Origin of the sequence: Ignatzschineria indica (assembly GCF_003121925.1) — a bacterium.
Classification (GTDB): domain Bacteria; phylum Pseudomonadota; class Gammaproteobacteria; order Cardiobacteriales; family Wohlfahrtiimonadaceae; genus Ignatzschineria; species Ignatzschineria indica.
Map to the genome: position 1 here is coordinate 57,672 of NZ_QEWR01000003.1, position 230,686 is coordinate 288,357.

At 42.0% G+C, this 230,686-nt stretch carries 208 protein-coding genes, 9 tRNA genes, 1 other RNA gene and 1 pseudogene (2 of these 219 only partly in view); 90 read left to right on the forward strand and 129 right to left on the reverse strand.

Translation table 11 applies throughout. The features are described 5' to 3' along the window. From DC082_RS06245 to DC082_RS06260, 4 genes are all read right to left on the reverse strand, one after another. On the reverse strand, nt 1–356 hold the 5' portion of the coding sequence (locus tag DC082_RS06245) for a methionine ABC transporter permease (protein WP_094567772.1). 319 nt of this gene lie to the left of the window's left edge; only the first 356 of its 675 coding nucleotides appear in the window; the start codon lies at nt 354–356; its stop codon lies off the left edge, out of view. Between the two features lie 4 nt (nt 357–360). Continuing rightward, entirely contained in the window at nt 361–1,476 is a 1,116-nt protein-coding gene (locus tag DC082_RS06250) for a methionine ABC transporter ATP-binding protein (protein ID WP_109236242.1), read from the reverse strand. A gap of 18 nt (nt 1,477–1,494) precedes the next feature. After that, nucleotides 1,495–1,713, reverse strand: coding sequence for a hypothetical protein (locus DC082_RS06255; RefSeq protein WP_133243689.1), 219 nt, complete (start codon nt 1,711–1,713; stop codon nt 1,495–1,497). 527 nt (nt 1,714–2,240) lie between these two features. Continuing rightward, nucleotides 2,241–4,316, reverse strand: a complete 2,076-nt coding sequence (locus DC082_RS06260; protein WP_109236244.1) for a RelA/SpoT family protein — start codon at nt 4,314–4,316, stop codon at nt 2,241–2,243. Between the two features lie 684 nt (nt 4,317–5,000). Here DC082_RS06260 and DC082_RS06265 point away from each other — a divergent pair. Continuing rightward, nucleotides 5,001–5,345 carry a DsrE family protein gene (locus tag DC082_RS06265; RefSeq protein ID WP_094567776.1) on the forward strand — a complete coding sequence of 115 codons (345 nt, stop codon included), beginning with the start codon at nt 5,001–5,003 and terminating at the stop codon, nt 5,343–5,345. Between the two features lie 200 nt (nt 5,346–5,545). On the opposite strand, the gene tsaA is transcribed toward DC082_RS06265, so the two are convergent. The 8 genes from tsaA to DC082_RS06310 all read right to left on the reverse strand — a co-directional run bounded on the left by tsaA (nt 5,546) and on the right by DC082_RS06310 (nt 15,688). Beyond that, on the reverse strand, nt 5,546–6,403 hold the full coding sequence (tsaA, locus tag DC082_RS06270; RefSeq protein WP_109236245.1) for a tRNA (N6-threonylcarbamoyladenosine(37)-N6)-methyltransferase TrmO: 858 nt from the start codon (nt 6,401–6,403) through the stop codon (nt 5,546–5,548). Beyond that, nucleotides 6,403–8,445 carry an NAD-dependent DNA ligase LigA gene (gene ligA, locus DC082_RS06275; RefSeq protein ID WP_109236435.1) on the reverse strand — a complete coding sequence of 681 codons (2,043 nt, stop codon included), beginning with the start codon at nt 8,443–8,445 and terminating at the stop codon, nt 6,403–6,405. The genes tsaA and ligA overlap by 1 nt, the downstream gene beginning before the upstream one ends. Nucleotides 8,446–8,704: 259 nt before the next feature. Continuing rightward, nucleotides 8,705–9,706 (reverse strand): cell division protein ZipA C-terminal FtsZ-binding domain-containing protein, encoded by a 1,002-nt coding sequence (locus DC082_RS06280; protein WP_109236246.1) that lies wholly within the window; start codon nt 9,704–9,706, stop codon nt 8,705–8,707. A 143-nt stretch (nt 9,707–9,849) separates the two neighbouring features. After that, nucleotides 9,850–11,001 (reverse strand): RDD family protein, encoded by a 1,152-nt coding sequence (locus DC082_RS06285; RefSeq protein WP_109236247.1) that lies wholly within the window; start codon nt 10,999–11,001, stop codon nt 9,850–9,852. A 342-nt stretch (nt 11,002–11,343) separates the two neighbouring features. After that, complete coding sequence (locus DC082_RS06295) at nt 11,344–11,991, reverse strand: UbiX family flavin prenyltransferase (RefSeq protein WP_109236249.1); 648 nt, start codon at nt 11,989–11,991, stop codon at nt 11,344–11,346. Nucleotides 11,992–12,183: 192 nt separating this feature from the next. Further along, the gene (gene modD, locus DC082_RS06300) at nt 12,184–13,035 is read right to left on the reverse strand and encodes a ModD protein (RefSeq protein ID WP_109236250.1); all 852 of its coding nucleotides are present in this window, start codon (nt 13,033–13,035) and stop codon (nt 12,184–12,186) included. Between the two features lie 189 nt (nt 13,036–13,224). After that, nucleotides 13,225–14,121, reverse strand: coding sequence for an Hsp33 family molecular chaperone HslO (gene hslO / locus DC082_RS06305; protein WP_109236251.1), 897 nt, complete (start codon nt 14,119–14,121; stop codon nt 13,225–13,227). Beyond that, on the reverse strand, nt 14,114–15,688 hold the full coding sequence (locus DC082_RS06310) for a TerC family protein (RefSeq protein ID WP_189363328.1): 1,575 nt from the start codon (nt 15,686–15,688) through the stop codon (nt 14,114–14,116). The genes hslO and DC082_RS06310 overlap by 8 nt, the downstream gene beginning before the upstream one ends. Before the next feature lie 507 nt (nt 15,689–16,195). On the opposite strand from DC082_RS06310, the gene mutS reads away from it, so the two are divergent. The 5 genes from mutS (at nt 16,196) to DC082_RS06335 (ending at nt 21,862) form a co-directional block, all read left to right on the forward strand. Then, nucleotides 16,196–18,898 carry a DNA mismatch repair protein MutS gene (mutS, locus tag DC082_RS06315; protein WP_109236252.1) on the forward strand — a complete coding sequence of 901 codons (2,703 nt, stop codon included), beginning with the start codon at nt 16,196–16,198 and terminating at the stop codon, nt 18,896–18,898. A 78-nt stretch (nt 18,899–18,976) separates the two neighbouring features. Further along, the gene (locus DC082_RS06320; RefSeq protein WP_109236253.1) at nt 18,977–19,750 is read left to right on the forward strand and encodes an alpha/beta fold hydrolase; all 774 of its coding nucleotides are present in this window, start codon (nt 18,977–18,979) and stop codon (nt 19,748–19,750) included. Nucleotides 19,751–19,881: 131 nt separating this feature from the next. Further along, nucleotides 19,882–19,965, forward strand: a tRNA-Leu gene (locus DC082_RS06325). Nucleotides 19,966–20,157: 192 nt separating this feature from the next. Next, nucleotides 20,158–21,144, forward strand: a complete 987-nt coding sequence (locus DC082_RS06330) for a tyrosine-type recombinase/integrase (RefSeq protein WP_109236254.1) — start codon at nt 20,158–20,160, stop codon at nt 21,142–21,144. Nucleotides 21,145–21,238: 94 nt separating this feature from the next. Then, nucleotides 21,239–21,862 carry a hypothetical protein gene (locus tag DC082_RS06335; protein ID WP_109236255.1) on the forward strand — a complete coding sequence of 208 codons (624 nt, stop codon included), beginning with the start codon at nt 21,239–21,241 and terminating at the stop codon, nt 21,860–21,862. Between the two features lie 358 nt (nt 21,863–22,220). Here the strand turns inward: DC082_RS06335 and DC082_RS06340 are convergent, their stop codons facing one another. From DC082_RS06340 to DC082_RS06585, 49 genes are all read right to left on the reverse strand, one after another. Next, the gene (locus DC082_RS06340; RefSeq protein ID WP_109236256.1) at nt 22,221–22,724 is read right to left on the reverse strand and encodes a hypothetical protein; all 504 of its coding nucleotides are present in this window, start codon (nt 22,722–22,724) and stop codon (nt 22,221–22,223) included. Nucleotides 22,725–22,972: 248 nt separating this feature from the next. Continuing rightward, the gene (locus DC082_RS06345) at nt 22,973–23,764 is read right to left on the reverse strand and encodes a restriction endonuclease (RefSeq protein ID WP_109236257.1); all 792 of its coding nucleotides are present in this window, start codon (nt 23,762–23,764) and stop codon (nt 22,973–22,975) included. A 104-nt stretch (nt 23,765–23,868) separates the two neighbouring features. Next, nucleotides 23,869–24,615 (reverse strand): hypothetical protein, encoded by a 747-nt coding sequence (locus tag DC082_RS06350; RefSeq protein WP_109236258.1) that lies wholly within the window; start codon nt 24,613–24,615, stop codon nt 23,869–23,871. Further along, a complete protein-coding gene (locus tag DC082_RS06355) occupies nt 24,599–26,110 on the reverse strand; it encodes a hypothetical protein (protein WP_109236259.1) in 1,512 nt (503 codons plus the stop codon). The genes DC082_RS06350 and DC082_RS06355 overlap by 17 nt, the downstream gene beginning before the upstream one ends. A gap of 3 nt (nt 26,111–26,113) precedes the next feature. Next, complete coding sequence (locus DC082_RS06360) at nt 26,114–26,611, reverse strand: hypothetical protein (RefSeq protein ID WP_109236260.1); 498 nt, start codon at nt 26,609–26,611, stop codon at nt 26,114–26,116. Nucleotides 26,612–26,622: 11 nt separating this feature from the next. Further along, complete coding sequence (locus DC082_RS06365) at nt 26,623–29,730, reverse strand: host specificity factor TipJ family phage tail protein (RefSeq protein ID WP_109236261.1); 3,108 nt, start codon at nt 29,728–29,730, stop codon at nt 26,623–26,625. After that, a complete protein-coding gene (locus DC082_RS06370) occupies nt 29,723–30,145 on the reverse strand; it encodes an NlpC/P60 family protein (protein ID WP_109236262.1) in 423 nt (140 codons plus the stop codon). The genes DC082_RS06365 and DC082_RS06370 overlap by 8 nt, the downstream gene beginning before the upstream one ends. Then, on the reverse strand, nt 30,111–30,638 hold the full coding sequence (locus DC082_RS06375; RefSeq protein ID WP_109236263.1) for a DUF1833 family protein: 528 nt from the start codon (nt 30,636–30,638) through the stop codon (nt 30,111–30,113). The genes DC082_RS06370 and DC082_RS06375 overlap by 35 nt, the downstream gene beginning before the upstream one ends. Before the next feature lie 59 nt (nt 30,639–30,697). Then, nucleotides 30,698–31,672, reverse strand: a complete 975-nt coding sequence (locus tag DC082_RS06380) for a DUF4435 domain-containing protein (protein WP_109236264.1) — start codon at nt 31,670–31,672, stop codon at nt 30,698–30,700. Continuing rightward, entirely contained in the window at nt 31,665–32,684 is a 1,020-nt protein-coding gene (locus tag DC082_RS06385) for an AAA family ATPase (protein WP_109236265.1), read from the reverse strand. The genes DC082_RS06380 and DC082_RS06385 overlap by 8 nt, the downstream gene beginning before the upstream one ends. Before the next feature lie 140 nt (nt 32,685–32,824). Next, nucleotides 32,825–35,569 carry a coiled-coil domain-containing protein gene (locus DC082_RS06390; RefSeq protein WP_109236266.1) on the reverse strand — a complete coding sequence of 915 codons (2,745 nt, stop codon included), beginning with the start codon at nt 35,567–35,569 and terminating at the stop codon, nt 32,825–32,827. Further along, entirely contained in the window at nt 35,566–35,841 is a 276-nt protein-coding gene (locus DC082_RS06395) for a hypothetical protein (protein ID WP_109236267.1), read from the reverse strand. The genes DC082_RS06390 and DC082_RS06395 overlap by 4 nt, the downstream gene beginning before the upstream one ends. A gap of 38 nt (nt 35,842–35,879) precedes the next feature. Further along, the gene (locus DC082_RS06400) at nt 35,880–36,224 is read right to left on the reverse strand and encodes a phage tail assembly chaperone family protein, TAC (protein ID WP_109236268.1); all 345 of its coding nucleotides are present in this window, start codon (nt 36,222–36,224) and stop codon (nt 35,880–35,882) included. A gap of 72 nt (nt 36,225–36,296) precedes the next feature. Beyond that, nucleotides 36,297–36,803: a hypothetical protein gene (locus DC082_RS06405; RefSeq protein WP_109236269.1), complete on the reverse strand. Its 507-nt coding sequence runs from the start codon at nt 36,801–36,803 to the stop codon at nt 36,297–36,299. A gap of 68 nt (nt 36,804–36,871) precedes the next feature. Continuing rightward, nucleotides 36,872–37,072 carry a hypothetical protein gene (locus tag DC082_RS06410; protein ID WP_109236270.1) on the reverse strand — a complete coding sequence of 67 codons (201 nt, stop codon included), beginning with the start codon at nt 37,070–37,072 and terminating at the stop codon, nt 36,872–36,874. Nucleotides 37,073–37,183: 111 nt separating this feature from the next. Continuing rightward, nucleotides 37,184–37,732 (reverse strand): phage tail tube protein, encoded by a 549-nt coding sequence (locus tag DC082_RS06415; RefSeq protein WP_109236271.1) that lies wholly within the window; start codon nt 37,730–37,732, stop codon nt 37,184–37,186. 1 nt (nt 37,733) lies between these two features. Beyond that, nucleotides 37,734–38,099: a tail completion protein gp17 gene (gp17, locus tag DC082_RS06420; RefSeq protein ID WP_109236272.1), complete on the reverse strand. Its 366-nt coding sequence runs from the start codon at nt 38,097–38,099 to the stop codon at nt 37,734–37,736. A gap of 65 nt (nt 38,100–38,164) precedes the next feature. Beyond that, on the reverse strand, nt 38,165–39,136 hold the full coding sequence (locus DC082_RS06425) for a hypothetical protein (protein WP_109236273.1): 972 nt from the start codon (nt 39,134–39,136) through the stop codon (nt 38,165–38,167). An 86-nt stretch (nt 39,137–39,222) separates the two neighbouring features. Beyond that, entirely contained in the window at nt 39,223–39,672 is a 450-nt protein-coding gene (locus DC082_RS06430) for an HK97-gp10 family putative phage morphogenesis protein (RefSeq protein ID WP_109236274.1), read from the reverse strand. A 259-nt stretch (nt 39,673–39,931) separates the two neighbouring features. After that, entirely contained in the window at nt 39,932–41,044 is a 1,113-nt protein-coding gene (locus DC082_RS06435) for an HNH endonuclease (RefSeq protein WP_109236275.1), read from the reverse strand. Nucleotides 41,045–41,101: 57 nt separating this feature from the next. Next, on the reverse strand, nt 41,102–41,440 hold the full coding sequence (locus DC082_RS06440; RefSeq protein WP_109236276.1) for a phage head closure protein: 339 nt from the start codon (nt 41,438–41,440) through the stop codon (nt 41,102–41,104). A gap of 8 nt (nt 41,441–41,448) precedes the next feature. Continuing rightward, nucleotides 41,449–41,745, reverse strand: a complete 297-nt coding sequence (locus tag DC082_RS06445; RefSeq protein ID WP_109236277.1) for a head-tail connector protein — start codon at nt 41,743–41,745, stop codon at nt 41,449–41,451. Further along, nucleotides 41,742–42,740 carry a collagen-like domain-containing protein gene (locus DC082_RS06450; RefSeq protein ID WP_109236278.1) on the reverse strand — a complete coding sequence of 333 codons (999 nt, stop codon included), beginning with the start codon at nt 42,738–42,740 and terminating at the stop codon, nt 41,742–41,744. The genes DC082_RS06445 and DC082_RS06450 overlap by 4 nt, the downstream gene beginning before the upstream one ends. Next, nucleotides 42,733–44,058, reverse strand: coding sequence for a phage portal protein (locus tag DC082_RS06455; RefSeq protein WP_109236279.1), 1,326 nt, complete (start codon nt 44,056–44,058; stop codon nt 42,733–42,735). Before DC082_RS06455 ends, DC082_RS06450 begins: the two co-directional genes overlap by 8 nt. Before the next feature lie 38 nt (nt 44,059–44,096). After that, nucleotides 44,097–44,234, reverse strand: a complete 138-nt coding sequence (locus tag DC082_RS11095; protein ID WP_109236436.1) for an E3 binding domain-containing protein — start codon at nt 44,232–44,234, stop codon at nt 44,097–44,099. A gap of 35 nt (nt 44,235–44,269) precedes the next feature. Next, nucleotides 44,270–45,649, reverse strand: a complete 1,380-nt coding sequence (locus DC082_RS06465; protein ID WP_109236280.1) for a phage major capsid protein — start codon at nt 45,647–45,649, stop codon at nt 44,270–44,272. A 12-nt stretch (nt 45,650–45,661) separates the two neighbouring features. Continuing rightward, complete coding sequence (locus DC082_RS06470; protein ID WP_109236281.1) at nt 45,662–46,255, reverse strand: HK97 family phage prohead protease; 594 nt, start codon at nt 46,253–46,255, stop codon at nt 45,662–45,664. An 11-nt stretch (nt 46,256–46,266) separates the two neighbouring features. After that, on the reverse strand, nt 46,267–47,901 hold the full coding sequence (locus DC082_RS06475; protein ID WP_229821651.1) for a terminase large subunit: 1,635 nt from the start codon (nt 47,899–47,901) through the stop codon (nt 46,267–46,269). After that, nucleotides 47,894–48,364: a TerS protein gene (locus DC082_RS06480; RefSeq protein ID WP_109236282.1), complete on the reverse strand. Its 471-nt coding sequence runs from the start codon at nt 48,362–48,364 to the stop codon at nt 47,894–47,896. Before DC082_RS06480 ends, DC082_RS06475 begins: the two co-directional genes overlap by 8 nt. Before the next feature lie 125 nt (nt 48,365–48,489). After that, nucleotides 48,490–48,807, reverse strand: coding sequence for an HNH endonuclease signature motif containing protein (locus tag DC082_RS06485; RefSeq protein WP_109236283.1), 318 nt, complete (start codon nt 48,805–48,807; stop codon nt 48,490–48,492). Then, entirely contained in the window at nt 48,792–48,983 is a 192-nt protein-coding gene (locus DC082_RS06490) for a hypothetical protein (protein WP_109236284.1), read from the reverse strand. Before DC082_RS06490 ends, DC082_RS06485 begins: the two co-directional genes overlap by 16 nt. Further along, the gene (locus DC082_RS06495; protein WP_133243690.1) at nt 48,976–49,440 is read right to left on the reverse strand and encodes a hypothetical protein; all 465 of its coding nucleotides are present in this window, start codon (nt 49,438–49,440) and stop codon (nt 48,976–48,978) included. Before DC082_RS06495 ends, DC082_RS06490 begins: the two co-directional genes overlap by 8 nt. Nucleotides 49,441–49,716: 276 nt before the next feature. Beyond that, on the reverse strand, nt 49,717–49,971 hold the full coding sequence (locus DC082_RS06500) for a DUF2681 domain-containing protein (protein WP_109236286.1): 255 nt from the start codon (nt 49,969–49,971) through the stop codon (nt 49,717–49,719). Next, nucleotides 49,964–50,185 (reverse strand): hypothetical protein, encoded by a 222-nt coding sequence (locus DC082_RS06505; protein ID WP_133243691.1) that lies wholly within the window; start codon nt 50,183–50,185, stop codon nt 49,964–49,966. The genes DC082_RS06500 and DC082_RS06505 overlap by 8 nt, the downstream gene beginning before the upstream one ends. A gap of 17 nt (nt 50,186–50,202) precedes the next feature. Continuing rightward, nucleotides 50,203–50,757, reverse strand: a complete 555-nt coding sequence (locus DC082_RS06510; protein ID WP_109236288.1) for a TIGR02594 family protein — start codon at nt 50,755–50,757, stop codon at nt 50,203–50,205. A gap of 71 nt (nt 50,758–50,828) precedes the next feature. Then, nucleotides 50,829–50,905, reverse strand: a tRNA-Ile gene (locus tag DC082_RS06515). 658 nt (nt 50,906–51,563) lie between these two features. Beyond that, the gene (locus tag DC082_RS06525; RefSeq protein ID WP_157957414.1) at nt 51,564–52,883 is read right to left on the reverse strand and encodes a KAP family P-loop NTPase fold protein; all 1,320 of its coding nucleotides are present in this window, start codon (nt 52,881–52,883) and stop codon (nt 51,564–51,566) included. A 160-nt stretch (nt 52,884–53,043) separates the two neighbouring features. Continuing rightward, on the reverse strand, nt 53,044–53,469 hold the full coding sequence (locus tag DC082_RS06530; RefSeq protein WP_109236290.1) for a hypothetical protein: 426 nt from the start codon (nt 53,467–53,469) through the stop codon (nt 53,044–53,046). Further along, nucleotides 53,462–53,788, reverse strand: coding sequence for a RusA family crossover junction endodeoxyribonuclease (locus DC082_RS06535; RefSeq protein WP_109236438.1), 327 nt, complete (start codon nt 53,786–53,788; stop codon nt 53,462–53,464). The genes DC082_RS06530 and DC082_RS06535 overlap by 8 nt, the downstream gene beginning before the upstream one ends. Before the next feature lie 41 nt (nt 53,789–53,829). Further along, complete coding sequence (locus DC082_RS06540; protein ID WP_133243692.1) at nt 53,830–54,141, reverse strand: DUF1364 family protein; 312 nt, start codon at nt 54,139–54,141, stop codon at nt 53,830–53,832. Between the two features lie 108 nt (nt 54,142–54,249). Further along, nucleotides 54,250–54,444, reverse strand: coding sequence for a hypothetical protein (locus tag DC082_RS06545; protein WP_109236292.1), 195 nt, complete (start codon nt 54,442–54,444; stop codon nt 54,250–54,252). A 157-nt stretch (nt 54,445–54,601) separates the two neighbouring features. Then, a complete protein-coding gene (locus tag DC082_RS06550; protein ID WP_109236293.1) occupies nt 54,602–55,498 on the reverse strand; it encodes a recombination-associated protein RdgC in 897 nt (298 codons plus the stop codon). After that, nucleotides 55,495–56,163 carry a DNA methyltransferase gene (locus DC082_RS06555; RefSeq protein ID WP_109236294.1) on the reverse strand — a complete coding sequence of 223 codons (669 nt, stop codon included), beginning with the start codon at nt 56,161–56,163 and terminating at the stop codon, nt 55,495–55,497. Before DC082_RS06555 ends, DC082_RS06550 begins: the two co-directional genes overlap by 4 nt. Further along, nucleotides 56,160–56,879: a phage antirepressor KilAC domain-containing protein gene (locus DC082_RS06560; protein ID WP_229821649.1), complete on the reverse strand. Its 720-nt coding sequence runs from the start codon at nt 56,877–56,879 to the stop codon at nt 56,160–56,162. The genes DC082_RS06555 and DC082_RS06560 overlap by 4 nt, the downstream gene beginning before the upstream one ends. Further along, the gene (locus DC082_RS06565) at nt 56,872–57,354 is read right to left on the reverse strand and encodes a hypothetical protein (RefSeq protein WP_109236295.1); all 483 of its coding nucleotides are present in this window, start codon (nt 57,352–57,354) and stop codon (nt 56,872–56,874) included. The genes DC082_RS06560 and DC082_RS06565 overlap by 8 nt, the downstream gene beginning before the upstream one ends. 2 nt (nt 57,355–57,356) lie before the next feature. Beyond that, on the reverse strand, nt 57,357–58,109 hold the full coding sequence (locus DC082_RS06570; protein ID WP_157957415.1) for an ATP-binding protein: 753 nt from the start codon (nt 58,107–58,109) through the stop codon (nt 57,357–57,359). A 10-nt stretch (nt 58,110–58,119) separates the two neighbouring features. Beyond that, the gene (locus DC082_RS06575; RefSeq protein WP_109236297.1) at nt 58,120–58,869 is read right to left on the reverse strand and encodes a helix-turn-helix domain-containing protein; all 750 of its coding nucleotides are present in this window, start codon (nt 58,867–58,869) and stop codon (nt 58,120–58,122) included. Further along, complete coding sequence (locus DC082_RS06580) at nt 58,866–59,066, reverse strand: hypothetical protein (RefSeq protein WP_109236298.1); 201 nt, start codon at nt 59,064–59,066, stop codon at nt 58,866–58,868. The genes DC082_RS06575 and DC082_RS06580 overlap by 4 nt, the downstream gene beginning before the upstream one ends. Before the next feature lie 2 nt (nt 59,067–59,068). Further along, nucleotides 59,069–59,287 carry a transcriptional regulator gene (locus tag DC082_RS06585; RefSeq protein WP_109236299.1) on the reverse strand — a complete coding sequence of 73 codons (219 nt, stop codon included), beginning with the start codon at nt 59,285–59,287 and terminating at the stop codon, nt 59,069–59,071. Nucleotides 59,288–59,430: 143 nt separating this feature from the next. Here DC082_RS06585 and DC082_RS06590 point away from each other — a divergent pair, with 143 nt between their 5' ends. The 8 genes from DC082_RS06590 (at nt 59,431) to DC082_RS06625 (ending at nt 63,758) form a co-directional block, all read left to right on the forward strand. After that, nucleotides 59,431–60,099 carry a LexA family protein gene (locus tag DC082_RS06590; RefSeq protein ID WP_109236300.1) on the forward strand — a complete coding sequence of 223 codons (669 nt, stop codon included), beginning with the start codon at nt 59,431–59,433 and terminating at the stop codon, nt 60,097–60,099. Nucleotides 60,100–60,101: 2 nt separating this feature from the next. Next, nucleotides 60,102–61,214, forward strand: a complete 1,113-nt coding sequence (rhuM, locus tag DC082_RS06595; protein ID WP_109236301.1) for a RhuM family protein — start codon at nt 60,102–60,104, stop codon at nt 61,212–61,214. Between the two features lie 153 nt (nt 61,215–61,367). Further along, entirely contained in the window at nt 61,368–61,703 is a 336-nt protein-coding gene (locus tag DC082_RS06600) for a hypothetical protein (RefSeq protein ID WP_109236302.1), read from the forward strand. Between the two features lie 2 nt (nt 61,704–61,705). Continuing rightward, nucleotides 61,706–62,065: a hypothetical protein gene (locus DC082_RS06605; RefSeq protein ID WP_109236303.1), complete on the forward strand. Its 360-nt coding sequence runs from the start codon at nt 61,706–61,708 to the stop codon at nt 62,063–62,065. 1 nt (nt 62,066) lies between these two features. Further along, on the forward strand, nt 62,067–62,378 hold the full coding sequence (locus DC082_RS06610) for a Y16D family protein (protein ID WP_109236304.1): 312 nt from the start codon (nt 62,067–62,069) through the stop codon (nt 62,376–62,378). A 296-nt stretch (nt 62,379–62,674) separates the two neighbouring features. Then, complete coding sequence (ssb, locus tag DC082_RS06620; RefSeq protein ID WP_109236306.1) at nt 62,675–63,148, forward strand: single-stranded DNA-binding protein; 474 nt, start codon at nt 62,675–62,677, stop codon at nt 63,146–63,148. Nucleotides 63,149–63,306: 158 nt separating this feature from the next. Further along, the gene (locus DC082_RS10650; protein WP_133243693.1) at nt 63,307–63,519 is read left to right on the forward strand and encodes a hypothetical protein; all 213 of its coding nucleotides are present in this window, start codon (nt 63,307–63,309) and stop codon (nt 63,517–63,519) included. 2 nt (nt 63,520–63,521) lie between these two features. Next, nucleotides 63,522–63,758 (forward strand): hypothetical protein, encoded by a 237-nt coding sequence (locus tag DC082_RS06625; protein WP_109236307.1) that lies wholly within the window; start codon nt 63,522–63,524, stop codon nt 63,756–63,758. 298 nt (nt 63,759–64,056) lie between these two features. Here DC082_RS06625 and hglS read toward each other — a convergent pair whose 3' ends face one another. The 3 genes from hglS to DC082_RS06640 all read right to left on the reverse strand — a co-directional run bounded on the left by hglS (nt 64,057) and on the right by DC082_RS06640 (nt 67,758). Then, nucleotides 64,057–65,445, reverse strand: a complete 1,389-nt coding sequence (hglS, locus tag DC082_RS06630) for a 2-oxoadipate dioxygenase/decarboxylase HglS (protein WP_109236308.1) — start codon at nt 65,443–65,445, stop codon at nt 64,057–64,059. 4 nt (nt 65,446–65,449) lie between these two features. Further along, on the reverse strand, nt 65,450–66,706 hold the full coding sequence (locus tag DC082_RS06635; RefSeq protein ID WP_109236309.1) for a 2-aminoadipate transaminase: 1,257 nt from the start codon (nt 66,704–66,706) through the stop codon (nt 65,450–65,452). A gap of 113 nt (nt 66,707–66,819) precedes the next feature. After that, the gene (locus DC082_RS06640; protein WP_229821647.1) at nt 66,820–67,758 is read right to left on the reverse strand and encodes a LysR substrate-binding domain-containing protein; all 939 of its coding nucleotides are present in this window, start codon (nt 67,756–67,758) and stop codon (nt 66,820–66,822) included. 350 nt (nt 67,759–68,108) lie between these two features. Here DC082_RS06640 and DC082_RS06645 point away from each other — a divergent pair, with 350 nt between their 5' ends. Next, nucleotides 68,109–69,350, forward strand: coding sequence for a dicarboxylate/amino acid:cation symporter (locus tag DC082_RS06645; protein ID WP_189363321.1), 1,242 nt, complete (start codon nt 68,109–68,111; stop codon nt 69,348–69,350). A gap of 112 nt (nt 69,351–69,462) precedes the next feature. Here the strand turns inward: DC082_RS06645 and DC082_RS06650 are convergent, their stop codons facing one another. Continuing rightward, nucleotides 69,463–69,795 carry a hypothetical protein gene (locus tag DC082_RS06650; protein ID WP_109236310.1) on the reverse strand — a complete coding sequence of 111 codons (333 nt, stop codon included), beginning with the start codon at nt 69,793–69,795 and terminating at the stop codon, nt 69,463–69,465. Between the two features lie 163 nt (nt 69,796–69,958). Between DC082_RS06650 and DC082_RS06655 the strand changes: the two genes are divergently transcribed. Continuing rightward, on the forward strand, nt 69,959–70,291 hold the full coding sequence (locus tag DC082_RS06655; RefSeq protein ID WP_109236311.1) for a hypothetical protein: 333 nt from the start codon (nt 69,959–69,961) through the stop codon (nt 70,289–70,291). Nucleotides 70,292–70,389: 98 nt separating this feature from the next. Here the strand turns inward: DC082_RS06655 and DC082_RS06660 are convergent, their stop codons facing one another. Beyond that, nucleotides 70,390–71,070 (reverse strand): PadR family transcriptional regulator, encoded by a 681-nt coding sequence (locus DC082_RS06660; RefSeq protein ID WP_109236312.1) that lies wholly within the window; start codon nt 71,068–71,070, stop codon nt 70,390–70,392. Nucleotides 71,071–71,274: 204 nt separating this feature from the next. Between DC082_RS06660 and DC082_RS06665 the strand changes: the two genes are divergently transcribed. Continuing rightward, nucleotides 71,275–71,694, forward strand: a complete 420-nt coding sequence (locus DC082_RS06665) for a RidA family protein (protein ID WP_275665777.1) — start codon at nt 71,275–71,277, stop codon at nt 71,692–71,694. Between the two features lie 94 nt (nt 71,695–71,788). Here DC082_RS06665 and DC082_RS10745 read toward each other — a convergent pair whose 3' ends face one another. The 4 genes from DC082_RS10745 to DC082_RS06680 all read right to left on the reverse strand — a co-directional run bounded on the left by DC082_RS10745 (nt 71,789) and on the right by DC082_RS06680 (nt 76,502). After that, nucleotides 71,789–71,965, reverse strand: coding sequence for a hypothetical protein (locus DC082_RS10745; RefSeq protein WP_192875362.1), 177 nt, complete (start codon nt 71,963–71,965; stop codon nt 71,789–71,791). Between the two features lie 159 nt (nt 71,966–72,124). Further along, nucleotides 72,125–73,321 (reverse strand): SGNH/GDSL hydrolase family protein, encoded by a 1,197-nt coding sequence (locus DC082_RS06670; RefSeq protein ID WP_109236313.1) that lies wholly within the window; start codon nt 73,319–73,321, stop codon nt 72,125–72,127. Between the two features lie 208 nt (nt 73,322–73,529). Next, on the reverse strand, nt 73,530–74,984 hold the full coding sequence (locus DC082_RS06675; RefSeq protein ID WP_109236314.1) for an SGNH/GDSL hydrolase family protein: 1,455 nt from the start codon (nt 74,982–74,984) through the stop codon (nt 73,530–73,532). A 9-nt stretch (nt 74,985–74,993) separates the two neighbouring features. Then, nucleotides 74,994–76,502: an MBOAT family O-acyltransferase gene (locus tag DC082_RS06680; protein WP_109236315.1), complete on the reverse strand. Its 1,509-nt coding sequence runs from the start codon at nt 76,500–76,502 to the stop codon at nt 74,994–74,996. Between the two features lie 749 nt (nt 76,503–77,251). On the opposite strand from DC082_RS06680, the gene DC082_RS06685 reads away from it, so the two are divergent. Beyond that, nucleotides 77,252–77,980, forward strand: a complete 729-nt coding sequence (locus DC082_RS06685) for a hypothetical protein (protein ID WP_109236316.1) — start codon at nt 77,252–77,254, stop codon at nt 77,978–77,980. A gap of 190 nt (nt 77,981–78,170) precedes the next feature. On the opposite strand, the gene DC082_RS06690 is transcribed toward DC082_RS06685, so the two are convergent. The 4 genes from DC082_RS06690 to DC082_RS06705 form a co-directional block, all read right to left on the reverse strand. Further along, nucleotides 78,171–79,124, reverse strand: coding sequence for a nucleoside hydrolase (locus DC082_RS06690; protein WP_109236443.1), 954 nt, complete (start codon nt 79,122–79,124; stop codon nt 78,171–78,173). A gap of 22 nt (nt 79,125–79,146) precedes the next feature. Next, nucleotides 79,147–80,352 (reverse strand): MFS transporter TsgA, encoded by a 1,206-nt coding sequence (gene tsgA / locus DC082_RS06695; protein WP_109236317.1) that lies wholly within the window; start codon nt 80,350–80,352, stop codon nt 79,147–79,149. A 337-nt stretch (nt 80,353–80,689) separates the two neighbouring features. Beyond that, on the reverse strand, nt 80,690–80,893 hold the full coding sequence (locus DC082_RS06700; protein ID WP_109236318.1) for a tautomerase family protein: 204 nt from the start codon (nt 80,891–80,893) through the stop codon (nt 80,690–80,692). A gap of 25 nt (nt 80,894–80,918) precedes the next feature. Next, the gene (locus DC082_RS06705) at nt 80,919–82,082 is read right to left on the reverse strand and encodes a YbfB/YjiJ family MFS transporter (protein ID WP_133243694.1); all 1,164 of its coding nucleotides are present in this window, start codon (nt 82,080–82,082) and stop codon (nt 80,919–80,921) included. Nucleotides 82,083–82,416: 334 nt separating this feature from the next. Between DC082_RS06705 and DC082_RS06710 the strand changes: the two genes are divergently transcribed. The 3 genes from DC082_RS06710 (at nt 82,417) to DC082_RS06720 (ending at nt 84,975) form a co-directional block, all read left to right on the forward strand. Beyond that, nucleotides 82,417–83,004: a class I SAM-dependent DNA methyltransferase gene (locus DC082_RS06710; RefSeq protein WP_109236320.1), complete on the forward strand. Its 588-nt coding sequence runs from the start codon at nt 82,417–82,419 to the stop codon at nt 83,002–83,004. A 3-nt stretch (nt 83,005–83,007) separates the two neighbouring features. After that, nucleotides 83,008–84,063: an HNH endonuclease gene (locus DC082_RS06715; protein WP_229821644.1), complete on the forward strand. Its 1,056-nt coding sequence runs from the start codon at nt 83,008–83,010 to the stop codon at nt 84,061–84,063. A gap of 189 nt (nt 84,064–84,252) precedes the next feature. Further along, nucleotides 84,253–84,975, forward strand: a complete 723-nt coding sequence (locus DC082_RS06720) for a YoaK family protein (RefSeq protein WP_109236321.1) — start codon at nt 84,253–84,255, stop codon at nt 84,973–84,975. A 228-nt stretch (nt 84,976–85,203) separates the two neighbouring features. Here DC082_RS06720 and DC082_RS06725 read toward each other — a convergent pair whose 3' ends face one another. The 4 genes from DC082_RS06725 to DC082_RS06735 all read right to left on the reverse strand — a co-directional run bounded on the left by DC082_RS06725 (nt 85,204) and on the right by DC082_RS06735 (nt 90,334). Further along, complete coding sequence (locus DC082_RS06725; RefSeq protein ID WP_109236322.1) at nt 85,204–86,520, reverse strand: Na+/H+ antiporter family protein; 1,317 nt, start codon at nt 86,518–86,520, stop codon at nt 85,204–85,206. 214 nt (nt 86,521–86,734) lie between these two features. Further along, on the reverse strand, nt 86,735–88,279 hold the full coding sequence (hutH, locus tag DC082_RS06730) for a histidine ammonia-lyase (RefSeq protein WP_109236323.1): 1,545 nt from the start codon (nt 88,277–88,279) through the stop codon (nt 86,735–86,737). Nucleotides 88,280–88,465: 186 nt separating this feature from the next. Then, nucleotides 88,466–88,627 carry a hypothetical protein gene (locus DC082_RS10750; RefSeq protein ID WP_157957417.1) on the reverse strand — a complete coding sequence of 54 codons (162 nt, stop codon included), beginning with the start codon at nt 88,625–88,627 and terminating at the stop codon, nt 88,466–88,468. 582 nt (nt 88,628–89,209) lie between these two features. Next, on the reverse strand, nt 89,210–90,334 hold the full coding sequence (locus tag DC082_RS06735; protein ID WP_373296285.1) for a mechanosensitive ion channel family protein: 1,125 nt from the start codon (nt 90,332–90,334) through the stop codon (nt 89,210–89,212). 480 nt (nt 90,335–90,814) lie between these two features. On the opposite strand from DC082_RS06735, the gene DC082_RS06740 reads away from it, so the two are divergent. Continuing rightward, entirely contained in the window at nt 90,815–91,471 is a 657-nt protein-coding gene (locus DC082_RS06740) for a nucleotidyltransferase family protein (RefSeq protein WP_109236324.1), read from the forward strand. Nucleotides 91,472–91,577: 106 nt separating this feature from the next. Here the strand turns inward: DC082_RS06740 and DC082_RS06745 are convergent, their stop codons facing one another. Further along, entirely contained in the window at nt 91,578–92,726 is a 1,149-nt protein-coding gene (locus DC082_RS06745) for an MFS transporter (protein WP_109236446.1), read from the reverse strand. A gap of 224 nt (nt 92,727–92,950) precedes the next feature. Between DC082_RS06745 and DC082_RS06750 the strand changes: the two genes are divergently transcribed. The 5 genes from DC082_RS06750 to DC082_RS06770 all read left to right on the forward strand — a co-directional run bounded on the left by DC082_RS06750 (nt 92,951) and on the right by DC082_RS06770 (nt 99,590). Continuing rightward, nucleotides 92,951–93,730: an AraC family transcriptional regulator gene (locus DC082_RS06750; protein ID WP_109236325.1), complete on the forward strand. Its 780-nt coding sequence runs from the start codon at nt 92,951–92,953 to the stop codon at nt 93,728–93,730. A gap of 168 nt (nt 93,731–93,898) precedes the next feature. Beyond that, a complete protein-coding gene (locus DC082_RS06755) occupies nt 93,899–96,691 on the forward strand; it encodes a xanthine dehydrogenase family protein molybdopterin-binding subunit (RefSeq protein ID WP_109236326.1) in 2,793 nt (930 codons plus the stop codon). Further along, on the forward strand, nt 96,692–97,234 hold the full coding sequence (locus DC082_RS06760) for a (2Fe-2S)-binding protein (RefSeq protein WP_109236327.1): 543 nt from the start codon (nt 96,692–96,694) through the stop codon (nt 97,232–97,234). An 81-nt stretch (nt 97,235–97,315) separates the two neighbouring features. After that, entirely contained in the window at nt 97,316–98,557 is a 1,242-nt protein-coding gene (locus DC082_RS06765; RefSeq protein WP_109236328.1) for a c-type cytochrome, read from the forward strand. Nucleotides 98,558–98,609: 52 nt separating this feature from the next. Continuing rightward, nucleotides 98,610–99,590, forward strand: coding sequence for an XdhC family protein (locus DC082_RS06770; protein WP_109236329.1), 981 nt, complete (start codon nt 98,610–98,612; stop codon nt 99,588–99,590). 881 nt (nt 99,591–100,471) lie between these two features. Here DC082_RS06770 and DC082_RS06775 read toward each other — a convergent pair. Further along, the gene (locus DC082_RS06775; protein WP_109236330.1) at nt 100,472–101,419 is read right to left on the reverse strand and encodes a transglycosylase SLT domain-containing protein; all 948 of its coding nucleotides are present in this window, start codon (nt 101,417–101,419) and stop codon (nt 100,472–100,474) included. Nucleotides 101,420–101,866: 447 nt separating this feature from the next. Between DC082_RS06775 and aroQ the strand changes: the two genes are divergently transcribed. The 3 genes from aroQ to accC all read left to right on the forward strand — a co-directional run bounded on the left by aroQ (nt 101,867) and on the right by accC (nt 104,238). Next, nucleotides 101,867–102,340 carry a type II 3-dehydroquinate dehydratase gene (gene aroQ, locus DC082_RS06780; protein WP_189363320.1) on the forward strand — a complete coding sequence of 158 codons (474 nt, stop codon included), beginning with the start codon at nt 101,867–101,869 and terminating at the stop codon, nt 102,338–102,340. A 61-nt stretch (nt 102,341–102,401) separates the two neighbouring features. After that, the gene (gene accB, locus DC082_RS06785) at nt 102,402–102,869 is read left to right on the forward strand and encodes an acetyl-CoA carboxylase biotin carboxyl carrier protein (protein ID WP_109236331.1); all 468 of its coding nucleotides are present in this window, start codon (nt 102,402–102,404) and stop codon (nt 102,867–102,869) included. 13 nt (nt 102,870–102,882) lie between these two features. After that, nucleotides 102,883–104,238 (forward strand): acetyl-CoA carboxylase biotin carboxylase subunit, encoded by a 1,356-nt coding sequence (gene accC / locus DC082_RS06790; RefSeq protein WP_109236332.1) that lies wholly within the window; start codon nt 102,883–102,885, stop codon nt 104,236–104,238. A gap of 172 nt (nt 104,239–104,410) precedes the next feature. On the opposite strand, the gene hemH is transcribed toward accC, so the two are convergent. The 10 genes from hemH to DC082_RS06840 form a co-directional block, all read right to left on the reverse strand. After that, on the reverse strand, nt 104,411–105,358 hold the full coding sequence (gene hemH, locus DC082_RS06795; RefSeq protein WP_109236333.1) for a ferrochelatase: 948 nt from the start codon (nt 105,356–105,358) through the stop codon (nt 104,411–104,413). A gap of 1,427 nt (nt 105,359–106,785) precedes the next feature. Next, nucleotides 106,786–107,766, reverse strand: coding sequence for a malate dehydrogenase (locus tag DC082_RS06800; RefSeq protein ID WP_109236334.1), 981 nt, complete (start codon nt 107,764–107,766; stop codon nt 106,786–106,788). A 300-nt stretch (nt 107,767–108,066) separates the two neighbouring features. Beyond that, nucleotides 108,067–109,149: a phospho-N-acetylmuramoyl-pentapeptide-transferase gene (gene mraY, locus DC082_RS06805; protein WP_109236335.1), complete on the reverse strand. Its 1,083-nt coding sequence runs from the start codon at nt 109,147–109,149 to the stop codon at nt 108,067–108,069. Between the two features lie 172 nt (nt 109,150–109,321). After that, nucleotides 109,322–110,683 (reverse strand): UDP-N-acetylmuramoyl-tripeptide--D-alanyl-D-alanine ligase, encoded by a 1,362-nt coding sequence (locus tag DC082_RS06810; protein WP_109236336.1) that lies wholly within the window; start codon nt 110,681–110,683, stop codon nt 109,322–109,324. After that, nucleotides 110,670–112,205 (reverse strand): UDP-N-acetylmuramoyl-L-alanyl-D-glutamate--2,6-diaminopimelate ligase, encoded by a 1,536-nt coding sequence (locus DC082_RS06815; RefSeq protein WP_109236337.1) that lies wholly within the window; start codon nt 112,203–112,205, stop codon nt 110,670–110,672. Before DC082_RS06815 ends, DC082_RS06810 begins: the two co-directional genes overlap by 14 nt. Before the next feature lie 33 nt (nt 112,206–112,238). Then, on the reverse strand, nt 112,239–113,963 hold the full coding sequence (locus DC082_RS06820) for a peptidoglycan D,D-transpeptidase FtsI family protein (protein WP_109236338.1): 1,725 nt from the start codon (nt 113,961–113,963) through the stop codon (nt 112,239–112,241). A 301-nt stretch (nt 113,964–114,264) separates the two neighbouring features. Next, on the reverse strand, nt 114,265–114,585 hold the full coding sequence (gene ftsL / locus DC082_RS06825) for a cell division protein FtsL (protein ID WP_094567832.1): 321 nt from the start codon (nt 114,583–114,585) through the stop codon (nt 114,265–114,267). Beyond that, complete coding sequence (gene rsmH, locus DC082_RS06830) at nt 114,582–115,523, reverse strand: 16S rRNA (cytosine(1402)-N(4))-methyltransferase RsmH (protein ID WP_109236339.1); 942 nt, start codon at nt 115,521–115,523, stop codon at nt 114,582–114,584. The genes ftsL and rsmH overlap by 4 nt, the downstream gene beginning before the upstream one ends. Before the next feature lie 1,172 nt (nt 115,524–116,695). Beyond that, the gene (locus DC082_RS06835) at nt 116,696–117,121 is read right to left on the reverse strand and encodes a hypothetical protein (protein WP_133243695.1); all 426 of its coding nucleotides are present in this window, start codon (nt 117,119–117,121) and stop codon (nt 116,696–116,698) included. Nucleotides 117,122–117,315: 194 nt separating this feature from the next. Further along, the gene (locus tag DC082_RS06840; RefSeq protein WP_109236341.1) at nt 117,316–117,891 is read right to left on the reverse strand and encodes a pilin; all 576 of its coding nucleotides are present in this window, start codon (nt 117,889–117,891) and stop codon (nt 117,316–117,318) included. A 213-nt stretch (nt 117,892–118,104) separates the two neighbouring features. On the opposite strand from DC082_RS06840, the gene DC082_RS06845 reads away from it, so the two are divergent. Next, complete coding sequence (locus DC082_RS06845) at nt 118,105–118,950, forward strand: M48 family metallopeptidase (RefSeq protein WP_109236342.1); 846 nt, start codon at nt 118,105–118,107, stop codon at nt 118,948–118,950. Between the two features lie 75 nt (nt 118,951–119,025). On the opposite strand, the gene DC082_RS06850 is transcribed toward DC082_RS06845, so the two are convergent. The 14 genes from DC082_RS06850 to tpiA form a co-directional block, all read right to left on the reverse strand. Beyond that, the gene (locus DC082_RS06850) at nt 119,026–120,015 is read right to left on the reverse strand and encodes a DNA polymerase III subunit (RefSeq protein ID WP_109236343.1); all 990 of its coding nucleotides are present in this window, start codon (nt 120,013–120,015) and stop codon (nt 119,026–119,028) included. Then, entirely contained in the window at nt 120,002–120,673 is a 672-nt protein-coding gene (gene tmk, locus DC082_RS06855; RefSeq protein WP_109236448.1) for a dTMP kinase, read from the reverse strand. Before tmk ends, DC082_RS06850 begins: the two co-directional genes overlap by 14 nt. 50 nt (nt 120,674–120,723) lie before the next feature. Continuing rightward, nucleotides 120,724–121,782 (reverse strand): endolytic transglycosylase MltG, encoded by a 1,059-nt coding sequence (mltG, locus tag DC082_RS06860; RefSeq protein ID WP_109236344.1) that lies wholly within the window; start codon nt 121,780–121,782, stop codon nt 120,724–120,726. 16 nt (nt 121,783–121,798) lie between these two features. Continuing rightward, nucleotides 121,799–123,040, reverse strand: a complete 1,242-nt coding sequence (gene fabF, locus DC082_RS06865; RefSeq protein WP_094567845.1) for a beta-ketoacyl-ACP synthase II — start codon at nt 123,038–123,040, stop codon at nt 121,799–121,801. A gap of 255 nt (nt 123,041–123,295) precedes the next feature. Next, a complete protein-coding gene (gene acpP / locus DC082_RS06870; protein ID WP_094567847.1) occupies nt 123,296–123,529 on the reverse strand; it encodes an acyl carrier protein in 234 nt (77 codons plus the stop codon). 123 nt (nt 123,530–123,652) lie between these two features. Continuing rightward, complete coding sequence (gene fabG / locus DC082_RS06875; RefSeq protein WP_109236345.1) at nt 123,653–124,387, reverse strand: 3-oxoacyl-ACP reductase FabG; 735 nt, start codon at nt 124,385–124,387, stop codon at nt 123,653–123,655. Between the two features lie 236 nt (nt 124,388–124,623). Then, nucleotides 124,624–125,340 carry a cell division protein ZapD gene (gene zapD, locus DC082_RS06880; protein WP_094567850.1) on the reverse strand — a complete coding sequence of 239 codons (717 nt, stop codon included), beginning with the start codon at nt 125,338–125,340 and terminating at the stop codon, nt 124,624–124,626. A 227-nt stretch (nt 125,341–125,567) separates the two neighbouring features. Beyond that, nucleotides 125,568–126,260 (reverse strand): dephospho-CoA kinase, encoded by a 693-nt coding sequence (gene coaE, locus DC082_RS06885; protein WP_109236346.1) that lies wholly within the window; start codon nt 126,258–126,260, stop codon nt 125,568–125,570. A gap of 51 nt (nt 126,261–126,311) precedes the next feature. Then, nucleotides 126,312–127,112 (reverse strand): prepilin peptidase, encoded by an 801-nt coding sequence (locus tag DC082_RS06890; RefSeq protein WP_157957418.1) that lies wholly within the window; start codon nt 127,110–127,112, stop codon nt 126,312–126,314. 38 nt (nt 127,113–127,150) lie between these two features. Then, nucleotides 127,151–128,209, reverse strand: coding sequence for a type II secretion system F family protein (locus DC082_RS06895; RefSeq protein WP_109236348.1), 1,059 nt, complete (start codon nt 128,207–128,209; stop codon nt 127,151–127,153). A gap of 139 nt (nt 128,210–128,348) precedes the next feature. Beyond that, nucleotides 128,349–128,433 (reverse strand) — tRNA-Leu (locus tag DC082_RS06900). Nucleotides 128,434–129,623: 1,190 nt separating this feature from the next. After that, a tRNA-Leu gene (locus tag DC082_RS06905) sits at nt 129,624–129,708 on the reverse strand. A gap of 25 nt (nt 129,709–129,733) precedes the next feature. Beyond that, a complete protein-coding gene (gene secG, locus DC082_RS06910; protein ID WP_094567856.1) occupies nt 129,734–130,048 on the reverse strand; it encodes a preprotein translocase subunit SecG in 315 nt (104 codons plus the stop codon). A gap of 24 nt (nt 130,049–130,072) precedes the next feature. Beyond that, on the reverse strand, nt 130,073–130,822 hold the full coding sequence (gene tpiA / locus DC082_RS06915) for a triose-phosphate isomerase (protein WP_109236349.1): 750 nt from the start codon (nt 130,820–130,822) through the stop codon (nt 130,073–130,075). 219 nt (nt 130,823–131,041) lie between these two features. Here tpiA and DC082_RS06920 point away from each other — a divergent pair, with 219 nt between their 5' ends. The 9 genes from DC082_RS06920 (at nt 131,042) to pckA (ending at nt 142,052) form a co-directional block, all read left to right on the forward strand. Then, entirely contained in the window at nt 131,042–132,094 is a 1,053-nt protein-coding gene (locus DC082_RS06920; protein ID WP_094567858.1) for a rod shape-determining protein, read from the forward strand. A 123-nt stretch (nt 132,095–132,217) separates the two neighbouring features. After that, nucleotides 132,218–133,075, forward strand: coding sequence for a rod shape-determining protein MreC (gene mreC, locus DC082_RS06925; RefSeq protein WP_094567859.1), 858 nt, complete (start codon nt 132,218–132,220; stop codon nt 133,073–133,075). After that, a complete protein-coding gene (gene mreD, locus DC082_RS06930; RefSeq protein ID WP_109236350.1) occupies nt 133,059–133,553 on the forward strand; it encodes a rod shape-determining protein MreD in 495 nt (164 codons plus the stop codon). Before mreC ends, mreD begins: the two co-directional genes overlap by 17 nt. A gap of 186 nt (nt 133,554–133,739) precedes the next feature. Then, nucleotides 133,740–135,857, forward strand: coding sequence for a penicillin-binding protein 2 (mrdA, locus tag DC082_RS06935; RefSeq protein ID WP_109236351.1), 2,118 nt, complete (start codon nt 133,740–133,742; stop codon nt 135,855–135,857). Further along, nucleotides 135,854–136,990, forward strand: coding sequence for a rod shape-determining protein RodA (gene rodA, locus DC082_RS06940; protein WP_109236352.1), 1,137 nt, complete (start codon nt 135,854–135,856; stop codon nt 136,988–136,990). The genes mrdA and rodA overlap by 4 nt, the downstream gene beginning before the upstream one ends. Further along, on the forward strand, nt 136,991–138,115 hold the full coding sequence (mltB, locus tag DC082_RS06945) for a lytic murein transglycosylase B (protein WP_229821641.1): 1,125 nt from the start codon (nt 136,991–136,993) through the stop codon (nt 138,113–138,115). It begins immediately after the preceding gene. After that, a complete protein-coding gene (locus DC082_RS06950) occupies nt 138,115–139,152 on the forward strand; it encodes a septal ring lytic transglycosylase RlpA family protein (RefSeq protein ID WP_109236353.1) in 1,038 nt (345 codons plus the stop codon). Before mltB ends, DC082_RS06950 begins: the two co-directional genes overlap by 1 nt. A 14-nt stretch (nt 139,153–139,166) precedes the next feature. Next, the gene (locus DC082_RS06955) at nt 139,167–140,336 is read left to right on the forward strand and encodes a D-alanyl-D-alanine carboxypeptidase family protein (protein WP_158214373.1); all 1,170 of its coding nucleotides are present in this window, start codon (nt 139,167–139,169) and stop codon (nt 140,334–140,336) included. Between the two features lie 105 nt (nt 140,337–140,441). Next, nucleotides 140,442–142,052, forward strand: a complete 1,611-nt coding sequence (pckA, locus tag DC082_RS06960; RefSeq protein ID WP_109236354.1) for a phosphoenolpyruvate carboxykinase (ATP) — start codon at nt 140,442–140,444, stop codon at nt 142,050–142,052. A 489-nt stretch (nt 142,053–142,541) separates the two neighbouring features. On the opposite strand, the gene DC082_RS11040 is transcribed toward pckA, so the two are convergent. The 4 genes from DC082_RS11040 to DC082_RS06975 form a co-directional block, all read right to left on the reverse strand. Then, nucleotides 142,542–142,676: a hypothetical protein gene (locus tag DC082_RS11040; RefSeq protein WP_268245778.1), complete on the reverse strand. Its 135-nt coding sequence runs from the start codon at nt 142,674–142,676 to the stop codon at nt 142,542–142,544. Between the two features lie 105 nt (nt 142,677–142,781). Then, a complete protein-coding gene (locus DC082_RS06965; protein ID WP_109236355.1) occupies nt 142,782–143,822 on the reverse strand; it encodes a class I SAM-dependent methyltransferase in 1,041 nt (346 codons plus the stop codon). Nucleotides 143,823–143,825: 3 nt separating this feature from the next. Continuing rightward, nucleotides 143,826–144,554, reverse strand: a complete 729-nt coding sequence (locus DC082_RS06970) for a pseudouridine synthase (protein ID WP_109236356.1) — start codon at nt 144,552–144,554, stop codon at nt 143,826–143,828. Nucleotides 144,555–144,558: 4 nt separating this feature from the next. Next, nucleotides 144,559–146,781, reverse strand: a complete 2,223-nt coding sequence (locus DC082_RS06975) for an ATPase, T2SS/T4P/T4SS family (protein ID WP_109236357.1) — start codon at nt 146,779–146,781, stop codon at nt 144,559–144,561. 331 nt (nt 146,782–147,112) lie between these two features. Between DC082_RS06975 and DC082_RS06980 the strand changes: the two genes are divergently transcribed. The 3 genes from DC082_RS06980 to DC082_RS06990 all read left to right on the forward strand — a co-directional run bounded on the left by DC082_RS06980 (nt 147,113) and on the right by DC082_RS06990 (nt 149,316). Further along, on the forward strand, nt 147,113–148,120 hold the full coding sequence (locus DC082_RS06980; protein WP_109236358.1) for a PhoH family protein: 1,008 nt from the start codon (nt 147,113–147,115) through the stop codon (nt 148,118–148,120). Between the two features lie 3 nt (nt 148,121–148,123). Further along, nucleotides 148,124–148,621 carry an rRNA maturation RNase YbeY gene (ybeY, locus tag DC082_RS06985; RefSeq protein WP_109236359.1) on the forward strand — a complete coding sequence of 166 codons (498 nt, stop codon included), beginning with the start codon at nt 148,124–148,126 and terminating at the stop codon, nt 148,619–148,621. A gap of 194 nt (nt 148,622–148,815) precedes the next feature. Next, on the forward strand, nt 148,816–149,316 hold the full coding sequence (locus DC082_RS06990; protein ID WP_109236360.1) for a hypothetical protein: 501 nt from the start codon (nt 148,816–148,818) through the stop codon (nt 149,314–149,316). 54 nt (nt 149,317–149,370) lie between these two features. On the opposite strand, the gene cmoB is transcribed toward DC082_RS06990, so the two are convergent. The 5 genes from cmoB to cfa form a co-directional block, all read right to left on the reverse strand. Beyond that, entirely contained in the window at nt 149,371–150,324 is a 954-nt protein-coding gene (gene cmoB / locus DC082_RS06995; protein WP_229821662.1) for a tRNA 5-methoxyuridine(34)/uridine 5-oxyacetic acid(34) synthase CmoB, read from the reverse strand. Between the two features lie 277 nt (nt 150,325–150,601). Beyond that, complete coding sequence (gene cmoA, locus DC082_RS07000; protein ID WP_275665787.1) at nt 150,602–151,372, reverse strand: carboxy-S-adenosyl-L-methionine synthase CmoA; 771 nt, start codon at nt 151,370–151,372, stop codon at nt 150,602–150,604. Nucleotides 151,373–151,622: 250 nt separating this feature from the next. After that, nucleotides 151,623–152,396 (reverse strand): Sec-independent protein translocase protein TatB, encoded by a 774-nt coding sequence (gene tatB, locus DC082_RS07005; protein ID WP_109236362.1) that lies wholly within the window; start codon nt 152,394–152,396, stop codon nt 151,623–151,625. A gap of 79 nt (nt 152,397–152,475) precedes the next feature. Further along, nucleotides 152,476–152,727 carry a Sec-independent protein translocase subunit TatA gene (tatA, locus tag DC082_RS07010; RefSeq protein WP_109236363.1) on the reverse strand — a complete coding sequence of 84 codons (252 nt, stop codon included), beginning with the start codon at nt 152,725–152,727 and terminating at the stop codon, nt 152,476–152,478. Nucleotides 152,728–153,046: 319 nt separating this feature from the next. Then, nucleotides 153,047–154,192, reverse strand: a complete 1,146-nt coding sequence (gene cfa, locus DC082_RS07015) for a cyclopropane fatty acyl phospholipid synthase (RefSeq protein WP_109236364.1) — start codon at nt 154,190–154,192, stop codon at nt 153,047–153,049. A 770-nt stretch (nt 154,193–154,962) separates the two neighbouring features. Between cfa and gpmI the strand changes: the two genes are divergently transcribed. From gpmI to DC082_RS07055, 8 genes are all read left to right on the forward strand, one after another. Further along, on the forward strand, nt 154,963–156,498 hold the full coding sequence (gene gpmI, locus DC082_RS07020; protein WP_109236365.1) for a 2,3-bisphosphoglycerate-independent phosphoglycerate mutase: 1,536 nt from the start codon (nt 154,963–154,965) through the stop codon (nt 156,496–156,498). Nucleotides 156,499–157,056: 558 nt separating this feature from the next. Next, nucleotides 157,057–158,484, forward strand: coding sequence for a S41 family peptidase (locus DC082_RS07025; protein ID WP_109236366.1), 1,428 nt, complete (start codon nt 157,057–157,059; stop codon nt 158,482–158,484). A 181-nt stretch (nt 158,485–158,665) separates the two neighbouring features. Further along, entirely contained in the window at nt 158,666–161,494 is a 2,829-nt protein-coding gene (gene uvrA / locus DC082_RS07030; RefSeq protein ID WP_109236367.1) for an excinuclease ABC subunit UvrA, read from the forward strand. Nucleotides 161,495–162,488: 994 nt separating this feature from the next. Continuing rightward, nucleotides 162,489–162,740, forward strand: coding sequence for a FeoA family protein (locus DC082_RS07035; RefSeq protein WP_094567880.1), 252 nt, complete (start codon nt 162,489–162,491; stop codon nt 162,738–162,740). Then, nucleotides 162,741–165,089, forward strand: a complete 2,349-nt coding sequence (feoB, locus tag DC082_RS07040) for a Fe(2+) transporter permease subunit FeoB (RefSeq protein ID WP_109236368.1) — start codon at nt 162,741–162,743, stop codon at nt 165,087–165,089. After that, complete coding sequence (locus DC082_RS07045) at nt 165,086–165,361, forward strand: FeoC-like transcriptional regulator (RefSeq protein WP_109236369.1); 276 nt, start codon at nt 165,086–165,088, stop codon at nt 165,359–165,361. The genes feoB and DC082_RS07045 overlap by 4 nt, the downstream gene beginning before the upstream one ends. 204 nt (nt 165,362–165,565) lie before the next feature. Then, on the forward strand, nt 165,566–166,954 hold the full coding sequence (gene dcuC / locus DC082_RS07050) for a C4-dicarboxylate transporter DcuC (protein ID WP_109236370.1): 1,389 nt from the start codon (nt 165,566–165,568) through the stop codon (nt 166,952–166,954). A gap of 264 nt (nt 166,955–167,218) precedes the next feature. After that, nucleotides 167,219–168,238 (forward strand): MBL fold metallo-hydrolase, encoded by a 1,020-nt coding sequence (locus DC082_RS07055; protein ID WP_109236371.1) that lies wholly within the window; start codon nt 167,219–167,221, stop codon nt 168,236–168,238. Between the two features lie 161 nt (nt 168,239–168,399). On the opposite strand, the gene DC082_RS07060 is transcribed toward DC082_RS07055, so the two are convergent. From DC082_RS07060 to sufU, 3 genes are all read right to left on the reverse strand, one after another. Beyond that, nucleotides 168,400–169,494: an adenosine deaminase family protein gene (locus DC082_RS07060; RefSeq protein ID WP_109236372.1), complete on the reverse strand. Its 1,095-nt coding sequence runs from the start codon at nt 169,492–169,494 to the stop codon at nt 168,400–168,402. A gap of 334 nt (nt 169,495–169,828) precedes the next feature. Then, nucleotides 169,829–170,218: an iron-sulfur cluster assembly protein gene (locus DC082_RS07065; RefSeq protein WP_275665788.1), complete on the reverse strand. Its 390-nt coding sequence runs from the start codon at nt 170,216–170,218 to the stop codon at nt 169,829–169,831. A gap of 97 nt (nt 170,219–170,315) precedes the next feature. After that, nucleotides 170,316–170,762, reverse strand: a complete 447-nt coding sequence (sufU, locus tag DC082_RS07070) for a Fe-S cluster assembly sulfur transfer protein SufU (RefSeq protein ID WP_109236373.1) — start codon at nt 170,760–170,762, stop codon at nt 170,316–170,318. Between the two features lie 329 nt (nt 170,763–171,091). On the opposite strand from sufU, the gene accD reads away from it, so the two are divergent. From accD to DC082_RS07180, 22 genes are all read left to right on the forward strand, one after another. Beyond that, nucleotides 171,092–171,961 carry an acetyl-CoA carboxylase, carboxyltransferase subunit beta gene (gene accD, locus DC082_RS07075; RefSeq protein WP_109236374.1) on the forward strand — a complete coding sequence of 290 codons (870 nt, stop codon included), beginning with the start codon at nt 171,092–171,094 and terminating at the stop codon, nt 171,959–171,961. 175 nt (nt 171,962–172,136) lie between these two features. Continuing rightward, nucleotides 172,137–173,444, forward strand: coding sequence for a bifunctional folylpolyglutamate synthase/dihydrofolate synthase (locus tag DC082_RS07080; RefSeq protein WP_109236375.1), 1,308 nt, complete (start codon nt 172,137–172,139; stop codon nt 173,442–173,444). Continuing rightward, nucleotides 173,437–174,168, forward strand: coding sequence for an SPOR domain-containing protein (locus tag DC082_RS07085; protein ID WP_109236376.1), 732 nt, complete (start codon nt 173,437–173,439; stop codon nt 174,166–174,168). Before DC082_RS07080 ends, DC082_RS07085 begins: the two co-directional genes overlap by 8 nt. A gap of 138 nt (nt 174,169–174,306) precedes the next feature. Next, complete coding sequence (locus tag DC082_RS07090; RefSeq protein ID WP_157957419.1) at nt 174,307–174,951, forward strand: CvpA family protein; 645 nt, start codon at nt 174,307–174,309, stop codon at nt 174,949–174,951. After that, entirely contained in the window at nt 174,944–175,633 is a 690-nt protein-coding gene (gene ubiG / locus DC082_RS07095) for a bifunctional 2-polyprenyl-6-hydroxyphenol methylase/3-demethylubiquinol 3-O-methyltransferase UbiG (RefSeq protein WP_109236377.1), read from the forward strand. Before DC082_RS07090 ends, ubiG begins: the two co-directional genes overlap by 8 nt. A gap of 164 nt (nt 175,634–175,797) precedes the next feature. After that, nucleotides 175,798–176,520, forward strand: a complete 723-nt coding sequence (locus DC082_RS07100) for an SDR family NAD(P)-dependent oxidoreductase (RefSeq protein WP_109236378.1) — start codon at nt 175,798–175,800, stop codon at nt 176,518–176,520. Nucleotides 176,521–176,609: 89 nt separating this feature from the next. Beyond that, nucleotides 176,610–178,175 (forward strand): M16 family metallopeptidase, encoded by a 1,566-nt coding sequence (locus DC082_RS07105; protein ID WP_109236379.1) that lies wholly within the window; start codon nt 176,610–176,612, stop codon nt 178,173–178,175. A 23-nt stretch (nt 178,176–178,198) separates the two neighbouring features. Further along, on the forward strand, nt 178,199–179,557 hold the full coding sequence (locus tag DC082_RS07110) for a M16 family metallopeptidase (RefSeq protein ID WP_189363318.1): 1,359 nt from the start codon (nt 178,199–178,201) through the stop codon (nt 179,555–179,557). A gap of 346 nt (nt 179,558–179,903) precedes the next feature. Then, on the forward strand, nt 179,904–181,871 hold the full coding sequence (locus DC082_RS07115; RefSeq protein WP_109236381.1) for a DNA repair helicase YoaA: 1,968 nt from the start codon (nt 179,904–179,906) through the stop codon (nt 181,869–181,871). Between the two features lie 204 nt (nt 181,872–182,075). Beyond that, nucleotides 182,076–182,678, forward strand: coding sequence for a glycerol-3-phosphate 1-O-acyltransferase PlsY (plsY, locus tag DC082_RS07120; protein WP_109236382.1), 603 nt, complete (start codon nt 182,076–182,078; stop codon nt 182,676–182,678). 151 nt (nt 182,679–182,829) lie between these two features. Beyond that, nucleotides 182,830–184,440: a 23S rRNA pseudouridine(2605) synthase RluB gene (rluB, locus tag DC082_RS07125; protein WP_109236383.1), complete on the forward strand. Its 1,611-nt coding sequence runs from the start codon at nt 182,830–182,832 to the stop codon at nt 184,438–184,440. A 321-nt stretch (nt 184,441–184,761) separates the two neighbouring features. After that, nucleotides 184,762–185,706, forward strand: coding sequence for an ABC transporter ATP-binding protein (locus tag DC082_RS07130; RefSeq protein ID WP_109236384.1), 945 nt, complete (start codon nt 184,762–184,764; stop codon nt 185,704–185,706). Beyond that, nucleotides 185,699–186,472 carry an ABC transporter permease gene (locus tag DC082_RS07135; protein ID WP_094567899.1) on the forward strand — a complete coding sequence of 258 codons (774 nt, stop codon included), beginning with the start codon at nt 185,699–185,701 and terminating at the stop codon, nt 186,470–186,472. Before DC082_RS07130 ends, DC082_RS07135 begins: the two co-directional genes overlap by 8 nt. A 169-nt stretch (nt 186,473–186,641) precedes the next feature. Then, a complete protein-coding gene (locus DC082_RS07140) occupies nt 186,642–187,424 on the forward strand; it encodes an MlaA family lipoprotein (protein ID WP_109236385.1) in 783 nt (260 codons plus the stop codon). Nucleotides 187,425–187,610: 186 nt separating this feature from the next. After that, nucleotides 187,611–188,432, forward strand: coding sequence for a 16S rRNA (uracil(1498)-N(3))-methyltransferase (locus DC082_RS07145; RefSeq protein WP_109236386.1), 822 nt, complete (start codon nt 187,611–187,613; stop codon nt 188,430–188,432). A 102-nt stretch (nt 188,433–188,534) separates the two neighbouring features. Continuing rightward, nucleotides 188,535–189,527 (forward strand): glutathione synthase, encoded by a 993-nt coding sequence (gshB, locus tag DC082_RS07150; protein WP_109236387.1) that lies wholly within the window; start codon nt 188,535–188,537, stop codon nt 189,525–189,527. Nucleotides 189,528–189,635: 108 nt separating this feature from the next. Next, nucleotides 189,636–190,679, forward strand: a complete 1,044-nt coding sequence (locus tag DC082_RS07155) for a M42 family metallopeptidase (protein WP_109236388.1) — start codon at nt 189,636–189,638, stop codon at nt 190,677–190,679. 176 nt (nt 190,680–190,855) lie between these two features. Next, on the forward strand, nt 190,856–191,722 hold the full coding sequence (locus DC082_RS07160; protein ID WP_109236389.1) for a YicC/YloC family endoribonuclease: 867 nt from the start codon (nt 190,856–190,858) through the stop codon (nt 191,720–191,722). 54 nt (nt 191,723–191,776) lie between these two features. Next, nucleotides 191,777–191,853: transfer RNA gene (locus tag DC082_RS07165), tRNA-Arg, on the forward strand. 967 nt (nt 191,854–192,820) lie between these two features. Then, a complete protein-coding gene (locus tag DC082_RS07170) occupies nt 192,821–193,084 on the forward strand; it encodes a hypothetical protein (protein ID WP_094567965.1) in 264 nt (87 codons plus the stop codon). Between the two features lie 218 nt (nt 193,085–193,302). Beyond that, nucleotides 193,303–193,959, forward strand: a complete 657-nt coding sequence (locus tag DC082_RS07175) for a LexA family protein (RefSeq protein WP_109236390.1) — start codon at nt 193,303–193,305, stop codon at nt 193,957–193,959. A gap of 359 nt (nt 193,960–194,318) precedes the next feature. After that, nucleotides 194,319–194,642 (forward strand): hypothetical protein, encoded by a 324-nt coding sequence (locus tag DC082_RS07180; protein WP_109236391.1) that lies wholly within the window; start codon nt 194,319–194,321, stop codon nt 194,640–194,642. A gap of 165 nt (nt 194,643–194,807) precedes the next feature. Here DC082_RS07180 and DC082_RS07185 read toward each other — a convergent pair whose 3' ends face one another. After that, entirely contained in the window at nt 194,808–195,695 is an 888-nt protein-coding gene (locus DC082_RS07185) for an EexN family lipoprotein (protein ID WP_109236392.1), read from the reverse strand. Nucleotides 195,696–196,161: 466 nt separating this feature from the next. Between DC082_RS07185 and DC082_RS07190 the strand changes: the two genes are divergently transcribed. Together DC082_RS07190 and DC082_RS11100 are read left to right on the forward strand one after the other, a co-directional pair. After that, nucleotides 196,162–197,106, forward strand: a complete 945-nt coding sequence (locus DC082_RS07190; RefSeq protein WP_109236393.1) for an AEC family transporter — start codon at nt 196,162–196,164, stop codon at nt 197,104–197,106. Between the two features lie 297 nt (nt 197,107–197,403). Then, nucleotides 197,404–197,943: pseudogene (locus DC082_RS11100) on the forward strand (rhodanese-like domain-containing protein); the annotation flags it as partial. A 569-nt stretch (nt 197,944–198,512) separates the two neighbouring features. On the opposite strand, the gene DC082_RS07200 reads toward DC082_RS11100, so the two are convergent. Both DC082_RS07200 and DC082_RS07205 read right to left on the reverse strand, forming a co-directional pair. Further along, nucleotides 198,513–199,673, reverse strand: a complete 1,161-nt coding sequence (locus DC082_RS07200; RefSeq protein WP_109236451.1) for a linear amide C-N hydrolase — start codon at nt 199,671–199,673, stop codon at nt 198,513–198,515. 357 nt (nt 199,674–200,030) lie between these two features. After that, the gene (locus DC082_RS07205; RefSeq protein ID WP_109236394.1) at nt 200,031–201,989 is read right to left on the reverse strand and encodes a PhoX family protein; all 1,959 of its coding nucleotides are present in this window, start codon (nt 201,987–201,989) and stop codon (nt 200,031–200,033) included. Nucleotides 201,990–202,263: 274 nt separating this feature from the next. Between DC082_RS07205 and DC082_RS07210 the strand changes: the two genes are divergently transcribed. Then, on the forward strand, nt 202,264–202,863 hold the full coding sequence (locus DC082_RS07210) for a 2OG-Fe(II) oxygenase (RefSeq protein WP_109236395.1): 600 nt from the start codon (nt 202,264–202,266) through the stop codon (nt 202,861–202,863). Nucleotides 202,864–203,059: 196 nt separating this feature from the next. On the opposite strand, the gene DC082_RS07215 is transcribed toward DC082_RS07210, so the two are convergent. Both DC082_RS07215 and DC082_RS07220 read right to left on the reverse strand, forming a co-directional pair. Next, nucleotides 203,060–203,401 (reverse strand): hypothetical protein, encoded by a 342-nt coding sequence (locus DC082_RS07215; protein WP_094567911.1) that lies wholly within the window; start codon nt 203,399–203,401, stop codon nt 203,060–203,062. 263 nt (nt 203,402–203,664) lie between these two features. Continuing rightward, a complete protein-coding gene (locus tag DC082_RS07220) occupies nt 203,665–204,453 on the reverse strand; it encodes a HesA/MoeB/ThiF family protein (protein ID WP_109236396.1) in 789 nt (262 codons plus the stop codon). 300 nt (nt 204,454–204,753) lie between these two features. On the opposite strand from DC082_RS07220, the gene hslV reads away from it, so the two are divergent. Further along, nucleotides 204,754–205,293: an ATP-dependent protease subunit HslV gene (gene hslV, locus DC082_RS07225; protein ID WP_094567913.1), complete on the forward strand. Its 540-nt coding sequence runs from the start codon at nt 204,754–204,756 to the stop codon at nt 205,291–205,293. A 219-nt stretch (nt 205,294–205,512) separates the two neighbouring features. Further along, nucleotides 205,513–206,850 carry an ATP-dependent protease ATPase subunit HslU gene (gene hslU, locus DC082_RS07230; RefSeq protein ID WP_109236397.1) on the forward strand — a complete coding sequence of 446 codons (1,338 nt, stop codon included), beginning with the start codon at nt 205,513–205,515 and terminating at the stop codon, nt 206,848–206,850. A 452-nt stretch (nt 206,851–207,302) separates the two neighbouring features. On the opposite strand, the gene DC082_RS07235 is transcribed toward hslU, so the two are convergent. The 6 genes from DC082_RS07235 to pbpC form a co-directional block, all read right to left on the reverse strand. After that, on the reverse strand, nt 207,303–208,616 hold the full coding sequence (locus DC082_RS07235) for an MFS transporter (protein ID WP_094567920.1): 1,314 nt from the start codon (nt 208,614–208,616) through the stop codon (nt 207,303–207,305). Between the two features lie 332 nt (nt 208,617–208,948). After that, entirely contained in the window at nt 208,949–210,286 is a 1,338-nt protein-coding gene (locus tag DC082_RS07240; protein ID WP_109236398.1) for an amidase, read from the reverse strand. Between the two features lie 10 nt (nt 210,287–210,296). Beyond that, nucleotides 210,297–210,989 carry a DUF2848 domain-containing protein gene (locus DC082_RS07245; RefSeq protein WP_229821639.1) on the reverse strand — a complete coding sequence of 231 codons (693 nt, stop codon included), beginning with the start codon at nt 210,987–210,989 and terminating at the stop codon, nt 210,297–210,299. Nucleotides 210,990–211,164: 175 nt separating this feature from the next. Then, the gene (locus tag DC082_RS07250) at nt 211,165–211,812 is read right to left on the reverse strand and encodes a GntR family transcriptional regulator (protein ID WP_109236399.1); all 648 of its coding nucleotides are present in this window, start codon (nt 211,810–211,812) and stop codon (nt 211,165–211,167) included. Nucleotides 211,813–212,010: 198 nt separating this feature from the next. After that, the gene (locus DC082_RS07255) at nt 212,011–212,370 is read right to left on the reverse strand and encodes a YajD family HNH nuclease (protein WP_109236400.1); all 360 of its coding nucleotides are present in this window, start codon (nt 212,368–212,370) and stop codon (nt 212,011–212,013) included. A 126-nt stretch (nt 212,371–212,496) separates the two neighbouring features. Beyond that, nucleotides 212,497–214,791 (reverse strand): penicillin-binding protein 1C, encoded by a 2,295-nt coding sequence (pbpC, locus tag DC082_RS07260; RefSeq protein WP_123059928.1) that lies wholly within the window; start codon nt 214,789–214,791, stop codon nt 212,497–212,499. Nucleotides 214,792–215,141: 350 nt separating this feature from the next. Between pbpC and DC082_RS07265 the strand changes: the two genes are divergently transcribed. The 7 genes from DC082_RS07265 (at nt 215,142) to DC082_RS07295 (ending at nt 222,834) form a co-directional block, all read left to right on the forward strand. Then, nucleotides 215,142–220,247: an alpha-2-macroglobulin family protein gene (locus DC082_RS07265; protein ID WP_109236402.1), complete on the forward strand. Its 5,106-nt coding sequence runs from the start codon at nt 215,142–215,144 to the stop codon at nt 220,245–220,247. A 97-nt stretch (nt 220,248–220,344) separates the two neighbouring features. After that, entirely contained in the window at nt 220,345–221,583 is a 1,239-nt protein-coding gene (locus tag DC082_RS07270) for a multifunctional CCA addition/repair protein (protein WP_109236403.1), read from the forward strand. 59 nt (nt 221,584–221,642) lie between these two features. Further along, nucleotides 221,643–221,719 (forward strand) — tRNA-Pro (locus DC082_RS07275). Nucleotides 221,720–221,759: 40 nt separating this feature from the next. Beyond that, nucleotides 221,760–221,836: transfer RNA gene (locus DC082_RS07280), tRNA-Arg, on the forward strand. A gap of 53 nt (nt 221,837–221,889) precedes the next feature. Beyond that, nucleotides 221,890–221,965: transfer RNA gene (locus DC082_RS07285), tRNA-His, on the forward strand. A gap of 50 nt (nt 221,966–222,015) precedes the next feature. Continuing rightward, a tRNA-Pro gene (locus DC082_RS07290) sits at nt 222,016–222,092 on the forward strand. Between the two features lie 295 nt (nt 222,093–222,387). Then, on the forward strand, nt 222,388–222,834 hold the full coding sequence (locus DC082_RS07295; protein WP_109236404.1) for an MORN repeat-containing protein: 447 nt from the start codon (nt 222,388–222,390) through the stop codon (nt 222,832–222,834). Between the two features lie 53 nt (nt 222,835–222,887). On the opposite strand, the gene DC082_RS07300 is transcribed toward DC082_RS07295, so the two are convergent. Next, nucleotides 222,888–224,372, reverse strand: coding sequence for an MFS transporter (locus DC082_RS07300; RefSeq protein WP_109236405.1), 1,485 nt, complete (start codon nt 224,370–224,372; stop codon nt 222,888–222,890). 117 nt (nt 224,373–224,489) lie between these two features. Here DC082_RS07300 and rnpB point away from each other — a divergent pair. The 4 genes from rnpB to hpaC all read left to right on the forward strand — a co-directional run bounded on the left by rnpB (nt 224,490) and on the right by hpaC (nt 228,100). Continuing rightward, nucleotides 224,490–224,844, forward strand: an RNA gene (gene rnpB, locus DC082_RS07305) — RNase P RNA component class A. 33 nt (nt 224,845–224,877) lie between these two features. Continuing rightward, entirely contained in the window at nt 224,878–225,729 is an 852-nt protein-coding gene (gene prmC, locus DC082_RS07310; protein ID WP_109236406.1) for a peptide chain release factor N(5)-glutamine methyltransferase, read from the forward strand. A 162-nt stretch (nt 225,730–225,891) separates the two neighbouring features. Next, a complete protein-coding gene (gene hpaB, locus DC082_RS07315; RefSeq protein WP_109236407.1) occupies nt 225,892–227,463 on the forward strand; it encodes a 4-hydroxyphenylacetate 3-monooxygenase, oxygenase component in 1,572 nt (523 codons plus the stop codon). A gap of 121 nt (nt 227,464–227,584) precedes the next feature. Next, entirely contained in the window at nt 227,585–228,100 is a 516-nt protein-coding gene (hpaC, locus tag DC082_RS07320) for a 4-hydroxyphenylacetate 3-monooxygenase, reductase component (protein ID WP_229821636.1), read from the forward strand. Between the two features lie 189 nt (nt 228,101–228,289). Here the strand turns inward: hpaC and DC082_RS07325 are convergent, their stop codons facing one another. After that, entirely contained in the window at nt 228,290–229,420 is a 1,131-nt protein-coding gene (locus tag DC082_RS07325) for a YkvI family membrane protein (RefSeq protein ID WP_109236409.1), read from the reverse strand. Nucleotides 229,421–229,889: 469 nt separating this feature from the next. Here DC082_RS07325 and amaB point away from each other — a divergent pair, with 469 nt between their 5' ends. Next, nucleotides 229,890–230,686, forward strand: partial view of an L-piperidine-6-carboxylate dehydrogenase gene (gene amaB, locus DC082_RS07330; RefSeq protein WP_109236410.1) — the 5' portion only. 712 nt of this gene lie beyond the right edge of the window; the window shows 797 of its 1,509 coding nt (coding positions 1–797); its start codon is at nt 229,890–229,892; the stop codon falls past the right edge of the window.

The following is a 230,686-nucleotide window of genomic DNA, read 5'->3' on the forward strand; positions in this document are numbered from 1 at the left end:
CTCTCCACTAAACGGCCAATAAAGGGGGAGATATAGACCACTAACGGTACAATCGCCGCTGGTGTTCCGATCGAAGTCTGAACTAACCACTTCGTAAAGGGAAGAATCGCCACCAGAAGAATAATAAAGGGGAGCGATCGTGTAATATTGACTACCCAGTTGAGAACCATATAGATGCTATTATTGGGGCGAATCCCTCCGGGGCGCGTTAACACCAGAGTAATACCGATCAATGAGCCGATAATAATACCGATAAAGAGCGAAACACTCACCATAACAACTGTTTCCCAACAGGCTTGTAAAAATTGATCTAAAGTAATCTGCGTCGGGAATTTTTCTAAATACCACTCCAACATCTCTCTACCCCTCTACTCTATTTGTGGATTCTTTGCCTTGCGCTTTCTGCCCAAGATCATCACTATTTAAGACTCGTTGACTCATATTGATCGATCTTTTAGATCCTTCATGCGTTACACGAACTCCATGGAATCGGAGAAATGCAATCGCCTCCTCCACCTTCTCCGGCGCTCCCTTCATCTGTACAAAGGTACTTCCCAAAATATTGCCCTCAATCTCAATCATATTGGCAAAGAGAATATTGATCACAACATCCCCTTTTAAGATCAACTCATTGATCACCGGCTCCTGTGCAGAACGCCCTAAAAACTCAAAACGGTAGATATCTTTGATAGAGGGATCATCTAAATTCGCGAGCACGCGCTCTGGAATAGAATCGCCAATTACAGTACGAACAAAGCTCTTTGTTGTAGGTTGCTCTGGATTTCCAAAAAGATCGATGGTACGCCCCGTCTCAACAACACGTCCCTTCTCCATTACCGCCACCTTATTACAGAGATATTCAACCACCTCCATCTGATGGGTAACCATCATAATCGTGACGCCTTGCTCCCGATTGATCTTCTTTAAAAGATCCAAAATAGCGATAGTCGTTTGTGGATCGAGCGCTGAGGTTGCCTCATCGCAGAGAAGGATTTTGGGGTTATTCGCCAATGCCCGTGCAATACCGATTCGCTGCTTCTGCCCGCCCGACAATTCCCGAGGATAAGCATGCTTTTTATCCGGAAGCTCAACAAAGTTTAAGAGCTCCTCAACACGCGCATCGATCTCCGCCTTTGAGTGTTTACCATTGAGAGTAAGTGGTAGCGCAATATTCTCAGCAACACTCTTGGTCTCTAAGAGATTGAAGTGTTGGAAGATCATGCCGATATTCTTTTTGGCTAAACGGAGCTCTTTCGGTGTATATGAGGCAAGATTTCGACCATCGACAATCACCTCTCCGCGTGTTGGACTCTCAATATCATTCACAAGACGAATTAAGGTACTCTTTCCCGCTCCGCTATAGCCTATAACACCAAAAATATCACCCTTTTCGATATGAAGATTGACATCCTTTAACGCTTCCGTCTCTACACCATTGCGCAGGTATGTTTTATAAATATTTTTAAATTGAATCACTGAGGTCTCTCCATTTTATTAACTGGGTATAAAACCGATTGGAATTGGAACTGAGATGGATATTGATATTGAGACTGATAGGGGCGACAACAGATCTCTCTTAGCATCAAAATCATCATCCATAATGGCATCATCCCCTCCACCTTTATCGATAAATCTCTGCGATCTTCCCCGCCTGCTCGCCGGCTTTCTCTCAATCGAGACATCTCTCACTCTCCTCCTCTCAATTCTACCCATTACTCTGCCATTACTTTGCCATTAAACCGGATGGCAACCCTCAATTATTCAACCTTTTACACGAAAGCGCAATCTACATCGCCCTGCATCATCGGATGATTGTTTCTCAATGTTACGCTTTCTACTATTGAGCACTCTCTATAATAAAACATACCTATCATATAAAAACAATAGGTATTAAGATTTTTTCATCTTAGAAGGAGGTGACAGTATCGTGAGAAGGATGACGAGAAGGATAAAGAAAATGAGAAAAATAAGAAAAATGAGCTCGATAAGGGTAAAGATGAAGTAAAGATAAGGTAAAGAAGAAAACTACGATCTATCAACAACTACAGATATCTACAGATAGCTCCCGATAAAAAAGAGCCTACCGCTCAGTAGACTCTCTTCTAGCAATATATCCGCTATTCCTTATCGGCTATTCCTTATCTGCTCTCCCGGCGCTATCCCTTTTACTATCACCCTTATATAAAGGATCGTGTGATTGGCGATTGTGACAACGACTATGATCAACTACTTTCAATTGACTACTTCCGATAGGCTTGTAAAACGGCAGGAATCTGATTGATTCGATCAAGAAGACGACTCAATTGATCAACATGATTGATCTCTAAGGTAAAACTAATAGAGCGGGTATCATCTGCCTCACTCTTCATATTCATATTGGTGATCTTGAGATGCTCAGCGGAGACTAATTGACTGATCTCTTGTAAAAGATCGACATTAGCATAGGCCGTTACATGAATATCAGCCTGAACCACTCGCTCATCTGTTGAGCCCCAATCGACATCGATCTCTCTTTCTGGATGTTGTTCCAACATATTACGATAGTTAACACAGTTGATGCGGTGGATCGTCACGCCACGGTTGATTGTAATATAGCCGCCAATAAGATCGGGGGGTGCAGGTTTACAGCAGGTCGCGATGGTGGTTAATAATTTTCCCATCCCTTTTACTTGAATACCACTTTGTGCCTTTTTACTCTGTGGGCGCACCATCAATTCTGGATCGAAATTATTCTTCGGCTTCTCCCCCGGCAGACGCGATAGAAGTTGCGCTATCGTGATCTCACCAGCCCCAATATTGGCATAGAGATCATTAAGACTCGTGCAATGTAGACGACTTGCGAGACGCCTTAACTCCTCATCACTTAAACGCACATTGAGGCGCGCAAGCTCCTTTTCCACCATCTGCTTGCCCGCTTGAAGATTGCTCTCAATCTCTTGTGCTCTAAACCAAGCACGAATCTTAGAACGTGTTCGGCTAGAGCCGGTATAGCCTAAATGGGGCGACATCCAATCGCGACTTGGATTGGGGAGTTTTCCAGTTAAAATCTCCACCACATCACGATTTTGAAGCACATAGGTAAGCGGAACAATAGCGCCATTGACCTTCGCACCTCGACAGCGATTCCCTAAACCGGTGTGGATTTTATAAGCAAAATCGAGCGGTGTTGAGCCGGCAATCAACTCAATCGGCTCACCGGCAGGGGTCATCACAAAGACATTCTCATTGAAGATGCTCTCCTCTGTGATCTGCTCTTCACCCTCTTCTAAGACGCGGTCTAAGTGATCTCGTAACCAGTTAAGATCCGCTTGATCGATCGAAGTGCCTCGCCCCTCTTTATATTTCCAGTGAGCAGCAACCCCCTTCTCAGCATCATTGTGCATCTGATGCGTCCTGATCTGCACCTCCAAAGTACGATCTTCAGGCGCTAATACCACCGTATGGAGAGATTGATATCCATTAGGTTTGGGATTGGCAATATAATCATCAAATTCTCGTGGAATAGGGGTCCAAAGATCATGAATCATCCCCAATACAGCATAACAATCAGCAGTACTATCGACTAAAATACGCACTGCTCGGATATCATAGAGCTGCTCAAAAGCTAAATTTTTCTGCCGCATCTTCCGTGCAATACTGTAGATATGCTTCACGCGCCCGGTCACTTCACCTTCAATAGCGTGCTGCTCGAGAAGCTTTTCGATCATCTCGATCACATCAAGAATATATTGCTCTCGCACCTGACGCTTGCCATCCAGTTTAGAGGCGATCTCGCGATAAAACTCAGGCTCTAAAAAGCGAAAAGCGTAATCCTCTAGCTCCCACTTAATTTGAGCTAACCCTAAACGATTAGCGATCGGCGCAAAGATGGTATTGGTATTTTGGGCGATAAGACGCTGCTTCTCCTCTTGGGAATCACGCGCATTTCGCATCACAATCACCTGATAAGCGAGCATCACCACAATCACGCGCACATCTTCAGCAAAAGCTAAAAACATCTTCCGCAAAGTCTCAGGTGACTTCTCATGAGAGATCGCCCCTGATGTTAAGAAATTGACAACGCCGAGATATTGGATAAATTTTCGTGTGCCTTCAGGCTGCTCTTCAACAGGAACGCCTAAAACAAAGAGGATCAGAGCGACTTGCGGCATCGCTTCAATCTCTAACTGTTCCAGATAGAATGCCGTTTCTAATGCCATCTTAAAAAGAGGATGCTCCTGATGCTTGATACAGGCCGCATAATACTCCGGCTTCCACGTCGCTTCTTTACTTTGTAGCCACTCAAGGAGAGCGGTCAATGTAATTGACTTTGACACATCTACTTCTCCATCTCTATTTATTTTTATATCCAAAAATAGTAAGCAATTCGCCCGACTATTGCAATGATCCGAGAAATATTTAGCAGGGAGAATAGCGCACAAATGGGCGTTTTAGCAGAGTATCAACTCTGATCTCAGCAAAAGTATCGATATCACGCGATATTGATGCCCACATAACGTCGCTCAATCTCAATATTCAATCAAACAATAGAGTGGTCGATACGCTCTTCAATACGCTCTTCAATATACTCTAATCGCTCGACCTATCATCAAGGCACGATAAGAGATATACAATCTCTCTTCAACACTATAATATAGATAATAGAAGAGATAAAAGATAATACCGATGAAAATCATGATTATCGGGTGATTGAAGGTGATTGAAGGTGATTGAAGGTGATTGAAGGTGATTGTAAGCGATTATCGCAGTGATGCTAGTAAGCCGTTATGATGAATAGTAACAATCAAAAACAATAACCCTTAATAATCAGTGACAATAATCAATATTATCAATAGAAAATTATCAAACAACATCATTCAATAATATTATTAAACAATATCGATGCATAATATATTTAATAATAGATCAGTAAGAGATGAATAAGGCGGAACAAGCGCCGATAAAAGCTCTTCTATTTCGTGGGGATCTCCCCTTTTTAAGCATTCCTATAAGGAGCTCATATGTTTAAATTAGTGATTCATATTAGTGATCTCGATAAGTGGCAAACAGTCATTAACAACATCAATAATAGTGTAAAAGGGTTACGCGAAAGCTACACCATCCATGTTGTTGCTAATGTGAATGCGATTCAAGGATATCTCGATCCAAAAATTCGTGAACAGATCACCGCAATTGATGATCCTAATATTCACTTCTTTGCTTGTAACAACTCCCTCATCGGACAAAATGTAACGCCTGAGATGCTCAACCCCGATACAATTCCCTCTAAAATCGGAATCGTTCCTGTAGGGATTATCTCCATTGTGGAAGATCAAAACAATGGTTTTGCCTATCTGAAACCTTAAGGCTTCACACCTCCCATATCACATATCACATATCACATATCACATCCTTCATATTGTGGCACCTGTCATAGACCTGATATCTCAGACAAGATGGTGATCACGACTAAAATTAAGAACAAAAAAAGACCCCTTAGGATCTATGGATCTTAAGGGGTAAACTACTCACTCAATAGGAATTAAAAAACGAAGTTCGCTTTCCGTTAAGTATCCTTCATTTTAGGATCAGCAATATTGATCTTTATCACTCTAAAGCCGATCGTTTCCCTATTTGGCTGATTTTTAGTCGCATCTTCCAGATCTGATGCCATGTCGCCTTGAAGATCGATCTTCTGAAATTGGATATTCCAATGCAATAATCTTACACCGTAGATTCGAGAGAAATCATGATGAAATTGTGGCAGTGGATTTTGCGATACCACCTCGATAATCAATCTTTTCAGATCGGGCGCAAGCGGAAGAATTAATTGTAACGCCGATTCCGCCTCATCACTAAAGAAAACAGGGTAACGTTCTGGCGGCATCACGGCAAAATCGCTCTTTGCCTCAACAATCGCATCAGCAAAAGGGATATAAGGTTTAATGCAGTAGATCGGCGTCTTCTCTACAAGATCATGTCCTGAAACGGTAATTTTTCCCGCCTGAAAATCGATCGATTCAATCTTTACAGCAGATAAGCCCAAACCATTAGGTCGAAAAGAGCTACGCGTGGCAAAAACTCCCATTCGTGCATTGCCCCCTAAACGTTGTGGGCGGACGGTCCCCTTTCCTTTCCACTCATTTTGATGAAAACCAAAAGTGAGCCAAAGATGGCTTGAGAGCTCTAATCCTGTGAGATAGGTCTCATGATCGAAGGGAGGAATCAGGTGAATCACCCCTTCTGCCGCTGGAACAATACCGGCTTGTCGCGGCACGCCAAACTTTTCAGGAAAACAGCTCTCCATCCACGCGATCGGCTCAATTGTGTGGCTATTTTCCCGGCGCCATAACTCCAGATCTACTCTCTTCTGATCTGCTCTCTTCCGATCTGCCAACTTCTGATTCCCCGATTCTAGGCACATTACAATCCCTCAATCATCTCTAAGAAGCGTTCTTCGCTGATCACCTCAACGCCATTTTTTTCTGCTTGCGTCAATTTACTTCCAGCCTTCTCCCCGGCTAATAGACGCGTGGTCGATTTAGAGACAGAGCCGGTCACTTTCGCCCCGAGAGAGATCAACTTCTCCTTTGCCCCATTTCGATCAAAATGACTTAAAGTTCCGGTAATCACCCAAGTCTCCCCTAAAAATGGGAGCGCTGCATTCTCTGCTTGTGTCACCTTTTGTGGATATTGGATCTCAATGCCGGCATCTAAAAGCGCCGCAATTAATGCTTGATGATGTGGCAATGCAAAAAACTCGACAATACGCTGTGCCACAATCGGACCGATATCCTCAAGCTGCATCAACTCAACCTCGCTACTCTTCATCAGATCAGAAAGACTCTCATAATGATTGGCTAAGGTTCGTGCGGTCGCTTCCCCCACTTCACGAATGCCTAATGCATAGATAAAGTTGGCAAATGCCGGCTTCTTGCTCCCTTCAATAGAAGCGATCATCTTTTCTGCTGACTTTTCACCCATTCGTGGAAGCTCCAAGAGTCGCGCCTTTTCAAGATGGTAGAGATCCGCAATCGAATCGATCACTTTCTCCTGCAGTAGGACCTCTAACCAACGGCCACCGATACCATCGATATTCATCGCCGTACGGGAGACAAAATGTTTCAATCCTTCCAGTTTTTGAGCATCACAGGTTAAACCGCCACTACAGCGAGCGATTGCCTCTCCTTCAAGGCGAATAATAGGAGAGCCACAAATGGGGCACTCAGTGGGGAAAAGAATCGGCTTGACCAATTCAGGATCACGATTCTCTAAGACAACACGAATCACTTTAGGGATCACATCGCCGGCACGATGAATCATCACCTCATCATTGATCATCACCCCTAAGCGTGCGATCTCATCTTGATTATGGAGTGTCGCATTTGCAACAACAACACCGCCCACTTCAACCGGCTCTAAACGCGCAACAGGCGTAATCGCTCCCGTTCGTCCTACCTGAAAATCGACATCTAAAAGGCGTGTACGCGCCTCCATCGCCGGGAATTTTACTGCAATTGCAAAACGTGGCGAGCGGGAGACAAATCCTAATCGCTCTTGCAATAGAAGATCATCCACCTTAATCACGACACCATCGATCTCAAAAGGGAGCTGATCTCGCGAAGATTCAATTCTCTGATAATATTCAACAATCCCCGCTAAAGTATCGATCTTCTCATTGAGTGGGGAGATGGGAATCCCTAAAGACTCGACATAACTTAACCACTCCGAATGGCGAGTAATCTCTATCGGAAGCGCTTCATAGAGCCCAACACCATAGCAGTAGAAGCTCAATTGCCGGGAGGCGGCAATCTTAGAATCGAGCTGTCGAATTGATCCTGCGGCGGCATTTCGAGGATTTGCAAAAGGCTTCTGCCCTCTTTTAAGCTGCTGCTCATTGATCTTCTCAAAGACCGATTTACGCATAAAGACTTCACCACGGACCTCTAATCGAGCGGGGAAATCGCCCTTTAATTGATGGGGAAGACTGCGGATGGTGCGAATATTTTCTGTCACATCTTCGCCGGTAATGCCATCCCCCCGTGTTGCCGCTCGGCGCAGAAGACCATTTTCATAGATAATACTCACCGCTAAACCATCGAGCTTCGGCTCGGCAAAGTACTCAATCTCGGTCACCGTTCCACCAAGACGCTCTAAAACGCGCTCATGAAAATGGGTGAGATCCTCGGCATTAAAAGCATTATCTAAAGAGAGCATTGGTCGCTCATGTCTAATTTCGGTAAAACCAGAAAGAACGCGCCCTCCCACCTTTTCTGTCGGGGTATTGGGATCTTTATATTGTGGATATTGTGCCTCAAGCTCTTTTAACTCATGAAAGAGCTGATCAAATTCATGATCAGGAATTAAGGTCTCATCAAGGACATGGTAGTTATAATTTAAACGATTGATGGTCTCTGTTAATTCAGCGATCCGCTCTTTGATAGACTCTTTAGCCGACTCATTCATTGACGCACTCATCGATTCCTTCTTCTCTGGGTTCATCTCTCTACTCATCTCTATCCTTTCTGCTCTTATCGATTCAATCGACTGCTTCTAAAATGATTTCTGATTTTTAGTTTCTGGTTTCTAGTTTCTAGTTTCTTCTATAACCACTTCTTCTATTCATTTCTTCTATTCATCTTTTCTGAAATGATTATAAAAAAAGTGCTGTTATTGTAACAGCACTTCCTCACTTTCGTTCTTTTGCAAAACAATTCACCGGCAATTAACGGCGGCGCTGTTCATACGCCTCATAAGCACGTTCCCACTCCTCATTATCGAGCTTATTCACCTTATGGAAGAGCTCAATCAGATCCTCACGACTCATCGGTCGCTGATGGGTATCTAGAATTGTCCCTCCTAATGCGGAGTTAAAGTGGTAGATGCCGGCAAGGAGCTGCTCAATCGTACTAATATCGGGATCAGGTCCAGGGATTTTGGAGAAGAAGATGAGTCCCGGCGTTGTATCATCAAGATGATGGCGCACAAGTTCCTCATCAAACACCCCTTCTCCCAATAGATGACCAATTGAGTACATCGGCTCATCCCCATAATGGGTGGTTGTTAGAAGTTGGATAAATCCACCATTCTCTACCCGAAGATCGAGCTCATGCGCTACTGTTAAGATCTCTTTAAAGGTATAAGGCTGATCAGGTGCGGCACTTAAAATCAGAGCGACTGTCTCTACCGCCGCAGGGCGCATCAAATTACCATCATCACTATAATCATCGAGCTCTGCACGATTCCCGCGGAAAAAGTCGGAGACTTTCTGTAAAAAGCCACTCTTAGGTGCGTCATCATCTTGGCGAAGCGGCGCATCGATCACCATCTCTTCATCTGCCACAAAAGTAGGTTCTGCACTCTCATAGCCACTCTTATTACCACCCTCATTGCCTATCGAGTCGCTTCCCTCTACTGCGCCATCAGCACTCACAGCTTCAGTTCGCACGACAGACTCTCTAGCGAGATTATCACCCCGATCATCTCCTTTTGGACGATAGGAGAGATCATCATGATCGATCCCCGGCATCTCTTCAAAGGTGAGGTTTTCTACCGAAGGTTCTTTCATCTCAACCCCTTCCGCATTCTCACCATCGATAAAGAGATCCTTCAAATCAGGCTCTACTTTATCTGCAATTTCCTCTTTGACATTATTCCGCTCAAGGCGAACCCAATAGACGGCTGCCGCGATCAAAAGAAGCGCAATTAAGATATAGACAATGATCATAATAGTGATGACTTCCTACTAAATTAAGATGGCAAAGTAATAGCGATGTGCATCGCATCTCATATCAACACACAATTACTAAATATTACCCTATTTTTCATCTGATTACTCCCTCTCAGAGCGATTTTTGTGAAATATAGAGATTAACGACGCTCCTCTTGAGGGAGAGATCCTACAATGGTTCCGGCAAAGAGATCATAGAGAGTTCTTCTAAAGAGCGGATCTCTAGTTGCCCAGAGAAGCGTAAGCAGAAAGAGAATGCCACCAATGATCGGAATTGCTGTCAAGAAGTTGATGCCGATATAGAAGAGCATTGTTCTAAAGATCGCAATATTCCAACTCATCAATCCACCCGTTCTTAAACTATAGACACGCATATTGAAAAGTCGTTTACCTAGCGATGCGCCATAGAGCTTCTCTAGCAGAATAAAGTAGAGAACAAAGGTGAGGCTCACCCAGATAGAGAGTACCGACATCATCTCCTCTAAAACCGGTTGAAGCTCGGGATTTGCCATCAGATCTTCAACAGAGAGATGCCCTTTTGCTAGGGTAAAATACTCCTGAAAGGGTGCTGTATCAATCAGATTGAGCATCCCCAATAGATAGATCACAACAAAAGAGAGAAAGGAGATAATCAGGTAATCGAGAATAAATGCTAATGTTCTTCGCCCTAATCTTGCCGGCATAAAACCTGCAAGGGAGGGAGGAATCAACATCGCTTTCACTTGTGCAAACATCTTCTCAATATTCTCTTTACTCAAATCATTCAGATTGAGCTGCGGAATCTCCTGTTGCTGAGAGTTTCGATTCTCTTCACCACTCTCCTCTTGCCGACGAAGATCATCCTGATTGCCTTCTGCCTCCTGATGACTCGATAAATCTGCAACCCCCATCTCTTGTGAAGAAGATCTCTCTTCAGAGGCGTGATCCGTTTGACGAGTGTGAGGAGTATCAGAATCTGTTGCTGTCGAATGATCGTTCACTGAAGCTTCATGCACCGCGCTCTCATCGAGTTTTGGGCGTTCAACGTCAGTAGCATGATCACCAATAGAGAGATCGACAATCTCTAGACGCAAACCTTGCGCTTGGAAGAATCCCTCAAGCTGAGCGACCTCTTCAGCAGAAGCTTCCTCTCTTAAGGTAACGCCGCCGGGGATAAACCATTTTGAGATCTCTTCGGGAGCGACATTGTATGCTTTTGCAATCGCTAAAATGACCTGCTCTTTCGCAAATCCCGGTAATAGTTCGCCTGTAAAACGAACCTGATACTTTCTACTCTTCTCTCTATTACTCATTGATCTTTTCCAATCTTATCTGTGTAATTTTGTCTGTGTAATTTTATCTGTGTAATCTTATCTGTAGGAGACCTTTATGGCCTACCTCGAGGATCTACCATCTCAATCTGCGATAAATTCAATCGACATCTGATTAACTTCTGATCGTCTTCTGATCGACCGGCGATCGATCTTGGATCGACTATCATTTCTCTTCATCATTTCGCCCCATTTTAGCACACCTTCCAATAAGGTTTTAAAGTGCTCTGCTCTCATAAAATAACTGATCAATAGATCAATCATGACGATTAAAAAGGGATACTAAGAGGGCTTCCTCCTCTCCCCTCTACTCTCCCCTCTACACTACTCTCCCCAACGCGACATCAATTGATGGGGAATATCGAGCTGATCTAAAATACGCGCCACCATAAAGTCGATAATATCTTCAACCGATTGGGGCCTGTGATAAAACCCAGGATTTGCCGGCATAATCTGTACATTCATCTGACTTAAGCGCAACATATTCTCTAAATGAATCTGATTAAAGGGAGCTTCTCTCACCACTAACATTAAGTTTCTACGCTCTTTAATCATCACATCTGCCGCTCTTTCGATCAGATTATTCGATTGCCCCGAAGCAACTGCCGCTAACATCCCCATCGAGCAGGGACAGATCACCATAGCATAAGAGGTATTTGAGCCGGAAGCTAAGGGTGCTGTCCACTCCTTTTCACTATAGAGCTGAATCAAGTCGGGATCAGTAATTGAAAATCGTTGCATCAAGCGCTGCTTCTGCTCCGCCCCTCTACTACCGAGGTGGATATCCATCTCTAATGCAAGAACCATCAATGCCGCCTGCGTTAAGAGGACATTGACGGGATAGCCCGATTGTACTAAGACCTCAATCAGACGCAATCCATATTGCGCACCCGATGCACCTGAGAGCGCCACGGTCACGCGATCTCGCTCTTGATAAGGTTTCTCCGGGGCTTTATAGTAACGATCACCCATTTTCAGACGCTTCCCTTCCTGATTCTTAAGATTCTGATTCCTAAGATTATAATTTAAAAAAACTGAATAAATATTCGACAAAAAAATCGATAAAAGTTCGAGAAAACTCGATAGATAAAATTGTATAAAATTACATAAAATGACTTCAAAGAATACCTTCAAAACACGGCTTCAAAGAATAACTCTGATGCATTATTTTGATGCTTTACATTCGATCTCCACCTTAATATCGAGCGCTTTAGCATAATAGGGGGCTGTTGTAACGATACCATTCACCCCTGTCTGACAATATTGCTCAATATTACTCCCATTAATACCACCTGCAGCTAAAATATGGAGATCAGGATAATGGATACGCAACTCCGCAACAGCCTCTTTTAACGCCTCAACAGAGAGCTTATCAAATTGAATAATATCAACACCCATCTTCGCAAAACGACGCGCCTCTTCCATTGAATCAGCCTCAATCACAATTCGCTTCTCACATGCAAGATGGCGAATCTCGGCAATCTTCGCAGCTAATGCTTCATCACTACCTAAAAATTGACGATGCTGTTTAAAGATTAAAATCGTTTCAGAGAGCCCTAAACGATGGGGAACAGCGCCGCCGGCAACAATTCCATTGATCGCTAAAGCTTTCGTGCCAGGAATACTCTTACGCGTCGTCAAAAGCGCAACCTTAGGAGAAGCCGCTTCACAGATATCCACCATTTTCCGCGTCATCGTCGCAACGCCGGAGCTATAATCGAGAATATTTTGCCCCACCTTCCAGAGTGTGTGAATATTTGCACCACTCCCTCTTGCTTTAAGAAGCTCATCTCCTGCTGCAATCCTTGTGCCGGAACGCTTCATAGAGAGAAGCTCAATATCGAGATGACGGCAGAGTTTTGCCACAATCTCTGTACCGGCAACAACCCCATCCATCCGTGTAATATAGCGGATCTCTGCCGGTGCCTGATCAATCCCTAATAGCTCGGATGTAAGATCGATATAGGGGATATCCTCTTCAATAAGACGCTCTATCGCGGCCGTTGTCACAAACATAGTCTGCTCCTCTCTCTTCACTAGCTCTCTTCACCAGCTCTCTTATAAAAAAGCGCTCTATGATGCTTCACAGAACGCTCTCACTATTGATAAATTTTGATTCATCATTTTTGCTTCAATCGATTAGATAGAAGTTTGATGTCAGTTTAATCTAAATTGGATGTCAATTTGATGCAAAATATTGCTCTTTTAAGCATCTAACTTCTGCTGCTCTTCCGGTGTACAGAGTGAGAAATCGATATCATTCTCACTAAAGAGATAACGCTTACCGCAGAAACCGCAATCGACATAGACACTTCCTGATTGCTCTTCTAAAAGCTCCCGCAATTCACTCTCACCCAAATGATAGAGCATCGTTAACGAGCGCTCTTTTGAACAATTACACTCAAAGTGGAACTGCTCTGGTTCAAAGAGACGAACCGCAAGCTCCTCATCAGTCTCATAGAGGCGATAGAGTAACTCTTCTGTTGAGAGCGTTAATAACTCCTCTTCTGTTGCCGTCTCTGCAAGCATAATGGCACGATTGAAAAGATCTTCATTATGAATCTCTCCAGGAAGGCGTTGAATCATCAATCCCCCCGCCGCTTTAGGACCTGTTGCTAAGAAGAGGCGTGTTGGTAACTGTTCAGATGTCTCAAAGTAGTACTCGATCGCTTTTGCGATACTCTCCTCAGTCAGAGAGATCACCCCTTGATAGGGCTGTTTAAAGTGGGGAGCATCGATTGTAATCACCACTCTTCCATCACCGCAGAGCTCTTTTAAGGTAGTTAACCCTTCAACATCGCCATCGATTTTAGCCGTTGCGCGCAAACCATGAAGATGGTTGACTTGAACCACTAAGAGACTGACAGGACCATTCCCTTCGATCTGTACCGTTAATCGACCTTCAATCTTGATCGTTGCCCCTAAAAGCGCTGTGGTTGCGATCAACTCACCCAATAACTTTTCAACATTCTTAGGATAGTGACGACGGACGAGATGCTCGCGCCAAGTATGTTCTAACAACACGCGCTCACCACGAATCGGTAATTTATCAAAGATAAAACGATCTAAATGATCCACACTCTTCTCTTTATTATTAATCATGCTCTTCCTCTATATTGTCACTGCTCTCTTCAAGCCGCTTTACATTGACCATTAAGATTCGTTTGTCATCTACATCTGTCACCGCAAAACGGAAACCTTCGATATCTAGAGAATCGCCCTTTTCAGGAAGGCTATCGAATTGATCCACCATCAAGCCTCCCAATGAGCTGTAATCACCATCTTCATCAACAAGACCGCGAATATTGAGTGTCTGCTCTACCAGTAATAGATCACAGCCGGCATCGATATTCCACTCATCATCGGAGACCTTCTCAATTGAGAGTCCCTCATCTTCATCAGGGAACTCTCCGGCAATTGCTTCAAAGACATCTAATAGTGTAATAACCCCTTGAACACCACCAAAATCATCGGTTACGACAACAAGGTGCGCTTTACTCTCCCGGAAGATATCCATCATCTTCAAGACGCTTGTTGAGCGATGGGAGAAGATCACATGCTTAATCGATTCTTCTTGGATGCGACCATGTTCAATAAGATCCATTACAATATCTTTCGATCGTGCAACCCCTTTGACATTATCTAAGGTGCCATCACAGATCGGAAATTGATTATGGGGATTCTCATTCATGCTTTCAAGAAGGCGCTCTTTAGAATCTTGAATATTGATCCAGGAGATCTCATTTCTTGGCGTCATAATAGAGCGAATTGTTCTCTCCCCTAATGTTAAGACGCCACTAACCATGTTACGCTCATCCTCGCCAAAGAGAATCGGAGTCTCTTCATCCTTCTTCTCTTCACTATCCTCTTCATCGGACTCTTCTGGCTGATTACCTAAAAGACGAAGCACAAGATTAGCGGTACGCTCCCGGCGAGAGTATTGGTTATTTGCACTCTCTTGCTTACGATTGATCCATTGATTGATCAACTCAATAAAGAGGGAGAAGCCGATCGCGGCATAGATATAACCTTTCGGTACTTCAAAGCCAAAACCTTCTACCACTAAGGTTAGACCGATCATCAAGAGGAAGCTTAAACAGAGCACCACAATCGTCGGATGCTTATGGACAAAGATCGTTAAGGCTTTTGCGGCAAAGATCATCATTCCCATAGAGATGGTGACAGCTAAAATCATCACCCAGAGGTAATTGGCAATACTCGTTGCCGTAATCACCGCATCAAAGGAGAAGACCGCATCAAGCACAATAATCTGTAGAACGATGGGCCAAAATTTTGCATAGGTTTTAGAGCGATTACTCAGCTCAATCTCCCCTTCAATTCGTTCATGAAGTTCCCGTGTGGCTTTTTGAATCAAGAAAAATCCGCCCAAGACCATTATAATATCCCTAAATGAGAAGGGATGATGGAAGATGGGATCAACAAAGAGTGGTTCTGTTAGCGTAATCAGCCAGCTCATAATAGAGAGCAGAATGATGCGCATTATTAAGGCTAAGGAGAGACCGATCACACGGGCTCTGTTACGCTGTTGGGGTGGAAGTTTATTGGCAAGAATTGCAATAAAGATTAGGTTATCAATCCCTAATATCACCTCTAATAACAGAAGGATAACGAGCGATACCCACACTGATGGATCAATCAACGACCCCAAAAATACTTCCATGATTCTCCTTCTAAGAATTCTAAGAATATATGGTCTACAAGGTATATGGCATACAGAATATATGACATAAAGAATATATGGTATCTAGACAACTATAAATTCAAGCCTACTCAATCAGCTTTAGAATCCACTTTAGAATCAACTTTAGATTTTGAGAGAGGTTACAATATAGTCGTGAGATAACAGATAATAAGGTTTATTTTACACCATTTTTAAAAAACTTAATAAGGGCAATCTGATTTAATCATGATTCTTCGGACCATTTCCCTACGATTTTATCGTTCAATTTATAGATCACTCTATAGATAACTTATATCGGTGATTGATATCGATGGTTGATATCAATGATTTCTGATAGATCATTTCATAGATCTCATTCAATGAATGATTCAATGAGTGATTCGATAGATGACTGAATAGATGATTGAGTAGATGATTCAATCGATAATTGATCCTCCTATGGGACCCTACTTTTGATAACAAGAAGCAAAACGAATGACAGAGAGAAAGCAAGATCTAAAAGCACATACCCCGATGATGCAGCAATATTGGGAGATTAAAGAACGTTATCCCAACATGTTACTCTTCTATCGCTTAGGGGATTTCTACGAGCTCTTCTATGATGATGCTAAAAAAGCAGCAAGGCTCCTCGATATCACCCTCACACAACGTGGTAATTCTGCCGGCGCGCCGATTCCTATGGCGGGAATTCCCCATCACTCCTCTGAGAGCTACCTTGCACGTCTTCTCAAGCAGGGAGAATCGGTAGCGATCTGCGAACAAGTAGGAGAAGTGACTGGAAAAGGGCCGGTTGAACGGGATGTCGTACGGATTTTAACGCCGGGAACCCTCACCGATGATTATCTCTTAGATGCTAAAAATGAGAGTATCACTGTCGCCCTCGATCAAGTAGAAGATCAGTGGCTCATCGCATGGATCAATCTTGCGGCAGCTGAATTTGCCGTGATGCCCCCTCTCTCAACAGAGGCGATGACAGCAGAACTTCTTCGCATTAAACCCTCAGAGATTGTTGTGCGAGAATCATTAACCATTCCCGGTAAGATCCGTAGTCTCTGCCACTTTACCCCCTATCCCGATTGGCATTTTGATCAAGCGCGCAACTATACCCTGCTCTGCGAACACTTTAAAACTCAGAGCTTACAGGGATTCTCAATTGCAGATCATGATCTAGGCACTCAAGTTGCCGGCGCCCTTCTCACCTATGTGAAAGAGACGCAGAAAGATCCTTTAAATTATATCGACCAAATTACCCTCGAATCGATCGATGATGCGGTGATTCTCGATATGACGACTCGCCGTAATCTCGAGATTGAGCGCACCCTTTATGGCGAAACACATCATACCGTCCGCGCGCTGCTCGATGAATGTCAAACACCGATGGGATCGCGACTTCTCTCCCGCTGGCTCAATCGTCCACTGAGAGATCATCAAGTACTCAATCAACGCCTCGATCTTATTGAGGCATTAGAGGCAGAGAGAGATCATCAAACGATTTTAGAAGCATTAGCAGAGATCGGCGATCTTGAACGCCTTGTCACCCGAATTGTTTTGAAGACCGCTCGCCCTCGCGATCTTACCCAGCTTCGTAAAATCTTACAAAATACACCACAGATTGTAGAAGCAGTTGCCGATAATGGGGAGATTGCCAAAATCGATCCCATCTGGCTCGATTGGCTCAAACCACAAGCAGAGCTTTGTGATCTACTAGAGCGTGCTATTGTTGATGAACCGCCTCTCTTAATTCGAGATGGTGGCGTGATCCGTGAAGGTTACAATAGCGATCTTGATGAGCTCTTAAATCTCAGCACCAAAGGAGATCAATACCTCCTCAATCTGGAGACAGAAGAGCGCGAGCGCCTCAATATCCCTACCTTAAAAGTGGGCTATAACCGTGTTCATGGTTACTATATTGAGGTCTCCAAAGTTCATTCTGATAAGGTGCCGGCAGAGTATGTGCGCCGGCAGACATTAAAAGATGTTGAGCGCTATATCTACCCGGAGCTCAAGGAGTTTGAGAATAAGATTCTCTCTGCTAAAGAACGCTCGTTAGCCCTCGAAAAAGCGCTTTGGGATCAGCTTCTCAATGAGATAGAGCCCTATCAGACAGAACTTCGCCTCTTAAGTGATGCGCTTTCCCATATCGATATCTTTATCACCTTAGGAAAATTGAAGAATCGTTACAATTGGTGCCGCCCACAATTTAATAAAAAATTAGGAATCGAAATTGTTAAAGGGCGCCATCCGATTGTTGAGCGAACATTATCGCGCCCCTTTATTCCCAATGATCTCACCATCAATCCAGAATCCAATATGTTGATTGTGACAGGTCCTAATATGGGGGGTAAATCGACCTATATGCGCCAGACAGCACTCATTGTACTGCTCGCACATATCGGTTGCTTTGTACCGGCAGAACGCGTTGAACTCGGCCCGATCGATCGCATCTTTACCCGTATCGGTGCGCAGGATGATCTCAACTCAGAGCAATCGACCTTTATGGTAGAGATGACAGAAACAGCCACCATCCTCAATGCTGCAACGGCGCAGAGCCTTGTCTTGATGGATGAGGTAGGACGCGGAACATCAACGCTCGATGGACTCTCCCTTGCCTGGAGTAGCGCGGTCTATCTAACCGAAAAAGCAAAAGCGATGACTATCTTTGCCACTCACTACTTTGAGATGACAGAGTTAGAAGAGCTCTATCCAACAGTGCGCAATCTCCATCTCGATGCGGTGGAGTATAAAGATGAGATTATCTTTATGCATGAGGTTAAACCAGGGGCCGCTTCAAAGAGTTACGGCTTACAAGTTGCCGCCCTTGCCGGCGTACCGAAAGTAGTGATCAATGCGGCAAAAGCAAAATTGGCAGAATTAGAAGAGAGCTTCCAAGCAGCCACTCAAAGGCATCAAAAAGCAGAAGATGCAGATAGAGAGGTCAACCAAGAACAAACCTCTTCAAGCAGCACAAGCGACAACGCGCAGAAGCTCAATAAAGCCCCATCACAGACGAAGAAGAGCGCTCCACAATATGAGAGCCCACAAGCGGAACTCCCTCTCTTTATGGAAACAATTCCTTCTGAAGTTGAAGAGGAGATCAAAAATCTCGATCCTAATGATTTAACGCCGAGAATGGCGCTCGATCTGATCTATCAATGGCAAAAGAAGTTGCGCTCTTAATGTAAAAAGTGATATTGAGGATCAGGTTAATACATTAAATCGACATATTACAAAACAATCAGTAACAAAGAGAAGATAATGACACAACTACTCAACTATAAAATCACTCAACCAGAAGTGAAGAAGCATGAAACACCGATTCTGATCATGCATGGCCTATTTGGGGATATGAATAATCTTGGAATGATTGCCCGTGGATTAGAGGAATATACGGTCATTCAGATCGATGCACGAAATCATGGCGAATCTTTTCACAGCGATGAGATGAATTATGATCTTATGGCGCAAGATATCGTCACCCTGCTCGACCATCTTCAGATCGATAGAGTCATTCTTATCGGTCACTCAATGGGCGGAAAAGCGGTGATGACCGTCACGAAGTTAATTCCTGATCGCGTGGAGAAGATGGTTGTGATCGATGTCGCACCGGTCGATTATCAAGAGCGCCGGCATGAAGATATCTTAGCCGCACTTAAAGCGGTAGAAGCAAGCGGCATTACCGATCGCCGAGAAGCGGCTGAGCTGATGAAGGAGTATATCTCCGAAGGGGATTTTGTGATCCAATTTCTCCTCAAATCCTTCAGAAATGGTGTATTTCGCTTCAATGTGCCGGTGATCGACAAACAATATGAAGAAGTTTCCGGCTGGAAAACAATCCCCACATGGCCCGGCAAAGTCCTCTTTATCATCGGGGGCGATTCCAACTATGTGCAAAAAGAGTATCAAGCAGAAGTAGAAGCCCAACTCCCCAATGCAACCGCCGTTATTATCGCCGGCGCCGGACATTGGGTTCACGCACAGAAGACAGATCTTGTCGTAAAAGCAATTTTAACCTTTTTGGATCGGGCATAAGAATAATCATAAGCTAAGAGCGCAAAATAAAATAATGATAGGATAATGATTATGACCATTGTCTTTAAGAAAAGTAAAAATTTTCATTGACAAAAAAGGTCTCAAGGTTCTAAAATAGCCCTCTTAATAGCGCCGAAGTGATGGAATGGTAGACATGAGGGATTCAAAATCCCTTGCCGAAAGGCGTAAGAGTTCGAGTCTCTTCTTCGGTACCAAATTTTAAATAAAGAAGCTTGTATATCAATAGATTGCAAGCTTCTTTTTTATTTCAGGGGACACAAAAGGGACACTTGTTTTTTGATAAGAGACAATTCCTCAGAAGCCACCTCCCGTCACGCCTCCTTATAATTCACAGTATTTATGTGCTATCTTTATAGTTCGATACCCTAAATTGACCCTTAAAGAATATGGCATCATTTGAAAGAGTAGGTAAAAGATGGAAAGCTGTTGTCAGAAAGAAAGGTTTTCCAAAACGCACAAAGACTTTTGATACTAAGAAAGAGGCTAATGCTTGGGCTGTAGAATATGAAAGTAGCTTACTACTGAATCATAGCGAAACTATTCCTAGCGAGATTACATTCGGAGTTCTTATTAAAAGATATCTTGCTGAAGAAACCGTCAACAAAAAATCAGCTAGAGTTGAAACGCTTATATTAAATAGATTTTTAAGAGACTTCCCATATATAGTGAATAAGCCCGTGAATGAAGTCACGCCTTTAGATATCGCTAACTGGAAAGAGGCTCGAGAGAAATTAGTTAAAGGATCTACCATTCGTAGAGAGTGGTCTAGTTTAAGTTCTGTATTTTCTCATGCGATAAAGTCCTGGGGATTGCCAATCAAAGAAAACCCTTTCACTCTTGTAAGCAAACCTAAACAAGAAAAACCAAGAAATCAAAGAATATCTAATAGTGATATCGAAAAATTTTTATCTGCTTTAGACTATCAAGAAAAAGGCGTTGTTAAAACCTCCAAACAAAAAGCTGCTTGGTGTTTTTTGTTTGCCATTGAAACTGCAATGAGAGCCGGAGAGATATTAAAACTAAAAGATAACGACATTAACGGCAGAATAGCCCTACTAAGAGACACGAAAAATGGCGATGACCGTAGAGTCCCACTTTCAAGAGAAGCTATAAAATTAATAGAATTCTTGCCTGAAGGCTTTCCTGTAGGAATTACATCTGCAGTGTTGGATGTTACATTTAGAAAGCATAGACCTGAAAAGCTGAAGCATATTACATTCCACGACTCTAGGCATGAAGCTTTAAGTAGAATGGCTAAAAAAATACCAAACCCAATGGATTTGGCAAAAATAAGCGGTCATAGAGATTTACGAGTTCTCCTTAACACTTACTACAATCCTGATGATGACCATCTTGTGAGTTTACTTGATTAGTCTTCATAGACAAATGCGATACGAAAGAGAATAATGAAAGAGCGCTGAAAGAGGCGGGGATTTCGCTAATATAGCTAAAAAGAGAATAATAAAATTGAAAAAATTCATTAAATCAAGACTCATAAAAGCCGACTTAATTGAGATTGATAGCGATCTATCAAAAAATGGCATAAAAAATATGAGCAGCATGGTCATGATAAAATACGCTCTCGTTACTATTGCAAATCTTGTTGATTTTGAATCTACGCTAAGATCTCTATACAAGGAGAATCCACACCTATCACACGAATATAAAAAGACATCCAAAGAGTTTGATTTTGGGAAATATTTAAGAAATAAATTTATAGGGCATATTAAAGATGAGCTTTTAGAGAAGGCTATTGAATGGCGTCCTGAAATTTTGTACGCCATTCAAAGAACAAATGAACAAGACGTGATGTTTGTATATAACTTATATATTCTAGAGACTGCAATAAATACCTATATTAATGCCGATGGAGAGCATAAGGTATTTGATTCGGAAACCGATCTTTTTTACCCGCCTGACACGACAAGATTTCTTATATTTATCACAACCATTGTCCGCTCAGGAATTCATTTTATGACGCTAGTAGGAGATGTCCTATTAAAAGACATCGACATACTAGACCCCGACAATAAAGACTTGATGCACTGGCTGAGGGCTGGAGAGACAGAGTTCGAATATATTAGAAAGTAATCAAGCCTTAGCCGTGCATCAAGTTGATGTCGTCAAAGCGGTAGTTGGGCTTACTTAATATTTATTGTTGCAATAACGACATTCTGTCAACCGACTTCCGCTTTTACGACTTTAAATGAGGCGCAATATCAATATGTTATAGAAAACCTCTATTTTTCGTTTAAAAATAAGCTTTAAATTTCAGTACTTATTTCTGTTTTAGGTGGATTTTCATAAAAACGACTTAATTTAGCTGTTTTAATGAAAATAAGCAGATTTTAGAGGGATTTCGATCGATTTTAGTTGATTTTTGTTTATTTCATGCGAAAAGTAAATCAGAATCTAATCAGGGTCTTTTATCTATATAAGGGTTTCTATTTCATCGTGAAAATATAGGACTTAATATCACTAAGGCTTTTTCATAAGCTCTAATTATATGCCTTTTCAGATAGATGTTTTGGGAGCCAAAAAAGAAACATATATCATCTTCATATTCCGACCCCTGCTTAAACTCAGACGTTTCTAAGAGATTTGCTTTCCCGAAGCAAACATTGAAGGTGGATTTAATATTCCCCTTTTCTATATAGTGATTGTCAGAATCTGGATGACATAAGGCATCACGGACGTATTTAATTACATCTGTTACATCATGAATTTTCTTGCTTGCATCAATATTAACATCATCTGTAAAGCTGATTCTTTCTCCAACATTATCACAATGGTACATAAAATTTCTAAGCTCTATGAGCATTTCAATAAATGCTGATTTAAATAGTGGGTGCCGTGAGTTCTCTGATGAAAATATCCCACACTCAAGTAGCTTCCTCACCACTTCTATAGAATTTGTAATTTCTCCTTTTGCGAAAAAATTTATTTCTTTCATCACTCTATCCCTTTATTATTTATTGAATATACACTCATCATAGCGAGTTATCTAAAATACTCAACATACTGATGCTTACGCTCTACTTCTTGAGCATAAGCGCCACGGCAGTGATTATTCTGCCAAAAGAAAAAGCTATTAATCGCTGCGATCAATAGCTTTCTTTCTCTCTCTCCAAGCTCTTGCACTTAGAATTTCGCCTATACTTCCTTTGAATCTCGATTCAGCAACAACCCATAAAGTGTAAATTAGTAACCAAGCCATGTTCCCCAAGTTGCTGGATACATGCGTTGTAAAATTGCTGTATCGAAACTATTTTTATGAAAATAAAAGTTTGGCGAAGTCGGATGCTGTGCCACGAAGCTATTTACATAATTATTCCATCCTAGTAATTGCTCAAAATGCAAGGACTCCCATACCCCCACCGATCCAAGATCATTAACGTTAAGGCAATGTTTGCAACCATATATATATTTTAATTGATTATCAATATTTAAGGCAATCATTGCAGTTGCGAGAGGTATCATGCTATCCGTTAGCACATCTGTGCCACAGACAAGGCAGTTGAGTGGGGCACACTCATACTCCTCGACATTCATCATGTACTTAAAGTTTTTTGGGCTTCCATACTTTTGTAGTAGCGTTGACCGAACTCTCGGAAGGTATTCACTAATCTTGTATTTATCAAAATAAATACAATGATATCCCTCTTTATTTAACCCTAGAAACCTGTCCTGCAATGTTTGGCTGACTGATGTGGAATAAAATCCAATAAACCCATTGGCTCCATGATGGGCTATTCTATCTAAGATAGAGTGCTCCTCGCTCACACCTACAGATCTCCCCGATTGGATATAATGCTTACAGCTTACAATATAAGTTTTACCCTCATACCAAACCACTCCATCTTTACCGCCATCAGGACCCATCGCCGCTCCACTTATTACAGAGAAACCTAGTTCACATAAAAAATCCAAAGCAAAATGTTCCCAATCATCAACAGAGATGCCTCCGTAATACGAATCATAAATTCCTGACATAAAGCCCCTCCATTATACTTAAAACAATAATGGAGGGTATTGTCATTAAATATTATAAAAACAGCAAGCTATCTTTTAAGATAAATACTTTAATCTTTCGTTTTCTAATTATTAATATTATGCCAAAGCCTCTTGATATCATCATCTGTGAATTTGTCACTTGAATAAAAATCAAAGCCGAAAATTTCAAGCTCTTGGAACCGCGCCTTAGAATCACTTCCATTTAAATATATGGACCTAACATAATTATTATCAGGAATGGCATCAAGCGGGCATAAATAGATAGTTCGTCCATTTATTGTAAAGCGAGAGTCCTTTCCATCAAATACGACTACTAAAGAAATCAACTCTCCCACAATGTTTCTGTCAATTATAGTAAATTCTTTATCTCCAACACTCGATCTTACGACAATTCCTTCGCCACTAGGCAAAGGATGAAGATAAAAATATCCTCCCTCAACGCCAAAAGATAAAAGCCTAAGATTAATCATAGGAACTATTTCTACCGTGTTTATTCTAAACTTTACAGCAATGGAAACTTGGAGCTTTTTATGGGTTTGAGAATTTTTAACACTTGACTTGTATCCCTTTCTTGAAAGTTCTAAATAGTTGCCATAAAATCCTGACTTAATTCGGCTTACTGCGGGAGTTTCATAATCACCTAAAACCTCAATCATGGATTCAACATATGATAAGTTCCCATAATCAGAAGGCAGGGCTTCACTATCGTCTACCATCTTTGTTCTGTTCGCATTAAATGAAAAAATTGGCTTTAATCCAATTGGTGTTACGATCTCTTTACCGCTAAAATTTCCATTCATATTCTTGTTTAATCTAATTATTTGTGTCATTAGTCATTTCCTTGTATTTTTCTAACATTTTAAAAACAATATAGTTATTTGCAGTCTCATTTAAATGAGATTTGTTCATCTGAAAAGAAGGTGGAAGCTCGTCATTATTCAGAGCCACTAAATCCTCTTCTGTTTTATTTAATCCTGTGAACTCCCACATCTCATCAGATTGAATCATGTCAAAAATAGACATGAATTTATCACCAAACCTACGCTTTAAGAGCTTATTGCACTCGAGCACATTGCTTTTAATAGCCTCGCTACTTCCCTGATTCACAAAGTGATCAAGAACGACATAATCAATATCTTGCGACTCATAAAATTTAACTAGTGCTAAAGTTTTATGAAAAATATCCTCACCGACTCCCAGCTGTGATCCGAGATTATTTTTCCCAGAATTAATAAATACGAAATCAAAAAGTCCAATATCTGTTACAAAATTAATCTCTGAATTCATCAAAATTGGTGAGTCTTTATTTGATCTAAAAATATATTTATCATTAGAAAAAAGGATATCTCCCGTCAATCCGTTATCAAGCGTTACAGAGAACATATCCATGCCTCTATCAATTTCCCATGATGTAGTAATACTGTTAACTCCCTGTTTAATTTCATCAGACAAGAATTTAATAGTTGCCGGAAAACCAGCTCGAACTGCAATAGAATCAAATCTAGCACCTGAATCGCCCAATAATGCCAATTCATGTCCTTCAAAATATTTCTTAATAAGATTATGCATCAGCCAAACACTAGAGCTTCCAACAAAACCGATATCATTACGATATTTTTTAACCCCTATTCTGCTTGCGATATCGCGAATGACAAAGTCTGGGAAACGACCATTTTCATCAAGCGCAAGATGCGTAACGACTCCTTCTTTAGATACTATGGCAAACATTAAATCTGATTGATCTGGGAGCTCTTCATGACTCACTCCTTGCCTTTTTGCGATCCCTTTAATTGCAGTCTTTGATGGAAGCCCTTCTTTGTCAACTTCAAGCCAAGTCCTGCGCCCTTCTGCATCAATCACTTTAAATAAGCTTTCATTATCATATTCATTGTCATATGTTTTTTGAGTGTGTTTCTGAGATTTTGATAACTCAAGAACTTTACTAATTGAAGTGACATCTTTTTCTAATAAAACTGCAATCCCACTATTATTTTGATAAGAATCAATCCCACCATCTCTTAATACTAAGAAAACATCCTTATTTTCTGTTTTGCTTAACCCCTCTTCGATACTTGCATAAATCCCAGAACTAACCTGAGATCCTTGAGTGAGCTCTCTTGCTTTATCGGCTTCTGATTTTGCCTCTTTAGCTGCCTGCTCTGCTGCACCAATATTAATATCCGCTTCTTTCTGCAAATTTCTAATAGAACGAACTTTAGTTCCATCTTTTGCTGTATATGTTGCATCCTCATCGCCGTGAACAAAGATATTCGCTTTGCTTACATCATCTTCAAGCTGATCCGTTGCTCTTAAAATTCTACTCATCTACTATTCTCCAAACTTTTCTGGCATATCTTCATTAATCAATTCGTGAAGTGGATCGATGGCTCGTTCAAACACATCAGCATTTCTTTCAAAGAATTCATGCTCTTGCATTAAATTGAGTTCCATCACTTCTAGTTCTGCTGTGACGATATAAAGAACATTCTCTTCATTAGTCACTGAAAACGGGTTATCAGGATTCGTGAACCGCGCCTTCATGTCCTTTACTTCGTCGTCAAATAAAAGCGGGGTGAGAAAAAATCCCCACCCCGCGTCTGCCCCCACTAGCTCAAAAACAAAAAACCGAAAGTCTTTCATATCAACTCTCGGTATTTTCCATTTCACTTGTACTTTTGTTGTGATCGACTTGCTTCGCCGTCGGTGCCTTGCTCTACCGCTTTCCATTTTTGTGCGATAGAAGGCATTGCTGGGAGCGTATGAATACTCCATAAATGGACAAGGTAATCGCTCTGGCCACTTATAAAGAGCCCTCTTATTACTCATAAAGCACTCCTTTAATAGATCATATAATTAATAGCTGATTCACTTCGATCTCCGGAACTATCGATTGCATAGGCTTTGAATTCAACTTGTTTCTCTTTCGGTACCTCCTCAGGATCAATAATTGCTTCAGATTCAAATTGCCTAGTGATTGTAGCTTCCTGTCCTTTTAATAGAGCGCCCGTCCAAATAACAATCCCATCTTGTTCAATGAAGTAGCTTATTGCCGTATCAAGATCAACCCCCATGATTGTGATATCTGCATAGACTGGATTATTACCTCTTTTATCAACTCGTAATCCCGGTCTAGTTTTACTTATTGCAGATTCATCTGGCGTGACCTCCCCAACCCATACAAACCACTCGCCCACATAGGTACCAATGACTCTTGCACGAATAAATATTTGTCCGCCAAATGGAAGCTTGCTAGTGAATAATGGCGTTTCCCCTTTATATAGAGCTTCCCACTCTGCAGCTACCCCTACACGAACCTCGAATTCATATTCCAAAGCTCCCCTAGCCTGATTACAAGACACTTCAAAAATGTTTCGTTGGATTGATTTCTTAACTCTGATCCATGTAACTGCTAATACTTCTTCGATGTCATCATGCGGAGGAACAATAATCGGCATTTCTAACTCATTCTCAGCATTGTGAGGATAATCATCATAGATAACACCACTTAGAGATACTTGATTGTTACTACCTGGAACAACGCCTGTAATAACAAGTTTTCTACCTATGCGCTCGGTGTTACCAAAGATATAATGAGTTGGTTCACACCAACTACCATCGCTTAAATTAGGTTGACCTTTTTCATCTAAAGGCAAATCTGGAATAATTCCGCTAGTTGCTGAACGTCTTTTAATAGCATAAGTTCCTAATACGCTACCATCTCTTGCTCTAAGACAAATAACATTATTACCACTCCACTCAAGCTCTTCACTGGTGTGGATTACATTACCATTAAAATGTTGAATTCTTCCCGTAGATCCCCATTCGGGATTATCATAAGAAACTAAAACTTCATTACCATAGCTAACAGACATTCCTTCAAGCTCAGTACTCCAGCTGAGAAACTCTCTCTGTACTCTATGCATCGCTGCTCTATGAATGCCTTCTCTCCACGCTTGTTGTGGACTAGTAATTGAATGCATCGCAATCCTCATAGGTTTTAACATCTTACTATCAGGTAAAGCGCATATCATATCTGCAGACTTCCAAGAAACAGGATCTGTATACTCAACGATTATATGATCAGCTTCCCCTGTTTTAGGGAAAACATACTGCGTTTGATAACTATCTTTTACAATATTTTCAGGAGTAAACATTTGTGTTGGCGCTATTCTCGGCTCATTTCTTACAAAATCAATGATACCCGCAACATAAATAGGCTTAGCTCTACCTACTTCTAAAACTCTTGTTAAAGCTTCCCAAACTGTCAGTTGTTCAGTGAAATACCCATCAAAAAAATCGGAGCGGCCATACCAGATGCGATCAAGTCTCTCGAGCTCTTTCAAGTTAATTCGACTATCCTTAAGCCCTCTTCCATACTCTTTGTTTCTCAGAATATCTGCTGCAGCCCAAGCAATTGACCTTGTAGGTTGCTTAACCCATTCAGTACCATTAAAGACAGGCAAAATTCTAGTGGCAATAACATTTACTCGTCTTGCAATGCTATTGTTTAAATTATTACTTGATCTTATTTTTACAGCTAACATTGTCACATTTCCATAATAATGCTTATTTGGCATATATGATCGCAATCCAACCCACTGAATTTCATCACTAATTCTTGTTGAGTTATTAGCTGCTGTAGCCCTGCCAACACGGACTTCATATCGTCCTTTAGGTACTTTAAATGTATAACTCAACGGGATAGCATCAATAGTTCCAGCATGAATCCAGATTCCTGTATTAAAAAAATCTTTAGTTGCAGATCTAAAAGCCCTATAAATTATACTGGTGTTATTTTTAGGTATTTCCCGTGTCTCTTTGGTAAGGCTAAACCAGTCTCCCGCAGGTTGATTGCTATCATCAACAAGTCTAGCTTGTGCAATAAAACCCACACTTCTAGTAGTAGGATTCCCATTATCATCCATATAGGCTAGTCCACGAGGAAGGTAAATATCAATTCCTATAGTGTCAGTTTGAGCCCCAAGCGGAGTTGCAATGAACCCACCTTTAAATTGAATGTTTGCAGTCAACTCCGAATATACTGTTGTTTTTTCATAAGTAGGCTCCCAATAATCACTTGATGGGGGTCTCCCTTTTTTATCATTTATCGCTTTAGATGTCGTTCTTTCCCGATAGCCAACAATATGTTCATTACCATTTTCAGAACCTTCAAGCTTCAAGCCTTGTACTTCTGGTGCCGTATAAACATTATCAGGAAATAAATCTACTTTCTCATTCGGTCCATAAACTTTATATTCAATATCGTCATAATTATCGAATGGGGTATTTTCAATATATAACTCTTCAATATCAGCCTCTCCCTGAGTTACGATAAATAATTGATACAGATAAACCCCATCACCAGACATTTCGTTATATGGTTGCGCCGCTAAATCAAGATAAATCCTTCTACGCCCATACAACGTTGCGATAGGAGCTCCCGCTTTTGCTTGATTTGACTGCGGCCCAATAAAATTGACTTGCTTTGCTTGTGCTCCATCATTATTAAAACCGCCTCCCAACTGAGGTGCCGGCAATAATGCATTCACCAGCAGTGACCCACCTATCATGATTCCTGCCTGCATTGCAGCTGTTCCGAAAGCTCCAAATCCAGCAAGAGGCGGTACATAAATCGCTGCGACCATCACCGCAACCATTAAAACAAGTCGAAGAGGATTACTACCCCCACCACCACCTTTTAAGTGAGGAGGAAGCGCAATAAGAACCATTAAGTTATCAGCACCAACTAGCTGATCCCAATCTTTCTCGAGTTTATAATCCCCATCTACAGAAACAACAAAGACACTATTTCTAGTGCCTTTCTCATCTATTACCCCTTGCTTTTTTAACAGCTCTCGAATTGATGTTGGCTCTGTTAATTTATAAAAGTTAGGATTTAGAGCCGGTCTAAATGGGTCTTGCAACTCAACAATATTTTTATCCATTTTTAAACCTATAAAATTTTAAATTTGCATAAAGAGAAGCTCTTAACTCATGTTCTTTTTGCCAAAGAACGCCATTGCCTCGCTCACAATGAAGAACGCCGCCGCCCTCAAAATCCAACCAAACACCGCAATGAGGGTCATTACCTGAGCGCATTAATACCCCACAGCCATGGAAGGGCCTATCAATCATTTCCCAATTACCAGACTTCATCTGTTTACTATAAAGTTCAGCTAACGGATCACCAAGACTCGTCTTGGGCAAATTAATTCCAAAAAATCGCCTCTGTACATCTCTAAGCAACCCCCAGCAATTAAACTTATTATTTTCACCATTTGCATTATCACCATATCGGTAGTTAGTGACGTAATAAACGACATCACTAGGTGTTATAAGAGAGTGTTGGAAATCTGTCATGTATATACCTCGTCAATGGAAATGCTGCGTGAAATACATCTTCAACATTTGCTGTTAATTGAATTTGATAGTTGTTTGCAGTAGCATCCAAAACTTCCATTTCAATGGGAACTTTCATCTGTGGTCCCGCATCTAAAGAGCTATCAAGATATGGTCTGAAAACAACCTTTACAGGATCTTCCCTCTTTACTGCCTCACTAATATGATTCGTTATCTCACGACTAACATTATCAAAAGTTAATTGAATCTCAGGAATTGTTCCCTCTTCAACTTTTGGTAAACTGAGCTCCCAAGGTGCTCCAATAAACTCAACCATTTCCCCAGGATTAGTGTCAGCCTCATCTTCTAGCTTTGCGATTATATTATCGTTACCTTGAACTAATCTAATCGGCACTTCAAAAGCCGGATGATTTATCTCAATAGTGTAATAAATAATTTCGTGACCAGGTGCTGATGCAAAAGCCTCCTGCATTGCTTCTTCAAATGTTGCCATTTATTTCTCCCATAAAAAAAGCCCGCAAATGCGAGCTATGTAATCCAATGTAGTCCAACTTAATGCAAAAGATGGTTTTCTACTGTTGCTTTTACTTTGTTAGATAAATGCTTCATCCCAACATTATCCTTTGATAAATTTGCCATCATTAAGTAGGTATTTAAAACATAACTGCTGTTTATTAAGGAATGCCTATGTTTCAACTCACCATCTATCATGTGCTTTTTGTCATCAAACAGCATTGTTACAATTTCTGTTTCTCTACTCTTGATATAACTCTTTAATTTCTTACATAAAGAACTCACTGTATCCATCAGAGCATGCCCTCTTACATAAAGATAAGATTCAGAAGTGTCTATACCTTTCTCTTTTAATATCTCACATAATAAAACTGGAGCATCCCTGTCATCTACTTTAAATAAAGAATCTTTATCACCATCTATAAATCTATCAATTACATCACTCGTAGATAAGTCGCACAACTTGAAACTCTCAACTAAATTTTCAGGACTATTCATACTATCCACATCAGAGAATAGAGCAGTTATCTTTGATAGTTCTTGATAACATAAAAAGGAATACCTATTCATAAAATCATCAAAATCAAAATTTAAATACTCATAGTTTTGGTTTAATTGATTTATAAACTTCTTTACGATACTTTTATCTAGAATAATTCCTTCAATGCTATATACATAAGTGTCAAAAATAAAAGGGCTATCAAATTTTTCAACTTCAAACCCGACAATCCTATCTAAATCTGCATCAATAGCAATCATTTGCCCCGCATGCAATTTTCCTTCTTCAAGTAATTTTAATAACCCTCTTCTTCCGGAACTCTGACCATACGTAACTACCTCAAAATACTCTGCAAATCCAAGTGTGCTAAGTATCTTCTTCCAATGGTCTTTGTCATAGGTAGCCTCAACATATAACAATGTCCTTGCAACTCCATCCTTGGCAGACATGGTCTGCGAAGAATTAAGATAATCCGGATTATTCAAAAATTCATCAAAAGTTCTTGGACTAGTCATTGTTAGAGCTGATCTCCCTTATATCAACATAGGAGTCTCTCCAGCCTTTCATAACCAAAGCCGGACTATGTGTCGCCACTATGATTTGACTATAATTATTTATCTTTCTGATTTCTTCTAATAACTTACTCTGCCAATTAAGATGTAATGATATCTCTGGCTCATCCATTAATATCAAATCATGCTTTTGTGCAGCAGCCAATGCAACATTAATCAAAATATATGTAATTTGTCGCTCACCAGCTGAAAGATCTTGAAGAGTTAATTGCTTACCTTTTTTATTATAAAACTTTATCGTAGAGTCAGTTATAACGACCTTTTTAGAAATATCCTCAAAAAAATTATTAAATACTCTCTCCAAGCCGCTTATGCTTTCCTTATTTTTTTGAGAACCAATAAATAACTCAAAAGATCTTCTTACTTCTTCATCAAAATAGTTGGTTTTAACCCCTGTACTATCTTTGAACTCTCTAGAGAGATTTGCTAAAAGATCAACTGTAGAAATTGATGTAATGCTCATTCTAGGCTCATGCTTTAAAAATTCTCGTTCGAAAGTATCAACTTTAGATATATCTTTCAAATTCACATCTAGCTTTACTAAATGAGCTCCATACGCCTCTTTAACTGCATCAAAAAATTTAGGTAGCAACATTTTCTTTAATGCTTCTTCCGCTCCTTTTTCAAATTGAGCTTTATTTCCTTTTGATATTTTACTGGAATATTGATCAAGAATTTTCTGAAACTCTTTTATTTCGAAAAAGTTAGCATCTAAGCTAATTGACTCATAAATATCGCGATTAGTACTTATTTTTACTGATGAATACAACGACCTACTAATAAAATCAGTTCCTGTCATCATATCTCGAATTAGCTGCAATATCGTTGTCTTGCCAACACCATTATCCCCAACTAAAATAGTTGTATCTTGTTTTTGGGGTATTTCCCAATTGATAGATACATCATTAAATAAGTCTAATATTTCTATACTTTTTATGTGTGTTTTTTCTTTCATAATATTAGAGACTTACTTCCTTAAATATAAAATAAAGTTTTTTGAGCTATAGGAGCCCAGACTGTAATAATTCTAACAAGTATATACTAGTTAGAATATTCATGTAATAGCTAGCCTCTCTATATATCAGTGCTCATAAATTACCTTACCTGCTTTCTTAATCCCCAATTTGATTCCATGGCTCTAGAAAACGGCCCTCCGCTCGACATATCTTTTTGCAAAGCATTAGTCACGCCATTAATAATCACATCTAAAATAGGCATACCGTTTTCATCAGATCTTTGCCTTGTTTCGACTTCTGCCGGAGAGTTATTTACAATATTTACAGTAATTGGAGTACTGACTTTAGTGGCTAATCCGCCTCGTAAGCTTTCGAGGGTTGCATCAAGCTTTGCTGAAGTATTAGCAGTAACAACTCGCTCCCCTTTTTCAAGAAGCCAAGTACCCGTTTCCGGAACTTTATCAAGCCCACTATGAGCCATCCCTTTAAGTCCCGTTGCTGCAATAACTCCTGCATTAGCTAAGCCAATACCTTTGACCATAGCCCCTACAGACATACCCATAATTGGGTCTGGGTATGCTGCAAGTGCCTTTGCTCCTGCCTCATTCGCGCTAACTATTGCATTTGCGAAAGAGGCAGCTTTATTAGTAAGGAACATGGCTTTATAAATAGCTCCTGATTCTATACCGGCTTCACGTAAAGCGCTCAGTGAATCTGATGTAAGATTCACTCCAAGATTGAGCAGCTCTTGATTCATCTCTCCTTCAAACTGAGATCTGCGCTCTCGATATTGCTCCTCTAACTCTTCTCTCCGCTGCAAAGACTCCGCAAGTGCGCTCTCCTCATTACCATAAGCTAATTCTAACTTTTGCAATTGCTCTTCACGCCAAGCATCAAGCTGAGCCATATTTTCACCAATACGCGCCAATTGAGCAGTAAGAGTATCTCCACCACTACCCATATCAGGCATATCAGTACTCATTGATTCATAAGCAGATCGACGAACTGCAAGAATATCCTCCTCAGACGCGCCATACCGCTTCAAGATATCTAGATTTTTAGCAAGCTCTTGCCCTCTTCTCTCTTCATCAGAAAGAGTGCCCTCCATTACCTTTCGATATTCTGCTGCAATGTCGATAGATTTAGTGGAAATTCTCAAAGATCGCTCTTTTGCGTCTTGTTCTGCGAATGCAGCCCTAACAGCTTTTAGCTCGGCAGTCTCTTCACCATCATCACCTTTAAGATAATCGTATTTAGTAGTTTTTCTTAATTCATACTCAAAAACTGCTGAATTAGTTTTTAATCCCATTCTTGCAGTCTGATCTTCAATTTTTGCAATCAAGTCATCAAATTGATCATTAACACCACTTAAGTCACTAACGCTTGTTGTTCCTAGTCTTTTCATATGGCCAATCACCATCTGAATTTTCTCGGAAGTTTCATCTATTTTTTGATTTGTTGTATCAATTTCCCCGCCCAGCCGTATCTCTTCGATAGTCATTCTAGCAATCGCATCACTAACTCTATCTACCTGTGAATTACTTAAATGCTTCCTACGTTCTGGGTTCTCAAGTTTATCCCTAGCATCCTCAAGATTAGCTGCTAGTTTTTGATACTCCTCTTTCTCTCCTTGTAGTTTTTCTTTTAAATTATCCAAATGGATATCAAAATCAAGCTTCTTTGCGTTGGCTTGTCTCATTGTTAGTTTTGAAATCACTTGTTCCAAATCATCAAGCGACATCGCCAATTCATCACTGCTGATTTTTGTTTTATCTTGAGAGCTTTTTAGTGCTAAGAATGATAGAGAGGTTAAAATAGCAATACCTAGCGGCCCCCCAAGAGCGCCAAGAGCAATTCTCAATCCGTTTACTGCCACTGTTTTAGTGCCAATAGCAATAGCGGCAGTTTTAGAAGCTCCCCCCACTCTTTTTGCGGCAGTAGCATTTATTATTTGAGCGGCTGAATTTAATCCAAAAGCAATGGTATTTGCTGCTATTTTGCTTGTTAAAGTCACGCCAAAAGTAATCGCTAAAGCCTTAATAGCTATTCCAAGATTATCAACTACAACCCTTGCTGTTTCTAAGTGCTCTTCAATATCCTCTAAGGATATTGAATTTAAATAGGATTCTATGTCAGGCAAAAATTCAGAAAGTATCTGTAAGGAAAGATTACCAAACGCGCCTTTCATCTCTCCTATCTTGCCAAGAACAACATCTGCTGATTTTGCCATTTCTGTAGAATACACATATCCTAACCGCTCGGCTCTATTAGTTAATTCAGCTATTTCATCCTTACTTAGTTGAAACATATTAATAAGTCCACGAGCGGAATCTCCAGCTATATTCTGTAAAGATCTTAATTGCTCTCCTCGTGACAACCCCTCCATCGCCTTGCTAATAGCTAAAATTCTTTCTTCCAAAGGAAGATTTAACAGCTCTTTTGCATTAAGACCTAAACGCTTTAAAGTATCTGCAGCTGACCCCTTACCATTAACAGCCGCGCCTAACCTTGAATTCAATCTAAGCATAGAGGAATCAAGGGATTGGATATCTGATCCCGTCTGAACTGCAATATAGCGAAATGTCGTCAGTTCTTCAGTAGTAAGTCCTATTTTCTCAGCAAACACTCCAGCGCTTGCTGCTGCTTGAACGCTTCCTCTAATCCAATTATCAAATGCCGATACAGTTAAAGTTAATCCGATCAAGCCGGCAATATTTCTAAGCGTGTTGCCCATTGATTTAACGCTCTTTTCTACCTCTCGAATAGAACGTTGCATCTTCCGAGTTTCTGCTTTTGTTGCTCGCTCTGCCTGCGTAAAACCGTTAACCCAGCCCCCCATCTGAGCGACTAGATCCAGTGTTAAAGTACCTAAGCTATTGCTCATAACAATCCCCACTCCTCAAATACTTGCTTCACATCACTATCAATCGCAGGCTTTTTATAGAGATTTGGAAAATGCTTAGAAAGATCAACTTTCCCTTTACTGTTTACCTGCTCAAACATAGAAGAAATAAGCCCCACAGATTGCTCAACCCTACTTCCAATATTTAACGATCCCTTTTCTCTCATGTATCGCATCCAAATAGAGACCTCTTTGTGACTTAAATTTTCTTGAGATTCTTTAATAGAGTTCCCCCCTATCTGATTTAGCACCATCTCGCACCAAAACTCCTCTAAAGAAGTTAAAGGGGGTTCTACTTTCCCTCAGAACTACCCTTGCTTTCTGAAAAGTTATTAAAAGCATTTACCGCAGCCATAAGCGCAAAAACAAGGTCAGCACTTAGAGATTTATCAGCAGTTCCTTTTATTTGTTCTTTCGTAAAAATTGGCTCGCCTTTTTCATTGCAAATTGAATAGGCAATTCTTTCTGCTAATAAATCCATCGTTGCTTCTTTATCACTTTCAGGCTCCGATCTCATTACTAATGCAAACGATAAAGGCCTGATAAATACAGTTGCAGTATGCTTTTTGCCATCCTCATCTGTTATCTCAATCTCTCTTCTAACTGGCCCCAAATTTAATACATCTTCTAATTTCATTTATGCTTTCTCCCTTAAATTTTGCTCATAAAAAAAGCTCGCTTATGCGAGCTATATAATTAATGATTTTTATCATATAGAATCTGTACCATCCTTGTTATTACCAAACTCCATATAATCAAACCATGCCTGACTTCTATACATCAATTCCACAAACTCTATTGTTTCTTCATCTTTCAATAACAAAAAAATATCTATCTCTTTAACGATATCACTCTTGCTTGGCTTGAGTTTTCCAGATATGCCGCTGATTTCAAAAGTTAGATCTTTTAAATTAAGCCCCCACCTATCTGATATTTTTTTTAAAAAATCATTCTTATCAAGACTACTATTAAAGCTTGATGTCAGTCTAACGCTTACAATATTCCCGTTTACAACATCCACATCTTGCATAATGTAAAAATCATCACTGGAATATAAACGATACCTCTTCACTCCTCGATCATTAGACTCGAGCCGTAATTTTGAATGTTCCTCTAAAGGGCATCCAATCTTATAGTTTCTAACCTCCTCATAAGGCTGATCACAAGCAAACGACAATCCGAACATCAATACAGGTAACAACAATAAACGCTTCATAAGATCTCCTAAATTTGTTTAGTTAATCTTACCCTAGCTGTCTTTTTTAGTTAAAATTGATTTCATATCTAGCCTCGAAGAAAGTACAACAAAGTAAACAATACCGGCGCCGCTCCAAAGCAAATAAACATAATTGAAGCACCAATACTCTTGATTAAAATAGCTTTTCCTGCAGCTTTCTCAGAAGCTTTACCTTCAAGTGTGGTTTCCATACTCACCCCCAATGTTAGACATTTCGTTAGTTTTTCAATATACTTATCTTTATCCATAGATTGGTTGATCTCCTTATTAGATCAATCAAAAAGCGTTGAGTGTTTGCCGCACTACAACGCTTTTTTTATGTATTAAAAACCCCTTTCGGGGCTTATGTGAACAGTTAACTATTTGTCACCAGTTTTAGGAGAGGTTTGAGTTGTAGTTTTTACAACTCCCGGCTTTTTCAAAGTAGGAATAGGCTGACTAGCAGTGCTGATCGGCGATGTTACTTTCGTATTATCATCTTCCGGGAACTCTAATGGAAAATCTCCTAACTCTCCATCCCATTGCACCCAGCTTCGATCCGTAGGAAGTGTTACTACCCCATCTACTAACTTTGGAATCTCTCCGCCGTCACTCGGACCATCGCCCATCCCTAAAATCCAATGCAATGACTTTCTAGCCATAAACATATCAAGTAAATAATGATGGCTTGGCTCATCCGTTGATAGTTGGATTGCAATTGAGCCATCACTGGGTTCACCTAGCCCTGTTCGATAAGTGTTGGTTTTTGTTTCTTTTACGTTCGTCGTTTTAATTTTCTTTCGTGGTGCTGATCCAGGATCAATACCTACCACTTCTTCGATTTCAGTTAAAACTAAAGTATCTGATGCTGCCGACTCAGGCCCTACTGTAAAAATACGCATACCCTGCGTCCAAACTAATCCACTCATACTAATTTCCTTTTCTAATAAAACTCATATCAATCGTTCTTCGATACAACTTTGTTCCCGCTTCAGGTAACGGTCCTATTCTTAAAACAGCAATGCCCTTCCCAAGAAAGGCACTCTCAAGAATCTCTCCTATTTTTTTGGCCTCATTCCCATTTTTCGCATAAATATCAAACTGGACTCTGTGCTTGTTCAGCATCGATTTATTTTTGATGCCGTAATTAGGAGTCTCTGTAATGTTCGTCCATACTGCATACGGAGCATTAGGATCTTCTCTCGTAATGCCATAGGGATAAATCTTGTTTTTCCCTTTAAAATATTCTTGAATCTCAGGAGACTTTGTAACTACATCCCATATAAAATCGTCCATTTATTTCACCCAATAAAAAAGCCCGCCTAAGCGAGCCTATATAAAACAGTAAAAACACATCTCTTCTATTTTTTAAGTTTTGGATATTTTTCTAATAGCTTATTATAAAACATCTCATTATTACTTTTAATTTCATCCCACGAGATAGCTTCAGATTCTAGTTCCTCTAAAGTCTTTAAGACCTGAAGTTCACTCGGCATTTTTATTTCATCATAAAGAAATATAACCCCATTATCCCTATCACGCCAATCCTCTAATAAATCTAAAATAACCCTTTCTCGCTTCTGATAAGTCATTAGCTTTTCTTTCAGATCCCTATCTTCTGACGACCTAATTTCAATTTTTTTATCAGCGATATATTGATCTACGTTTAGTGAATTAATACTTTCATCTCTCTTAATTCCCATATAATCAAAAAATCTCTTTTGATCTCTATTTAAAGGTATTGATTTAGCTCGCTTCTGGTCACTATCCTCAAACGAAACACTGGAAATAACTTTAGCTATATCCTTCATAGGAGGCATATCTAAAACAACGCCGAAGCTCCCCTCATTTCTACTATTTTTCCATCCCCCAATTATTTTTGCCTTCACTAAAATAACAACGTGAGAGTTTAAATGCAGCTTTCCCTTTTCACGTATCAAAGCGTGAGCATCCCTTTGGCTCAGATGTCCAACTTGTTTTCCCTCAATATACACCGCCTGAGCATTTGGATCATATCTATTAGCTGGCACATGTTGCAACTCAGCAATTACCTCAAGGGATTTTGATTCTTCTTCTTTTGCTCCGGCTATTGTTAATAAACTTCTCTGATAGTGACTTTCGCCGACAACTTCACAGTTATAAGAACTATTCCACGAAAGATATCTTTTTTGAACTACACTCAATTCAGCACTAGTTTTTTGAGACTCAATGCTATTGCCTCCACTCCCCCTAGAGGACATCTCCTCTAGTCTTTTCTTAGACCAATCCAGCCATCGATTCACCATATAAACAACAAATATTACAATAACGATGGCTACAATAAGCTTAATCATAATCAATAACCCTATAAAACACCTAAATAAAATATATTTACATAAATAATACATAGGTTTTTTAATAAATCATCATTAATCGAGAACTACTTAATAACCTTATCCAGCTCTTCCTTAAAAGAACTGATAAACACTGCCGCCGCTTCTTGTTGCTTAGCTGCCATTGCCGGTCGCATAAATGGTTTTGCTTCCATTTTAACTGTGCCAAACTCAATTAGCCGCCAGTACCAAGTATCGCCACCGGATGGATTTTTATCATCATTTGGCTCACCGCCTCCACGTACACCTACACGATACTTGACTGCATCCTGTGGAGTATTTCTCTTACTTGATTTTTGAACTGTAATATTTTTAGATATATTTTCCGGAGACTTTGGATCATCTATTAATTCAGCTCTTCTCTTTGCTTCTGTTGCTACTACTTTCGCGGCTTCTCTTAATGCTTTCGGGGCAACTTCCTCTACAACTTCAAGTTGAGTTTTTTTGAGCCGCTTAATTAGCTCATCAACTCCTTTAAGATCGAATTTCATTCCCATATACACCTCTTCAGTTGTAAAGTAATCTTTGACTACTGAACTCTCCGGTATTTCCGGATAGTTGAATTTTAGACAATAAAAAACCCCAATAATCAAGGGGCTGCTATATTAATTTACATGATAATTAAATTATAAAATTAGTTGCTTACACTTAGGTATTCCAAAATATTAATCAAGAATTCTTGGCCTATGGATAGCTATTTTCTCTAGTCATTATTGATGTTTTCTTTATTCTCATTCATTACTTTCAAGTTAAAGCTTACATTCTAAAGACCCTAGCTGGATGTGTCGCAAAATAAGATCCTGATGCAATGCAGGATATATTTATAACTAACTCACCCTCTTCTTCTATAATGCTCCTTACTCTCCCAACTATCGTTTGCTTTGTGTGACCACTCATCCAACAATGTCTAGCTGAACTGCTCAAACAAAACCAAGGATTAAAACTATATTCAATTTTAATCCCATGCCCTCGATAATAAGCTTTTTTATTCTTTTTTTTATTATCCTCGATTTTATCTACATCTTTAAAATAAAAATCAGCCTGTAAAGCAATGAAAGAACCATCTTTAATCATCGACTTCAGCCAGCCTTTCTGCTTTAGGTTCTCCGTAATATCGATAATTGGTAATCTTCTTAATGTTACTTCCAAAACTGTTGCCAAATAATCAGCAATATACTTGCCGTCCCAAAAATCAAGATAATAAAAATCTGTAGATGGTCTTTTTACAGGCCATTCCTCCTCATCAATAAGAATATTATTTTGATCTAAGAATCCTTTATCTCTCAAAATTTCATATGTTACTTTATTTAAATCAGAAGGTATTATCTCCAATTTCTTTTTAAGAAATATCTCAAACAGCCTAGGTATATTAATCCACGCCCAACTCGACGATTCACTCGAGTATTTTAGATGATAAAGTTCAATTATATCTTGTTTCTCACAATCTTCTTCCCAACTTCTTTTATACCCTCTTACTCTATCTGCCGTTAAAGTAAGACTTAAATCCCTTTTAGTATGTGCTTCATCATGGTGATCAAGACATAAAACAGCTAAATTTTCTTCACTATGATCTCTAGACTCACTCCATTCTATAATATGATGAAGAATAATAGGTTTTGAAGAATCTCTACAAATACAGCAAGTATGTTTATTTTTATACATGACTCTATTTAAAATAGAAGGCGGAATAGGTGGCCTTTTCTCTAAAAATAACTTATGAACCTGATCTTCGGAAAGCCCTTTATCTATTAGCTCATCTTCAGTCATCATTTTCATTTTTTGCAATGTGTAACCTAAGTTGGCCAAATTTTGTGCTAATGTGCTATCAATACCTCTTGATAATAACGCATTTATTGTTTTGCCAGACATTTCTCTTTTGCCCTTATTAAAAATAAGTAAGATATAATATACCAAATTACTATATTTTTATTTAATATAAGATAATCCTTTATTGACAGAAAGTGTTAACCATTGAAGCCCACTTTCATTATCCGGCATCACGCCCTCGATTTCGTAAAGCTCTTCACGAAACTTAATGCGCATCTTTGCATTAATGTTCTTGTCGTATCTCACTTGTATTCGAGCTTTTACTTCTGATAATTCCGCACCGCTTGCAACAAGTTCTTTTGTGCTTAGAAAAGTGACTTTTGCAGCTACGTTTTTTCGGTATTCGCTCCACTCTTCATCACGATAAGGCCCATCTTTAATTGTTACTTGCTCAATAGTGATTCTATGTCGTAATGATCCCGCTTTAACTCCTTTCATGCTTCCTCCTACTGCACTGTTGGCTCGCGAAGAGGATAGAGTATTGCTGTCACAAAATTTGGAAGCATGCCATGAGCGTAATCTCTATCTTCATCATTATCGCGATCTTTATACATCTTTCCGACATATGCCAATGTTGCGTATTTAGCTTCTATCGGCGCATTCTCAGCGGACAGATCATCACGTTTAAGATACCTAGCAACTGCAGCGCTTGCTGTTTTGATGTAAAGATTAATTAGCTCATCGTCAAACTCATGATCCACATAGCATTGATGCTTCGCTTCTTCTAAAGTTACTAGCATCATGATCCCAGCCCTCTTCTAATGCTTGCCAAGTACTCTTTTTCTGAGCCTTTAAAGCCATTTTGAAGAGCAAGCTCATAAACGCTCATTCCAGAACTCCCTTTTTCTCCCTGTCTCCCATGCTTTACAGCTAACTGCCAATACCCTTTCTCTGCCGAAATTGGGCGTTCACTAGTTGCTTTAAGGCATGTCCAAAGACTTCCATTATCAGTAACAGTATCCCCAATTTGATAGTTTTGAGCATCTTTATAAACGCCTTTGTATATCATCGCAGGAATAGAAAACTCATATGATTTAGTATTGCCTTCCGCTACAAACTTGAGTGAAACTGTGCGCTCACCGTCGAATTCTACTTTGATATCATCAAAACCGACACCATCTTTCCCATCACGACCATCTTTTCCGTTTTGGCCATCTTTACCATCTTTCCCAAATTGCTTTTCGGCAAACTCAAGTTGAGTACCTTTAAAGCCGTGATCTACGGCAATTTCATAGGCTGACTTTCCGGGAGCACCATCGGCACCATTTGAGCCGTCTTTACCGTTCTCACCATCTTTACCATCTTTACCATCTTTCCCAAATTGCTTTTCGGCAAACTCAAGCTCAGTTCCCTTAAAGCCATATTTAACAGCGATGTCGTAAGCAGACTTACCATCCTGTCCGTTTTCGCCATCTCTGCCATCCTGTCCATCCTTGCCGTCGCATCCATCCTTTCCATCTTTGATGCTTTCAAGCTTCATCTTGTAAGGAGCAAACATAAGATCCAACATCTCTTTTGCTACTAGCGAATCAAAACTCTTTCCATCTTTACCGTCTTGCCCATCTTTTCCGGGAGTTCCGTCAATACCATCAATGCCTTTCTTAGGAAGTGATTCAACTACTTGCTTTAATTTAGTATTTTCAGACTCTAAAGATTTAACTTGTGATTCTAAAGCTTGGAATCTTTCATTAATAAAAGATTTAATCACCTCTAAAAGCTGATTTTTCAATTCATCCATTTAATTTAAACCCCTCTATAAGCCCTTTTATCAATGATTTTTCCATCTCTTCCACTTCTTCTGATTTAAGGTCTTTTCCAGTTTTAGCAAAAGGATCGTCTTTTGCGTCTCTCTTAGAGAGCGCTTCTAGTGAAAAGTTTTGTTGTTGCAAGTAAGGAGTACTCCCACCAGTAACCGGATTTAGCCCTTCCTCGGCACGAACTTCATTAATAGTTTTAAATGCGGCTTTTAATGCCTCGCTGTGAGACTTGTAACGATTTAATGTATCCATTCTTAGCAAGTTAGTAGTATCCAAATCAATCGATTCAGTAACGCCATCTAACTCGTAAGCATCATCAAGAACAGCTTCCATTGACTCAATATGAAAATGTAATGTTTTCTGTAAATACTCTAAATAAATGCCTTCGACCGTTTCTTGAGGCCTCTTATCAGAGATACCAGCAAGATATGGATTTACTTTAAATAACGCACAAACAACCTCAGCAGTTAACTTTAATTGTTCAATAAGCTGAGAATCTAGCGCTGTCATCGACATGGGCTCAAACTTTAACCCATCACCTAAAACAGCTACTTTTCCAGCACCATTTCCAGAGTAATTACTCTCCCAGTGTTCTTTCATTCTTTTGGCTGTATCATCAGCAATATTTCCAGGGGCTGTTAATAACCCGCTAGGCACAGCTTTATTACCAAAAAATGTCGCACTATTTTCTTGGATTTTTAATCCTTGCTCTACAGATGCACTCGCTGCATATAAAGGCGATATGCCAACTAAAGGATGAAACAAACAATTGAATCGATCATGGATAACCTCACTCGCCGGCACCATCACTTCCTCATCTATACCAGAGAGTTTATCGCTAGCTAACTTGTAGTAAACATACCCGCTATTAGACACACAAGGAGTGACGGATTTAGGATCAAGAATATGATGCCCTATGATTACTCCGGCGCTATCTCTAACAGCCAAAACATAGGTGTTTCCATACATTAATTTTGAATAAATCCACGCTTCTTTGAACTGTATGTGATTTTGATAATAGTTCGGTTTCCTTAGAGATTTTAAATAAGGGCTATCAACTCTCTGAAGTACGTCACTACTATTTTTCTTTACTACCACAAAAGGCAACTTGGCGATATCTTGTGATATCAGAGATAAACAAGAAAAAACAGCGTAATGAGTTAAGAGTTTTTCATTTTGTAGTTTTTTACCATAACCTAAACCACCTGCGAATAGATCTCCAATAAGCATTGGTCGCCAATTTCCCCTTTCGGCAGACTTAGCTCCCTGTTTTCTACCTCGTCTAAAAAAACTAAACATCTTCACCTCATTAAAAAAGCCCCTTTCGGGGCTATTTTCTATCCTTGATTCTTCTCATCAAGATACTTCTCAACATCCGGCTTCGTAATGCTTCCCCCAGACCCCGTACCTATGACTTCATTAAGATCAACGCCATTTTCACGAGCAAAATCTCGTGCAGCTTGACTCGCATTAATTCCATCACCGGCTGGTTTATTAGGATCTGGGGCGTCTACTTTACCGGCTCACCATCATCAAAAGTCCAGTTGACCTCTTTGATGTAAGAAACACTACCACTACGAGCTAATGACCAATTGATATGTTGATCCGTTTTAATCGCAACCATATCATTCTGAAACATGCTTACTGATTCAGCATCCGCATCATCTTCAGGGTTTGAGCTCATCTTAATATTCGCTTCCTGACTGTATTTCACATTGATATCATCATCTTTAGCAATCAAAATACTGGCTGCATCAGCAAGAATAAGCATTTTCCCAACATTACTACTCACAATCACAGGCTTTCCTAAGAAAAATCCACCACTTGGCGTCATGCCTGGAAATGCTGGAGCTCCCTGGGGCGTTGTCATTAACGATAATGTTAATGCTGTAGATGATCCCATCATCCAAACTAATCTATCCGTTGGAATATTTGCTTTGATAAAAGGCTCATGCATCGCTACTGCATCACGTTTAATTGCCTCTGAGTTATTCCCAACACTTTGAATCGCTACACCCTTATTTGTAATTGATGCTGGAGATAGGCGCGCAGATTCAGTTTTATTAGGATCGATAAAGTCCTTATCAATTCTGCTGGAAATTGCAGCAATCAAAGTATCTCTTACCAAAAGATCAGCTGCAGGTGAACTATCTAAAACCATCTCTTCAGTTAACACAGAAATAGCGGACAATTTCATACGATCAAGTTTTGTATTAAAGAATCCAGCCGCTGTTACTGATGCCGGCTTCCCCTCTCCAACCCATGTAGCAGAACCACCAAGGCTTTGTCCAGGCACTAAAACGTTGAACGGGATCTCTCGCAAGCTAGGAATACCATTTGCGCCAAATTTTCCGAGAATCGTTGCCGGCAAAAGAAGCTCAATAAACTCTTTAGACGCCTCTTTACCTTCGGTTAATGCACCAGCCCATTCGGTGTTTTGAGTTGTCGCTGGAGACACGGCCGCCTTCACAAGATTGAGAAGTCGATTGTCATTTGTTTTCTTTGCATCATTTTCTGCAAAGATAATAGCGTCCGAAGCAGAGCCTTTTGCTCGAGCCAAAGTTTTCACTAAACGGGCAAACATTACTCCTTTTTCTAAATTAGGAGTTACAACACGAACACTTGACTGTCCTTGTCGAGAGCCATGTCCAGCCTTTTCAGTAGTTCCATCAATAGGCTCCGCTGACGCTTGATCTTCAACGCTTGCATCGCGGTAATATTTCAAATCAACTTCGATAGTCTTGATGCTGTCGTCCAACTCTTGAATCTCAGCTACTTCATTCTCTGATAGAGTAAGTCCTTCGTCCGCAACTTTCTTTAAAATTGCCGTTTTTGAATCTTGAGCTTTTTTCTTGGCAGCTTCGAGCCCTTTAATGTGCTTTGCAAACATATCTGTTTCCTTTTAATAAATTTGAATAACTTTCTTCTTATTGGTCGAAGCGCCGACCGATTTACGAGTATGATCAACCTTGATAGGTAACGCCCTTTGTTGCTGATCTAAACTCTTAATCTCTGTGATAATTGCATCTGAGTTAGCCGGTATAGTTACTAGCGATAACTCATAACATTCCCATTCTTGAATATGCATGCCGTATGTTTCATCAATCCACGCATACTTCAATGTTCTAAATCCAATAGATAAACAGCGAACTAAGTCATATTGAATAGAGTGAATAGCTTCATCTACTCGCTTCTTAAGCTCGCCCTCTTCTTTGATGTAAGGGATTTTAGCGGTGAATCTCACCCCCTCTTCTGTAGCCTCTTCAAAGTAAACATGACCTACAGGCTCTGCATGTCGATGCTGCCAAAGTAGCGGCACTGGATTTTCAAACTCAATCCCCTTGGGTTCAACAACATCCCCATGACGATCTGTTTTCGGAGTTGTCGCGATTCCTGAGAAAATAAAGAAGCCATCTTTATCCTCAAAATTTTTAACCGATATAACTGAATAAGCTCGATTACTTTTATTCAGCTTATCTTTCAAATCTTTGCTCATTGCTTATTTCCTTATATAAAGAATAATTTTGGCTCTTTCTTGACCTCTTCAGGCTCTTTTAAAGATGCCCCAATTGCCATACCAAAAGCCTGAATTCCATCGATTCTCCCTGTTGCTTTTCGTTTTTCTAACTTAATATTTCCTGCAGCATCCTCTACCGATACCGCATTAAATGAGCACATATTTAAAACAGGATTATCTCCATGATTAATTTTGTGGTTTAGGATGTACTCGGTCATTTTTTTTAAAGCGGGGTCCATGTCCTTGAACCCCTGCCCATATTCAATAAAGCACTCATCAATTTCTGCTTCAGTAATGCCGGCTTCCATCAATGCTCGTTTAAAGAATACAAATCGCCATCTATCAAAACCTATCTTTAAATCACTAAACCAAAGCCCATGATCTTCAAGAATTTCAATCAGTTGGTAGGCAACAAAGTCATAATCAACAGTTGCACCTGGCGTTGTCATAATGAAACCTTCATCACGCCAAAAAAGGTAAGGTGCCCTATCGGTCTTATCTCGCTCTTCAATCTTGTGATTAGGCATCCAAAAATAGGGATAAACCTCTACTTCTTCACCAATTCCAATCAGTACAAAAGATGTCAGGTCTGTATTTTGGGATAAGTCGAATCCCCCAAATATCCTCATCTTTTCTTTATCAAGAACAGCGGGCTTTGCATTGCACAGCTTCCATTCATCAGCTTGTATAAATGCATCGTTCGATACAATCCTTTGATTAAGTTGATATCTCCGAAAGGTATTGGCCAATCTTGGAGAGCGGGAGGCTTTATCTGCTTCTGCTCTCAAATAATTGATATCTTTAAACTCACCCAACGCTGGATTTGCATAGAGCCATTGTTCTTCATCGAGTAGATCGCAATCTTTCTCGGCCTCATATAAGTGACAAACCTTGTCTACCGGCTGATGTTCTATCGCATCATCGATATCGAGAGAAAAGTAGTCATGATCTGTTTCAGACTGAGTACTAATCGTAATCCTTAATGGATCATCATAAGCACCACCTGCAGTCGTAATCGCTTCAATGAACTCTGAAGTATTTCCCTTTATCTGCCCTGCTTCATCAATAATTGTTAAAACAGGGTTATTACCATGTGCTGTCTTTCCCTCTGCACTGATTGCTTTATATTCAGCATTCACAGGAAGTCCGAGTAGTGCTTTTTGTGAAGGTGTCGCCCTCACCAAAGAACGGAGATCATCAGATAATTCAGCGCAGTTAGCTGCTGCACGATAGACTTCGGAAGCTTGCTCACGACTCATTGCGCCCGATATCACTCGAGAGTTGAGCTTTGATTCTGGACCAACAATGTGACCGAGCATTAAAAAAGCGATTAATCCAGTTTTGCCGTTCTTTCGGGCTATGGATAAAATCGCTTCAGTTGTTTGATGAGGATTGTCGTAAATAGCATAGATAAAAGCTTCTTGAAAGAGAGATAACTTTGCCGGCTGACCTGCTAATTTTCCTTCAGGGACAACACAATGGTTTTCAATAAAAGCGCACATTCGCTCGGCTCTTGTCAGCTGATGAAACTCTAGCTCTCGCCAATTTCTTACTTTAGGAACAGGACCACTCTTGATTGCTCTGATGATATGCACTGGCAACTCAATATAACGTGGTTCAATCATTCAGTGGCAATCCTCCTCCTGCAAGCAGAGGAGATCCTCCTGTCATTACATTTCGAGCATCTCTTACGCTTCTATTTTTTCCTCTCGCATCTTTTGCTCTGCCACCTGTCGCTTCGGCATGCACATGAATAATGCGTGATAATCGAATAGATAAATCTACCTCTTTTATTTTTGCATCAATCTTTGGATTTGGAATTGTCGTATTCGTTCCTTCTTTTTTTACTAAAACTCCTTCCGCTTTAATCTCTTCTGTTAACTTCTGAATTGTAGCTTGAGAGATTGCAAGATTAGCTGCTTGAATTAAATCAAACTCAGTCCACGTTTCGTATGCTTTCGAGTTCATAATCGCTCGCCAAAAGTGCATATCAAAATCTGATAGTTTTATAAAATCTGGCGGGCTATGAATTTTGTTAGCTTGCTCAAATGCATTGATAGCACCGGTAGCAGTATCAATTTTACTCATAAAAAACCCTTGACAAATACAAACAAATAAAGCACACATGCGCGCGCACGCGTGAGGCAAAATGTCCAAAGCAATAAAGAAAAGGTAGGGGGGCGGTAAACAGAAGAGCATCCACAAAAATAGAATCACTCCCCCCCGGGTACCTGAATCGGATAGCCATCAGCACCAAATCTTACCTTCACCCGACCGCCGGCTTCTTCTCGTGCTTTATCACTGTCATGACATCGTTTACAGAGAGGCTGTAGATTATCTTCATCCCAAAACAATGTGGGATTACCTTTGTGTGGAATGATATGATCCGCAACCGTAGCCTTAACGATTCTTCCCTCGCGTTTCTTGCAATAAAGACAGTAAGGTTTTCTCTGTAATAATTGCTTGCGCATCTCACGCCATCGTGCAGTCGAATACCACGCACGCCACCATCTTCCTACTTGACGTTGCATTCAATCTTCCCCACAGATGCAACTTTAATATCTAAAATCTTATACGGCATAGTCTCAACATCATTCGATACTGATACCGCTTTTAAATTATGTACAATCTTTTTCGTGACTTTATCGCGAACAAGAAGAACACCCTGATCATCAAAAAATGGTTCTAACTCTATATAACTACTCATGTACAATACCCCTTGATGCTTTACGTAAATCTAATCGAACCGCGCTCGTTGCTTCTTGCGCGTGATCAAAGTACACACTAATCACACCGATCATATTCCCACTTGTTGGTGGCACTGGAACAGAACAGACATGCGTAATACCATCGACCTCACTGATCCGGCGCTCTATTTCAGAATGAGCAGTGAACTCACTGCAGGTAACATGGCCTTCTAATAGATATGTCATCTCCAATCGATTGCGTTCACTCGCATAAAGTGGTGCAGATTTACCTATCCATGATTCAGTAGTATGCTCTCCACCTTCTGAGTCGTAAGCAAACATCACCGTCTTAGCTGCTTGATTACCGCTGATGTCTGTTGCCCATACAACTACACTCTTCGCACCTAAGCTTTCAACAAGACGTTCAGACTCTTGCAAAAATTGTTCAGGACAAAACTGGGACTGCAAATTCCGCATATCAATAAGTCTAGCAACTGATGTTTGCACTGGATTGCTTGTTGCAACCAATGTCACCGCACCAGTCACCACTAAGATCCACGTCGTGATAATCGCGCCCTTCCATGTCTTTGGGAATTTCTCTATTAAGCTTGCAAGTTTTACCATTACAATCCCTCGCAATACTTGACGTAACGTGAATTATGAGAGACTACATCTTCCTTAGTTGCTTTACTCAAGACATCATCTCGATCAACCCACACCTTCTTCCAACCTGCACAATTAATAGCACGGTAATCAATCTCGGTATGAACCAGTTTGCTCGAGCATGCTGTCAATATCAGACTCAGAAGCGCTACTGAGGTTACTTGTAGCATTCTTTGTTTCTGTTTCTTGCTCAGCAATAAATTGTTGTTGCTCTGCTTTTGATTTATGTTGTTTGATTTCGTCATCTTTCTTCTCAAGCTCTCGATTCTTCTGCCGAATTAAGAGCATTAAAAAAGCGCCTATAGCGCTCATAACTGTTATTAATACTGATAAGACCTTATTCATGATCCTTTCTCTTTTGCATTGTATCGACAACACCTTTCGATATTGTTGTACCGGCGCCTGCACTAATCATCGTTATAAAAAATACTTCAGCAAAATTTGCTTGAACTATTACCGCATAAGTCGTCAATAAGATGCCGGCAACAAAGGTCATAAAAAGAATCGTTTTATTGAGATCAAGCCGAAGCTTCCCATCACTTGATCTACTTTGAAGCATTCTTAATAGCTCTTTGGTCATTGCAAATTAACCTCTCCATCTGCTTTTAAACTTGGAATAGGCTTAAGCGACTTATACCCCTTCGGCATTACATATCCAATAAAGCGAGATTTTGGGAACTTAGCGATTGATACTGCTGATCCTTGATTGCCACCAAGTAGCACCCAATTATCCCCATCTTCACCAACTAAGAACCCAACATGTCCTCCACCTGATCTTGTCATTACCGCAATACAGCCGTAGCAAGGTCTTACCTTTTCACCACCATCCCAATGCAACCAATACTGCGAGCTATCTTTTGTTCGCCTCTGATATATCGACTTATCTTTTGAATTCGTATTAATCCCGCTAGCTTCAAGTGCAGCACCTACAAATGCCGAACACCAGGAGATTCTTTCATTCTTTATTCCACTCATTCTGAACATCTTCCAATATTCAATAATTCGTGGATTACCAGCACCAATACCTGTTCGCTTAACCCCAATCTCTTTCATCCCCCACTCAATCCATGGGAAATTTAATTGATTTTCGGATACCACTTTCGCAACTCCGCCTACTACTCCTGCATTCATTTTCTTTCACCCATAAAAAAGCCCCGAATTAACGGGGCAAACAAAGGAGGATTATCATGGTTTCATGATTCTGGTGTGTCTTGCCGGCATTGAACCGGCCACCTTCCGCTTATGAGGCAGATGCTCTAACCAACTGAGCTAAAGACACAAAAAAAGATCGCCAAAGCGTTCTTATCTAAACTTAGTGCTAGTTACGCTAGCAAGACAATCATTTCCTTTTAATATGCTAATCTGAATTTCCTACAACTCATTAAATATTATAAGGAAATTGTTATGTTGAACTTAAATGATATGCCTATTGAAATTCCCTGCCCTGACTGCTCTCATAAAATCTCGGAAACTATCGGAAACCTTAAGAAGAACCCTACACTCGAGTGTCCCGTCTGCGGATTCCAATTCAAAGTGAATGCCGATGAACTTAAAGAAAGTATCAAATCTGCCGAAATGATGCTCAATCAACTGAGGGGTTCTCTGAAGAATTTTAAGATCTGATTCTAATGTGCCTATATCACATGCAAGGTTTAGTGTAGGTATATTCATATTATTATCCCCAATAAAAAAGCTCCGATTAAGGAGCTTTTACTTTCTATATAAAATTCGTTTATGACCCAACCTGTAGTACAGATATAAATCGCATGACTGATTTAGATAAACAACTAGGAAATCTGACAGTCAAGATTTACTGTAAATATTGCAACAAAACTTATAATGTCAGGCTAACCTGCTTCAGTGATACTTATAGATATAAGTATTATAAAGTTATTGAGAACATTATTAAACAACACCTCTTACAAAGAAAAAAGAAACTAAATAAGGGCATTCCGAACATTGACTATTACACTTGAAGCTTTTCTTCCATAAAGAAAGCCATCTTGTGTAGCATTCATGTTCTTGATATCAAGATCTACGAATTCATTTATCTCTGCAATAGCTATATCCCCAACAGGTAACTTATTAATATAATCTCTCAACTTATCTTGTCCTGAGTTATTTTCAATTTCTCTTAATATTTCTGGGTTAACGGCAAACAGATAAACCCCCAAAATTATGACTGATAAATGACTATCTAGATACTCATCGATAGATTTTCCCGTCAAAATAAAATAGTTATGCAAATTCTCAGCAATACTCTCTAGTTTTCTTGTTTCTAACGTCCCTAATAAATCTTTTACAAAGGGAATCCCAGTAAAATTCATTCTAGGGACACTACCAGAGCACTTTGTGTAAGCATCGTAAAACACCTTCAAATGACCTGTGAAACCATGCGTTTTATCCAGCTCTGCAACAGAGACAACGGAAGTTAAAGTAATTGATACTTTATAAAATTTTTCTAAATAGCCCTCAGCATCCATTCCATAACCATATCTTTTGTGGACCATTGCTTCCAGCTGCTTCTTATTGGCGCTAAATATTATAAACAGATCTTCGATTTCAAAAATATGCTTAACATTTTCCAATAACTCTAAAGCATAATCAGGCCTACACCGATCTAATTCATCAATAATTAGAACTATTTTTCTACCGCCCATAGCATCATTAATTGCCTGCTTAAATTGAAGGAGCTGCTCAGATTGCAATCTAAAATTCTCTAGTTCATCAAAAAATGCTACCTTAAACTCTTCATCGCTTGACTTCTCCAAGCTTTCTTTTGCTGCATTAACTATATCTTTACCACTTACCTCCATCTCAACCCCAATTAATGGTGGTGTTATCTTAAAACTAGTCCCTCTAAATCCTGCAGTAACTAATTTTTTTGCAAAATGAATTCCCTTTGCTAACTTTTCTTGAACCTTCTCTACTTCACTAGGTGGTGCTTCTTTAGTAATTAAGCTGTTATAAATAGCCTGCACTATCAACATAAAAGGATTACTTTGGTAGTCCCCTGCAAAGCTATTTATATAAGATACTATTAACTTAGGAGCATCTTCAGACGCATTTTCCTGGTCTGATTCCTTTAAAAAATGGAAAAGCTTATAACAAAACTCAGTCTTTCCAGCCCCCCATGCTCCATCAATAAATATAGGGCTGCTCCCATTTTTTTTGATTATATCTAATATTCTCTTTGCCTTTGGCAAGCGCTCATATTCATCCCTGTTTTCAAACTTTATGTCTTTAACTGTATACATTATTCTTACCTCCCCCATTTAATTAACTATTAATAATTTGAAATAATGGGGGTAAATAATGTATTTTCAAGACAACAAAAAAGCCCGTCTATTCAGCGAGCTTTGAAGTCAATAAGACTAACTTATATAAAATCATACATTCCATCCTAGGACAAGTCAACTACCTTCGAGCCATGCTCTTTTCTAATGCAGTAATATCTTGCAATAAGTAGTACATATCGAGCTTATGAGCAAATTCATTGATAGCAGATGTATAATCGTTATGACCAAACTTCTTTGATCTTTTATAGAAATCTCTTACCGTCTCTCCATCTCGTCTTGCAAGATAAAACTCCTGCAAGACCTTCCGATGCTTTAAACTCATCTTATTATTTGGATCATTGCGCATTGCTAAGAATACGAATGTGGCATCTTGCGCTAATCGATCTTGCTCAATACCGTCCGGTAAACGAGCCCCATCTGCCTCACTGCGCATCTCACCAATACGCGCAAGCGGGCTTTCGCTTGGAAAACCATTACTATCAAGTGACCAACGCGCCCAAGCTTCTAATACTGCTCTTGCTTGATTTAGATCCTTTCTACTCATTACTCTCCATCCCTTCAATGATTATTCTTCCTACTTCGCCCCAGATCTTCGTTGTTCTGATATCCCATACGTGCGCGTCATCTTCATAGATTGCATCTAATAGCGCTTTTGTTAGGTTATCTACGTCTGGCTTTTGTTGGTGCGCCTCACCTAAATGTTCAGCTCTTTTCTTCTTGCTCCAACTTGCCGGCATTGGCATTATAAAAGTGATGTGAGTTCCCATTTCTGGGACATTTATGCCACGTAACTTCACTTCATTTTTAAACGCCCAATAACGCGCTGTTGCTGGTCTCTTTTTCCATTTATCTGCGCGTGTCATCCTGGGCTTTGGCACTGGTACTATGTCGTAGATCTTCTTTGTCACGCCATCCCCTTATTGCTTTTCTTTCTTGTTACATCATTCGCACATACAATCGGCAGTGATTTAGTTAATAAAAACAGAGTACGCGCAACCCCATCCATTAGATAAACTCGCATATCTGGGTCACTTTCGGTCTTTTGGTGGCAATGAGAGCAAGACCAGGCAAAGATTGGATCAGGCGCTTTAAATCCCATTCCGGTATTCCCGGCAATCCTCACATGTGCGCGTTGATCTCCAACTCCCTGACAGCCATTTAGACGGATCATGCATGGTACATTGCCATCTAGTAGCCATTGCCGTAAGTCTGGCAACTTTATTTCCTGTATCTCAATATGAAAACGCTCAGTTGCCGTATCAATATACTTTGGGTCGTCTATTACGCTTTGAATGAGCGCCTTGATTTCTTGCCTATTCACTCTTTACTCCATATCTAACTTGATCGACTGTGTATCATCGATATGAACCGTTTCAATTCTGCCCTTTGAATCAACCTCAAACCCATCTACTAGCTGACTCATCACACTTAACGCAAATGCCTGGCCCGCTTTTGTGTTCATATAGGTCGCTAAAAGCTTTGGGTACCTAGAATCAGTCTTTAAAATCCTTTTACTCATGATTTACGCTCCTTTAGTTCCACAGTCGCAATGAGCGCTCCATCTTCACCAACGTGAGGCTTAGATAAGGTAACTTCATACTTCTCATGAAACCAAGCCAGGAATAACTTTCTCTTTAGGTATTTGCCATAATGCCTTCTTCTTTTATTTCTGATTCTCATTGCTCATCACTCCCATAACATGCATTAAATAACCCAGTAGCAAGGCTTCTCGCGGTATCTGCTAATAAATAAGCATTACTTTGAGCCACTGCATTCTGGTCCTCACTAAGCTCTAACTGCTCTTGATACTGATCGAGATAACGTAGGCGCTTGAAAATGAAGTCTTCGCCCAGTGAAAATGTAACGATATCTTCAAATGAGAGACCTACTCTGGTAACGCTCCATCCTTCTTCTAGGTTTAGCTCGATCTCTTTTGAATCCAATGGAATCCCCTTGTATCTGGCTGTGCCTCCCTCATCTTTATTCAGCTCTTTCATCTCAATTTCATCTAAAAGAGTGAAGCTTTCACTGATATAACCTTGCCTTACCCAATCTGTCATAATTGTCGACATATCAACTTGTGGCGCGTATCCAGTTACCGGCAGTGATCCTAAGCTATTTCTGAGCATTGCAGTCACAAGAGAGGCTTTCTTCTCGCTTGGTGCATCAATAACTAACCAGCCTTTTTCTAAGTCGATATACGCGCAGATTGATGATTGCTCTGGCGCTGTTTTCTTGATGAGTTCATTTGTGATGATCTCTTCGAGCTCTTTGTATAAAACTCTATCGAGAAGATCGATATTGTTATCACGCGCACGCTTCTCAATGGCAGTTTGAATCGCTTTGCGCGGAAGCTTCTTAATCTCCATGCCTAAGCGAATAAATAGTGACTGATTCATCTCTTCAACCAGGTTTTCGCCTTGAGTGAATACCGGCAACCAACCGTGCGTTTCCAATTCATCCTGTCCACAATCTCGTAGTGGATGCTGTACCAATAACTCTTCCAGTTGCTCTGCTGTTAGATCAACTTGCTCGTCAAATTTGTAAATGATGATGTTTTTATAGGGTTTCATGCGAATAACCTCCCTTGACTGATTTCTTTTTCGATTCTTTCTTTTGTTCTATTGAATTGATTTGTATCAATTTCAACCCCGGTAAAGTTGATCCCTAAATGACTTGCTGCGATTGCACTAGATCCAGACCCTAAATGAGTATCCAAAATGCTTTCGCCTGTATTCGAGTAATTCATCATTAACCACTCATAAAGGGCAATAGGCTTCTGTGTTGGATGGATCTTCTCTTCTTTTCGCCAATCCATACGCTCTTGACGCATGCCATCCCACGTATAACGGAAAAATCTAACCGAGTTGATCAGAGAGCAAGAAGCAACTTCACCGTCACTAAAGCCAATGCCTGCAGCTCTTTTTTTATCCCAAACAATCAACCCGCCTCTTGCTAGCCCAGCAAACTCGAAATAATTAATCCCGAAAATGATTTGATGCTTACTCACTCGGCAAAGCTCTTCGTAATATTCAAGCCCAGGAATGTTGTTGTCCCAAGTTTCACCATTGAGCTCGTATTCGATTCTCTTAACGCCTGTTGTACTGACCTCTTGCCCAAAATATCTAAAATCAGCTACACCGGCATAATAAGGAGGATCGACAATAGCAAGATCAAATTGCTTGTCTTTGCAGGTGCGCATGTAAGCCATGCAGTCATCATTAATAAGATTAATCATGCCATCTCCTCCTGTTCATTAAACACGCGCCACTGCTCTGCTACCCAGTTAACGCCTTTTGTTGTAAATAAAATATTGCTAAATGCCCTGCCATTTTCAGCAATGCCGGCTTTATGCTGAAATCTGCCGGCAGACAAATGAACCTGGTAAGCTGCCCAACCACCGTTCAACCGATACATAATTTTCTGACTGACCAGGAATGATCTAAATTCAGCCTCTTTAACATTGAGAAGCTTACAAACCTGTCTAAACGTCATTAGCCCATTGCCTTTGACATATCGATCGACAAACTCAACCTTAGGTGCAACTTCGACTAGCTTCTGCTGAGCTAATTGATTCGCTTCAACTTGATCTGCCCATGCACGTGCTGCCTCTGCCGGATTGTTAAAGTTTGGAAGTGCCGGCAAGGATGATTGGCTTTCCAACTCTAGCCATCTGTCAACAATTCTGGCTGTAAACTCTGGGGATAGACGCGCAACAACTACAATTGAGTCACGCTTTCCTACTTCTCCAGAAAAAACAAGAACATCTGTAAACCGTTTTCGTCCAAAATTATCGACTGATTGTTCAACCACCATTGGTGGACGTACGATTATTCCTGAGTCCGCGAGCCTTTCGATTGATCTCTTAACAGAGTCATGACGACTACCTGTTAACTCTGAAATATCTAATGAAGTCATTCTGACTTCTCGATTTTGTAGTGTGAGGTTAAACATTCTTCCCCCTTCTCAATTGATACCGGGGAATACGAGTAGCCCCTATCAACAAGTCCTTATGAACTCTTCTGGCACGAATCCTATCTACTAGGCGAAGCACCACATGGTCATGTCTAAGTAATGAACGTCTGATGAAGTAACCATTTTCCCCATTCTCAAGAGCAATGAGATCCCCGCACTCGATGTCCCATAAGTTTTTTTCATTTATTCGCTCAGACTGTGGAGTTATCGAATCTAGCAAAGCATGTACGACATCTAAATCTGTAACCCAACATTCACCAGTGATGAAATTGTTGCTTGTCATAACCCAAAGCTGCTGAGCCTTGAAAGAGTATTTCCGTATAATTCCAAACTTCTTCATCTCTTCTAGCCTGATAATCAAGCTGTTAAAATCTTCCAGTCCCCATTGATATGCTTTTCTTGCAGCGCTTGATCCGATATGAAAAATTTCTTCTTTTCTATTTGATTTACTCATTACTAATCCCCCATCCTGTAATCACGCCATGCAAACGGTAACAAAAGCCCTTCATGCTGAATACGGCTTGCAATACGCTGCCCAACTGCTTTTGTGAAGTCCTCGATTTTCAAGTTCGAGATCATGATCGTTGGCTTCATCTCTTCGTAACGACCGTTAATAATGTCGAATAAAATATTGCGCTCGTTGTCGCTTCCGGCTTGGACCCCGACTTCATCGATAATCAGAAGATCGATATTTTTATAAAGCTCAATTAACTTCGCTTCTTCGCCATTTCTTCCCCAACAATCACGAATTGAGCGGACTAATGCAGAAACAGAACGAAAGATCGAGTTATAACCTCGATCTGCAATTTCATTCGCGATTGAACAAGCAAGGTGCGTTTTACCTGTTCCAACTCCACCTAATAAAAGCACGGGGGTTCCCATTTCTAGGTGATCTTCAAAATCACGCGCAAAAGATTCCAAGATATCTTTAATCTGAGCCTGGCTCTCATGATTAACTTCATAATTATCAAACGAGCAACGAGTAAAGCGTTTAGCGATTCCATCTTTTCCTCCAAGCTTAGATCTCAGCTCACGCTCTTGTCGGCACTTGGGGCAAACTGGAATGGATCGACTTTCTAATCCTCGCTTTATTGAACTGATATACTCGCCATGCTTTTCACATGTTTCGGTCGTATCGATTACCCAATCATTGGTAACAACTTCATTGATTGGCATTGGCTTGTTTAAAAACTGTTGAATTTGTTTCATGATCTTCCCCCTATTTGCGCATATGTTCAGGAATAACCGGTGCGCCGTAATCTTGAGCATTAAAGTTTTCTAGTGCCTTCTGATTGCTGGCGCTTGATGTTGGGCCGATATACCAGTTTGCATTAAATCCGCCCCACCCTTTTTCTGCACAGAAACGAATAGCATCTTTGACTTCTAGTGAGGCTTTACCTGCTTCACGTTCTAATCCGTCAATCGCGGTATGAGTGAGCGGTAATCTTTTCGCTTTTCTTACAGCTAAGAAATCTTCTAAAACTTGTTTATCAACACCGGAAGCGAGTAGGCGATCTTTTGGTTTTAATGATTCATTGACTAGTTCAATGACTGGTTCAGAAGAGTGACTGGTTCTATGTGCATCTCCTGCACTAGGGGGTGGTGCATCTCCTGCACTTGGTAGTGAATCTCCTGCACTAGGTGGTGCATCTCTTTCACTAGGTGGTGAATCTCCTGCACTACCTAATTCAGTGTTGGCAGGATTATCTAAAGTTAGAAAATATAGGTTAGATTGCTTCTCATTGTTCTTCGTTCTATACTCTTTACGAAGAAAACCCATTTCTTCTAATTTGTTAATGTGATTGATAACTGAACGTCTGCTTATTTCACACTGTTCCGCAATGTGTTGATGAGACGGCCAACACTCTCCAAGATCGTTGGCGTTATCAGCTAATTTAATAAGGACAAGCTTGCGGAGAGGGTTTCCAACCTTTATCCGCATAGCTTTGACCATTAACATCATGCTCATGCATCAATCTCCTGCTTAACAATAAAATGACGGCCACAATTACCACATGCCATTAATCGAGTCTTGCCTTTTTCTGGCAACTCAAAATGAGTCACTCCACACTCGCAGGCGTATTTATCAGCGCCTTGAAGCATTAGAGCCAATGCTCTTTTTAACCTGTCTCTCCTTGCTAATATTTTTTCATGTAAAATATTCATGATTAATCCTCCTCTTGATCATCCCCAAAAACATCCGGTCGCAGTTTATGTCTGCTAATGCCTGTTATCTCCTCGATTTTCAAAACATATTCAGCAGGAGGGGCTTTCTTGTCTCGATGTACCCACATACCTACATGCCCCTGTTTGATATTCAACGCATCAGCTAATTGACTCTGACCGCCAACCGCATCAATTGCCTGTAATAAATATTTTTTTGTCATAAAAGCTCCTCGATCAATAACACAATAATAACAAATGTTTTTAAAACCTCAAGACAAGATCAAACATTTGTTATTTGAAGAGTTATAACATTTGTTATACATTTGTTTTTATTGACACACTTAACTAACAGAAGATTTTGGTGATGGAATTAAAAGACAGATTAAAACAGGCTCGTAACGCCAAAGGTTATTCGCAAGCAAAACTAGGCGAGCTAGTAGGCGTTACACAAACCGCGATTCAATATATTGAGAATGGTAGAAATCAAGGCTCAACAAAAATATTCGAAATAGCAAGAGCTTTAGATGTGAGCGCTGAATGGCTCTTATATGGAAAAGAAGGTGTGGTTATTACGACTGCAGAAGTATTCCCCTCATCGAACACAATTCCAATATCTGAGCCTGATGGAAATGTGTTTGTGCCTGTTATCTCTTGGGTTGCTGCCGGCAGTTTCAATAATGTAGAAACCGTTCCTGTGGATGAACTTATAAAGTGGGTTCCATGCCCTGTTCCTCATAGTAAAAATACCTTTGCACTCAAAGTTGTCGGCTCAAGCATGGAAAATCCCAACGGGAAGCCTTCGTTTGAAGATGGGGATATTATTTATGTTGATCCTGAAAAAGAGCCAGAAAATAAATCTCTTGTTATTGTCACTTTAGATGGAAGCTCACAAGCAACCTTTAAACAATTAATCATAGAACTAGATGGTAAATACATTCAGCCACTCAATCCGAACTGGCATGAGAAGGTCATTAAAATTAATGGCAATGCCACTATTAATGGTGTTGTTATTGGGAAGTGGACAGATATATAGATATGAGTAAAGTACAAAACAGTGAAACCTTATTACCCACAATATACCCCACCTCTCCCGGGTTTACAGAAGTGAGTATTAATGAGGTCGATCAAGATATATGGGCTACTTCACAGAATATGGCGGATATTTTCAAAGTATCTAAGCAAAGTGTTGAGCAGGAAATATTAACCATATACAGTAACAACCAATTAGATAGAAGTGAAACAAATAAAGAATTTCTACTTTCTCAAAAGATCGATGATCGCTGGATTAAGAGGCGTATTCCTCACTATAACTTGGACGTAATTCTCGCAGTAGGGTATAGGCTCAACAGTAAAAGAGCGGGAGATTTTATGCGTTGGGCTAATAGTGTTCTTAAAGAGCATATAGAACAAGGCTACTCTTTAAATTATTCGAAACTAGAAAACGATCCAGAAGCCCTTCGCTCTTTAGCGGAAGAGGTGCGAGCACTACGTTCAAGTGAAAAAAGTACTTACGCAATTTTGCGAGATTGTTTTAAAATATGCGCCTCTGATTATGATGGTGACTCACAAAAAGCGAGATCTTTCTTCGCCTTGTTACAAGATAAATTTTATCATGCTATCACAAGCATGACGGCATCTAAGATCATCTTAGATAGAGCTAATGCTGAAAATAAAGATATAGGACTTGTTACTTTTAATAGTGAAATCCCCACCAAAGAAGAGGTAAAGGTAGCTAAAAACTATTTTGAAAATAAAGAACTGAAAGAATTACATCTGTTATCTGAAGCTTTTTTAGTTTTAGCGGAATCACTAATATCTCGCGGAGTTAAGATGACTATGAAAGGCCTTCATAAAAAGATAGATAAGGTTCTTAAGTTGCATGAGTACGATGTGTTTGGCGGATATGAGGACTACACAAGAGATGAAGCAGATGCTCACGCCTTAAGAGAGCGCGACAATTATATAGAAATTCTTAAATTACAGACTCTTGAATTAGATACTCCATTTAGCTTGGATGCTTTCTATGATGGGGAATATAATGACCTAAAAGAGATAACTGCTCAAATCACCCTCCCCCAGCTAAAGAAGTATCTACCTGATATAACTGAAAAATTACACTTTATAAGTAAAAGTACCCTTCTAGAATAATTTAAAAACTAAATAAACCCGCCAATTATGGCGGTTTTTTTACGTCTATATAAAGTTAAACAAGAAAATAATAACAAAAGTGTTTGCCCTCTATAAAAACATTTGTTATATTCAAGACATCACAAAAAAAACATAAGTTATTAAGGTGTCAACATGTTCATTCTAAATCTAATCAAACAACGCGCACAACGTCACATAGAAAATAAACGCATCAAAAGAAATGCCCGTCTTCATAAGGAGATCGAAATAGCCAACGCCCACGTTGACTTCTCTCTCGAACAAATCAGAGATGTAATTGCACATGAAGAGCAAGAGCTTGCGCGTATGTTTGTTTTAAGCCCCAACAAAAAGCAGCAACAAATCCTTGTAGCTGGACTCCATAAAGCTAGAAACCTGATCAGTGCGCGTGCTAAAGCTGCCGCTAAATATGAAAAGATGGCTTCTATTGTTAATACTCCAGTAGTTATTCTTCAGAAAAAGGTGGCCTAATCATGAACAGTATTGAATGCCCATATTGCGGAAAATCAGATGTGGTATCAAATACTTTAGACCTCGGAGAAGGAGAGCATAAAGTTAAGTGCATAGCATGCCAAAAAGAGTTCTTTGCTACCGGAGAAGTTTATTTAAAATTCCATTCAAAAAAAACAAGTTGTCGAGAAGGTAAGCATGAGTTTACAGAGTGGACAAGGTATGACTTTGAGGGTGATTGGTATATCCGTATGAATATTATGCCAAATATATGCGAACCCCACTCTATCTGGAGTAGACGCTGTGTTGACTGCGATGAAATTGAAGCGAGTGAAGAACTTCCTTTTGGCTCGGCGCTTCCTGAACACCTAAATGAGGTATGACATGTACGAAAGTAAAGAACAGATTGTATGTCCTGCAGTTAGATATCTGTTTAGCCCTAAATTTCAAGGTAGAACGATAGAAATAGAAAAAACCAGACTCTGTATCAAATATGATGATCAGTTCGCAACTGACTTTTTTCAAAGCCTATCAAATAAACACTACTTCTGGACATTAAAGCTTTATGAAGAAGGCTTTATGACAAATAAAGGTCGATTTGTTGATCCCAAAGAGGCACTAGAAATTACCGGATGGGGAGCTCAACTAAGATTTAAAGAGCGAAAGCGCTTATTACCAGAAGATCTTTACCAATAGCGCATCATTAAATTTAAACAACATCATTAAAAGGAGAACTATCTATGTCAATGGCTGATAACAGAGATCGTACTTCATATTGGATCAATAACACTGTCAAGGATCACTTAAGAAGAAACGGTTGCATATTAAATCGGTTAAGTAAAAAGAGAGGTGGGCTCTTCATTTATCAGATCATCGACCAGAGAGGCAATATTCTAGCGGAGATAGATCGGATTCGGATGGAATTAGATTGGAAGAGAAACAAACTACAAGATTACATTGACCAAAGAACAACATTTTAAAAGAGGGATAGTATGTCTCGTGGAATTAATAAAGTCATTTTAGTCGGACGTCTTGGGCAAGACCCTGATGTCCGTTATACAGCTGCAGGTAGCGCTGTTACTACCATCTCTATTGCAACGTCCGAGAGTTGGAAGGACCGTAATACCGGACAACAACAGGAACGCACCGAATGGCATCGAGTTGTCTTTTTCGGTCGTCTTGCAGAGATTGCTGGGCAATATTTAAGAAAGGGATCTCAAGTCTATGTAGAGGGATCTCTTCGAACCAACAAATATACTGATAAAAAGGGTATTGAACGCTACTCAACTGATATCAATGCCAATGAACTACAAATGTTAGGCAGTGGCAACTTTAATCCATCAAACCCTAATAATCAGCATGTTGATGATCAATCTATGGCAGGTGATTATCCAAAAAAAGATCCCTGGGGTGCCCCAGAGAAGAAAGTAGGATTTGATGAAGAGGATGATGATATTCCGTTCTGAAAAAATGGCGATTGCATCGTCAAGAATAAGCGCAGTGGTAAATATCATTACTGCGACATCGCCGGCAACTTGTTTTGCATGAGTCAGCCAGCACCCAATAATCCACAATCAATTTATGAGCAAAGTGGAAATGATCGAGATATGCATGGCAACTTTGGATGCAAAGTTTGCTTACGACAAATGAGAAAAAGGATTTTGAAATGATTAATCCGGTTTATAAAAATGGATCAACTGCAAAAGTTGGTCACACCGTTATTAAAGATAACGTAACCAAAAAGATTATTCGCATTGATAAAAATACGCGCCAAGTGTGGTTTAAATTTGGTGGCTTTGAATGGTTTGAAGATATGAAGAGTTATATGGAGGTTTAAGCGTGAAAGAGTTGACTAATTCATTATCAGAATTGACAATAACAAGAAAGGAAATTTCCGAAGCATACGGCGTAACGGAAGACTCCGTATCTGTGTGGGCATCAAAAGGACAATTCCCCCTACCTTTACGCGGTAAAAAATATATTTGGTCTAGAGAAGCAGTTAGGCTTCACATGATAAGCTCTACCCTGCCAGATAAAGATATTGAAAAGCTCATGGCATTCCAAAAATATATTTAATAAATTTCCCTTTCAGGGGCAATTGAGGGGACACTTTCAAATTAACAGCCATAAAAGTGTATAAATGTAATGCATTAGAGACCGCTTATTTGCTGTATTCCTCATTTTTACACCCTCCAAAGACACTCTTCTTCGGTACCAAATACAAAAAAGCGATCTTTCATAGATCGCTTTTTTATCTGCTTGATACAATTTTTTCACCGCGCTATAAAAACAAAAATTGATAACGGATGATAACGGATAAACTCTACCCTTAATACAATCTCTGTTTATTTATTTCGCCTATACAACTTATTTACTATTTAATCTCTAAAATCTCCTTACATCGCTCTAAGGATCGAGCTTGAGAGGCTTCATACATTTCTAGTTCATCAAGTACTTGAGCCCCCAAATCCTCAACAAATTGTGTCTGACTAGAATTTTCTACATAGTTTACACGAGCTTCATCCCCAAGATTTGATTGGAAAATGCCCGCCGCACTTACCGGTAAAAAGTCTTCATAAACAATAGGCTTATAAATAATTGCACCTAAATCAATTAATTCATTCAATGTAATCCCTTTAGGAAACTGTCCTCTATTTGCAATTCCTTCCTTTGTTGGAAAATAAGAAAAATAAGCTAATTTCTGATCATGAAGTGCTGCGTAATCATCTGGAAAGTCCTTAAAGTTTTTAGTAAGTGCAATGTAATATTCTTCAGCATTTTCTTCTGATGGCGCCCCTACTTCTGCCCGCGTCCTATTTAATAATTTATCATAAAGAGCACGTCCTTTAGGCGTTAAGGCAACACCTCTTTGTTCAATCTCTCCAAAGCGAGCTGTATGACTCCCCATCTCCTGACTATTTTGATCAACAAAAGATACTGGCTCTTTTAAGGCTTTAAAACTTGTTTGACGCAATAGAATAGGACACTCTCTGCGAGGAGGGCCTTCAATAACAGCTTTAGCATTAATTCCTCTCTTCGGCATCTCTAACTGAATTGTATCAATATCTAATGTTCTAGGCGTTAAGTGATTAATATGAGGCCCCTTAAAAGCCACAACATCAGCAATTAAACGGTGTTGATTATGTAGGTTTTGATACTGTGTTGCTGTTACCGTAGCTTCTGGATGCCAACGAAAGGTCTCTAAAGACTCTTCAATAAACTGCCGAGCTTCTTCCTGAGTTAGTCCACCTGCCTGCTCATATTTCTCAATAAGACTCACAACCTTATCTGTAAAAATATTCCGTTTTTGTAAAATTTTTACTGCCTCATCTCTTAAAGCCTCATCTTCAATTAACTCAAGACGTAAAAGGGAAGTAAAAATCCTAAAAGGACTAATCCGCAAAGAATCCTCATGAATTGCTCTAAAAACAGTCGAATGAACGGGAACACCGGCTGGTGCTAAATCATAGTAACCCACTGGAAACATTCCCATAACAGCAAACAGTCGACGAAGCATCTTGAGCTCTTCCGCTGTTCCTACTCGGATTGCCCCATGTCGCTCCTCATCGAGTCTCTCAATTTCTCCTGTTTGCACTAAGCTTTCATATAAATCTCTATCTTGGCTTAAAACATTTTGATTAACTTCAGAGACTAATTCCATTAAATCTTGATATAAAGGAACCTCATTTTGATACATATTTGACATTGCCGCTGAAAATTGCGCTCGAATGTCATCTGGTGAAACAAATGATAATTTAGACATTTTATTACTCCACTTGTAAATTCATTATAGTAAATAAGCACTCACCTAAAATAACTAGCCCCGCTCGAAGCTGCTCAGAACTAATAGTTAAAGGTGCTAATAGTCGAATAATATTACGGTTTTTACCACTCGGCATTAATAGTAATCCCCGTTCACGTGCCATAGGTAATAATTTTGTTAACATATCTGGGTCAGGTTCCCCATTTTGTTTTATTAAAGGAATACCTATCATAGCTCCAATACCTGTAAGCTCCCCTACACATGATAATCCCTCACTTATCCATTGAGCATGAATCTCTTTGACCATACTCTCATACCCTTCTCCCCATTTTTTTAATGTTTCGTGATCCGAAAGAATTTCAATGGTCGCGAGAGCTGCCGCACAAGCTATGGTATTACCTGAAAAAGTGCCGCCTAAACTTCCGGGAGGTAAATTTTCCATTAATCTCTGTTTTCCCATCACCGCTCCTAGAGGCAATCCTCCGGCGATACTTTTTGCAAGTAGAATGATATCTGGCTCAACCTCTAAATGTTGAAAAGCAAAAGGCATGCCTGTTCTTCCAAATCCTGATTGAATTTCATCAAAAACATAGACTATCCCATGCTTATCACAAAACTCACGCAAATAATGGGCGAAATCACGATCTAAAACTTGAAATCCGCCCTCTCCTTGAACGGGTTCAACAAAAATACTGCTAATATCATTCACATCAATTTCAACATTAATAAGTCGCTCTAGCGCCTCTATAGCCATTTGACTAGTCACTGTGTTATCAGGACTTGGAAAAGGTAAGTGATATACAGGTCCAGGCAAGGGGCCTAGAGACTTTTTATATGGCAAGACTTTTCCATTGAGATTCAGCGCTGCCAGCGTTCTACCATGAAATCCACCATCAAATGCAATGGATACTAGACGCCCAGTATTCATTCGGGCGATTTTAAGAGCATTTTCTGTAGACTCTGCACCGCTATTCGTTAACATGCCAAAAAAAGGCGTCTTGGTTGGAATAAATTCAGATAGCGCAGTAAGTAAATCTTTATATAGTTGATGTGGAACCGCATTATAAGCCGAGTGAGTAAGCTTCTGAGCTTGATCTGTAATTGCTGAAACTATTTTAGGATGGCAATGCCCTAAGTTGAGCACGCCAATTCCCCCAATAAAATCGATATACTCTTTTCCTTCTGTATCCCAAACCGTAGCATTTTTACCATGGGATACCGTAATCGGATGTATGATCGAAAGTGCCGATGTAACTTTCATTTTGGTAAGTTCTCCTAATAAATCCTTTTTGATGAGTTATCTCTATATCCAATAAAGCTCCTCATATAACAGCAAACTTACCGTAACCTATCAAACGAAAAAAATGCGATCCCTTATTCCTTTTTTTCTGATTCTAATGTTATTTTTGATAAATATTTTTTAATCCATGCAACTAACTTTTTAATAACCTGTAAATCTGAAAATTGTGTTTCATAAGCTAAATAGTACGCACCATGACGAACTAGTTCATAATCCCAAGGAATCATTAATGTTTTTCTGGAAAGCTCCTCTTCAACTAAAAACTTAGGTACCAAGGCAATACCATATCCCATCTCCGCTGCACGAATACAAGCTGACCATGTTTCAAAACCAAGTCCGTGATAACACTGTTCAATATCAACAGATTGACTATCAAAATATAGATACCAAGAAGTAGAGCGAGATTGGCATTGCAGGAGAGTATAGTTTTGAAAATCCTCCACTGAATCAAAAGCGCTTTTTTGTTGCCCCAATAGACTCGGATGACACACAGGAATCATTTGTTCATCAAATAATTTAATCGTAGTTAAACCCTCCCAGACGCCATTTCCAAACAAAAAAGCGATATCAACATTATCTTTGGACAAGTCAAATGGTTGTACATAATCTTTTAAGTTGAAGCGAATATGTGGGTAGAGGTCATGAAACTCCTTCATAGCTGGAATAAGCCAACGCTCGCCAAAGGTTGGGTGTGCCGCTAATGTTAATATCTCTCGATCGCTTTCAAAAGAGAGCATGTGTAAAGTTGAAGCTTCAACCGCATCTAAAATTTTTCGTGCTTCTGAAAGATAAATTTTCCCCGCCGCGGATAAACGCAACCTTTTCCGCACTCGATGAAATAAGTTCGTCTGTAAAGTAATTTCTAACTGCGCTACCTGTTTACTAACAGCACTTTGTGATAGATAAAGCTCCTCTCCTGCCCGTGTAAAACTAAGATGTCTCGCTGAAGCTTCAAAACATTGTAAAGCTGCTATTGAAGGTATTTTTTTACGTGAAATTCTTTGAAAACTCATTCCTATTCTCTACTCCTTTAAATAGATATTTTTACTTATTATGTAGTTTACTTTAAAAAACTTCACGAAAATTTCGAATGACTTTAAGCTGAAAGCTCTCTTGCAGTTCAATCCTATTTGCTCTTTAATCACTAACTGGATCATATGATCTAGATCAAATATTAACTGGCCAGATCATTCTTTGAAATAAAGACTTATATAAAAGAATTACTTAAGCAGTAGAGAGGCGCTTAAAACCTATTTATAGCGTTTTTTAAATGTCGCGATAACTCTCAATATTTAAGAGATAATTTCATAACAATAAAATATAAATTGATACAAATTGATCAGAAAGTTCTAGGAGGACATTGATGATTGCATTATGGAGATGGTATAGAAATAAATCCTTTATGCTCAAAATAACCAGTGGGTTTATTTTAGGCCTGATCTTTGGGCTAACCTTAGAGACAACCAATGAAGTTTTTGCCCCACTTGGTGTCATTTTTATGAATCTATTAAAAATGATCGTTATCCCGCTTATTTTTCTATCTTTAATTGTAGCTGTAAATCACTCTAATCCTGCTGACTTAGGGAGAATCGGAGTTAAAGTCTTTCCTATTTACGTTATAACAACAGCGATTTCCGTCGCTATCGGTCTGATTATTGCTACACTTCTGCAACCCGGAAAAGGGGTAACATTCTCTAATGATATTACGTTAACCATTCCCGAAAGACAGGGATTCTTAGATACCATAATCAATATGGTGCCTACCAATATATTTAAAGCTTTTGCGGATGGTCATATTTTATCTGTAGTATTTATGGCAATAATTACAGGCTTAGCGATTCTATACATGACACACTCAACCGATAATAAACAACAAAAAATGGGAAATACCTTAATGACTTTTGTTGAGGCTGCTAATGAGGCAACGCTTAAAATTCTAAATGGTATATTAGAATATGCTCCTATCGGAATTTTTGGAATCACTGCCGCAACAATTGGAGCTCAAGGGATAGATACCGTGATTGCTTTAGGTAAATTTATTGTTACTTCCTACCTAGGCGTTATTCTACTGCTCGTTGTCTTTTATCCCCTTATCCTCAAATTATGGGGTGGAAAAGTTATTCAATTTTATAAAGATATTAAAGAGTCAATGCTCACAGCATTTGTCACTTGCAGTAGCTTAGGGACACTTCCAATCACTCTAAAAGCGGCAAAAACTGCAGGTATTGATGACCGTATTGCAAAACTAACCCTTCCAATTGGAGCCACTGTCAATATGAATGGTACAGCGCTACGTTTAGGAATCGCGGTTATTTTTGCTTCAGAAATTATTGGAGTTTCACTCAGCCCCGTTGATCTTGTCTCCATTGTTGTCATTGGAACATTAGCGGCTGTTGGAACAGCTGGAGTACCTGGAGCTGGTCTAATAGCAATGGCGGCCGTATTCACTCAAGCAGGTTTACCTATTGAAATTGTTGCGCTGACAGCCGGTATCAATATATTAGTCGATATGATTTTTACATTAGGTAATGTTACCGGGGATCTTGTTGCCGCTAAAATGGTTGATTTATCAGAGCGAAGATATCTTGCAAAACAAAAGCAGTGAATTAATAATATCTCGTTCGAAACAAGAAGATAGACCAAAATACCCGATAAGTTTTATCGGGTATTTTATATATTAAAGCAATAATCCGAGATTAGAGCTCCTACAAACCGTACTACTCCAAACACTGATACTTCTTCAGATAATCGACTGTTACGAGCGGTGCGTTCTCTTTTTTAGTGCTTTTATCGACACGCTGATCGATCAATCTCGCGTTCTTCATGCCCCATCCTTGGCAGATTTTATTGGCTTCTTCATCAGCTTCTGTTTCAGGAGCGGTGACTATCTTTTTAAAGCCTTCTACCCCTTCGGCATAGATCTCAACGATCGCTTCTGATCTGCTTGCATGTCCAACGCGCCACTCTGCCTCTTGTGTTGCGCAGCCCATCAGTAATAATAAGGTGACAATAGATAGTGGTAATAAACGCTTTTTCAAACGCTTTTTCATTCGATACTCCTCAACTCAAAGATCTGATTAAATAACTCGATAACTACCTATATACCTTATAAACTCATTAAGTAACAATTTAAAATGATAATGATTTTAGTAATCTCATTTTAAGTAATTTTTAGGTGATTTTTTTAGGCAATTTAATTTAGAAGGAACTCCTATGCATCACTATATTGATTCCACAGACTTCGATCTGCTTAAAGAAGCGAAAGCACACCTCTCGATTCAGACAGAATGTGAATATGAGGGGAAAATTTACAAAAGCCCTGAAACAGTAGTATCTATCGACCAGAAGATTGATCTTGCATTGATCAATCGAACCATTGATGATATCGCTCATGTTATTGCCACAGAATCGATCGCGATGATTGATGCCTTAAAGATGATCTCTACAGAACATCGGCTCACGCTCTTTTTTAAGGATGATGCCGGCGAGTTATTGAAAGCCCCTACGATTCATCCCCTACTGCTTTCAGCTTCATTTGGGAGATAATTGAGGGAAATGAGAAAGATCGAGAAGATAAAAAAGGAAGCCTTAGAGCTTCCTTCTTCTTTTAAAATGGGTTTAGGTGATTTCGGCACTTAAGTGACTTAAAGTAGTGCTTTAATTTTAGCGATCGCCTCTTCTAAAATCGAATTGATCTCGGTCTCATGCTCGGCATTTTGGTTCTCTTTTAAGAGTAGGCGGAGTTCTTTGAGTTTTGCTCGATGGGGGGATTCTGCGCTTCTTTGTTCTACGGCATATGCCTGCTCCATCGCATTGATCAGCTCTCCTTGTGCTTTAAGCCAAGAGAAGAGCACTTCTGCTTCATCGAGCTTTTCACTAATCTCCTCTTTGCCCTTTTTCGTAAGGGAGAACTCTTTTTTAGAGCCATCCATCGTTACCTCAGCTAGCTCACTCTCTTCCAGATATGCCAAAAGAGGATAGATCATGCCGGGGCTCGGTTTGTAGAAGCCCTTTGAACGCTCCTCTAGCTCTTTAATAATCTGATAACCGTGAAGTGATTGTTCTGAAAGAAGCATTAAGACCAGTAACTGTAGCTCTTCACTACTGATGCGTCTTCCCCCGCCAAAGCGACCATGACCACGCCCCCCTTCTCTTCTTCGTCCGCCACCGCGACCGCCCATTTCAAAGCGATCATCTCTCCGGCAATGTTCTGAAAAATGATGGCGCCCTCTTCTGCCGGCACCTCTTCCGCGCTGATAACCTCTTGCAGAGCGATCTCCACAAGCTAATAGACCATATTGCATTCTTGATAATTCTCTCATCATAGACTCCTTCTTGTTGATGATTTTATATCGTAAGATATAGTTGATATATGCATCTTAAGATATATCTTGAGATATGTAAACTATTAGACCTATTTTATTTTCCTATTATTAGTTGTTTATCCCTCAATCTATTTCTTCCTCCTCAATCACCCTTCGTTATAATCTCTTTTCACAATCTCATAACCGTTATTGAGGAGTCTTATAATGCATAAATTGATCAATCCCCCTACCGTTTTTAATAGCTTACAGTATGGTTTTAGTCAGGCTGTTTTAACAAAAGGTTGCCGGCAGCTCTTTCTTTCTGGGCAAGTTGCCACTGATAAGGATCAAGTAACGATCGCAACAACAATGGGAGAGCAGACACGTATCTGTTTAGAAAATATTGAGAAGGTATTAATCTCGGCAAATACTACAAAGCACTCAATTGCGATGTTACGTCTCTATATCAAGGAGAGTGCCAATACGCCGGAGACACAAGAAGAGATCTCAATGGCATTGAAGGCTTTTTTTGGTGAACAGATGCCGGCATCTTCTTGGATTGTAGTTACAGGATTAGCTCTTTCTGAATGGCTGATTGAAATTGAAGCACAAGCTGTTATCAATGATGAGGCAGATGTTGAATAGTTCTTCAGAAGAAGATCCTTAAGAAAATTCGCGGAGCGGCGGGAGCCTACTGTTTTCTTCTTTCTACCTCTGCATGCCCGCCCATTGCATCTTTCTATTTGGCATCTTCGATGCCGAGGACAATATCATTAAAGTAACGATTATTGACGATAAAAGATCGCCTACTGCCGGCGCGGAATTTCTGGAAGCATGAGGTAGTAAAGACCGGCACTTCATCAGCCTTTTTTGTTTCAACATAACTAATCATTGAGGTAGCGATATTTGCCGGCATGCAATTAATGGAAGCGTGCGATAGTAAGGACCGGCATCTTATCAGCCTATTTTGTTTTGCTCTTTTGTTTTGATATAAAACAACAATAATAAAAAAACCTCTCTACCCGTGAGGAGTAGAGAGGCTTCTATCATATTGACTTTCGAACTTCAGCTTCGATTAATGACGCACATTTAAGAGCTGCATAAGGTCTTTGTAGAGCATCTTCGCACTGAGGCGATAGCCCACGCCGGTAAGATGAACTTTATCACGACCGGCAAGGGATTCTGTTTCCCATTGATCGATACTGCACTTACCGCCCATCGCCATCTGCCAATCCCAATAGAGCGTATGTTCTGAACGCGCCACAGACTTCTGTACCGCTTTAACGATCTTATAAGATGGAGGCTGACGATCGACACATTTACCGGAAGCATCACGTAATAGCGCATCGCCCGGCCCGACCATTAAGATCACGGCATTAGGAAGACGCTGACGGATTTTACGAATACTTGCCACTAAATTTTGACGATAGAGATTCTTATCGAGTCGATCATTAAAGGCTTCATTAGTGCCATATTCTAAGATCACAAGATCGCTCTCTGTTGCGGCAAGCTCTGCTGTCCACTCAGGTGACCAACGATTCCAGATCGAAAGCTGCGCACCATTGGTCGCGATGGAAGAGACAATCGCGCCGGGACGATTCGCTCGCTGTAGCCAAAATCCTCCCACTTCGATCCCCTTCTCGCCGGCAACTAACTTAAAGGGTAATGCACTCTTCATCTTTACGATCTGCCAATGATTACTTTTCATCGGTAAGGTGATATTAGTCCGTCCAAAAGCACTATAGAGAGAGAGCGATTCCGGCACCTCTTCACGCACAACCATACGAATATTCCACGCTTCATGTGGACTCATATTATTACGCGGTAAGAGATCGATATAACCGCCGGCTTTAGTGGAACGCGCCACATAGCCCCCCATCGGATAAGCGGGATGATCGTCGGTGCGGCTATTGATCAGCTGCCAATTTTGTGAACGCCAAGTCACCTCTGCATGACGCTGACCTCTCACATCCATCGGTGTTACCCAACCGATACCGGCATTTCCAAAGCGTGCTTGTAATTGTGTCCGAAGCTCGCCGGTGAAGAAATCTGCCGCCGAGTGGGAATCCCCAAATTGTGTGACCGATAATACCTCATGACCGCCGGCAGCAAGACGCGAAACTTTCTGCTGCAATAGAGAGAGATTCGCTTCACCGTAATTGGTAATCCCGGGGCCAATCTCTCGGCGATAATCACCAATGCCGGCACTACTACAACCTGCAATAATGATCATCGTTAAGGCACCAAGTGCCCAATTTCGTAATTGTTTCATTCTTTGTTTAAACCTTTCTTAAACATCTTTTAAACACTCCTTAAGCATCTTTTGAAGATCCTTTAAAGATCCTTTGCAGACCTTTTAAATAGACTTCAAACCCTGTTTAAGAATCTGCTATCAATATCTCGTAGCGCTGTTCACTCACCGATTTTAAACCTTTTAGCATTTAGCGCACTAAATTCTTCTCTTCTAAAGTTGAAATAGATTACTCGGCAGGCTGAATAGGCGATCCATCGGCCCATTCCCATAGAAGGACTTCAGGGGCTATTTCCCTGCTCTTAATAGGTTTATCACTACCTTTTCCTGCCCCTTTTTCCACCTGTTTCTCTGTCGCTCTCTCTAGCGACTTTTCGCGTCGACGTGATGAACTTTCTCTTTCAAGTTCAATTTCCGGCGTACTCTGTAGCTGTAATGGTGGCGCAATATTTTGATCGGCAAGCTTTTTATCCACTAACTTTCTATCCACTTGCGTGTTGCGCTTTAAGGTCGATTTTTCTGCTCTTTCTGTGGAAGATGTTGCCGAGCTTCTCTTATCTTTCCGCTCTTTTCTCTCTCCCTCCATCTCTTTCACCTCTTTTGCTTTCTTCACTTCTAAAGAGGAAGATTCCGTCGCTGATTCCGGCTCCGCTTCATCCAATACCCCTTGAGAATTAATGGAGAGAAGATCGATCACACGATTCCCCACCATTCGCTGTCCGGCAACGGTAAAGTGAATACCATCATTAGCTCGCACCCGTTGTTGCCCTTTATCGGTCACCACATGTGCGGCATAGCCCGCATCACTACATCCTAAGATATCGCTCGTGGGAAGATAGTAACCATTAAAGCGCTCTACCTCTTCTTGATAGAGTCGATTGAGATAGATCATATCGCGATGAAGTTGATCTTTACGCATACAGGGCGCACCGAGCCAGATAACAGGAATATCATGCTCTTTTGCCGATAGAAGCAGTTGACGAATTCGCGATCGATAAGCGCGCTCCCACTCAGGGGATTTAAAGCGAAGATATTGCTTACGCCCCGGCACGGGGAAATCCCAAGGATCATTCGCCCCAAGATAGACCACCATCACCCGAATATCTTCATCTTTTGCTAACGTCTCTTTAACCACTTTGGGCCAATTGTAGAAGTTGGGATAGGAGAGCCCGGTACTCTGTTTACTCAAATCAACACCATCAATCCCCTCTTTCTGATAGAGCGCCTGCTTGATTCTCGGCGCAACACCTTGCATCATCGAATCGCCCACAAAAAAGAGTTTATCGCCGGCACGAACCTCTCGTGTTCCCGGCAATTGGGGAAATTGAGGGCCAACAAAACCCATCACCAGTACCTCTTCAACTTCAGCAACCTCGGCAATCTCTACTTCCGGCGCCTCTTTCGGCACCTCTTTTATTATCTCCTGCTTGGCTAAATCTTGCTGACCGGCAGATTGATCCGTCAGCAAAGAGGGATCGACCTCCGCAACTTCATCTACTTCGACAATAGATTCGACACTAGAATCGACGAAACCGGGCTTCTTGCCGGTGATCCAGCGTTCAATCTCTATTAAAGGGGAATCTTGATGATAGCTCTGCATCCAGTAGGTATTGACCGATTCTCTAAAGAGAAAGAGCATACCGGCAACGGTAATAATTAAGATATAGGCGACTTTAGCTCTCATATTCACTCCTTAGAAGCTTGCATAGATAAATTGCGGAATGCCTGATGGCGCTAAATAGATCGCTCCCCACAAAATAAGGATATAGAGGATCGGTAATAAAAACCAAGGAATTCTTCGGCTAAGACGCACAAATTGTGCCGGCACTTTCACCAAGATAGGATAGAGAAAGAGCGTCACGGCGAGAATCATCAAAAGAAGTCCGAGCGAATGGTATGGGAAAGCTTCTAACGTGAAATTCGTCAAGAGCGAAGAGAGATAGTTGAGCGAATCATCAAAGGTGATATTACGGAAGAAGATCCACCCTAAACAGACATAGTTGAAGGTGAGAAAGCGATTAAAATAGGTCCGATAAGTAGCCGGATGATTCTCTCTAAAATGAGCGCGAATCTCTGCACGGCTCAAACCCTTTGCCACTAAACGCTTCTGCTGATAATGATCTTTAACATTTAAGAAGAGAACGCCGACACCATGGAGCAAGCCCCAGATCAAAAAGTTGAAGGTCTCACCATGCCAAAGGCCTGAAAGAACCATCGCAATGAGGACATTAATCTGCGTCCGCACCAATCCTTTACGGCTTCCCCCTAACGGAATATAGATATAATCTTGAATCCAGCGCGACAGCGAGATATGCCAACGGCTCCAAAAATGCTTAAGATTAGTGGCAAGGTATGGCGCTTTAAAGTTTCTTGGCAATTGAAAGCCGAGAAGAATAGCGATCCCCGTCACTAAGTTGGTATAGCCGGAGAAGTTAAGATAGAGCTCCACGGCATAAGCGTAGACACCGAGGATCAGATCGACCGTATGGAGCGATTGCGGCGTATCAAATGCCGGTTTAACCCACTCTTGTGAGACATAACTACTGAGCCAATAGACCTTAATCACCGCCAATATGATGAGCGCAAATGCACGATGAAATCCAACAATCTCACGCGGTGATCTTCGCTGAATTTGAGGAAGAAAACGATTCGCACGATTGATCGGGCCGGCAATCACACTGGGGAAGAAGGCCAGAAAGAGGGCAAAATCGAAGAAGCTGATCGGTGCCATTCCGCGCCATGATGAAGCTTCGAGCGGTCTTTCTCGCTGATCGACCGCACGCTCATAGAGCGATACAAGATAGCTAATAGAGTGGAAAGTGTAGAACGAGATTCCGATCGGGAAGATAATCTCCGCCACCGGCAATGAGAGATCGATCCCCCATTCGGAGAGACGATAGACAAATTGGGGTGCAAAAAAGTTAAAGTACTTAAAGAGTGCTAAGTTGCCAATCGCCACAACAACAGCGGTAATCAGCCAAAACTTAGGCGATCGCCCATAACTAATACCGGTAGAAAGCAGGTAGATAACAGTGGTATAGCCGGCCAAAATCAATGCGAAATCGATGGTAAAAAGGCCAATAATCCAATAACTTGCCACCAATAGTAGCCCGTTTTGAATCGCAACGCTCCGTCTAAATAACCAATAGAGAAGAAAGAAAAGAATAAAGACAACGGCAAACTCTATAGACAGATAACTCACAATCCAACCTTCATATCGATTTTAATTATTATAGCGTTTGAGGGATGCTCTACCGCTGATTCCATCTTATTTTAGCACGCCCAATCTCTGCTGCACGCACACAATCAAAGGCTGTTATTCTACGTGTTTATCGGGGAGTTTCAAGCTTAAGCGATCATTTTAATAATGATCCTTTCAGAACCTCTTATTGAGGATTAATCGAGTGCTTATCGAGTATTTATTAAGAGTAGATGGAGAATAGATGGAGAGTCGATTGAGGACTAATTAAGGATTAGCTGGGGATACAGACCTAAAAATGTGGAACATGAAAATGAGAAATAAAAAATGAGCAAAAGCGCACTAGAGCATGATAAAAGTTTGTACACTCATAACCGAAGAAATACTCTGCTCCCCCTCTGCCAAAGTGCAAGATTTGGTGCTATATTGAGCCGGTTGTAACTATTAAAACGATAAGCATCATATAACCTTTCACGACCTGCTTGAGATCTTCCCCTCCTTTTGAGAAGCGCCATAAACGGCGGAAGCATCCATGTAGAGATCGTCTTATAAAAGGTTATATCGCCCCAATCTCCTTTAACATGATCCGATCAGCACTTTAAAGCATCACGCTCTTATTGCGTCTGCTTCAAAGTGCCGTTGTTGATGGTAGAAATTAAAGAGAAGATTGAGATCGAGTTGTATTGATACAAAAATCATGCTCGCTGAGAGCACGTTTAGATATTATTCGATTCCGTAAAGGAAATTTCACCATGGTAAAAAATAGATTCAGACTCGCGTTTCTTCCTCTTATCAGTGCTTTACTTCTCCTCCCTCCTGCCTCTTTTGCCGAAAAGATCAGTGTGGAAGAGATCTTTACTCCTGACTTTATCGGTGCAGATACTGCTTATCTCGAATATTTCACCGGCCCTGCTCGCGTCACGCGGGATAATGGTAAAGAGTATCTACTCAATGGTTGCCGGATCAACACCTACACCGCGAATGGTTCAATCCGCGCTTTAGAGCTAACCCTTTCGCCAAAATGTAGGTTTGATCTTAATAACTTCATCGCTCAAAATGAAGAGAATCCGGCACCTTGGCCGGCCAATAGCCTCAAATTTGGGGATCTACCGGCACCGACGACCTTCTTTGCAGATTGCTTCGGCATCGCTTGTGGCAATGCTTTCGACCCGGTAATCTATGAACACTATAATGGTTCACGCGTGGAGAATTTTATTGAAGTATTAGCAAGTTCCACCCAAGCCTCTTACGGCTGGGCATCACAATGGGCGGCCGATATGGCAGAAAGAGAGGGAGAAGATTGGATGATGTATGGCCAATACAATTGTGATCCTTATAAGCATCGCAAAATTGCAGAGCGCCACCTCACGCCCGATAAGATCGAAAAGGTGATGATCGGCTACGATCTCATTCTGCTCAAAGATCTCCAACAAGATTGTAGCGAAACAAGCTTCGAAACAGGGGAAGACGCTCATCAATAGCGCCTTCTCGATGGGAATTAATTAAAGTCTTATCGATTAAGCTTCTGTAATATAGGGGTAGTAAGGTCTGCCCCACTCCTTCTCACAAGGATTATCTAAAATCACCTGTAACGATAAAATCCTTAGCGGAGAGCGCATTAAACATAATGCTTTAATCAAACTAAGGCTTGAGTAGGTTCTTAGCGAGCCATTACACTAATGTCTTCATATAAAGCTCTAAGAATGCCTCACTATTAACATCTATACAGATATGTTGTAATGGTTTATTACTCCATTCATCTACGGGATAAACACGCGGATCACTTTTAAACATCGTATGGCCAATCGCAGGACCTTCTGTAACTACGCGGATATTGCCTTTTTTAGTGGTAAAGAGGCTTGGATCAATTGCATAGGCAACCGCTGAGGCATCATGGACAAAAAAACCATCTAAATTAGCCGTTTTTTTATGAAAATCCGCATAAAAACGAGTAATTTTATAAATAAAATCACCATATTTTTCTGAAGAGTCGCGCAACTTTTCTACGTATTGAGTATCCATAATACTCTGCTGGGTCACATCTAAGCCTACAACTACAACTGGCCAAGGCGCTGTGAAAACAATATCTGCCGCATGAGGATCACCTAAGATATTAGCCTCTGCAAATGGAGTAACATTACCTGTATGACCATTGAACTTAAAAGCGCCGCCCATTACAATAACCTCTTTTACAAGTGGCGCAATCGATGGGTCTTTTTGATATGCTAAAGCGAGATTCGTTAAACGCCCTACTGCAATAATAGTAATTTCGTAAGGATGCGTTTTTACTTGTTCAATAATATAATCATGCGCCACTCGAGGATCGACCATCCCAAAATCCTCATCAGGAATATCGATATTGCCAAGCCCATTATCTCCATGTACAAAAGTGGTAGGTTCTCCAGGTTCAACCACCAATGGAATATCCGCACCTTGTGCCACATCCGCTTTCAAGTCAAACTTCTTCTTTAAAAACAGTGCATTACGAGTACCACTCTCGATACTAGCATTCCCAAACACTGTTGTAATCCCCATTAAGTCGATAGAATCATGCGCTTCAGCAAAAAGTAGCGCCATTGCATCATCAATACCGGGATCGGTGTCAAAAATCACTTTTTTTCTAATATCTGCCATTGTTATTTTACCTTTATAGATGCTGAAGATTTTTTACAGTTTGTTTTTCTAATAAAAAACAAATGATAAAGAGTATACACACTACAACAAATGCAATCGTTGTTATAACCATCGCACTATGTACGCCAAAATTGCTTACAAAAAAAGCAGAAAAAGCTGGCGCTGCGGTACTCCCTATACCACCACAAGTAAGGAGGAAGGTAACCAAAATTGCCGGCGCATTTTGAATTTGCTGAGATCCAATCGAAATACCAATCTTATAGATTGCCGAAGTGAAAAAACCAAAAAGCACTGTAGTATAGAGAAAGGCCGTTGCGCTAGTTGTAATATTTAAAAAGGCCGTAACCAAAATAGCTATAAATAAAATAATAACCAATAGATAACGTGCTGAAAATTTATTAACCAAAATTGCCGCAATAATAAGACCAAAAATAGATGGCCCCCAATAATTACTAACAGCTAGGCTTGATTCCTGAGAAGATAATTGAAAGACCTCTTGCAAATAGTTAGGCGCCCAAGTGAGAAATGTTGTCTGTGCTAACAGATATAAACCTAAAGCAGTTCCCGATAAAATCACACGAACATTAATAATGCTCTTGAAGTTAGCGTAGAGTGCTGGATAAGCGTTTGATTCCGTTTTATCTGTGGGCGTTTCTTTCGGATACTGAAAGAAAAAAGTGCTTAAAAAAACAAAGAAAACAATAATTCCTACAATAGCATATCCTCCCATCCAGGTAACACCTTGGACAATCAAAAATGAGGTTAAACTAGGAAAAATAAAACCAGCAGCACTAAAGGCACAGTCTGTTGCAATAAAAGCCGAAGCTCGTTTTTCTTCATTGAAGATTTTAGAGATAATCACAGCTCCACCTGATAACCCTATTCCACAACAAGCGCCTATCACTAGTAAATAAAGAGAAACTACTACAACACTCTGAAAGTTAAAAAAGATAATGAGTACCAATATCACTAAAAAGAATAGATAGTTAAATCGCAATACATCTCTAATCTCAAACTTAGAGTAAGCGATCATCGAAATGATAGTTCCTAGTAATGTTCCACCTGTTAAATAAGAAAAAATGGAGGCAGCCTCTGTGATAGGCACTCCTAAATACTTAGCCATAGGATCAATAATAATCCCCACCTGAGTTAAAAGACCAGCCATAATCATATAGGTCAGGAAGGAGACTAGCATCAATTTTGCTCGATAAGACTTCATAACAACCTCTGTAACAGAACATTGATTGAGATTTACCAATCAATGGTCAATAGTAGTGTATTAATCAACCTATATAGTTATTATTTCTATATATTTATACATAAAAATATATAGGCACTAGTAGCATCAAGAATAGTTAATGAAAAAAACTATCGGTAAAATAAAAAAGCTCAATTCTGTAAGTTACGATTTTAATGTATGCATAGAACCATAAACTCTATGATCCGTAGTTATCTCAATGAAAAAATCTTAAAGCGAAAGAAACTATTTTAGAAAAATAACGACTGAACTAGAACAAGCGTAACAGCATACAATTAATAATAACAATAGCAATTGGCTATTTATTCTTCTTCCTTATTTCGGTCACCGGAACGCCCCCTATTCCCCAAGAGTCCGTATCAATCTCTTCAATAACGACAATAGTCGTTGCTCTATTTTTATTTAATACTTTGACAAGTAAATCTGTCACTCCTTCAATAAGTTGTTGCTTTTGCTCAGGTGTAGCTCCCTCTTTGGTAATTTTTATATTAACGTACGGCATATGAATCCCTCTTTTTAGTAATGATTTAATAATGCTTTTTTGATAAAGTAGCAATTACCGCTGCAACCAATAGAGCAAAGCTTGCAGCTAATATTGCAAAAGAAATTGAGTCTGTTGCTACCTGAACATAACTCGTTAAAATCGGACCCAAAATTTGGCCAATTCCGTAGGCAAATGTCACTAATCCTATTAAATTAATGCTTTTCGGACTCGCTGTTCTTTTTGCTAATGCTACGACTAAAAGTGTTGTCCCCATAAATGTAATTCCCACTCCCAACGCACTCACTAATAGTAAGAAATAGGAACTATCAAAATAAGAGAGTGCGACAAAGATACTTTGACTTAATAGATTAATATTTAATGCATTAATTTCCCCTATCTTTTCTGCAACATACATCCAGCAATAACAACTGAGCATTGCTCCAACACCAACAAAAGCCCATAGATGCTGACCAATTGTTATATCACCTAATCCTTGAGCCAAAATAGGAAAATATGTAGTTGTAATAATGTATCCAAATCCAGATAGGCCATATAAAATGACTAAAGAGAGCCAAGAAATCGTTATATTCCTTTTCGGAATATTTGAAACTTCTGCTCTATTGGCTAAGGCTATTTTATTATGTGGATAAAACAGCAGTGCAATTATAGCCAAACCTAAAGAGATCAATGATGCATAAAACCATAATTCAGATGATGTAAAATCAAAGAGTAAACCGATATTTACAATTTCGCTACCTAAAAAAATACCTAAACCAACACCTGAAAAAAATGCACTCACGATTAATCTATTGCTAAATAATCGCATAATTAGGCTTGATCCAAAGATAATCGCGCCGGCACTACTAACACCTGCTAAAAATCTTATTATAGAGTCGATGATATAATTAGTATCTAATGACATCAAAAATAAGAAGAGGCAGGTAGAGAGCAAGCTATAGCGTAATACGAGATTTCCATAATCTTTTTTATGAAAAAAGGAGAGGGAAAATAGTAAAGCTCCTAACAAATAACCAATGTAATTAAAACTGGCCATATAGGATAACTGCTGAAAATTATATATTCCCTCTGATAGCATTAAAGGGAATAAAGCGGTATATAAAAAACGACCGAACCCCATCCCGATAGTTAATATTATTACGCTAAATAATAATATCGAAATTAACGATCCCCTCTTTTTCTTGATCACCGCAGAACCTTATTCAAATGATTTTATTTTTATAATGTAAGAATCAAGTTAAGTGTCGCGGATAGATTAGTCAATAGAACTAAAATAATTAATTATTGATAGATAAAACTCTTGAAAAGTTTTTAAGATCATCTACTAATTCCAAGAGCCGTACACTTACTAAGATATAACTGGGGGAGATTATTCTGATGGATTAAAAAACGGGATCTTATAAGAAAGATCTCAATAGAATATTTTTTCACAAAGTTATATTATCGATAAACATCTATCCATTAATAGATATCTCAATCTTCCCCTTATTAGCCCACTTTTAGGCAATATTTATCTAAAGCTTATGACAACCAAAACCTACTACAACAGCGAAGCTGAATCCTTTTTTGAAAATACTTTCTATGTGGATATGGAACCGCTCTATCGTGCATTCCTTCGTTATTTGCCGGCAGAAGAAATCATTCTTGATGTAGGCTGTGGCTCCGGTCGAGATGCGCTCTATTTCTCGCAAAAGGGATATCATGTTGAGGCTTTTGATTATTCAGAAGCACTTGTGGAATTGGCGCGGGAAAAGACTAAGCTCGATATTCAAGTAGGAAGCTTTTATGAGATCACGGCAAAGAATCAATATGCCGGCGTTTGGGCTTGTGCTTCGCTTCTTCATTGTGAAAGAGATCGTTTACCGGAGGTTTTACAATCATTGATTGACTCACTTCAAAATGGAGGAGTCTGCTATCTCTCTTTCAAATATGGTTCAGAAGATCGGGAGAAAGAGGGGCGACATTTTACGGATCTTAATGAAGAACAGATAGCTCAATTATTAAGTCCGCACAAAAACATTCTGCTATTACAACAATGGATCACATCAGATAATCGACCCGATAGAGATGATGAGTGGCTCAATATTATTTTTCAAAAAAGAGGAGATTAGAGCGTGATTACAACAGAGATCATTCAAGAGGATTTGGCTGAATCATTGCCGATTCCATCCGCCGAAAAACAGCTCGAATTTCTCAATAATATTCAGCAGTTAATCAGCTTTGCCGATACAACGGCAACCTACAAATATGCCCTTCTCTTAAGTATCACGCGCCTTGCTATTGAAAAGGGGAAACCAACGGGCGATCGTCTTGTCTTAAAGTTTTCTGATATCGCCGATAAATTTATCGAACTCTACTGGAATCAGGCAAAACCTTTTCACTTCCAAGAACAAGAACCTTTTATTCTATTTCAAAGTAATATCTCCCAAGCCGCAATTATCAGACGTTTAACAGAGGCACAAGAAAAATATCGCACAATCTCGAAAGCACGTTCTGATAAAGAAGCATGGAATAAATTAAATAGAGCAACTATTCAGATTATTAAAAACAATCCTATTTGGCGCCTGCAATATATTCAGAAAGAGTCTTTTGAATTTCTCTACAATTACGATCAATCAACCTCTACCGAGATTACGCTTCTTCCCAATGTGATGTATTGCCTTCGGACCTTCAACCTGATTATTGAAGAGCTTTGTCAAAAAGCATGGGTCGATACGGTACGCTTAAATAAACAAAATGCCCATCTTTTAGATTCCCTGCCCGATCTTGATACTTTTCTCTTTGAAACTGATCGCAACCAACTCAGTAAAGTACAACCGATCTTACAAGAGATTCAAAATAATCGTTGCTTCTACTGTAATAAACCAATACGAAACCGATCTGCTGTTGATCACTTTATTCCTTGGTCACTCTATCAGGTCGATACGGCACATAATTTCGTACTAGCGGATCATAGCTGTAATAGTAAGAAGAGTAACTTCCTCGCAGATCTCCACTTTTATCAAAAATGGTTAGAGAGAAATCTCGAATATGATGCATTCATCACCGAGGAGATCAGCAAAATAGGATTTATCGCCGATCGAATCCGTTCTGAATCGATTGCCAATTGGGCTTATACTCAAGTGCAGAATAAAAATGGACTGTCGTTATGGACGCCGGAGAATAAATAAGATTTTCCAAAATCTTTCTTGTTTGAAATTGGTACTGCTCCACTGTTATTAAACAATTAAACTCATGCGATCAACTATCGAAAATATTAAATCCGATATAATGGCAATCATTATCTGATATTGTCACTGAATAGATGTTGCCGGCGGGATCAATTTAGTCTTTGCCCTATTTATAAAGGATCACAGAAGATGAGTTACGAAAAGACACTCAGCCCGATTAAAACGCCGAAGACGCCGCTTGTGGAGTCGCCGATGATGGCCTTTATTTTGGCGCTGATTGCCGGCTGTTTAAATGGATATACTTACCATAAAATCAAGGCATTTAGCACATTGCAATCGGGGAACTTTATCCTCCTTGGAGAGAGTGCGGCAACGGGAGATTGGGAGCATTTTAAGCGGATTATCTGGGTGGGGATTGCCTTTGGACTGGGGTCGATGACAACCGCATTTATCGCCTATCTGGAAGAGGAGAGACGTAAGACTTGGGCTTTTGTGATTCTCTCTTTTGAGGTTTTACTCTTAACGGTTTTGGGAACCGGCATTTTAGATGGCTATCTCACTATTACCCATATCTGCCTTATTATCTCCTTTATTGCCGGCATGCAGGGGAATGCGTTCCATAAAGTGGATGGTATGACCTATGGAAATGTTGCCATTACGCCGGTATTGCAAGAGGCTTTTAACTTCTTGATGCTCACCCTCTTTGGGCGAATTCATGCGCTCATTAAGAGTTTGATCTTCTTTTATGTAATTGCCGGCTTTGCCCTAGGCGGTTTTATCGGCACGATTGCGACGGCTCACTTTAATGAGAAGATGCTCTTCTTCCCGGCATTGGTCCTTCTTTTGGTATTGATCTATCTTCTCTATGCGAAAGATAATGAGCATGAACCGATCGATTCTCACTATAGTTAAACGTTAATAATATACAATCGCCCGCTTTAAAGCGCTTATCACTAGTTTCATCATCGACATCGCCGGCATCTTCAGAGCTTTGCATATTGCCGGCATTGTTAGTAACAGACTGAGAATCAACCTTACAGCAAAAAGCCTTAGCAGATATGATTTTCTATGGTCTTCATATTGCTAAGGCTCTCTTATATCTCTTTGATATTCTCTTTGACTGATACAGATCGATATCGGCTACATAAAGAACATCACCGCTGCTAATCCCGCAACAATTAAGGGAACGTTGTAGTGTAAAAATGTCGGTACACAGGTATCCCAGATATGATTATGTTGTCCATCGGCATTCAATCCGGCAGTGGGTCCTAAAGTAGAATCGGAAGCAGGTGAGCCGGCATCGCCGAGTGCTGCGGCAACGACAATCAGCATCGTTGTTGCTTCTACAGAGAATCCTAATGCCATACTAAATGGAACATAGATGGTGGCAATAATCGGAATTGTTCCGAATGAAGTACCGATCCCCATGGTGACTAATAACCCGACGATCAACATCATCGCCGCGCCCCAGAATTGGCTACCGCCGACAAGATCTTTTGAGACCTGAACGATATGATCAACTCCGCCTGTCTCTCTTAAAAGATGAGCGTAACCCGATGCGATTAACATTACAAAGGCGATAAAACCCATCAATCTTACCCCATCTAAAATCGCACTATCTTGCGCTTTAAAAGGAATCGCTTTAAAGAGCACCATAATCCCTAAGCCGATCAATGCTCCTAATGGCAGTGAACCTGTCCAGAGTTGCACAACAAAGGCACTGAGCGCACCTAAAATCGCGCCAAGATGTTGCAGTGTGAAGTGATCCGTCACCGCTAATTCTGACTCTTTTGATGCAATAATGGGAAGATTTTTATAGTTGCGCTTTTTACGATAGCTGATAAAGATCGCAATCAAGAGACCGACCACCATACTCAATGCTGGAATCCAAACATATTTCCACACTTCAGTATTGGCAACTTCCATCCCGTTGAGCGTCATATTCTCGGCAACAACACCGTGGAAGATGAGTCCAAATCCAAGAGGAAGCGCAACATAAGGCGCTTTAAGACCGAAGGTTAAACAGCAAGCTGCCGCCCGGCGATCCATCTTAATATCATTCATCATCTTGAGTAGTGGTGGAATCAAGATCGGAATAAAGGCGATATGCACCGGAATCACGTTTTGGGAAAGACACGCAACACCCGCTAAAATCAGCAAGAAAACCTTTCCGCGCTTTCCAACAACTCGCTCCATCTTATTGGATAAAATGGTGGTCAAGCCTGTCTGGGCGATACCTCCGGCAAGTGCGCCGAGCAGGACGTAACTTAAAGCGGTATTCGCCTGCCCTCCCATTCCCGAGACGATAAGATCCATCGTCTTACTGATATCGAATCCACCGACTAAACCACCGACAATTGCAGAGATCATAATCGCTAATAGAATATTAACGTTAATCAAACAGAGTACAATCATCAAAACTACTGAAATAAGAACTGGATTTAATAAAATTTCCATATTCTCCCCCTCCTTAAACTTTCACTGAGCGATACCGCTCTCAATTATTAGAATTATTGTAAATTATTATGGTTGTTATGATGTGAGTTACTATTGTGCATTGCCTCCTATTGGCGCATATCACGGTTGATAAAAGGAACCCGGCAGTCAAGACAGCAAACTGCCAGCTTCCGGTGCTAAAAATCGAACAATTATGAGACAAAAAAGCTAGGAATTAACCTAGCTTCTCGCCTAATGCAGATTCAACAGCATCGATCAGATCCTCATTAATAAGATCGATCACTTTATGCATATCGACATAAGCAATACGATCTTCCGTTAATGCAGAGACCTGCTCACGAACCGCATGATAGGCAACATGAGTTCCTTTTCCGAGTGCTTTGCCGGCATCTTTCTTATTAAGATCAATCGCTTGACATGCGAGCATCATCTCCATACCGACCACTGATTTTGCATTCTTATAGATATCGAGCGCTTTACGCGCAGCAATGGTTCCCATACTGACGTGATCTTCCTGATTCGCAGATGAGGGAATCGAATCGACACTTGCCGGATGTGCTAAAACTTTATTTTCAGAGACTAAGGAAGCCGCTGCATATTGCACAATCATATAGCCGGAGTGTAATCCGCCCTGCTCGGTTAAAAATGCCGGAAGATCATTGTTGAGTGCCGGATTAACAAGACGCTCTATACGGCGCTCACTGACGTTAGCGATCTCTGCTAGTGCGATCCCTAAGAAATCGAATGCTAATGCCATTGGTTGACCGTGGAAGTGACCGCCGGAGATTCCCATACCTTTATCACGCAGAATGATGGGATTGTCGGTGACGGAGTTGATTTCAATCTCAACACGTTCACGCACATAATTGAGTGCATCATGGCTTGCACCCTGAATTTGAGGCGCACAACGAAGCGAATATGCATCTTGCACACGCAGATCCCCTTGATGTGTCGTTCTTTCACTGCCGGCAAGGAGCGTTAAGAGATTCGCAGCAACCTGCTTCTGCCCTGGATGAGGACGAAGTGCATGCAATTCAGGGATAAAAGGATCGGTAATGCCGTTGAGTGCTTCAATTGTTAAACTTGTGGCAATATCACTCGCTTTAAGAAGGGTGATTGAATCAAAAACCGTTAACGCACCTACTGCTGTCATCACCTGTGTGCCATTGATAAGTGCTAATCCCTCTTTAGAGGTAAGCTCGATCGGTGTAATGCCGGCACGTTTCATCGCCTCGATTCCGGAGAGCATCTCGCCTTCATACTCTGCTTCCCCTTCACCAATCATCGGCAAAACCATATGCGCTAGCGGAACCAGATCACCACTTGCACCTAAAGAGCCCTTCTCATAAATTTTGGGATGTACGCCTCTATTGAGCATCTCAATCAAGGTCTGAAGTGTACTTAAACGAATGCCGGAGAAGCCCTTCGCAAGATTGTTAATGCGCAGTAACATGATCGCCCGCACTACTTCACGACTAAAGCAGTTACCAATACCGCAAGAGTGGCTAATGATCAGATTCTTTTGCAGATCTTTCGCTTCCTCTTTAGAGATATGAACGGTACTAAAGTTACCAAAGCCTGTGGTAATGCCGTAAACAGCTTCGCCCGACTCTACTAATTGATCGACAAATTGACGTGATTTTTCGACCTCTTCAATCGCCGCTTCGCTCAACTTGATCGGCACATCTTCACGCGCAACACGAACAATATCTTCTAACGTTAAACTATGACCATCAATCTTGATATATTCTTGTGACATACTCTTCTCCTTCTATTGAGAACCCCTGAGAAGTTCGAGATATTTGTGTAATAGCTCTGCACCCACCTCGATTCTTATCCTCGTTCTCATCTATTTATATTTATTGTTTTATCGATTGCTTTATCGGTTGTTTCATCGGTACTTCATTATCTCGATACAACTTTGATACGATTTTTAATACGGGTTTTAATGCAATTGCGGCATTGCAATGCCGCAATAAGATCCATTTAGAATGTCAGAAGGAGAATCTCGATCGATCGAGAACGATCCACAATATTGGTCCGTCAACTGCTGAGTGAATTGCTCTACAAATTGCTCTACAAATTGCCCTAAAAATTGTCTAGTCAATTTCTATCTCCTCCTATTACTCAATCTAAAATGAACACTTCGATCTCTCTTTATTATTTAATTCGCCATCAACAGGCGCTAAAATCAATGTGTTACATCTTAATAGTGTGATCTCTTCTTATATTTTCTTTATCGCTACTCTATCTTTATTTGTATAGACATTTATAGATCACCCCAACACTTAATCACGATTCAAAAATTACGGCAACATTTTTTCGCAAATTTTAAGGATGAAAAAGAGGAGAAAAGAGAATTTATATCGCAAAATCAATAAATTAGAGAAAAAGAGGGCTTTTAAAAAAAGTAGAAAAAAGGCAGAAAAAAGAGAACACTTTCCAAAAAATAGCCTTTAATATCAAGCTATTACACTACTATAGCAGTACAGCAATACAGCCCTTTAGAGGTGGGGTTCGGGGAGATAACAAATAACCCCATAAAATCACTTTATGGGGTTATCACTTATAGGAAAAGAGCGACTTTAGTAACGACTCTAGTAACGACTTTAATAACAACTTTAATCTGTGCTGACTCTAAATTTAGAATCTCATTATTATCGATCGAGTATCATCTTGCTTTATCACTTTAGGATTTCGGCGTCACTGTCGGCGTACTATCGATCTTGCTCGCTACTGCATCTGCCTCTGGAAGAGGCGTTGCCGGCATCTCTGGTTGCTTCACCTCAACTTTCAACGCGCCCTCATTATTATCAAGATAGAGAAGCTGTGTCGTATCGGCAAAGTCAGCACCATTTTTATGGACTATCTCAATAATCTTGAGATAGACCTCTTGTTGCGCTTCTAACCACTCTGCCCATTTTACCGTCTTGGTAAAGCAGTAGATCATAATATTGAGAGAGGATTCGCCAAAGGCATTAAAGTAGACTAACAGTGTCTGCGTCAAATCGATCTTAGGATTCTGTTGCAGCATGGTTCGAATATCATTCACCACAGCATTGACCTTGTCGGCATCTTCATAACGCAGGCCGATCTCTGTATTGATCCGGCGATTAGTCATTCTCCCCGGGTTTTCAACACTAATTGAGGAGAAGAGCGCATTGGGAATATAGAGAGGTCGATTATCAAAAGTCATAATCTTAGTGCTACGCCAACCGATCTCTTTTACTACACCTTCAATCTTACGATCAGGAGAGTTGATCCAGTCGCCGATATTGAAGGGTCGCTCAAAGAAGAGCATCACACCGGAGAAGAAGTTACTCAAAACATCTTTACTCGCAAAACCGATCGCAATGCCGCCAATCCCCCCAAAGGTCATCAATCCAGAGAGACTCAAGCCAAAGTGCTCACCAAAGAGCAGTAGAACAATTAAGAAGATCGCAATCTTTAAGACGCGCGTAATGATCTTTGCCGAAGTTTTATCCGCCCCCTTCTCAATCTGTGAGCGTTCTAAACTATTGACCATAAAGAAGAGCGATTGAATCAGAATTAATCCGATCAAAACCATCTGCACAATCACCACCATCTTGGCCGTAATCATCTTAATATGGAAATCGGTCAATGCCATCTGCAGATATTGAGAGAGTACAAAGACACCGAAAGCTAAAATTCCGCCCAAAATAAAGTGGCTTACAATACCATTTTGGGTCCAACGTTTTTTACGGACGATAAAACTTAAAGCGAGATAGAGAAAGAGCACCACCAATAAGAGTCCAATGCCAATCCCATATTTAATGACTAAAGGATTACTAATAATCTCTTTGACCTTTAATGGGTCTGCTAACATCTCTTTCATATTCTTTAACTCCTAAACATCGACCATCATAGTGTACACCGAGCCCCGTAGATTCCCAATGGGAAAAGAGACTCCTTCTGTATCAATTTTCCCCAACGCTCCCCCATAAAACTCAAATGGCTAAGTACGATATCGCTTCTTTTCAGGCGCAGAATAGATGCGATTCTCTCCCTGATCTCCTCCTCATTTCACCCTGCATCATTTCTATGATCATTTCATTGATCATTTCATTGATCATTTTTATCATCAGTTATGTAAATATAAAGGGGCTCAAAGGTTGTTCATAACGTGGCTACAGTCTATATTGATCTTATCGATGCACGATTTTTAAGTCGCCCCTCTCTTTTATGATTGAGGTCGCTTTTCTAAACAGTTCTATCCTGTATCACCCTATCTCTAATCTTGCTGAGCGCCTCTCTGCAAAAAGGAATCTTATCTATGGCTATTGGTATCTTTATTATGGCTGCCGGCTTAAGCCGTCGCTTTAAAGCAGAGAGTAATCAACATAAACTTCTCGTATCGCCCCCACTCTTTGAAGAAGCGCTCCTTACTTTGACTTACAATCGAGTTAAAGAGGCCTTTAAAGAGGAGGAGATCGTAATTATTACCAATCAATCTGAACCAGAGGTCACAGCGCTTGCACACTCCCTTCACCCCCATATCTTAACGATTGAGAGTAACGGCTTAGGCGATAGTATCGGCATTGCGGCACAATCACTCTTAATGGGAAATCATGCATCACTTAAAGCACTCGAAGGAATCTTTATTCTGCCGGCAGATCTCCCCTATCTCTTATCGGAGACCTTAATCCTCTTAAAAGGATATTTAGAGAAATCGGAACATCCCATTATTCGCCCCCAATTTCATCATATATCGGGGCACCCCGTTGGCTTTAAAGCGATGCTCTTCCCTCAACTGGCGACGCTTACCGGCGATCTAGGTGCGCAAAAGCTCCTAAAACCGGAGTTAACCCGAAATATCTCCGTCTTCGATCCCGGCATTATCTGGGATATCGACACGCCGGAAGATCTTCTCACGCAACCGGGCGATCACCAATGGTATAGCGCCCCCTATCTGAGAGTAAATCGATCATAATCGTTCATAATCACTCATTCATAATCGATCTTTAACAGTTGATCTCGAACAATTGATCTTAAACAATCGATCACAACTAATAAACAGGCCAGAAAACGATGATCTATCAGCGACTCGATAGAAAAGTGCTGATCCCAATCATTACCAAAATCGAAAGACTCACTACTATTAAACTCCCTCCTAAATTACCACTATCAGCGACAAAAATGAGCGCAAGACCAATAAGGATATAGTAGAGCAATCCTAAGAGCGCACCAGCACTCCCTAATCTATCGCGATAATTGTTGAGCGCATCTGTCAGAATATTGGGAATAGCAATACTATAAGCCATCGTCACGCCAATCATCGGCAGGAAGAAGAACCATTGATGCTCAATGCAAAATAGCAAAGTAGTAGAAAGTAATAGAAGTCCGGCGGCGATCTGTAATAACTTCGCTGCTGACCAATGATACTTTTTGATCCAATATCGATTCAGATATGCGCCCAGAAAAGCCCCAATACCCAATGCGATCCCACTGACACCAAAAAGAGCAGATAAACCTTGCGCTTCAAAGAGAAAAGGGGCGAGCTGATAATAAGCAAATAGCGTGATATTAAATCCCGCAATCAATAGTGCATCTCTCCAAATTGCTAGATCGAAGATCATCATTTTAAAGGTTTCGATAAATGATACTCGCACCATTTCTGCCGGCTTTGTCTCCGGCAATGAACGTATCACCCAAGCGATTAAAATAATTGCCAGCAACATCAAAAAGAGAAATACTCCTTGATAACCAGCAAGACTCACAAAAATTACGCCGAGAAATAATCCTAAAATAGGACTCACTGCTAAAGCGATCCCCATTGTTGAGAATAGCTGTTGTAATGCCACACCCGATAAGCGATCTCGAATCACCGTCTGTGTACCGATAGAGCCGATCGCAGCGGAAAATGCCATTAACATTCTCCAAAAGAGTAACTGAGTAAAATCACTTGAGATCAATGCCCCTAAAGTAGCGACAAAATAGATCATTAAAGCGGTTATCATTGTCCCTCTTCGCCCAAAACGATCAATCGCATAACCCCAGACAACGATACCTACGGCAAAGGATAGAAAGTAGAGGGAGAGCGTCTGCCCGGCAAGATTTTCACTCACCTTAAACTGATCGGCAATATCGATTAATGCTGGGCTATAGATAGTCTCTACCACTTGTGGAAACATCATTAATGCAATAAGAAGAGGTAGAGAGAGAGAAAGAGAAAATGGCTGTTTCATAGAGCTCATCTGCAAAATAAAGTGTTATCGTACGCCTTCCCTCTTAGGAAATATTTATAAAATATGACAACTATTTTATAGAATCAGACATTGATCTACTCTACAATGCTCTACAACTCATATACTCGTATGGGGATATTCATATATCTTCAATCGTCAGCAATAGATCTTCTCCGCTGGCACAACACTTCCCCTCCGATAAGAGAGCTAAGGAATCTTTATTGATGGCATGGATTGAAGCGGATACTCTATTTAACCCAGATCATATGGCGCGCCCCATTATTGGTATTGCCTCTCGACTCATGAAACACGATTCAGGGCTACATCAACATTGTAAAGGGCAGCTACTCTTTGCCGAACAGGGGAGTATGAAAGTGGTGATTAAGGATCAACTCTCTGTCATTCCGCCCCAAAAAATTGTCTGGATTCCCCCTCAATATCCCCACCAAGTCTTTTTCACTGAGGTGGTCGGCTACCGTTCGATCTATATCGATACCGAAATCTTCTCTCATCTACCGGCAAAACCTGTCACCTGGAGCTGCCCTGCACTACTTAAAGCGATTCTAGAAGAGATTGCGCAAGCTGATTGGCAAACAGATTGGCAACTGCCGGCTCGAGAAGCCTATTGGCTACAGCTACTATGGCAAGAACTGCAATATGCCCCACGGGAAGAGCACTACTTAACGCTCCCACAAGATTATCGTTTGCAACACTATAATTTTTTGGAAAATGCCCCACCCCTTTCTGAGTTAACACAAAAAGTCGCCGCAAGTGAGCGCACAATTAGCCGTATCTTTCTTAAAGAGACAGGTCTCAACTACCAAGCTTGGCGACAACAATGGCGCTTATTTCGAGCAATTGAGCTATTAAGCACCACAAAATCGATCTTAGAAATCGCCCTAATATTAGGTTTTTCCAATGATAGCGCTTTCTCAACATTCTTTAAAAATATGACCGGAAAATCACCTAGCACATTTCTGAAAGGTGAGCTGATGACTAGCTAATCTTATTTTTAGGATATTTTTACTCTCTATATTCAGTCTATTTAGAGAGCGAATTATTATAAATATAGATAAAGTAATACCGGCAGTAACAATATTATCTTATAATAAATGAAATCTAATTATAAAATCGGTTCTAATATACCGATCTAGCAGAAAGGAGACCAATTAGTGAACCACTCCATATCCCGTCGAAATTTTTTAAAAACATTTGTCATTGGAGGGGTATCCGTCTATGTTGCTGCCCCTTTTAGCGCTGCCTTTGCCGCTCTTTTTGAAGATAATATCCTACAAGCACCACAGTGGGATCCTTTAACGAATCGGGTCCAACATAGGACCGATGCACTTGCCAAAGTAACAGGCGAAAAAGTATTCTCCTTTGATATTCGGGCAAAAGATATGCCTCATTGGCCACAAAAGCAGGCCCATGCAATGCTCTTACGTGTAACAGAAGCAGATAAGATCTACCAAGGCTTTGATCTATCCATATTAGAAGATGGCTTAATGCCGGATCGAATAGTCACTGCCGATGATTTAGAAAAAGATGGCATTACGTTTCCCCAATTCTTTGGCGATGAGATGCTACTCCCCGTAGGAAAAACACCACAATATTTAGGTCAGGCCGTTGCCCTCTTGATCTATCACGACTTTGTCCGTTTCCGCTTTGCCAAAAATGCCCTTAAATTCCGTAAAGATATTATCAAATGGGGTGAATATACCGGATATCTTGAGAGAAACCCATGGGGAACCTATCGTGGCGTACGCATTGGGGATGACAATCCTTTTAATCCCGATACATATTCAAGCCTTAAAAATATCCCAATCTCCCCTGCCTCATTTAAAAAACATCTCCCTGTGTGGCCGGAAGGTCGTGAAGGCGGAAAACTTGATGAAGAAGGTATGTACTATGCCGATCAAATAGCGAAAAAACTTGAGAATCCACCAGAAGATTGGTTGGTATTAGATCGGATGTTCTATTCCCAATCAATTGATACTTGTGCTATGGAGCCTAACAATTCTAATGGTTGGTATGATGCAGAAAATGAAACTTTACATCTCGTTATGGCGGCTCAGTCTCCCTTTGAAGTGATGAATTCACTCCTTGAAATGATTAATCGCTCTCAATTTAAGATGAAAAAACTCTTTTTACATCCCTGTTTTACAGTAGGGTATGGTTCTAAAGATCATGCTCCAGAGCCTATTTATGGTGCGATGGCCTCTCTTTATGGTAATGGTTTACCGGTTCGCTTAGCTAATGACCGTTATGAACAATTCCAATCGGCATTAAAACGTCATGCCTTTGATATGCATTTCAAAATGGCCGTAAATAAAAAGACACATAAAATTGAAGCTTTCAGCGGGAAATTTATCGGTAATGGTGGTGGTCGCTGTAACTTTACTCCCGGCGTTATGGCTGTAGGGGCAACCGGCGTCCAAGGAGTCTACTATATTCCCCAAAGCGATCTTGAAGCTGTCGGTATTGCTTCACGAGCAGTTGATGCAGGCTCTGCCCGAGGTTATGGGACATTACAAGCGATGCCCGCAATGGATACATTGATGGATGAAGCCGCAAAACTTTTGAATATCGATCCCGTAGAATTTCGTCTCAATAACCTAATGAAATCAGGAATGAAAAATACACAAGGTGCTATTCCTGGAGGAATGATGCGTGGTGAAGAGGTGTTAACAGCATGTGCTAAACAAACAATCTGGAAAGATCGAGAGAAACGAAAAGCTGAATATGAGAAAGCAAATCCAGGGAAAATATTTGCCACGGGTATCTCTTGCGTACAAAAAGATTACGGTACAGGACAAGAAGCCTCTTTTGCCCGTATTGAACTTAGTCGTGATGGCAATCTTCGCCTATGGCATAGTGGCATTGAGATCGGAACCGGGATGTCTACTTCGCAATCAGTTTTACTAGCAAAATATCTCGGGAAACCCGCGGATCAATCTGCATATGGTATTACCGAATGGCCTCTTTTACCACTCTATATGACCATTAGCCCAGAAACCATCACGCAAGAAGAACAAGATCAATTAGAAAAAGATCCTCTTTGGACCCCTTTCCTCTCTTCCCCGTCAAGTGCGAGCAACTCTGCTTATTTCTTTTCTCACGTCACCTCAGAATCAGCGCGGGTACTCTTTGATTATGGGATTTGGCCCGCAGCAATATCAATTTGGTCGGAAGGAATTGGCGGTGGGCAAGCCGCGCCTTTAACTGTTCGTAAAGAGGATGCAAGATGGACAGCTAATGGTTTAACTGCCGATGGCTTAGAACCTCTATCTTTAGAGCGTATTACTAAGCGAATCTATGAGCAAAATGGTTTAACAGCCGTTGTAGGCCATGGCTTTAACCGTTGGCAATGGGCAGATGCTGATTTTGCAATTGATCCTCAAACAACTCCAACTCGTTATGCTCTTGATGGGCTTTCACTTCGTTGGGGAAATCAAGAGGAATATAAAGTTGCTTCTCGTGTCTCTGTTAACTACCCTAAAACTCGCCGCAATAATGCTGGTGTAACCTATTACACAGCAGTTGCAACTTCAGTAGAAATTGCGATTGACCGTGCAACCGGACTTATTGATCTGCTCGACCATCATACAGTCGTTGAGTGCGGGAATATGATTGTACCTCAACTTGTTTCCGGACAGATTGAAGGCGGTGTTGCTATGGGCATCGGGCATGCTCTTCATGAGTATCTTCCCCTTTATGAAGATGGTCCCGGCAATGGTACATGGAACTTTAACCGCTATCGCTTACCACTCGCGAGTGATGTGGCGGTTTGGAAACAGACACACGAAGTATTACCCCCACTTTCTGAAACTGATCCACCCAAAGGAATGGCCGAAGTCCCCATGATACCTGTGGTATCTGCAATTACCAATGCTATTGCGGCCGGCACAGGTCACTACTTCAACAAGCATCCTATTTTACCCGAAGATATTTTGGAGGTCCTTTAAATGACTATTGTTACTAAACCACTCTCACTTACTATCAATGGCGAGAAAGTAGGACCCATTGAAGTTCCTGAAGGTATCGTGATGCTCGATTTTCTCCATGAATACCTCGATTTAACAGGCTCACGAATGGGCTGTGGTCAAGGGATTTGTCATGCCTGCGTCATTATTTTAGATCACCCGACGGGCGTCAGCGAAGAGATCCGTACTTGCATTACCGGCGCACACTTCTTCAATGGTAAAACGGTTCGTACGATCGAAGGTATTGCCCATAAAGAGGAAGATGGTGCTGTTGTGCCTTCTCCGGTTCAACAGGCCTTCATGGATCACTTTAGCTTTCAATGTGGGTACTGTACCCCAGGATTTGTCAATGCCACTACCATCTTCATGGAAAAGCTTGCCAAAAAGCCTATTGATCGAAAAGATCTCGAGCAAGCAATAGAAGATGCGCTCAATGATCATATCTGTCGCTGTACAGGTTATGTGCGCTACTATCAAGCGGTGCGAGATCTTGTTCTTAATACTCCCGGGCTCATTAAGGAATAATTTCTATCAGAATAACTTCTATCAGGATAAGTTCTATTAAAGGGTAATTCTATTAAAGAATAATCAATAGAGAGACAGATTATGAATAAGAAAAAAATATTTGGGGGCTTACTCATCCTTATTATTGGGGTGATTGCTTTTTTTACTTGGTTAGAGAATCGTACACTTGACGGAGAAAAACAGATTGTTAATGCCTCCAAAGAGACCCTCGAAAGAGGAAAGTATCTCTCTATTTTAGGTGATTGTGCATCATGTCATACAACAGAAAATGGCGCGATGTTAGCGGGTGGATATAAAATGGATACACCATTTGGAACCCTCTACAGTAGCAATATCACGCCTTCTGCCGATTATGGTATTGGACGCTGGACAGCAGATGATTTTTACAGAGCAATGACTGAAGGAGTAGCGCCACCTAGTAGAAATCTCTATCCGGCAATGCCTTATGCCTATTTTAATAATATAACTCGTGAAGACTCTGATGCTCTCTACGCTTATTTAATGTCTTTAGAAGCGATCGATGTCGCTCCGCCTAAGAATCAATTATCATTCCCCTATAATCAACGTGCGCTTTTAATCGGTTGGAATATGCTCTTTTTAGATGCTAAAGAACTTCCCGCAGCCTCTAAAGGGAGCTCAGCAGAGTGGGAACGCGGTCGTTATATTGTTAATACATTAGGTCATTGCGCTATGTGTCATACCCCTATGGGACCTTTTGGAGAAGCTAAAAGAGATCAAGTCATGAAAGGGGGAATCTTAGGTCAATTTGCTGCACCCGATATTACGCCCGAAGGCTTAGCAGAACGGGGATGGACAAAACAAGATCTCGAAACATACTTCAAAAAGGGAATTGCACCTCAGGGCTCCGCTTATAGCGATATGTATATGGTGATGTTCAATAGTACGCAACATATGAAAGATGAAGATATCTCCGCAATAGCAACTTACCTTATGGGAGATGATCCTCTTCCCCCTAAAAAGGTAGAGATCCTTACTGTAACTGATAATAATAGTGGTCGAGATATCTACCTCAATATGTGTGCAGCCTGCCATAATGAAGATGGGATGGGCAAACCTAATGTTGCTGTATCGATGATCGGAAATAGTACGCTCCGTAATCCAGATAGTCATAATCTCATTATGACCATTTTAGAGGGGCTCCCATGGCAAGTTTTTCCCGGCTATGAAAGATTGCAAGCAATGCCGGCTTTTAAAGATGACTTAAGTGATGCTGAAATTGCAGATCTCGTCAATTATTTACGCACTTCATGGGCGGGGCTTCCGGGAGATATTACCGAAGATGATATCCAAAAACTTCGATAATATGTTTCAGATTGTTGGAAGTAATAATCAAGAATAATAAGGAATCGTATAGATGAAACAGCTCGACCTATTGGTGATTGAATCGGCATTAAAATGGCTTGCCGCAGGGGAGACAATTTGGCTCTGCACGGTACTTCGCACTTATGGGTCTGCACCGCGCTCGCCTGGGGCTCTCTTTGCGGCAAATAGCAGAGGGGAATATGTGGGTTCTCTCTCGGGAGGCTGTATTGAGGAGGATCTTCTTGTAAAGCTCAAAGAGAATTGGTTTCAAAAAAAGAGTGAAATAATTATCTATGGAGAGATGAGCGATCACTTTCGACCGAATCGACAGCTTCCTTGCGGTGGTACAATCGATGTCCTTCTTGAGCGGCTCGAGCCGGCAGAAGCAAATACGATCTATCTTCAGGCGATGATGCAAGCCTTTACCGGCAAAGGAGAGTTGCTCAAAGAGGTGAAATTAGGGGAATCGGCACGGCTTTTACCTGTCAGTCGTGAGCAACTTCCTGCGGGGATCAATGAGGTCAATGGGGTTATAACGCTCCCCTTAGAAGCAGAGAATCGGATCTTAATTGCCGGCATCTCTGCCGTTGCGCTCTATACTATCGATTTTGCGACAACATTGGGCTTTAAGGTGATTGTTGCAGACGATCGACAAGAGGAGCTTCGGCAATTAGAGAGTTCTCCTCTGATTGAGAGAGTAACGCTACTGAAGACCTTTCCGGCAACATATCTTGAAAATGAGGGAGCCTCTGCACAGACGGCAATTCTCTCACTGACGCATGATCCTCGAATTGATGATTTTACGATGATTGCCGCATTAGAGACGCCGGCATTCTATATCGGAGCAATGGGATCAAAACGTAATAGTGAAAATCGCCTAGCGCGATTACGTGAATGTACGGATTATGAGGAGGCAGATTTAGCACGAATTCATGCACCGATCGGCCTTCCTATTGGAAGTAAAACTCCAGCAGAGATCGCTCTTGCCATTGTTGCTGATATTGTTCGCGTAAAAAATGGGATCTCCCTCTAAGAAGATCCCAGCTCTTTTTGATACCGATAGAAGCTGAACGCTGCCGGTCCTCACTATCGCGTGCTTCCATAAATCGTGCGCCGGCAGATAGCGATCTCCAATCACTGAAACTTCTCTAAAGCTGTTGCAATAAAGTAGGCTGAACGTTGCCGGTCCTCACTATTGCGTGCTTACACAAATCGTGCGCCGGCAGATAGCAATCTTCTACCGCGAATAATCGTTACTTTAATGATAGTGTCCTCGGCATCATTGATGCCGATTCGCGGGCATACAGTAGTAATAAGAGCGAAATGGTTGGCTCCCGCCGCTCCACGGCTTTTCTTAAAAACGATTAATAGAAAGAGTTATTTAAAAAGAGCTGATGATATGCCGGATCTTACTCTTGCAGACTTCCATCAATCTCGCGCCGGCAGGTTGGCATTAAGAATGCCGAATGGTGGGCATGCATTCGTTAAAAGAAGAAAATAGTCGGCTCCCGCCGCTCCACGGCTTCTCTTAAGAATCATTGATTGAAAAATATTCATTGAAAAAAGAAGCTGAACCTTGCAAATCCTCACTATTGCGTGCTTACACAAATCGTACGCCGGCAGATAGCAATCTTCTACCGCGAATAATCGTTACTTTAATGATAGTGTCCCCGGCATCATTGATGCCGATTCGCGGGCATGCAGTAGTAATAAGAGCGAAATGGTTGGCTCCCGCCGCTCCACGGCTTTTCTTAAAAACGATTAATAGAAAGAGTTATTTAAAAAGAGCTGATGATATGCCGGTCCTCACTATTGCGTGCTTATACAAATCATGCGCCGGCGGTTTGTGATCTTTCATCACTAAAATTGCCGGCGATGGATCCTAATCGCTCTTATAGGCTTACTCTTATGGGCTTAGTTAGTACCATAAGCTAATGTGGCAATCTCTTTCGGCATAATCATGACGGATGCGCCATCTTTCGTATAGAGATCACTTGGATTGAGATACTTAATGGTATGCTCTTTTAATCCATAACGGCGTGCCGCTTCTAAAAGTTCTTTCTTATTGGGAGATTTCACCGCAATAATTTCCGGAATCGATTCCACCGGTACTTCAAGCTGCTGCTTCTCTAAGGCTAATTGAGAAAGCGCTAACACTCTTGGGATATAAGCTTTTGTAATGGGTGGCAGATCTAAATTCCAGAAGTTAACCGGCTTGCCTGCTGCACGATTCTTCTTCATACTGCGCAAAACTCGCCCTTCCCCAGCATTGTAAGCAGCTAGCGTCAAGAGCCAATCCCCATCAAAACGGCGATTAAGATATTCTAGATAATCGAGTGCGGCCTCTGTGGCACGAACGAAGTTTAAACGCCCATCTGACTTTTGTGAAATCTGAATCCCAAATGTCTTTGCAGCAGCCGGACCTAATTGCCAAAGCCCAATATGTTGACCATTACGCGCATTAGGACGATATCCACTCTCCACTAACGGAACAAATGCGATCTCAAGCGGTAAGCCTCTGCGTGCTAACTCATCAACGACATAATTAAAGACAACAAGACCATCACCATCTAAATGGGTGAAGACTCCGGCATTTTTTGTCTCATAATTTTGAATCATTGCACGAACACGAGCGTGATCTTTATCTCCCATCCCCATACCATTGTTGAGTTTCGTTGTAAGGAGAAGATCGGGTTCGTAGAGTTGCGCGCGCTCTCGCCCTGATGCATAAGCGACAGTTAGAAGCGAGGCCATCATGCAGAGAAGCAGCAGAAATGTCTGCCCTGTGATGTGGCGCAAGGAGGTGATACGGCTTAAGTAATCGATTGAAAAATAACTCTCTTTTTTAGTCATTCCATTCATTCTATTTGCTAAACAGAAAGGGAGTATAACTGAGATTGATCAAAAAAACCGCTTTATTTTTTTTATTAGAGCGATTTTAACGCTATGGTAAATCCTTTTTATAATCACTTCCTTCACTCATTGATCATGATTTTAAGCAGACTTTAAACAAGCTTTAAACAGATTTTAAACAAACTCTAAACTGATTTAAGATCGATCAATAAAGATCTCAAAATCTATTATCTAAGAGATAAAAGAGAGATAAAGGAGAGAAAAAGAGTGGTTGAATCAATCACTTTTGGGTTACGTTTAAAAGAGTAGAAGAAAGAGAATAGAATAGAGAATTCTAATAGCGATTTTAGTAGCGCTTTAGATCGCGTTTAAAAATAAAAAATGCCAAACGAAAAGCCTTAATGGTATAAAGGAATATTTAGGCACTCTTAAAAATTATGCGGTAAAATGGCACTTATGATAAATCAAGAAAAGCACAAAAAAATCCTTCTAATCAATGGAGTTAACTTAAACCTCTTAGGAATGCGTGAGCCTGAAATTTATGGGAGCACAACGCTTAAGATGCTTGAGTCACACCTGGTAGAATGCGGGAAGGCGTGCGATATCGATTTAATCACAATGCAGAGTAATCGCGAATATGAGATTGTCGAAGCAATTCATGCAGCAAAGCAGAATAATATTGAAGGAATAATTATCAATCCAGGTGCATTTACCCATACAAGTATTGCGATTCGTGATGCTTTTCTCGGCGTAGAGATTCCTTTTGTGGAGATCCATATCTCCAATGTCTTTAGCAGAGAGTCCTTTAGACATACCTCATACCTATCAGATATTGCTAATGGTGTTATTGTCGGGTGTGGACTTTATGGCTATGAACTTGCACTACTCAATATTACGAATATAATCTCTAACAAATACTCGAACAAATAGATCGAAATAAGGAGATTCCTCTATGGAATCTCCTTATCATTTTACATAGGAGCTAATCTTAATGGATATTAAAGAAATTGAAAAACTCGTAGAACTCATTGATAACTCATCCATCGATGAAATCGAGATTACAGATGGTGAAGAGTCTCTTCGTATTAGCCGCTTTCCAAAAGAGACCCAGGTATTTACCGGTCAAATGCCAATGATGCAACCTCAAGCTGCACCACAAACGAATGTACAGATGCCATCTGTTGCAACAACTTCAGCACCAGAAGCAGCTCCTGCTGAACTCTCTGGAAAAATTGTTCGCTCACCAATGGTGGGAACATTCTACCGCGCTGCATCACCAACATCAGACCCATTCACAGAAATCGATGCACAAGTTAATGTCGGCGATGTTGTCTGCATTATCGAAGCGATGAAGATGTTTAATCAAATTGAAGCTGAAGTTTCTGGAAGAGTTGTTAAATTCTTAGTAGAAAATGGTGAGCCTGTAGAGTTTGATCAGCCTCTCATGATCCTTGAATAAGGAGCTATTAGAGATGTTAAAGAAAGTATTAATTGCTAACCGTGGAGAGATCGCCTTGCGAATTCTAAGAGCTTGTAAAGAGCTTGGAATTCAGACTGTTGCGGTTCACTCTACCGGTGATAAGGATCTCAAGCATGTCCGTCTTGCAGATGAATCTGTCTGTATCGGTCCTCCTGCGCCGGGCCTTAGTTACCTCAATATCCCGAGCATTATCGCAGCAGCAGAGTTAACCAATGCCGATGGTATCCATCCTGGTTACGGTTTCTTAGCTGAAAATGCCGATTTTGCAGAGCGTGTTGAGAGCTCAGGCTTTACCTTTATCGGCCCTACAGCGGAGACAATCCGCATTATGGGAGATAAAGTTTCGGCAAAGAAAGCGATGATTGAAGCAGGTGTTCCCTGTGTTCCCGGTTCTGGCGATGCTTTGAGTGATGATAAAGAGGAAAACCTCCGCCTTGCGCGTGAAGTGGGATATCCCATTATCGTTAAAGCTTCCGGTGGCGGTGGTGGTCGCGGTATGCGCGTTGTAGAATCTGAAAAGGATCTCCTTCGCTCAATCGAATTGACGAAATCAGAAGCATTAGCTGCCTTTGGTAATCCTGAAGTCTATATGGAGCGTTACCTTCAAAAGCCGCGCCATATTGAGATTCAGGTCTTAGCAGATGGTCAAGGAAATGCGATCCATCTTGGTGAGCGTGATTGCTCCTTACAGCGTCGTCATCAGAAAGTATTGGAAGAAGCACCTGCTCCCGGCATTACTGCTGAAGAGCGTGCGCGTATCGGTCAAGCGTGTGTTGAAGCGTGTAAACGTATCAACTACCGTGGTGCCGGAACATTTGAGTTCCTCTATGAGAATGGTGAGTTCTTCTTTATCGAGATGAATACCCGTATTCAGGTTGAGCATCCTATTACAGAGATGATCACCGGTGTTGATCTTGTTCGTGAACAGTTGAAGATCGCAAGCGGTATGCCATTGACGATTACCCAAGAGGATATCAAGTTTGAAGGTCATGCGATCGAGTGCCGTATCAATGCGGAGCATCCTGAGACCTTTATCCCCTCTCCTGGTTTAATCACCAATTATCATCCACCAGGTGGCCCTGGTATCCGTATCGATACCCATATCTATGCAGGTTATACCGTTCCACCTTTCTACGATTCGATGATTGCAAAGATTATCTCTTATGCACCCACGCGTGATATGGCAATTGGTCGCCTTAAAAATGCGCTTCATGAGCTCATTATTGAAGGCATCAACACCAATGCTGAATTGCATCTTCGTATCTTAAATGATCCTGTCTTCCTTAAAGGAGGGATGGATATTCACCATCTTGAGAAGATGTTGAAAGAGAGCAAAGTAGAAGCGTAGTAGGATAATAGGATATCAGGATTAATACCGTAAAACGGATTCTCCAATATCAAAATAAAAGAGAGCGATCGAATTAAACCGATCGCTCTCTTTTTTATATCTATTTATTGTATCTGTTTATATTTAACGCTCTTGTGAGATTCTCTCTTATAAAAATCTCTCTTATGAAATTCTATTTAAGAACCTCATCCTTCATCATCTCAATATGGAGATCATCACTATTGATGCAGGGGACAAAGGTATAGGCTTCCCCACCTGACTCCATAAAGAGTTCATAATTCTCCATCGCCATCTCTTCTAATGTTTCTAAGCAATCTGCGCTAAACCCTGGGCAGAAAACAGCGATCTTAGTAATGGCATTGCCGGGGGCTTCTTCAAAGAATTGTGCGGCATAAGGCTGAAGCCACTCTGCGCGTCCAAAACGGGATTGGAAGACCGTTTCAAAACGTTCTAGGGGTTCGCCCATTCGCTCTGCGATTAAGCGCGTTGTCTCTAAACATTGATCAAAGTATGGGTCCCCTTCAAGATAGGTTTGAAGCGGCATACCATGATAGGAGAAGACATATTTATCAAGCTCTAAATCTTTTGTTGATTCACGAATACGCTCAACACAAGCATCGATATAGAGCGGATTTTGATAGTAAGCCCCCAAAACTCGAAGTGCCGGGAAGTAACGCAACTCTTTTAACACCTCCCCAACCTTATCCATCACAGAAGCGGTGGTTGCGGCAGAGTATTGTGGGTAGAGAGGGAAAATAACGATCTCATCGACCTTATCAGCAATCAACTTCTTAATCGCCGATTCGATCGAAGGGTTGCCATAACGCATCGCAATTTCAACTTGGTAATTATCCGGCAATAGCTCTGTTAACTTCTCCGCTTGCGCCTTTGTAATATTGAGTAGTGGCGAGCCATTGTCCCAAACCTCTAGATATTTCTCCGCCGACTTTTGTGGGCGAGTATTGAGGATAATCCCGTAAAGAATGGGGTACCACTTCCATTTAGGCTCCTCAATCACGCGAGGATCTTTCAAAAATTCTTCAAGATAGACCTTCAGCGCCTCTTTTGTCGGTGCATCGGGAGTCCCTAAATTTGTTAATACAACACCAATTTTCTTCATTCTTAAATCTCTACTTTATCGTCGTGAATTTTATGTGAATCATTGCATCAATAAAAAGGGGAATCCCCTTACGGCATCATCTCTTCTACATCATCAATATCATCGATATCATCAATATTTCGATCTCATCTACAACTTTTGAGATAACACATTACATAATTCTCTATTCTAACAGTAGCAGCAAGAAGTTGGCTAATGATTCTCATCATCATTTTCAATCAGCCTCTTTCAGATCTTGAATCAAGATCCCCTATCCAATATTTAAATATTCCATTGCCGGCGCGCTATTTCCGAAAGCATGCAGTAGTAAGATCCAGCAGCGTTCAGCCCTTTTCTCAATAAAGATCTTTCAAGCAATATCATTCAACCAGTCATTCTTAAGAAAGCCTGGGAGTGGCGGGAGCCAACCATTTCGTTCTTTTCAGCTCTGCATGCTCGCCACTTGGCATCAATGATGCCTTCTTCCGGCGCGCGATTTTTGGAAGCATGCAGTAGTAAGATCCGGCACCTCATCAACTTTTATAAAGATAAAAATATTTTGACACTCAAATGATCGCCAACTGCCGGCGCGAGATTTGTAGAAGTATGCAGTAGTGAGGACCGGCAGCGTTCAGCTTCTTTTTTCAATCAACATCTTTTAATCAATCACTCTTAAGAGAAGCTCTGGAGCGGCGGGAGCCAACTATTTCTTTCTTTTCACCTCTGCATGCCCGCCATTTGGCATCAATGATGCCTTCTGCCGGCGAGCTACTTCCGAAAGCACGGGATAGTGAGGTCTGGCAACGTTCAGCCTACTCTATTACAACAGTTTTATAGTAATTTCAGCGATTGGAGATCGCTATCTGCCGGCGCGAGATTTGTGGAAGTATGCAGTAGTGAGGACCGGCAGCGTTCAACCCTTTTCAATCAACATCTTTTAATCAATCTCTCTTAAGAGAAGCTCTGGAGCGGCGGGAGCCGACTATTTCGTTCTTTTCACCTCTGTATGCCCGCCTATTGGCATCAATGATGCCTTCTGCCTGCGCGCGATTTTTGGAAGCATTCAGTAGTAAGATCCGGCATCTCATCAGCTTTTATAAAGATAAAAATATTTTGGCACTCAAATGATCGCCAACTGCCGGCGCGAGATTTGTGGAAGTACGCGATAGTGAGGACCGGCAGCGTTCAGCTTCTTTTTTCGATCAATATCTTTCTACCAATGACTCTTAAGAGAAGCAGCAGAACTGCTGGAGCCAACTATTTCTTTCTTTTCACCTCTGCATGCCCACCTATTGGCATCAATGATGCAGACTAAAACTACAGATCACCTACGAAAAAGGCTAATCAGATCTTATCGATCATGATTAGCCTTTCTTACTTTAGGTCCGCTTAATCAGTTATAAACTCTAATTTATAGACTGCCAGCGCTCAACCGCGAATCGTGCGTATTAACCTAAAAGTGATTTAACCGCGTCAGCTTCTTCACGAAGTTCTTTCTCGGTTGCATCCATTTTTTCACGTGAGTAGTCTGAGATCTCAAGACCTTGAACAATCTCAAAGTCACCATCTTTACAAACACATGGATATGAGTAGATGATACCTTCTTCAATGCCGTATGAACCATCAGCAGGTACCGCCATAGAGACCCAATCGCCCTCTTTAGTGCCTAATGCCCATGAACGCATATGATCAATCGCTGAAGATGCTGCAGATGCCGCAGAAGATGCTCCACGTGCTTTGATGATCGCCGCACCACGTTGTTGAACTTGTGGAATATACTCGTTTTCATACCAGTCACGCTCAATTAACTCAAGCGCAGGCTTACCATTAACAGTTGTAAAGGTTAGATCTGGATATTGTGTTGAAGAGTGGTTACCCCAAATAGTCATCTTCTTGATGTCATTGATGTGTGAACCAGTCTTCTCTGCAAGAAGGCTTAAACCACGGTTATGGTCTAAACGTGTCATTGCATGGAAATGGCGAGGGTTAAGATCAGGTGCATTCTTCATTGCAATCAATGCGTTTGTATTTGCTGGGTTACCCACAACTAAAACTTTTACATCGCGACTTGCATGATCATTAAGCGCCTTACCTTGTGGACCAAAGATCGCACCATTTGCTTCAAGAAGATCTTTACGCTCCATACCTGGACCACGTGGACGCGCACCAACAAGCATTGCGTAATCAGTATCTTTAAACGCAACATTCAGATCATCTGTCGCAATGATATCTTGTACTAATGGGAACGCACAGTCATTGAGCTCCATCACCACACCTTTAAGTGCTTCTAATGCTGGGGTGATTTCTAAAAGCTGAAGGATAACAGGTTGATCTGGACCTAACATATCGCCTGCTGCGATACGGAAAGCCATCGCATAACCGATATTACCTGCTGCACCTGTGATGGTTACTCGTACTGGTTTTTTCATATTTGCTTCTCCTCATAAATAGAATGCACTGTCATTAAAAACTTTTGATAAAACTTTTTGATAAAGCTTTTGAATAAAGCTTTTTAATCTGTATCGAATGAATGTTTGTAGTGAATATGTAATTTTTCTATTATACGCCATTCACTCGGAATGTCTTCTCTATTGTCTATCACTTTTATAAAAGTAGTGTAACAATTAATGTAACAACCAATGTAACAACTAATGTAACAACTAATGTAAGAACTGATGTAACGACTAATGGTTAACAGCGTATAAAATTTTTAAAATCTTTGAAGAGTATTAACGAAGCTTAATCGAAGCTAAACCGACCAATACTAGGATAAAGGTAAAGATCCAGAAACGAACAATCACGCGTGGCTCCGGCCACCCTTTTAATTCAAAATGGTGATGAATCGGCGCCATTCTAAAGAGACGCTTTTTACGTAACTTAAAGGATGCAACCTGTAGAATTACAGAAAGTGTCTCCATCACAAAGAGTCCACTCATAATAAAGAAGACCAATTCTTGACGCACGATAACGGCAATGACCCCTAAAACACCCCCTAAAGAGAGTGCGCCCACATCGCCCATAAAGACCTGAGCGGGATAGGTGTTAAACCATAAAAAGCCCAAACCTGCACCCACAATCGCAGCACAAATTACTAATACTTCTCCGGCACCTTCGACATAAGGGAGCGAGAGATAATCTGCAAAGACCATATTGCCGGCAATATAAGCAAAGATTGCTAATGCACCCCCCACCATAATCGTCGGCATAATCGCTAACCCATCCAGACCATCGGTCATATTAACGGCGTTACTCGCACCAACTATCACTAAATAGGTAAAAGGAATAAAGAGAATCCCTAAGGGAATCGCGAGATCTTTAAAGTAGGGAATTAAGAGATCGGTATCTGATGGGGTCTCTGCCGTAAAGTAGAGCGCACAAGAAGCAAGGAGGCCGGCAGCACTAAGGTAGAGATACTTCTCTTTTGCTCGAAGCCCTAAAGATTGCTTCTTCACCACTTTACGATAATCATCCAGAAATCCAACTGCACCAAAACTGAGCAAAACAAAGAGCACGACCCAGACATCAAAATTGGTCAGATCTGCCCATAAGAGCGTTGAGATCAGAATTCCAAAGATAATGAGGATTCCCCCCATTGTCGGCGTCCCCTGCTTAGAGAGGTGGCTCTCCGGACCATCATTACGGACAAATTGACCGATCTGCTGCTTCTGAAGATAACGAATAAAACTTGGGCCAAAACCGATACTAAAGACAAGCGCCGTCAAGGCCGACATAATTCCGCGCATCGTGATGTATTGAAAAACACGTAGCGGCGACCAGTAATCAGCCAAGAGAGAGAGAAGCGCATACAACATAGTGGTGAATCCTTTAAACGAACTATTCTAATGAAGTAGTGAGTGGAGTGTAACTTGAGTTACTATTTGAGTTACTAATTAGGTTTTTAATTGAGCTCTTAATTGAGTTATCAATCGAAGGATAAGTTCGACTCTTCTGGCATGATTCATGGTTCCATGAGTCATTATGCCATTACTCATCATCGCGATACTCACGTTCCCGGAGAAGCGCTTCATAAAAGTATTGCATATTCATGCTATTAGAACCTTTTAGAAGTATCGTTAAGAGCGCTGAGTCCTCATAAGCGGCAATCGCCTCTTTAAGCGTATCAAGCAGTGATTGATGATCGGGAAAACTGATAGCGCCATCGCCAAAACCTTCAACACTCGCCTTAGTCAATTCTCCTAAGGCAAAGAGCTGGCTAAAACCTGCCTCTTTCGCATAGTGGCCACATTCACGATGGATTGCGATCTCCTCTTTTCCTAATTCACGCATATCCCCTAATACTAGCCAACGAGTGCCGGCATTACAGGCATCAATTCCCGCTTTTAAGGAGTTAGGATTGGCATTATAGGCATCATTGACGAGCTGTACATTCTCTTTAAGTTTTACCACTTGCAGACGACCCTGAACAGCCTCTAAACGCTCAAGCCCTTTCTGAATCGTATCGATCGACTCCCCAGCAGCAACAGCCGCCGCAGATGCTGCTAAGGCATTGAGAATATTGTGTCGCCCTAACAGTTGTAATTCGATCTTCCGCTTCTCTTTAAGTGGCTTTAACTCAAGCTCAAAGGAGCGCCCCTCAATCTGATGCGCCATTACATCTGCAGTCGATTTAATACCAAATGTGAGACTCTTAAAATCGATCACATCTTGCAGCCACTTCTCCGCAAAAGCATCGTCGGCATTGATAATCGCCGTTCCTTCTTCCGCAAGACCTAAAAAGATCTCCGCCTTTGCTTCAGCAACACCTTCAAGAGAGCCAAATCCCTCTAGATGACAAGCACCGGCATTATTTAAGATCGCAATATCAGGCTTTACGATCTTTGTTAAATACTCAATCTCATGAGGATGATTCGCCCCCATCTCAATCACGGCATGCGTATGATGTTTATTGAGGCGAAGTAGCATCAACGGGCAACCAACATGATTATTGTAGTTGCTCTCCGTTGCTAAGACATCGTGGTTCAGTGAGAGGATCGAGGTGATCATCTCTTTGAGTGTGGTCTTACCATTTGATCCCGTTAAGGCAATCATCGTTCCTTGCCACTCTTTACGCCACGCTTTTGCAATTTTACCTAACGCTTTTTGGCTATCTTTAACAACGATTTGTGCAATCTGTGCAGAGGGGACAAAGCGCTCAACAACCGCACCAATCGCCCCTTTTAGTTCTGCACTCTCTAGATAATCGTGAGCATCAAAGCGATCCCCTTTCCATGCAAAAAAGAGCTCACCCGGCTTGAGTTTACGCGTATCACTTGCGCCTCCAAAGAAGTAGGCATCTTGCCCGATCAGCTCACCATTCATAATTTTAGCGGCATCAGATAGCTTCATACGATAACTCCTCGTTATTCTTCTCTACTTCAGCAAAGTCGGAGAAATAGATCTCTCTATCTCCTAAAATTTGGTAATCTTCATGCCCTTTTCCGGCAATCAGAATAATATCGCCCGGCGCACTTCTCTCAATTGCTATTGCAATAGCGGCCGCTCGATCCGCCTCAATCAATACATTTTCACTTGTAGGATCACTCAAGCCCGCTTGAATATCTTCAATAATCGCCATCGGCTCTTCAAAACGGGGATTATCACTCGTGATAATGATCTTATCGGCATGCGCTTCTGCAATCGCCGCCATCAATGGACGCTTTCCTTTATCACGATTACCGCCACAACCAAAAACAACCGAGAGCGAACCCTCTTCGAGATGATCTCGCAAAGAGAGCAATGCCTGCTTTAACGCATTAGGTTTATGGGCATAATCGACAACTGCAACCGCCCCATTTTTAAGATGGAGCATCTCCATACGCCCTTTTACATGGGTAATATGGGGAATAATCTCCACAATCCACTCAATACGTAGACGAAATGAGAGAAGAACCGCGATCGCTGCCACTAAGTTATAGGCATTAAATGCCCCATAGAGCGGACTCTCAATCGGGTATGATTTCCCTTCAAAGTGAAGATTGAAACGGAGTCCTTCTGCATGGAGCTCTAGATCCTCAATCTGAAGATAATTCGCCTCATCTGAAGGCGCTCGGCCAAAGGGGAAAGTTCGCACATCAGGACGCTCCTGCTTTAAGCGCTGATAGATCTTAGCGCCAAAGGGATCATCGAGATTGATCACACTATTTTTTTGAGGATACTCCAAGAAGAGGCGTGCTTTAGCCTCGCCATAGGCCTCTAATGTCCCGTGATAATCGAGGTGATCACGATTGAGATTGGTAAAGACAGTGGTCTCAAAAGAGAGCCCTTCAATCCGTTTTTGATCGAGGGCGTGTGAGGTCACCTCGAGCGCGATAGGGAGTTCCCCATTAATCAATACCCGGACATTATCGTGATTATCGATCTCCGCGAGAGATTGATAGAGCGCTAAAAGATCGGGCGTTGTATGGGTATTCTCCTTCAAGTTATGGAGAAAACCGATACCATTTGTCCCGATAAGACCACAATCAATATTGAGCGCTTCAAAAGCTTTAACAATAAATTGTGTCACCGAGGTCTTCCCTTCCGTCCCCGTAACCCCGATCAGGGCAATGCGTGATTGTAACTCTTCATAATAACGGAAGGTAAGAAGGCGCATCAATGAGTCAATCGATTCCACCTTGAGTACGGGAATTGTCGTGGGATGAGCAATCACCCCTTGAGGATCTTCATAAAGGATGGCACTTACGCCAATTTCTTCTAATGAAGCTAGATAATCGAGCCCATGGCTCGCTTCACCCTGTCTTGCAAAAAAGAGATCTCCAGGCGCTGCATAACGGCTATCTGATGCCAATCCTGAAACCTCAATGGCTAAGAATTCGGCAGGAATATCACCGAGTATCGCTGTTCCTTCTAAAAGTGCCGCTAATTTCATCCATCACTCCTTTGCATAACAATCATTGCCGCGCTATTTTGCGATCAACTTAATATTAGGTTCATCCAATAAGGCATCGGGCTTTGTTCCCATAATTCTTAAAGTGCTGCGCATCACATCACTAAAGATCGGCGCTGCCACCAAACCACCATAATAGCCATCTTTTCTCGGCTCATCGATCATTACTGCCACCACATATTGTGGATCGGAGATCGGTGCAACGCCAACAAAGAAGCTACGATGATGGGTACTACTATATTTACCATTAACGATCTTACGAATCGTTCCCGATTTCCCCCCTACTCTAAAGTTAGGAACACGGGCGCGCCAACCACCGGCACCTTTCGCTTTATCAGTTGCGGCTTCTAACATTAAGAGCACTTCTCCTGTCACGCGCGGGCTGAAGACCTCTACCGTTTCAGGATAGTAATCATTCTTCACAATCCGAAGGGGGCGATACTTACCTTCATTGCCAAAGACGGTGTACATCTGCGCTAACTTTAAGGTATTGACACTGATCCCGTAACCATAGGCTTTAGTCGCATACTCAAAGGGATCGACCTGCCAGCGACGAAGCGGACCGAGTCGCCCTGCTTCTTCACCGGTTAAGCGCAATTGGCTCTTTTGACCGATGCCGATCTTGTCATAGATATTGTAGAGAATTGAGGGCTCAAGTGTCTCGGCAATGCGCACAACACCGATGTTACTCGACTTCATCAAGACAGTTGTAACATCCATTGAATCTGAAGAGGAGACATCGCGAATCACATTTTTACCCACGCGATAACCGCCACGCCCTGTCTTTACAATCGAATTGGGGCGCCATTTTCCAGATTCTAAACCTGCGGCAACGACAAAGGGTTTAATGGTCGATCCCGGCTCAAAGATATCGGTAATGACCCGATTTTTCAGAAGTTCTGCTCGGCGTTCATCTAAACGATTAGGATTCCCTGCAGGTTGATTCACCATCGCTAAAATATCCCCTGTTCGCATATCGGCAACAATCACTGCACCAGCAACCGCTTCATGCTTAATCATCCCTGTCTTCAATGCGCGATAAGCAGAGATCTGAATACGGCGATCGATCGTCAAGGTGAGATCTTTACTCTCACGGAAATTATCCATATCGATAATCTCCTCTCGCTCGATCACACGCCCTTTCGCATCTTTTAAGATACGAGTAGTTGTATCATCCCCTTTAAGCCAATCTTGATAGGAGAGCTCTAACCCTTCGATCCCATCATCATCAATATTGGTAAACCCTAAAAGATGGGAGGTGATCTCCGCATCGGGATAGTAACGTTTATACTCCACCTGATCGTAAACGCCGGGGATCTTAAGATCCATTAACGCCTTTGCTTCGTGAGGCGGGAGCTGTCGCTTTAACCAGTAGAAGCGTGATTTTTGACGAGAGAGAATCAACTGCTTAATCTCCTCTTCAGAGCGACCTAAGAAATAGGAGAGTTTAGGAATTTCATGGAGATTTTGACTCAAGATACTGGGGTCAATCCAGATTGATCGTACTTCTGTAGAGAGTGCAATCGGTTCACCATTGCGGTCATAGATTGTGCCACGAACAGCTGGATTCTTCACATGGCGGACAAAACGGTTATCTCCCTGCTCTAAGAGGAAGTCAGTCATATAATATTGAAGGTAGAGGGCTCTCGCTACAACGGCAAACGCTATAAGTGTAAAAATCCCTAAGACGAATATTTTCCGCCAATTACGCTTCTTTAGCGATTTCAATACGCTCTTCATTCGTTCTCTTTTACTCGCTTTTTTTATGCTCTATTTTAAGTTGTATCGATCTAGATCTGATGTCCGATGTCTGATGTCTATGTTTGTTCTATGTTTGTTGAGTGAGGAGTATCTTCCATAGAGTTTACAATATAAGTTATAACAAAAACTCACAATAAAACACATCTTTTGATATCCACAATAGTATATTTACAACAGTAATACCCTATTCACCTATTCACAATGAGATATTTACAATATAAAAAACAGAATAGAAAGACCGGCACACAAAGCGCCGGTAACTTCCTCACTATCATGGTACTTATTGTGCATTAACCCCTTTAGGGTCAAGGCCAACATATTTCACATCGGTATTGGTCTCAATCACATAGACAATGGCGCTCTCATCAGGAACCACCATCTTCAACTGCTCTCTTGTCTCGCTATCGAGAAGCGCTTCTGTAATTAACATGCTCTCTTCTAACTGCAAGCGACCATACTCTTCACGTAGCGCGATATTCTCCCGCTCGATCTTATCGATCTCATTCCACAGTCTATAGCTCTGTTGGATCGTCACTGAACGATAGATGCCCAATGCAACAACCCCAACCATAACTGCAATAATTAACTTATCTACTCTCATAGAACCCTCTCTGCAATCCGCAAGATTGCACTTCTAGAACGCACATTTGCCCGGCACTCTTCATCGCTTGCTTTAATTGGTTTCCCAATCACTTTCAGCGCCGGTTTACCTGTACTAATTAAGACAGGAAGATCTGGATAGAGATCCTTCACTCTCGATTGATCCCGCATAAAGTGTTTTACAATTCGATCCTCAAGGGAGTGGAAGCTGATAACGGCTAACCTTCCTTCATGACCTAATATCTCCACTGATTGGGCTAATGCAGCTTCTAACTGCTCAAGCTCTCCATTAACTGCGATACGGATTGCTTGAAAAACCCGCGTTGCCGGATGAATACGCCCCTCTTTAAAGGGCATTGCATCACTAATAATATTGGCAAGCTGTAATGTTGTAGTAATCGGCTTTTCTGCTCTCTCTCGCTCAATTGCTCGAGCGATTCGATGGGAGAAACGCTCTTCACCATATTTTTTAAAGACTTCGGTCATCTCTTCTACGCTCGTTTGGGCCACCCAAACTTCTGCGCTCAGTTCTGCTTTTTGGTCCATACGCATATCTAATGGCCCCTCTTTCATAAAGCTAAAACCACGTTCGGCTTCATCAAGTTGGGGGGATGAAACGCCAATATCCATTAAGATACCGTCAACCTCTGAGATTCCGATCGATTCTATAAGCGCAGCTATATTCCCCATCTCTCCGCGTAGGAAACGAAAATTCTCATATTGCGAGAAATACTCATCGGCATAAGCTTGTGCTGTTAAATCTCTATCGATGCCGATTAACAACCCTTCACTGCTCAGATGTTTTAAGATCTCACGGGAATGTCCTCCGCGCCCAAAAGTAGCATCTACATAGACTCCATTGGGTTTAATATTGAGTGCAGTGATCGACTCTTCTAAAAGAACCGAAATATGTTTATCCGTTGGGTTGCTCACGATCATCCTTATATCTCTATCATTAGAGCAAATATTACACTTTCTATAAAATATTTTCCACTTTTCGCCACTTTTCTCCACTATTTTGTTTTTTATGTCAATAATTGTGGATCTTGCGCTTATTTCACCGGCATGCCCATAGGTCAATATCGGTAATGACAAGAGAGATAAAAATAATTTAAAGGAGTAATTTAGAGGAGAGAATACCGGCGATTTTAGTGATTAAAGATCACCACTTTCCAGCGCATGATTTGTGGAAGTACGCGATAGTGAGGACCGGCATCTCATCAGCCCTTTTCTATCAACATCTTTCAACCAGTCATTCTTAAGAAAAGCTGTGGAGCGGCTGGAGCCGACCATTTCGTTCTTTTTACAACTGCATGCCCGCCGATTGGCATCTTCAATGCCAAGTGGATTTATCATTTGGAATAATATTGAAGCGATTAGCTTACCGGCATTTTAGAAGTTGCCACTTGCCGGCGCGCGATTTATGGAAGCACGCGATAGTGAGGACCGGCAGCGTTCGGCCTATTTTTTATAAATGATTCTTAAGAGAGGTTGTTGAATGGCGGGAGCCGACCATTTCATTCTTTTTACAACTGCATGCCCGCCTACTGGCATCTTTGATGCCTACTGCCGGCGCGGAATTTGTGGAAGCACACGATAGTGAGGACCGGCAGCGTTCGACCTATTTTTTATAAATGATTCTTAAGAGAGGCTGTTGAATGGCGGGAGCCGACCATTTCATTCTTTTTACAACTGCATGCCCGCCTACTGGCATCTTTGATGCCTACTGCCGGCGCGGAATTTGTGGAAGCACGCGATAGTGAGGGCCGGCAGCGTTCGACCTATTTTTTATAAATGATTCTTAAGAGAGGCTGTTGAATAGCGGGAGCTGACCATTTCGTTCTTTTTGCAACTGCATGCCCGCCGATTGGCATCTTCAATGCCAAGTGGATTTATCATTTGGAATAATATTGAAGCGATTAGCTTACCGGCATTTTAGAAGTTGCCACTTGCCGGCGCGCGATTTATGGAAACTCGAGATAGTGAGGACCGGCAGCGTTCAGTCTATTTTTTATAAATGATTCTTAAGAGAGGTTGTTGAATGGCGGGAGCCGACTATTTCATTCTTTTTACCGGCATATGCCCGCCTATTAGCATCTTTGACGCCGAATCTATCGACGACATTGTAAAGGGGTGATCGGCATCGGGAGATCTCCTCCACGGCACTCCACATTTCCCCGCGTTAATTGGTCGAGGGAGTTAAATGAGAGCTGTAATGTCCTATTCGGAAGATTGATTAACATTGGAGAGAAAGTTACCTCAAGATAATTTCCCGGATAGATAATAATGTCCGCAATATTGGGGGTACGCTCTGCTAAAAAGGCATTTGAGACAGCAAGAGGCGTTGTCATCTGCTCAATCGTCAAACTCAGCGCGACCTCTGATATTAAGGTCTTCGCCTCCTCTAATGCTTGGTCAATACGACGACGCTCCATAATATCACGCGCAATAATCGCCACTAAAGCCAAAACAATTAGCCCTAAAATTAGGGTGATCATCCATTCAGGTTTTACTCTACGCAATAGCAATGTCTTCACAATTAACGGCTCTATTATCAAAAATGATCAACACAATAAAAGAGATAACCGATCAAAAATAATCACTATTCTCGATCGGTTGCCAATATCATTTCTCTCAATCCCTACTCTTAAAAGGCGAGCTATTTCTCACCTATTAGGGAGATTTAAGAAGAATTATATCATACCCCTAACGCAATGCCTCAGAGAAGATATTATTGAGGAAGACACTCTTTCGGAAGATGCTCTTTAACAATATTCTCCCCCTGACAAGCCCACTGAATAGTGCCACCTGTAGTTTGAGCTGTTAAGCGTAATTTTGCCGAGTCACTCCCTTCACTTTTGACCTCATCATTATAAGTAATGATAATCTGATTCCTGGCAAGCGCAATAGATTCCACACTATTACCACGATAACTCTCTGCCGCCCCTAACCCTAACTGCTCATGAGCATCTTTTTGTGGCCAATCACCATTGAGGGCATAGTAGAGCTCAGCCTCTAGTTGAATACCTTTTGCTAAAGTGAGACCTTCTGTAATCTTTGCTCGTTGCAAGTAGTTACTGTAGACCGGAATCGCAATCATACTAATGGTCGCAATTAAAGCTAACACAATTAGAAGCTCCATCAGGGTAAAACCGCCCTCTGCCATCATGCGATCTTCCACCATACAATCTTCTCTCGATCGCCCCTCAATGGTCTGCCTCTCTTCCGGTGAACCCACAATCGCCTCCGCTACAAAAGTCACGCAGGATAAAAACCACTCTCTAAAAAAGTTGATCATCGATCTCATGTAACCTCCTACTATTTTCTAGCGCTTTTTCAATAAGATCGCCCCTAAAAGTAGTACAATAGATCCATTTACGGTGAAGGGTAAGATGTCGGAAGAAAAATCTCCCATTGAGCCGATCAACTGCTGATTCTCAGCTCATAGTAGAGATAGCCAACCGAAAAACCAATAGGTCAAAGCATCGAAGAATATAACTTGTTTAGGAGCGTAGAAGCGATGAAGATTAAAACGATATTGAGGCAGATAAGAGCCGTTATTCCCTCTCAGAGCAATCAACAGAAAAAATTATTCTCCATTGTGGCGGCAACATTAATTATCACTGCTTGTGCAAGTAGTACTCAAGCAGGATTAACAGGTGTTACGCGCTCACAACTACAATTGATTCCGGCCGCAGAACTCAATGCGCAATCGAAACAGGCTTATCAAGGGATGATTCTTGATGCTAAAAAATCTGGCGCAGTCGATCATAATTCCCGCACGGCACAACGCGTTAAGGGTGTTTTTAAACGATTAGTACCCCATACGCAAAACTTCCGCCCCGATAGTGATCAATTTGAGTGGGAGATCAATGTGATTCGTAGCAATGAGCTCAATGCTTTTGCCATGCCGGGTGGAAAGATGGCGGTCTATAGCGGTATTGTTGAGCAACTCAATCTTACCGATGATGAGATTGCCGCAATTGTAGGGCATGAAATGGCTCATGTCTTACGGGAACATAGTCGTGAGAAAGCCTCCCAAGCATTAGTCAAAACTTCGGGGATCTCCATTGTCGCCTCCGTATTAGGTGTCGGAGAGATTGGCAATGAATTGATGCAACAAGCAGGAGATGTCGCCTTCTCTCTCCCCTTCTCCCGAACGATGGAGAGTGAGGCGGATATTTTAGGATTGGAATTGATGGCACTTGCCGGCTATGACCCCAATGCGGCGGTCACCCTCTGGCAGAAGATGTTAAATGCCTCCGGCGGTAGTGGTAGCTCAATCCTCTCTACCCATCCATCAGGACCAGAAAGAATCACAACACTAAAATCGCAGATTCCTAAAGTAGCCCATCTAGTTAACTAAAAGAGAGAGAGAGGGAGGGAGAGAGGTAAAGGGAAGAATAGGCATTGCCGGCGCCTACAGAAACCGGCAATTAGACTAGCCAAAGAAAGAGACAAACCAAGCCTCTAATGCCCAATCGGTTCGTGTCTGCTCCTCTCGCAATCGACTAATCTCAACTAATTGCTCATATTGCGTTAAACGAAATTGGGGCGAAAGACGCGCAAGATAGAGAAAGAGCGGCGCTAATGTAGGAAAACGCTCTCCTGCGGTGGGATCAAAAGAGTTTCGAAGAAGAAAAAAGAGAAAGCCAAAGGTGAGCGCTTCTGTCTCAAGAAGAAGCGTTAATTCTCGGCTTGGGAGTGTTTCACCTAATAGTAATCGCTCGAGGCTCTCTTGCAACGGTTGTAGCTTCTCAATATAGCCCTGTTGTAGATAGTTGAGCGCTAAAAAAGGCGCATCAAAAGTCACCGCTAAGAGCAACCGTAACTGCTCCTCTTTTAAGGAGTAATGCCCTGTAATCTGCTTCTGTAGATAGCTGAGAGAATCCTCCTCTGAGGGGGATTCTACAAAATAGAATTGGCACCGACTTCGAACGGTGATCGGCAACTTCTCCGGCTCGCTACTCTCTAAGAGAAAGAGCAGATCGTGAGGAGGCTCCTCAAGCACCTTTAAAAGACTATTGGCGGCATTCAGATTCATTCGATCCGCCTGCTTAATCACCACTACTTTCCGGCCGGTCTCCGGCGTGAGTTGCGCAAAATGGTGAATTTTACGAATATCATCCACCTTGATTTCACTCTCCCCGGCAATGATATAGAGATCAGGATGAAACGCCGATTGCAGCCAGCGACAACTTTGACACACACCGCAAGCATGCCCATCTTGAGGATTCTGACATAAAATCCGATTAACAAGCGCATCCACCAGATACCGTTTACCAACGCCGGACTTTCCATAGATCAAGAGCGCATGAGGTGGATAAGGGCTTTCGATTCGCTGCATCAGATCGAGATAGCCTGCCTGAAGCCAAGGAATCTCTTTAAAGCGTATCAAGTCCATCATCTCTTTTTGTTCATCTTTCATCATCTCCTCCTCGTGCTTGATAAGCGGGGAGACTCTCAATCTTTTTCAAGATCGCATCGGTAACCTGATCGATCGGCGCCATCGCATCAATAATGCAAAACTGCGTAGGTCTTGCTTGAGAGAGTGCCTTAAATCCGGCAGATACCTTCTCAAAAAAGTGGATATTTTCCGCCTCAAAGCGATCCTTCTTGCCACGAGATTGAACGCGCTTCATCCCTTCTACAACAGGAAGATTGAACCAAAAGGTACAATCAGGGCGAAGATCCCCTTGTACAAGTGCTTCTAAGGCCTTAATATCACTCAATGGTAGCCCTCGCGCATAACCTTGATATGCATAACTCGATTCAGTAAAACGATCACAGAGAACCCATTTTCCTGCCTTAATCGCCGGCAAAATCACCTTTGCAATATGCTCCGCTCGCGCTGCAAACATTAAGAGCAACTCTGTCATCTGTGACATCTCTTTTGTGAGAAGTAGTTCTCTGACCGACTCACCTAGAGGTGTACCTCCTGGCTCTCGTGTTGTAACAACATCGATTCCCTGCGCCTCTAAAAATGCTTTTACATATGCAATCTGCGTACTTTTTCCGGCACCTTCAGTTCCTTCAAATGTAATAAAAGAACCCCGAACGGGGCTCTTATTCTGAAGGGAGTCTTGTATAGATGATTTCACTTCCGGTCTCTCTGCTACTTTCTCTTGCTTGATCACTACTATTTCCCTCTCATTCGATCGCGATACTGCTTGACCGCACGATTATGCTGATCTAATGTCTCTGAAAAGAGATGCTCTCCAGAACCATCTCCCTTTGCAACAAAGTAGAGCGTCTTTCCAGGCTTTGGATTGGCCGCGGCATAAATCGCCTCTCGACTCGGCATTGCAATAGGGGTAGGAGGCAGACCATCGCGTGTATAGGTATTGTAGGGTGTATCCCGCTGTAGATCACTCTTATAGATCACGCCCCGATATTGATCCCCTAAACCATAGATAACGGTCGGGTCAGTCTGTAGACGCATCCCCTTCTGCAGTCGACGCACAAAAACACCGGCAATCTCTGGCCTTTCACTGGCAACTCCCGTCTCCTTCTCCACAATAGAAGCTAGCGTTAAGAGCTCCCTCTTATTTTTAATAGGGAGATTCGGCTGACGCGTCGCCCAAGCCTTATCAACCACCTCATTCATCGCCGCGTAACTACGCTTTAAGAGTTCAGCATCACTATAATTTTTAGGAAATAGATAGGTATCGGGGAGAAAATAGCCTTCATAAGGTTTTCCCTCTAAACCGATCGCTGCCATCACCTCTTCATTACTTAAACCCTTTAAGGTCTGATTGAGATGGGGGGATTTCTCCAAAGCTTGCCGTAGCTGAGAGAAGTTCCACCCCTCAATAATGGTAAAGTTATATTGTAAGACACGACCACTGGTAATAATTGAGAGAAGTTCAAGAGGATACATCTCCGGTAAGAGCGCATATTCTCCGACCTTCAACTTACTCGCATCGCCGGTAAATCGGGCATACCATTTAAAGTAGAGAGCATTGCGAATAATATTTTTACTACGCAATATCCCAACAACATCATCAATCGTCATCCCCGGCTTAATCTCAAGAACGATCCCATCTTCCGGCAAATTCACAGGAGTCTGCAAAAAGTCCTCTAGATCTTTAGAGACAACAAAGAAGCCGCCTAGCAGAATAATTAAGAAGATAATAACGCTTACTTTCGATAGAAGATAACGAAAAAAGGTCTGAATAACTCTACCCAATAATCTCAAAAGAAAACCTCTTCACTTAATCTATTTTTTTAAAGATCAGGCTACCATTTGTCCCGCCAAAGCCAAATGAGTTAGAGAGAACCACCTTCAACTCTGCCGGCTCTGCCTTATTGGCAATGATACGATACTCTGCCACTTCTGGCTCGGGATTATCTAGATTGATCGTAGGAGGAATGATTTGATCTCTCATTGCAAGAATGGAGAAGATCGCCTCGATCCCACCGGCGGCACCTAAAAGATGACCTGTCATCGATTTAGTTGAACTGATCGCAACATCTTTTGCCGCATCACCAAAACTGTTTTTGATCGCTTTGAGCTCCATCAGATCGCCGACAGGGGTTGAGGTTCCATGAGCATTGATATAATCGATCTCAGATGGATCAATTCCAGCATCTTTAATCGCTGCATTCATACAGAGTGATGCACCTTCACCATCGGGAGAGGGGCTTGTAATATGGTATGCGTCTGAACTCATTCCAAAACCGATCAACTCACAGTAGATATGTGCGCCTCGGGCTTTAGCATGCTCATACTCTTCTAAAACGATCACACCGGCACCATCCCCTAATAGAAAACCATCACGATCCACATCCCATGGGCGAGATGCTTTTTCCGGGGCATCATTACGACGGGAGAGTGCTCTAGCTGCAGCAAATCCTGCAACTCCTAATGGCGTTGTTGCCATCTCCGCACCACCTGCTAACATCACATCCGCATCCCCATGCTCGATTAAACGCGCCGCAAGACCGATCGAATGTGTTGCAGAAGCACAAGCGGTAACTGCCGCGATATTAGGTCCTTTCAATCCTGTCAAGATCGAGATCTGTCCTGATACCATATTCACGATCGACCCAGGTACAAAAAAAGGGCTCACCTTATTGGGCCCACGATCGATTAATGTTGAGTGATTCTCTTCAATTCCTGGCAATCCACCGATACCTGATCCAATTAAAGCACCAACACGCTCTGCATTCTCTTCTGTAATTTCAAGTCCAGAATCTGCTAAAGCATCTAAGCCAGCAGCAATACCATACTGAATAAAGAGATTAAGTCTTCGCGCATCTCTAGGAGAGATATATTTCGATATATCGAAATCTTTTACAGGGGCAGAAAATGTTACAGGGGAATTACTCACATCAAAATGGGTAATCGGTGCCGCTCCACTCTTCCCTGCTAAAATATTTTTCCAAGACTCTTCATAACTATTTCCTACAGGCGTTACTGCTCCTAGCCCTGTAACAACCACTCGTCGTTTCATTTAAAGCCCCCTTGTCTGTCAGCTTTATCTATATCCATCAAGTAAATCGGTATTATCTGTCAATAATCTACAGTTGAAAGTTTTACAATTAAAATTTCTACAATTAAAAATTCTACACTGAAAAACTATCGATAAAAAAAAGCGACTGTATAGAGCTTAATATAAGTCCTAAACAGTCGCTTCTATTTACATATGCATTTGAGCAGAGGCTTGTTTCCTAACATCTACCCAAAATCACATTCTGTAAATCAACTACTATAGGTTAGCATTTACGTAGTCGATAGCCTGCTGAACTGTAGTAATTTTTTCTGCTTCTTCGTCTGGAATATCGCAGTCAAACTCTTCTTCAAGAGCCATTACTAACTCAACAGTATCAAGAGAATCTGCACCTAAATCGTCTACGAAAGATGCTGAATTCACAACTTGCTCTTCTTTAGCATCAAGTTGTTCCATAATTACTTTTTTGACTCGTGCTTCGATGTCGCTCATAACTTTAAATCCTTAAATTATTATAACAAAATGGCTCGTGCCAATTCTGTACTAAAAAAACGACTGTTGAATTAACAGTTCACCAAAATTAATACAATGGCAATTATAACTAATAAAAAATCATTAGTCCATCAACATACCACCATTAACATTGATGGTTTCGCCTGTAATATAGGCAGCAAGATCGGAAGCTAAAAAGGTGACCGCCGCTGCAATCTCTTCAGGTTCCCCAAGTCTACCAGCGGGAATATTGGCTAAAAGAGACTCTTTAACAGACTCTGGTAAATCTTTAGTCATATCGGTATCGATAAAGCCCGGCGCTACGCAGTTGACGGTAATTCCGCGTGATCCTACCTCTTTTGCCATCGATTTTGTAAAGCCGATAACGCCAGCTTTTGCTGCAGCGTAGTTTGTTTGACCGGCATTACCCGTAATACCAACCACAGAGCTAATGTTAATAATTCGACCATATCTCGCCTTCATCATCGGACGAAGAAGCGCTTTAGAGAGGGTATAAACACTCGTTAGATTGGTTAAAATAACATCATTCCACTCATCATCTTTCATACGCATTAAGAGCTGATCTCTGGTAATGCCGGCATTATTCACCAAAATTGCAGGAGATCCCTTCTTTTCAGTAATTGCTTTTAAAACTGACTCAATGCTCTCTTGATCTGTAACATTGAGTACTAATCCTTCACCTGAATCTCCTAAATAGGTGGAGATTGTCTCTGCACCCTTCTCTGATGTTGCTGTACCAAAGACATAAGCACCTTCACGGGCAAGACTTTCGGCAATCGCCTTTCCAATACCACGCGTAGCGCCGGTGACTAATGCAATCTTTCCATCTAAACTCATAAATACCTCATTAAAATAAAGGAATTAACGACTCAATCACGGCTATTTGCGCAATTGAACATAAAATTGGATCTAAATCAAGGATCTATCTAATACTCGCTTTAACATTAAAGCATCCAACGCAGCGCTAGAGTAAAATCCCTTCCATTTTAGATCTAAACTTAAACCTATAAAGTAAACCTATAAAGTAAACCTATAAAGGTGAAGTTACAAAGATGAAGCTAGAGTTGTGAAAGCTAAGCCCCACAAATTTCCACCTTCAAGGTAATATCTGTATCCACTTGACGAGGAGGCTCCCAAGGTGTTGATTGCGCAACTAATCGAATACTCAATTGATGACGGTTCCCACTAAATTCTGGAAAGAAATCATAACCATCGGTATTGAGGCGCAGTAGCCCTGCCTTCCACTTCACCGATCGATAGTAGAAGCCATGCTTAAAGACACACTCCTCTTCAATCATCTTGCTACGAAGATGCTTTAAGACAAAACGGACGGCATGCATCACATTGTCGATTACAGACATCCATTGATAAAAGTGTTGTTTCCGTAGCTCGAAGGGCATATTGAGCCAATTGTGCAATACAGGAAGATCGAATGCACAGATCCCACCAACAATGACAAATCGTTGGCGCAATGTATTGAGGAAGACATTCTCCTTAACATCATCATAAGCACGAAATGATTGCCGGCTTAAGATATTCTTGAGCTCTACAGCTTCAAGCTGATCATCTCCCTCGAGCTTATTCATAGAGATCATCTGATCGAGCTGTTTGATCAACTCAATTTTCGTATCATTTTTAGAGACCAGCGTGACGAGATCTAACAATGCGCGAACGGCAGCGATAGTGCTATATTCTGAATCATGCTCAATATAGACCACTGCCTGCTCTGCTAACATCTCAATTCTTAAAAAGCGTCTGATACCTTCTGTTAATGGAAACTCGTAAATCATTCTGATCCTTATCTGTTATTACACTATCTCGCTCTGGAATATGATGACCTATATTGGGCATCAACGTAACATCTTTATCACCCACTCCATCGCTACTGTTCTTACTATCGCTCTTACTATCGCTCTTACTATCGCTCTTACTATTGTGTCTCGCTATTGTGTCTCGCTATTGTGTCTCGCTATTGCTATCGCCCTCTTTGGGCCTGCTCAACCTTCATCGCTTCTCATCAGCTCTCTTCAACAGACGTTATATAGTGTTGATGGAGCTTATCTAATTGTCGTCTTACAAAGTGATTATTCTCATTGATGATAATATGATTCCCAAGCTTTCGTCGATCTAAGCGAGAGATTTGTGCATTAATAATCTTCTCTGCTAAATCTCTATCAATATTATCACGAGCCATTAAACGCTGTAACTGTAATTGATAAGGTACTTCAACAACTAATACCTCATCACAGATTTGTAGATAGGGAGAGTTTTGATCGATCACCGGTACAACAACCACAATGTAGGGAGCGTGATCTGATTGAGCTATTCTCTCATCAACGGCACTTCTAATACGCCCATGCAAAATTCGCTCTAATCGCTGCTTCGCCTCTTTATCATTAAAGATTAACTCCCGCATCTTAGCTCGATCTAACTCCCCCGCCTCAGTAAAGAGCGCTTCACCAAAAGTTTCTCTAATCTCGGCAAGAGCTGCTCTTCCCGCGGCATTATCACTCTGCGTCATCTGCCGAGAGATCTGATCGGTATCGATAATCATCGCCCCTTTTGCCGCAAGATAATCGGAGACAAAGGTTTTACCACTTGCAATTCCCCCGGTCAAAAGAAGACGTCTTGCTCTTTTACTTACACTCTCATTCGCTTCTCGGCGACTCTCTTGCCCGCGCTCTAGCACTCTATCTCTCCTCTCTCTCATCTCCACGCTCCTACTCGCCAAAGGCTCCTAGCGATCCTCGCTTCTTTTCCCTCAATTACCGAAAATTTGTAGGTTAAAGTAGAGAATTATACCCGAAAAACCCAATGCCGGCGCAAACGGTATCATTTTTCCTTCCACTTTCTCCTGCGCTACTTGCTTAAGCTCTTCTGATAACTCTCCACTCACTCTTCTTAAAAGTGAGTATCTCAACCTAATAGAGAGGGCCGATCCCAATCCTAAAAGGGCGCTTAATAGGAGTAATATAGGTAAGCTTTGCACCCCAAGCCACGCGAGAAGTGCCGCAAAGAGTTTGATATCTCCCCGCCCCATAATCTCTCTTCTCACAAAAAGCATCCCACTCCAGTAACAGACCTCAAAGAGAAGATATCCGCCCATAACACCTAAAAGAGATGATTCTAGATCGATCGCACCTAAGTGAAAAAGAGCGAGGCAGATTCCACCCCAAAGAAGCGGATAGAGGAGCGGATCGGGAATGAGATAGTAACGCAGATCGAAGAGTATCAATGGCACTAAAAGAAGAAGAAAGAGATGATCCTGCCACTGAAGTTGATAATCAAAGAGAAGATATAGACTCATTGAAAGGAGGAGTTGCAGAGATAGTAAGAGTAAGAAAAAGCCAACAAGATGACTCCATACTCTTCGCTTTCCCCATTGTGAACGTAGTAATAGAGAGAGTGCCGAGATCAATCCTCGCTGAAAAAGTATCAAGCGTCGATTTTTTAAACTCTCAGCAATAAAATATTGATTAAATTGAGGAAGATAGATCCCTTTACGAATCCACCAGAGCCAAGAGTAGAGAAGCAGAATCCCTAACGCAACCAATGCCGACAAGAGTAACTCTTTTACCATCATCTTCTACCATTTTAACTTTAGAGCGCAGCACCAATATTGAAAAGAGGCAGATAAAGCGCTATCAACATAACTCCCACAAGCGCCCCTATTAATAGCAAAGAGAGGGGATCGATCAGCGCAATCAATCCTTCGATACGCCCTTTAAGTCGCGCGCTATGATAATCAGCAATCCGCCCCATAATAATCTCTAACTCCCCACTCACCTCGCCAATCGAAATCATGGTTAATGCAACATCACTCATCAACCCACTCTTTATAGCGCTTTGATGGAGAGAGTTTCCGGCGCTTAGATCCACAATCATCGCTTCTAACCTCTCTTTTTGGTAAAGATTCTCCACACTATTTGCAAAAAGCTTCATCGCATTGACTAACGTGACACCACTTTGCAACATCAAATGGAGTACAACTGCACAACGAACAATCAGCCCTTCCTGTAGAATTGAGCCTAAGAAGGGGATCTCTAAAACCATTCGATCAAAAGCGTATCGAAAGCGTCCTTGGGCACGATAAAGACGAATCATTCCCCAGAAAAGAATTAAGAGCGATGTGATCCCATAGAGCAATTGGGAAGAGAAGAGAAAGTGGGAGAAATCGATCACCTTTTGTGTCAATAGAGGGAGCGGCTCACCACTTGCGCGATAGATCGACTCAAATGTGGGAACAATTGCCGTCAGAATAAAGAGAAGGACTCCTAAAGCGACAATAAAAACTGTTAGAGGATAGCGTAATGCTTTACGAATCATCTCGCCTCTCTCCCTCTCAGTCCGCTCTAACGATTCAAGATAATGAAAAACAGCCGGCAACTGCCCTGACTGCTCACCAACACGGATTAGAGCAAGATAGAGATGTGAGAAGCTCTTGGGAGCTTTTGCCAAAACGGTAGAGAGTGCTCGCCCTGCCATCACGCTCTTTTCCAGCTCTTGAAATAGAAACTGCAACCGTCGGCGCTGGCTATAGTTTGCCAGTAGTTGCAATGCTTTCGTTAAAGAGATCCCAGCTTCTAGGAGCAGTGCCATCTGTTCTGTAAAGAAATGTCGCTCCTGCCAACGCAGCTCCAATCGTTCTAAAGTTTGCATACCTCACTCCCTATCATCCCAAGCAAGCATCGTTAAGCTTAGTGAAGTGGAGAAATTTTCGGGAAGCGATAAGGAGAGACACTGATAAATAACAGACAAGAAAAAAGCTCTAGTATCTCTACTAGAGCTTCTCTTTGTATGGTACCGACGCCCAGATTTGAACTGGGACGCAGTTACGCACTACCACCTCAAGGTAGCGTGTCTACCAATTCCACCACGCCGGCATTACTCAATCAACTTTTTTAACTGCTTGCTGAATTGAGGAAAACAATATTACAACTCTTCCAACAATAAAACAAGCAGGTGAGAAAAAATAGCGCAAAATATTTTAAATTGCCAGGATTTACCACTGCATATCTCTCAATCATGCGCCGGCAGATAGCAATCTTTAATCACTAAAATTACCATAAAGCTGTTGTAATAAAACAGGCTGAACGTTGCCGGTCCTCACTATCGCGTACTTCCGGAAATCACGCGCCGGCAAGTGGCAACTTCTAATATACCGGTAAACTAATCACTTCAATATTATTCCAAATGATAAATCCACATGGCATTGAAGATGCCAAACCGCGGGCATGCACCAGTAAAAAGAACGCAATGGTCGGCTCCCGCTGCTCAACAACTTCTCTTAAGCATAATTAATAATTAAGTAAAAAAGGTTGAATGAAAGATTGAATGAAAAAAACTGAACGCTGCCGGATCTTACTCTTGCATGCTTCCACAAATCACGCGCCGGCAGATAGCAATTTTTAATCCCTAAAATTGCTATAAAATTGTTGCAATAAAACAGGCTGAACGTTGCCGGTCCTCACTATCGCGTACTTCCGGAAATTGCGCGCCGGCAAGTGGCAACTTCTAAAATGCCGGTAAACTAATCGCTTCAATATTATTCCAAATGATAAATCCACTTGGCATTGAAGATGCCAATCGGCGGGCATGCAGAGGTAAAAAGAACGCAATGGTCATCTCCCGCTGCTCAACAACTTCTCTTAAGCATAATTAATAATTAATTAAAAAAGATTGAATGAAAAAAACTGAACGTTGCCGGATCTTACTCCTGCATGCTTCCACCAATCACGCGCCGGCAGATAGCAATTTTTAATCCCTAAAATTACCATAAAGCTGTTGCAATAAAACAGGCTGAACGTTGCCGGTCCTTGCTATCACGTACTTCCAGAAATTGTTCGCCGGCAAGTGGCAACTTCTAAAATGCCGGTAAACTAATCGCTTCAATATTATTCCAAATGATAAATCCACATGCATTGAAGATGCCAAACCGCGGGCATGCACCAGTAAAAAGAACGCAATGGTCATCTCCCGCTGCTCCAGAACCCTTCTTACCTTTTGAAATTAACCTTTTTAAAAACCGAAAATAAAAAATCCTAGATAGAATAATCTATCTAGGATCTTATGTTGGTACCGACGCCCAGATTTGAACTGGGACGCTGTTAGGCACTACCACCTCAAGGTAGCGTGTCTACCAATTCCACCACGCCGGCATAACTTTTAAAATCTGCTGCAGAGTTACTTCGTTACAGGCTCACTACCACCAATAACAGGAACTTCCTGAATCGGGAGTGAATCGATCACACTACTGCTAGCGCTAATCTTACCTGAATTAAACATCATTACAAGACTTGTAATGAAAAAAAGCGCAACCATCCATTTTGTAAGACGTGCGAGAAAGTTCGCTTTACCCGCTGCGCCAAATACTGTACCGGATGCACCCTGTCCGAAAGAAGCACCTATATTCGCGCCCTTACCTTGCTGTACAAGTACTAATGCAATAATAATAAGACATACTACAACATGAAGAACATAAATTAGATTTTCAAGCATCTTTCTTCTCTACCTTATCCTAAATTAGGCTAAAACAATCTTTGCAAACTCTTTAGCTTTTAACGATGCGCCTCCAACGAGAGCCCCATCAATATTCTCTTGTGCGAAGAGCGATTCTACATTTGATGCATTCACGCTACCGCCATAAACAACCCTTACGAGGTTCGATATTTTATCATCGTAACTTTTTAAAGTACAGAGAATAAAATTATGAACACTCTCCGCCTCTTCCGGCGTCGCTGTTTTACCTGTACCAATTGCCCAAACAGGCTCATATGCAATAATGGCCTCTTTAAAAGCATCAATACCAATAGCATCGATAACAGAGGTTAACTGCTGCTTAATCACCGCTTCTGTTCTGCCCGACTCACGCTCTTCTAACGTTTCACCTACACAGATAACAGGAATCAGACCTGCATCAACAACTGCTTTCATCTTCTTGGCAACATCTGCATCTGTCTCGCCATAGAGCGTTCTGCGCTCAGAGTGACCAATTAAGACATAACGGCAACCAAAATCTTCCACCATCGCAAGCGAAATCTCTCCAGTAAAAGCGCCTTTCGCTTCTGCCGAAACATTCTGAACACCTACTTTAATATTGCTGCCTTCAGTAATAGAAGCGACCTGCTGAATATAGATCGCAGGGGGGAATACCACCACTTCCGCATCAGCATCTTTTACAAGCTCCATCAGCTCATTGAGAAGCTCACGATTCTCCGCAAGTGATCCATTCATCTTCCAGTTACCGGCAACAAACTGCTTTTTACGATCCATCTAATTCTCCTTCAAGACTCGATAACAATAAAAATTTTCTAAATATTTTAATCATCTGGCGCCATTAATTGCTATAATCGTACCTTATTTTCTAGGAGCCTGCCTACTTTATAAAAGATTAATTCTGATTCATTCTTTCAGATTCATTCTTTACTCTCTTTATTGAAGATTTGATAGGTGGGTTAATAAAATTAACCGAATTCACATTGAGTATTAATTATGATCCCAAAACGTTTGAAGGCTTTTTTTTCCAGAGATCTCTCCATCGATCTTGGTACGGCAAACACTCTGATTTATATGCGCGGTCAAGGGATCGTGTTAAATGAACCTTCTGTTGTAGCCATTGAGCGCGATCTTAAAACGGGTCGTCCGCGTCTCTCAGCGGTCGGTCAAGAGGCAAAATTAATGCTTGGTAGAACACCTGATACGATCGAAACAACACGGCCCCTTAAAGATGGGGTTATTGCCGATCTTCCTAAAACTGAGATTATGCTGGAGAATTTTATCAATCAAGTTCTCAAGCGCAATATTCTTTTAGGTCGCCCTAATCCTCGCGTAATCGTCTGTGTTCCATCCGGTGCAACCCACGTTGAGCGCCGTGCCATTAAGGAAGCAGCTGAAAGTGCCGGAGCGCTTGAAGCACGCCTCATTCCTGAACCGATGGCAGCAGCCTTAGGTGCCGGCATTCCCGTGCATGAAGCAACTGGATCGATGGTTCTCGATATTGGTGGAGGAACCTCTGAAGTTGCTGTCATCTCCCTAACCGGTATTGTTTATGCTAACTCAGTTCGTATCGGTGGAGATACGTTTGATGAGGCCATTATCAACTATGTTCGCCGCAACTATGGGATGTTAATAGGTGAACCGACAGCAGAACGAATCAAAAAAGATATTGGAACGGCATTCCCCACTGCTGAGGTTCTTGAAACACAAGTACGTGGACGTAATTTAAGTGAGGGCTTACCTCGAACCTTCTCACTCACCTCAAATGAGATCTTAGAAGCCTTAATGGAACCGCTACAAGGAATTGTAAGTGCCGTACAATTAGCACTTGAATCAACACCGCCTGAACTTGCAGCTGATATCTCTGAAAGAGGCATCGTCATTACCGGTGGCGGCGCACTACTTCGTAATATTGATCAATTGATCTCTGAAGAGACAGGCTTAGATGCTCTGATCGCTGATGATCCTTTAACCTGTGTTGTTCGTGGTGGCGGAAAAGCCCTCGAACTTCAAGGGGTCTACGGCTACAATGCCTTTGGCTTAGAGTAGAATTTAATAAGCGATAAAACCCCTATCTTGAATCACTTCTCGGTAGGGGTTTCTCTATCATCCCGCCTTCATCGGCACCTCATCTTTTACCATTTTTTTGCAAAGTAGACGGGCTAATATTTTATGGATAAGCAAGATAAAGGGCAGGAACAATTTGAGTTCCAAAGCTTTGGCCTTAAAGGAAAGACGATTCTTTTCTGCTTGCTCTCGATCGCGCTGATGTTTCTCGATCATCGAACGAGCTATCTTCGCCTCCCTAAATATTATTTAGAAGAGATTATTCATCCGCTCTCACTTATTGCAGAAGCCCCCTATCGCGGTATTGAACGACTCAAACAGTGGTATACCGAAAAAGAGGAGCTTCTACAAAGAATCGCAACATTAGAAGAGAAAGAGCTCTATCTTGCTTACGAAACACAGCAGATGGCGGCATTAACTGCCGAAAATAGACGTCTTCGCCTACTGCTACAATCCTCCTCAAAGCTTGATCACTCCACCATTATTGCGCAACTGATCAATATTAACTCCGATCCCTATCGCCATATTGTGCTTCTCAATCGTGGTGCGAATCAAGGTGTAGAGGAGAATCTTCCCGTCTTAAATAATCTTGGAATTGTTGGGCAGACGGTCTCTGTCTCCCCCTCCTCGAGCAAAGTGATTCTCATTACCGATCCTCACCACTCGCTTCCGGTTGAGGTCAATCGTAATGGCATTCGAGGAATTGCTAATGGAAATGGAAAGCTCAATGAGATTGAGATCTCCAATATCGCTTTTGATGATGATGTGAAAGTGGGCGATCTTCTAGTGACATCAGGGTTAGATGAACGCTTTCCGCAAGGCTACCCTGTTGCGGTGATTAAGACAATTACCGTCGACTCGACAGGATACTTTGCTAAAATTATAGCAACCCCCACTGCAAAATTAGATCGGATTCGTGAGGTCTTAATCTTAACGCCGGGAGAGTATGATGACCTTCCTTAAACGATTGATTATCATTTTAATCACTTTTGGTATCTCTATCGTATTAGATACCATCTCAATGCCCAATTTTTTTGAGGCGATTCGCCCTAACTGGACCACAATGACGATGCTCTTTTGGGCCGTCAAGCTCCGAAAACACTTTGGTGTTGGTTCGGCATGGCTAATGGGATTGCTACTCGATATCTCTAAATCCTTTGTCTGGGGATTGCATGGTTTTACCTTTGCGCTCCTCTGTTATATTGTGAAGCGCTACTACCCTCGAATAAAGTCCTTTACATTACCGGAGCAGACGATTCTTATCCCCTTTCTCTTTGCTGCCCAATCACTCATTACAATCTGGGTGAATGGTATTTTAGGCAACTCAACCCCTAGTTTTACCCATTGGGTCATGCCCATTGTCGTCTCAAGTCTCTTCTGGCCTATTCTTAATATTCTTCTCAATGAGATCTGTGAAGTTTTTGGCATTAACGATAAGTAAAAACAGAATATTCTATAGAATATCTGAGAAAAATATCTGAGAAAAATACCTGAGAAAAAGGATCTAAGAAAAAATATTTAAGAAAACGATAAGAGAGGGACGATAGAATCAATGGTCATAGAATCAATAGTCAATACCCCAACAAAAAGCTAAAACCATCGAATGGATAGATGAATCGATAGACCTATGAATGTAACGAGCAATAAGAAGAAAACAAATAGTAACTCTCTCTTTTTAGGGCGAGCGATCTTATGCGCTATCCTGGTTCTCTGTGGCTTTCTCTTTCTTATCGGCCGCCTCTTTCACCTTCAGGTGATCGAACATGAGCTCTATACCACTCGCTCCAATGACAATCGCATTAAACTTCTCCCACTCCCCCCCACTCGAGGGCAGATCTTCGATCGTAATGGGGAGGTTTTAGCGACCAATGTGCCGATCTACAATCTCGAGATTGTCCGGCAAGATCTCACTCTCCCCCTCGATCAGATACTCGAAGAGATCAATGCGCTTGTACCGCTCACAGAAGAGGAGATCAAACAGTTTGAGCGTGGTCTTCGCCGCGCTAACCGGCAAGAGAGTGTTGTTCTAAAGAAGGGGCTTACTGAAGAGGAATCTGCCCTTATTGCCATCAATCTCCATAAGCTTAATGGTGTCAATCTTCAAGCTGATCTAGTTCGTATCTATCCTTATAAGAATCGTGCTGTCCATGCTATCGGCTATGTGGGAAGAGTCGATACTCGCGATCTCAAAGAGATTGAGGAGCAAGGCTTGCAACATGAATATAGTGGCATCACTCATATCGGCAAAAGAGGCGCCGAGAAGAGTTTTGAACATATTTTACGAGGCTCCATGGGTTTTGAGACGGTGGAGGCAAGTTCTTCAGGCCGAACGGTCCGCAAAATCGATGAAGTCCCTCCTGTGCCGGGGAAAAATATCTACTTAACTCTCGACCTACGCCTGCAGATTCTGGCAGAAGAGGCGCTAGAAGACTATGATGGCGCTATCGTTGCGCTTGATCCTCAAAGTGGGGATGTCCTCGCCTTTGTCTCAAAGCCAACCTATGACCCCAATCTCTTTGTCGATGGAATCACCCATAAAGATTTTAATGAGTTAAATAATGATCCCTCGACCCCTTTCCTTAACCGTGTGATGCAAGGGCTCTATCCTCCCGGCTCGGTTATTAAACCGCAGATCGGTCTTGCCGGCCTTGAGAATGATTTTATTACAGAGAATACCATCATCAACTGTAAAGGATATTTCTCTGTTCCCGGCAATAATCATAAATTTAGAGATATGGGCTACTATGGTCCCTCCGATCTACGAAAATCGATCGAGCGCTCCTGCGATGTCTTCTTCTATGAGTTAGCCTACAATATGGGCGTGACCATTATGACTGATTTTCTAAAACCATTTGCACTTGGAACCCCCACCAACATCGATCTCTTAGGAGAATCGAAAGGGGTTGCACCAACGCCGGAGTATAAACGTCAACGTTTTAAACAACCTTGGTACACCGGAGATACCATCACTGCCGGCATCGGTCAAAGTTATTGGCTGACAACGCCGCTACAGATCGCACAAGCTACCGCGATTGTCGGAATGCGAGGTGAGGCTTTCGAACCCCATATTTTAGGGGCAACAGCGATGCCTCCCTCTAATCAGAAAGAGTTTGTGATCCCCAATCCTATCAAACCGATTGTCCTTAAAGATGAGAAGTATTGGGATGTGGCAATCGATGGAATGGTCGCTGTTGTTCATGGCGCTAAAGGAACAGCAAGAGCAACAAAATCGGATCGTTATAAAACTGCCGGGAAAACTGGAACTGCACAAGTGAAGACAATAGCCCAAGGCGCAAAGTATGATGCCAATAAACTCGATCGCCGTCATCGAGATCACGCTTGGTATGTCGCTTTTGCGCCGGTAGAGTCCCCTAAAATCGCTATTTCAGTGATTGTTGAAAATGGTGGCTCGGGCTCTCGCGTTGCCGCGCCGATTGCTAAAAAGCTTCTAGATGCTTGGCTTCTCGACTTTGATACACCTTATGCCAAAGAGACTCTCGCTCGCGTTAAAGCGGAAGAGGGGGCATTTGCCCATGAAGAGGAGATGGCGCTTCCTCTCTTAGAACTTGAGTCGATGCCCTATCTCGAAGAGATTCCTACAGAGAAGCAAGAGGAGAATTCATCCCCTAATCAACAGATGCCCGACCTTAAATCATTGATGAATATTCGCTTAGGTTCAAAAACTCCCAAGAACAATCTTCTCTTAGAACGAAGTGAACCTTATCAGAAGGAGGATGAGCTATGAGACATGAAGAGCTCTACCATACCATCGAGGTGAAGCCAAAAGGATTACTCGCCTTCTTCCATCTCGATACTGTTTTAACCTTTCTTATCTCTATGTTGGCGCTCTTTAGTATCGCGGTTCTCTGGAGTGCATCAAACCACAATACAGCCTATATCACCTCCCAAGCGCTCAAAATCGCAGCTGGCTTTGTGATTATGGTATTTATCGCCTTTCTTCCCCCAGAAAGATTGAAACAACTGACCCCTGTCATCTATATTGTTGCGCTTCTCCTCCTACTTGCCGTGATCTTCATCGGAATTGAGGCCAATGGCGCCTATCGTTGGATCGACCTTAAGCTCTTTCGCTTCCAACCCTCCGAGATTGCCAAGTTAGCTGTTCCCATGATGGTGGCCTACTATCTCCATAAGAGTAAAATTCCACCTAGCTTTTTCAATGTCGTCGGCTCACTCCTTCTCATTGCGCTACCAGTCTCTCTAATCTTCCTTCAGCCCGATCTTGGAACGGCCATTATCGTGCTCTTCTCCGGCATTATTGTTCTCTTTTTAGGCGGATTACAGTGGCGCTATATCTTAATCGCTTTTGGATTAATTGCGATCGCACTCCCCTCTCTCTGGTTTTTTGGTATGAAAGAGTATCAGAAAGATCGAGTAGAGACATTTCTCAATCCAGAGCTTGATCCGCTCGGCAAAGGATATCAGATTATTCAATCGAAGATCGCTATTGGCTCTGGTGGCATCTATGGAAAAGGTTGGGAGAATAGTACTCAGGTCTCACTTCAGTTTCTTCCTGAAGCGACAACAGATTTTATCTATGCCATTATTGGTGAAGAATTTGGGCTAATCGGTTCTGTTCTTCTCTTAATCTGTTATCTTATGATCATTTGGCGCGGACTCTATATCTCCTATCATGCTCGAGATAGTTTCTATCAATTAGTGGGGGGAGCGGTCTGCCTCGTGTTCTTTTTCTATGTCTTTGTTAATACCGGCATGGTCAGTGGTGTACTCCCTGTTGTAGGTGTCCCACTGCCCTTTATTAGTTATGGAGGGACCTCAATTATGACTCTCTTTATCTCCTTTGGTATATTAATGAACATCTATTCACATCCCGCATCTATTACAAAGAGGATTCAATAAATGAGATTACGACTTTTAACAGTAACATTGATCAGCGCAATGACGCTCTCTGCCTGCGCATCTAATAGTGTGAAAGAGAGTAATTTATCGCAATCTCAAGCGAGCGAACCAGCCCATATCCAAAGATCGATGCAACAATCTGCACCCAAAACAGCGACAGTGGCAAATAACGGCACGCTTCCTGAAAAGAGTAACTTAGCAAATCGTGCTGATGTGCAAGAATTTATCAACAAAGTGAGCCGGGAACAGAATCTCGACCCACGCTGGATGAGTGAAATCCTCGATCATACCAATATTCAACCAAAAATTATTGCAGCGATGAATCGACCGGCAGAAGGGGTGATGAATTGGGGCAAATATCGTCCGATCTTCCTCACTGAAAAGAGAATCAATGATGGTATTAAATTCTATAATCAATATAAAGATGCCTTCTTACGCGCAGAAGAGATCTATGGGGTCGATCGCTTTGTGATTGCCGCTATTATCGGTGTTGAGACCGGCTATGGACAAAATAAGGGATCGTGGAAAGTTGTCGATGCGCTCTCGACACTTGCTTTTGAGTACCCAAGACGCGCGAGCTACTTCTCTGGAGAATTAGCAAACTTCTTTAAGATCCTTAATGAAAATGGTGGCGATCCCTTCAGCTATCGCGGCTCTTATGCCGGCGCTATGGGATATCCACAATTTATGCCATCGAGCTACCTTGCTTATGCTGTCGATTTTGATGGTGATGGCAAACGTGACTTATGGAACAATCCTGTTGATGCTATCGGTTCTGTTGGAAATTATCTAATGAAGAGCGGTTGGGTAAGAGGTGGCAAGATCGCAGAAGAAGTTCAGGTCAGTAAGCAGAATCTTGCCTATCAGCAGTTGAAACAGAGTGGCCGTTTAACGCCCCCTAAAGAGAGCATCCAGACATTACGTAATGCCGGCGTGATTATTCCTAATGGCGCGCCTAATGCTAAAGTAACCCTCTTTGAATTTGAAGTCAGTGCAGATCCTAAAGTAGATGAGTGGTGGATCGGTTACCAGAACTTCTATGCTATTACCCGCTACAACCACTCTAAACTCTACGCGCTTGCTGTCTATCAAGTCGCTGAAGCAATTAGAAGAGGGGTTCGTTAATGCAATTAGGGAACTTAGGCACTTATCGAAAGATTGTTTTGAGCTCGCTGCTACTTTTAGTGGTTGCGAGCTGCTCCTCAACAGGTCATAAACGATATCGAACCACTGTTAAAGGGGCGACTCCTCAGGAACACCCTTTGAGTAAATCGGGCAATCCTGCAAGTTATGTCGTCTTCGGAAAGACCTATCGTGTACTTCCCACCTCCAAAGGTTATAAAGAGAAGGGAATGGCCTCTTGGTATGGCGATAAGTTCCATGGGAAACCTACTTCAAGTGGTGAACCCTATGATATGCATGCCTTTACAGCAGCTCATAAAACGCTCCCAATCCCCACTTATGTTATTGTTACCAATACCGAGACCAATAAATCGATCACGGTATTAGTCAATGATCGTGGCCCTTTTGTTAAAGGACGCATTATCGATCTCTCTTATGCTGCCGCAAAAGAGCTTGATGTGGTGAAAAATGGTACAGCGCCAGTTCTTGTTGAAGCCATTGGACCTCACCAATATCTTGACCCTTCTAAAAAACCGAAAAAGAATCCAGTTGCAATGGTTGAAGTCGGAGGAGCCGAAGCCGGAAGAGGTGGTACGCCACAGACGGCAAAATTGGAAGAGAGCGCAATCTCCTATAAAGGAGAGCCGATTGAAGTTGTCTGGCAGGAGCCGGCAGGGTCAATATCCGCGTCACCAATAGATCCGTCATCAATGGATCAATACCCAACGCCACAATTTATAGAGAGTAGCTATCAGCACCAAGATTATGCACTCACCCATTCGCACGCTCCGCAAAATACCCAAAATAGTGCTACATTTACCCCTCAAGCGCCAAGCTACCATATTCAACTAGGCTCTTTTGGCAGTGAGCAAAATGCCATCAATTTCCAGCAAAGTATGGCAAATAGGCTACAGCAACCAACAGAAGTAAAGTATGATAAAGGGCTCTATCGAGTCTATATTGGAAACTATCGTAGTCGAGAAGAGGCAGGAAATGTTGCCTTCTCTCTCCCTGTATCCACAACTGTTATCCACTTTTAAAAATGAAAACGACTATGTTTAAAAAAATCTTTAAATTTTGCGCAATAGCGGTGACAACTGTCTCACTCTCCTTTGCGCAATCACCTAGCACATTACAGCTTCCTGAGTATGCCGTAAAATCTTGGATTATTATGGATTACGATACCGGTGCCGTATTAGCAGAATATAATAGTACTATTCAATTTGAGCCTGCGAGCATCACAAAAGTGATGACTGACTATGTGATCGCTGATGCAATTGACAAGGGAATCATCAGCCATGATGACCAAGTACTCATCTCTTCAAAATCTCGCAATATGCCAGGATCGAGAATGTTTGTTGAAGAGGGAACACTCGTCTCTGTCGATAACCTTTTACAAGGTTTAATTGTTCAATCGGGCAATGATGCGGCTGTTGCGCTTGCAGAACATGTTGCGGTCTCTGAAGAGTCATTTGCCATGAAGATGAATGAGAAAGCGGCTGAACTAGGGATGAAAAAGAGCCACTTTAAAAATGCAAGTGGTCTCCCCGATCCGGAACATATCACAACCGCTTATGACCTTGCGATTCTCTCGCGCGCGCTGATCAACAATTTCCCTGAACACTACAAATATTACTCCCAAAAGAGCTTTACCTGGAATAATATCAAGCAAAATAATCGCAATACACTACTCTGGGAAGACCCCTCTGTTGATGGAATTAAAACGGGCCATACCAATAGTGCCGGTTACTCTCTTGCATCGAGCGCAGAACGCAATGGTTTTCGTGTAATTGTCATTGTTATGGGGGCGGATAGTGAAGCCTACCGTCAACGCGTTTCTCGTGAACTCATTAACTTTGCGTTTAATAACTTTGATCGCAAACAGCTCTATAGCGCTAATGAAGTGATTGCTGAGGCAAATGTCCTTCACGGTATTGAAAAGAGTGTTCCTGTTGGTGTCAGCGAGAGCATCACGGCGACCCTACCCCGCGTTCAATATGATAATCTTAAAGCACAGATCCATGTTAACCCCGGCTTAGAAGCACCCATTACAAAAGGGGAGCAAGTGGGGAATTTAGAGTTCTATATCGATAAGCATCTTCTCTACAGCTTTCCCGTTATTGCGCTCGATAATGTAGAAAAAACAGGCATTTTCCATCGTCTATGGAATAGCTTCTTAATAAAACTCAACAATAAAATCAATAAGTTCAAAGAAGCGCTCTAAATTTAGCCACTTTTTTGTAGTATTTTTGTAGTTTATTAGTTATCATACTTCCCCATAAACAAGGTGTGTTTATTTTTTGAATTAAATTTTTAGGAAACGAGAGACATGTCACAACAGATTATTGACGATCTAAAAGCACAAGGTATTACCGCAACAGAAGTTATATACAATCCAAGCTATGATGTTCTTTTCAAGGAAGAGACTGACCCAAGCCTTACAGGCTATGATAAAGGGACTGTCACAAACCTAGGTGCCGTCGGTGTAGATACTGGTATTTATACAGGTCGCTCGCCTAAAGATAAATATATTGTCCGTGATGAAACAACTAAAGATACCGTTTGGTGGGCAGATTCCGGTAAAGGAAAAAATGACAATAAACCTATTACTGAAGAGGTATGGGCACAATTAAAAGAGCTTGTTCTTGATCAGTTATCAGGCAAACGCCTCTTTGTCATCGATGGTTTCTGTGGTGCTAACGAAGAGACGCGTCTTGCAGTTCGCTTCGTAACGGAAGTTGCATGGCAAGCGCACTTTGTAAAAAATATGTTTATTCGCCCAAGCGAAGAAGAGCTTAAAAACTTTAAGCCTGATTTCACTGTTCTCAATGGCGCAAAAGTAACTAACAAGAACTACAAAGAGATGGGTCTTAACTCTGAAACCTTCGTTGCATTCAACTTGACTGAAAATATGCAGTTGATTGGGGGCACATGGTACGGTGGCGAGATGAAGAAAGGTCTCTTCTCTGTCATGAACTACCTTCTCCCATTAAAAGGCATCGCTTCAATGCACTGCTCTGCAAACGTAGGTAAAGATGGTGAGACAGCGATCTTCTTCGGTCTTTCAGGAACCGGTAAAACAACTCTCTCAACTGACCCCAATCGCCAATTAATTGGGGATGATGAGCATGGTTGGGATGATGATGGTGTTTTCAACTTTGAAGGGGGTTGCTATGCAAAAACAATCAACCTTTCAAAAGAGCATGAACCTGAGATCTACGGTGCTATCCGCCGTGATGCGCTTCTTGAAAACGTTGTTATTAAAGAAGATGGTTCTGTTGATTTTGATGATGCATCAAAAACTGAGAATACACGTGTCTCTTACCCGATCTACCATATCGAAAATATTGTAGAGCCTGTTTCAAAAGCAGGTCCTGCGAAGAAAGTAATCTTCTTAACAGCAGATGCTTTCGGTGTTATCCCACCAGTATCAAAATTAACGCCTGAGCAGATGCAATACTACTTCCTTTCAGGCTTTACCTCTAAACTTGCAGGTACTGAGCGTGGTATCACTGAGCCAACACCAACATTCTCAGCATGTTTCGGTGCGGCATTCCTTCTTCTTCACCCAACACAATACGCTGAAGTATTAGTAAAACGTATGGAAGAAGCAGGTGCATCAGCATACTTAGTAAATACAGGCTGGAATGGTACTGGTAAACGTATCTCTCTTAAAGATACACGTAATATCATCAACTCTATCTTAAGTGGTGATATCGATAAAGAAGAGACAGAAATTATTCCAATCTTCAATCTTGAAGTACCTAAAGCAGTTGCTAATGTTGACTCAACAATCTTAGATCCACGTAATACTTACGCAGATCCAGCTGAGTGGACAGAGAAAGCAGAAAAACTTGCTGAACTCTTTGAAAATAACTTTGACAAGTATACAGACACACCATTAGGTGCAGAACTTGCTAAAGTAGGTCCTAAGAAGTAATCAGCATATCAGTTATATAATATATAAGCATAAGCGCTATCCTTCATGGATAGAATCAAACTGAAAAGTAGAAGCCCGAAGATAAACTCTTCGGGCTTTCTGTTATTTATCCCCAATTTTCTCGACATCAAGGATGCCAAAGGGTGGGCATGCACAGGCTAAAAGAACGAAATAGTAAGCTCCCACCGCTCCACAGACTCTCTTAAGAATCATTTATCACAACAAAAGAACCTGAACGCTGCCGGATACAACCAGCGCGCTCTTCCATCAATCACGCGCCGGCAGAGGGCAATCTTCCAGTTTCATCGCCGGCAATAATTTTTGAAATAGAGAGATTTTCTCGGCATCAAGGATGCCAAAGGGTGGGCATGCACAGGCTAAAAGAACGAAATAGTGAGCTCCACCGCTCCACAGACTCTCTTAAGAATCATTTTTCACAACAAAAGAGCCTGAACGCTGTCGGATACAACCAGCACGATCTTCCATCAATCACGCGCCGGCAGAGGGCAATCTTCCGGTTTCATCACCGGCAATAATTTTTTGAAATAGAGAGATTTTCTCGGCATCAAGGATGCCAAATGGTGGGCATGCACAGGCTAAAAGGACGAAATAGTGAGCTCCCATCGTTCCACAGACTCTCTTAAGAATCATTTATCACAACAAAAGAACCTGAACGCTGCCGGATACAACCAGCGCGCTCTTCCAGTGCCCCTCTTACGTAAGTGAGAACTATTTTACCCGCTCTAGCTTAAGAATCTTGAAATGATTATTAGAGGCGATCTCTGTTGCTTTCACATATTGTGCGTAGCAGACCTCCTCTATGGCTAAAAATTTATTCAACACAAAATAGGCAATACCTCGGCGACGTAAGAGCCGCTTACTATTCTCAACGAACTTGACTGTTAACTCTTTAGAGGTACCAAATCCTTGATGAAAAGGGGGATTACAGATAATCCGATCAAAACTACGATCTTCTAACTCTGAACCACAATCATCGAGCGTTACGAGCGCCTCAATCCCCATGCTCTCAAGATTGTGCGCTGCAAGTTGAACTGCCGCAACATTACAATCAGTTACCACCAACTGCTCAATCTTGCTATTTTTACCAACAGATGCAGCAAGATAGCCATAACCACAACCGAGATCTAACACTTTCCCTTCTAACGCAAAAGGATCGTTATTGAGAGTCTCTGCTAAAAAACGGCTTCCCTCATCAATCTTTTTATAACCATAGATTCCGGGCTTACTGATAAAGGTGAGATCTTGTACTTCATCTCTAATCTCTAAAAATTGACGATATTCATCCCCTTTGAGATCGAGAGTTTTTCCACCCTCTTTGATAATTCGCGCATAACGAAGCCCTTTCCCTAAAAGTTCAAGCTCCGCTAATACCCCCATCTTTTCAGCATGCTTTATAACGCTCTTAATCCCTTCCTGATTATTACCCGTTAAAATGAGGCTTCCCCCAACTTTTAAGATGCGTGCCGCAGATTCTAAAAGATAGTGCGTTAAAACTTTCGCCTTATTGAGTCTAAAGAGAATAAAATCAAAATATTCATCGGGCGCACTCTCTAACTCAAAATCACTCAAGTTACCATCAAAACCAATCACTTCGAGCGCATGATCGATATCTTTACGATTGGTAATATAACGAATATTATCACGCGCACTAATACCAGAGAGCTCAAAACTCTCATCTGCAATCAATAATCCTTTCCCTTCACGAAGGAGCTCACTATCTCGAAAGAGCGCAATACTTGCTTCAGCCATCTTTTAAAATCCTTTAATCTCTGCTTCTGTCAAAGGGCGATATTCACCCTCGCTTAATCCATCTAATGTTAGATGACCTATTTGTGAACGATGTAATTTTTCAACATGATTACCAACTGCCGCTAACATCCGCTTGACCTGATGATAGCGCCCTTCAGTTAAGGTTAACTCTATCTCCCGTTCAGAGAGAAGCGCTACTTGTGCCGGCTTTGTGATCTCATCATCCCCCCGTAATGCAACGCCCGTTTCAAGCTGATCAATCATCTCAGATGTCATTGGACGCGCAAGCTCAATCTTATAAACCTTCTCAATATCCTCATCCGTGCGATGTGTTGGATGGGTCACACGATGAGACCATGCGCCATCATCGGTGATTAAGACCATTCCTGTCGTATCTGCATCTAAGCGACCGGCGATATGAAGCCGCTCAAGCGAATGCTCTCCCTCTAATAACTTAAAGAGTGAGATATGACCATCATGACGATGACTTGAGACATAGCCCGCAGGTTTGTAGAGCATAAAATAGCGAGGTTGACTGCTATAGAGAAGTGGCTCACCATCAATCTCTACTCGATCCGATTCCGTGACCTTAAAATTGCGCTCTCTGATCTCCTCACCATTCACACTAATCCAACCATTGCGAATGATCTTTCCTGCCTCTTTGCGAGAAACCTCCATCGCTAACTGGAGATATTGATCGAGACGATAGCTCTCTTGCGCTTTTTCTACCATCTCACTACTCCGTCGTCACCCGTAAAATCTCTTCTAAAGAGGTTCTGCCTGCTAAAACCATCTCAATACCCGCCGATCTTAGATCCTTAACCCCTTCACGTTCGACCTGCTTTGCAATTTCAGAAGCGGAAGCATCCTCTAAGAGCATCTGTGAAACCCGTTTTGAGATAGGCATCACCTCAAAGATCGCAAAACGACCGCGATATCCATCATGACATTCAGAACAACCGCTTGCACGATAGAACTTACTTGCCGCCTGCATCGGTGTAAACCCTAATGTCTCAAGATAGGCAGAATCGACAATATCCTCCTCTTTACAGTGACAGAGCTCACGCACTAGACGTTGAGCAATCACTAGATCTACTGTTGAAGCGATATTGTAGGACTCAATCCCCATATTTTTAAGGCGAACAAGACTCTCTACAGCACTCTTCGTATGGAGCGTGGAGAGGACAAGATGCCCTGTCTGTGCTGCTTTAATGGTAATATCAGCCGTCTCATAATCTCGAATCTCACCGACCATCAAGACATCGGGGTCTTGTCGTAAAAATGCACGCAAAGCTTCAGCAAATGTTAAGCCAATTTTAGGATGTACTTGAAGCTGATTGATCCCTTCTAGATTGATCTCTATCGGATCTTCTACCGTTGCAATATTGCGCGAAACATCATTGAGATAGTTGAGGCAAGCATAGAGCGTCACGGTCTTACCAGAACCGGTGGGACCAGTGACCAATATCAAGCCTTGCGAGCGTTCAATCGCCGATTGCACTACACTCTTTTGCGCTGAGGTTAAACCGATCTTATTAAGGGAATAATTGATCTCCGAATTATCAAGTAGACGAATCACCACCTTCTCTCCCCAGAGAGTCGGAATAACAGAGATTCTCGCATCGACCTCCTCCTCTTCTAAGCAAAGGGTTATATGACCATCTTGCGGAAGACGCTTCTCAGCGATATCAAGTTCAGCCATCACTTTCAGGCGGGAGGCTAAAGTCTCTCGATAGGCTTCCGGCACCACATAGACCTTATGCAGAACCCCATCGATTCGAAAACGAACACGATAACTCGACTCATAAGGTTCAAAATGAATATCAGAGGCTTTCTGTGTAATCGCATCGAGGAGCACAAAATTGAGATAATCAACAACGCCATCACTCTCTTCAATGGCTAGCTCTGCCGTCAGTTGTGACTCTGGAGAATTCTGATCCTCTGGCTCTATCGCTTGCGCCGTCTCTTGCTCTGTCTCTTGTTCTATCTCTTCTTCTGTCTCTTGCTGTATCTCAGCAAGAACCGACTCTAAAATCTCGGTTGAATCTTCTAGTGCCGGCATCGTCTCATCGGATATCGATCCATCGGCCACTTCTGCCATAGGCGCAATAGAGGAATGGGGAGTAGCTGACTCCTCTAATGCAGCAAGTGATACCATCTCCTCGAGTTCTGATGATTCATCCTCATCATCGGCTCGCGACTCAATCTCAGAGAGATCGAGTGCAGAATCACGTAACACCTCCGCACGCGGATCATCCTCTTCCGTTTGCGAAGGCTGATCGGGCATCAACGCCATCTCCGCTTCAACCGCGGTATCCACTTGTTCTAAGTTGATACGATTATCGACCACAAAAGATTGATCATCGCCTGCCTCACTCCCATCAAGAGAGTGAGATAAAACCTCCTCTACCGCTGTTTCTTCTACCTCATCCCCCTCTTGCGCTTCATTTTCTATCTCTAGAGCAGGAACTTCCGGCAAGAGTGCCTCTTGTGCCGGGAAAGTGAGGAGATCAATCATCGCCTTAATCTGATCACTATCTCCTAACCAATACTCAATTCTGCCAGGATAACGAAGTGCTAAAGTATCGAAAAACTTCTCATTGCCGGGATCTGCTGTAACGACAACCAAACGATCAGGAAGTAGAACCAGAGGAACCCCATATTGCGCTAAGAGCTCCTCTTTAGTTGCAAAGCCGACAAAGTCAAAATTCTCAATAGGTTGAAAATAGGCTAAATCTACAACAGGTAACGGTTCTTCTAACGCGCTATTTGCCGCTAATGCCGCCTCAAAAATTGCCTGACTCGTCAGTCCATGAGCTCTTAACTTCCCAACCACTGAACGTTCATTTTCATACATCTTTGCTGAAAGAAGGGGGATCGCCTCTTTAGCCATCCACTTCAACTCAATAAGCCCCTGAATCAACGGATTATGTTCCAATTTCACACGTAACCTCTGCATTAAATATTGAGCACTCTCTTGAGCAATCTGATTGAGCTGACACAATAATAGTTGTTCATATCACTTGTATTATCGCTTTTTGCCCCAAAATTATTGTTATTATAGCACTACTTCTTGAGTCTATAGAGCTCATAATGGTAGAGTTATAGAGCATTTTTAAATCCTCTCCCCATAGGCTTATCTACGTGATCTTGTATCAGACGGATCGCTCAAATGGATCACTCAAATGGATCTTTCAAAGCGCTGATCAATAAGTTGATCTGCAGATCTGAGCAATCTCACTTTAAGTCTTAAATAGGGAGACCATCTTAAAAGGAAAATAGAAGAACGAATGACTACAATCACCCTCGCCTTTGATGGCGATAATGAGCGCTTATCTAACCTCTGTGGCAATCTTGATGAACATCTTCGATTAATTGAGAAGCGCGTAATGGTAGATATCGGCAATCGTGGGGCGCAATTTCAGATCGCCGGCAATCAAGAAGATGTTAAGAGCGCAAAAGAGATCTTAGAAGAGCTCTATCGCCAAACAGATGAGAAGTGGTTAGAGCCCAATGATGTTCATCTTGTCATTCAAGAGTTTGGCCCTGAGTTTAAAGCGCTCAAACAGGATAAAAAAGATCGTGTCATTAAGACAAAGGCAGGGTTGATTAGAGGAAGAACGCCGGCACAGAAAGAGTATCTCTACAATATGGGCAAGCACGATATCAATTTTGGGATCGGCCCTGCTGGTACCGGGAAGACCTTTCTTGCCGTCGCCTCTGCGGTAGAAGCGCTGCAGAAAGATGAAGTTCGCCGTATTATCCTCGTCCGCCCTGCTGTTGAAGCGGGAGAGAAATTAGGATTCCTACCAGGTGATTTAACAGAGAAGATCGACCCTTATCTTCGTCCTCTCTACGATGCGCTCTATGAGATGCTCGGTTTTGAGACTGTCAATAAATTGATTGAACGTCATACTATTGAAATTGCCCCACTCGCCTTTATGCGTGGAAGAACACTCAATGATGCCTATATTCTTCTCGACGAAGCACAAAATACAACTATCGAGCAGATGAAGATGTTCCTCACACGAATCGGTTTTGGTTCAACGGCTGTCATCACCGGCGATGCCTCCCAGGTGGATCTTCCGCGCCATGTTAAATCGGGACTCAAACATGCGCTCGATATCTTAGAAAATGTGGAAGGAATCTCCATCAGCCACTTCTCCTCTGTGGATGTTGTGCGCCACCCAATGGTTGCGAAAATTATCGATGCTTATGAAAAGGCGGATAAAATAGAGCGGGAAAAAATAGCCCTTAAAGAAGCTATCAGAGCTGATAAACGAGCTGAGGAGCAGTAAGAGATGGATGAGAATTTAAAAGAAACGCACGAAATCGATCAACTCTCTCTCTATACAGAGCGCAATACCTCTATCGATACAGCAAGTGATGAAACATTACAAAGATGGATCAAGACCGCGTTAACACATGCAGGTTACCAGAAACCTGCAGAGGTCAATATTCGTTTTACCGATAATGAAGAGATTCAACAGCTTAACCGCGACTTTCGCCAGAAGGATCGCCCCACCAATGTTCTCTCCTTCCCTTTTGAGATACCCGATTTTCTAGAAGAGGAGATCTTTACCTTAGGAGATATCATTATTGCGATGCCGGTCATTGAATCAGAAGCACAAGAGCAAGAGAAGCAGATTGAGAATCATCTAGCTCATATGGTCGTTCATGGAACACTCCATCTCTTAGGATTTGATCATATCGAGGATGAGGAAGCGGAGGAGATGGAAGCCCTTGAGATCGCAATTTTAGCAAAGCTAGGAATCGATAATCCCTATCAAGAACGTTAAAAATGGGTATAATTGTGAAACCCCATAACCTTTTTCTCTGCTTTTATTTTCCGCTTTTATTTTCTGCTTAAAAAAGGGGGGCCGTGGGCAAGTCACCATCACTGATGAGCTCTTCACTATTTTATCGCTATTTTAGCGATATTTTATCAATATTCTCTATTATCGATATTTGCTAACTGAGTAGATGAGTAATTATGACAAATACAGTACAAAAAAATAATCGCACCGCAATCTTTATTGTTGCGTGGATTGGACTCTTTATCTTTAACTTCCTCTTTGCTCGTTTAACGACCATGGTGCCGGTCTCGCTGATCTCGATCTTTATGTTTTTTACTGCCGGCGCTCTCTATAAAGATAATCCTACTCTACGCCCCTTTGCCTTAATCGGCATTGTGATCGGCATCCTCTTTATTGCATTGACCTATTTTGGCACCATCTGGTTCCGTTATGAGGTTGTCAGCCTTCTCGATATTCGAGGACCTCAAGCATTTCAAATTGGTTTCTACCTACTCGCTTTCCTCAATGCCGCAGCCTTTACCACAATCGGCCTTGCGCTCTTTAAGGCGCTACGAACAATGCGCGGCATGATCATCACCTTTCTCATCACGGCGCTGATCTATTTTCTTATCAGCTACCTCTCAATGGATCTGATCAAGGTGATTATGGAGATGTCAGCACAGATCCCACAAGGTTAAGTCAATAGGAATTAACAGTAGAAAAGAGAAAAATATAGGTAAGCCCCGTCATTATTAACGGGGCTTTCTTGCATGAATCACCGCACGAATCGGTGCAGGATGCCCTTCTATCGTTCGAGAATCATCTTCCGGATCTAAAAAATCGGGTAAGGAGAGATAATCCATCCACTCGGTGGTTCGTTGCTCCTCGATCGTTGTCTTAGCAAGATCAACGCAACGGACATCGACAAAGCCGACACGCTCCAACCAGAGAATCAGTGCTTCAACAGAGGGAAGGAACCAGACATTTCGCATCTGCGCATAACGATCTTCCGGCACTAATACCTGCTCTTTATCCCCTTCGATCACTATCGTCTCAAGAAGCAACTCACCCCCGGGACGCAAAGTACCTTTGAGTTGATAGAGATGATCGATCGGCGAACGGCGATGATAGAGAACGCCCATAGAGAAGACGGTATCGAAGAGTTCAAGCTCCTCCGGCATCTCCTCTAATGTCATCGGTAATTGCCAAATCGGTGCTTCCGGCAGATATTTTCTTACCGCTAAAAATTGGTAGAGAAAGAGCCAATTAGGATCAATACCGATCACACTCTTTGCACCTGCACCTAACATGCGATAACCGTAATAACCATTCCCAGAACCGACGTCGAGAATATTTTTCCCGCTTAAATCGATATGTTGGCTTACTCGATCCCACTTAAAATCGGAGCGCCACTCGGTATCGATATAGGTATCACAGAGCTGAAAAGGCCCTTTTCGCCAAGGCTTGAGTCGCTTTAAAGCATCTTGCATCAACGCTTCATCGCACGCTCCTTTCAATATCACTCCCGACTGAAGATCCACCGAGAGATCCTCAATCTGCGGTAGATCCAATAGAGCATGCTCCCAACGGGGACTATCCCCATGTTTTTTACGTAATCGCTCTGCTAAAAAGTCGGGCAGTATCGCGCTAAACTGCTCCATCTTCTGCCCTTTAAAATGATTGAGCAGCTGATCGAGATAAATCATCTTATTCATATTCTCTTTTTGATCTCTCTAATCTATTTCTTATTTCTATTTTTCTGATTCTTTTGATTCTGACTCTGACTCTGATTCTAATTGTTAATTGTTTAATTCTAGTTCTAGCTCTAATTGCCTAATTGTAGCTACCAAATTGTAGTTGCTGACTACTATCTACCCTATCGGCCTTCTTATCGATCTAATCTATCGAGTATTCATTAACAACTATCTTCATTATCCGTTACTCACTATCGGTATCAGTCACCGATTGCCGGCATTTACCACCCTACTTAATCGCCAAAATGGAGGAGAAGTTCATACATTGAAACCAGAGATAGACCTCGCTAAATCCTGCTTCTAAAAGGCGAGCTCTATGCACTTCAAAAGTATCGATCTTCATCACATCTTCAAGCGATTCCCGCTTTTGAGCAATCTCCAACTCCGAATACCCCTGAGAACGCTTAAACTGAATATGGAGATTATTGAGCATCTGATGCTCCTTCGGGTCACTAAAGCTCAATTTTTCCGACAGAAAGAGTGCGCCACCCGGTAAGAGCGCATCAGAGATCTTCCGCAAGAGTGTAAGACGCTCTTCTCGCTTAATAAATTGCAACGTAAAATTCATCGCAAAGAGCGAAGCTCTCTCAAAGGGATAATTGGTAATATCGGCTTCAATCACCTCAATGGGGAGGAGAGATTCGATCATCATCTCCTGAGCTTTGAGATACTCTCGTGATTTCTCTACCATTGCCGGCGAATTATCGATCGCAACAATAGCGGTATTAGGTACCTTGATCGCACTTCGCAAAACCATCGATACCGCACCTAACGAGCTTCCAAGATCGTAAATCTTACTATTCTCTTGCGCAAAGAGGGGCGCTAAATTACCAATATTCTCCACAATCGTGGTGTATCCCGCCGCTGAACGCCGAATCATATCGGGGAAGACCTTCACCACCTCTTCATTAAAGGTAAAACGATTACAGGGCCGTTTTTGCGCATAGATAGAATCTGATTCTGACTGCTCAAAAAGGTACTGGATAGAACGATCATTCACAAACGAATCTCCTAAAACAACGATAGATCTAGTAGCGCCACTTGATTCCCAAGAATAGGTTGCGCTACTAGATCTATCTTCTATATCAAATATCAACGACTAACCAATAACAACATTAATAATACTAATGACACTAATGACACTGACATTAATATTGATGACAACAGCTGAACCAACTGATCAATCTCATTATAATCTCGACAAACGATCTTTTTGAGAAAGTTGGATGTTTTCGACACCCGATTATCAGTTATCGATTAAGTTCTAATTGTCGTAGAGTTATCCGGCGACGCACCTCATCTTGACTTAAAAGATTGCGAGATTCTTTCGCGGCCATCAAGGCAAATTGCAGTGCTACCTTTTCGCTCTCATCTGCCGCGATCTCTGCTTGGCGCATCCGAACAATACGCGCGATTAATACATCGCGATCAAACTCATCTTCAGTCGAGGTTACAAGACGTTTGTCATAATTTTTAGGAGGCGCTGTCATAACGCTCCCTTCCGACTCAACATCTGCAACATACTCAGCTTCTGTTTCTAAAAAGGTATCATCTAATTCAAGATCGAAAAGTTCCTCATCATCGATCGTATCATCATTGAGCGCTCTCTTTTGTTGGGCGCCCTGATCTAAGATCCTATCAGAGTTTGGCTTATCAGATTTTGGCTTCTCAGCGATATCGAGATAAGCATCCATCTTCTTCACCTCACTCTCAACCTGAGATTGTGTATCAAGAACGGTGGATTCAACCTTTTTCAGAGATTGAGTTAACTCTGTCTTTGTGCTATCGATCTCGCTCTTCAACTTCTGCAACTCAGAGCTCTGTTTAAGCTCCTCAATTGAGCGCTTAATCTCATCAAGCTCTAACTCATTGGTAAGATCATTCTTGATACTTCTCGTGAAGTGTTGAATCTTCCCGACCCATTTACCCACAGTACGGATCATCTCCGGCAACTTTTGTGGACCGATGACAACAAGCGCGATGACGAGAATAATGAGAAATTCCGTGCTACTAATTCCAAACATGCAGCATCCTTCCTCTTACCCGCGCCAATCACGCTTTAAGTTTGATGGGAATAAGATTGATGAGAATCTTGTGTAAAAATTACTCCACACGACTATTCTTCTGCTCATCAACAACGCTCTCATCCTTCACTTGAGTATCTGCTTTTTTATTCTCTAAATTTTGGGGTGTAGCGTTCTCTTTCGCCTCTTTCTCACCATCTTTAACTGCATCTTTAAAGCCTTTTACTGCACTTCCAAGATCTTTTCCTGCATTTTTTAATTTTGCAGTACCAAAGACTAAAAGTACGACAACAAGAAGAATCGCCCAGTGCCAAATACTAAATGAACCCATAATTACATTTCCTCTAAGAGTGTACGAGTATTAAATAATTTCTCCCTAATGATACTCTAAAAACATCGCTTTATATAGCCCATTCTCCGCTAAATTTTAAGAAATGACCCACGAATACCCTATGAGTGATTAACGAATGAGCGAGGGTGAGCGCGATAAGTAACGAAGCATTTTCATAATCAGAGCATCACTTAAGAAGATTTCTATTTCCTATGACAGATTCGATCGACTGACTTAACATCTGCCGAACTACTCTAACAGAGTAATATGACAATATTGTCACACACAAAAAGAGTCTCAATTACCTCGTATGCCCCCATTAACGGGCAACGCGAATCCCCCCTTCAACACCCAATGGACTCCAGAGAATCTGCCATAACTGAATACTTCTTGCTCTAAATGCACCAGCACAAGCCATAAGGTAGTAAATAAACATTCGCTTAAAACGGGGAGAATAGTTGGCCTCTAACTCTGGCCAATGCTCTAAAAATCGCTCTGCCCATGCCATTAAGGTACGATCATAATCTGCACCAAAATTGTGCCAATCTTCCATCACAAACTTGCCTTGACTGGCATTTGCAATTTTTTGGATCGAGGGAAGCTCACCATTGGGGAAGATATACTTCTCAATCCATGGATCAACATTGTATTGGTTGTTATTAGAACCGATAGTATGAAGAAGAAAGAGACCATCCTCTTTGAGATTACGGTGTGCCACTTCAAAATATTTACGATAGTTTTTAGGGCCGACATGCTCAAACATACCAACTGAAACAATCCGATCAAACGCGCCATTGAGATCGCGATAATCTTCTAAAATAATCTCAACATCGAGTGATTGACAACGCGCTTGCGCTAACTTCTGCTGCTCTTTAGAAATCGTCACTCCCGTTACAGAAACGCCATAGTGCTCTGCAGCATAAGCAGAAAGACCGCCCCAACCACAACCGATATCAAGGAGCTTCATGCCCGGCTCAAGTTGTAACTTTCGGCAGATCAGATCTAATTTTGCCTGCTGTGCCGCTTCCAAAGTTGTCGCTTCCGCCCAATAGCCACAAGAGTATTGCATATAAGGATCGAGCATCGCCGTAAAGAGATCATTTCCCAGATCATAATGCTCCTCTCCTACAATCCAAGCACGCTTTTTACTCTGTAAATTGCGTAAACGCGCGAAGAGGATCTTTAAGATATCTTTAAAATTACTCGGCAACTTTTCATCGAGTTTTGCACGCATCACCTTTGTAAAGAAAAGATCGAGCTTCTCACAATCCCACCAGCCATCCATATAGCTCTCTCCGAGGCCAATAGATCCCTCTTCCAGGACTCGCTGATAGAAATGATCATTATGGATCTGAATATCGTAGGGACGACTTCCATTAATCTCGATACCCGCCTGATCTAGTAGATCTTGAGCGATACGTTTCCATTCAGTAAGATTACTCGCTTTTTTCTTAATGCTGCTCATTTCACTCCTCAAATTCGTTTTTAAATGATTCGTCTTAAGTGATTCTTTTTAAACAACTCTTTAAAGTAGCTTCACAGTATAAAAGGAGAGTCCATTGCTCAGGAGACTCCGTTATCTCAGGACAACATTGCTAGGAATAATTATAAACAAACAATGCTATTTTATATATACATTTTTACATACTATTACATATTTACCACCCATCTATTACTTATTCATTAATCGCTCTATTATTTTCAATAAATAGTCAAAATAACAGATCGTAATAAATATCAATGAACATCAATGATGTATCAATGAGTATCTATGAGTATCTATGAGGATCAGTGAGGATCAGTGAGGATCAGTGAGGATCAGTGAGGATCAGTGAGGATCAATAAATATTGAATACTATTATCTTATTATCCTAATGATCTATTTTAGAGACTAAGATTATGACCGACAACGAATATCTCGCGACTTCCTTCCTTCTCATCTCTTAGTTTCTCACCCCTAATCTCTCACCTCCCTTTTTCTCATGCCTCCTTTCTCACGCCTCCTTTCTCATACTTCCTTGCTCATACTTACTTTCTCTTGCTCCTTTTTATACCCTGCTCTCTGCAAAGAGAAACTCAATGAAAGGTTTTCTCCCCGAGATACCCTTTTTCGCTATAATAGGAGAGATCATTAAAGAGCTCTCATACTCAACAATGCTCTTTATACAGATATGCTTTAAAGCATTTTTAAACACCTTTAAACACCTTTGAAACATTTCAGACAAGGAATTACGCATAATGTCTAGACCAAAACCGATTGTGCTCACCATTCTTGATGGCTGGGGATTTCGTAACGAAGTTGAAAATAATGCCATTGCAGCAGCAAATACCCCGCATTGGGATCATCTACGGGAAGTGGGCGCCGTCACTTTCATTAAAACCTCAGGGGAAGCGGTAGGATTGCCCGATGGACAAATGGGTAACTCAGAAGTGGGCCATATGAATATCGGCGCTGGGCGTGTTGTTAATCAAGATTTCACCCGCATTACGCAAGATCTACGTAGTGGTGAATTTGATAATAACCCCATCTTCAATGAAGTGATGGAAGATCTTGTTACTAAAGAGCGCGCGCTCCATATCTTTGGACTACTCTCTCCCGGCGGCGTTCACTCTGATGAGAAGCATATCTTCGCGCTGATTCGTCTTGCGGCAAAACGGGGTGTTGAGAAGATCTATCTCCATGCCTTTCTCGATGGTCGCGATATGCCCCCACAATCGGCAACCCCTTCTCTTGAAAAAGCAGAAGCACTCTTTAAAGAGCTTGGTCGTGGTCGTATTGCAACAATCATTGGCCGCTACTATGCAATGGATCGCGATAGTCGCTGGGATCGTGTTGAAAAAGCTTACGATCTGGTAAGTCAGGGGATTGGCGAGTACCGAGCAGCTACGGCTGAAGAAGGGTTACAAAATGCCTATGCCCGTGGTGAACATGATGAGTTTGTCAAGGCGACTGTTATTCAAGATGCGGTCAAAATGGTCGATGGGGATGCCGTAATCTTTATGAATTTCCGCTCAGATCGTGCGCGCGAATTGAGTTATCCTTTTGTAGAAGATGATTTTGCCGGCTTTACCCCCAAGTATCGCCCTAAACTCTCACATTTTGTCTCTTTGACACAATATAAAGAGGGGCTCAATACAGAGATTGCCTATCCTCCATTAGAACTCAATAATGGTCTTGGAGAAGTCTTAGCAAAAGAGGGTTATACCCAGCTACGTATTGCCGAGACAGAGAAGTACCCACATGTCACCTTCTTCTTCAATGGTGGTGAGGAGAAAGTCTTTCAGGGAGAAGAGCGAATCTTAGTGAACTCTCCTAAAGTTGCAACATATGACCTTCAGCCTGAAATGAGTGCGCCCGAGGTGACAGAGCGACTTGTCGAGGCGATCGAATCTGAGAAGTTTGATGTGATCATCTGTAACTATGCAAATCCTGATATGGTGGGTCATACCGGTGTCTTTGAAGCAATTGTGAAAGCGATTGAAGCGGTAGATACCGGCTTAGGCAAGGTTTATGAGGCCGTTAAAAAAGTGGGGGGCGAGATGTTAGTGACCGCCGATCACGGTAATGCCGAACAAACATGGGATGAGAAGACTAATCAGCCACACACGGCACATACCACAACGCCGGTGCCACTCATCTATGTTGGCCGTAAAGCAACATTAGAACCCGATGGTGCGCTCTGTGATCTTGCGCCAACGATTCTCTATCTCTTAGGCGCAGAGCAGCCGGAAGAGATGACGGGGAAAAACCTGATCCATTTCCAAAAATAGCGATGCTAAAAGAGCAGTCAGCAGCAGTACCGCTCATTATAAGGCTGTTATAAGACTGTTATAAGGATGTTATAGAGCTGTAATAAGAAATAGTCATCGTGAGCGCCTAATCGATCCATCTCCAATAGAGTTTCAATTGAGGTTTCGATTGGGCGCATCATGATAGATCATGTTTCATTACACTCATTACGTTTCTAACATCTCTTTCGATGAGGCTACTTCTGCCCATCTCTGAAGTCACTTACCCCAACTTTTATCTTCAACCGATACCTTTAACTAATCAATTGCTGAAAATAGTCCCCTATTAAGACAACCTATAGGGATATAAAGATAACTTTTTATGGCAACAATAAATTAAGCAATTATGCAATTAAGCAATTCAGATAGCGATTGATACAATAAGTAATAGACAGACTCCTATCCACAGCCGCTAATAAGGGGCATTGATAGTCTTAAGATTAAGGTTAAGATTAAGATTAAGATTAATAGCCAGCCACTAATCGTCTGATTGATACAATTTTAATCAACTTCTCGGTGATACCCATCAAGGAATCTATTATGAAAAGAGCGCTCTCATCTACACTTCTTCTCTCAACGCTTCTTTCGGCAAGCTTCATACCCTATGCTTATGCAGAGGAGGAAGCAGCGGTTGAGGTACTTCCGATTACAATCATTAGCACTCCAGATAACGATAAGCCCAAAGAGAAACATTCCCCTGTCAACACTTCTGCTCAAAAGAGTCATGAAACGATCGATCTTATCTCAACGCCGGCAGAGCCCTCTATCCCCGTAGATGATCTGCGTCGCTTTATCGAAGTCTTTGATGAGCTAAAACGCAACTATGTCGATGAGTTGAGCGATGCCACCCTCATTCAAAATGCCATTATGGGGATGTTAAGTAACCTCGATCCTCACTCAAAATATTATAGTGCCGAACAATTTCAAAAGATCAAAAATGAGACCTCCGGCAAAGAGAGCAGTATCGGTATCACCCTTCGCGCTGAGAGTCGAGAAGATCAATCTAAAGGGGCTATGATCATCAAGACGATTGCTCCCAATAGTCCAGCAGAAAAAGCAGGATTGCAGATTGGCGATCGCATCGTCACAATCGATCAAACTCCGACAGATCAACTCTCAATAGCACAAGCGGAACAACTGCTACAAGGGGTAAAAGGTAGCACTGTTCAGCTAGAGTTCTTCCATAAAGGAGAGTTAAAAGAGCGCCAAATTGTCCGTGCCGATATTACCCTTCCTAGTCTGACAAAAGCGAGACGATATGGGCAATTTGCCTATCTCTCCTTAAGCCGTTTTCAAGAGGGGAGCAGTGAAGAGATTGCCGATGCCCTTCTCGCCCTTGAGATTGAATCTAAAACAGCAAATGCTCCTATTCAAGGGGTAATTCTCGATCTCCGTAATAATCATGGCGGACTTCTCTCCGCCGCCATCGATGTTGCTGATCTCTTCCTGACACAAGGTGTGATCACCTATACTACCGGTCAAGCAACTCAACATCAGAAGCAATATCTTGCCACTGAACGTGAGCTGATTACTGAAATACCACTCATTATTCTGATCAACCAACAGAGCGCCTCGGCGGCAGAGATTGTTGCCGGCGCACTTCAAGATCATCAAAGAGCATTAATCGTCGGGGAGAATAGCTATGGAAAAGGTTCCGTTCAATATGCCGTTCCCCTCAACAATGGCGATGCGATTCGCTATACCATCGCGCGCTACTACACCCCTGAAGGCAAGAGCATTCAAGATGAAGGGATTACCCCTGATATCTTCATCCCTGACCTTAAAGTCAGCCCTAAAACAGATAAAAATGGAATCGATAAAAGATCCCATTCGCACGAGGATCACTTCACACAGCAGAAGCGTTATCTCCTAGAGAATGATTATCCCCTCTACGAGAGTATTCTACTCCTCGAAGGGATCACACGCTATCCACAACTCAATAGTGCTAAAGAGAATAGAGATATATAGAGGTAAGATATATAGAAGCGAGATTGAGAGAGATAAGATCTAGAGAGAGAATCCCCCAAAATCACTCTCAACCTTGAAATCTCTAAAGATCACCCTATATTCTCACATAGTACAAAAAGATCATTTAAGGGAGTCGGTATCTTATTACCGCTCTATCCCCTACCTCCTATCTGAAGGTTTTATGGAAGATATAATTATTCAAGGTGCGCGTACGCACAATCTTAAAGATATTAGTTTAACCCTTCCCCGTAATAAACTTGTGGTCATTACAGGGCTATCTGGCTCTGGAAAATCATCACTTGCTTTCGATACACTCTACGCTGAAGGGCAACGTCGCTATGTGGAGTCACTCTCCTCTTATGCGAGACAATTCCTCTCGGTAATGGGAAAGCCTGATGTTGACCATATCTCAGGTCTATCGCCGGCGATCTCTATCGAGCAGAAATCAACATCCCACAATCCACGCTCAACAGTGGGAACGGTCACCGAGATCTACGACTATCTTCGTCTGCTCTTCGCCCGTATCGGTACGCCCCACTGCCCGACTCATCATCTCCCCCTCAATGCGCAGACCATTCCGCAGATGGTCGATATGACGATGGCGCTCTCTGAAGAACTTCGACTGATGTTGATAGCCCCTATTGTCCGTAATCGTAAGGGAGAGCATATTAAGCTCTTTGAAGAGCTTAAAGCACGAGGATTTCTGCGTGTTCGTGTCGATGGGAAAACCTATGAGATCGATGAGCTTCCAGAGATCAACCCCAAGCAGCATCACGATATCGATGTTGTTGTCGATCGCTTCCGCGTGCGAGATGATATTCGTATCCGTCTTTCAGAATCACTAGAGACGGCGCTCGATCTAACCAATGGTTTAGCGGCAATTGTCGATATGAAGAGTGAAGAGACTCTCCTACAATTTTCGGCTAACTATGCCTGCCCTGAATGTGGCTTTACCATTGCCGAGTTAGAACCGCGCCTCTTCTCTTTTAATAATCCAGAAGGCGCCTGTCCAACTTGTGATGGTTTAGGAGTTAATCAATATTTTGATCCTGATCGCGTTATTGCCGAACCTTCTCTATCATTAGCTAGTGGTGCTATTCGAGGCTGGGATAAAAATTCTAGCTACTACTTCTCCATGATCGAATCTTTAGGGAGACATTACGGCTTTAACCCAGAAACTCCTTTTGAAGCGCTTCCGAAAAAGATTCAGAAGATTCTGCTCTACGGATCGGGTGAGGAGGAGATAGAGTTCCATTATCTGAGTAATCGAGGACAACGCTCCATCCGCATCCATCCATTTGAGGGGATCTTAAATAATTTAGAGCGTCGTTACCATGAGACCGACTCACAAATTGTCCGTGAAAGTTTAACGCGATTTTTAGCGATGCGTGTCTGCCCTGACTGTGAAGGAAGTCGCCTAGGTCCTGCTGCGAAAAATGTTCTTATTGAAGGCGAAGCGATCCATAACATCACCGCCCTACCGATCAATGAGGCCTTAAAATGGGCTGAAGAGGTGAAGCTCTCGGGCGCTAAAAAAGAGATTGCCGATAAGATCTTTAAAGAGATTCAGGAACGACTCGGCTTTTTAGTCAATGTCGGACTCGACTATCTCAACCTCTCTCGTTCAGCAGAAACACTCTCTGGAGGTGAAGCGCAACGAATTCGTCTTGCCTCCCAAATTGGTGCCGGCTTAATGGGTGTTCTCTATGTGTTAGATGAACCCTCGATCGGTCTTCATCAACGAGATAATGATCGTCTCTTACAGACCCTCTTCCATCTGCGCGATCTTGGAAATACCGTCATTGTGGTAGAGCATGATGAAGATGCCATTTTAGCCGCGGATTATATTGTCGATATTGGCCCCGGTGCCGGCGTTCATGGAGGCTCTGTTGTTGCTGCAGGCCCCCCTCAATCGGTACTGAAAAATAAGGATTCTCTCACTGCCGATTATCTCTCTGGACGCAAGAAAATAGAGGTGCCGAAAGAGCGAACGCCACGAGATCCTAAGAGAGAGATCAAGCTGATTGGCGCAACAGGCAATAACCTCAAAAAAGTGACCGCCTCCTTCCCGCTCGGCCTTCTAACCTGTGTGACCGGCGTTTCAGGCTCAGGAAAATCAACCCTCGTGAATGATACGCTCTACAGCGCTATCGCCCGTATTTTGAATAAAAACAATAGCATCGAAGTTGCACCTTATCAGAAGATTGAAGGATTAGATCAGATCGACAAAATCGTCAACATCGATCAGAGCCCTATCGGCCGAACACCTCGATCCAATCCGGCGACCTATACCGGACTCTTCACCCCGATTCGAGAGATCTTCGCCAACACGCCAGAAGCACGCGCACGAGGCTATCAGCCAGGGCGTTTTAGCTTCAATGTGAAGGGAGGACGTTGTGAAAATTGTCAGGGAGATGGTCTTATCAAAGTTGAGATGCACTTCCTTCCCGATGTTTATGTCATGTGTGATGAGTGTCAAGGAAAGCGTTACAATCGCGAAACCCTCGATATTCTCTATAAAGGGAAATCGATCAATGATGTTCTCAATATGACAGTGGAAGAAGCGTATCAATTCTTCGATGCCATTCCAGTTGTTCATCGTCGACTCGAAACACTGATGGAAGTGGGTTTAAGTTATATCACCTTAGGTCAAAATGCGACAACACTCTCCGGCGGTGAGGCTCAACGAGTGAAACTCTCCCGAGAGCTCTCAAAACGAGATACTGGCAAAACGGTCTATATTCTCGACGAGCCAACAACTGGCCTGCACTTCCACGATATTGCACAGCTCCTTAAAGTGATTCATACCTTACGTGATAAAGGGAATACCATCATTATTATCGAGCACAATCTCGATGTTATTAAGACAGCAGATTGGCTCATCGATATCGGTCCAGAAGGGGGCGCGAAAGGGGGCAATATCATCTTTGCCGGCACTCCCGAAGAGATTACCCAATGTAAAGAGAGCTACACCGGCAAATATCTTAAACCGCTTTTAGAGAAAAAATAGTGTAACGATCAAATGCAATAAATAGCGATCTAACAATTGATATCAGCCATCATCTTTTAAGGTGATGGCTTTTTATCGATTATAAACAACAAAAGCTGAACGCTGCCGGATCTTACTATCGCGTATTTCCAAAAACTACGCGCCGGCAGAGGGCGATCTTCTATCGCCCGGAAATATTATCTTATTTCAATGATCACAAAAAAGCTGATGAGTTGCCGGAGATCACCACTGCATGTTTTTACGAATCGCGTGCCGGCAAGTAGGCGATCTCAATCATCGGCAAATATCGCTCCATTCTGATCCATATCGTTACTATGACTCATATCGATACTATTTCTCGGCATCAAAGATGCCGACCTGCGGGCATGCAGTTGTGATAAGAATAAAATGGTTCTCTCCCGCGCCTCCGCTGACCTTCTTAAAGGTGATTGATTTAAAAAGAGGCTGAACACTGCCGGATCTTACTATCGCGTATTTCCAAAAACTACGCACCGGCAGAGGGCGATCTTCTATCGCCCGGAAATATTATCTTATTTCAATGATCACAAAAAAGCTGATGAGTTGCCGGAGATCACCACTGCATGTTTTTACGAATCGCGTGCCGGCAAGTAGGCAATCTCAATCATCGGCAAATATCGCTCCATTCTGATCCATATCGTTACTATGACTCATATCGATACTATTTCTCGGCATTAAAAACGCCGACCTGCGGGCATGCGGTTGTGAGAAGAAGAAAATAGTTGGTTCCCGCCGCTCCAATAATGTTCTTATAGATTGAATAAATATATTGATATAGATCAAATAATATAAAAAACTCAATTGATAATAGATCTCAAAAGCGATAGATTTTTATTATCTATTTGATAATGATTCTTTATAAATGGATGATGATTTCAATAACGCTATTGATCATTACCCACTTCTCTAATCATTTTATTAACTTCTTTTTTATCTGCCTCTTCTATTTACCTCTCTTGCCTTGGTGACCGCTACAATGACAACTATGAAAATGCTCTCTCTCGATCAGGTCAATATCAATGAACCGGTGATGATTAAACAACTCAATACGCCGGAACCGAGCTATCGTCATAAATTGCTCGCGATGGGCGTTACCCCTGGTTGTGAAGTAACGGTGATTCGAACAGCGCCATTAGGTGATCCGATTCAAGTGATGATTCGAGGTTTTCAACTCTGCCTACGCAAAAAAGAAGCTGCTTCCATTATTGTTGAGAAGAGAGCGCAATAGATGAAACGTACCATTGCCCTACTTGGAAATCCAAACTGTGGAAAAACGACCCTCTTTAATGCTCTGACCGGCAGTCAACAGAAAGTTGCTAACTGGCCTGGGGTCACTGTCGATAAGAAGAGTGGCTTCTTTACAATCAATGATCAACAGATCGATGTGATCGATCTTCCCGGCACCTACTCTTTTGAAAATAGTGAAGATGATACCTCTCAAGATGAATTGGTGGTCAGAAATTATCTTCTCAATGCAAAAGAGACACTGATCATCAATGTGATCGATGCTTCTAACTTACAACGAAGCCTCTATCTCACCTTTCAGTTACTCGATCTAAAACAGCCTATGATGATTGTCCTCAATATGATGGATGTCGCAAAATTGGAAGGGATCGAGATCTATACTTCACTTTTACAAGAGAAACTCCATTGCCCTGTCGTAGCGATCTCCGCCCGTAAAAATCAGGGGATCGAAGAACTTAAAAAGATGATCCTCGCCTATGAGCCGGGACCTTATCTCGATCATGAAGAGACCTTTCAGACACAAGGCCCGAGCGTGATCGATGCGATCCAGAAGGAACTCAATCCTCTCCCCTCAGATTCAGCACTTAAACAACTCTCTCCCTGGCTTCTCCTAGAGACAATCAAAGGTAATTATCAAGATCCACGCTTTCTCCCTCAAGAGAAGAGAACGATTGAAGCCATACGAAACAATATTGAAGCACTCTCCGATTGTGAGCTCGATATTATTCTCGCTAGTAGCCGCTACGAAGCGATCGATACCTTGGCAAAATCGGTCATTAAGACCAGTGGCGTTGCTAGTGGTAAGCTCACCTATAAGATCGATGAGTGGGCATTAGGACGATGGAGTGGTATCCCCATCTTTCTCTTAACTATGTTCTTAATGTTTGCCATTGCTATCAATGTGGGCTCCGCATTTATCGACTTTTTTGAGATTCTCTTTGATGCTATCTTCGTCAGTGGGCTTGCTTCCCTTCTCTCCACACTACATGCGCCTGAGTGGGTTATCACCTTCTTTGCAAATGGCATTGGCGAAGGGATTAAAACGGTCGCGAGCTTTATTCCTGTTTTAACGATGATGTTTCTCTGCCTCTCACTGCTTGAGGACTCAGGCTATATGGCACGCGCCGCAATGGTAGTCGATCGTGGTATGAGGGCGATTGGCCTCCCGGGAAAAGCCTTTGTGCCGATGCTTGTAGGCTTTGGCTGTAATATTCCGGCAATTATGGGAACACGCACCTTAGAGAGTGAACGCGATCGCCTGATGTCTATTATGATGATCCCCTTTATGTCGTGTGGCGCAAGATTACCTGTTTATGCGCTCTTTGCCGTCATCTTCTTCCCCGGCAATATTGGGATGATTGTCTATCTTCTCTATCTCTTAGGGATTGCTGTCGCGATTCTGACAGGACTTGCCCTAAAATTCTCTATCCTAAAAGGTCCCAACACCCCTTTTATTATGGAACTTCCGGCTTACCATATCCCCACCTTTAAAGGAATTATCTTAACCACATGGGAACGATTAAAGAGCTTCATCCTGCGTGCCGGTAAAGCGATTATTATTGTCGTAACCGTTTTAGGATTACTCAATAATATTGGTAGTGATGGGAGCTTTGGAAATGCCAATAGTGAAAAATCACTCCTCTCCCATGTGGGGCAATCCATTACTCCGGCATTTGAACCAATGGGGCTAACGCAAGAGAATTGGCCGGCAACAGTCGGAATTTTTACCGGCATCTTTGCTAAAGAATCAGTTATCGGAACACTCAATTCGCTCTACTCACACAATGAAGAGCATGAAGAGTTTCAATTTTGGCCACAAGTGCAAGAAGCTTTTGCCTCAATTCCGGAAAATCTTGCAGAATTACCCGCATTGCTACTCGATCCTCTCGGCATTAATCAACAAGTCGCTGATGGGGAGATCGAATCTATTCAAGAAGCCAATGATGTGGATGATACAACCATCTCAGAAATTGAGCGCTACTTCACCTCCTCAGCATCGGTGATCGCTTACCTTATCTTTATTCTCCTCTATACCCCTTGCGTTGCAGCACTCGGTGCAGTCTATCGAGAAGCTGGCATTCGCTGGACGCTCTTAGTTGCGAGCTGGACCTTTATCATTGGCTGGATCCTAGCAACCGGTTATTTCCAACTCCATCTTCTCTTCACTGAAGGGGGCGTTACACCTATTATTTGGTTAGGATCGCTCCTTGTCGCACTTTTTGCGCTCTTCCTCTTACTGCGTTATATGGGGAAAAAGGAGATCTTTACAGAGAGTAAAGAGTTTATTCAAAAGAGCCATAAAAATGGGAAAAAAGGGAGTTGCTGCCAATGATCCTCCTAGAGATGAAAGCTTATATCGAAAAGCGAGGTGAGGTGCCATTAACGCACCTTGCCCACTCGTTTAATCTCGATCCTGATACAGCAGAGATGATGATGACGCAATGGATTAAGAGGGGCGTCGTTGAAAAACTCGAGAACCAACCTTGCCCTAGCCTCGATACTCAATCTCTGTGTGGTGGATGCTCCGGCAACTGCCATACCTCCTCCCTCATTCATCAATCTATCGGCACTCGGCAGGTGATTTATCGGATGAAGCGATCATAACAGACGCTTGTAAACTCTCTTAAAAACTCACTCAATCTCCTAAAAATTATCCACTTTCCCACTTAACATCACGCTATCTCCTACAATATAACGCTTGTTATTGGGCTTAGATGGTAGATATGATCTCTTTTATAAATTATAACGATCAAGAAAAAATCATCGTACAATAGCCTCCTTTCCTCTTTTTCATGAGTTACTTTAACGATGTTAGAAATTATTATCAGCATTCTCTTCTTGATTGCGGTGGGCTATTTTGTTGCTAAAAATTATGATGCCAAAATCGTTCTCTTTCTTGTCGCTTTTCTTCTTCTCTTTATCTCTGTCTTTTTAGGGCATACGATTGAGACAACGACGCCGACAGGATCTATCTGGCTCGATCCTTTTGCTAAAGCGACAGATGTCTTTAAGATGCAGATGGGGATTGTCGGGCTTACCATTATGATGCTCTTCGGTTTTGCTGCCTATATGAATCATATTGGTGCAAATGATGCGATGGTTGCCGTCTTATCAAAACCGATTCAAAAAATTCGTTCCGTCTATATCTTAGTGCCGGTGGTTTTTCTGTTAGGGAATGCACTGCAGATGGTGCTTCCAAGTGCCGCCGGACTTGCCATTCTATTGATGGCGACGCTCTATCCGGCGTTAAGAACCGCTGGGATGTCTCCTTTAACTGCCGGCGCCGTTATTGCCACAACTGCAACAATTACGCCGACACCGCTCGGCTCTGATAATGTCGTTGTCGCTCAACATCTTGGGATCTCTTCACTCGACTATGTTCTGAAGTATCATGCAAAAGTCTCTATTCCGGCGCTTATCATTATGGCGGTAGCTCATCTCTTCTGGCAGCGTCACCTCGATCGCCGTGCCGGGACCGTGCATGTACCTTATCAACCGGAGCATAGTGAAGCGGAAAAATTGGCGAAATTAAAACCGGCACCTTTATGGTATGCCATCTTCCCCATTGTGCCGATTTTGCTCCTTCTTCTCTTCAATCTCGCCTTTATCAACCCTGAAACGGGAAAACCACTCTTAAAGATGGGACTTCCTGAAATCACACTGATCTCTATCTTAATTCCCTTACTCATTGAATTGATCCGTAAAAGAAGCTTTCAAAAATCGATCAAAGATTTTAACCTCTTCTTTGAAGGGATGGGGCAAGGTTTCTTTCAGGTCGTTTCGCTCATTATTGCTGCCGGACTCTTTGTAGAGAGCTTAAAAGCGATCGGTATTATTACAACTTTAACCAATAGCCTTAATGATGTTGAAGGTGCCGGCCCGATTTTGATGTTCTTCTTCTCAGGAATGGCCGCATTAATCGGCTTCTTAAGTGGTAGTGGTATTGCCGTATTTCACTCCTTTATCAAGATTATTCCGGAGATTACCACACAGATGGATGTCAATACCGTTATGGTTGCATTACCGATGCAATTGACCGCAAATCTTATTCGCTCAGCATCACCTGTTGCCGCAGTGATTATTATTGTCGCCTCAGTCTTAAAGGTAAATCCGCTTGTTATTGTAAAACGGACCTCCGTACCGGTCTTTGTGGGAATCTTTACCTGCTTGGCACTCTCTTACTACTTCTATGGATAGAAGGTGTAGAATCATGCCTTTTATCTCCTTTATCTCTTTTATGCCATTTATGTCATTTATGCTTGTTATGATAAAATAGAGAATGTTCATTATATGATCGGCAGCTTCAGAGCATCTAGAGAGATCTTTAGATGCTCTTTTTGATTCGGCCATTGCTTAATCTATTACTCAATCCATTGCTCAATAAAAAAGCGATCAAACCTGATAAAATCTTGCTGAGTTATAAATCGCTTCATTCAAAATGCTTCATCGTGGGAGGTGGAGATGTCAAAAAAACCGCTCTTTAAAAAGCGTATCAATCCTTATTACAATCCTGAGAAAGCTCATCATCGCCCCTATGGCTTTGAAAATATTCCACCAACCAAGGTTGATTGGAGAGATCTTCTGCGATGGATGCAAGAACGCCGGCAGAAAAAATTACCTAAAGCTCCCTCTACGGGATATGAGAATTTTATTAAAAAGAATATGGTTCCGCTCCACTTTCCCGAAAAAGAGACATCGGCATTGATCTGGTTAGGCCACTCCTCGATCTATATCTCAACACCTGAAGTATCGATTGTAACCGATCCAATCTTCTCTCACCGCGCTTCGCCGCTCTCTTTCCTTGGTCCTCTTCGAAAAACGCCAGCAATCTCCGTCATTGAATCGATGCCACGATTAGATCTTATTCTGATCTCCCATAATCACTATGATCACCTCGATGAAAGAACGATTCTAGAACTCTATCAGAAATTCCCTGAAATTCTTGTGATCGTTCCCTTAGGGCTAAAACCATGGTTTTTAAAACGGGGCATTGAACGAGTCGTTGAGCTCGATTGGTGGGATAGTGAGAAGCTCTCTACTTCGCAATCTCCTTTAGAGATCACTGCGGTTCCGGCGCAACATTGGAGTAAGCGAGGATTTTTAGATCGTAATGCCTCACTTTGGTGTGGTTATATTATCCAGATAGGTGAGAAAACACTCTACTTTGCCGGCGATACAGGTTTTACTCCTCTACTAAAAGAGATCGGAGAGCGCTTTTCGATCGATATTGGTCTTATTCCAATCGGCGCCTATGAGCCTCGTTGGTTTATGGCGCCACAACATATCAGCCCGAAGGAAGCAGTCGAAATTCATCAGATGTTAAATATTAAGCAATCGATCGGCATCCACTGGGGAGTCTTTGAATTAACTGATGAAGCTCTCGATGAGCCGCCTCGCTATCTAAAACAATCCCTTAAAGCAGCAAATTGTCAGGAATCTGAATTTATCGCATTACCAATCAATGGCACTTGGCCACTTTAGATCAATCAGATGCCGCAATCGTATCTGAGATTTTAACCCAGGCAAGATCTTATCAATCTGCCTCTTATCGCTTTTAGATAAGTCATCTTTCATCGATAGCACTCAACCATCTTCATCTCCAGATTGAATGCTATCGATCTCAATGACTTCACTTAGCTCAATTAGCTTAATTGGTAGGGAGTATGAAATTCTGGATCAAATGTTGGCTCTTCAGTGAGTGCTGAGCGTAACTGATCAAACTCCGCAAGCCACTCTTGACGCCACTTCTCTTTCACCGATTCGGGTTGCCATGCGGCATTGATACCATTTTCAATACATTGGCGCACGCCATCGAGATCAAAACCGAAATTTTCAATCATCACCTGGTAACATTTCTGTCCATCAGTATTGTGCATATGCCAATCATCCGTTGCCGGGATAATCACCATACCTGCTTTCGCCATCTGCCGAATAGGATGCTTCATCTGCCACTCTTCTAGATTAGGCCACTTTTTTAAGAAAAAAGTATTACTCGGCACAACGGTAAAGGGAATACGCTCATCAACACAGCGCTGCATCAGCTCGGGATTCTCAACAACCGTATAACCATGATCGATACGCTCAAGCCCAATAAGATCGAGCCCGGTCTCCACATTCCGCCAATGAAGTCCAAACTCAGAGCAATGACCGGTTAAACGAAGGTTATTCTCTTTTGCAAGTCGATATGCTTTCCAGAACTTCTCAATCGGTGCATCATCTTCTCGATAATCGATACCAATCCCTAACACCCGAGGATGGGGATAAGCGATCATCCATTCAACCATCTCCACCGCCTCTTCAGGACTCTTCTCACGATTAATGGAGGGGATTAGATAGGCACTGATATTCCACTTTGCTTCTGCTTCCTCAAAAACTACCGCTAAAGTATCCGTTACAACTTGATAAGGAAGCTCAGTATCATTGGGATTCCAGAAGAATTCAACATAACGAATGCCACTATTTTTAGCATCCTCTAAGATCTCATAAGCAACGCGTGCATAATCTTCCGGCTCGCGCAGTAGCGGATAGAGAAAATTGAGCGCCGCTATTCCCCCTTTCATTACCTCATTTTCATGCGCATAAGCGCGATAATAGGATTTTGCTTCTTTCTCCGTCAACGGAACACCATATTTATGGGCAAGATCGAGCATCGTTTCTAAACGAACACCACCTAATAGGTGGTAGTGTAACTCTGCTTTAGGGATTTCTTTTAAAAATTGAGAGAGCGTTAAAGACATAAAAGATCACTCCGTAAGGGGTATAAAGCTATCTGGAGCTTTGATAAAAATTATTAAAAAGTATCTCACAACATGAATCATCTATGTGATCGACATATTTAACATGCTCGATATACTCAAAGTAGAATCATCACTCTATTTTAGCGGATTGGTCTGAAAAAAAGGGATAAAAAAGGGGATAAAAATCGCTCTCAATAAAAAGCCCTCAAAAGATAACGATAAGTCGCTCTTTTGAGGGCTTTAAATATATAATATATAACATATAAGATGTGATGCATGGAATCATAGGCTTACTAAATAGGAGCCTTAATACCTGCAATATCTCTTCTATTTATTAGAGCATATTGAGCTCAAGCTTTGCCCGAAGAGACATTCTCTGTGGCGTCCAGAAAGGTTCCCAAACAAGATCCACCATACACTCTTTGATTTCAGGAATTGAGTAGACGGCATTCGAAACCCAACTTGGCATCTCTCCGGCAACAGGGCATCCTGGCGCAGTTAAAGTCATATCGATACGGATGCGAATATTATTCTCCGTAAGATCGAGAAACTCGATTGCGTAGATTAAACCTAATTCATAGATATCTACAGGAATCTCTGGGTCATATACCTTCTTAATGGCATCGATAATCTCTTCAATTAATTGATCTACCTTCTCATCCGGCGCTACACCCTCTGCAAAGAGAATTTGCGGAAAATTGGGTTCATCGCGATTCATATCCATTTAAATCTCTATCCTTCTAATTTATCTATCTCTTTAATTGATCGATCTAGTCTACGATTTCCTCGGCTAGATATCCCATCTTGCTAATTTAAGCGCCCTACTCTGTCTGAGCGATCTCATCTTTTGCATGAATTGCTGAGTAGAGTGCATGCCAAGGTAATGTGGCGCACTTCACGCGAGTAGGATAATCCCGGACTCCCATTAAGATTTCTAAAGAACCTAAATCCCCACTATCGACATCTTCTAACGTTACCGCATTATGAAAACGTTGAAAAAGCGCTTCCGCTTCAGCAATACTCTTCCCCTTTATTGCTTCTGTCATCATGGAGCTAGAAGCGGTAGAGATTGCACATCCTTCTCCCTGAAAAGCGATCTCTTTAATGATGCCCTCTTCAATATTAAGATAGAGTTCAATCTGATCGCCACAAAGCGGATTATGCCCCTCTGCATGATGTGTACATGGCTCAATAAGATGGAAATTTCGAGGATTACGGTTGTGATCTAAAATCACCGCTTGGTAGAGCTCTTTAATATCAAAACTCATGGTAAATATATTCAACCTTAAATTAGCACTAAATTCGTACTGATTATAACGGATCAAAATTCCATTTACGAGCATTGATTGATTGCAACCGCTATTTTCTACTAGATATTGCCTCTAGTAAGAGAGCTCTTTTCGATTCTCTCCTCCTGACAACGGCAGAAAATCCTCGTTGGCTATTTCTCTGTTTTATGAGAAAATTGAGTATTCATCTCGAAATCTTCATATTTCGAAACCTAACAAATTAATGAGCATAAGCGGTAATCACAGAGTGGAACGGCTTATGCATCGACCAATACTAAAGAATATATTAAAAAAAGGATGGTTATAGAATGAACTGGTTTGAGCGTATAATTCCAATGATCCGCACAACGAAGAAGGAGAATACAGTTCCTGAAGGTGTCTGGGCTAAATGCCGTTCTTGCGATGCCATTCTCTATCAACAAGAGCTTGCGGCAAACCTTGAAGTCTGCCCTAAATGTAATGCTCATATGCGCATCGACCCTCGCACAAGATTAACAGCATTTTTAGATAAAGATTCTACAACTGAAATTGGTGCAGATATCGAATCAGTTGATTTCTTAAACTTTAAAGATAGCCGTCGCTACCGTGATCGCCTTCTCGATGCTCAAAAATCGACAGGTGAGACAGAAGCATTAATCGCAATGTCGGGCACACTTAAAGGAATGCCGATTGTTGCGGCTTCTTTTAACTTTAACTTTATGGGCGGCTCGATGGGCTCTGTTGTAGGAGAGCGCTTTATTCGCGCGGTCAATCATAGTCTTGAACATAAAGTTCCCTTAGTCTGCTTTATGACAAGTGGTGGTGCACGTATGCAGGAAGGTTTAACTTCATTGATGCAGATGGCGAAAACATCAGCGGGAATTGCGCGCCTTAATGAAGAGCACTTACCCTTTATCTCTGTTTTAACAGACCCTACATTTGGTGGTGTTTCTGCAAGTTTAGCGATGTTAGGAGATATCAATATTGCTGAACCTTATGCGCTGATCGGTTTTGCTGGTCCTCGTGTCATTGAACAGACTGTTCGTGAAAAACTCCCTGAAGGCTTCCAACGCTCTGAGTTCCTCCTTGAGAAAGGAGCCATCGATATAATCATCGATCGCCGTGAACTTCGAAATGAGATCGCAAGCCTTCTTGCAAAACTCACCCATCAAGGAAAACCTTTAGAAGAAGTGGGCTAGCTGAGCAAACTCCTACTCACTGAAGAGTACTTACTGACATTCTTATTGACATTAAATAGTAATATTTCCCAATAATACTTCACATGCTCTCGCAGGTTGAATTCAAACTGATATAGCGGCTGAAGATATTGGGAATATTATTGTTTATCAGATTCTATTAAGGGCAGAGATGACCATGGCTTCGAATCGTTCCCTTCAATCTTGGCTAACCCATTTAGAGAGCATTCATCCTCTATCAATGGATTTTAAACTAGAGCGTATTAAAAATGTTCTAAAAAATCTCAACCTTGGCAAAATTGCGCCGCTTATCATTACGGTTGCCGGCACCAATGGAAAAGGCTCCACATCCACAACAATCGCAAGCCTCTATCATGCTGCTGGATTACGCGTTGGACTCTTCACCTCCCCTCATATTTGGCGCTTTAATGAACGCATTCGTATCAACTTAGAAGAGGCTGAAGATCAAGATATTATCGCTGCTTTTGAAGCAATTGAAATAGCGCGTGGCGAGATTACCCTTACCTACTTTGAGTTTGCAACATTAGCTGCATTCTATCTCTTTAAAGAGAAGCAGGTTGAAGTCGCCATCCTTGAAGTGGGATTAGGTGGCAGGCTCGATTCAACCAATATCATTGATGCCGATATCGCGGTGATCACCCCTATTGGTATCGATCATACAGCGCAACTTGGCAATACCATTGCAGAGATCGCACGCGAAAAAGCGGGTATTATTAAACCGCTTGCTCAGGTCATTACCGCAGAAACGGCCCCTAATGATTCGATCTTAAAGCAAGTTAAAGAAATGGATGCAACTCTCTATCAAAATGGGCGAGACTTTCATTATCAACGTCTCGAATCGGGAGCATTCAATTATCAATTTAATGAGGAACCTCTCCTTACCTTACCTGCCCCCAACCTCAAAGGCCTTCATCAATATCAAAATGCGGCAACCGCTATTACAGCGCTCTATGTGGGTGCTGAAAAGTTTAAAATCACCCCAACACAAACTCATATTGCTAATGGTTTAAAAGATGTAAAATTAGAGGGGCGCTTTCAACAACTCACAAGAGCTGATAGCCCAACAATCTATCTTGATGTGACACATAACCCTCAAGGCGCGCATGTGTTAAAATCATTAATTGCGGATCTTCGATCTGAAAAAGGGGAGAATTTTGAGATTATCGCCCTTTTAGGAATGCTGAAAGATAAAGACTCCGTAGCATTAGCAATGCCCCTTAAAGACTCGATTCAATCATGGGTTACGGCAACAATCGATGATTGTGAACGCGGTCAATCGGGAGAAGCTTTGGCAACAAAGATTCAACCTATTATTCAACAAACTATTCTTGTGGCACCCTCTATCGCGACAGGTTGCCAGCAGGTGCTAGAAATGGCACGGCCACAAGATATTATTATTGTTTTTGGCTCATTTCATATGATGGCAGATAGCCTCAACTGGTTTAAAGAGAATCAATATGTCTAATACGCTAACAAAATCGCTATTACAACGTCTTATCGGTGGGATATTTCTTCTCGCTCTTGTCGGGCTCATTGCCGTACTACTTCTACAGCCCTCAGATAAATTACCCACCACAACACCACAAGCTAATAATACACAAAAGCCGGCGATTAGTATCAAATCTACAGGGAAAAAAGAGCCTCAAGAGATCGCTCCGCCCATTATTTTAGAGAGTCAATCAGGTAAAGAGATTGTCAGCAAGGCGCCGGGAGATATTGTGGGTGAAGAGCTATGGCAAAGTGTTGAACAAGGTCATCAGATCAAAGAAGAGAATGCCATTATTTTAGCAAGCATCAAACCGCCTAAAGTAACTCCTCTTCCCAAAAAAGAGATTGAGAAACCAAAAGTAACCCCAAAAAAAGAGCCGGCGATGCCCAAAATTGAATTGATCGCCGATAGCGAAAAGAGCACAGCAAAGGCACCACAAAAAACGCAACCGGTACAACAAGCTCCTAAAGCAACAGCACAGGGCCATTGGTATGTGCAACTAGGTGCTTTTGGTAATAGTGCCAATGCACAAAAACTGATGAATGAATTTAAGCAGAAAGGCTATAACGTCCGCATCTTAAGAGATAACAAGTTAAATCGTGTTCAAATTGGTCCTTATGCTACCAAAAAAGAGGCGGAGCAAGTACAATCTCGTACAAGGAGCGGATCATTAAAGCCCTCTGTTGTACAGGCTAAATAAATCAACGCAGAATCATGCAATATGCATCTTCCTTCTTTTTAAAAAAGAGACCTTCAAAGAGCGATCTTTTTCAAAAAAGTGAAGGATCAGTATCAGCAAGATCTGCCCACAAAACAGTTAGACTAGGAGCTCATTAACGTGGATATATCAACCATTATTGATGCCGTTATTATTGCCATCATCGCTATTTCAGTCATTGTGGCATTCTTTAGAGGCTTTATCTCAGAAGCGCTCTCATTGATCGTCTGGGTATTAGCATTTATGGGAGCCGTCTTCTACTATCAAGATGTCGGCAAGATGCTCCCTAATCTCTTTGGTGGTAGCGCCAATGCTTTAAGTGGTGATGAGTCGATCTTTGGCGACCTTATCAGCTTTGCAATCACCTTTATTGCCCTCTTGATCATCTTAGGTTTGGTCAATCTTCTTATCACTTTTGTACTGCGAAAATTGAGTATCTCCTGGCCCGACCGCCTCCTTGGTACGATCTTTGGTCTTTTAAGAGGGATCTTTATTGTTGCCGTTATCTCCCTTTTTATTATTGAATCGCCTTTTAAAGAGAGTGAGTATTGGAAAAATGCGAAATTTTCCGGCATGGCCTCTTCTTGGGCGGAAACACTAGCATCAATGATTCCTGAGAATTTCTTAGAGAGTATTAACACCACTGTGATTGAGCCCGCCAAAGGGGCCGCTCAACAAAACAGCAATAGCATAAAAGAGGCTGCGCAAAAAGCAGCGATCGAACAGATGACGCGCCTACGCGAGGAGGCTACCCGTAATGAGTAATGTATCACACGAAGAAATTGAGAAGTTTAACGATCAAGATTGGTGGAATCGTGAAGGAGAATTAAAGACACTTCATGACATCAACCCTACCCGTTTTGAGTTTATTGAACAATTTGTTGATCTTGCCGGCATTAAAGCACTCGATATCGGCTGTGGTGGCGGCATCATCGCTGAAGGTTTAGCAAAACGACATGCCAAAACGACCGGCATCGATATGGCACCTAATGCCATTGCTGTCGCTAAAGCGCATGCGAAAGAGAATCATCTTAAGATCGATTATCGAGTAATCACTGCTGAAGAATTTGCCGAAGAGCATCATGAAGCTTTTGATCTCATCACCTGTCTTGAGATGCTCGAACATGTCCCTACCCCAAGCGCTATTATTGAAGCTGCAAGCAAAATGTTAAAACCAGGTGGGCATATCTTCTTCTCAACCATCAATCGCACCTTAAAATCGAGAGCCTTAGCGCTCTTCGCCGCAGAGAGCATCCTACGTATTGTTCCAAAGGGAACCCATGACTATAATAAGCTCATTACCCCTTTAGAGCTCTATGAGATGTGTGAAAGCTATGGTTTAACGGTTAAAAAGATTGAAGGAATGAGTTACAACCCTTTCACTCGCATTGCAACACTTACCGATGATGTGAGTATGAATTATCTGCTCTATGCAACGAAAGCGTAACTCATCATCGATGAGAAAATGACCGCATCTTGAAAGTTGCAATAGCGCTAAAACCGAACGCTAAAATTAAATCAGGTAACAATTTAATAAGAAATTTAATAAGAGATTTAATCAAAGGGTTCAATCAAAAGATTTAATCAAGGGATTTAATAAGGATTTTTTATATGTCAAAACCATTAACGGGCCGTGTCATTTTAGTAACCGGTGCTTCTGGTGCAATTGGGAAAGAATCAGCACTTCGTCTTGCTGATTTAGGCGCGACCATTATCCTCATGGGCCGAAAAGAGGAGAAGCTCAATCCCATCTATGACATTATTGTCAATCGAGGGGGAGCAGAACCTGCTATTGTGGCAATGGACTTTCTAAAAGTAGAAGATCTCGATTACTACAATCTTGCTCAAAACCTAGCGTTAGAGTTTGGAAAACTCGATGGTATTGTCCATGCAGCCATCAACCTTGGTTACTTAACTCCCCTTGCCCATACCAGCCCTGAAAAATGGCATCATGGGCTCAATATTACTCTCAACGCACCCTACTTCCTGACACATGCCATGTTGCCGCTTCTTGATCAATCAGATCGCGCTTCTGTCATCTTCTTTACCCATGATGAGGTAGCAAAAGGGGATCGTGCCTATTGGGGTAGCTATGCCATTGCTAAAGCAGGCTTAGAGACCATGATGAAGATCTTTGCGCTTGAGAATGAGTCAGAAAAGAAGATCGCCTTTAACGCGATCGATCCTATCTGCATCAACTCTGCCCTTCGAATGAGTGTGATGCCGGAAGGCGCGCCTAATCCCAAAGAGTTACGCAAGGTGATCGATCTTGTATGGCAACTTAATGATCCCGAACAACCCTTTGTAACAGGAACAACCTTAACCGTTGAGTAGATAGTTGCAGCGTTGGGCAATCTGCCCATCCCTTCAATCATTAATCATTAATCTCAATTTTTAATCCAATCTTCTATTAGGAGGAGACGATGCAAAAAGTACACCCTCTCAAAAAAGCGGCAACTCTCTTTATTGCCGCTTTTTCTTTATCCTCAATCATCGCTGTGGCAGAGACCGTTCCCGAAAAGATCACCATTATCGATAACACCTATGAAACAGAGCTTGATAATGGCTTAAAAGTGATCGTTAGAGCCGATCATCGCGCACCTGTTGTCACTTCAATGGTCTGGTATAAGGTTGGATCGGTAGATGAACCCCGAGGTTTAGGCGGCATCTCCCATATGTTAGAGCATATGATGTTTAAAGGTACCGACACTTTAGGCCCTAATGAGCACTCAATGATTATTGCCAATCTCGGCGGTCGAGATAATGCTTTTACCTCTACTGACTATACTGCCTACTTTGAAAATCTGCCGGCATGGGAGCTTGAAACAGCGCTCAAATTAGAGGCAGATCGTATGCAGAACTTAGAACTTCGAGCCGAAGATTTTGCACCTGAACGACTTGTTGTTGCAGAAGAGCGTCGTCAACGCACCGATAGCAATCCTCAAGCACAGCTCTATGAAGCTTTTAATGCTAACCTCTTTACCACAAGTGCATATCGTAATCCGGTGATCGGTTGGATGCCGGAGATTGAAGGATGGACCTTAGAAGATCTTGCGAATTGGTATCAACAATTTTACGCACCCAATAATGCAACGGTAGTGATTGTCGGCGATGTGGATCCAGAAAAAACGATCGCACTTGTTGAGCAATACTTTGGGGAGATTCCACCGAGTGAAAATATTACTCGTCCTTACAACTTTGAAGTTGCACAACAGGGCGAGAAGCGGATCGACCTTGCGATTCCCGCTAATATGCCCCTTCTCTTTATGGGATATAAAGTCCCTAGTATCAATGAAGTTGATGCCACAGAAAATCAAGAGGCAGATGCCCTTCTCCTTGCCTCACTCATTTTAGATGGTACCTCCTCATCCCGCCTTCCTAAGCGTTTAGTCCGCGATGAGCAGATCGCCTTAGAAGCAGGGAGTTACTACAACTATGGAGCGCGCTATACAACACCCTTCACCTTTGTAGCGGTTCCGGCAGAAGGGATCTCTCTTGCACAAATAGAACAGGCCTTAAAAGAGGAGATTGCGCTTCTTCAAAATGAATTAGCCTCAGAAGAGGAGATTGAGCGCATTATTGGCCTCTATGAAGCAGGTAATATCTACAGCAAAGACTCTGTTGCATCCCAAGCGATGTTAATTGGACAAGCAGAAACAACCGGTGAAGGTTGGCAAAATGCAGAAAATCGTATTGAGCGTCTCAAAAAGGTAACACCAGAGATGATTCGACAAGTGGCCCAAAAATATCTCAATGATGAGCAAGCCACGATCGCAACGCTCCATCCGCAACAAGCCTCGATCGAAAGCTCGCCAACAAAGAGAGATGAAATATCCGATGTAGAGACATCTGATGGGGCGACGCCTGACAGGGAGATCGACATTAAAACGGTCGGGAGCACTGAAGAAAATTCACCTTCAGAGAAGAGCGAAGCTCAAGAGACACAAAAGGCTCTAGAGACGCCAGAGACTCCGGAAACCACCATCTGATGCTGCTTTAAAAAGGAATGATTATGAGAAAGATTATCAGAAAGTTAATAACAACCCTCCTCGTCACAGTCACGCTTTTTAGCACCGTAATCGCGCAGGCTGCAACTGATGTTGAGACTTGGCGTACCGATGAAGGTGCTGAAGTCTACTACCTTCATGCACCTGAAATTCCGATGGTGGATCTAATCCTCTCACTAGAGGCGGGATCGATTCGTGAAGGCGATAGCTATGGTTTAGCAGCAATGACTGCCAATATGGTCACCTCTGGAACACAATCGCTCGATGAGGAGGCGCTCCTATTAAAACTCGATCAGTTACAGAGTTCGATAGACGCTTCAAGCTCTACTTACCACACCCTCTTCTCGCTTCGCTCATTGAGTCGTGAGGATCAGCTCAATTCAACATTAGGGGTTCTCTATGAGATGTTACAATCCCCTCGCTTTGATGAAAAAGTCTTCAAAAGAGAGGTTGCCCAAGCGATCGATAGTCAAAAAGCACGCCTTGATAATCCATCTGCAATTGCAAATGAGCTCTACTACGCTGCGCTCTACCCCAATAGCGTTATTGGCGCAACATCAGAGATGTTACAAAAATCACTTGCAAAGATGAGCCTTGGTGATGTGAAAGCCTTCCAGGAACAATATTACGATGCTCATGGTGCAAAGATTATCTTTGTCGGGGATATCTCTGAAGAGGAAGCGAAGAAAGTTGCCACAAAAATTAGCCAAATTTTAGGTTCTGGTGAGATTCATCCTGCTATGGCACAGATTGAGCCCGTCACTATGGATCTCACCTATGAGCAATATTACAATAGCCCGCAGACACAAGTGATGATGGGGCAGCCCGCTATCGATCGTTTTAGCCCCGATTATCTCCCTTTAATGATCGGCAACCATCTTTTAGGTGGCAGTGGCTTAACTTCGCTCTTGATGACCACAATTCGAGAAAAAGAGGGGTTAACGTATGGTATCTATAGCCGCTTTGCACCCAATTTTTACGAAGGACCTTTCACTATTAGCTTCTCCACTAAAAATGAGAGCGTTGAAGAGGCGATTACTCAGACGAAAGCAGTCGTCAATCAATTTATCAATGAAGGGCCGGATGCAGAGCTATTAGAGCGTGCGAAAAATAACTATATCGGCTCCTTAGTTCTCGATCTCGATAGTAATCTTAAGTTAGCTTATGCCATCTTAAATCTTGCAACTTATGGATTACCACTCGATTATTATGAGACTTTGCCAGAAAAAGTGAGAGCAATTACGCCTAAAGAGATTCAGGAAGCCTTTAAGCGTCATGTCAACCCCCAGGAGATGACAACTGTGATCGTCGGTGGATATGTCGCTCCCGACAAAGAGACAAGAAAACCCTTTAACGACCAGTAATATTGAGGCTTTAGAGGATTTTTATTAACAAAATAGGGTTATCCCCTCTTATCCCCACAAGCTGTGGATAAGTTTTGGGATAGCCCTATTATATTGTTAACCCTCCCCATAAGAATGCGCCTCTCGGAAATTGAGCAATAATAGCTCAGCACAAAGAGTAACATTGTTCTATATTGATTAGTTACCCCCAATATTTATCTTCGCATCTTCTCTCTCTGCATGGTGCTATCCCAATCGCTCGATTGAACTTCTCCTCCTTTGATAACTACCTCCCGCTTCCCAGAAAAAAACGTTACAATAGTTTCCTCTTATCCTCAGATCAAACCTACGGTAGAGTCAAAATCTTATGAATAGAGATCATATTACCCAGTTCTTCGCCCAAGATGGGTCATTAAGTAGAGTCATTGATGGCTATCAGCCTCGTGATGAGCAGATTGAGATGGCAGAAGCGATCGCCCTTGCCATTGAGGAGCAAGACACTTTAATTGTTGAAGCAGGAACAGGAACGGGAAAGACCTTTGCATATCTTGTTCCGGCACTTCTCTCTAAAAAGAAGACTCTTATCTCTACCGGGACAAAACATCTTCAAGATCAGCTCTATGAGAAGGATATTCCACTCCTTAAAAAGGTGATTAAACACCCTATCTCCACAGCTCTCTTAAAAGGACGCAGTAACTATCTCTGTCTCTATCGAACAAAGACACTACGCGCACGCGGTCGATTTGAGAATAAGAAACAGGTTGAGCAATTTTTCCGAATTGAGCGCTTTTCCCAACAAGATCCTATCGGTGATATCACACAGCTCTCCGGCATTACAGAGAGTGAGCTCTGGCCACAAGTTACCTCTACGACTGAAAATTGCCTCCATAATGAATGTCCTGACTATGAGGAGTGCTTTGTCTTTAAAGCGCGTAAAAAAGCGATGGACTCTGATGTCGTCGTTATTAACCACCATCTCCTCTGCGCCGATTTAGCACTGAAACAGGATGGTTTTGGGGAGCTTCTTCCCGAAGCGGACATTATTATTATCGATGAAGCCCATCAACTTGCAGAGACTGCCGGACTCTTCTTTAGCACCCAGATCTCTACGAAACAATTTCATGATTGGATTGATGACCTCAATAAAGCCATTGCGGTCGATGCTCCCGATTTCAGTGGTCACGATACCGCTGCGGATGCGCTCTTTAAAGCGCTTACTGAACTGCGTAAAGCACTTCCACAATATAATCAGCGTTATGCTTTAACTGAGTTTTCAGACAACCCCATCATTACCAATCTCTACCAAGAGATCTATGAGATTCTTAAAACATTATTACAAATTGTTGATCCCCTCAAAGTTCGGGCACAGATCTTTGCTAAATTGATCGATCGCTTAGAAGAGCTAACAATGACCTGGAAGATTCTCCTTTTAAGTGAGAAGACCCCTGATTCTATCAATGCAATCAATTGGCTTGAGACCTACACATTCAATATTACATTTCATTCAACACCGCTCGATATCTCTGAACAGTTTCGAAAAAATAGTGGTCTACTCAATGCAAGTTGGATCTTCACCTCAGCAACATTAGCGGTCAAAGATGATTTTAGCTATTTTTGCCGCCCATTAGGCTTATCGAAAAAGAATACACTCAAGTTAGAGAGCCCCTTCGATTATCCTCGAACCTCCCTGCTCTACCATCCAGATCATCTTCCATTGCCGAGCGATCCACGCTTTCTTCCAGAGATGATCGATGCCATTATTCCCATTTTAGAGGTCACTAAAGGACGAGCTTTTATTCTCTTTACAAGCTACCGAGCGCTCAATGAAGCGAAAGAGCTATTAGGTCGCAAGACCGATTATCCCCTCTTTGTACAGGGTGATCTTCCGAAGATGCAACTCATTGAGGAGTTTAAAGAGTCCGGCAATGGCGTTCTTTTAGGAACAATGAGCTTCTGGGAAGGCGTCGATGTGAAAGGCGATGCCCTCTCCTGCGTTATTATTGAGAAATTCCCCTTCGCCTCTCCCGGTGACCCCATTGAGCAAGCAAAGATGGATCTCATTCGTGAACAAGGTTATGATCCCTTCAATACCTACCAACTCCCCAAAGCGATTATTGCGCTCAAACAGGGTGTTGGGCGCCTTATTCGAGATCATGATGATTATGGATTATTGGTGATTGCTGATCCTCGCCTCTCTAAGAGTCGCTATGGAAAACGATTCCTCGATAGCCTACCACCGATGACAAAAACCTTGAAGCCGGAGAGAATCTCCCGATTTTTTGATTATATCGAAAGTAGAGATAAGGATAAAAGGAGATTAGAAGAGAGAAAATAGAGCAAAAAATAGAATACAACGGAATCCGATCTATAATTCCCTATAAACGATACGATACGACAATATCTTCTACTAATGTTTTCTATCAATGTTTTCTATCAATTATATTTTCTATAGATATTACCAATAGACATTACCTATAGTTATTACTGATATCACCCCATTATCGATATTACCCCCCTTTTCCCATAGAGGTTTCATCCCATGAATATCACATTTCTAGGACTCTTCCTGATTGTTGCCGGCTATCTTATCGGCTCACTCTCATCGGCCATTATTCTCTGTAAACTTGCAGGACTTCCCGACCCGAGAACAGAAGGTTCAGGTAATCCCGGCGCAACTAATGTTATGCGCATCGGAGGCAAAAAACTTGCCGCACTAACGCTTTTAGGAGATCTCCTCAAAGGCTTAATTCCAGTATTATTAGCAAAGATCTTTGGGCAATCTGCAATCGTTATCTCATTGGTTGCCGTGGCCGCCTTTTTAGGACATCTCTACCCGCTCTTTTTCGGCTTTAAAGGGGGTAAAGGGGTTGCTACAGCATTTGGAGCAGTTTTAGGGCTCAATCCATTTGTCGCACTCTGTGCTTTTGGCGTATGGCTACTGATCTTCTTTATCAGTAAAATTTCCTCTCTCTCGGCATTAACCGCGGCAATCTCTGTTCCTTTCTTCCTCTTCTTTTTTAACGCACCAACAGCGATTGTTGGGGCGGTGATCTTTATGGATCTCTTCTTAATCTACCGCCACAAGAGCAATATTGAGCGCCTTTTACGAGGCGAAGAGGGGAAACTTAAAGCTAAAAAATAGCTCAAACAACTCTCAAGAGAGATCAAAATAGAATCGACAGAGAGTGTGAGTGCCAAAGCTGATCGGAGAGAGAAAATGATTACTATAAATCAGTCGCTCTATCGGCTATAATAAGACCTATTTAATTGAAAATTCCTATTTTAAGGACAGCATGAAAGAACGTTTACAGAAAGTTTTAGCGAACCTAGGATTTGGTTCACGCCGGGAGATTGAGGGTTGGATTAGCGAAGGCCGCATTAAGGTGAATGGCGAAGTCGCTGAACTCGGTTGCCAAATAGATGGGACAGAGAGTGTCCTCCTAGATGATCGCCGAATTTCTATCGACAAAAGTGAACAAGAGCGCCGTGTCTTAATCTACTACAAACCAGTTGGTGAGATTACAACGCGCCATGACCCTGAAGGTCGCCCAACAATTTTTGAGAGTCTCCCCTCCATCCGCGATGGCCGCTGGATTACAGTGGGACGTCTCGATATTAACACTCAAGGATTACTCCTTGTGACCAATGATGGTGAGCTCGCGCACCGTTTGATGCACCCCTCTCATGAATTAGAACGTGAATATGCCGTACGTGTTATCGGTGATTTTACCGACGAGATGGCAGATAACATGCGCAATGGTATCGAGTTTGAAGATGGTATCTCAAAATTTGAAGAGATCCTCTGGTCAGGCGGTACCGGTGCAAACTTCTGGTATCACGTTACCGTCAAAGGTGGAAAGAATCGTGAAGTTCGTCGCCTTTGGGAATCCCAAGGTTTGATGGTCTCTCGTCTTATCCGTATTCGCTATGGCAATGTGGAGTTACCACCGGGATTACGTGAAGGTCAATTTATCGATATCGACCCAGAAGTCTTAAAAGAGTTAGTTGAGTCTGTCGGCCTTGAACATCAACACGTTGTTCTCGATGAGAAGCAAGAACGTCAAAGAACAAAAGCACGCCGTATCGGTAGTGTTCAGGAGCGCCGTCGTGAATTGAGTCGCAGTCCGCGCCCAAGAAGTGATGATCGTGGCGAGCGTAATGATCGCGGTGAGCGCAGTAACTTCGGTCGTAGCAATGATCGTTTCGAGCGCCGCAATTCATCTGATCGCCCTGATAATCGTGGAGATCGTACAAATCGTGGCGAACGTAGTGATCGCGGTGAGCGCAGTAACTTCGGTCGTAGCAATGATCGTTTCGAGCGCCGCAATTCATCTGATCGCCCTGATAATCGCGGAGATCGTACAAATCGTGGCGAACGTAGTGATCGCGGTGAGCGTAGCAACTTCGGTCGTAGCAATGATCGTTTCGAGCGCCGTAATTCATCAGATCGCCCTGATAATCGTGGAGATCGGACAAATCGTGGCGAACGTAGTGATCGCGGTGAGCGCAGTAACTTCGGTCGTAGCAATGATCGTTTCGAGCGCCGTAATTCATCTGATCGCCCTGATAATCGTGGAGATCGCACAAATCGTGGCGAACGTAGTGATCGCGGTGAGCGTAGCAACTTCGGTCGTAGCAATGATCGTTTTGAGCGCCGTAATTCATCAGATCGCCCTAATAATCGTGGAGATCGTACAAATCGTGGCGAACGTAGTGATCGCGGTGAGCGTAGTGATCGTAATAACTTTGGCTCACAAGATTCGCGCCGCCACAATCGTTCAGAAACACGTTCTTTTAACCGCGACCGCAACGAAGGTCAACGCGGAGCAGGAAGAGGTAGAGATTCCGGTCGAGACTTCAAACGGGATGGGAATCGCGACTCTGACCGCCGATCTCGCTCCTAACCCCAGATAGCGGGAATATCTTATAAAGATCTTTTGCATTGCAGGAGGTCTTTATTTATTTCTAGCGCTCTCTAAGTTTCAAGGTTTCAAATTTTAAATTTCAAGGTTTTAAGTTTTGAGAAGAGATCTTAAAAATATCTAATAGAATGATCTCTCAAACATCTACTCACCTATAACAATCGATGAGATAGTGCGATTTTAGCCGATAGGCATCAGAGCAGTCGCCCTCGATAACAATATTAATATTAGCCTTAGTGTTACCATTAATATCAAGATCGGTATCAAGATCGCCATCATCGAACAAACTAATGAGGATCGTTTATGTCAACGCCATTAGCACTCAAAATAACAGATCTAAAAAAACAGTATCAAAATGGGAAAGTTGCCCTGAAAGGGATCAACCTAGAGGTCAAAGAGGGAGACTTCTTCGCACTATTAGGCCCTAACGGCGCCGGAAAATCGACCACTATCGGCATCATTACCGATCTGGTACAACCTAGCTCTGGCCATGTTGAGGTCTTTGGGGTCGATACCCAAAAGAATCGTAATCTTGCAAAATCGATGATCGGCTTAGTGCCACAAGAATTTAACTTCAATCCCTTCGAACCTTGTGAGGAGATTGTTATTAACCAAGCAGGTTATCTAGGGATTCCTCGAAGTGAAGCGAGAAAACGAACAGCTGAGCTCCTTAGATTATTAGACCTGACAGATAAAGCAAAAGTGATGGCGCGGGAACTCTCCGGGGGGATGAAGCGCCGTTTGATGATCGCCCGAGCATTAGTCCATAATCCTCGTCTTCTTATTCTTGATGAGCCGACTGCCGGCGTTGATATCGAAATTCGAAGACAGACCTGGGAGCTGATGAAGCGGGTCAATGCTGCCGGAACAACTATTATTCTGACCACTCACTATTTAGAGGAGGCAGAACAGATGTGTAAAAATATCGCCATTATCAATCATGGAGAGATTGTTCAGCAGAGCTCAATGAGTGCCCTTCTCCGAGAGTTACAATCAGAATCATTTATTCTCGATCTAAGTGCGCCGGCAACAGAACTACCACAAATCCCAGGAATTGAGCTGAAGCTCATCGATCCTATGACCTTAGAGGCGGAGATCACCAAGCCACATACGATCAATGATCTCTTTATGGGGCTCAATACTAAAAATATTAAGATCGACACCATGCGAAATAAAGCAAATCGTTTAGAGGAGCTCTTCCTTCGCATTACCAATGAACCACAAACAACAGGAGCAAAAGATGAGTAACCGCGCTTATTGGATCGCTTTTTATACTATTTTGACAAAAGAGATCTATCGTTTTGTTCGTATCTGGCCACAAACATTGCTTCCGCCACTCATCACAACTATTCTCTACTTCCTTATCTTCGGTAAGGTGATTGGGGATCGTGTTGGTGCAATGGATGGCGTTACTTATGCCCAATTTATCGCACCGGGATTAATTATGATGACTGTGATTAGCAATAGCTATTCCAATGTTGTCTCCTCCTTCTTTAGTGCAAAGTACTCTCACCATATTGAAGAGATGTTAGTAGCACCGGTTCCTAATATTGTGATTATTGCCGGCTATGTTATGGGGGGCGTTGCCCGAGGATTGGCCGTTGGTGGAATTGTCACCATTGTGGCGCTCTTCTTTATCGATATGAAGATCGATAATATCCTTCTGATGCTACTCATCTTCCTCCTCACCTCGCTCGTCTTCTCGCTTGCCGGCTTAATTAATGCCATCTTCGCACGAAGCTTCGATGATATCTCTATTATTCCCACCTTTATCCTAACGCCACTGACCTATCTTGGGGGTGTCTTCTACTCAGTCTCTCTCTTACCTGAGTTTTGGCAAAATATCTCCTACTTTAACCCGGTACTCTATATGGTAAGTGCCTTCCGTTATAGTATTTTAGGAGTTTCCGATATCAATATCTTTACGGCGATTACGCTACTTTTAGGATTTTTTATCGTTCTTTTTTCAGTCGCTTACTATCTGCTACATAAAGGAACGGGCTTAAAATCATAACAGGATCGATATCGTTTCAAGATGGCAAGTGGTAGAATTATAGATTCAAAATCTTCAATCTTGGAACGATCGCTTCGATATCGATAGATTCTTTTCTATCTTAGGATCCTCAAGATTATATTTACTAACAGATATCTAGAATAACGTTATTCTGATTTGAGACTTTTTTATGAAACATCTAAAACTCTTCTTAACGCTCTCTTGCGCTTGGATTGTGGCGGCATGTGCCGGAAATCCTCCCAATCCTTATGACCCTTATGAAGGTTATAACCGAGCGACTTACGAGTTCAATACCGCGGTCGATAATGCTATTGCGAAACCTGTTGCAAAGGGCTACGTTAAGGTCGTTCCTAAAACAGTTCGTACCGGCGTTAGTAATGCCCTTGAAAACTTAGCAGACACACGTTATACCGTTGTTAACTTAACGCAAGGCGAACCTGTTGCCGCATTAGAGAGTTTACATCGCTTCGTCTTCAACTCAACCTTTGGTCTTTTAGGTTTAGTGGATGTTACAGAACTCTTTAATCTCCCCCCTAAACAGAAAAATGATATGGGCGTTACTTTTGCCAAGATGGGTTGGGCTAATAGTAACTATTTTGTTGTTCCATTGATTGGTCCATCAACTTCCCGAGATACTGTCGGTGTTGTTGCCGATGTCTTTGCCACCCCTTATGCATATGCCTTTAATGATTGGGTTAGCCTAGGGGTATTAGTGGCCGGTGGAATCGATCTTCGCAGTAAATTACTCGATGTTGAGTCGGTGACAACAACCGCAGCGCTCGATCCTTATGTCTTCCAGCGTGAAGCGTATCTTCAATTTAGAAACCAACAACTTAAAAATCATGGTGTGAAATATATTCAGTCAGCTCATGAACGTGAATCACTCTATGAAGATGATGAGGAAGATGCAGGACTCTCGATTGCAGAGTTAGCGCGTCAACGAAATCAATAGAAAACACTCTACAAGCTCTTTAGAAGGCGTTTAGTCAATTTAGCCAATTGATTAAGCGCCTTTCATTTTCCGATTTCACTCAAAAACTTTACTTAAAGTTTCACGTGAAATTTCACTTAAAAATTCACTTAAAAATTCACTTAAACATTCACTTAAAAATTTAACTCAAGCGATAAAGGAGTCTTCATGCGTCGCTACGTCAATCAACCCTTAGCTATTGGTACCGATATTATTTTAGAAGATGAGGATTATAACTATATTATCCGTGTCTTACGCCATCGCGAGGGTGATTCTATCGTACTCTTCAATGGTGAAGGTGGCGAATATCATGGCATTATCATCGAAATTACAAAACGACACTTAACCGTTCGTCTTAAAAAATATAATCCGATCAATCGTGGAAGTCGTATCAAAATCAATATCCTACAATCCCTTGTCAAAGGGGAGAAGATGGACTTTGTGCTGCAAAAAGGGAGTGAACTCGGCATGCACTCCATCACACCTATTGTGACAGAGCGAAGTGTCCTTCACCTGAAAAAGGAGCAATTACCAAAACGTCTCGAGCGTTGGCACCAGATCATCACCTCTGCTTGTGAACAGTGCGGGCTCAATATTCCCCCACAACTTCATGAGCCGATTGCGCTTAAAGAGTGGATCGAAAATCACTCTTCTGAAGAGGAGTCACTACTCATTACGCTCTCCCCTACGGCTGAACAGAGTCTAGGGAACTTTCTCTCTTGCAATCTGAAAAATAGCGACACAATGCCGGCATCGATCACCTTTATTATTGGTCCTGAAGGGGGGTTAAGTGATGAAGAGATCGATCTACTTCAGAAAGCAGGCGCACATAGCGTAACACTCGGGCCAAGAATTTTACGCACCGAAACAGCCGCCCTCTCCGTGATCTCCACACTACAAGGCGTGATAGGTGATTGGAGCGAGACGGCAGAACGAACCATTGAGATTGAAAATGATGAATATCTCCAAACCCATGAAGAATTTGATTAAACAGGAGCGTGTAGTATTGCGGAAGATCACTCTTAGTGAGAAAGTGGTAAAATAACCCAATCGATATTATGAGATGGGATTTCAACCCGCAAAAGGAACGTTATGACAAGAGAAGCTCGAATTATCTTTATTATGGACCCTATTGAGTCCCTTCCCGCACAGAAAGATACAACAATCGGCATGATGATGGGCGCAGTGAGTTTAGGACTCCCCATCTACTATAGCCGTCAAGAATCGATCTACCTATTAGATGGCGCTGTCCAAACAACGGCACAGAAGATCAATTTAAAACTCAAAAATGAGCGAGAACTTGCGAGCTTTGAGGATTGGTATCAACTAGATGAGGCTGAAAATATCATCTTTGGAGAGAATGATATTGTCCTTCAACGTAAAGATCCCCCTTTCAATATGCACTATATCCATGCCACCTATCTCTTAGAGTTGATGGAGCGTCAAGGTGCTTTTGTCTGCAACCGCCCTGATTCACTACGCGATTGTAATGAAAAGATGTTTACTGCTTGGTTCCCTGAGTTAACGCCTCCTACACTCGTCTCAAGCCAAAGTGATAAGATCAAAGCGTTTATCGCCCAGCATCACGATACCATCGTTAAACCTCTCGATGGCATGGGCGGAAGCTCAATCTTCCGCGTCACTGAAAATGATCCTAACTTAAATGTGATTCTTGAGACAATGACGGAACATAATCAGACCTCTATTATGGTTCAACGCTATATTCCAGAGATTAAGAAGGGTGATAAGCGGATTATTCTGATCAATGGCGTTCCGGCGCCCCACCTTCTTGCCCGTGTACCTGCGGTCAATGAGACTCGAGGTAATCTTGCTGCCGGCGCTACCGGTGTCGTACAGACGCTCTCGGAAAATGATCGAATGATCTGTGAGAAGTTAGGTCCGGAACTGGTCAAACGAGGACTCTACTTTGTAGGGCTCGATGTAATCGGTGATTATCTTACCGAGATCAATGTCACCAGCCCAACCGGTATTCGCCAAATTGATGCAGAGACTGGATCCTTTTTAGGACGTGATCTGATCGAAGCGCTGCTCAATCTCTGGCAAGAGCGCAAAAGTAGAGCGTAACTATAGAGCATAATTATTTGACCTTCATCCCAGCTCAATTCAAACTCTATTCGAACTCTATTTGCCCCATTTTTTTATCAAATCTCTCTATTTAATAGAAGGAATCGTATGTCACTCAATCTTCAATCCCTACTTCAACGTTTAGAAAAAATTGTCAATATCCCTTCACCCTCAGGCTACACCGAAGAGGTATTAGCGGCAATCTTTAGTGAATTAAGCCAGTTTGATCTCCCCATTGAGATTACTAATAAAGGAGCGATTATTGCAAAAGTAGAAGGTCGAGAGAAGAGTCGAGCACGCCTTCTGACAGCCCATGTCGATACATTAGGGGCAATGGTGAAAGAGGTTAAGAGTGATGGTCGCCTAAAATTGACAAAAATTGGGGGCTTTAACTGGAATGCAGTAGAGGGGGAATATTGCCAGATCCATACTCGAGATGGCAAAACATTTACCGGCACCATCTTAATGCATGAGACCTCCGTCCATGTCTATCAAAATGCCGGCGATCTTCCCCGTAATGATCAACATATCGAGGTTCGCCTCGATGAGAAGAGTCGTTCTAAAGAGGAGACACTCAAACTTGGGATTGCGCCGGGAGATTTTGTCTCATTCGATCCTCGTTTTCAATATACAGCGAGCCAATTTATTAAATCTCGTCATCTTGATGATAAAGCGAGCGTCGCCCTACTTCTCTCTCTCCTTGAGTGGCTCACAACCGCTGAAATTCCTCCCTATACGCTCTACTTCTACTTCTCTAATAATGAGGAGATCGGCTTTGGTGGAAATGCCTCTATCCCTGAAGAGGTCGTGGAGTATCTCGCTGTTGATATGGGTGCAATAGGTGATGGGCAGACAACCGATGAGTACTCCGTCTCAATCTGTGCCAAAGACTCATCAGGGCCCTATCACTATGCTCTCACAAATCAGATGATCACCTTGGCAAGAGAGAATAAAATTCCACATCAAGTCGATATCTACCCTTTCTATGGGTCCGATGCCTCTGCCGCAATTCGTGCCGGATATGATATTCGTCACGCTTTAATTGGCCCAGGGATTGAATCCTCCCATGCGCAAGAACGAACACATATCGATTCGATGATTGCCACCTTCAATCTGCTCAAAGCTTATGTATCTGCAGAGATGATCGACTAGTGATGCCACTATTTAATCATCGGCTATCGAATATCAATCATCGAGTATCAAATATCGAAGGCTGATGGTTGATCATTGATGGTTGATCACTGATGAGTGAAGAAAAAGATAGAAAAATAGAATAGATGGCAATCCATCAACAGAAAATAGAACCGCTTAAAAAATAAAGGATAATTATGTTACGTTCCATGACGGGATTTGCCCGCGAAACCACAACTAGCGATATTGGCCAATTGAGTCTTGAGATTCGCAGTGTTAATAGTCGCTATTTAGACCCGACTTTCAAGATGCCGGAACTCTTAAGAGCTTTAGAGCCAGAATTGAGAGAGCGCTTGCAAAAAGCAGTATCTCGCGGAAAGGTTGAGGTCGGTATTCGTATCAACTTTGATGATGCAGAGAGCCATCATCTTACCTTTAATGAGCAAGCTGCTAAAGAGATCTTAGCGATTCATGAGAGTGCAAATGCCCTTTTAGGAAAAAAAGGGGAACTTACAGCATTAGAGCTCATTCAACTTCCCGGCGTTATGCGCCCTACTTCACTCGATGCCGAATCGATTAAAGAGAAGCTCTTTGAACTCTTTGATCATGCTATTCTCGCCTTTTTAGCCAATAGAGAACGTGAAGGGGAAAGATTGAAAGAGATGATGCTCGATCGCCTCAACCAGATGGAAGTATTAGTTGAAAAAGCTAAAGAGCAGCGTCCAATCGCAATTGAGAAGATTGAAGAGCGCCTCCTCTCTCGATTAGAGAAATTAGAGATCGAACATGATCCGCAACGCTTTGAACAAGAGCTTGTCTATATCACTCAACGTCTCGATATTGATGAGGAGATTGATCGTTTAACGGCACATATTGCAGAGATGCGAGATGTCTTCAATCGCAAAGAGCCCGTAGGACGCCGACTCGACTTCCTCACCCAAGAGCTCAATCGCGAAGCGAATACTTTAGGCTCAAAGTCACAAGATGTGATCCTCACACAGATCGGTGTTGACCTCAAAGTATTAATTGAACAGATTCGTGAACAGATTCAAAACATCGAGTAAACGAAAACATTATTCCCATCATCTCTATTCAATGTTATAATAGCTCACTTTAAAGCGCCTATAGCTCAGTTGGATAGAGTGTTGGTTTCCGAAACCAAAGGTCAGAGGTTCGATCCCTCTTAGGCGCGCCAGACGTTTAATAGCCCCGAATATCAGACTATAGCAAAGGTTAGATATTACGGGGCTTTTCATTGACTTAGAGTCACCATTTAATCTTTATTAATGAGCTGTAATCATAGAAAATAAGAACTAATGGTAGTAAAATAGGTAGTAAGATTTAATAAAACAGAGGATCTTACTACTATTATGACCAAAATAATCAAACCTCTTATTATTAGTTAAGATATCTAAAGTATCTTTTATAGCCAATAAGTTATACGTTTTATTACGATAGAAGAGCAACCTCATAATTCAAATTGGCTCCACTAAAAATCGAACAAAATAATACCCTCAAAAACATCCTCTTTTGATGGACAAGCTTCATGGACAAATGCGACAGAAAGAGCGCTTAAAGAAGCGGGTATTTCGTTGATTTAACTGAAAGGAGATGTTATCGCTAACATTAACATGGAAAGCGCTGAAGCATTGAGAAAAGCGTGGAAAGAGAAGGTTAAAGCTGATCCTACATTAACGTGCGATCACCCGAATCGAAGAAAAGAAAAATATATGGGTCAAGATACAGGGGATCGGGTATGCATTGTATGCGGAGATGCTATATACCGTCTGTAAGATAACAGATTAAAATACCTCCATTAATTCAAAATAAGCCCCTCACTCGAGGGGCTTCTCTCTATCTATAACACTTTATGCTGATGTTTTCGCTCTACTTCTTGTAGCATAAGCGCCACGGCAGTGATTATTCTACCAAAAGAAAAAGCTATTAATCGCAATGACTAATAGCTTTCTTTCATATCTACTGTAAAAGCCCACACCTTTTTATAATTGCGCTATCTTTGAATTTTTATAGTCTCAAAATAGTAAATATAGTTTATAACTTGTTGTTTTATTTAAATTTAAATATAGAATATTAAAAGGAATATTTAAATACAAACTAATTAGGATAAGGGGCTATACATGAGGGTTTTGACAACATCTTTCATGTTCATCATTCTATTATCTCTTTCAAGCTTTGCATTCGCGCAGAGTGATGATGAGATTAAAAACATCATTATTAAACAATCTATCGCTTCTTATCCTGGAAATTGTCCATGCCCCTACAATTCAGCTAAAAATGGTAGTCGTTGCGGAAAACGTAGTGCTTATAACAAAAGAGGCGGTTATGCGCCTAAATGTTATCCTGAAGATATCTCTCCTCAAGAATTAAGAGAATGGAAACAACGAAACCAATCTCGTAAAAAATAGAAGACCTACCTCACCAATTATTGATCGATTCTGCTTAAAGTTTTAAGTGTTTTTAAAGCACCATCTCACCATCAAAATGCTTCTTTTATCCCCCCTTTTCACAGCAAAAGCATCTAATTCCCCTCTATTTCATTATATTTATGTAATTGAGTGCGCAATTGATTGACCATTGCAACTATATAATTTACATTTATGTGTTAACTAGAGAGGTGTTAAAAATGAAAGAAGCAGCAAGAATTAGAGCAGAAAACTTAAAAGCATGGATTGATCGCTATTACGGGGGGAAACAGGCTGCCTTTATTGAGAAGACCGGGATGAATCAAGGGGAACTTTCGGCACTCATTAATGGTCGTCGTGTTTTTGGAGAGCGAAAGGCGCGTTCTATCGAAGAGTTAGCAGAGATGCCCAATATGTATCTCGAACAGACGGAAGAGCCCGATGTTCCTATCAATCCTGCCGCGCTACAAGGCATGATCCCGGTGATCTCTTGGGTGGCAGCGGGTCATTTTAGTGATGCAGGCCAAATTCCAGCAGATGATCTTATTAAGTGGGTTCCCTGCCCTGCGCCCCATAGCAAAGGAACTTTTGCCCTTAAGGTCTCCGGCATTAGCATGATGAATCCTAATGGTAGCCCCTCTTTTGAAGATGGCGATATTATCTTTGTCGATCCTGCGAAGATGCCAGAAAACAAATCATGTGTCATTGTGACACTAGAAGGGAGTGATAGCGCTACATTCAAGCAATTGGTCATTGAACCAGATGGTAAAAAATATATTATCCCTCTCAATCCTAACTGGGGCGATAAGCCGATAGAGATTCGTGAGAATGCCTCTATCAATGGTGTTGTGATCGGAAAATGGGTCGATATCTGCTAATACTTAGAAAAGCAGATATCGCTCGATCCTTTCGAACGTTTGATCGTTTGATCTACTCTTCATTGCATCAATAAGATTGATTATTCCTCCACTTCTCTTTATCACTATTCTTATTTACCACTTTTAAATATGTAACATCTTGCAGTTAATCTCCTTTTATTACAATCAGTTACAATTTCAGCATCTAAAATCGTAAAAGTTTTATCAGAAATATTACAAATATGTATTGCAATAACCATTACATAAATGTAATATTTATTACATCAAAGATCACATCAAGATCTAACAGCAAAAATGGATAAAAAGTGATTAAGTCGATTCTAAGAGAGCTCAACTGCGTCACTAAAAGGAGAAGAGAGATGTTATTGACCGATCTATTAAACTTATTATTGACCCAACGCCAAAAAGAGAATCTTCGTATTAAGAGAGAGCGCCATTTTAACAATGTGCTATTAATCGCCAATGAATTTAGTGCTGAAACCCCCAAGGCGATTGACGAGAAGATCACAAAAGCAGAGATTCAGCTACAGAAGGCACCTTTTTGGAGACGCAAAGAGCTAAAAGTATTAACTGAAGCACTCTATCACGCTCAAAAATTGATTAATCGCCGGCATCAATTGATGCAAAATAGAGAACCTCTCTCTCCTGTTCCTTTCGTTCTACTCAGGAAGGAAGCAGCATAGTTCCGAATGAAGCCACTAAGCGCACACTAAAATTTTACACCACAATAAGAAGAGGCTGACAAATAGAATGTCAGCCTCTTTTGGTTCTAGTTTTAAATCAAAGTTTTAAATCAAAGTATTAATTCCAAGTTTTGATTCTAAGCTTTGAGCTTACTATTGAAGCGACTACTCTCCAATATGCTTTCCAAAATTGGTGCTGCTTCCCATACCTTTTTCAATAAAGGCCGCTTCAATTTGAGAGCAAGGCGTTGTCTCTCTAATCTTACGCTTCGCATTGCGCTTCTCAGTAGCAGTTAAACCACTATTACGGTCAACTTTCGCCATACGATCTACACAACGATTATATCCAGAGATAAAGAGCGCTCGATCCTGCTTATATTGCTCAACTGCAAGATTATTTTTCTCTTTCCAAACGCGTTTCCAGATATCACAATCTGCCGTCGCGGCATGGCTTTCAGCACAAAACTGTGGATGGATCGCTTGTAGCTCCATCAATGAGAGCGGCATTAACATCTCATAGCTCTTCTCATCTCTCACATCTTTCCATAATTGGCAAAGTGTCGATTCTGTTGGATTTTTGCCACAAAATTGGTGCTCATGACGATAGAGATTATCTAAGTTCTCTTCAAAAAGAACCTTTTTTCCCTCAATCTTTGCCCTCTTTACCAATTTATTAAAGGCATTACACTCAACCTTTTCATGTGCCGTGGTCGCTTCATTACAAGCCATAGCATCGTAAACTGAGAGCACTTCTTGCCAATTTTTCTCGCCATGCTCACGCTCAAGTCTCGCTTCAATCTCCGAGAAGTGCTCCATCTCTTGATCTAAAGCAGCTTGATCTAAAGCTTTCTGTGCTGCGATACAAGCTTGATCATTTTCCACTAACGCAACCCCCTTTTCTCCCCCTTTTTTACGGGCATTATCAAGGCGTTTCTCACAATTTTTGACCATATCTTGGGCTTTATTTAGATGCTTCATATAGTACGCTTCATCATGGTCCCCGCATGCTGCAAGCCCTAATACTAAACCCACTACTATCGCAATTTTTTTCATCTCTCTTTGCCTTCTATTTTAAGTACAATGGATAAGCGAATCAGTGATCAAAATGCTTTGATCTTCAACATAGCTCTCTTCCTAAAGAGAAGGGGAGAAACTACGTTGCCCTTAATCTGATTCGCTCCTTGTCTCTCTTTACGTAACACTTAGCCGTAATACTTAACGTAATATTTACAGTAAAACCTAACTGTAATTATTTTATTAATATTTACATATTATAGATAATCACATCTTAAATAGAAAGGTAGAACCCGCTAAAAGCTATATAGATCAAGCTTCCTAGCAACCAAAAGAGGCTGAAAGATCCTCTGATAAAGAGTGATAAAAAAAAGTATTTTACTTCCTCTTTCTACTTTGAAAATGCTCTGCTACAGTGGAGAGACACTTTTGATTTAGATCACAAATCCCTAAAAGGATAGATCACTCTATTCGCCCTAATTCCTCTTTTCTCTGAGCACAGACCATGACACTCTTTCTACATGCCTTTGCGACCCAATTTTACGCCCTTCTACCCTTTTTTATTCTGATCGCAACCGGCTATATTCTAGTCCGCGTCTTCCGTTGGAGTAATACCTTTACGGAAGGATTAACGCGTTTTCTCTTCAATTTGGCAATCCCGGTGATGCTCTTTGGAGTGATGAGTCGCTTTCATACTCAAGAGGAGATGGACCCGCGTCTGATTATTGCCTATTTCGGCGCCTCTTTTATCCTCTTCTTTATTGCACAAATCTATGTCAAGTGGATCTTAAAACGGAGTGCGCAAGAGGCGGCTGTCTTTGGAATGGGTGGCATCTTCTCCAATAATGTGATGATTGGAATTCCCCTTATTATGCTCTTTATGGGAAGTGAGGCGATTGCAGTATCGGCACTGGTAATCTCCTTCAATGCGCTTCTTCTTTGGAGTTTAGTCTCCGTTGCCATTGAGTGGGCAGATCATGGATCACTCTCTCTTAAAGGGTTTCTCCTCACCTTCCGTGGCGTTCTTAAAAATCCGATTGTCATCGGCATTATGCTAGGACTTTTAGTGAGCTTTCTTCAGGTGCCGATGCCAACTTTTGCAACCCATACCATTGAGATGTTCTCTGATATGGTCGCCCCTCTTTCACTTTTAGTACTGGGGATGGGATTAGCTAAATATCGTCTAGGTGCAAATCTCAAGTTGAGCCTTAATATCACCTTTTTTAAATTAATTCTGCATCCTCTTATCATCTGGGGCGTTGCACTCTTGATGGGACTTCCTCCCTTTGAGACAAAGGCAATTGTCATTTTAGGCTCCATCGCTACAGGGATGAATGTCTATCTTATGGCCTTAAAATTCCAAGTAATTGAGGATGCCGTCGCCTCCAGTATTATCTTAACGACGATCCTCTCTGCCGTTACGACACCTATTATTGTGGTACTTCTCTAGAATTTTAACGTCCCTGTCTCAGGCCCAATTCCTTTCGTTATAAGTTTTAAATAGAGTTTTAAATCGGAATGAGACCTAAGTTATATCAACGTTAGATCGATATTGAGGTCATCATGATATCGGTGCTACATGAATTTAGAGTCATTACCAAACTCATTCAATATACAAAAATATATGATATCTGTTAAAATAGAGGAGATAGAGCGAGTCTATCACTCATATCGATCAACTCAACATCGGCTAATTATCGATAGCGATCGAATGATCTATTTTCAACTAGTTAAGAGAGTGACTATTATGAAAAAATTGATTTTATCCTCCCTATTTCTTCTTGCTTCATGGTCTTTTGCTGCAGAAGAGATGGGCTTAACACCTCAAGAGACTTATCAATTAAAGATGGAAGGAGAGACACCTGTTCTCTTTATTGATGTCCGTGATCCTGTAGAGATTATGTTTGTTGGTAGTACTGATGTTGTCGATCTCAATATTCCCTTTTTAATCGTTGACCGAACAGAATGGAGTGATGAGCGTGGCGCTTTTAAGATGAATAAGAATGATCAATTCGCTAAAGAAGTTGCCGCGGCATTAGAAGCTAAAAATCTTCCTAAAGAGACAATGATTATCACCATGTGTCGTTCAGGTAGTGAGCGAGGAAAGCCAAGCGCAGAAGCTCTACGTGAAGCAGGATTTAGTAACGCACACTATGTTATCAATGGCTTCCAAGGTGATGCAGTTAAAGAGGGTGAAATGAAGGGCTTCCGCATTGAAAATGGTTGGCAAAACTCCGACCTTCCTTGGGGCGCAAAAATGAGTGGTGATAAGATCTACCGCACAGATACAAGTGAGGCAGAAGTGAAAGCAGATACTGAAGTCGCAGAAAAGGCTATTGAAGCGGCGGCGGCAGATACTGCAACTGCAACAGATGCTGCGCTCGATCAAGTAGAAGAGAGTGTCTCAACTGATGCAACAGCCGTTGAAGAGGATGCGGCAGATAAAAAGAGTGCCCTCAATGAGATGAAAGAAGATCTTAAAAAGAGCGTTGATAATGCATCAGAAAATGTCAAAGAGCTTCTTGATCAACAAAAAGAGAATCTCGATAATGCCGTTGATAAAGCAAAAGAGATCTTCGATGGCAAGAAAGAGGATCTCAATAAACTCAAAGAGATGCCTAAATCTGATGATACACCGGCAGTTGTTAAAGAGAATGTCGCAGCTTAGAGTCTGCTTCTATTCCATTGCCTAGTAACACAAAAAGCACTGATCTTACCAATCAGTGCTTTTTCTATTTCGCCAACCTTATTAACCTTATTGCCGGCTGAAGCTATGTCTTAACTGATCAATGCATTGGCTTCATCGAAGCTTATCGATCTTATCGATCTCAACAATCCTGCCAATCCCATTAATCATTAGAGCGGGACACTATCAACACTCTCATTCTCTCTGAGCTCAGCTTCTTCTTTCGCTTCAAAAGCCTTCTCTTCAGCACGCTCTTTCGCCATCTCATCCTGAATTTGTGCTTCAGTAACACCGAGGAACTTAAATGCCGGCGTTACGACAAACTCTGAAGAGACCTCGCCTGAATAGATATGCGATTGATTCTGACCTAAATCGAGTTTTTTCACATTCTGTTCACCGGGCTCAAAATCGATCTTTTTGAGATCAACCCAGAAGATATTGGGAGAGATTGCAGATTCAAAGAAGTAGAGCCCCTCTTTATGATCGACCACCGTGCGCCATCGTGTTGAAGAGATATTAGGTTCCTCTTCCGTATTAAGACCATAAGGAACAGAGACATTGCGAATGACACTAAAGACACTAGAGATCGAATCCTTCATCGATCCGCCTGTCGGAATCGCATTGATATAGAATGAAGCTCGCGCAAAACGATCCGCCGCACGATTGGTTCCCGGCAATACCACCGTCCCACCAATGCCTTCCCAATACTCATTCATCGCTAACTGCTTATCGAATGTAGGGGAGTTTGTCATCACTTGGTAACTGCGATCATGGTGAATCACCTGCTCTCCATTAACATACTCGACAATGGCACTATCCCCCGTTGCATCTGACATAGAGAGATGCAAGGTCGCAAGACGTGTCTCTCCCGGCACTTCTGCCGTCACAATGATAAAAGGCTCTTTCTCTAAAAATTCAACCGCCTCAGCTACAGTGGCAAAGTTATCGAGCATATATTGTGCCCAGAGTGAGATTGCCATCGTCGGCTTATCATTGAGTACAGAAGGATTGGGATATTCCGATTCCGCTAGCCAAAGAAGATTTGCATTAAGCCCTGCCTCATTCACGCCATCTGTTGTGGAGATATCATAACCGGTTGCAACTAAGCTTCCATATTGAGAGACCCACTCAATGGATCGATCTCCCGCTTCACCTGTACGCGCCATTCCCTTCGGAAGGATCCATAAGTTAGTCCCCACATCACTCTTCCAGTCCATCGATCTTGCCGTAATATTACGGTCATTATCACCATGGAATACAACACGGGTACACGCTTCTGCCGCCGTGGTTAAAAGTAACGCAGCACCAACGGCAACAGCCACTTTTTTCATGTTAAGGAGGGGAGATTTTTTGAAGATATTACGCATAGTTTAATAATCCTTCTTTAGCATAGCTCTTATTAAAGAGAAATCTGAGATAGAGATGTCAAAAATAACGATATTAGGATCACTCCCTTTATCTCATAACACTCTACTTTCTGCCTATTTTACCATCAGAGCGGCTGATCTCTTTCACTTTTTTTATAAAAATCGATAAAAAAAGCTAAAAGAAAAATGCAAGAAGAACTAAAAAGCCCCTTTAAGAGCCCAACTACTAAAATGTAATTGAGATTAAAGGAGCCTCTATCGCTATCTCATAATAAGCTCATAATAAACTCATAATGAGATTATGATTAGCGATCAGAATGATTAACTGCCGATCACCCCACCATCTCTCTTCTGAATCACGACGGTTGCCGAACGAGGACGTCCTGCCGCCGCACCATCAGGCCAGGTTGAGAGCGCTAATGCTGCGGAGGGATCAGTTGTTCCATTATCGGGCTCGCCAGGATGCTGAATATTGATAAAGAGCGTCTTATTATCAGGTGTAAAGGAGATTCCCGTAATCTCACTACGATTAGGTCCCACCAAGAAACGTTTGAAATAACCATCTGCGGGATCAACCGCCAGCATCTGATTATTCCCCATGCCGGCATACGCTTTCTGATTAATGGTTGATGAGGAGACATCGGTCTGCACCCATAAGATCCCATTATGATCAAAAGCCAATCCATCAGGGCTACCAAAAGCATCCCCACGATTTTGAGCTTTGAGGTTAGGATCATCTGTTAAATCAGAGCCGGCAAGCGCTAAAATATCCCATTCAAATGTTGGCGATGTGACATCTGCATGATCTTCCTGCCAATGGATAATATGTCCAAAGAGATTATTGTCACGAGGGTTAGCGGCATCTTTTCCAGGATAGCCCGCTTTACCACGATTACTATTATTAGTGAGTGTACAGTAGATACTGCCAGGATTTTTAGGATCTGCTGCAATCCATTCTGGGCGATCCATCTTTGTACCGCCCACAATATCAGCTGCACTACGGGCATTGATCACTACATCTCCTTGATTTTTAAATCCATTCTCTGCTGTTAAGCCATTCTCACCATAGATTAATGGTAGCCATTCACCTTTACCATTCTCATCAAAGCGAGCAACATAGAGCGTTCCATCACTGAGAAGCTGACTATTCGCCTTCCCTTTTGCCGGATCATATTGATCACGACTGACAAATTTATAGATATACTCAAAGCGCTGATCATCACCCATATAGACGGCAACGCGCTTATCCGGTCCAACAACAAGTTCAGCACCCTCATGTTTAAAACGACCGAGCGCCGTATGTTTGACCGGTGTTGAGGTAGGATCTTCTGGATCGATCTCTACCACCCAACCGAAACGGTTCACCTCATTGGGATGTTTATCTACATTGAAGCGCTCATCAAACTCCACCCAACGATAAGCAGTGTCACTATCAGCAATACCATAACGCTTCTCGAGGGCATTATGCTCTCCTTCTGCTTTCACAAAGATATCGGCCCAATTCTCTTCACATGTTAGGTATGTGCCCCATGGCGTTTTACCATTTGCACAATTTTGCATGGTACCTAATACTTTTGAACCACTCGGATCAGCCGCTGTGATAAAGAGCTCATGCCCTTTTGCCGGACCTGAAACACCCATCTCTGTATGCGGTGTAATGCGACGTGCATATTGTGAAGGACGTACCACTTCCCATTCACCTTGATCATTCTTCATCACTTCAATGACAGAGATCCCCATCGCATTTTGTGATTTAAGAACTTTATCGGCAGACCAATTTGCCTCACCATCCACAAAGAGAAGACCATTATCGACATACTCATGGTTCATCGCTAAAAGACCATGACGAGAAGCCTCATCCCCCTCTCCTAACGGAAAGTAAGCCATCCCATCGTGATTCATCCCTGCTTGCGCTGCTTGATCATCGGCACTATTTGATCCATCTTTCTTAAATTCAGGGTTATTACCCGGCAAACCTACAGGATCCCCCCATTTATAGAAGGCAACCGCTTCATAACCTTCGGGAACAATCACCGTATCCAATACTGAGTAAGGAACCGGCTTAAAAGAGACGCGACCACTTTCCGCTGCTTTTATCACTTCATCACGTGCGTTATCTGCAAAGAGATTAGAAGGAAAAAGCGACATAATGCCAGCGGTAACACCTAATCCCCCCATCTTAAAGAGTGAGCGACGTGAGATACGCGCATCCATCACTTCCGAGAAGGCTGAGTTTGTGGTCTGATTATTTACTTCAAATTCATCACGTTTACGTGTCATGATTGATCTCCAAAAAATCAAAAGCTATAGAAGGACTCCCGTTCTGCAATCGGGTCACTCACTATAGTAGGCATGCAATATGACACTGTAATGACAGCTTCTTGCTAATTTTTTTGACAATAAATAGAAATATTTTACAATCAGTTTTACAACTAAAAGTCCCTAAATAACGGTAGTTATGGAGGTATGCACGATTTCATTTAAGTTTTTTATTTTAATTTTTTTGGATTTCACTATATAAAACTCTTCTTAACTTTTATCTCTGAAATTCACTATGAAAACAGACAATCTTATCGATGCGCTCACCACACAGGGCTACTATGTGTGGGATGATTTTCTTACCCCTTTTGAGGTTGCCGATCTTAAAGAAGCAATCCCGGAAGATCAATTACAAGAAGCTCGTATCGGTCACCGCCATACGTTACAGGGGAATCGAGAGATTAGAGGCGATCTCACCCTCTGGCTCGATCCCACCATGGGAGAGCCTATTGCCCAATACTTTAAGAAGATGGAAGAGATTCAGCAATCACTTAATCAAACACTCTATTTAGGTTTACGTGATTTTGAAACCCACTTTTGTCGTTATCCAAGTGGCGCCTACTATAAACGGCACAACGATAATGCGCGCAATCAGAATCGCCGAAAAGTGACAACTGTTCTCTATCTTAATGAGTCATGGCAACCCGGCGATGGTGGGGAACTGCTGATCTATAGTCGTGAGAAGCCCGAATCAGATGAAGTGATCTTATCTCTTCCTCCCAAGGCAGGAAGTATGATTCTCTTTCTCTCTGAAGATTTCCCCCACGAAGTTTTACCGACCCAAAAGATGCGAGAAAGTATTACCGGATGGTATCTTACGGAGAGATTTCTCTAAACTCTCGCTCCACTCTACCGCTTTTAAAAATCTACAATCATAAAAATCTACAATCATAGAGCCTATAAAAAAGAGTAACCCAATAAGGTTACTCTTTTACTCTTCTAATATGCTCTGACCTTTACAGTTAATAACAATCATCAATAATAACTATTACTGAATAACTGTTAGTGGCAACTGATTCTTACCCAACGCGCTATTTACAACGATGGAGAAGATCGATAATACGCTTATCATCACTATCGGCACGAGCATAAGTACTATCGATAGCGCGATAGATCTCAATCACAAAGTGGTTACCACTCTGAAGTCGAGCACCATTTCCTTTAAGCGCAGACTCCGTCACTTGATGGGATTTAAGACCACTTCGAACACAAGCAAGATAACTCTCATAATGTTTATCAGAAACCAGTTCCGTATCATGTTTGTGGTTATCTTTATAATCGGTATAACTGACACTCTTCGTGGGAGCTTCTGTCGTTGCGCATCCGGCAAGAATAAGCGCACTTAAACTACTTATTGCAAAAAACTTTTTCATTATTCAACCTTCTCTCTTGTTCGGAATAGAGGGATCGGCAATCTCGCTGATTCTCTGATATTGTTCTCAACTTTCTACGATCAATCTTTTCATCAATCTTTTCTTGATCGTTTCTTGACTGACATGAGCAGATCAACATTAAATTATCTCTTATGGTATCTAGCTGCCCCATATGAGATCTATTGATCACTCACTTCTCTGTCGAAATTTACCCTAATTTACCTTAATTAAGAGGTGAAGTTAACACTTTGGCCTCTAATTTTTCAGATTCGATGATGGGGGCAATCGGGATTACGTCGATATTTAAATTTCTGCCAACTAAAGTTGAGCGCATTGTAGAGGCAGATCTCCCCTACCGCAATTGAGCCCAAGTCCATAATCAATTTAAGGGCTTCCTGCGCTTGAGATACCCCGATAATATGAACTACCGGAGAGAAGACACCAAAGAGCGCACAATTACCATCATCTGCATGCTCTCCCCCAAAGAGACACTCATAACAGGCGCTATTTTCATCACGAAAGTCAAAAACGGTCAATTGCCCCTCATAACGGACAGCAGAACCTGAAACAAGAGGAACGCGATTGAGAAAACATGCACGATTCAGATCTTTCCGTAGCGCAAAATTATCACTACAATCGAGCGCAACATCAGCGTCCTGAATCAGCGACTCCAATTCGGAAAAAGAGACCTTCTGCTCCACCTCAACGAGCGTGACATTGGGATTGAGCTCTCGCAGATGCTTTGCCGCTTGCCGCACCTTTGAGAGATTAAGATCCCCCATACGATAACCGGTCTGCCGGTGAAGATTGGTAATATCGACCCGATCATAATCCACCAATGTGATTTTTCCGATTCCAGCACCAGCAAAAAGAGGAAGAGCCGCCATGCCAAGCCCACCGCAACCCACGACAACAACATGCGCTTGTTTAAGTCTCTCCTGACCTGCTAAATCAAATTGATCCAACATAATATGGCGCGAATAGCGTAGTAATTCATCATCACTTAAGAGTGAATCATCAAATGCGCCGGCACTCTCTTTTCGATCTCTCATCTGCCCTTCTCCCTTAATTTGAAAATATGACACTCTTTAAAAACTTACCGACCTCTAATGGACCGACCTTTAATGGTAATAACCCTTATGGCAAGAGCGAATTATATTCACAACCCTACATCAGACCTGTCTGATCTATCTGATCTGTCTGATCTATCTCTAAGATAATGCCTCTTCTCCCCATCTATTCTCTCTTCAAAAAATGTGTAAGTTTGGCACATTTTCTACTTTCATCTTGAAATGGGCTAAAGATGCCACATTATATTAGCATGCCAACTTAAAACTATAAGGAGTTTAATTGTGGAACAGTTTAGAGGGACAACCATCTGTGCAGTACGTCGCGGCAATGAAGTGGTCATTGGTGGCGATGGTCAGGTATCTATGGGAAACACCATTATGAAAGGTAATGCGCGTAAAGTTCGCCGCCTCTATAATGGTAAAGTGATCGCTGGCTTTGCTGGTGGAACCGCAGATGCTTTTACACTCTTTGAACGCTTTGAAGAGAAGCTAGCACAGCATGGCGGGAATCTTACCCGTGCGGCTGTTGCTTTAGCGAAAGATTGGCGTACAGAACGTTCACTTCGTAAATTAGAGGCGCTCTTAATTGTTGCTGATGAAACAGCAACCTTTGTGATCTCCGGTTTAGGAGATGTTATTGAGCCTGAACATGATATCGCAACAATCGGATCGGGCGGCATGTTTGCCCATAGTGCAGCATTAGCACTCTTACAAAATACTGAGCTTTCAGCGGAAGAGATTGTGCGTAAAAGTTTAGAAATTGCCGGCAGCGTCTGTATCTATAGTAATACAAACCTTACATTAGAGAAGCTCTCATTCTAAGAGCGATAACCTCTATTGAGGCCATGAAGCATAAAGATAGATGCACAAGGATCTATGCATAAAGATATCTTAAGAGTATATCTCTTCAAATAGAGCTAAAAGCATATCTGGAAAAAATCTGGAAAAGATTTGGAAAAGTATCTAAACAATATCTGAACAACATCTAAAAAGATCTAAGAATGATCTAAAAAATAGTTAAAAGAGAAAGGAATTATCAATATGAGCGCTATGACACCAAGAGAGATCGTACAAGAACTCGATCGCTATATTATTGGTCAAGATGAGGCTAAACGATCCGTAGCGATTGCCCTGCGTAATCGTTGGAGACGTCAACAGGTCTCAGATGAGATGAGAAAAGAGATCACCCCTAAAAACATCTTAATGATTGGGCCTACCGGTGTTGGTAAAACAGAGATTGCCCGTCGCCTTGCCACTTTAGCGAATGCGCCTTTTATTAAAGTTGAAGCAACTAAATTTACGGAAGTTGGTTATGTCGGTCGTGAAGTCGATTCCATTATCCGTGATCTTGTTGAAGCTGCCGTAAAACAAGTCCGTGAGCGCATGATTAAAGAAGCTTATCCAAAAGCTGAGGAAGCTGCTATTGAGCGCGTTCTCGATGCGATCTTGCCTCCTCCTAAGAGTGTTGGTTTTGCCGATGAACCTAATGCGCCCAAGGCAGAGAGCCCAACGCGTCAAAAATTCCGCGAAAAAATTATCCGTGGCGAGATGGATGATAAAGAGATCGATATCGAAATCGCAAGTACAGGTGTCGGCGTTAATATCATGACCCCTCCCGGCATGGAAGAGATGGCAGATCAACTGCAATCGCTCTTCCAACAATCGGGAATGGAGAAGAAAAAGAGCAAAAAGATGAAGATCAAAGATGCGCTCAAAGTGGCTCAAAATGAGGAAGCTGCGCGTCTAATCAATGAAGAGGAAGCAAAACAGAAAGCGATCGAAATTGCTGAAAACCAAGGTATTGTCTTTATTGATGAGATCGATAAAGTGTGCCGTAAAGGGGAAACTTCCGGCGCGGATGTCTCCCGTGAAGGAGTTCAGCGCGATCTTCTACCATTAATTGAGGGCTGTACCGTTTCAACGAAATATGGTGCAATTAAGACAGATCATATCCTCTTTATCACATCAGGAGCTTTCCACTTAGCTAAACCTTCTGATCTGATCCCTGAATTACAAGGTCGTCTTCCGATTCGTGTCGAATTAAAATCACTCAATGCAGATGACTTCTACCGTATCTTAACAGAGCCCTCTTCAGCACTTATTAAACAGTATAAAGCGCTTCTTAAAACAGAAGGTGTTGAGCTTGAGTTTGATGATTCTGCATTACACAAAATTGCTAAGATGGCATTTGAAGTGAATGAGAAAACAGAAAATATCGGAGCTCGTCGCCTCCACACTATTTTAGAGCGTCTATTAGAAGAGATCTCCTTCACCGCTTCTGACCGTGATGGCGAAAAGTTTATTGTCACAGAAGAGTATGTGAAAAATGAATTAGAGGATCTCGTAGAGGATGAAGATCTCAGTCGCTTTATTCTTTAATCTTTAATCTTTGATCTTGAATCTTTAACCCGAATCTCTAATCTGAGAAATTAAGACCTGTAAAAAGGTCTCTCAGAAAGAGTCACAATATAAACGGAGCAGCTTCTCAATTGATTCAATATTGATGAAGCTGCTTTTTTATTACGCCAATATATGATTGTGATGCGAATAATATATGATGCCAATAATCGATACCCTTATCCTATAAATAACTATATCAATGCCCCTTCTCTTTCATAGACCAATTAAGAAGTTCTCTTCCTTAAAATATTTTGTCACACCAATATAAAAAATAACCATCTTCATAAAAAAATTCCCAAAAATAGATAACTAATCAGTCATATACTTTTGGGAATATTATGTTAGTAACTCTCACAATACCAACAATTCTAACAACTCGCTTTCAACTGATTCACCCTCAACGGCTCACCATAAGTTGTAGAACTCTCAATTTATGCTTTTTTACGCGGAATCTTGATAAAGAAGAGGACTAAGAGAACTGCTAACAACTCTAACGCGCCTACAAAGTAGAGTCCCGATGCGAGGCTATCTGTTTTTGTCTTTAAAAATCCAATCATATAGGGCGCAACAAAACCGGCAAGATTCCCAACTGAGTTAATCACCGCAATCGCAGCAGCAACAGCACCACCGACAAAGTAGAGAGAAGGTAGTGACCAAAAGACAGGAAAGGCCGCTAAAATACCGACTGAACCAATCACTAAACCGACCATTGCGGCTACCGCATTCCCCATAAAGAAGCCAGTTAAAATAAGACCGATACCGGCAAAGAGCGTTGCGATACAGGTATGATATTTGCGCTCATTACTCTTATCAGAACTTGCGCCCCACCAAACCATGGCAACGGTTCCAAATAGAAATGGAATTGCTGAGATAAGACCAATCACAAAGTTATTGCTAACCCCTAATGCCTGAACAATACTTGGCGACCAAAATGCAATAGTGGCATTTCCGGCAACAATACAGAAATAGATCGCACAACAGAGCCAGAGAACGGGCTCTTTAAAGATTGCTTTAATACTTCCCTCTTTCTCGACACTTTGATGATCTTTCGCAATATCTGCTACGATCGTATCCTGCTCCTCTTTTGTTAACCATTTCGCATCATGAGGACGATTAGGTAGATAGAGTAGAACAAAGATTCCAGCAATGACTGATGGAATACCCTCAATAATAAAGAGCCACTGCCAATTACTTAAACCGCCCACATCTCCCATAACACTCATAATAAAACCTGCTAATGGATTACCCACAACGCCGGCAATCGCAAAAGAGGTCATAAAGAGTCCATTAATCTTCGCTCTTCTTGCCATAGGGAACCAATAGGTGATGTAGAGAACTACCCCAGGGAAGAATCCTGCCTCAAAGACTCCTAATAGAAAGCGTAAAACATAGAACATCATTGGAGTTGTGACAAACATCATCGCCGCAGAAGTAATCCCCCACAAGATAGTAATTCTTGCAAGAGTCTTTTTCGCCCCAATTTTTTCTAGATAGATATTACTCGGTAACTCGAAGAGAAAATAACCGATAAAGAAGATCCCCGCCCCTAAACCATATACAGCCTCACTAAACTGTAGATCATCGAGCATGCTAATCTTTGCAAACCCCACATTCACTCGATTGAGCCATGCAAGTAGAAAGAGAAGGATTAAAAATGGGATTAAACGCATTGTAATTTTACGATAAGCACGATCTTTTATTATTGTTTGATCATGTAGCGTATCTTGATTTGCGAATGAGTGCATAGCATCATTCCTCCTATGGTTTATGACATCACATTGCTGTGACTGATAGAAATAAAAATAGAAAAAATAGCTGCTTATAAAACAGCTGATAAATTGCGACTCAGATCACAAGAAGTGATCTATGAGGTTAGGCTCAACCAATTGAACAAATTTAGTAAAATTGGTTGATTTAGGTAATTTAAATGCCTTAGAAAAATGGAGATAAATGGAGATAAAGGGGAAATTAAGTATCAACTAAGTAACTAAGTTGTTAGATAGTTAGGTAATTAGTTAATTAGTTAATTAGTTAACACTAAAATAACCTCGGCAATAATCTCTCTCCTATCAAATAGTTAAAGAGATGAACGGAGATATTTCTCAATACTTTTAGCAACCGCTAAAATATGGTGATCCTGATCTTTTAGACCCGAAATACTCAGACCTATTCCAGCGCCTAATGGAAGAGAGAGCGCACAACCATCGAGAAAATTGGTCACCGTTGTATTACGCAATACAATGCCATTTAAGCGAAAAAACTCTGCTTCATCCGCTAGATCCTCTACCTTAGGAGGCTGTACTGCGACCGTTGGCATTAACCAAGCATCAAAAAAGGTGAGTTTCTCTGCCGCAATTGCCTGTAATTCTGCTCGTTTTTTCAACACCTGTAGATAGTGAGATGCACTAATATCTCGTCCTCTCTCAATTCTTTGAGCTACCAAAGGATCATATTGATCACGCAGTTGATCAAAAAAGAGTTCGTGTTCACACCAGATCTCAGCAGCAGTCAATCCGCCACGACTATTAATATTAGGAATGTGTGATAATTCATAGAAATCTCGATAGATAATCGTTGCACCGGCACGCTCTAATTGAGCGAGTGTCTCTAAAAATCTTGCCTCAACTTCAGCATCTAACCCTTCCATCACATAATCTTTGGTGACAAAAAAGCGCATTTGTGAAAGGGGAATCTCCGGCACTTTATAGTCACTTTGCGATAAGACTTGATCCATCACAATCGCATCTTCTACAGAGCGTGTTATCGCCCCCACTGAGTCATAGCTATAAGAGAGTGGCACAACCCCTTCGGTCGAAATACGACTTGCTGTCGGCTTAAAACCAACAACATCACAAAAAGCCGCCGGAATACGCAATGAACCACCGGTATCTGATCCTAAGGCGGCAAAAACAGCATGAGAAGCGACACTGACTGCTCCTCCTGATGTTGATCCTCCCGCAATATAATCAGATCGCTCAGGATGAACCGGCGTACCATAGTGAGGGTTCACGCCTAAACCAGAAAAAGCAAACTCGCTCATATTTGTTCTACCAACGATAATCGCTCCAGCTCGTTTGATCGCATCAATCACCGGCGCATCTTTCTCGGCAGCGCCATTTTGGGTAAAGATGACCGATCCTGCAGGTGTGACTTCACCGGCAATATCCATCGAATCTTTAATGGAGATAGGTAACCCTAGAAGGGGAGCCCGATCACCAAGCATTAATCGCTGATCCGCGACCCGTGCCGCTTCCATCGCCTCTTGAGGATAGAGCTTTGTAAAAGCGAGTGCTCCCACTTCTCCCATCTCAGCAATTCTCTCAAAAGAGGCGCTGACTAGATCGACACTTGTAATCTCTCTTCTTTCTAGTTGTTCAGTCATTGCTGTGAGCGTGCTATTTAATATCTGAGTCATCGTGCTACTCCTACTCATCCACCGCTAAAAGAGCGACATCATATTGATGTTGTAATGTACGGTTTAATATTGGATCGAAAAGTTCAAGCTCAAAGCGTTCACCAAAGCCCAATTTCCCAATCACTGCTTGCGTTCCACAGAGGAGCGCTTCTCCCTCTTCTAAATCGGGAACACCTTTCCACTTCTCCATCAGCTCTAAAGGATGGAGCAAGGTTGTCACAGAACCTTCTTGATAGAGCTCTCTCTGACCATTTAAGGTTCGATAAGAGCGCATGATGAGTTGATCCCAATGATCCGCCACATCACAATAGCGCCAGACAGTTTGGCTCAAAGGCTTCATACACATCTGCTTTGAAACGGTAATATCATAAGCTTCCACCTTTCTATCTGTATGATCAGAACCGACGGTAAGATAGAGCTCCCCACCTGTTTTGAAAAAAAGAACTTCCACCTCGCCTGATGAATCTGCTCTAGGTAGCGCAATTTGAGTTGCCGTTGTCAAAAGTAGTGGCTCTAATTCATAAAAACAGGGCGTCTTCTTAGGAGGTGCAATCCCCATCTCCGCTAACTCATCGATATGCTCTTGAATCGCTTTCTGATCTCTTCCGGCCCAGCCACCTACCATAAATCGGGTCGGGGTGAAATTAAGAGGCATGCGCCCTTCTGGTAAATGCACTTCTAGGGCTAATTGTTCCTGTTTCATCTCTATCTCCTCTTGTTAGATTGCTCTTATTAGATTGTTATTCCTCGATTTTTCTCAAGGTTTTGTTCGCTTTTCGATTCTTCTTACTCTGCTATTCCGCATTACTCCGCTGTTACGCAGATTTCTATTGCATATGCGGTAATATGCGCTACAGTTCTTTTAATTCTTTTCGCTCTTAAATCGTTGCCACAATATTTTTCCTAAAGTTCTCTACATGACGAATCATGGCAGATTCCGCTAACAGAGTATCGCGCTGAGCAATCGCTTCAACGATCTCTAGATGCTCTTCATAGGCACGTGTCATCTGCTCTTTAGCTGAAAGTGAGAGGAACCAGAAACGAGCTTGACGCTCATGCAATCCGCTTAAAATATCGGAGAGAACCCGATTTCGAGATGCCGCGGTAATCGCATTGTGAAAGCGTAAATCGATCTTCATTAACGCTGTCAGATCACGATTCTCAATCGCTTTTGGCGTCTCCGATAAAATCTCCCGCATCGCCTCAATCTCGGAGGCTTGCGCTCTCTCTGTAGCTAAGCGAACAGCCATACATTCATTAACAAGTCGAACCTCTATCATCTCGATCACTTCATTGAGGGAGAGCTGGCTCACCATCACCCCTTTTCGCGGATAGATATCGACTAACCCTTCTACCGCCAAACGATGTAATGCCTGATTAATAGGGGATCGTCCCAAGGAGAGCTCATCTTGCAGATAAGATTCATTTAAAAACTCTCCTGGAGCAAATTCACAGGTCAAAATTCGCTGCTTAATCTCTTGATAAGCCTGCTCCCTAAGAGGAATTCTTCGTTTATTATTATTCATTCCCACCTCCTTTATCGCGCTTGATACTCAACTAAAAAACGTGTGATATATCACTGATAGATTTAAAATTAAGCTATCCCGATCAATAATGCAACTAGTAATGCAAGAAAATTTATGGGGATAGCTAATTTTGCTTCTTCTGTTTCTGGTCTGTTTCTGATCTGTTATTGAGAGCGCTTCATTGAAAATGAAAACCTATCACTTCTTCATCATCTTCGCTAAATCAGCAAAAGGATTATGGGTTGCAACCGTACTCTTACCATCACTATTAGCCGTGCCATATTGATGAGCCTCCTCTAATCGCTGATGCTCATTATCATGACAATAGAGGCAGAGAAGCTCCCAATTGCTTCCATCTGCCGGGTTATTATCATGATTATGATCTTTATGATGAACGGTCAACTCTCGTAAATTGCGATGATCAAATTCTCGCTGACAGCGCCCACAGATCCAAGGATAGAGCTTTAGCGCCTGCTCTCGATAGCCTTGCTCTCGTAATCGCCTCTTTTGGTGAGTTTCTGCAATAATCTGATCTAAACGTGATTTTGGTTGATTCATCCTCTCCCTCCAAACTTCAAGCTTCAAGCTTCAAGCTTCAATAAATACTATAAGTAAAAACTATAAGTAGAAATATCCATATCCATATCGATACTCATATCAATATCAATAGAAATCATCATAACATCAATCAATCGTACGTAGCTCAAAGCGAATATTGTGATAATGACCTTGATCATCTTGCACGGTTAAACGATAAGATCCTGGTGCCATATTGGGTAGATCGAGAAAAGGGCTCTCTAATAATTGACCATTTAGATACCAATAAAAAGGACCATTCCCGCTTGCTGAGAGAGGAAGGCGCTGATTACTTTGGAAAATAATACTCTCATCAACTAATGTGGCAATACTCAATCTTTGTCGTGACCGCATTTCATTGCTATCTCTCTTTGCTCTCGTATTAACTTCTGATTGCTCTTCCCCTCCCACTAAATGCGGCATCAGCTGAGAATGACGGCCAATTGCCGGCTTATTAGTGATCTCTTTTAACACACTATGTTGTAAAAGAGAGGGCCAACCTGAATGGGGAGATTCCCCCGGCGCATCATAGAGAGTACCGGGAATTTTTCCGGCAATAGTATCGATCGAAAATTGTTGCAAACACTCACCCTCCGCAACAATTGCTTGGGATCTTCCTGAAGGCCAACAGATCACAGCAGATTCTATTCCCGCCGGCTTTACGATCTCTCTTTTCGATAGAGGGAGGAGTTGGAAAAGATCAAAGAGTAGAGGGACAGCACTATCACTCGCCATCATACCAACATTGGGCATACCATCGGGTCGACCGATCCAAACACCAATACTCCAATCTGCCGTCACACCCAAGGCCCAAGCATCACGATGACCGTAACTCGTGCCACTCTTCCACGCAATCCTTTGATGATTTAAGCGTCCCTGAGGTGCAACACCCCTTAACGCCTTGATAACAAGCCAGCTTGCCTCAGGTGAAAGAAGTGCGGCCCCTTCCACTACAGACTCTCTATCATCGACCGCTCTCAACTCAGCTTCTCTAAGCCTCTTCGCTCCCTCCATTTCTTCTTTTATCCCCTTTATCCCCTTTACCCACCGAAGCGGATAGATCTTCCCTTCTGTAGCTAAACTACTATAGAGCCGCACTTGCTCTTCTAAGGAGATCCCAACGCCTCCCAAAATAAGGCTCAAAGTAGGGGTATCACTATAGAGCAAGATCCCGGCATCTCGCACGCTCTTAACAAAATAGAGCGGTGTTAATTGTCGAAAAACCTGGACAATCGGAACATTCAAAGAGAGCTGTAATGCTCGATAAGCAGGAATTCGCCCTCGAAAACGTCTATCAAAATTTTGTGGCTCATAACCATCGAAAGAGCGTGGCACATCACTTAAGAGACTCCCCTCATGAATAATCCCGTAATCGAGTGCTAAACCGTAAGCAAAGGGCTTAAGTGTAGATCCTGGGGAACGAATCGCCGGCACCATATCCACAAATCCCGCGCGCTCTTGATCAAAGAGATCGAGAGATCCGACATAGGTCACCACTTCATGGGTACGATTATCGACAATCAATACGGCAATTGAGAGGCGATCTGAAAGATTTTTAGCACGCTTAAGAAGATAGGCTTCCACCTCTTTTTGTAATCGATAATCGATAGTTGTCTCAATACGTTCAGCTTGCGGATATTGCCGGCGCAGACGCTCTGCTAATAGGGGCGCATGGAAAGGGGATGAGCTTGGCTGATAACGAATAGGATCTTGTATCGCTTTTAGATAACTCTCCTCATCGATCTCCTGAAAGTTATAGAGCCGTTTCAGCACCTTATTACGCGCCATCTCAGCAGCTTGAAGAGAGCGATCAGGTCGATAGATAGAGGGTCTTTGTGGCAGTGCAACTAGCAAGGCACTTTCAGAGAGATTGAGCGCAATAGCCGGCTTAGAGAAGTATCGCTCTGCAGCTGCGGCAACACCCTCAATATTTCCCCCCATCGGCGCTAAATTAAGATAGAGCGTTAAGATCTCTGCTTTAGAGTAGTTGAGTTCTAACTGTAGAGCGCGAAAGATCTGTGTCATCTTCCCCATAATGGTTCGAGGATGAGGATAGAGAAGTCGCGCAACCTGCATCGTTAAGGTAGAACTACCGGAGATAATCTCACCATGAGTCACCCATTGTCCCAATGCACGCAAGCTTGCCAATGGATTGAGACCAAAATGGTAGTAGAAGTAGCGATCTTCATAGGCTAACAGTGTTGAGAGATAGGTGGGAGAGACCTCATCGAGTGTCACCCAATGGCGTAAACGTCCCTCTTGATCGGTAAATTGCCGTAAAAGCTCACCATCAGCGGCAACAACTGTCGTTGAGATCATCACATTGGGAGTTTGTAGCGGAAAGAGAGAGTTAAGTCCTATAAAGAGAGCGGATAAAAGAAGAGATAAAGCGATCAATATCATCGCTATAGAGCGCAATAATCGGTATAAAAATCGGCGCTGATTCGCTCTTTTCGGGGGTACTTTTAGTGAGCTTCCCAATTTATTTATCTGATCACATCTGCGCTTCACATAAGCATCCTCATTACTAAGTCTGATTCCTAGAATTGATCCTATCAAATATTCTATCGAGCGTTTCTATCGAGTATTCTATCGAACTTTCGAGGAAGAGCGCTAGAAGAGAAAAATAAAAAGATGAAAAGCGAAAAAGAGAAGAATCTCCTGTTTGAACAAAAAAGCCACAAAACCTGCTCTTTTTTGGCATAATTGAGGGGTATATCCCACCGAGCATCCCAATAGAGAGGAAGAGAGCAATGATGAGAAGATATCAGAAAAGAGGTCCTATTATGGATTCTAACGACTCCCTAAGGAGATCTCGGACAAGACTCCTCCCGCCTCTGTTGTTGCTCTTCTCTCTCCTATTCTCACTACTTCTTAGCACCATGCCCGCATCAGCACAGGTTGAATCGATCAATGCTGCCAAGATCGATGGAAAAGAGACACTATCGATCTTCTTTGAAACGCCTCAAACATTCTCTCCCGAACTTCTCCAGAAACAATTTACCGTTAAACGCTTCAATAATGAGGAAGAGCGCTATGTGATCGATCATGAAGGTCAATGGCAGTTAAGCAAAGATGGTTATCGACTCTCCTATTTTCCTATCAACAGTGGGAGTTATGAGGTCTCCACTCAGCTATTTCACCATGAAGCGGAAAAGTCACAACGCACAGCAGAGATCTATATCGGACAACCGAGTCAACAAGTTAAGATTATAGGACGCGGTCCGGTGCTTCCTCTTGAAAATGGTGTACTGCCAATCGAGATGATCGGCACCGACCAAGTGGATCTTGAGTTTTATAAAATCGATAATCTCCCTTCACTCTTAGAAGAGTACTATATCGGCAATGATATTAGCAGTTGGAGCTTTTCGCAGCTAAGCCGTGAGATCACGCCTGAGGCGATCTTCCGCTATAGAGCACCTCAAGGAGCGCAAACAGAACGTTATCATCGTATTCCTCTCCCTGAAGAGATCACTTCCGGGGCATATCTGATTACTGTCAATCCTGCCGGAGAGATCTATAAAACTATTGATGCTCGCATTATCTTTTTGACCGATATTGGCTTACAAGCACGCCTCTATCCTGAAAAGAGCCTTATTATTGCCAACCAATTCTCAAATGGTGCGCCGATTCAAGAGGGAGCGCTAGAGGTTTGGCGTAACCAGAAAGGGAAATTGATAAAAAAGCGTCATCTTTGCCAATTTGAGGCGGGACTTTGTGAAATTTCTGAACGTTTAAAGAGTCAAGATGTCGTGGTTGTTCGAAGTGGCAAGGATCTTTCGTTACTTCCCCTCAAAGAGATTGCGCTCGATCTTAATGAGTACGCCATCACCGGGGAGCCGAGCCGAAATGAGATTGCTTACCTCTATAGCAATCGCACCCTCTATCGTCCCGGTGAAAGCGCGACAATCAATCTCTTAATGCGAAACTATGACGGTCGCCCACTACCGGAGCAGCCCATAACACTCTCGCTGATTGCGCCTGATGGTAAAAAGTATCGGGATTTTCATCTCGATAAGGGGATTGAAGGCTTCTATCAAGAAGAGATTAAACTTCCGGCAAGTGGTAAATTGGGTTTATGGCAACTTGAGGCACGTACCGATCTTGCAAGTGAGCAACCCTTAGGAACCCTAAAACTCTATATGGAAGAGTTTTTGCCCGAACGCATGGCATTAACTCTACTCTCTACCCAAAAACCTTATCAGTATCAAGAGAGCGCAACAGTAAAAATCGATAGCCACTATCTCTTTGGCGCACCCGCCGCAGGAAATCGCTTCCATCTAGAGAACCAACTCTCTATCGCGCGAACACCCTTTATCGATAAGCCCGATTGGTATGTGGGGCTGATTGACTTTCCTTATGATCGCTTCCCTTCTGATTATGCGATCGAAGGGGTTTTAGATGAAAATGGAAGAAGTATCGTTGAACTTCAACTCCCTAACCATGAAGAGCACAATGGAGAAAATAATGGTGAGGATAAGATCCAGGCGCCCTTCTCCGGCATCTTAAATATTACAAGTCATGTCTCAATTCTCGATGGCTCCCTTCTTGGAATTACGCGAGAGATTGAGCATCAATTTTGGCCCGATCAGGAGATTCCTATTATTCGTCCCCTCTTTAGAGAGAAAGATCTTGGTTATGGTGATACTGCCCAATTTGAACTCTTTAGTGCAGATAGTAAAGGTGAGATAGTTCCGAGCCAGTTACTTTTAACCTTAAAATATCAAGATCCTTCCTGTATCTGGATCTATAGCACTGCCCGTGGTTGGGATTGTCAATATAGTAGTCGCTATCAGATTGTTGAGCAGAAGATGATCGATGCCGATAGCATCGCCGATTATGAAGTGACGCCCAATAGTTGGGGTGAATATCTCCTCGAGGTAAAAGATCCTCAATCGGGACTCATATCACAATACCACTTTAGTGGGCGCTGGGAAGAATCTAATAGCGGGCAATTGCCGGCGATCAAACCTCAGCATCTCAACATCACCACATCAGCACCTTTCTTATCCCCCAATCAGGAGGTTGAAGTTACGATTGATGCCCCTTTAGCAGGTCATTTAACACTACTAATAGAGGGCGATTCTCCGCTCTATCATGAAAATTTAGAGGTCAATGCCGGCAGAACAAGCTTCACACTTCCGGCAGATCTTCCTTGGGATCGACACAATCTCTATCTATCAGCATTACTTCTCTCCCGTAATAGTGAGGGAGAATTCGTTCGCTCCTTTGGCGTTATCCCCTTAAAAGTGAATCAATCCCAGCGTGAGGTGAGGCCTCTTCTCGAACTTCCTGCAATCACCCAACCGAATCAGCCCCTCACCATCACAGTGATGCTTCCCGATAATCTCTCTCAAACGGAGCAAGAGAGCCCTTTCTATGCAACAATCTCCATCACTGATAGCGGTATTCTCAATATAATGCCGCAAAAACCTCTCTCGCTCTTTGATGCCTTTTTCGGCCAACGCCGTTATAGTGCAACTATTATCGACTACTATAGTCGCCTCTTTAAACGAGGAGAAGGATCACTCCTTAACCCTCAATTTGGAGGGGATGGACTTGTTGTCGAAGAGGAGAACACTCTTGCGCTTAACCTCACCGAGATGCCGACGGTCTCCCTCTCCTCCCCCCTGCTCTCCTTTAAAGAAGGGAGAGCGAGCTGGCAAGTTGAACTACCCGATTTTAATGGGGAAGCGATCGTTGCCGTTAAGCTCTTTAATGACGCTCAAGTAGGAGAAGCAGAGAAGGACCTCATCATTCGTGCGCCCATTATTGCAGAGCTTCTCCCACCCCCTTTTATCCGTGTTGGAGATAAGAGCGCTTTAGCTTTAACCTTAGTCAATATGGCAGAAGAGAACGATTTTTCAGTCGAGGCTCAACAATCACTTGACCAACAATCTCAAGCATTATCTGAAAAGATCAGCGAGAGAGATATTCCCGTCACCATCACCCTCAAAAGTGATCAACTTCAAACACGCTATGCCGATGCTAACGCAAAAGAGGATGAATTCATCGATGAGTTCATCATTTGGCAAAAAGAGATTCAGCTTCCCTATCAAGAAAAGCAGTTTGAACTTATCCCAATCATGCTCCCCCAACAACCTGAAGCGGGAATGCCGGCAACACTCACATTAACCCTTGATAGCCCGATCTATCAGGCAACACGCTATTACACTATCGGAACACTCCCTAAAACAGTGGAGACAACACAATATCTCCGGCAATACCTTGCTAAAGGGGAGAGTCTTGATCTAGAGCATTGGCGTAAACAATATGAACCAGGCGATAAGAGTCACTTATCAATCTCTAAAAATCCCACCATTGATCCAAGTCTTTATGCACTTGATCTCTTTAACTACCCTTATGCTTGTAGTGAACAGCTCACAAGTAAGACCTTTCCTTGGCTCTTTCAGAGCCCGGCACTCAATCGTGTCAAGAGGGTCTTTTATAATGAAGATCTTATGATGGTGCACATTGAAGATGGAGATGAGGATAGAGATGGAGATGAATCTATTAGCGATAAAAGCGCAAGAGAGAAGATAAGATCTCTTTCAATAGATCACTTCTCAACATGGGAGAGATCCTTTATTGAGGATCACTTAGCACAACTCTTAGCAAGACAGCAGATCGATGGGGGCTTTCCCCTCTGGAATAGTGGCCCGAGCTTTCTGCCGGCAACTGCCTATGTCACCGATCTTTTAGCAACCGCAAAGCGAGAGCACTACACAATCGTCACGCAAGAGGCTTTAGATGCCGCTTACCGCTATCTCCAAAAAGGACTCAATCAGACTCAAGCAGAATTTAATCTCTACGGCCTTGAGATCTCTGATTATGCCGAATGGCTAACGCGAGAGTCTTTAGCATCGATCAGTTATGCCAGTTGGCTTCTAGCAGATGGAGGAAAGATCTATCTTGCCGATCTTCTCTTTCTACCACAATTAGAATCTCGCTTAACGCCACTGGCAACGAGCTACTTAGGTGCTGCCTTAATGGTTTTAGGGGATACTAAAGGAGGGTTGTCCCTCTTTGCAACCCTTCCAGGCAAGATTGAGCAGAATGCACAATATTATGGATACTATCAATCCTCGATCTCAGAATTAGCACTGATGATTGATCTTCTCAATCGCCTGACAGATCGCGGATATCCTATCGCTGTTGAGTTGAAAAATGAGCTTTTTGTAAAGTTAAATCAACGTCTAGCTGAGCAAAAATATTTCTCCACACAAGATCGTTATGCGCTCATTCGCTTAGGGAGTGATGCACACAGAGAATCTGAGTCCCTCCCCCTAATCATCGATGGTCAAAGAGCGATACTGACAAGTGATCAACCCTTAATAGCAGATGAGATTGAATCCATTGAGGCGACTGAACCCCTTTTCATTCAATATGTGATTAAAGGGCAACCTAAAGAGCAATTTACTGTCACACAATTTAAGATGCAGTATCATAACTCCCTCACTGCGCAGCGAGAAGAGATATTCCAGGTTGGCCAGCAGATCGAAGTTACTATTGAGATCACACCAGAAGTCGATCTTCCCAATGCGCTCTTAACAGCTTATATTCCTGGTGGCTTTAAGCTTGTTAATCCGCAATTTATGACAAAAAATAGCGCAGAGATCGATCTCATGGCATCAGAGAATATCTCATGGGATCATCAATCTCTACTCCATGAAGAGTATCGTCTTGATCGTTATATCGCTTCTCTTGCCATAAATACTGGCGAAAAAGTGATCTTCCGCTATCTATTAGAAGCTGCTGTTCCCGGCGAGTATCAGATGCCGATCACCATCATTGAAGATATGTACCTTCCTGAGAGACGCAATGTTATGGGAGCAGAAGGAAAAATCATTATAAAATAGATCTAGTGAATAGATCCTAGAGTAGACCTAAAGAATATTTAGAGAATATTTAGATTAGAGAATTTTTAGAAAAATTAAGGAATATTGAAAAAGCAATATGAGTTCATTTCAAACCTACCTTGTCGGCGGGGCCGTTCGGGACAAACTTTTAGGACACCCATACCATGAGCATGATTGGGTAGTTGTCGGTGCAACGCCTGAAATAATGAGCGATGCCGGCTATATTTTAGTGGGAAAAGATTTCCCTGTCTTTCTTCATCCAGAGAGCAAAGAGGAGTATGCACTTGCTCGCTCTGAACGAAAAGTTGCAAAAGGTTATCAAGGTTTTGCAATCTCGGCAGACCCTTCTATTACATTAGAAGAAGATCTCCTGCGACGTGATCTCACCATCAATGCCATAGCAGAAGATAGTGAGGGAAATCTTATTGATCCTTATGGTGGATTACAAGATTTAGAGGCACGTATATTGCGGCATGTGAGCCCCGCCTTTGTTGAAGATCCTGTAAGGGTCTTGCGACTCGCTCGCTTCTATGCTCGTTATGCACAATATGGCTTTACCATTGCCGATGAGACTAAAGCTCTTATTCGAACAATGATTCACTCTGGAGAGCTGGAAGCTCTCACCGCCGAGCGCGTCTTTCAAGAGCTAATCAAGGCACTTGGAGAAGCAACTCCCCATCAATTTTTTAACGCTTTACGGGAGGTGGATGCATTAGAGATCCTCTTTCCAGAGGTTGAAGCGCTCTTTGGCGTTCCGCAAACAGCAAAATATCATCCTGAAATCGATTCGGGCGTTCATACATTAATGGCGCTTGAGGTTTCAACCCAAATCACCGATGATCTTCCAACCCGCTTCTCTATTCTCTGCCACGATTTTGGTAAAGCGATCACGCCGCCAGAAGAGTGGCCGAGTCACAAACTGCATGAAATTCGCGGTGTCCCCATCGTGACGCAATTTTGTGATCGTCTTAAAGTACCTAAAGAGTTTCGAGATATCGCCTTAAAAGTGACAGAATATCACCTTCTAATGCATCAAGCGTTCAGCCTTAAGCCTAAGACGATTCTTAAGCTCCTTAAAAAGCTCGATGCTATTCGTAAACCCCAAAATCTAACGCGTTTTGTTGATGCCTGTATGGCCGATGCAAGAGGTCGTCTCCATTTCACTGAACGGGAATATCCCCAAAGAGAGTATCTCCTAACTTTAAGAGATGCCTTGCAAGAGATCGACCTCAAACCGCTTATTACCGATGCTGATCGTAAAGAGATTCCCAATATCATTGAGCGAGCACAAATTAAGAAACTGCAGGAAACGATTAAAAATTACTCAAATATTTGACGCTAGAAAAATAATAGCCTATGATACATTTCTTTCTTGGAAAGCAAGAATAAAAATTTCGGGGCATAGCGCAGTCTGGTAGCGCATCTGGTTTGGGACCAGAGGGTCGGGGGTTCGAATCCCTCTGCCCCGACCAATTTTTAATCTGATTCAAATGCGGCCCTAAAGTGCTTTAAGCGCTCGTAGCTCATCTGGATAGAGCATCGGCCTTCTAAGCCGAGGGTAGCAGGTTCGAGTCCTGCCGAGCGCGCCATTAAGCAAGAGGCGTGCATTAGAGCCAAGAAAGAATACGGTAAATCATCTATGGTGGGCGTAGCTCAGTTGGTAGAGCCCCGGATTGTGATTCCGGTTGTCGCGGGTTCAAGTCCCGTCGTTCACCCCAATTTACCTTATTTAATAGATTCTCCCAAAGGATCTAACACAATTTAAGTTCGGGGCATAGCGCAGTCTGGTAGCGCATCTGGTTTGGGACCAGAGGGTCGGGGGTTCGAATCCCTCTGCCCCGACCATTTAAATTACATCTATTAAATCACTTATATATATTAAATTAAATATTAAATTAAGGATGAGTGATAAAGTATAAAACTCATCAAAACGCGGCGTCCATCAGGACGTTTTTTTTCGTCTCCAGAAAATACTCCGCCAAAATATTTCTCCTAATATTACAATGAGTCATTTAAGATTTAAGATCTATCAAAATCTATCAAGATTCGGTACAACCTACCATTATTATCGATACCTACGCATCTCTACTTGAGCCCTACTTGATCTCTATTTATCGATATTCAATTTAAGAGCCACTTTATGAAAAAACAATTACTACCACTTCTCCTCTCCTTAACACTCATAGCTTGCACCCATGCCCCTGACACCATTCGCATCGATCAACCCTACCTTGATGCACAAAAACAGATTCAATCACTCCCGACAGATCAATACCAGATTCTTCCCAATCGGAGCATCTATATCGGCGAGTTAAAATCAGGAGAAGCGACCGGCTACGGCAAAATTATAATGCCCGATGGATCTCGTTATCAAGGAGCAGTTAAAAAGGGCTTACCTCATGGTTTTGGGCGCAGTGAGATAAGTAGTGGCGAGATCTATGAGGGAGAACATAAAAATGGCCGTTTTGAAGGTCGAGGGCGCTTAATCTTAAGTGATGGCTCCACCTTTATCGGCACCTTTAAAGATCATAAAGTCGATCGAGGAGAGATCTTCTTTCCCGATGGAAGCCGCGGAGTCTCCCGCTAAATAGATCACGCCCCAAATCAACTAATCAATCAACTAGATCAGGTAGATCAGCTTTATGCTTTTCGCTGATGAACCTTTTCATGTTGGGGATCTTCCTGATGAGGATTGAGCCCTTCCTTCTCCTCATCGATTCGCCCCGCCATTAAATCACCATCATCATGGCGCAATCGAGCAAAGATATAGGTGGCAAAGAAAGTTAAAGACCCCATCGTGATAAAGGTCAGTTGGAATGCCTTTTCAGTATTCTCCGACACAAACCATCCCTGCCCCACATAGAAGTTTAGGAAGAGTGCTGCAAATGCGACACCTAGTGTTAAAGCTAACTGCTGATTAACAACCATTAGACTATTTCCACTGCTGACCTGTTCTTTTCTTAAATCTCCAATCGTCAAGGTATTCATCGCCGTAAATTGGGTGGAGTTACAGACACCTAAGATAAAGAGAATCACAATTAAGAGCGGTATAGGGATAAAGCGCCCTATAAATCCAATCGTAATAATTAAGAGGCTAATAAAGAGCGTATTCCAGATCAGTACCCGGCGATATCCCGTCATCTTTAAAATTCGAGTTACAATTGGTTTAACAAAGAGTCCACCAACAGCGATCGGTACTAAAAGCCACCCCGCATCACTCGGACTATAGCCTAATGCAACTTGAAAAAAGAGTGGCAGAAGAAAAGGCATCGCACTAATCCCTAAACGGGCGATAAGATTTCCTAAAAGCCCGATACGATAAGTTCTGACATCTAAAAGGGTTGTGGCAAATAGTGGCGCCTCTTTCCGTTTCGCATAGAACCAATAATTGATTAATAGAATAAAACCGACAATCAGAAGGGGGAAGGTAATCCACTTCTGCTCTCCATTGATGGAGTACTCAAGACCAAAAGTAATCGCAAAAATACCCAAAGCAAAGATCAGGTAGCCGCGAAGATCAAATCGGAAAGGCTCACCACGAAAATCAGGCATAAAAAAGAGCGCTAATATGAGGACAATCGCACCGATCGGAATATTGATAAGAAAGATCCAATGCCAACTCATATATTGCACTAGATATCCCCCTAATACAGGTCCTAATATAGGACCAATCAGCGCCGGCGTAATTGCATAATTGATCACTCGCAGATACTCTTTTCGGTCATAAGCCTTCATTAATGCCAATCGCGCAACCGGCGTTAACATCGCCCCTCCAACCCCTTGCAATACTCGAGAGAGCGTTAATTGTAGAAGTGTTAATGAGAGCGCCGCAAAGAGTGAACCCAACGTAAAGAAGACAACCGCTAAAAGAAAGGTTCGTTTAGTGCCGATCTTATCAGAAACTACGCCACTGATCGGCGCACAGATCGCTAAGACTAACGTATAGACAACCAAGATTGATTGGATCTTCAGTTGCGGTTCATTGAGATCTCGCGCAATCGAGGGAAGCGCGGTATTAAGAATAGTGGTGTCGAGCATCTGCATAAAGATTGCGATGGCTAAAATCACCGGCAGTAAAACTCGATAACGCTGATTCTTCAGTTCGGTTTCTCTGCTCTCTCCCATAGATTCCCCTTTTTCCTTGCTATTTATAGTGAGTGTAACCCCCTTACTTAAAAAAATATAGCCCCCTGCGTGCTTTCCGATTGCTTTAATTGAAAAACTTAGGCAAAATGGTGCGCTTGAGTTAGCTAGATGATCGCTGGTTATTGCAAAATAACGAGAGGAAAGTCCGGGCTCCTCGGATCAAGATGCTAGATAACGTCTAGAGGGCGCGAGTCCATGGAAAGTGCTGAAGAAATGATACCGCCTAAAGATCATTAGATCTCGGTAAGGGTGAGAAGGTGCGGTAAGAGCGCACCGTGCGAGAGGTGACTCTTCGTAGCTGAGGTAAACCCCATCTGGAGCAAGACCAAATAGGAGTACATTAGACGAGATCCGCGTTGTACTCGGGTAGGTCGCTTGAGCCTAGAAGCAATTCTAGGCCTAGAGGAATGATCATCCACGACAGAACCCGGCTTATCGGCTAACTCATCCCCATTTTATAAAAGAATCACGACGAGAGATCACTATGACAATTATTGATGCGATTCTTGAAGGGAGAGCACAATTAACACATCTTCCCTCCCCCCAATTTGAAGCAGAACTTCTCCTCTCCTATCTGCTCAAACGAAATCGTAGTTATCTCATCGCCTTTCCCGAAAAAGTATTATCCCCTACCCTTATAGAGCAATATCGACAGCTTCTTATCCGCCGAGCAGCGGGAGAGCCTTTCGCTTATATTAGCGGAGAAAAGGAGTTTTACGGCTTACAATTGACAGTCAATGAAGAGACTTTAATTCCGCGTGATGATACTGAAGTGATTGTAGAAGCTGCTCTTGAGCGGATTCCTATAACTGTGGAGAACGCCTTCTCTCTACTCGATCTTGGCACCGGCAGTGGCGCTATTGCGCTAGCCATCAAAAAATATCGTCCTGATATTGAGGTGACCGCTGTTGATTACTATCCACAAACTTTAAAAGTTGCAGCACAAAATGCCCAGAGAAATAATCTCGATATTGAGTTTATCGAGAGCAATTGGTTTAGCGCACTTCCTAAAGCCTCTTATCATCTCATTCTCTCCAATCCCCCCTATATCGATCCCATCGACCCTCACCTTGATGGTGATGGTGTGAAATATGAACCTAAACGCGCCCTTATTGCAGAAGATAGCGGTTTAGGTGATCTTTTTTATCTGATTGAAAATGCCCCCTACTACTTTAAAGATTCCGGCTGGCTTCTGCTAGAGCATGGCTTCGATCAAGGTAAAGTTTTACAACAGAAAATGGCTGAAAGAGGATATCAATCGATCGAAACTCGAAAAGATTATGGGGGTAATGATCGTGTGACGCTCGGTTTTTATCCGTCCACTAGCCGCCCCTAAGTCCGAACAGAGAATACTTTTAGCCTAAAAAAGTGACAAAAACACCTTTTTTTGGTGAAAAGTACCGATTTATCTCTCAATAATACCTTTTTATCCCTCCTCTTTTTGCTATCGTGAATTCAGGTTGTCATTACCAATAATAAAAAACCAAAGGAGGGAATAATGACAAAATTACCTGAAGACTTTCGTGCAGAAAAAAATCGTCCATTTACCGGAGCAGAATATATCGAGAGCTTAAAAGATGAGCGTGAAATCTATATCTATGGCAAGCGCGTCAAAGATATTACCACTCATCCGGCATTTCGTAACTCTGTCGCCTCAATCGCAAAACTCTATGATGCGCTTCATGATCCGGCAACTAAAGAGAAGTTAACCTGGGAGACTGATACCGGCAATGGGGGTTATACCCATAAATTCTTCCGCTATGCTAAAAGTCGTGAAGAGTTAAGAGAGCAGATCGAAGCGATCTCCGAATGGTCAAAATTGACTTACGGTTGGATGGGACGCTCTCCCGATTATAAAGCAGCTCTTGGGAATACTTTCGGTGTTAATGCCGACTACTATGGGGAGTTTGCCGATAATGCTCGTCGCTGGTATAAGCGATTGCAAGAGAGCTGCCTCTATATGAATCACGCAATTGTCAATCCTCCTATTGATCGGGCAAAACCGGTCAGTGAGTTGAAAGATGTCTTTATCACCGTTCAAGAAGAGAGAGAAGATGGAATCATCGTCAGTGGGGCTAAAGTTGTTGCGACAAACTCAGCCTTAACCCACTACAATTTCATCGGTCCTGGTCCTGCGAACTTAATTGGTGAAGAACCCTCTTCTGCAATGATGTTTATCGCCCCGATGAATGCAAAAGGTGTGAAACTGATCTGTCGCCCCTCTTATGAATTGATGAGCAGCCTGACCGGAAATGCCTTTGACTATCCTCTCTCTAGTCGCTTTGATGAGAATGATGCGATCCTCATCTTCGATAAGGTCTTTATCCCTTGGGAAGATGTCTTAATCTATAGAGATCCTAAAAAATGTCAGGCTTGGTTTGGACAAGCAGGATTTGTGCAGCTCTTCCCTATGCAGGCTTGTGCCCGCTTTGTGGTCAAGCTCGAGTTTATCACAGGTCTTTTAGTAAAAGCATTGGAGTGTACCGGCTCTCTTGAATTCCGTGGCGTTCAAGCACAAGTAGGAGAAGTTGCCGGCCTTCGTAATGCCTTTAGCTCCTTCTTAGAGGCGATGTGGGCAAATTCAAAAGAGTGGAATGGAACTTTCCTCCCCGATCAAGAGGCGGTCCATGCCTATCGAGCAAATGCGCCAGAAGCATATGCTCGTATTAAAAATATTATTGAAAAGACAGTGGCAAGTGGTTTGATCTATCTTCCTTCAGGATCTCGTGATCTCCAAGACCCAACACTTGATCATTACTTAAGTATCTATTGTCGAGGTTCCAATGATATTAGCCACACCGATCGTATTAAGATCTTAAAACTTCTCTGGGATGCTATCGGAACTGAGTTTGGCGGGCGTCATGAACTCTATGAGATCAACTATGCCGGCAACCAAGATGATATTCGTACCCAATGTTTAGGCCAACTTCGTGCCTCAGGGGAGCTCGATCGAATGATCGGTTTAGTGGATCAGTGTCTCTCTGATTATGATGTCGATGGCTGGACTGTTCCCCATCTCCATAACTCAGATGACATCAATGTCATTGATCAATTATTAGCAGATCGCTAACGTCAAATTCGGCAGATAAAATTCCTCGCTCACCGCTTCTCACCTGTTCTTACCCGCTGTGAGTGGGGAATCTATCTAAAAAATGATAATAAAAGCATATAAGTAATTATCGAAGGAGGAGATGATGAATAAACCTCAATTAACCCCCATTCAACAACAGTTCCGCGATGCAATGAGTTCGCTCTCAGCTGCAGTTAATATTATCACTACTAATGGGCGTGCCGGAAAATGTGGCTTAACAGCAACTGCGGTCTGCTCTATTACAGATTCTCCCCCAACAGTGATGATTGCGGTTAACCAAAATAGCAAAACAAACGCAACGCTCAAAGAGAATGGCGTCGTTGCCATCAATATCTTAGCAAAGGAGCATGAGGAGACAGCTAAAGATTTTGCTGGATTAACGCAGCTTAATATCGAAGAACGTTTTCGCCGCCATGCATGGTGCGAAGGGGCGCATCAACTCCCAATCCTGCAAGATTCGCTTGCCAATCTACAAGGGGAGATTATTCAAACAATGGAGATGGGAACTCATACCCTCTTCTTTATTGAGCTCTTTGAGATTCGAAATCGTACCGGCGGCGCTGCTCTTGCCTACTTCTCTCGCGCCTTCCATGCGGTAGGGGATGAGATGCGATAAATAATTCAGGATTGAAATATTATAAATTAAGGCGCAAAGAGCTAATTTATAAAAAGAATATCCATATAACTTAAGATATAAATAAGGAAAGGGAGGAATAGTCTTATTCTTATTTCTACTACCATTCTTCCCTTTCTTTACAATATCCAGAAATATAAATTAACTTAACAAGAGAAAAAGTCTTTAAAGTTAATGATAAGCAGAAAGAGAGGATAATGGCTTTAATTCACCGGATGTTTCTAATTTACGAACCTTAAAAGGACCATAAAAAATCATGCCTATCAGAATAATACCGACATAGCCTGCTATGGGATAAAAATACCCCATTAACTGAACAAATCCTACAAAACTAATACCATAACCAATTACTAGTGTTACTAAAATATAAACTCTAGATTTTACTGTTTCCATCTCCACATAACGAGAAATAAAAACATAAAACATACTTACTGCAGTACTATAAATCATAGCCATTGCCATTAAAGTCAATAAGGGGCTTAGACTAGGGGCATAGGTATTCATAATTTGTAATGAAGGCATAGAAGCTAACGTATCGACTGTTGGAGCAATCACTTTAATTTGAGAAAAAAGTGCAAAATGTCCCATAGATAGCACTCCCCCTATAATAAGCCCTCCAAGCGCACCTCCCCATTTCGCTACTTTGGGGTCTTTCTCTTCCCCACCAATTACTAAAGACATTCCCACGCCCGCCACTGTCATCATAGTGACATGATTAAGTGCTGCAATCCACCAGTTTGGGAGTGTCCCTGGTAAAGTATCACCGACAGCTATTACATAATCATTAACTTCTGCATAGCTCTCTACTTGATTCACTAATGAGTGATAAACCATAATTGACAATAGCACAATTAAAATTGGTGTGATTAGTCCTATCACTAGGATAATTTTACGAAGACGTAACATCAATGTTATCGTCACAAGTGAAGTCATTATTAGCCCTCCTTGCCACAAGGGCATATCATATTGCTGCTTAAATAATGCTGCACTGCCGGAAAGCATTATAATGCCGGTACCTAACATCATAAAGATAATTAAATAATCAATAAATCTTCCTACTACTTTACCTCCAATCAAATAGGTAACTTCTTTATAGTTTTTAGATTTAAGCCTCTGACCTAAACCTGTCACAAAGTAACCAACAATCCCATAAAGTATAGTTGCCATCAATACACCTATTGTTCCATCCATACCAAATGATGTGTAGTAAAAAAACGGTTCCATTCCCGAAGCATTTCCAGCCCCAACAACAACACTCGCATAGGCAAATGCAATAATAAAAACCTCTATAACCTTTCTCATACATTCCTCCTGAGTAATAAAATTCTTAGATATATCCCCATAGCTTTTTATTATTAAAATTTATTTTATGATCTATATTTTTCATTCATTTGATGGCCGCAATATCTGACCTAAAGGGTATCTAAGATACTTTTGAGTCTCGCTTTTTTGAGCAAGAAGTGTCAAAAGATATGAATTCAAGAGTTTATGAATTATTTTCTTACATTATTTATTAACTGCTCTATTAATTCATTCCGAAAACTATTCCTTAAAGGAATGAAGCTGTGCATTAAGTTCGCTTGTCTCATCGTCTACGGAACATGTAGGATCAAATTACCCCTTTTTTTCAATGAGGCATTAAGCAAAACAATAAAATCGTTGTAATAAGGGTCAACAAATAAATTTCAGGGAGTAACTAACAAGCAATGAGTAATTCCTCTGGATTTATCATTGCTATTTTCCAACATGGTTAATAACGAGGATAATTGAAATGAGTATTTCCATATTACAAAAATTAGGCGTCTCAAATAGAATACTAAGTGATGGTTCACACAAAATTTATAGTCCAATTGATGGTTCCGTTATCGCAAAATTAAATTTTGCTGAAGCAGCTGAAGCTAACGATATTATCGATAAAGCCCATCAGGCCTTTTTAGATTGGAGAACTGTACCGGCTCCTATTCGAGGAGAACTAGTCCGTATTCTAGGAGAATTACTTAGAGAACATAAAACTGATCTTGCATCAATCATTACACTCGAAGCAGGTAAAATACAATCAGAAGCCCTAGGTGAAGTACAGGAGATGATTGATATTTGTGACTTTGCAGTTGGTCTTTCACGTCAACTATATGGTTTAACTATTGCTTCGGAACGTCCTGGTCACCATATGCGTGAAACCTGGCATCCACTAGGAGTCGTTGGTGTTATTACTGCCTTTAACTTTCCAATGGCGGTTTGGTCATGGAATGCAGCAATTGCACTCATATGTGGAAATAGTGTTGTCTGGAAACCCTCTGAAAAAACACCTCTCACAGCCCTAGCTTGTCAAGCTGTTTTTGAAAAAGCCTTAGATCAATTTGTGAAAACAACTTCTTCCACTGCACCAGCCAACCTTTCCCAAACCTTAATCGGCGGCCCAGAAGCAGGTAATGCGCTTGTAGAAAATACTAAAGTGCCCTTAATTAGTGCCACCGGTAGTACAAGAATGGGACAAGAGGTAGCTCCTAAAGTAGCAGCTCGCTTCGGACGCACAATTCTTGAGCTCGGTGGTAATAATGCTATGATTCT

Bases quoted from the DNA above. Each gene is read 5' to 3' on its own strand.
- DC082_RS07200 (WP_109236451.1), bottom strand. From the start codon at position 199,673: ATGAAAAAAGTGGCTGTTGCCGTTGGTGCTGCGTTACTTTTAACCACG.
- DC082_RS06340 (WP_109236256.1), bottom strand. From the start codon at position 22,724: ATGAAAGAAATAAATTTTTTCGCAAAAGGAGAAATTACAAATTCTATA.
- DC082_RS07270 (WP_109236403.1), top strand. From the start codon at position 220,345: ATGAGTTCATTTCAAACCTACCTTGTCGGCGGGGCCGTTCGGGACAAA.
- mrdA (WP_109236351.1), top strand. From the start codon at position 133,740: ATGAATGTAACGAGCAATAAGAAGAAAACAAATAGTAACTCTCTCTTT.
- DC082_RS10745 (WP_192875362.1), bottom strand. From the start codon at position 71,965: ATGCCGGCAAATATCGCTACCTCAATGATTAGTTATGTTGAAACAAAA.
- DC082_RS06955 (WP_158214373.1), top strand. From the start codon at position 139,167: ATGTTTAAAAAAATCTTTAAATTTTGCGCAATAGCGGTGACAACTGTC.
- mraY (WP_109236335.1), bottom strand. From the start codon at position 109,149: ATGTTGTATGCGCTTCTCTCTCTCTTGGCTGATTACTGGTCGCCGCTA.
- DC082_RS07080 (WP_109236375.1), top strand. From the start codon at position 172,137: ATGGCTTCGAATCGTTCCCTTCAATCTTGGCTAACCCATTTAGAGAGC.
- DC082_RS07245 (WP_229821639.1), bottom strand. From the start codon at position 210,989: ATGAAACAGGAACAATTAGCCCTAGAAGTGCATTTACCAGAAGGGCGC.
- DC082_RS07105 (WP_109236379.1), top strand. From the start codon at position 176,610: ATGCAAAAAGTACACCCTCTCAAAAAAGCGGCAACTCTCTTTATTGCC.
- hpaB (WP_109236407.1), top strand. From the start codon at position 225,892: ATGACAAAATTACCTGAAGACTTTCGTGCAGAAAAAAATCGTCCATTT.
- DC082_RS06430 (WP_109236274.1), bottom strand. From the start codon at position 39,672: ATGGGAATGAAATTCGATCTTAAAGGAGTTGATGAGCTAATTAAGCGG.
- DC082_RS07100 (WP_109236378.1), top strand. From the start codon at position 175,798: ATGTCAAAACCATTAACGGGCCGTGTCATTTTAGTAACCGGTGCTTCT.
- hslO (WP_109236251.1), bottom strand. From the start codon at position 14,121: ATGATTAATAATAAAGAGAAGAGTGTGGATCATTTAGATCGTTTTATC.
- plsY (WP_109236382.1), top strand. From the start codon at position 182,076: ATGAATATCACATTTCTAGGACTCTTCCTGATTGTTGCCGGCTATCTT.
- DC082_RS06415 (WP_109236271.1), bottom strand. From the start codon at position 37,732: ATGAGTGGATTAGTTTGGACGCAGGGTATGCGTATTTTTACAGTAGGG.
- tsgA (WP_109236317.1), bottom strand. From the start codon at position 80,352: ATGAAGTCTTATCGAGCAAAATTGATGCTAGTCTCCTTCCTGACCTAT.
- DC082_RS06570 (WP_157957415.1), bottom strand. From the start codon at position 58,109: ATGAAACAAATTCAACAGTTTTTAAACAAGCCAATGCCAATCAATGAA.
- DC082_RS06970 (WP_109236356.1), bottom strand. From the start codon at position 144,554: ATGGTAGAAAAAGCGCAAGAGAGCTATCGTCTCGATCAATATCTCCAG.
- DC082_RS07255 (WP_109236400.1), bottom strand. From the start codon at position 212,370: ATGAATCAACCAAAATCACGTTTAGATCAGATTATTGCAGAAACTCAC.
- DC082_RS06555 (WP_109236294.1), bottom strand. From the start codon at position 56,163: ATGATTAATCTTATTAATGATGACTGCATGGCTTACATGCGCACCTGC.
- DC082_RS07025 (WP_109236366.1), top strand. From the start codon at position 157,057: ATGAAAAGAGCGCTCTCATCTACACTTCTTCTCTCAACGCTTCTTTCG.
- accD (WP_109236374.1), top strand. From the start codon at position 171,092: ATGAACTGGTTTGAGCGTATAATTCCAATGATCCGCACAACGAAGAAG.
- DC082_RS06505 (WP_133243691.1), bottom strand. From the start codon at position 50,185: ATGCTTCAAAGTAGATCAAGTGATGGGAAGCTTCGGCTTGATCTCAAT.
- DC082_RS07130 (WP_109236384.1), top strand. From the start codon at position 184,762: ATGTCAACGCCATTAGCACTCAAAATAACAGATCTAAAAAAACAGTAT.
- DC082_RS07295 (WP_109236404.1), top strand. From the start codon at position 222,388: ATGAAAAAACAATTACTACCACTTCTCCTCTCCTTAACACTCATAGCT.
- DC082_RS06725 (WP_109236322.1), bottom strand. From the start codon at position 86,520: ATGGAAATTTTATTAAATCCAGTTCTTATTTCAGTAGTTTTGATGATT.
- pbpC (WP_123059928.1), bottom strand. From the start codon at position 214,791: ATGATATTGATCGCTTTATCTCTTCTTTTATCCGCTCTCTTTATAGGA.
- accB (WP_109236331.1), top strand. From the start codon at position 102,402: ATGGATATTAAAGAAATTGAAAAACTCGTAGAACTCATTGATAACTCA.
- DC082_RS06525 (WP_157957414.1), bottom strand. From the start codon at position 52,883: ATGTATACAGTTAAAGACATAAAGTTTGAAAACAGGGATGAATATGAG.
- mreD (WP_109236350.1), top strand. From the start codon at position 133,059: ATGATGACCTTCCTTAAACGATTGATTATCATTTTAATCACTTTTGGT.
- uvrA (WP_109236367.1), top strand. From the start codon at position 158,666: ATGGAAGATATAATTATTCAAGGTGCGCGTACGCACAATCTTAAAGAT.
- DC082_RS10650 (WP_133243693.1), top strand. From the start codon at position 63,307: ATGCAAAGTTTGCTTACGACAAATGAGAAAAAGGATTTTGAAATGATT.
- DC082_RS06345 (WP_109236257.1), bottom strand. From the start codon at position 23,764: ATGTCAGGAATTTATGATTCGTATTACGGAGGCATCTCTGTTGATGAT.
- DC082_RS06840 (WP_109236341.1), bottom strand. From the start codon at position 117,891: ATGAGATCGATGATCAACTTTTTTAGAGAGTGGTTTTTATCCTGCGTG.
- DC082_RS06450 (WP_109236278.1), bottom strand. From the start codon at position 42,740: ATGGATGAATTGAAAAATCAGCTTTTAGAGGTGATTAAATCTTTTATT.
- dcuC (WP_109236370.1), top strand. From the start codon at position 165,566: ATGTTAGAAATTATTATCAGCATTCTCTTCTTGATTGCGGTGGGCTAT.
- DC082_RS06655 (WP_109236311.1), top strand. From the start codon at position 69,959: ATGCATCACTATATTGATTCCACAGACTTCGATCTGCTTAAAGAAGCG.
- DC082_RS06765 (WP_109236328.1), top strand. From the start codon at position 97,316: ATGAATAAGAAAAAAATATTTGGGGGCTTACTCATCCTTATTATTGGG.
- tatB (WP_109236362.1), bottom strand. From the start codon at position 152,396: ATGTTTGGAATTAGTAGCACGGAATTTCTCATTATTCTCGTCATCGCG.
- DC082_RS06710 (WP_109236320.1), top strand. From the start codon at position 82,417: ATGACAACCAAAACCTACTACAACAGCGAAGCTGAATCCTTTTTTGAA.
- secG (WP_094567856.1), bottom strand. From the start codon at position 130,048: ATGCTTGAAAATCTAATTTATGTTCTTCATGTTGTAGTATGTCTTATT.
- DC082_RS06425 (WP_109236273.1), bottom strand. From the start codon at position 39,136: ATGATTAAGCTTATTGTAGCCATCGTTATTGTAATATTTGTTGTTTAT.
- DC082_RS06495 (WP_133243690.1), bottom strand. From the start codon at position 49,440: ATGCGGAATTTGCAGTCCCAGTTTTGTCCTGAACAATTTTTGCAAGAG.
- hutH (WP_109236323.1), bottom strand. From the start codon at position 88,279: ATGTCACAAGAATATATCAAGATTGATGGTCATAGTTTAACGTTAGAA.
- DC082_RS07135 (WP_094567899.1), top strand. From the start codon at position 185,699: ATGAGTAACCGCGCTTATTGGATCGCTTTTTATACTATTTTGACAAAA.
- ssb (WP_109236306.1), top strand. From the start codon at position 62,675: ATGTCTCGTGGAATTAATAAAGTCATTTTAGTCGGACGTCTTGGGCAA.
- DC082_RS06330 (WP_109236254.1), top strand. From the start codon at position 20,158: ATGGCATCATTTGAAAGAGTAGGTAAAAGATGGAAAGCTGTTGTCAGA.
- pckA (WP_109236354.1), top strand. From the start codon at position 140,442: ATGTCACAACAGATTATTGACGATCTAAAAGCACAAGGTATTACCGCA.
- acpP (WP_094567847.1), bottom strand. From the start codon at position 123,529: ATGAGCGACATCGAAGCACGAGTCAAAAAAGTAATTATGGAACAACTT.
- DC082_RS06530 (WP_109236290.1), bottom strand. From the start codon at position 53,469: ATGAGTAGAAAGGATCTAAATCAAGCAAGAGCAGTATTAGAAGCTTGG.
- DC082_RS06740 (WP_109236324.1), top strand. From the start codon at position 90,815: ATGGCTATTGGTATCTTTATTATGGCTGCCGGCTTAAGCCGTCGCTTT.
- DC082_RS06585 (WP_109236299.1), bottom strand. From the start codon at position 59,287: ATGACAAAAAAATATTTATTACAGGCAATTGATGCGGTTGGCGGTCAG.
- coaE (WP_109236346.1), bottom strand. From the start codon at position 126,260: ATGAGAGAGAGGAGAGATAGAGTGCTAGAGCGCGGGCAAGAGAGTCGC.
- DC082_RS06265 (WP_094567776.1), top strand. From the start codon at position 5,001: ATGTTTAAATTAGTGATTCATATTAGTGATCTCGATAAGTGGCAAACA.
- DC082_RS06360 (WP_109236260.1), bottom strand. From the start codon at position 26,611: ATGAGTAATAAGAGGGCTCTTTATAAGTGGCCAGAGCGATTACCTTGT.
- DC082_RS07220 (WP_109236396.1), bottom strand. From the start codon at position 204,453: ATGAGAGATCGAAAAGAGAGTGCCGGCGCATTTGATGATTCACTCTTA.
- DC082_RS07170 (WP_094567965.1), top strand. From the start codon at position 192,821: ATGTTCATCATTCTATTATCTCTTTCAAGCTTTGCATTCGCGCAGAGT.
- DC082_RS07045 (WP_109236369.1), top strand. From the start codon at position 165,086: ATGATCCTCCTAGAGATGAAAGCTTATATCGAAAAGCGAGGTGAGGTG.
- DC082_RS06590 (WP_109236300.1), top strand. From the start codon at position 59,431: ATGGAATTAAAAGACAGATTAAAACAGGCTCGTAACGCCAAAGGTTAT.
- DC082_RS06550 (WP_109236293.1), bottom strand. From the start codon at position 55,498: ATGAAACCCTATAAAAACATCATCATTTACAAATTTGACGAGCAAGTT.
- DC082_RS06750 (WP_109236325.1), top strand. From the start codon at position 92,951: ATGGCATGGATTGAAGCGGATACTCTATTTAACCCAGATCATATGGCG.
- DC082_RS06800 (WP_109236334.1), bottom strand. From the start codon at position 107,766: ATGAAAAAACCAGTACGAGTAACCATCACAGGTGCAGCAGGTAATATC.
- hglS (WP_109236308.1), bottom strand. From the start codon at position 65,445: ATGTCTAAATTATCATTTGTTTCACCAGATGACATTCGAGCGCAATTT.
- DC082_RS06645 (WP_189363321.1), top strand. From the start codon at position 68,109: ATGATTGCATTATGGAGATGGTATAGAAATAAATCCTTTATGCTCAAA.
- DC082_RS07180 (WP_109236391.1), top strand. From the start codon at position 194,319: ATGTTATTGACCGATCTATTAAACTTATTATTGACCCAACGCCAAAAA.
- DC082_RS06490 (WP_109236284.1), bottom strand. From the start codon at position 48,983: ATGAGTAGTTATATAGAGTTAGAACCATTTTTTGATGATCAGGGTGTT.
- DC082_RS07160 (WP_109236389.1), top strand. From the start codon at position 190,856: ATGTTACGTTCCATGACGGGATTTGCCCGCGAAACCACAACTAGCGAT.
- sufU (WP_109236373.1), bottom strand. From the start codon at position 170,762: ATGAGTTTTGATATTAAAGAGCTCTACCAAGCGGTGATTTTAGATCAC.
- DC082_RS06635 (WP_109236309.1), bottom strand. From the start codon at position 66,706: ATGAAAGTTACATCGGCACTTTCGATCATACATCCGATTACGGTATCC.
- DC082_RS06670 (WP_109236313.1), bottom strand. From the start codon at position 73,321: ATGAAACAATTACGAAATTGGGCACTTGGTGCCTTAACGATGATCATT.
- DC082_RS07175 (WP_109236390.1), top strand. From the start codon at position 193,303: ATGAAAGAAGCAGCAAGAATTAGAGCAGAAAACTTAAAAGCATGGATT.
- DC082_RS07240 (WP_109236398.1), bottom strand. From the start codon at position 210,286: ATGACTCAGATATTAAATAGCACGCTCACAGCAATGACTGAACAACTA.
- DC082_RS06395 (WP_109236267.1), bottom strand. From the start codon at position 35,841: ATGGTGCTAAATCAGATAGGGGGGAACTCTATTAAAGAATCTCAAGAA.
- DC082_RS07235 (WP_094567920.1), bottom strand. From the start codon at position 208,616: ATGCACTCATTCGCAAATCAAGATACGCTACATGATCAAACAATAATA.
- DC082_RS06370 (WP_109236262.1), bottom strand. From the start codon at position 30,145: ATGACAGATTTCCAACACTCTCTTATAACACCTAGTGATGTCGTTTAT.
- tatA (WP_109236363.1), bottom strand. From the start codon at position 152,727: ATGGGTTCATTTAGTATTTGGCACTGGGCGATTCTTCTTGTTGTCGTA.
- DC082_RS06350 (WP_109236258.1), bottom strand. From the start codon at position 24,615: ATGACACAAATAATTAGATTAAACAAGAATATGAATGGAAATTTTAGC.
- DC082_RS06510 (WP_109236288.1), bottom strand. From the start codon at position 50,757: ATGAATGCAGGAGTAGTAGGCGGAGTTGCGAAAGTGGTATCCGAAAAT.
- rodA (WP_109236352.1), top strand. From the start codon at position 135,854: ATGAGACATGAAGAGCTCTACCATACCATCGAGGTGAAGCCAAAAGGA.
- tsaA (WP_109236245.1), bottom strand. From the start codon at position 6,403: ATGTGCCTAGAATCGGGGAATCAGAAGTTGGCAGATCGGAAGAGAGCA.
- DC082_RS07055 (WP_109236371.1), top strand. From the start codon at position 167,219: ATGTCAAAAAAACCGCTCTTTAAAAAGCGTATCAATCCTTATTACAAT.
- DC082_RS06385 (WP_109236265.1), bottom strand. From the start codon at position 32,684: ATGAAAGAAAAAACACACATAAAAAGTATAGAAATATTAGACTTATTT.
- mutS (WP_109236252.1), top strand. From the start codon at position 16,196: ATGACAGAGAGAAAGCAAGATCTAAAAGCACATACCCCGATGATGCAG.
- DC082_RS06535 (WP_109236438.1), bottom strand. From the start codon at position 53,788: ATGACACGCGCAGATAAATGGAAAAAGAGACCAGCAACAGCGCGTTAT.
- DC082_RS07210 (WP_109236395.1), top strand. From the start codon at position 202,264: ATGAAAACAGACAATCTTATCGATGCGCTCACCACACAGGGCTACTAT.
- DC082_RS06355 (WP_109236259.1), bottom strand. From the start codon at position 26,110: ATGAGTAGAATTTTAAGAGCAACGGATCAGCTTGAAGATGATGTAAGC.
- DC082_RS06390 (WP_109236266.1), bottom strand. From the start codon at position 35,569: ATGAGCAATAGCTTAGGTACTTTAACACTGGATCTAGTCGCTCAGATG.
- DC082_RS06380 (WP_109236264.1), bottom strand. From the start codon at position 31,672: ATGACTAGTCCAAGAACTTTTGATGAATTTTTGAATAATCCGGATTAT.
- DC082_RS06950 (WP_109236353.1), top strand. From the start codon at position 138,115: ATGCAATTAGGGAACTTAGGCACTTATCGAAAGATTGTTTTGAGCTCG.
- DC082_RS06400 (WP_109236268.1), bottom strand. From the start codon at position 36,224: ATGAAATTAGAAGATGTATTAAATTTGGGGCCAGTTAGAAGAGAGATT.
- DC082_RS06895 (WP_109236348.1), bottom strand. From the start codon at position 128,209: ATGCAAACTTTAGAACGATTGGAGCTGCGTTGGCAGGAGCGACATTTC.
- hemH (WP_109236333.1), bottom strand. From the start codon at position 105,358: ATGAAGAAAATTGGTGTTGTATTAACAAATTTAGGGACTCCCGATGCA.
- feoB (WP_109236368.1), top strand. From the start codon at position 162,741: ATGAAACGTACCATTGCCCTACTTGGAAATCCAAACTGTGGAAAAACG.
- DC082_RS06640 (WP_229821647.1), bottom strand. From the start codon at position 67,758: ATGAGTTTTCAAAGAATTTCACGTAAAAAAATACCTTCAATAGCAGCT.
- DC082_RS06745 (WP_109236446.1), bottom strand. From the start codon at position 92,726: ATGAAACAGCCATTTTCTCTTTCTCTCTCTCTACCTCTTCTTATTGCA.
- DC082_RS06405 (WP_109236269.1), bottom strand. From the start codon at position 36,803: ATGAAGCGTTTATTGTTGTTACCTGTATTGATGTTCGGATTGTCGTTT.
- DC082_RS06560 (WP_229821649.1), bottom strand. From the start codon at position 56,879: ATGTTTAACCTCACACTACAAAATCGAGAAGTCAGAATGACTTCATTA.
- DC082_RS06280 (WP_109236246.1), bottom strand. From the start codon at position 9,706: ATGATCATTGTCTATATCTTAATTGCGCTTCTTTTGATCGCGGCAGCC.
- DC082_RS07215 (WP_094567911.1), bottom strand. From the start codon at position 203,401: ATGAAAAAGTTTTTTGCAATAAGTAGTTTAAGTGCGCTTATTCTTGCC.
- DC082_RS06600 (WP_109236302.1), top strand. From the start codon at position 61,368: ATGTTCATTCTAAATCTAATCAAACAACGCGCACAACGTCACATAGAA.
- zapD (WP_094567850.1), bottom strand. From the start codon at position 125,340: ATGATTTACGAGTTTCCATTAACAGAAGGTATCAGACGCTTTTTAAGA.
- DC082_RS06605 (WP_109236303.1), top strand. From the start codon at position 61,706: ATGAACAGTATTGAATGCCCATATTGCGGAAAATCAGATGTGGTATCA.
- DC082_RS06980 (WP_109236358.1), top strand. From the start codon at position 147,113: ATGACTACAATCACCCTCGCCTTTGATGGCGATAATGAGCGCTTATCT.
- DC082_RS06815 (WP_109236337.1), bottom strand. From the start codon at position 112,205: ATGAAATTAGCGGCACTTTTAGAAGGAACAGCGATACTCGGTGATATT.
- DC082_RS07065 (WP_275665788.1), bottom strand. From the start codon at position 170,218: ATGGATATGAATCGCGATGAACCCAATTTTCCGCAAATTCTCTTTGCA.
- DC082_RS06660 (WP_109236312.1), bottom strand. From the start codon at position 71,070: ATGATGAGAGAATTATCAAGAATGCAATATGGTCTATTAGCTTGTGGA.
- prmC (WP_109236406.1), top strand. From the start codon at position 224,878: ATGACAATTATTGATGCGATTCTTGAAGGGAGAGCACAATTAACACAT.
- DC082_RS07115 (WP_109236381.1), top strand. From the start codon at position 179,904: ATGAATAGAGATCATATTACCCAGTTCTTCGCCCAAGATGGGTCATTA.
- DC082_RS06255 (WP_133243689.1), bottom strand. From the start codon at position 1,713: ATGGGTAGAATTGAGAGGAGGAGAGTGAGAGATGTCTCGATTGAGAGA.
- DC082_RS06665 (WP_275665777.1), top strand. From the start codon at position 71,275: ATGCATAAATTGATCAATCCCCCTACCGTTTTTAATAGCTTACAGTAT.
- DC082_RS06920 (WP_094567858.1), top strand. From the start codon at position 131,042: ATGATCCCAAAACGTTTGAAGGCTTTTTTTTCCAGAGATCTCTCCATC.
- DC082_RS06565 (WP_109236295.1), bottom strand. From the start codon at position 57,354: ATGAGTAAATCAAATAGAAAAGAAGAAATTTTTCATATCGGATCAAGC.
- DC082_RS06545 (WP_109236292.1), bottom strand. From the start codon at position 54,444: ATGAGTAAAAGGATTTTAAAGACTGATTCTAGGTACCCAAAGCTTTTA.
- DC082_RS06295 (WP_109236249.1), bottom strand. From the start codon at position 11,991: ATGGGTGATCGTTACTATAAAGCCCCGGAGAAACCTTATCAAGAGCGA.
- DC082_RS07035 (WP_094567880.1), top strand. From the start codon at position 162,489: ATGACAACTATGAAAATGCTCTCTCTCGATCAGGTCAATATCAATGAA.
- DC082_RS06435 (WP_109236275.1), bottom strand. From the start codon at position 41,044: ATGTCTGGCAAAACAATAAATGCGTTATTATCAAGAGGTATTGATAGC.
- DC082_RS06845 (WP_109236342.1), top strand. From the start codon at position 118,105: ATGAAGATTAAAACGATATTGAGGCAGATAAGAGCCGTTATTCCCTCT.
- DC082_RS07325 (WP_109236409.1), bottom strand. From the start codon at position 229,420: ATGAGAAAGGTTATAGAGGTTTTTATTATTGCATTTGCCTATGCGAGT.
- DC082_RS06990 (WP_109236360.1), top strand. From the start codon at position 148,816: ATGACAAATACAGTACAAAAAAATAATCGCACCGCAATCTTTATTGTT.
- DC082_RS07145 (WP_109236386.1), top strand. From the start codon at position 187,611: ATGCGTCGCTACGTCAATCAACCCTTAGCTATTGGTACCGATATTATT.
- accC (WP_109236332.1), top strand. From the start codon at position 102,883: ATGTTAAAGAAAGTATTAATTGCTAACCGTGGAGAGATCGCCTTGCGA.
- modD (WP_109236250.1), bottom strand. From the start codon at position 13,035: ATGTTTGTGACAACGGCCGCGATAGAGCGTCTTATTGAAGAGGATATC.
- gshB (WP_109236387.1), top strand. From the start codon at position 188,535: ATGACAAGAGAAGCTCGAATTATCTTTATTATGGACCCTATTGAGTCC.
- rsmH (WP_109236339.1), bottom strand. From the start codon at position 115,523: ATGATCGTGAGCAACCCAACGGATAAACATATTTCGGTTCTTTTAGAA.
- cfa (WP_109236364.1), bottom strand. From the start codon at position 154,192: ATGAGCAGCATTAAGAAAAAAGCGAGTAATCTTACTGAATGGAAACGT.
- DC082_RS06770 (WP_109236329.1), top strand. From the start codon at position 98,610: ATGAAACAGCTCGACCTATTGGTGATTGAATCGGCATTAAAATGGCTT.
- aroQ (WP_189363320.1), top strand. From the start codon at position 101,867: ATGATAAATCAAGAAAAGCACAAAAAAATCCTTCTAATCAATGGAGTT.
- DC082_RS06965 (WP_109236355.1), bottom strand. From the start codon at position 143,822: ATGGCTGAAGCAAGTATTGCGCTCTTTCGAGATAGTGAGCTCCTTCGT.
- DC082_RS07110 (WP_189363318.1), top strand. From the start codon at position 178,199: ATGAGAAAGATTATCAGAAAGTTAATAACAACCCTCCTCGTCACAGTC.
- DC082_RS06850 (WP_109236343.1), bottom strand. From the start codon at position 120,015: ATGATGAAAGATGAACAAAAAGAGATGATGGACTTGATACGCTTTAAA.
- ubiG (WP_109236377.1), top strand. From the start codon at position 174,944: ATGAGTAATGTATCACACGAAGAAATTGAGAAGTTTAACGATCAAGAT.
- DC082_RS06675 (WP_109236314.1), bottom strand. From the start codon at position 74,984: ATGAGAGCTAAAGTCGCCTATATCTTAATTATTACCGTTGCCGGTATG.
- DC082_RS07060 (WP_109236372.1), bottom strand. From the start codon at position 169,494: ATGTCTTTAACGCTCTCTCAATTTTTAAAAGAAATCCCTAAAGCAGAG.
- DC082_RS06650 (WP_109236310.1), bottom strand. From the start codon at position 69,795: ATGAAAAAGCGTTTGAAAAAGCGTTTATTACCACTATCTATTGTCACC.
- ftsL (WP_094567832.1), bottom strand. From the start codon at position 114,585: ATGAGAGTAGATAAGTTAATTATTGCAGTTATGGTTGGGGTTGTTGCA.
- ligA (WP_109236435.1), bottom strand. From the start codon at position 8,445: ATGAATGAGTCGGCTAAAGAGTCTATCAAAGAGCGGATCGCTGAATTA.
- fabF (WP_094567845.1), bottom strand. From the start codon at position 123,040: ATGAAACGACGAGTGGTTGTTACAGGGCTAGGAGCAGTAACGCCTGTA.
- DC082_RS07265 (WP_109236402.1), top strand. From the start codon at position 215,142: ATGATGAGAAGATATCAGAAAAGAGGTCCTATTATGGATTCTAACGAC.
- DC082_RS06410 (WP_109236270.1), bottom strand. From the start codon at position 37,072: ATGGATAAAGATAAGTATATTGAAAAACTAACGAAATGTCTAACATTG.
- DC082_RS06610 (WP_109236304.1), top strand. From the start codon at position 62,067: ATGTACGAAAGTAAAGAACAGATTGTATGTCCTGCAGTTAGATATCTG.
- DC082_RS06575 (WP_109236297.1), bottom strand. From the start codon at position 58,869: ATGAGCATGATGTTAATGGTCAAAGCTATGCGGATAAAGGTTGGAAAC.
- rluB (WP_109236383.1), top strand. From the start codon at position 182,830: ATGAAAGAACGTTTACAGAAAGTTTTAGCGAACCTAGGATTTGGTTCA.
- DC082_RS06440 (WP_109236276.1), bottom strand. From the start codon at position 41,440: ATGAAAGGAGTTAAAGCGGGATCATTACGACATAGAATCACTATTGAG.
- DC082_RS07190 (WP_109236393.1), top strand. From the start codon at position 196,162: ATGACACTCTTTCTACATGCCTTTGCGACCCAATTTTACGCCCTTCTA.
- hpaC (WP_229821636.1), top strand. From the start codon at position 227,585: ATGATGAATAAACCTCAATTAACCCCCATTCAACAACAGTTCCGCGAT.
- cmoB (WP_229821662.1), bottom strand. From the start codon at position 150,324: ATGATTTATCTCGATCAGCTGCTCAATCATTTTAAAGGGCAGAAGATG.
- ybeY (WP_109236359.1), top strand. From the start codon at position 148,124: ATGGATGAGAATTTAAAAGAAACGCACGAAATCGATCAACTCTCTCTC.
- DC082_RS11040 (WP_268245778.1), bottom strand. From the start codon at position 142,676: ATGGGAGCTCACTATTTCGTCCTTTTAGCCTGTGCATGCCCACCATTT.
- DC082_RS07185 (WP_109236392.1), bottom strand. From the start codon at position 195,695: ATGAAAAAAATTGCGATAGTAGTGGGTTTAGTATTAGGGCTTGCAGCA.
- DC082_RS06470 (WP_109236281.1), bottom strand. From the start codon at position 46,255: ATGAGCAAAGATTTGAAAGATAAGCTGAATAAAAGTAATCGAGCTTAT.
- DC082_RS06580 (WP_109236298.1), bottom strand. From the start codon at position 59,066: ATGAATATTTTACATGAAAAAATATTAGCAAGGAGAGACAGGTTAAAA.
- DC082_RS06445 (WP_109236277.1), bottom strand. From the start codon at position 41,745: ATGATGCTAGTAACTTTAGAAGAAGCGAAGCATCAATGCTATGTGGAT.
- DC082_RS06500 (WP_109236286.1), bottom strand. From the start codon at position 49,971: ATGAATAAGGTCTTATCAGTATTAATAACAGTTATGAGCGCTATAGGC.
- DC082_RS06285 (WP_109236247.1), bottom strand. From the start codon at position 11,001: ATGAGTAATAGAGAGAAGAGTAGAAAGTATCAGGTTCGTTTTACAGGC.
- mltB (WP_229821641.1), top strand. From the start codon at position 136,991: ATGAGATTACGACTTTTAACAGTAACATTGATCAGCGCAATGACGCTC.
- DC082_RS06465 (WP_109236280.1), bottom strand. From the start codon at position 45,649: ATGTTTGCAAAGCACATTAAAGGGCTCGAAGCTGCCAAGAAAAAAGCT.
- DC082_RS06485 (WP_109236283.1), bottom strand. From the start codon at position 48,807: ATGCAACGTCAAGTAGGAAGATGGTGGCGTGCGTGGTATTCGACTGCA.
- DC082_RS07205 (WP_109236394.1), bottom strand. From the start codon at position 201,989: ATGACACGTAAACGTGATGAATTTGAAGTAAATAATCAGACCACAAAC.
- DC082_RS06760 (WP_109236327.1), top strand. From the start codon at position 96,692: ATGACTATTGTTACTAAACCACTCTCACTTACTATCAATGGCGAGAAA.
- DC082_RS06820 (WP_109236338.1), bottom strand. From the start codon at position 113,963: ATGAAGAGCGTATTGAAATCGCTAAAGAAGCGTAATTGGCGGAAAATA.
- DC082_RS07300 (WP_109236405.1), bottom strand. From the start codon at position 224,372: ATGGGAGAGAGCAGAGAAACCGAACTGAAGAATCAGCGTTATCGAGTT.
- DC082_RS06810 (WP_109236336.1), bottom strand. From the start codon at position 110,683: ATGAAGCTATCTGATGCCGCTAAAATTATGAATGGTGAGCTGATCGGG.
- DC082_RS07140 (WP_109236385.1), top strand. From the start codon at position 186,642: ATGAAACATCTAAAACTCTTCTTAACGCTCTCTTGCGCTTGGATTGTG.
- rhuM (WP_109236301.1), top strand. From the start codon at position 60,102: ATGAGTAAAGTACAAAACAGTGAAACCTTATTACCCACAATATACCCC.
- hslU (WP_109236397.1), top strand. From the start codon at position 205,513: ATGAGCGCTATGACACCAAGAGAGATCGTACAAGAACTCGATCGCTAT.
- DC082_RS06720 (WP_109236321.1), top strand. From the start codon at position 84,253: ATGAGTTACGAAAAGACACTCAGCCCGATTAAAACGCCGAAGACGCCG.
- DC082_RS06375 (WP_109236263.1), bottom strand. From the start codon at position 30,638: ATGGCAACATTTGAAGAAGCAATGCAGGAGGCTTTTGCATCAGCACCT.
- DC082_RS06365 (WP_109236261.1), bottom strand. From the start codon at position 29,730: ATGGATAAAAATATTGTTGAGTTGCAAGACCCATTTAGACCGGCTCTA.
- DC082_RS06700 (WP_109236318.1), bottom strand. From the start codon at position 80,893: ATGCCGTACGTTAATATAAAAATTACCAAAGAGGGAGCTACACCTGAG.
- DC082_RS06685 (WP_109236316.1), top strand. From the start codon at position 77,252: ATGGTAAAAAATAGATTCAGACTCGCGTTTCTTCCTCTTATCAGTGCT.
- DC082_RS07250 (WP_109236399.1), bottom strand. From the start codon at position 211,812: ATGAATAATAATAAACGAAGAATTCCTCTTAGGGAGCAGGCTTATCAA.
- gp17 (WP_109236272.1), bottom strand. From the start codon at position 38,099: ATGGACGATTTTATATGGGATGTAGTTACAAAGTCTCCTGAGATTCAA.
- DC082_RS06775 (WP_109236330.1), bottom strand. From the start codon at position 101,419: ATGAATGGAATGACTAAAAAAGAGAGTTATTTTTCAATCGATTACTTA.
- DC082_RS06320 (WP_109236253.1), top strand. From the start codon at position 18,977: ATGACACAACTACTCAACTATAAAATCACTCAACCAGAAGTGAAGAAG.
- tpiA (WP_109236349.1), bottom strand. From the start codon at position 130,822: ATGGATCGTAAAAAGCAGTTTGTTGCCGGTAACTGGAAGATGAATGGA.
- DC082_RS06975 (WP_109236357.1), bottom strand. From the start codon at position 146,781: ATGCAGAGGTTACGTGTGAAATTGGAACATAATCCGTTGATTCAGGGG.
- DC082_RS06475 (WP_229821651.1), bottom strand. From the start codon at position 47,901: ATGATTGAACCACGTTATATTGAGTTGCCAGTGCATATCATCAGAGCA.
- DC082_RS07155 (WP_109236388.1), top strand. From the start codon at position 189,636: ATGTCACTCAATCTTCAATCCCTACTTCAACGTTTAGAAAAAATTGTC.
- DC082_RS06480 (WP_109236282.1), bottom strand. From the start codon at position 48,364: ATGAGTAAAATTGATACTGCTACCGGTGCTATCAATGCATTTGAGCAA.
- fabG (WP_109236345.1), bottom strand. From the start codon at position 124,387: ATGAGTTTAGATGGAAAGATTGCATTAGTCACCGGCGCTACGCGTGGT.
- DC082_RS07085 (WP_109236376.1), top strand. From the start codon at position 173,437: ATGTCTAATACGCTAACAAAATCGCTATTACAACGTCTTATCGGTGGG.
- DC082_RS06455 (WP_109236279.1), bottom strand. From the start codon at position 44,058: ATGTTTAGTTTTTTTAGACGAGGTAGAAAACAGGGAGCTAAGTCTGCC.
- mreC (WP_094567859.1), top strand. From the start codon at position 132,218: ATGGATAAGCAAGATAAAGGGCAGGAACAATTTGAGTTCCAAAGCTTT.